The organism is Ottowia massiliensis, from assembly GCF_900240305.1.
In the GTDB taxonomy this organism is placed as follows: Bacteria; Pseudomonadota; Gammaproteobacteria; order Burkholderiales; family Burkholderiaceae_C; genus Ottowia; species Ottowia massiliensis.
The window spans coordinates 2,076,507-2,300,137 of sequence record NZ_LT964854.1; the positions used below are offsets into that span (position 1 = coordinate 2,076,507).

At 63.9% G+C, this 223,631-nt stretch carries 200 protein-coding genes, 9 tRNA genes, 2 pseudogenes and 2 riboswitches (1 of these 213 only partly in view); of the genes and pseudogenes, 102 read left to right on the forward strand and 109 right to left on the reverse strand.

From position 1 onward, the window contains the following. From C1720_RS09295 to C1720_RS09325, 7 genes are all read left to right on the forward strand, one after another. Positions 1 to 1,446 carry the 3' portion of a transglutaminase TgpA family protein gene (locus tag C1720_RS09295; protein WP_102284004.1) on the forward strand. 660 nt of this gene lie to the left of the window's left edge, so 1,446 of the gene's 2,106 nt are visible here — the last part of the coding sequence; its start codon lies off the left edge, out of view; it ends in the stop codon at positions 1,444 to 1,446. A gap of 37 nt (positions 1,447 to 1,483) precedes the next feature. Then, entirely contained in the window at positions 1,484 to 1,909 is a 426-nt protein-coding gene (locus C1720_RS09300) for an acyl-CoA thioesterase (protein ID WP_050714599.1), read from the forward strand. Positions 1,910 to 2,096: 187 nt separating this feature from the next. Further along, complete coding sequence (locus tag C1720_RS09305) at positions 2,097 to 2,489, forward strand: DUF2059 domain-containing protein (protein WP_158241689.1); 393 nt, start codon at positions 2,097 to 2,099, stop codon at positions 2,487 to 2,489. Between the two features lie 12 nt (positions 2,490 to 2,501). Then, the gene (lpxB, locus tag C1720_RS09310) at positions 2,502 to 3,746 is read left to right on the forward strand and encodes a lipid-A-disaccharide synthase (protein WP_102284005.1); all 1,245 of its coding nucleotides are present in this window, start codon (positions 2,502 to 2,504) and stop codon (positions 3,744 to 3,746) included. Beyond that, positions 3,718 to 4,368 carry a ribonuclease HII gene (gene rnhB / locus C1720_RS09315; RefSeq protein ID WP_102284006.1) on the forward strand — a complete coding sequence of 217 codons (651 nt, stop codon included), beginning with the start codon at positions 3,718 to 3,720 and terminating at the stop codon, positions 4,366 to 4,368. The genes lpxB and rnhB overlap by 29 nt, the downstream gene beginning before the upstream one ends. Positions 4,369 to 4,785: 417 nt before the next feature. After that, entirely contained in the window at positions 4,786 to 4,983 is a 198-nt protein-coding gene (locus C1720_RS14615) for a type II toxin-antitoxin system RelE/ParE family toxin (protein WP_369406070.1), read from the forward strand. A gap of 18 nt (positions 4,984 to 5,001) precedes the next feature. Then, positions 5,002 to 5,322, forward strand: a complete 321-nt coding sequence (locus tag C1720_RS09325; RefSeq protein ID WP_102284007.1) for a helix-turn-helix domain-containing protein — start codon at positions 5,002 to 5,004, stop codon at positions 5,320 to 5,322. A gap of 208 nt (positions 5,323 to 5,530) precedes the next feature. Here C1720_RS09325 and C1720_RS09330 read toward each other — a convergent pair whose 3' ends face one another. Next, the gene (locus C1720_RS09330; protein ID WP_102284008.1) at positions 5,531 to 7,729 is read right to left on the reverse strand and encodes a TonB-dependent receptor; all 2,199 of its coding nucleotides are present in this window, start codon (positions 7,727 to 7,729) and stop codon (positions 5,531 to 5,533) included. A 712-nt stretch (positions 7,730 to 8,441) separates the two neighbouring features. Between C1720_RS09330 and C1720_RS09335 the strand changes: the two genes are divergently transcribed. The 3 genes from C1720_RS09335 (at position 8,442) to C1720_RS09345 (ending at position 10,251) form a co-directional block, all read left to right on the forward strand. Beyond that, the gene (locus tag C1720_RS09335) at positions 8,442 to 9,062 is read left to right on the forward strand and encodes an NAD(P)H-dependent oxidoreductase (RefSeq protein ID WP_199170988.1); all 621 of its coding nucleotides are present in this window, start codon (positions 8,442 to 8,444) and stop codon (positions 9,060 to 9,062) included. A gap of 134 nt (positions 9,063 to 9,196) precedes the next feature. After that, positions 9,197 to 9,616 carry an MBL fold metallo-hydrolase gene (locus C1720_RS09340; RefSeq protein ID WP_199170989.1) on the forward strand — a complete coding sequence of 140 codons (420 nt, stop codon included), beginning with the start codon at positions 9,197 to 9,199 and terminating at the stop codon, positions 9,614 to 9,616. 233 nt (positions 9,617 to 9,849) lie between these two features. After that, a complete protein-coding gene (locus C1720_RS09345; RefSeq protein ID WP_102284010.1) occupies positions 9,850 to 10,251 on the forward strand; it encodes a GNAT family N-acetyltransferase in 402 nt (133 codons plus the stop codon). 92 nt (positions 10,252 to 10,343) lie between these two features. On the opposite strand, the gene C1720_RS09350 is transcribed toward C1720_RS09345, so the two are convergent. From C1720_RS09350 to C1720_RS09395, 10 genes are all read right to left on the reverse strand, one after another. After that, entirely contained in the window at positions 10,344 to 11,765 is a 1,422-nt protein-coding gene (locus C1720_RS09350; protein WP_102284011.1) for a M16 family metallopeptidase, read from the reverse strand. Positions 11,766 to 11,994: 229 nt separating this feature from the next. Continuing rightward, positions 11,995 to 12,660, reverse strand: a complete 666-nt coding sequence (locus tag C1720_RS09355) for a class I SAM-dependent methyltransferase (protein WP_102284012.1) — start codon at positions 12,658 to 12,660, stop codon at positions 11,995 to 11,997. A gap of 50 nt (positions 12,661 to 12,710) precedes the next feature. After that, a complete protein-coding gene (locus C1720_RS09360; protein ID WP_102284013.1) occupies positions 12,711 to 14,207 on the reverse strand; it encodes a M16 family metallopeptidase in 1,497 nt (498 codons plus the stop codon). Positions 14,208 to 14,867: 660 nt separating this feature from the next. Next, complete coding sequence (locus C1720_RS09365; RefSeq protein WP_102284611.1) at positions 14,868 to 16,166, reverse strand: citrate synthase; 1,299 nt, start codon at positions 16,164 to 16,166, stop codon at positions 14,868 to 14,870. Positions 16,167 to 16,203: 37 nt separating this feature from the next. Next, positions 16,204 to 16,473 (reverse strand): FAD assembly factor SdhE, encoded by a 270-nt coding sequence (locus C1720_RS09370; RefSeq protein ID WP_050714590.1) that lies wholly within the window; start codon positions 16,471 to 16,473, stop codon positions 16,204 to 16,206. A gap of 40 nt (positions 16,474 to 16,513) precedes the next feature. Further along, positions 16,514 to 17,218, reverse strand: coding sequence for a succinate dehydrogenase iron-sulfur subunit (locus C1720_RS09375; protein ID WP_050714589.1), 705 nt, complete (start codon positions 17,216 to 17,218; stop codon positions 16,514 to 16,516). Positions 17,219 to 17,270: 52 nt separating this feature from the next. Continuing rightward, a complete protein-coding gene (gene sdhA, locus C1720_RS09380) occupies positions 17,271 to 19,076 on the reverse strand; it encodes a succinate dehydrogenase flavoprotein subunit (RefSeq protein WP_050714588.1) in 1,806 nt (601 codons plus the stop codon). A gap of 36 nt (positions 19,077 to 19,112) precedes the next feature. Next, complete coding sequence (gene sdhD, locus C1720_RS09385; RefSeq protein ID WP_050714587.1) at positions 19,113 to 19,481, reverse strand: succinate dehydrogenase, hydrophobic membrane anchor protein; 369 nt, start codon at positions 19,479 to 19,481, stop codon at positions 19,113 to 19,115. 18 nt (positions 19,482 to 19,499) lie between these two features. Then, on the reverse strand, positions 19,500 to 19,931 hold the full coding sequence (gene sdhC / locus C1720_RS09390) for a succinate dehydrogenase, cytochrome b556 subunit (protein WP_102284014.1): 432 nt from the start codon (positions 19,929 to 19,931) through the stop codon (positions 19,500 to 19,502). A 165-nt stretch (positions 19,932 to 20,096) separates the two neighbouring features. Continuing rightward, positions 20,097 to 20,882 (reverse strand): GntR family transcriptional regulator, encoded by a 786-nt coding sequence (locus C1720_RS09395; RefSeq protein WP_102284612.1) that lies wholly within the window; start codon positions 20,880 to 20,882, stop codon positions 20,097 to 20,099. Between the two features lie 125 nt (positions 20,883 to 21,007). On the opposite strand from C1720_RS09395, the gene C1720_RS09400 reads away from it, so the two are divergent. The 5 genes from C1720_RS09400 (at position 21,008) to C1720_RS09420 (ending at position 28,590) form a co-directional block, all read left to right on the forward strand. Continuing rightward, positions 21,008 to 21,994 carry a malate dehydrogenase gene (locus C1720_RS09400; protein WP_102284015.1) on the forward strand — a complete coding sequence of 329 codons (987 nt, stop codon included), beginning with the start codon at positions 21,008 to 21,010 and terminating at the stop codon, positions 21,992 to 21,994. A gap of 345 nt (positions 21,995 to 22,339) precedes the next feature. Next, complete coding sequence (locus C1720_RS09405; protein WP_102284016.1) at positions 22,340 to 23,341, forward strand: HpcH/HpaI aldolase/citrate lyase family protein; 1,002 nt, start codon at positions 22,340 to 22,342, stop codon at positions 23,339 to 23,341. A 33-nt stretch (positions 23,342 to 23,374) separates the two neighbouring features. Continuing rightward, on the forward strand, positions 23,375 to 23,923 hold the full coding sequence (locus C1720_RS09410; RefSeq protein ID WP_102284017.1) for a hypothetical protein: 549 nt from the start codon (positions 23,375 to 23,377) through the stop codon (positions 23,921 to 23,923). A gap of 59 nt (positions 23,924 to 23,982) precedes the next feature. Continuing rightward, positions 23,983 to 26,598: a bifunctional aconitate hydratase 2/2-methylisocitrate dehydratase gene (gene acnB, locus C1720_RS09415; RefSeq protein ID WP_102284018.1), complete on the forward strand. Its 2,616-nt coding sequence runs from the start codon at positions 23,983 to 23,985 to the stop codon at positions 26,596 to 26,598. A gap of 429 nt (positions 26,599 to 27,027) precedes the next feature. Then, positions 27,028 to 28,590 carry a GTPase/DUF3482 domain-containing protein gene (locus C1720_RS09420; protein WP_233199902.1) on the forward strand — a complete coding sequence of 521 codons (1,563 nt, stop codon included), beginning with the start codon at positions 27,028 to 27,030 and terminating at the stop codon, positions 28,588 to 28,590. Positions 28,591 to 29,258: 668 nt separating this feature from the next. Here C1720_RS09420 and C1720_RS09425 read toward each other — a convergent pair. The 8 genes from C1720_RS09425 to C1720_RS13760 form a co-directional block, all read right to left on the reverse strand. Continuing rightward, on the reverse strand, positions 29,259 to 29,849 hold the full coding sequence (locus C1720_RS09425) for a UbiX family flavin prenyltransferase (RefSeq protein ID WP_102284019.1): 591 nt from the start codon (positions 29,847 to 29,849) through the stop codon (positions 29,259 to 29,261). Next, positions 29,830 to 30,345, reverse strand: a complete 516-nt coding sequence (locus C1720_RS09430) for a putative zinc-binding protein (RefSeq protein ID WP_102284020.1) — start codon at positions 30,343 to 30,345, stop codon at positions 29,830 to 29,832. Before C1720_RS09430 ends, C1720_RS09425 begins: the two co-directional genes overlap by 20 nt. Positions 30,346 to 30,363: 18 nt before the next feature. Next, entirely contained in the window at positions 30,364 to 30,927 is a 564-nt protein-coding gene (gene ubiT, locus C1720_RS09435; RefSeq protein WP_050714580.1) for a ubiquinone anaerobic biosynthesis accessory factor UbiT, read from the reverse strand. A gap of 47 nt (positions 30,928 to 30,974) precedes the next feature. After that, the gene (locus C1720_RS09440; protein WP_102284021.1) at positions 30,975 to 31,763 is read right to left on the reverse strand and encodes an SDR family oxidoreductase; all 789 of its coding nucleotides are present in this window, start codon (positions 31,761 to 31,763) and stop codon (positions 30,975 to 30,977) included. A 268-nt stretch (positions 31,764 to 32,031) separates the two neighbouring features. Beyond that, complete coding sequence (locus tag C1720_RS09445; protein ID WP_102284614.1) at positions 32,032 to 32,925, reverse strand: U32 family peptidase; 894 nt, start codon at positions 32,923 to 32,925, stop codon at positions 32,032 to 32,034. Positions 32,926 to 33,123: 198 nt separating this feature from the next. After that, a complete protein-coding gene (locus C1720_RS09450) occupies positions 33,124 to 33,594 on the reverse strand; it encodes a VOC family protein (protein ID WP_369406071.1) in 471 nt (156 codons plus the stop codon). A 16-nt stretch (positions 33,595 to 33,610) separates the two neighbouring features. Further along, positions 33,611 to 34,699, reverse strand: coding sequence for a ubiquinone anaerobic biosynthesis protein UbiU (ubiU, locus tag C1720_RS09455; protein WP_199170990.1), 1,089 nt, complete (start codon positions 34,697 to 34,699; stop codon positions 33,611 to 33,613). Between the two features lie 137 nt (positions 34,700 to 34,836). After that, positions 34,837 to 35,250 carry a hypothetical protein gene (locus tag C1720_RS13760; protein ID WP_102284023.1) on the reverse strand — a complete coding sequence of 138 codons (414 nt, stop codon included), beginning with the start codon at positions 35,248 to 35,250 and terminating at the stop codon, positions 34,837 to 34,839. On the opposite strand from C1720_RS13760, the gene C1720_RS13765 reads away from it, so the two are divergent. From C1720_RS13765 to C1720_RS14015, 3 genes are all read left to right on the forward strand, one after another. Next, the gene (locus C1720_RS13765; protein WP_102284024.1) at positions 35,249 to 36,343 is read left to right on the forward strand and encodes an NHL repeat-containing protein; all 1,095 of its coding nucleotides are present in this window, start codon (positions 35,249 to 35,251) and stop codon (positions 36,341 to 36,343) included. The genes C1720_RS13760 and C1720_RS13765 overlap by 2 nt on opposite strands. Before the next feature lie 444 nt (positions 36,344 to 36,787). Further along, entirely contained in the window at positions 36,788 to 37,723 is a 936-nt protein-coding gene (locus C1720_RS13770; RefSeq protein WP_158241690.1) for a hypothetical protein, read from the forward strand. 352 nt (positions 37,724 to 38,075) lie between these two features. Beyond that, the gene (locus C1720_RS14015) at positions 38,076 to 39,371 is read left to right on the forward strand and encodes an NHL repeat-containing protein (RefSeq protein ID WP_199171036.1); all 1,296 of its coding nucleotides are present in this window, start codon (positions 38,076 to 38,078) and stop codon (positions 39,369 to 39,371) included. Between the two features lie 418 nt (positions 39,372 to 39,789). Here the strand turns inward: C1720_RS14015 and C1720_RS09480 are convergent, their stop codons facing one another. From C1720_RS09480 to C1720_RS09505, 6 genes are all read right to left on the reverse strand, one after another. Continuing rightward, the gene (locus C1720_RS09480; RefSeq protein WP_102284025.1) at positions 39,790 to 40,089 is read right to left on the reverse strand and encodes a DUF167 domain-containing protein; all 300 of its coding nucleotides are present in this window, start codon (positions 40,087 to 40,089) and stop codon (positions 39,790 to 39,792) included. Positions 40,090 to 40,110: 21 nt separating this feature from the next. Next, the gene (locus tag C1720_RS09485) at positions 40,111 to 40,923 is read right to left on the reverse strand and encodes a BUD32 family EKC/KEOPS complex subunit (protein ID WP_102284026.1); all 813 of its coding nucleotides are present in this window, start codon (positions 40,921 to 40,923) and stop codon (positions 40,111 to 40,113) included. 14 nt (positions 40,924 to 40,937) lie between these two features. Continuing rightward, on the reverse strand, positions 40,938 to 41,384 hold the full coding sequence (locus tag C1720_RS09490) for a PIN domain-containing protein (RefSeq protein WP_102284027.1): 447 nt from the start codon (positions 41,382 to 41,384) through the stop codon (positions 40,938 to 40,940). Beyond that, the gene (locus C1720_RS09495) at positions 41,365 to 41,658 is read right to left on the reverse strand and encodes a toxin-antitoxin system HicB family antitoxin (RefSeq protein WP_102284028.1); all 294 of its coding nucleotides are present in this window, start codon (positions 41,656 to 41,658) and stop codon (positions 41,365 to 41,367) included. The genes C1720_RS09490 and C1720_RS09495 overlap by 20 nt, the downstream gene beginning before the upstream one ends. 499 nt (positions 41,659 to 42,157) lie before the next feature. Continuing rightward, positions 42,158 to 42,985: a LytR/AlgR family response regulator transcription factor gene (locus C1720_RS09500; protein WP_102284029.1), complete on the reverse strand. Its 828-nt coding sequence runs from the start codon at positions 42,983 to 42,985 to the stop codon at positions 42,158 to 42,160. A gap of 23 nt (positions 42,986 to 43,008) precedes the next feature. After that, positions 43,009 to 44,118, reverse strand: a complete 1,110-nt coding sequence (locus tag C1720_RS09505; RefSeq protein WP_439650753.1) for a sensor histidine kinase — start codon at positions 44,116 to 44,118, stop codon at positions 43,009 to 43,011. Positions 44,119 to 44,297: 179 nt separating this feature from the next. Between C1720_RS09505 and argH the strand changes: the two genes are divergently transcribed. Continuing rightward, positions 44,298 to 45,761: an argininosuccinate lyase gene (argH, locus tag C1720_RS09510; RefSeq protein WP_102284030.1), complete on the forward strand. Its 1,464-nt coding sequence runs from the start codon at positions 44,298 to 44,300 to the stop codon at positions 45,759 to 45,761. A 540-nt stretch (positions 45,762 to 46,301) separates the two neighbouring features. Continuing rightward, entirely contained in the window at positions 46,302 to 47,486 is a 1,185-nt protein-coding gene (gene rodA, locus C1720_RS09515; RefSeq protein WP_050714569.1) for a rod shape-determining protein RodA, read from the forward strand. Between the two features lie 95 nt (positions 47,487 to 47,581). Here the strand turns inward: rodA and icd are convergent, their stop codons facing one another. Beyond that, positions 47,582 to 48,835: an NADP-dependent isocitrate dehydrogenase gene (icd, locus tag C1720_RS09520; protein ID WP_050714568.1), complete on the reverse strand. Its 1,254-nt coding sequence runs from the start codon at positions 48,833 to 48,835 to the stop codon at positions 47,582 to 47,584. Between the two features lie 149 nt (positions 48,836 to 48,984). Here icd and C1720_RS09525 point away from each other — a divergent pair, with 149 nt between their 5' ends. After that, a complete protein-coding gene (locus tag C1720_RS09525) occupies positions 48,985 to 49,434 on the forward strand; it encodes a DUF192 domain-containing protein (protein WP_102284031.1) in 450 nt (149 codons plus the stop codon). Between the two features lie 322 nt (positions 49,435 to 49,756). Here the strand turns inward: C1720_RS09525 and C1720_RS09530 are convergent, their stop codons facing one another. The 4 genes from C1720_RS09530 to C1720_RS09545 form a co-directional block, all read right to left on the reverse strand. Beyond that, positions 49,757 to 50,893, reverse strand: a complete 1,137-nt coding sequence (locus C1720_RS09530) for an FAD-dependent oxidoreductase (protein ID WP_050714566.1) — start codon at positions 50,891 to 50,893, stop codon at positions 49,757 to 49,759. A gap of 231 nt (positions 50,894 to 51,124) precedes the next feature. After that, positions 51,125 to 52,207, reverse strand: coding sequence for an adenosylcobinamide-phosphate synthase CbiB (gene cbiB, locus C1720_RS09535; protein WP_439650754.1), 1,083 nt, complete (start codon positions 52,205 to 52,207; stop codon positions 51,125 to 51,127). A 293-nt stretch (positions 52,208 to 52,500) separates the two neighbouring features. Continuing rightward, entirely contained in the window at positions 52,501 to 52,866 is a 366-nt protein-coding gene (locus tag C1720_RS09540) for a cell division protein ZapA (protein WP_050714565.1), read from the reverse strand. After that, positions 52,863 to 53,078 (reverse strand): hypothetical protein, encoded by a 216-nt coding sequence (locus C1720_RS09545; protein WP_050714564.1) that lies wholly within the window; start codon positions 53,076 to 53,078, stop codon positions 52,863 to 52,865. The genes C1720_RS09540 and C1720_RS09545 overlap by 4 nt, the downstream gene beginning before the upstream one ends. 395 nt (positions 53,079 to 53,473) lie before the next feature. On the opposite strand from C1720_RS09545, the gene C1720_RS09550 reads away from it, so the two are divergent. Together C1720_RS09550 and C1720_RS09555 are read left to right on the forward strand one after the other, a co-directional pair. Continuing rightward, positions 53,474 to 54,223 carry an electron transfer flavoprotein subunit beta/FixA family protein gene (locus C1720_RS09550; protein ID WP_050714563.1) on the forward strand — a complete coding sequence of 250 codons (750 nt, stop codon included), beginning with the start codon at positions 53,474 to 53,476 and terminating at the stop codon, positions 54,221 to 54,223. 19 nt (positions 54,224 to 54,242) lie between these two features. Beyond that, positions 54,243 to 55,175, forward strand: a complete 933-nt coding sequence (locus tag C1720_RS09555; protein WP_102284032.1) for an electron transfer flavoprotein subunit alpha/FixB family protein — start codon at positions 54,243 to 54,245, stop codon at positions 55,173 to 55,175. A 111-nt stretch (positions 55,176 to 55,286) separates the two neighbouring features. Here C1720_RS09555 and C1720_RS14290 read toward each other — a convergent pair whose 3' ends face one another. Next, on the reverse strand, positions 55,287 to 55,748 hold the full coding sequence (locus C1720_RS14290) for a hypothetical protein (protein ID WP_233199904.1): 462 nt from the start codon (positions 55,746 to 55,748) through the stop codon (positions 55,287 to 55,289). A gap of 5 nt (positions 55,749 to 55,753) precedes the next feature. Between C1720_RS14290 and C1720_RS09560 the strand changes: the two genes are divergently transcribed. Together C1720_RS09560 and C1720_RS09565 are read left to right on the forward strand one after the other, a co-directional pair. After that, a complete protein-coding gene (locus C1720_RS09560; protein ID WP_233199906.1) occupies positions 55,754 to 58,003 on the forward strand; it encodes a TonB-dependent siderophore receptor in 2,250 nt (749 codons plus the stop codon). A 335-nt stretch (positions 58,004 to 58,338) separates the two neighbouring features. Further along, positions 58,339 to 58,830, forward strand: a pseudogene (locus C1720_RS09565) (hypothetical protein); the annotation flags it as partial. A gap of 779 nt (positions 58,831 to 59,609) precedes the next feature. Here C1720_RS09565 and C1720_RS09570 read toward each other — a convergent pair. Then, positions 59,610 to 61,904: a TonB-dependent siderophore receptor gene (locus tag C1720_RS09570; RefSeq protein ID WP_102284034.1), complete on the reverse strand. Its 2,295-nt coding sequence runs from the start codon at positions 61,902 to 61,904 to the stop codon at positions 59,610 to 59,612. 38 nt (positions 61,905 to 61,942) lie between these two features. On the opposite strand from C1720_RS09570, the gene C1720_RS13130 reads away from it, so the two are divergent. The 3 genes from C1720_RS13130 (at position 61,943) to glyA (ending at position 64,876) form a co-directional block, all read left to right on the forward strand. After that, entirely contained in the window at positions 61,943 to 62,161 is a 219-nt protein-coding gene (locus C1720_RS13130) for a hypothetical protein (protein WP_146006967.1), read from the forward strand. A gap of 12 nt (positions 62,162 to 62,173) precedes the next feature. Then, positions 62,174 to 63,484, forward strand: a complete 1,311-nt coding sequence (locus C1720_RS09575; RefSeq protein ID WP_102284035.1) for a hypothetical protein — start codon at positions 62,174 to 62,176, stop codon at positions 63,482 to 63,484. Next, positions 63,461 to 63,587, forward strand: a riboswitch (ZMP/ZTP riboswitch). It overlaps the preceding gene by 24 nt. A 41-nt stretch (positions 63,588 to 63,628) precedes the next feature. After that, positions 63,629 to 64,876, forward strand: coding sequence for a serine hydroxymethyltransferase (gene glyA, locus C1720_RS09580; protein WP_102284036.1), 1,248 nt, complete (start codon positions 63,629 to 63,631; stop codon positions 64,874 to 64,876). Between the two features lie 411 nt (positions 64,877 to 65,287). On the opposite strand, the gene C1720_RS09585 is transcribed toward glyA, so the two are convergent. From C1720_RS09585 to C1720_RS09635, 11 genes are all read right to left on the reverse strand, one after another. Next, positions 65,288 to 65,764, reverse strand: a complete 477-nt coding sequence (locus C1720_RS09585) for a hypothetical protein (RefSeq protein WP_146006968.1) — start codon at positions 65,762 to 65,764, stop codon at positions 65,288 to 65,290. A gap of 15 nt (positions 65,765 to 65,779) precedes the next feature. Further along, entirely contained in the window at positions 65,780 to 66,763 is a 984-nt protein-coding gene (locus tag C1720_RS09590) for a PhoH family protein (RefSeq protein ID WP_050716341.1), read from the reverse strand. 119 nt (positions 66,764 to 66,882) lie between these two features. Next, positions 66,883 to 68,400: a WD40 repeat domain-containing protein gene (locus tag C1720_RS09595; protein ID WP_102284038.1), complete on the reverse strand. Its 1,518-nt coding sequence runs from the start codon at positions 68,398 to 68,400 to the stop codon at positions 66,883 to 66,885. A gap of 239 nt (positions 68,401 to 68,639) precedes the next feature. Beyond that, positions 68,640 to 68,713 (reverse strand) — tRNA-Cys (locus C1720_RS09600). 54 nt (positions 68,714 to 68,767) lie between these two features. Next, positions 68,768 to 68,843, reverse strand: a tRNA-Gly gene (locus tag C1720_RS09605). Positions 68,844 to 68,895: 52 nt separating this feature from the next. Continuing rightward, positions 68,896 to 68,971, reverse strand: a tRNA-Gly gene (locus C1720_RS09610). A gap of 49 nt (positions 68,972 to 69,020) precedes the next feature. Further along, positions 69,021 to 70,256, reverse strand: a complete 1,236-nt coding sequence (gene fabB, locus C1720_RS09615) for a beta-ketoacyl-ACP synthase I (protein ID WP_102284039.1) — start codon at positions 70,254 to 70,256, stop codon at positions 69,021 to 69,023. Positions 70,257 to 70,261: 5 nt separating this feature from the next. After that, positions 70,262 to 70,780: a 3-hydroxyacyl-[acyl-carrier-protein] dehydratase FabA gene (gene fabA / locus C1720_RS09620; protein ID WP_050714554.1), complete on the reverse strand. Its 519-nt coding sequence runs from the start codon at positions 70,778 to 70,780 to the stop codon at positions 70,262 to 70,264. A gap of 459 nt (positions 70,781 to 71,239) precedes the next feature. Next, positions 71,240 to 71,995, reverse strand: coding sequence for a HesA/MoeB/ThiF family protein (locus tag C1720_RS09625; protein ID WP_102284040.1), 756 nt, complete (start codon positions 71,993 to 71,995; stop codon positions 71,240 to 71,242). A gap of 16 nt (positions 71,996 to 72,011) precedes the next feature. Then, complete coding sequence (locus C1720_RS09630) at positions 72,012 to 72,815, reverse strand: SAM-dependent methyltransferase (RefSeq protein WP_102284041.1); 804 nt, start codon at positions 72,813 to 72,815, stop codon at positions 72,012 to 72,014. 19 nt (positions 72,816 to 72,834) lie between these two features. Further along, entirely contained in the window at positions 72,835 to 73,428 is a 594-nt protein-coding gene (locus C1720_RS09635; protein WP_102284042.1) for a Maf family protein, read from the reverse strand. On the opposite strand from C1720_RS09635, the gene C1720_RS13775 reads away from it, so the two are divergent. Continuing rightward, complete coding sequence (locus C1720_RS13775; protein ID WP_158241691.1) at positions 73,427 to 73,582, forward strand: hypothetical protein; 156 nt, start codon at positions 73,427 to 73,429, stop codon at positions 73,580 to 73,582. The two genes, C1720_RS09635 and C1720_RS13775, sit on opposite strands and share 2 nt — an antisense overlap. Before the next feature lie 692 nt (positions 73,583 to 74,274). On the opposite strand, the gene gorA is transcribed toward C1720_RS13775, so the two are convergent. The 3 genes from gorA to C1720_RS09650 all read right to left on the reverse strand — a co-directional run bounded on the left by gorA (position 74,275) and on the right by C1720_RS09650 (position 78,086). After that, a complete protein-coding gene (gene gorA / locus C1720_RS09640; protein WP_102284043.1) occupies positions 74,275 to 75,702 on the reverse strand; it encodes a glutathione-disulfide reductase in 1,428 nt (475 codons plus the stop codon). A gap of 624 nt (positions 75,703 to 76,326) precedes the next feature. Continuing rightward, positions 76,327 to 76,869 carry a TIGR01841 family phasin gene (gene phaP, locus C1720_RS09645; protein ID WP_050716340.1) on the reverse strand — a complete coding sequence of 181 codons (543 nt, stop codon included), beginning with the start codon at positions 76,867 to 76,869 and terminating at the stop codon, positions 76,327 to 76,329. 662 nt (positions 76,870 to 77,531) lie between these two features. Beyond that, complete coding sequence (locus C1720_RS09650; RefSeq protein WP_050714549.1) at positions 77,532 to 78,086, reverse strand: DUF2062 domain-containing protein; 555 nt, start codon at positions 78,084 to 78,086, stop codon at positions 77,532 to 77,534. Between the two features lie 136 nt (positions 78,087 to 78,222). Here C1720_RS09650 and C1720_RS09655 point away from each other — a divergent pair, with 136 nt between their 5' ends. Then, positions 78,223 to 79,095 carry a polysaccharide deacetylase family protein gene (locus tag C1720_RS09655; RefSeq protein WP_146006969.1) on the forward strand — a complete coding sequence of 291 codons (873 nt, stop codon included), beginning with the start codon at positions 78,223 to 78,225 and terminating at the stop codon, positions 79,093 to 79,095. Further along, on the forward strand, positions 79,092 to 79,916 hold the full coding sequence (locus C1720_RS09660; RefSeq protein ID WP_102284044.1) for a competence/damage-inducible protein A: 825 nt from the start codon (positions 79,092 to 79,094) through the stop codon (positions 79,914 to 79,916). The genes C1720_RS09655 and C1720_RS09660 overlap by 4 nt, the downstream gene beginning before the upstream one ends. A gap of 210 nt (positions 79,917 to 80,126) precedes the next feature. Here C1720_RS09660 and C1720_RS09665 read toward each other — a convergent pair whose 3' ends face one another. Further along, a complete protein-coding gene (locus C1720_RS09665; protein WP_158241692.1) occupies positions 80,127 to 82,055 on the reverse strand; it encodes a GDYXXLXY domain-containing protein in 1,929 nt (642 codons plus the stop codon). Positions 82,056 to 82,084: 29 nt separating this feature from the next. Then, entirely contained in the window at positions 82,085 to 83,086 is a 1,002-nt protein-coding gene (locus C1720_RS09670) for a DUF2157 domain-containing protein (RefSeq protein ID WP_102284046.1), read from the reverse strand. Positions 83,087 to 83,250: 164 nt separating this feature from the next. Between C1720_RS09670 and C1720_RS09675 the strand changes: the two genes are divergently transcribed. Then, positions 83,251 to 83,730 (forward strand): methyltransferase family protein, encoded by a 480-nt coding sequence (locus C1720_RS09675; protein ID WP_102284047.1) that lies wholly within the window; start codon positions 83,251 to 83,253, stop codon positions 83,728 to 83,730. Here C1720_RS09675 and C1720_RS09680 read toward each other — a convergent pair. The 4 genes from C1720_RS09680 to C1720_RS09695 form a co-directional block, all read right to left on the reverse strand. Next, on the reverse strand, positions 83,706 to 83,945 hold the full coding sequence (locus tag C1720_RS09680) for a hypothetical protein (RefSeq protein WP_102284048.1): 240 nt from the start codon (positions 83,943 to 83,945) through the stop codon (positions 83,706 to 83,708). The genes C1720_RS09675 and C1720_RS09680 overlap by 25 nt on opposite strands. A 227-nt stretch (positions 83,946 to 84,172) precedes the next feature. Continuing rightward, on the reverse strand, positions 84,173 to 84,658 hold the full coding sequence (locus C1720_RS09685; protein ID WP_102284049.1) for a hypothetical protein: 486 nt from the start codon (positions 84,656 to 84,658) through the stop codon (positions 84,173 to 84,175). A 48-nt stretch (positions 84,659 to 84,706) separates the two neighbouring features. Then, positions 84,707 to 85,339, reverse strand: a complete 633-nt coding sequence (locus tag C1720_RS09690) for a retropepsin-like aspartic protease family protein (protein ID WP_102284050.1) — start codon at positions 85,337 to 85,339, stop codon at positions 84,707 to 84,709. A 10-nt stretch (positions 85,340 to 85,349) separates the two neighbouring features. Beyond that, positions 85,350 to 85,835 (reverse strand): YajQ family cyclic di-GMP-binding protein, encoded by a 486-nt coding sequence (locus C1720_RS09695; RefSeq protein ID WP_102284051.1) that lies wholly within the window; start codon positions 85,833 to 85,835, stop codon positions 85,350 to 85,352. A 41-nt stretch (positions 85,836 to 85,876) separates the two neighbouring features. Here C1720_RS09695 and murB point away from each other — a divergent pair, with 41 nt between their 5' ends. Beyond that, positions 85,877 to 86,932, forward strand: coding sequence for a UDP-N-acetylmuramate dehydrogenase (gene murB / locus C1720_RS09700; protein WP_102284052.1), 1,056 nt, complete (start codon positions 85,877 to 85,879; stop codon positions 86,930 to 86,932). A gap of 58 nt (positions 86,933 to 86,990) precedes the next feature. Here murB and C1720_RS09705 read toward each other — a convergent pair whose 3' ends face one another. The 4 genes from C1720_RS09705 to C1720_RS09720 all read right to left on the reverse strand — a co-directional run bounded on the left by C1720_RS09705 (position 86,991) and on the right by C1720_RS09720 (position 90,992). After that, positions 86,991 to 87,965 (reverse strand): acetyl-CoA carboxylase carboxyltransferase subunit alpha, encoded by a 975-nt coding sequence (locus C1720_RS09705; protein ID WP_050714538.1) that lies wholly within the window; start codon positions 87,963 to 87,965, stop codon positions 86,991 to 86,993. A 232-nt stretch (positions 87,966 to 88,197) separates the two neighbouring features. Then, complete coding sequence (locus tag C1720_RS09710; RefSeq protein WP_102284053.1) at positions 88,198 to 89,715, reverse strand: DUF2868 domain-containing protein; 1,518 nt, start codon at positions 89,713 to 89,715, stop codon at positions 88,198 to 88,200. A 228-nt stretch (positions 89,716 to 89,943) separates the two neighbouring features. Beyond that, positions 89,944 to 90,471 carry an inorganic diphosphatase gene (ppa, locus tag C1720_RS09715; protein WP_050714536.1) on the reverse strand — a complete coding sequence of 176 codons (528 nt, stop codon included), beginning with the start codon at positions 90,469 to 90,471 and terminating at the stop codon, positions 89,944 to 89,946. Positions 90,472 to 90,918: 447 nt separating this feature from the next. Next, positions 90,919 to 90,992: transfer RNA gene (locus C1720_RS09720), tRNA-Gly, on the reverse strand. Positions 90,993 to 91,106: 114 nt separating this feature from the next. Between C1720_RS09720 and ilvD the strand changes: the two genes are divergently transcribed. After that, complete coding sequence (gene ilvD, locus C1720_RS09725; protein WP_102284054.1) at positions 91,107 to 92,831, forward strand: dihydroxy-acid dehydratase; 1,725 nt, start codon at positions 91,107 to 91,109, stop codon at positions 92,829 to 92,831. Positions 92,832 to 93,150: 319 nt separating this feature from the next. On the opposite strand, the gene C1720_RS09730 is transcribed toward ilvD, so the two are convergent. The 3 genes from C1720_RS09730 to C1720_RS13780 form a co-directional block, all read right to left on the reverse strand. Continuing rightward, on the reverse strand, positions 93,151 to 93,744 hold the full coding sequence (locus C1720_RS09730) for a hypothetical protein (protein ID WP_102284055.1): 594 nt from the start codon (positions 93,742 to 93,744) through the stop codon (positions 93,151 to 93,153). Between the two features lie 9 nt (positions 93,745 to 93,753). Then, a complete protein-coding gene (locus tag C1720_RS09735) occupies positions 93,754 to 95,166 on the reverse strand; it encodes a hypothetical protein (protein WP_146006970.1) in 1,413 nt (470 codons plus the stop codon). Positions 95,167 to 95,366: 200 nt separating this feature from the next. Then, the gene (locus tag C1720_RS13780) at positions 95,367 to 95,846 is read right to left on the reverse strand and encodes a hypothetical protein (RefSeq protein WP_199171037.1); all 480 of its coding nucleotides are present in this window, start codon (positions 95,844 to 95,846) and stop codon (positions 95,367 to 95,369) included. Between C1720_RS13780 and C1720_RS14620 the strand changes: the two genes are divergently transcribed. The 9 genes and pseudogenes from C1720_RS14620 to C1720_RS09780 all read left to right on the forward strand — a co-directional run bounded on the left by C1720_RS14620 (position 95,796) and on the right by C1720_RS09780 (position 101,988). Continuing rightward, complete coding sequence (locus C1720_RS14620; protein ID WP_369406080.1) at positions 95,796 to 95,990, forward strand: NERD domain-containing protein; 195 nt, start codon at positions 95,796 to 95,798, stop codon at positions 95,988 to 95,990. The genes C1720_RS13780 and C1720_RS14620 overlap by 51 nt on opposite strands. Continuing rightward, positions 95,968 to 96,279, forward strand: coding sequence for a hypothetical protein (locus C1720_RS13140; protein WP_146006971.1), 312 nt, complete (start codon positions 95,968 to 95,970; stop codon positions 96,277 to 96,279). Before C1720_RS14620 ends, C1720_RS13140 begins: the two co-directional genes overlap by 23 nt. A 202-nt stretch (positions 96,280 to 96,481) precedes the next feature. Beyond that, complete coding sequence (locus C1720_RS09750) at positions 96,482 to 96,991, forward strand: ABC transporter permease (protein WP_233199908.1); 510 nt, start codon at positions 96,482 to 96,484, stop codon at positions 96,989 to 96,991. Positions 96,992 to 98,030: 1,039 nt separating this feature from the next. Further along, a pseudogene (locus C1720_RS14625) lies at positions 98,031 to 98,678 on the forward strand (SDR family NAD(P)-dependent oxidoreductase); the annotation flags it as partial. 789 nt (positions 98,679 to 99,467) lie between these two features. Next, the gene (locus tag C1720_RS14630; protein ID WP_146006972.1) at positions 99,468 to 99,764 is read left to right on the forward strand and encodes an IS30 family transposase; all 297 of its coding nucleotides are present in this window, start codon (positions 99,468 to 99,470) and stop codon (positions 99,762 to 99,764) included. Between the two features lie 253 nt (positions 99,765 to 100,017). Continuing rightward, positions 100,018 to 100,830, forward strand: coding sequence for a tRNA threonylcarbamoyladenosine dehydratase (locus C1720_RS09765; RefSeq protein ID WP_102284617.1), 813 nt, complete (start codon positions 100,018 to 100,020; stop codon positions 100,828 to 100,830). Between the two features lie 54 nt (positions 100,831 to 100,884). Then, a tRNA-Lys gene (locus C1720_RS09770) sits at positions 100,885 to 100,960 on the forward strand. A 71-nt stretch (positions 100,961 to 101,031) separates the two neighbouring features. Then, positions 101,032 to 101,250: a sulfur carrier protein ThiS gene (gene thiS / locus C1720_RS09775; RefSeq protein WP_050716339.1), complete on the forward strand. Its 219-nt coding sequence runs from the start codon at positions 101,032 to 101,034 to the stop codon at positions 101,248 to 101,250. 408 nt (positions 101,251 to 101,658) lie between these two features. Next, on the forward strand, positions 101,659 to 101,988 hold the full coding sequence (locus C1720_RS09780) for a hypothetical protein (RefSeq protein WP_050714527.1): 330 nt from the start codon (positions 101,659 to 101,661) through the stop codon (positions 101,986 to 101,988). Between the two features lie 111 nt (positions 101,989 to 102,099). Here the strand turns inward: C1720_RS09780 and C1720_RS09785 are convergent, their stop codons facing one another. Beyond that, a complete protein-coding gene (locus tag C1720_RS09785; protein WP_146006973.1) occupies positions 102,100 to 102,663 on the reverse strand; it encodes a peptidylprolyl isomerase in 564 nt (187 codons plus the stop codon). Between the two features lie 40 nt (positions 102,664 to 102,703). Between C1720_RS09785 and C1720_RS09790 the strand changes: the two genes are divergently transcribed. Together C1720_RS09790 and C1720_RS09795 are read left to right on the forward strand one after the other, a co-directional pair. After that, complete coding sequence (locus C1720_RS09790) at positions 102,704 to 103,225, forward strand: hypothetical protein (RefSeq protein ID WP_102284618.1); 522 nt, start codon at positions 102,704 to 102,706, stop codon at positions 103,223 to 103,225. A 344-nt stretch (positions 103,226 to 103,569) separates the two neighbouring features. Continuing rightward, a complete protein-coding gene (locus C1720_RS09795) occupies positions 103,570 to 104,073 on the forward strand; it encodes a hypothetical protein (RefSeq protein WP_146006974.1) in 504 nt (167 codons plus the stop codon). Positions 104,074 to 104,169: 96 nt separating this feature from the next. Here the strand turns inward: C1720_RS09795 and C1720_RS13150 are convergent, their stop codons facing one another. After that, complete coding sequence (locus C1720_RS13150) at positions 104,170 to 104,352, reverse strand: hypothetical protein (protein WP_146006975.1); 183 nt, start codon at positions 104,350 to 104,352, stop codon at positions 104,170 to 104,172. Between C1720_RS13150 and C1720_RS09800 the strand changes: the two genes are divergently transcribed. Then, positions 104,351 to 106,723, forward strand: a complete 2,373-nt coding sequence (locus C1720_RS09800; protein ID WP_102284063.1) for a Tex family protein — start codon at positions 104,351 to 104,353, stop codon at positions 106,721 to 106,723. The two genes, C1720_RS13150 and C1720_RS09800, sit on opposite strands and share 2 nt — an antisense overlap. Before the next feature lie 214 nt (positions 106,724 to 106,937). On the opposite strand, the gene C1720_RS09805 is transcribed toward C1720_RS09800, so the two are convergent. After that, positions 106,938 to 107,444 (reverse strand): CreA family protein, encoded by a 507-nt coding sequence (locus C1720_RS09805; protein WP_102284064.1) that lies wholly within the window; start codon positions 107,442 to 107,444, stop codon positions 106,938 to 106,940. 149 nt (positions 107,445 to 107,593) lie between these two features. Between C1720_RS09805 and asd the strand changes: the two genes are divergently transcribed. Both asd and C1720_RS09815 read left to right on the forward strand, forming a co-directional pair. Continuing rightward, on the forward strand, positions 107,594 to 108,724 hold the full coding sequence (gene asd, locus C1720_RS09810) for an aspartate-semialdehyde dehydrogenase (protein ID WP_102284619.1): 1,131 nt from the start codon (positions 107,594 to 107,596) through the stop codon (positions 108,722 to 108,724). Positions 108,725 to 108,982: 258 nt separating this feature from the next. Continuing rightward, the gene (locus tag C1720_RS09815; RefSeq protein ID WP_102284620.1) at positions 108,983 to 111,496 is read left to right on the forward strand and encodes a FimV/HubP family polar landmark protein; all 2,514 of its coding nucleotides are present in this window, start codon (positions 108,983 to 108,985) and stop codon (positions 111,494 to 111,496) included. On the opposite strand, the gene C1720_RS13790 is transcribed toward C1720_RS09815, so the two are convergent. Together C1720_RS13790 and C1720_RS14445 are read right to left on the reverse strand one after the other, a co-directional pair. Then, positions 111,489 to 111,638, reverse strand: a complete 150-nt coding sequence (locus C1720_RS13790) for a hypothetical protein (RefSeq protein WP_158241695.1) — start codon at positions 111,636 to 111,638, stop codon at positions 111,489 to 111,491. The two genes, C1720_RS09815 and C1720_RS13790, sit on opposite strands and share 8 nt — an antisense overlap. Positions 111,639 to 111,686: 48 nt before the next feature. Next, positions 111,687 to 111,821 (reverse strand): hypothetical protein, encoded by a 135-nt coding sequence (locus tag C1720_RS14445; RefSeq protein ID WP_255397820.1) that lies wholly within the window; start codon positions 111,819 to 111,821, stop codon positions 111,687 to 111,689. A 392-nt stretch (positions 111,822 to 112,213) separates the two neighbouring features. Between C1720_RS14445 and truA the strand changes: the two genes are divergently transcribed. The 7 genes from truA (at position 112,214) to accD (ending at position 121,169) form a co-directional block, all read left to right on the forward strand. Continuing rightward, positions 112,214 to 113,014 (forward strand): tRNA pseudouridine(38-40) synthase TruA, encoded by an 801-nt coding sequence (gene truA, locus C1720_RS09820; protein WP_102284065.1) that lies wholly within the window; start codon positions 112,214 to 112,216, stop codon positions 113,012 to 113,014. Between the two features lie 63 nt (positions 113,015 to 113,077). Further along, entirely contained in the window at positions 113,078 to 113,911 is an 834-nt protein-coding gene (locus C1720_RS09825; RefSeq protein WP_233199910.1) for a phospholipase D family protein, read from the forward strand. Positions 113,912 to 114,305: 394 nt separating this feature from the next. Further along, on the forward strand, positions 114,306 to 115,073 hold the full coding sequence (locus C1720_RS09830) for a phosphoribosylanthranilate isomerase (RefSeq protein ID WP_255397834.1): 768 nt from the start codon (positions 114,306 to 114,308) through the stop codon (positions 115,071 to 115,073). Between the two features lie 156 nt (positions 115,074 to 115,229). After that, positions 115,230 to 116,507 (forward strand): tryptophan synthase subunit beta, encoded by a 1,278-nt coding sequence (gene trpB, locus C1720_RS09835; protein WP_102284067.1) that lies wholly within the window; start codon positions 115,230 to 115,232, stop codon positions 116,505 to 116,507. A gap of 4 nt (positions 116,508 to 116,511) precedes the next feature. Beyond that, on the forward strand, positions 116,512 to 119,388 hold the full coding sequence (locus tag C1720_RS09840; protein WP_102284068.1) for a class I SAM-dependent DNA methyltransferase: 2,877 nt from the start codon (positions 116,512 to 116,514) through the stop codon (positions 119,386 to 119,388). A gap of 68 nt (positions 119,389 to 119,456) precedes the next feature. Next, complete coding sequence (gene trpA, locus C1720_RS09845) at positions 119,457 to 120,293, forward strand: tryptophan synthase subunit alpha (RefSeq protein WP_102284069.1); 837 nt, start codon at positions 119,457 to 119,459, stop codon at positions 120,291 to 120,293. Positions 120,294 to 120,296: 3 nt separating this feature from the next. After that, entirely contained in the window at positions 120,297 to 121,169 is an 873-nt protein-coding gene (gene accD, locus C1720_RS09850; protein ID WP_050714516.1) for an acetyl-CoA carboxylase, carboxyltransferase subunit beta, read from the forward strand. Positions 121,170 to 121,884: 715 nt separating this feature from the next. On the opposite strand, the gene C1720_RS09855 is transcribed toward accD, so the two are convergent. The 7 genes from C1720_RS09855 to aceE all read right to left on the reverse strand — a co-directional run bounded on the left by C1720_RS09855 (position 121,885) and on the right by aceE (position 130,892). Further along, complete coding sequence (locus C1720_RS09855) at positions 121,885 to 122,391, reverse strand: outer membrane lipoprotein (protein WP_050714515.1); 507 nt, start codon at positions 122,389 to 122,391, stop codon at positions 121,885 to 121,887. 103 nt (positions 122,392 to 122,494) lie between these two features. Beyond that, on the reverse strand, positions 122,495 to 122,941 hold the full coding sequence (gene dut / locus C1720_RS09860; RefSeq protein WP_050714514.1) for a dUTP diphosphatase: 447 nt from the start codon (positions 122,939 to 122,941) through the stop codon (positions 122,495 to 122,497). Between the two features lie 170 nt (positions 122,942 to 123,111). Beyond that, positions 123,112 to 124,938 (reverse strand): dihydrolipoyl dehydrogenase, encoded by a 1,827-nt coding sequence (gene lpdA / locus C1720_RS09865; protein ID WP_102284070.1) that lies wholly within the window; start codon positions 124,936 to 124,938, stop codon positions 123,112 to 123,114. Beyond that, entirely contained in the window at positions 124,925 to 125,932 is a 1,008-nt protein-coding gene (locus tag C1720_RS09870) for a glutamate racemase (protein WP_146006976.1), read from the reverse strand. Before C1720_RS09870 ends, lpdA begins: the two co-directional genes overlap by 14 nt. 59 nt (positions 125,933 to 125,991) lie before the next feature. After that, positions 125,992 to 126,705, reverse strand: a complete 714-nt coding sequence (locus C1720_RS09875; RefSeq protein WP_102284072.1) for a DUF4253 domain-containing protein — start codon at positions 126,703 to 126,705, stop codon at positions 125,992 to 125,994. An 84-nt stretch (positions 126,706 to 126,789) separates the two neighbouring features. Beyond that, the gene (gene aceF, locus C1720_RS09880; RefSeq protein WP_233200042.1) at positions 126,790 to 128,172 is read right to left on the reverse strand and encodes a dihydrolipoyllysine-residue acetyltransferase; all 1,383 of its coding nucleotides are present in this window, start codon (positions 128,170 to 128,172) and stop codon (positions 126,790 to 126,792) included. Continuing rightward, positions 128,169 to 130,892 (reverse strand): pyruvate dehydrogenase (acetyl-transferring), homodimeric type, encoded by a 2,724-nt coding sequence (gene aceE, locus C1720_RS09885; protein ID WP_102284073.1) that lies wholly within the window; start codon positions 130,890 to 130,892, stop codon positions 128,169 to 128,171. The genes aceF and aceE overlap by 4 nt, the downstream gene beginning before the upstream one ends. Before the next feature lie 270 nt (positions 130,893 to 131,162). Here aceE and rpoH point away from each other — a divergent pair, with 270 nt between their 5' ends. The 3 genes from rpoH to purN all read left to right on the forward strand — a co-directional run bounded on the left by rpoH (position 131,163) and on the right by purN (position 133,739). Further along, positions 131,163 to 132,107, forward strand: coding sequence for an RNA polymerase sigma factor RpoH (gene rpoH, locus C1720_RS09890; RefSeq protein ID WP_102284074.1), 945 nt, complete (start codon positions 131,163 to 131,165; stop codon positions 132,105 to 132,107). Between the two features lie 264 nt (positions 132,108 to 132,371). Then, positions 132,372 to 132,833 (forward strand): tRNA (cytidine(34)-2'-O)-methyltransferase, encoded by a 462-nt coding sequence (locus tag C1720_RS09895; RefSeq protein ID WP_102284075.1) that lies wholly within the window; start codon positions 132,372 to 132,374, stop codon positions 132,831 to 132,833. A 294-nt stretch (positions 132,834 to 133,127) separates the two neighbouring features. Beyond that, complete coding sequence (gene purN, locus C1720_RS09900) at positions 133,128 to 133,739, forward strand: phosphoribosylglycinamide formyltransferase (protein WP_050714507.1); 612 nt, start codon at positions 133,128 to 133,130, stop codon at positions 133,737 to 133,739. A gap of 36 nt (positions 133,740 to 133,775) precedes the next feature. On the opposite strand, the gene C1720_RS09905 is transcribed toward purN, so the two are convergent. Then, on the reverse strand, positions 133,776 to 135,488 hold the full coding sequence (locus C1720_RS09905) for a SulP family inorganic anion transporter (protein WP_102284076.1): 1,713 nt from the start codon (positions 135,486 to 135,488) through the stop codon (positions 133,776 to 133,778). 254 nt (positions 135,489 to 135,742) lie between these two features. Between C1720_RS09905 and C1720_RS09910 the strand changes: the two genes are divergently transcribed. From C1720_RS09910 to dxr, 9 genes are all read left to right on the forward strand, one after another. Next, positions 135,743 to 137,647 (forward strand): 3'-5' exonuclease, encoded by a 1,905-nt coding sequence (locus C1720_RS09910; RefSeq protein ID WP_102284077.1) that lies wholly within the window; start codon positions 135,743 to 135,745, stop codon positions 137,645 to 137,647. Positions 137,648 to 137,954: 307 nt separating this feature from the next. Next, positions 137,955 to 139,160 (forward strand): AI-2E family transporter, encoded by a 1,206-nt coding sequence (locus C1720_RS09915; RefSeq protein ID WP_102284078.1) that lies wholly within the window; start codon positions 137,955 to 137,957, stop codon positions 139,158 to 139,160. A gap of 186 nt (positions 139,161 to 139,346) precedes the next feature. Further along, on the forward strand, positions 139,347 to 140,099 hold the full coding sequence (rpsB, locus tag C1720_RS09920) for a 30S ribosomal protein S2 (RefSeq protein ID WP_102284079.1): 753 nt from the start codon (positions 139,347 to 139,349) through the stop codon (positions 140,097 to 140,099). 117 nt (positions 140,100 to 140,216) lie between these two features. Further along, the gene (gene tsf / locus C1720_RS09925; RefSeq protein WP_102284080.1) at positions 140,217 to 141,107 is read left to right on the forward strand and encodes a translation elongation factor Ts; all 891 of its coding nucleotides are present in this window, start codon (positions 140,217 to 140,219) and stop codon (positions 141,105 to 141,107) included. 107 nt (positions 141,108 to 141,214) lie between these two features. Continuing rightward, positions 141,215 to 141,937 (forward strand): UMP kinase, encoded by a 723-nt coding sequence (gene pyrH / locus C1720_RS09930; RefSeq protein ID WP_050714502.1) that lies wholly within the window; start codon positions 141,215 to 141,217, stop codon positions 141,935 to 141,937. Between the two features lie 11 nt (positions 141,938 to 141,948). Next, positions 141,949 to 142,509, forward strand: a complete 561-nt coding sequence (gene frr / locus C1720_RS09935) for a ribosome recycling factor (RefSeq protein WP_050714501.1) — start codon at positions 141,949 to 141,951, stop codon at positions 142,507 to 142,509. Between the two features lie 118 nt (positions 142,510 to 142,627). Next, entirely contained in the window at positions 142,628 to 143,365 is a 738-nt protein-coding gene (gene uppS / locus C1720_RS09940) for a polyprenyl diphosphate synthase (RefSeq protein ID WP_102284081.1), read from the forward strand. After that, on the forward strand, positions 143,359 to 144,204 hold the full coding sequence (locus C1720_RS09945) for a phosphatidate cytidylyltransferase (RefSeq protein ID WP_102284082.1): 846 nt from the start codon (positions 143,359 to 143,361) through the stop codon (positions 144,202 to 144,204). The genes uppS and C1720_RS09945 overlap by 7 nt, the downstream gene beginning before the upstream one ends. A 6-nt stretch (positions 144,205 to 144,210) precedes the next feature. Further along, entirely contained in the window at positions 144,211 to 145,401 is a 1,191-nt protein-coding gene (gene dxr, locus C1720_RS09950) for a 1-deoxy-D-xylulose-5-phosphate reductoisomerase (protein ID WP_102284083.1), read from the forward strand. A 474-nt stretch (positions 145,402 to 145,875) separates the two neighbouring features. On the opposite strand, the gene C1720_RS14020 is transcribed toward dxr, so the two are convergent. Both C1720_RS14020 and C1720_RS09955 read right to left on the reverse strand, forming a co-directional pair. Further along, positions 145,876 to 146,034: a hypothetical protein gene (locus C1720_RS14020; RefSeq protein ID WP_172674002.1), complete on the reverse strand. Its 159-nt coding sequence runs from the start codon at positions 146,032 to 146,034 to the stop codon at positions 145,876 to 145,878. Positions 146,035 to 146,084: 50 nt separating this feature from the next. Further along, on the reverse strand, positions 146,085 to 146,339 hold the full coding sequence (locus C1720_RS09955) for a GlsB/YeaQ/YmgE family stress response membrane protein (RefSeq protein ID WP_233199920.1): 255 nt from the start codon (positions 146,337 to 146,339) through the stop codon (positions 146,085 to 146,087). 388 nt (positions 146,340 to 146,727) lie between these two features. Between C1720_RS09955 and C1720_RS09960 the strand changes: the two genes are divergently transcribed. From C1720_RS09960 to C1720_RS09990, 8 genes are all read left to right on the forward strand, one after another. Beyond that, entirely contained in the window at positions 146,728 to 148,764 is a 2,037-nt protein-coding gene (locus C1720_RS09960; RefSeq protein ID WP_102284084.1) for a M3 family metallopeptidase, read from the forward strand. A 31-nt stretch (positions 148,765 to 148,795) separates the two neighbouring features. Further along, on the forward strand, positions 148,796 to 149,449 hold the full coding sequence (locus tag C1720_RS09965; protein WP_102284085.1) for a glutaredoxin family protein: 654 nt from the start codon (positions 148,796 to 148,798) through the stop codon (positions 149,447 to 149,449). Positions 149,450 to 149,829: 380 nt separating this feature from the next. Next, on the forward strand, positions 149,830 to 150,057 hold the full coding sequence (locus C1720_RS09970; RefSeq protein ID WP_233199922.1) for an SWIB/MDM2 domain-containing protein: 228 nt from the start codon (positions 149,830 to 149,832) through the stop codon (positions 150,055 to 150,057). A gap of 148 nt (positions 150,058 to 150,205) precedes the next feature. Then, positions 150,206 to 151,654 (forward strand): high affinity choline transporter 1, encoded by a 1,449-nt coding sequence (locus tag C1720_RS09975; RefSeq protein ID WP_102284086.1) that lies wholly within the window; start codon positions 150,206 to 150,208, stop codon positions 151,652 to 151,654. A 305-nt stretch (positions 151,655 to 151,959) separates the two neighbouring features. Further along, positions 151,960 to 153,135, forward strand: coding sequence for an efflux RND transporter periplasmic adaptor subunit (locus tag C1720_RS09980; protein WP_102284087.1), 1,176 nt, complete (start codon positions 151,960 to 151,962; stop codon positions 153,133 to 153,135). Between the two features lie 382 nt (positions 153,136 to 153,517). Further along, positions 153,518 to 153,667: a hypothetical protein gene (locus C1720_RS13795; RefSeq protein WP_158241696.1), complete on the forward strand. Its 150-nt coding sequence runs from the start codon at positions 153,518 to 153,520 to the stop codon at positions 153,665 to 153,667. Beyond that, positions 153,654 to 156,893 carry an efflux RND transporter permease subunit gene (locus C1720_RS09985; RefSeq protein WP_102284088.1) on the forward strand — a complete coding sequence of 1,080 codons (3,240 nt, stop codon included), beginning with the start codon at positions 153,654 to 153,656 and terminating at the stop codon, positions 156,891 to 156,893. The genes C1720_RS13795 and C1720_RS09985 overlap by 14 nt, the downstream gene beginning before the upstream one ends. A 54-nt stretch (positions 156,894 to 156,947) precedes the next feature. Continuing rightward, positions 156,948 to 157,034 (forward strand) — tRNA-Leu (locus C1720_RS09990). Positions 157,035 to 157,195: 161 nt separating this feature from the next. Here the strand turns inward: C1720_RS09990 and C1720_RS09995 are convergent. Together C1720_RS09995 and C1720_RS10000 are read right to left on the reverse strand one after the other, a co-directional pair. Further along, entirely contained in the window at positions 157,196 to 159,682 is a 2,487-nt protein-coding gene (locus C1720_RS09995; protein WP_102284089.1) for an adenosylcobalamin-dependent ribonucleoside-diphosphate reductase, read from the reverse strand. Between the two features lie 841 nt (positions 159,683 to 160,523). Beyond that, the gene (locus tag C1720_RS10000; protein WP_102284090.1) at positions 160,524 to 161,297 is read right to left on the reverse strand and encodes a ferredoxin--NADP reductase; all 774 of its coding nucleotides are present in this window, start codon (positions 161,295 to 161,297) and stop codon (positions 160,524 to 160,526) included. Positions 161,298 to 161,543: 246 nt separating this feature from the next. On the opposite strand from C1720_RS10000, the gene C1720_RS10005 reads away from it, so the two are divergent. Continuing rightward, positions 161,544 to 161,993 carry a hypothetical protein gene (locus C1720_RS10005; protein WP_102284091.1) on the forward strand — a complete coding sequence of 150 codons (450 nt, stop codon included), beginning with the start codon at positions 161,544 to 161,546 and terminating at the stop codon, positions 161,991 to 161,993. Between the two features lie 86 nt (positions 161,994 to 162,079). On the opposite strand, the gene C1720_RS10010 is transcribed toward C1720_RS10005, so the two are convergent. The 4 genes from C1720_RS10010 to C1720_RS10025 form a co-directional block, all read right to left on the reverse strand. Continuing rightward, a tRNA-Lys gene (locus C1720_RS10010) sits at positions 162,080 to 162,155 on the reverse strand. An 87-nt stretch (positions 162,156 to 162,242) separates the two neighbouring features. Further along, entirely contained in the window at positions 162,243 to 163,043 is an 801-nt protein-coding gene (locus C1720_RS10015) for a DUF4198 domain-containing protein (protein ID WP_102284092.1), read from the reverse strand. Between the two features lie 150 nt (positions 163,044 to 163,193). Then, entirely contained in the window at positions 163,194 to 163,736 is a 543-nt protein-coding gene (locus tag C1720_RS10020) for a DUF2271 domain-containing protein (protein ID WP_439650756.1), read from the reverse strand. Positions 163,737 to 163,850: 114 nt separating this feature from the next. Beyond that, entirely contained in the window at positions 163,851 to 164,507 is a 657-nt protein-coding gene (locus C1720_RS10025; protein ID WP_102284094.1) for a PepSY-associated TM helix domain-containing protein, read from the reverse strand. Between the two features lie 419 nt (positions 164,508 to 164,926). Between C1720_RS10025 and ppsR the strand changes: the two genes are divergently transcribed. Beyond that, positions 164,927 to 165,748: a posphoenolpyruvate synthetase regulatory kinase/phosphorylase PpsR gene (gene ppsR, locus C1720_RS10030; RefSeq protein WP_102284095.1), complete on the forward strand. Its 822-nt coding sequence runs from the start codon at positions 164,927 to 164,929 to the stop codon at positions 165,746 to 165,748. Between the two features lie 230 nt (positions 165,749 to 165,978). Here the strand turns inward: ppsR and C1720_RS10035 are convergent, their stop codons facing one another. The 11 genes from C1720_RS10035 to C1720_RS14450 all read right to left on the reverse strand — a co-directional run bounded on the left by C1720_RS10035 (position 165,979) and on the right by C1720_RS14450 (position 178,449). Continuing rightward, a complete protein-coding gene (locus tag C1720_RS10035; RefSeq protein ID WP_050714482.1) occupies positions 165,979 to 167,094 on the reverse strand; it encodes a ribonucleotide-diphosphate reductase subunit beta in 1,116 nt (371 codons plus the stop codon). 136 nt (positions 167,095 to 167,230) lie between these two features. Continuing rightward, positions 167,231 to 169,588, reverse strand: coding sequence for a ribonucleoside-diphosphate reductase subunit alpha (locus C1720_RS10040; RefSeq protein WP_158241697.1), 2,358 nt, complete (start codon positions 169,586 to 169,588; stop codon positions 167,231 to 167,233). Positions 169,589 to 170,006: 418 nt separating this feature from the next. After that, positions 170,007 to 170,200, reverse strand: a riboswitch (cobalamin riboswitch). Between the two features lie 65 nt (positions 170,201 to 170,265). Continuing rightward, the gene (gene lpxA, locus C1720_RS10045) at positions 170,266 to 171,057 is read right to left on the reverse strand and encodes an acyl-ACP--UDP-N-acetylglucosamine O-acyltransferase (protein WP_102284622.1); all 792 of its coding nucleotides are present in this window, start codon (positions 171,055 to 171,057) and stop codon (positions 170,266 to 170,268) included. A gap of 44 nt (positions 171,058 to 171,101) precedes the next feature. Continuing rightward, positions 171,102 to 171,545, reverse strand: coding sequence for a 3-hydroxyacyl-ACP dehydratase FabZ (gene fabZ / locus C1720_RS10050; protein ID WP_102284098.1), 444 nt, complete (start codon positions 171,543 to 171,545; stop codon positions 171,102 to 171,104). 59 nt (positions 171,546 to 171,604) lie between these two features. Beyond that, the gene (gene lpxD, locus C1720_RS10055; RefSeq protein ID WP_102284099.1) at positions 171,605 to 172,609 is read right to left on the reverse strand and encodes a UDP-3-O-(3-hydroxymyristoyl)glucosamine N-acyltransferase; all 1,005 of its coding nucleotides are present in this window, start codon (positions 172,607 to 172,609) and stop codon (positions 171,605 to 171,607) included. A gap of 35 nt (positions 172,610 to 172,644) precedes the next feature. Next, positions 172,645 to 173,172 (reverse strand): OmpH/Skp family outer membrane protein, encoded by a 528-nt coding sequence (locus C1720_RS10060; RefSeq protein ID WP_102284100.1) that lies wholly within the window; start codon positions 173,170 to 173,172, stop codon positions 172,645 to 172,647. Between the two features lie 33 nt (positions 173,173 to 173,205). After that, the gene (bamA, locus tag C1720_RS10065; protein WP_102284101.1) at positions 173,206 to 175,503 is read right to left on the reverse strand and encodes an outer membrane protein assembly factor BamA; all 2,298 of its coding nucleotides are present in this window, start codon (positions 175,501 to 175,503) and stop codon (positions 173,206 to 173,208) included. Positions 175,504 to 175,519: 16 nt separating this feature from the next. Further along, positions 175,520 to 176,905 (reverse strand): RIP metalloprotease RseP, encoded by a 1,386-nt coding sequence (gene rseP / locus C1720_RS10070; protein ID WP_102284102.1) that lies wholly within the window; start codon positions 176,903 to 176,905, stop codon positions 175,520 to 175,522. 33 nt (positions 176,906 to 176,938) lie between these two features. Beyond that, on the reverse strand, positions 176,939 to 177,223 hold the full coding sequence (locus tag C1720_RS13800) for a hypothetical protein (protein ID WP_158241698.1): 285 nt from the start codon (positions 177,221 to 177,223) through the stop codon (positions 176,939 to 176,941). Between the two features lie 641 nt (positions 177,224 to 177,864). Then, the gene (locus C1720_RS10090) at positions 177,865 to 178,179 is read right to left on the reverse strand and encodes a helix-turn-helix domain-containing protein (protein WP_082202797.1); all 315 of its coding nucleotides are present in this window, start codon (positions 178,177 to 178,179) and stop codon (positions 177,865 to 177,867) included. A 147-nt stretch (positions 178,180 to 178,326) separates the two neighbouring features. Then, positions 178,327 to 178,449 (reverse strand): hypothetical protein, encoded by a 123-nt coding sequence (locus C1720_RS14450; RefSeq protein WP_255397821.1) that lies wholly within the window; start codon positions 178,447 to 178,449, stop codon positions 178,327 to 178,329. 18 nt (positions 178,450 to 178,467) lie between these two features. Between C1720_RS14450 and C1720_RS10095 the strand changes: the two genes are divergently transcribed. From C1720_RS10095 to C1720_RS10110, 5 genes are all read left to right on the forward strand, one after another. Continuing rightward, positions 178,468 to 179,391: a WYL domain-containing protein gene (locus C1720_RS10095; protein ID WP_158241699.1), complete on the forward strand. Its 924-nt coding sequence runs from the start codon at positions 178,468 to 178,470 to the stop codon at positions 179,389 to 179,391. After that, positions 179,388 to 179,546 (forward strand): hypothetical protein, encoded by a 159-nt coding sequence (locus C1720_RS13805; RefSeq protein WP_158241700.1) that lies wholly within the window; start codon positions 179,388 to 179,390, stop codon positions 179,544 to 179,546. The genes C1720_RS10095 and C1720_RS13805 overlap by 4 nt, the downstream gene beginning before the upstream one ends. A 16-nt stretch (positions 179,547 to 179,562) precedes the next feature. Then, a complete protein-coding gene (locus tag C1720_RS10100; protein ID WP_102284106.1) occupies positions 179,563 to 179,754 on the forward strand; it encodes a hypothetical protein in 192 nt (63 codons plus the stop codon). 46 nt (positions 179,755 to 179,800) lie between these two features. Then, entirely contained in the window at positions 179,801 to 180,688 is an 888-nt protein-coding gene (locus tag C1720_RS10105) for a GTPase family protein (protein ID WP_102284107.1), read from the forward strand. 146 nt (positions 180,689 to 180,834) lie between these two features. Then, on the forward strand, positions 180,835 to 181,479 hold the full coding sequence (locus tag C1720_RS10110) for a hypothetical protein (RefSeq protein ID WP_102284108.1): 645 nt from the start codon (positions 180,835 to 180,837) through the stop codon (positions 181,477 to 181,479). A 165-nt stretch (positions 181,480 to 181,644) separates the two neighbouring features. On the opposite strand, the gene C1720_RS10115 is transcribed toward C1720_RS10110, so the two are convergent. The 5 genes from C1720_RS10115 to C1720_RS13810 form a co-directional block, all read right to left on the reverse strand. Then, positions 181,645 to 182,361, reverse strand: coding sequence for a TIGR02117 family protein (locus tag C1720_RS10115; protein WP_102284109.1), 717 nt, complete (start codon positions 182,359 to 182,361; stop codon positions 181,645 to 181,647). A 187-nt stretch (positions 182,362 to 182,548) separates the two neighbouring features. Then, on the reverse strand, positions 182,549 to 183,730 hold the full coding sequence (gene dapE, locus C1720_RS10120) for a succinyl-diaminopimelate desuccinylase (protein ID WP_102284623.1): 1,182 nt from the start codon (positions 183,728 to 183,730) through the stop codon (positions 182,549 to 182,551). Between the two features lie 349 nt (positions 183,731 to 184,079). Beyond that, complete coding sequence (locus C1720_RS14510) at positions 184,080 to 186,719, reverse strand: DNA translocase FtsK (RefSeq protein ID WP_158241701.1); 2,640 nt, start codon at positions 186,717 to 186,719, stop codon at positions 184,080 to 184,082. Between the two features lie 172 nt (positions 186,720 to 186,891). Beyond that, positions 186,892 to 187,356 carry a lysozyme inhibitor LprI family protein gene (locus C1720_RS10130; RefSeq protein WP_158241702.1) on the reverse strand — a complete coding sequence of 155 codons (465 nt, stop codon included), beginning with the start codon at positions 187,354 to 187,356 and terminating at the stop codon, positions 186,892 to 186,894. Positions 187,357 to 187,391: 35 nt separating this feature from the next. Further along, entirely contained in the window at positions 187,392 to 187,529 is a 138-nt protein-coding gene (locus C1720_RS13810; protein ID WP_158241703.1) for a hypothetical protein, read from the reverse strand. Between the two features lie 24 nt (positions 187,530 to 187,553). On the opposite strand from C1720_RS13810, the gene C1720_RS14025 reads away from it, so the two are divergent. The 3 genes from C1720_RS14025 to C1720_RS10140 all read left to right on the forward strand — a co-directional run bounded on the left by C1720_RS14025 (position 187,554) and on the right by C1720_RS10140 (position 193,422). Further along, positions 187,554 to 187,727, forward strand: coding sequence for a hypothetical protein (locus C1720_RS14025; RefSeq protein WP_199170992.1), 174 nt, complete (start codon positions 187,554 to 187,556; stop codon positions 187,725 to 187,727). A 215-nt stretch (positions 187,728 to 187,942) separates the two neighbouring features. After that, entirely contained in the window at positions 187,943 to 191,998 is a 4,056-nt protein-coding gene (gene purL / locus C1720_RS10135) for a phosphoribosylformylglycinamidine synthase (protein ID WP_102284112.1), read from the forward strand. Positions 191,999 to 192,057: 59 nt separating this feature from the next. Further along, positions 192,058 to 193,422 (forward strand): sodium-dependent transporter, encoded by a 1,365-nt coding sequence (locus C1720_RS10140; protein ID WP_102284113.1) that lies wholly within the window; start codon positions 192,058 to 192,060, stop codon positions 193,420 to 193,422. Between the two features lie 203 nt (positions 193,423 to 193,625). Here C1720_RS10140 and C1720_RS10145 read toward each other — a convergent pair whose 3' ends face one another. Further along, positions 193,626 to 193,910 (reverse strand): hypothetical protein, encoded by a 285-nt coding sequence (locus tag C1720_RS10145; protein WP_102284114.1) that lies wholly within the window; start codon positions 193,908 to 193,910, stop codon positions 193,626 to 193,628. Positions 193,911 to 194,333: 423 nt separating this feature from the next. Here C1720_RS10145 and poxB point away from each other — a divergent pair, with 423 nt between their 5' ends. Then, complete coding sequence (poxB, locus tag C1720_RS10150) at positions 194,334 to 196,055, forward strand: ubiquinone-dependent pyruvate dehydrogenase (protein ID WP_102284115.1); 1,722 nt, start codon at positions 194,334 to 194,336, stop codon at positions 196,053 to 196,055. A 392-nt stretch (positions 196,056 to 196,447) separates the two neighbouring features. On the opposite strand, the gene C1720_RS10160 is transcribed toward poxB, so the two are convergent. From C1720_RS10160 to C1720_RS10175, 5 genes are read right to left on the reverse strand one after another with little or no spacing between them, the layout of a single operon-like run. Beyond that, a complete protein-coding gene (locus C1720_RS10160) occupies positions 196,448 to 197,137 on the reverse strand; it encodes a hypothetical protein (protein ID WP_102284116.1) in 690 nt (229 codons plus the stop codon). Beyond that, complete coding sequence (locus tag C1720_RS13160; protein WP_146006978.1) at positions 197,138 to 197,611, reverse strand: hypothetical protein; 474 nt, start codon at positions 197,609 to 197,611, stop codon at positions 197,138 to 197,140. Beyond that, positions 197,560 to 197,826, reverse strand: a complete 267-nt coding sequence (locus C1720_RS13165; protein ID WP_146006979.1) for a hypothetical protein — start codon at positions 197,824 to 197,826, stop codon at positions 197,560 to 197,562. Before C1720_RS13165 ends, C1720_RS13160 begins: the two co-directional genes overlap by 52 nt. Beyond that, positions 197,827 to 198,516: a hypothetical protein gene (locus tag C1720_RS10170; RefSeq protein ID WP_102284118.1), complete on the reverse strand. Its 690-nt coding sequence runs from the start codon at positions 198,514 to 198,516 to the stop codon at positions 197,827 to 197,829. Then, positions 198,513 to 199,877 carry a pesticin C-terminus-like muramidase gene (locus tag C1720_RS10175; RefSeq protein ID WP_158241704.1) on the reverse strand — a complete coding sequence of 455 codons (1,365 nt, stop codon included), beginning with the start codon at positions 199,875 to 199,877 and terminating at the stop codon, positions 198,513 to 198,515. The genes C1720_RS10170 and C1720_RS10175 overlap by 4 nt, the downstream gene beginning before the upstream one ends. Positions 199,878 to 200,103: 226 nt before the next feature. Here C1720_RS10175 and ubiD point away from each other — a divergent pair, with 226 nt between their 5' ends. The 5 genes from ubiD to C1720_RS10205 all read left to right on the forward strand — a co-directional run bounded on the left by ubiD (position 200,104) and on the right by C1720_RS10205 (position 208,992). Beyond that, positions 200,104 to 201,618, forward strand: coding sequence for a 4-hydroxy-3-polyprenylbenzoate decarboxylase (gene ubiD / locus C1720_RS10185; protein WP_102284121.1), 1,515 nt, complete (start codon positions 200,104 to 200,106; stop codon positions 201,616 to 201,618). Between the two features lie 270 nt (positions 201,619 to 201,888). After that, positions 201,889 to 205,020, forward strand: a complete 3,132-nt coding sequence (locus C1720_RS10190) for a DUF2339 domain-containing protein (RefSeq protein ID WP_102284122.1) — start codon at positions 201,889 to 201,891, stop codon at positions 205,018 to 205,020. Between the two features lie 104 nt (positions 205,021 to 205,124). Continuing rightward, positions 205,125 to 205,997: a helix-turn-helix transcriptional regulator gene (locus tag C1720_RS10195; RefSeq protein WP_102284123.1), complete on the forward strand. Its 873-nt coding sequence runs from the start codon at positions 205,125 to 205,127 to the stop codon at positions 205,995 to 205,997. 278 nt (positions 205,998 to 206,275) lie between these two features. Beyond that, the gene (locus C1720_RS10200) at positions 206,276 to 208,510 is read left to right on the forward strand and encodes a TonB-dependent siderophore receptor (protein WP_102284124.1); all 2,235 of its coding nucleotides are present in this window, start codon (positions 206,276 to 206,278) and stop codon (positions 208,508 to 208,510) included. 5 nt (positions 208,511 to 208,515) lie between these two features. Continuing rightward, complete coding sequence (locus tag C1720_RS10205) at positions 208,516 to 208,992, forward strand: hypothetical protein (RefSeq protein WP_146006980.1); 477 nt, start codon at positions 208,516 to 208,518, stop codon at positions 208,990 to 208,992. Positions 208,993 to 209,451: 459 nt separating this feature from the next. On the opposite strand, the gene C1720_RS10210 is transcribed toward C1720_RS10205, so the two are convergent. Then, positions 209,452 to 210,195, reverse strand: coding sequence for an ankyrin repeat domain-containing protein (locus tag C1720_RS10210; RefSeq protein ID WP_102284126.1), 744 nt, complete (start codon positions 210,193 to 210,195; stop codon positions 209,452 to 209,454). Between the two features lie 299 nt (positions 210,196 to 210,494). Beyond that, positions 210,495 to 211,160 (reverse strand): Crp/Fnr family transcriptional regulator, encoded by a 666-nt coding sequence (locus C1720_RS10215; protein WP_050714452.1) that lies wholly within the window; start codon positions 211,158 to 211,160, stop codon positions 210,495 to 210,497. A gap of 329 nt (positions 211,161 to 211,489) precedes the next feature. On the opposite strand from C1720_RS10215, the gene trxB reads away from it, so the two are divergent. The 4 genes from trxB to C1720_RS10235 all read left to right on the forward strand — a co-directional run bounded on the left by trxB (position 211,490) and on the right by C1720_RS10235 (position 213,173). Beyond that, complete coding sequence (gene trxB / locus C1720_RS10220) at positions 211,490 to 212,440, forward strand: thioredoxin-disulfide reductase (protein ID WP_102284624.1); 951 nt, start codon at positions 211,490 to 211,492, stop codon at positions 212,438 to 212,440. 189 nt (positions 212,441 to 212,629) lie between these two features. Next, on the forward strand, positions 212,630 to 212,863 hold the full coding sequence (rpmB, locus tag C1720_RS10225; protein ID WP_050714451.1) for a 50S ribosomal protein L28: 234 nt from the start codon (positions 212,630 to 212,632) through the stop codon (positions 212,861 to 212,863). 31 nt (positions 212,864 to 212,894) lie between these two features. Then, complete coding sequence (gene rpmG, locus C1720_RS10230; protein WP_050714450.1) at positions 212,895 to 213,065, forward strand: 50S ribosomal protein L33; 171 nt, start codon at positions 212,895 to 212,897, stop codon at positions 213,063 to 213,065. A gap of 20 nt (positions 213,066 to 213,085) precedes the next feature. Next, positions 213,086 to 213,173: transfer RNA gene (locus C1720_RS10235), tRNA-Ser, on the forward strand. Between the two features lie 231 nt (positions 213,174 to 213,404). On the opposite strand, the gene C1720_RS10240 is transcribed toward C1720_RS10235, so the two are convergent. After that, positions 213,405 to 213,480: transfer RNA gene (locus C1720_RS10240), tRNA-Ala, on the reverse strand. 81 nt (positions 213,481 to 213,561) lie between these two features. Here C1720_RS10240 and C1720_RS10245 point away from each other — a divergent pair. Continuing rightward, positions 213,562 to 214,128, forward strand: a complete 567-nt coding sequence (locus tag C1720_RS10245) for a MaoC/PaaZ C-terminal domain-containing protein (protein ID WP_233199924.1) — start codon at positions 213,562 to 213,564, stop codon at positions 214,126 to 214,128. 130 nt (positions 214,129 to 214,258) lie between these two features. Here C1720_RS10245 and C1720_RS14315 read toward each other — a convergent pair whose 3' ends face one another. Genes C1720_RS14315 through C1720_RS14325 form a run of 3 tightly spaced genes read right to left on the reverse strand, consistent with a single transcriptional unit; the run spans position 214,259 to position 215,216 of the window. Further along, entirely contained in the window at positions 214,259 to 214,510 is a 252-nt protein-coding gene (locus C1720_RS14315; protein ID WP_233199926.1) for a LysR substrate-binding domain-containing protein, read from the reverse strand. Further along, positions 214,507 to 214,737: a hypothetical protein gene (locus C1720_RS14320; protein WP_233199928.1), complete on the reverse strand. Its 231-nt coding sequence runs from the start codon at positions 214,735 to 214,737 to the stop codon at positions 214,507 to 214,509. Before C1720_RS14320 ends, C1720_RS14315 begins: the two co-directional genes overlap by 4 nt. Before the next feature lie 14 nt (positions 214,738 to 214,751). Next, positions 214,752 to 215,216 (reverse strand): LysR family transcriptional regulator, encoded by a 465-nt coding sequence (locus tag C1720_RS14325; RefSeq protein ID WP_233199929.1) that lies wholly within the window; start codon positions 215,214 to 215,216, stop codon positions 214,752 to 214,754. 334 nt (positions 215,217 to 215,550) lie between these two features. On the opposite strand from C1720_RS14325, the gene C1720_RS10255 reads away from it, so the two are divergent. After that, positions 215,551 to 216,564 (forward strand): alkene reductase, encoded by a 1,014-nt coding sequence (locus C1720_RS10255; RefSeq protein WP_233200044.1) that lies wholly within the window; start codon positions 215,551 to 215,553, stop codon positions 216,562 to 216,564. A 307-nt stretch (positions 216,565 to 216,871) separates the two neighbouring features. Here C1720_RS10255 and C1720_RS14455 read toward each other — a convergent pair whose 3' ends face one another. Then, positions 216,872 to 217,006 (reverse strand): hypothetical protein, encoded by a 135-nt coding sequence (locus tag C1720_RS14455; protein WP_255397822.1) that lies wholly within the window; start codon positions 217,004 to 217,006, stop codon positions 216,872 to 216,874. 238 nt (positions 217,007 to 217,244) lie between these two features. On the opposite strand from C1720_RS14455, the gene C1720_RS10260 reads away from it, so the two are divergent. From C1720_RS10260 to recJ, 5 genes are all read left to right on the forward strand, one after another. Beyond that, positions 217,245 to 218,051, forward strand: a complete 807-nt coding sequence (locus C1720_RS10260) for an ABC transporter ATP-binding protein (protein ID WP_102284625.1) — start codon at positions 217,245 to 217,247, stop codon at positions 218,049 to 218,051. Further along, the gene (locus C1720_RS10265; protein WP_102284129.1) at positions 218,048 to 218,773 is read left to right on the forward strand and encodes an ABC transporter ATP-binding protein; all 726 of its coding nucleotides are present in this window, start codon (positions 218,048 to 218,050) and stop codon (positions 218,771 to 218,773) included. The genes C1720_RS10260 and C1720_RS10265 overlap by 4 nt, the downstream gene beginning before the upstream one ends. A 269-nt stretch (positions 218,774 to 219,042) precedes the next feature. Continuing rightward, on the forward strand, positions 219,043 to 220,158 hold the full coding sequence (locus tag C1720_RS10275; RefSeq protein WP_158241705.1) for an ABC transporter substrate-binding protein: 1,116 nt from the start codon (positions 219,043 to 219,045) through the stop codon (positions 220,156 to 220,158). Between the two features lie 364 nt (positions 220,159 to 220,522). Then, positions 220,523 to 221,791 (forward strand): tetratricopeptide repeat protein, encoded by a 1,269-nt coding sequence (locus C1720_RS10280; RefSeq protein ID WP_102284132.1) that lies wholly within the window; start codon positions 220,523 to 220,525, stop codon positions 221,789 to 221,791. A gap of 20 nt (positions 221,792 to 221,811) precedes the next feature. Next, positions 221,812 to 223,572: a single-stranded-DNA-specific exonuclease RecJ gene (recJ, locus tag C1720_RS10285; protein WP_102284626.1), complete on the forward strand. Its 1,761-nt coding sequence runs from the start codon at positions 221,812 to 221,814 to the stop codon at positions 223,570 to 223,572. Positions 223,573 to 223,631 lie beyond the last annotated feature (59 nt).

Sequence of the window (223,631 nt, forward strand, 5' to 3'; positions counted from 1 at the left end):
CTGGACGAAGGCATCGCCATGCGCATCAAGTTCGACGGCAGCCCGCCGCCGCAAAGCGCGCTGTACTTTCGCGGCCCCGTGCTCTCGCACTTTGACGGACGGCGTTGGACGGCCGCCGCGCCAGGCCCTGGCAGCCGCGCAGACGGCAGCCAGAGCGGGCGCGGCCCCGAAGGCCCCGAAGACGCGGCCACCCTCATGCCCGGCCCCGGCGACTTGCAGGTGGCGGGCAGCCCCGTGCGCTACGAAGTCACGCTGGAGCCTAGCCAGCGCCTGTGGCTGCTGCCGCTGGACGTGGCCAGCCAGCCGCTTGAGCTGCCTGCGGGCATGCGCGCGCGCATGACGGCCGACATGCAATGGATGAGCTGGCGGCCCATCACCGACTTGCTGCGCTACCGCGCCGTGAGCCATCCGCAGTTTCGCTACGGCCTCAAAAACCCTTTTCGCAAAGACCGCCCGCCCGATCTGCGCCCCTGGCTGCAACTGCCCGCCGGCAGCAACCCGCGCACGCAGGCGCTGGCCGGGCAAATGCGCCAGCAAACCGGCGGCGACGCGCGCGCGCTGATGCAAGCTGCCCTGCAACGCCTGCGCACGGGCGGCTACACCTACACGCTGGAGCCGGGCGTCAGCGGCCAGCACAGCGCCGACACGTTCTGGTTTGACTCCAAAGAGGGCTTCTGCGAGCACATTGCCTCGGCCTTTGTGCTGCTCATGCGCGGCGCGGGCGTGCCTGCGCGCATCGTCACCGGCTTTCAGGGCGGCGAACTCAACAGCGTGGACGGCTACTGGGCCGTGCGCAACGCCGACGCCCACGCCTGGGCCGAAGTGTGGCTGCCAGATGAAGGCTGGACGCGGGTGGACCCCACCGGCGCCGTCATGCCCGGCCGCATCGGCCAGTACCAGCGCCTGCGCGCGCCCGACGGGCTGATGGCCGGCGCCATCAACACCCTCAGCCCCGGCCTGCTGGCGCAGCTGCGCGCCTTGTGGGAAGCGGCGGACAACTCCTGGAAGCAGTGGGTCATCAACTACACGCAAACCCGCCAGTTCGACCTGATGAAAAGCCTGGGCATGCGCAACCCCGACTGGATGAGCCTGCTGCGCCTGAGCGGCATCTTGCTGGCGCTGGCGGGCCTGGCCGCCGTCGGCTGGGCCTTGTGGGAGCGCCGCCAGCGCGACCCCTGGCTGCGCGCCCTGGCCCATGCCCGCCAGCGGCTGGCGCAAGCGGGCCTGCCCCTGCCCGCCAGCGCCACGCCGCGCGCGCTGGCCGCCGCCGTGCAGGCCGCCCCCTGGCCCCAAGAGCTGCGCCAGCCGTGGCGGCAAAGCCTGCTGGCGCTGGAAGCCTGGCGCTATGCGCCGCCTGCCAGCGGCCACGGCCACAGCGCATCGGCGCTGGCCGCCCTGCGCCGCCAGTTGCAGCGCCTGCCGCTGCCCGCGCCGCCGAAAAGATAATGCGCCGCTTTGCCCTTTTCACTCTTTCCGACTTTTTATGCGAATCGAACTGCCCGATCTTTCCCAGCGCCAGCCCATGCACGAAAGCCTGATTGCCATCCGCTGGGGCGACATGGACGCGCTCGGCCATGTGAACAACAGCGTGTATCTGCAATACATGGACGTGGCGCGCGTGGACTGGCTGCACAAAATCGGCTGCCCGGTGGACCCGCGCGGCTTCGGGCCGGTGGTGATTAACGCCTTCTGCAATTTTCACCGCCAGTTTGAATATCCGGGCCAGGTGCTTTTGAAAATGTACGCGGGCGAATCAGGCCGCAGCTCGTTTGAAACCTGGGTGACCATGGAAAAAGCCGAAAAACCCGGCGAAATCTGCGCCAGCGGCGGCGCCACCATCATCTGGGTCGATCGACAGGCGCAAAAATCGGCGCCATTGCCGGACTGGTTGCGCGCGCTGCTGAGCTGACGTTTTTCTTTTTTCAATCAATCGGACTTTCATCATGAAACTCAAATCCGCTTTGGCGCTCGCCGCCTTTTGCCTGTCCTTCAACCTTTGCGCCGCGCCTGCCACGGACGCATCGATCGAGGAGCTGCTCAATCTCACGCAAGCCCAATCAACGCTGGATGCCGCCCACGCCCAGTTGGAGCAGGTGATGAAAGACGGCATGAACCAGGCGCTGCAAGGCCAGCGCATGAACCCGAAGCAGCAGGCCGCTGTCGACAAATTGCCGGCGCGCATGGCCAAAATCATACGCGAAGAAGTGACGTGGGAGAAAATGAAACCGCAATTGATGGTGGTTTATCGCGACATTTTCACGCAGGAAGAAATCAACGGGCTGATCGATTTTTACAAAACGCCCACCGGCCAGACCATGACGCGCAAAATGCCGCAGGTTCTGCAAAAATCGGTGCAGATTTCGCAAAACATGATGATGCAGGTGATACCGAAAATGCAGCAACTCATGCAGGAAACGGTGGATGAAATCAGGGCCGCCGGTGAAAATGAAAATGCCGGCAAGGAAAAATCAGGCAAGAATCGCAAATAATATTTTGCCGGAATGACCGCCACGCCTGCGCCTTCGCCTTTTTTCGCCCTTGCCGCCGCCGAGCCATCGGGCGATTTATTGGGCGCGCATCTGCTGGCGGCCTTGCGCGCTGCCTGGCCCGGCTTGCGCTCGGCGGGCATTGGCGGCGAGCGCATGGCGCAGCAAGGCTTTGACGCCTGGTGGCCCGTGGAAAAACTCTCGGTGCGCGGCTATCTGGAAGTGCTGCCGCGCCTGCCCGCGCTTTTGCGCCTGCGCGGCAGCTTGGGCACGCGGCTGCTGGCGCAGCGACCCGACGCGTTCATCGGCATCGACGCGCCTGATTTCAACTTCGCGCTGGAAGCGCGCCTGAAAGCCGCCGGCGTGAAAACCGTGCACTTCGTCAGCCCCTCGTTCTGGGCCTGGCGCGCGGGCAAGCTGCCGCGCCTGAAAGCGGCGGCTGATCTCGTGCTGTGCCTGTTTCCTTTCGAGCCTGACTGGCTGCGCGAGCACGGCATCGCCGCCACTTACGTGGGCCACCCGCTGGCGCAGCACATTCCCATGCAGCCAGACGCTGATGCCGCCCGCGCCAGCCTGGGCCTGCCCGCGCGCGCAGACGCTGTCAGTTCAGAAAGCCCGCCCGTCATTGCCCTGCTGCCCGGCAGCCGCAGCGCCGAAATCGCGCACCTGGCCCCGCGCTTTTTCCGCGCCGCCGCGCTCATTGGGCAGGCGCGCCCCGGCGCGCGCTTTCTCGTGCCCGCCGTGCCGCACCTGCTGGAGCGCGTGCGCGCGCTGGCCGCCGCCAGCGGGCTGGGCGAAGCCGTGCACGTGCTGCCCGGCCAGTCTCACCAGGCCCTGGCCGCGTGCGATGTGGCGCTGGTGGCCAGCGGCACCGCCACGCTGGAAGCGGCCCTGTTCAAGCGCCCGATGGTCATCGCCTACGCCATGCCCGCCCCCAGCTACTGGCTCATGCGCCGCCAGCGCCAGCTGCCCTGGGTGGGCCTGCCCAACATCCTGTGCGCCCCTGCCCAATGGCTGCGCCGCCCGCCCGGCGTGGCCGCCCGCGCGCATGCTGATGCGGCTGACGCGCCTTTCATCGTGCCCGAACTCATCCAGCACGCCGCCACCCCGCAGGCGCTGGCCGCCGCCACGCTGGCCTGGCTGGAAGACCCCGTTCGCGTTCTCGCCACGCAAGAGCGCTTCGCCCAGCTGCACCGCGACCTGCTGCGCGACACCCCCCAGCTCGCCTGCCATGCCATCCAGAACCTTCTTGCGCGCTGAACAAGTTCCGCTCGATTGGGCTGCGCCGGGCCTGGCCGCCGGCGTGGACGAAGCCGGGCGCGGCCCGCTGGCCGGCCCCGTGGTGGCCGCCGCCGTCATCCTGAACCCGCGCCAGGGCATCGCCGGCCTGGCCGACTCCAAAAAACTCACTGCCCGCCGCCGCGAACAGCTTTTTGACCAAATCCAGGACAAAGCCCTGTGCTGCGCCATCGGCCAGGCCAGCGTGGAAGAAATCGACCGCCTCAACATCCTGCAAGCCACCTTGCTGGCCATGCAGCGCGCCGTGGCCGGCCTGCGCCTGGTGCCCGCCCGCGTGCTGGTGGACGGCAACCGCCTGCCGCGCCTGCCCATGCTGGCCGAAGCCATCATCGGCGGCGACGCCAAAGTGCCCGCCATCAGCGCCGCCTCCATCCTCGCCAAAGTCCACCGCGACCGCTGGTGCGAGCAAATCGACGCCGAATACCCCCAATACGGCTTCGCCGCCCACAAAGGCTACGGCACCGCCGCCCACCTGGCCGCCCTGCGCCAGCACGGCCCCACCCCGTGGCACCGCCGCAGCTTCGCCCCCGTGGCCCAGGCGCTGCGGCAGGGGCTGGCCGAGGGCGTGGCGGGGGCTTGCTGAACGCGCTTTTTCATCAGTTTTCCGTCCCGCGCCAGCAGGCGCACGGCAGAGACATGGGGCTGGAGCGCACCTGCCTGATCTGCATCCTGCAAGGCAAATATTGCTTGATATAGTTATCAGAACAGATAAAATATACGGCATGTGTTGAGAGGGGTTTTGACCTTGCCCTGCAGGAAAGATAAGAATTTTTGAGGTGTCATCATTATTTCACGTTATTTCTGCGGCTGGATATGCTGAAATCCAGAATCTTGTTAATTAGTTGTCCGGCATTAATCTCATGATTCATAGGCAAAAACCAATTGAATTCATGGGCCGCAGTCTGCAAGACATACGGGCCATGCCGGACGAAGCCCGGCAAAGAGCGGGCTTCGCGCTAGACGCCATACAGCGCGGACATCCCCATTAGATGCAAAACCCATGACAACCGTAGGCGGCGGCGTCATGGAACTGCGCATCTGGTGCGCAGACGGAACATGGCGCATCATTTACGCGGCCCAATTTGAAGACGCCATTTATGTGCTGCACGTATTCCAGAAAAAGACCCGGAAAACACCGCAAAAGGATCTGGAAATTGCAAGAACCCATTTCAGGCAAATCAAAACAAGGCATTCATAAACCGATAGGACGATCAGAATGACAGCCCGTAAAAATGAGTGCGCGCGCTTTGAAAGCGTGTGGGACGCCATTTGCGACACCCCGCAGCAAGCGCAAAACATGAAACTGCGCGCCGAGCTGATGCGCGGCATCCGCCTCGCCATGCAGCGCCAGAACCTGAGCCAGGCCGCCGCTGCGCGCCTGTGCGGCGTAACCGCGCCGCGCATGAGCGATCTGGTGGCCGGGCGCATCGACAAGTTCTCGCTGGATGCGCTGGTGAATGTGGCTGCCGCGCTGGGTCTGCACCTGAGCGTGCGGCAGGCCGGGCAAGAGGCCGCTGGCGCGATGCAAGCCGCCTGACGCCCGGCAACAGGGCGGCGGGCGGCCACGCGCAAAGAGCAGGGCAGGGCGGCGCCACATCAAAAACAGGAGCGAATTTGAGGGCGCTTTGAAAGGCGTCTGCGCTTATTTCACTAGGACGTAATGCTCTTTTTCAAGGAGCATTTTTGGCGGGCCGCGTCAGCATCAGTCAGCATCAAGGAGTGGCTTCTGAAAAGGCCGGCCAGGTTCAGAAATCCACGCTCACGCTGAGCGTGTAGCGGCGCGGCGCGGCGGCTACGAGGTAGCCGTTTCCGGGGTAGCCGCCCACAGAGGCCCAGTGGCGGCGGTTCGTGGCGTTGTCCACGCGCAGCCGCCAGGTGACGACGCGGCCGGCCACTTCCATCAGGTAGCGCGCGCCCACGTCCAGCCGCGTCCAGCCGGGTGCGCGCAAGGTGTTGGCGGCGTCGGCGTAGCTGGCGCCGGTGTGGATGAGGCGGGCGTCCAGCGCCAGGCCGGTTGCGCCGGGCACGTCCCATTCGGCGCCCAGATTGGCTTGCAGGTGGGGCACGCCAATCACGCGCTTGCCTTCGGTGCGGGCTTCGCCCGTTCGGGTTTGCCTGGCGTCCAGCCAGGTGGCGCCGCCCAGCAGGCGCAGGCCGCGCACGGCTTCGCCAAAGACGGTGAATTCCAGCCCCTGGTGGCGGTCGCGCCCTTGCGCGGTGAATACCTTGTCGGCTGTCAGCAGCGAACGCGGCTTGGTGGTGGAGAAAAAGGCCAGCCCCAGCCCCAGGCGGCCCGCGTCGTATTTCAGGCCGATTTCCTTTTGCTTGGAGACGTAGGGCGGCAGCATCTGGCCCACGTTCACGGCGGTGCCGGGCGCGGTCTGGCCCTGGCTCAAACCTTCGATGTAGTTGGCGTAAAGCGACAGGCCCTGCACGGGCTTGTAGACCACGCCCACGGCGGGGCTGGTGCGCTTTTTGTCGTAGCGCGCGGTTTGCTGCGCGCTGCCGTAGGCGTAGTCGCGAATGTCCATGCGCTGGTGGCGCAGGCCCAGGGTGATGCGCAAGCGCTCATCCAGCAGCGAGAGGGTGTCGCCCAGGGCCAGGCTGCTCAGGCGCGTGCGGCCCGTGCGCTTCGGGCTGGCCAGATCGCCGCCGCGCAAGGCGCTGGGGCCGAAGGCGGGCTGCGCGTGATAGACGGGCTGGTAGAGGTTGGCCGCAAGGGTGTTGCGCCAGTCCATCGCGTAGGCGTTGTCCTTGCTGAAATCAAAAGCGGCTGCCGAGGCCACCCATTCATGGCCCACGCCGCCGGTGCGCGCCTGCCCGCGCACGCCGATTTCGCCGGTGCGCACGTGGTCTTCGCGCGTGTTGTCAAAGCGGTAGACCGTGCCCGCGCCCGTGGCGGCGTTGTGCAGGGTGAGGTTGGCCAGCGAGTTGGCCTCTTGCCCGTGGCGCCAGCCCAGGGCGGCCCAGGCGGTGACGGCGTCGCTTGCGTCGTGCTCGGCGCGCAAGGTGGCGTAAACGTCGCGCTCGTCGGAATACGTCCAGGGCTGGGCGAAGTTGGACCGCACATCAGGCGGCGCGGGCACGTGCGTCACGCCCGAGAGCGTGACGTTGGTGCGCGTCTGGTTCAGGCGGTGGTCTTGCCAGCCGATGTCGGCGGAGATGCGCGTGCGGCTGCCGCGCCAGTCCAGCCCCAGCGCGGCCAGCGAGAGTTTGGCTTTCTCATGGTCAATGGCCGTGCCGCCCTGGCGGCGCGCCAGGTTCAGGCGGATGCCGCTGGACTGATCTGGCCCGAAGCGGCGCGCCACATCCAGCGCGGCCTGCTTTTCGCCGCCGCTGCCCGCGCGCAGCTCCACGCGCGAAAGCGGCTCGTTGGGCGCGCGCTTGGGCAGCAAATTGAGCGTGCCGCCCAGGCCCCCGCCGCCGGGCGCCGCGCCATTGAGAAAGGCCGATGCGCCGCGCAGCACTTCCACGCGCTCGAACAGCTCGGCGGCAATGTATTGGCGCGGCAGCAGGCCATACAGGCCGTTGTAGGCCGTGTCGTCCGAGCTGACGATGAAGCCGCGCATGAAATACGCCTCCTGAAAATTGCCAAAGCCGCGCGCCACGCGCACGCCGGGGTCGTTTTGCAGCACATCGCCCACGCTGCGCGCCTGCCGGTCGGCAATCAGCTCGCTGGTGTAGCTGGTGATGGAAAAAGGCGTGTCCATCACCTCTTGCGTGCCCAGCAGCCCCACGCGCGCGCCGCGCGCTACCTGCCCGCCGGCATAAGCGCGCGACAAGCCTTTGGCCGAGGCATCGGCGCTGGCGCTCACCGTCACGGTTTGCAGCGTGGCGTCATCAGGGGCATCGTCCGCTTCGGGGCGAGTTTGGGCATGGGCGGCCAGACAGGCCGTCAAGGCGGCCAGGGCCAGCGCGCGGCGGCGCAGGGCAGGGGAGTTCATGGCATGAAGGAGGAAAAAACGGCTTCAGATGCGAACATTTCTGAAAAGCATTACAGCCGTCGGGTTGAAAAAGCGCGTGCAAGAAAGTCTCACGCGCCGGAAGGCGGATTATCTGCGGGGCGGCAAAGCTTGTTGCATGTGTCGTCAAATGTGACGGACTGGCAGGGCTGGCCACGCCCCGCCTGCTTCGCCGCCCTGCCCCAGCCTTTTCCAACGAAGCAGGCGCCCATGCGGACCAGGCCGGCAGCTGGCGGTTTGCGCAGGCATGACGGAGTGTGGAAGCAAGCTGTATTTGCTCCCGGATTCATAGCGTGATGTCCTAGTGGTATGGGCGCAGCAGCCATTTTCATGGGTTCAAATTTGCTCCTCTTTTCGTGAATTCACACAAGCCCATCAGGAGCAAAGGCGCGGCCGCGTTATGGGCTGCCGCCTGCCGTCCCGGCGCAGAAAATTCAAAACGTGCAAAAAATCATCTGGCTGAAAATCACCCAATGTCTGAAGCGATAAAAGCAAAATCTCTCAAATAAAACTTTCCCGATCCGCTGGCGGTTTATCAGGCGCGCAATCTTGCGCCCGGTATGGAAAAAATGATGGCCATTCTGAAAGCCATGTGACTTCATGAAAGCGCAAGCAGGTATTTGAATGAGGCCGTGCCTAAAATCAGAATTCCCGTGCTCCGGTTATTTTGTCAAAACGGCCGGAGCGGGGCGAAATGCTGGCCGGCCTGATGAAAGCGCTGGCCCGGCGCTTTCATTTCACCTTGTTCAAGGAGATTGCCATGCCTAAAACCCTGATCATTCTCGCCCACCCCAATCTTGCGCAATCCACCGTCAATAAACATTGGGCGGCTGCGCTGCGGCGGCATGCCGATCGCTTCACGGTTCATGAACTCTACGCCGCCTATCCCCAGGGCAAGATTGACGTGGCCGCTGAACAGAAATTGGTAGAAAGCCACGCTGCGCTGGTGTGGCAGTTTCCCGTGTACTGGTTCAACTGCCCGCCGCTGCTGAAGCAGTGGATTGATGAAGTGCTGACCTATGGCTGGGCATACGGCTCGAAGGGCAAAGCGCTGGCAGGCAGAAAAATTGCGCTCGCCGTTTCGCTCGGCGCGCCTGCCAAAGACTACCGCGCAGACGGCACTGTCGGCTGCACCGTCGCCGAAGCGCTGCGCCCATTTGAACTCACGGCGAAATACTGCGGCGCAGACTACCGCCCGCCGTTTGCCTTCCATACGATAGACAGCAACGCCGGGTACAGCGAAGCCGCGCAACAGGCGGCAGCGCAGAGCGCGGCGGACTATTTGGCCTGGCTGACAGCGCTGCAACAGGCGTGATGCCGCCTGCCAGCGGATCAGGCCAGGCCGCTGCAAGCATAGGCATATTCCCACGGCGCGGTCCAGAACCGCTGGTTTCCCCGCATTTCCATTATCTGGAACCCAAGCCATTCTTCACGGGCCGGCCTTTTGCCATGACCCACGCGCCCGCTGTGGCCGAATTGCCGGCAATCGGCGCCGTGCTGATTTCGCACGGTCATTGTGACCATCTCGATTACCGCGCCATTCAGGAAATCGCCTCCGGAGCCAAACGCTTTTTCGTGCCGCTGGGCGTGAAGGCGCATTTGCAACGCTGGGGCGTGCGGCGCAATACCACGCTTTGGGGCGGCTATGCCATCAAATCACCCGGCATGCCGCTTTATTTCAGCGCCGACGGCGGCTTTGGGAAGCATTTTCCAAGCATCATTTCAAAATATGCTCCATTCGATTTTGTCATGATTGAAAACGGCGCCTGCCCAAGCAAAAGTGGCGGGAAAGCGTGCAGTAGCTTGCGCAGCGCATGCCCCACGCCGGAAACGCATGTTAAAAAAGAGAAAATCAAAAGGCGGAAATAAGCCAATGTCCTGATGCAGAGTGGAAAATCTGTTATCAATGCGGAAGCGAACATGATTTTTTGGGAGCCCTGAATCAAGTGCGACGCACGCGGCGCGAAAAGCCTTGACGGCATGAAAACTTCCATTTATCTTCGACGGCGGTTGCGGCAGCCATTGGGCGACAGGCAACGGCAGTATGGGGCCGCCATGAAAGCCGTGACCGTTGCGTCATGATCTTTTACTGGAGATGAAAGATGGAAATCATCAGGAATGGCGCCGATTTATCGGCATATTTGAGAGATATCAATGATATCTATGAATCCAATGGCTGGGGTCGCGGCTATTCGGACGAAAAAATCAGGAAAATGTTTTCCGCCTCGATCTACAGGCTGGCGGTGGCCGATGGCGCTGCCGTGGGCCTGCTGCGGGCTTACGGCGACAATGTGGTGGAAACCCATGTGACGGAGCTGGCCGTTCACAAAAATCATCAGGGCAAGGGTTATGGCAGCCTGCTGATGAAGGATTTACTAGACGCCTTTTCGCATACGGCTGTTTACGTGATGGCCTTTGCTGAAAACAGAGGATTTTTTGAACGGTTCAACCTGAAGGACCAGTCATCGAAATTCACGGTATATGCCGTGGCGGCCAGGCAATAACACGCAATCCAATAATGCGCGGGCAATAATGCATCGCCGCGTTGAAAAAAAGCAGCGCCCGGGCGCTGCTTTTTTTCTGGGCTGAAAGGGCCTCAATGCGCGGGCGCGGCGCGGGCGGCGTCTGCCGTATCTGCCGCCTTTGTCTTGGGGCCAACGATGACGGTGACCATGCGCTCAGGTTGGAGCACGCGGGCGAAGGCGGCTTTGACGTCGCTGGCGCTGACTTGCTCGATCTGGCGCGTCCAAGTGTCCAGGTAGTCGTCAGGCAGGCCGTTCCAGGCGATGTTGGAAACCTGGGCCAGGAGGCTGGCGTTGCTGTCCATGCGCAGGGCGAAGCCGCCGATGAGGTTGTCTTTGGCGGCCTTGAGCTGGGCCTCGGTGGGGCCTTGCCGCACAAAGTCTTGCAGCACTTGCCGGGCCACTTGCACAGCCTGGGTGGCCTGGTCGGGGCGGGTTTGCAGGCCGATGGAGAAGGCGCCGGCGTGCAGGGCGGGCTGGAAGTGGCTGTAGGCGCCGTAGCTCAGGCCGCGTTTTTCGCGCACTTCGTTCATGAGCAGCGATGAAAAGCCGTTGCCGCCCAGCACGTGGTTGCCCACAAGCAGGGCGAAGTAATCCGGGTCGCTGCGCTTGTGGCCGGGCTGGCCGATGAGCACGTGGGTTTGAGCGGATTGGAAGGGAATGTCGATTCGCTCGGCTTTTTTGAGCGGCGGCACTTCGAGCACGGCGGGCAGGGGGGCGCATTCACCGTTTTTGCCGTTTTTGCCGCTTTGGGGCAGGCGGGCCAGCAGGCGGGCGGCGATGTCGGCGGCTTGCTCGCGGGTGATGCTGCCGACCAGGCTGACTTTGGCGCGGCAGGCGGCCAGGGCTTGCTGGTGCAGCGCTTTCATGTCTGCCACGGTGATGGCGGCTAGGCTTTGGGGCGTGGCGTCGCGCCCGTAGGGGTGGCCACCGTACACGGCGGTGCCAAACGCGCGCTGGGCGACGGGGCCGGGGCGGGTGAGCGATTCGGCAATGGCGGCCGACATGCGCTCGCGCTCGCGCGCCCACACGGCGGGGGCAAAGGCCGGTTCGGCGATTTCGCGCGCGGCCAGGGCCACAGCGCGGGGCAGCAGGGCCTCGTCGGTCAGGCTGCGCAGGCGGATGCTCAGGCGGTCGCTGCTGGCGCTGGCGGCAAAGCGCGCGCCCAAGTCGGCCCAGGCTTCGCCCAGGCGGTTTTCGTCCAGCGCCAGCTGGCGGCCTTCGGCGCGCACGCCTTTGGTGAGCATGAGCGCGGTGGCGTCGGCCAGGCCTGCCTTGGCGGCGGGGTCGCGGCGGCTGCCGGCGTCAAAGTCGATTTGCACGTCCAGCATGGGAATGGAAGGGCTGGTTGCGAACCAGACTTGCGCGCCGCTGGGCAGGGTGAAGTGCTCAATGGGCGCGGCGGCCTGGGCGCGGCCGGGCCAGGCCAGCAGGGCGGCAAAAGCGCAAGCGCCTGCAAGCAGGGCGCGGCGCGCGGCGGGGGCAAAAGAAGTCATGGTGTGTTTCCCGGATGCAGAAGATTTCAGGATGGGGTTTTGGGCCTGGCTTGCGAGCCTGTTCAATGCCCGGAGTCTGTTTGTGCGCCAGCGCTGCTCTGGCGTGTTTCGCTCCTTTTTCAAGAGCGAATCAAGGGCTTCAAAAACGCCTCTGTCGCAATGTTTTGTAGGACTGCTCACTATTGAACCGATAGCAAAATGAACGGTGGATTCCAGGGCGAACAAGTTCTCAGGGCTTGCGGCCTACAAAGCGGATGACGCTGGCTGCGCCGTTGTGAAACTGCCCTTCGTGCAGCTGCACCACGGTCTCTTGCAGCACCAGCGGCTCCAGGCCCGCGCCGTCGATGAAGTCGGCGCGGATTTCGTCCAGCGAAAAAAGCGCCTGCTCGTCTTGCGGGCCGCCAATGGCGGGGTTGGCCCGCACGCGCGGCAGGTTGCTTTTGGCGTAGCCCTCGAAGATGAGGTGGCCGCCAGCGGCCAGCGCCTGCGCCACTTTGCGGTGGCTGGCGCTTTTGATGGCGGGCGCAAAGTGGGCAAAAACCAGCGCAGCGGCGTCAAACTGGCCGGGCGGCAGCGGCATGTCTTGCACGCTGCCCACCTGATAGGCCAGCCGATCGGCCACGCCAAAGGCGGCGGCCAGGGCCAGCGCCTTGCGGCGGCCTTGTTCGCTCAAGTCAAAGGCCGCCACTTGCCAGCCCATGCGCGCCGCGTGCGCGGCGTTGCGCCCTTCGCCTTCGGCAGGCAGCAGCAGGCGGCCGGCGGGCAAATCGGCCAGCTGCTGGCTGAAAAAGGCGTTGGGCGCAGTGCCATAGGCATAGGCGGGCGCGGCGTAGCGGCGGTTCCAGAAGGCCGCCGGGTCTTGGGAAGCGGCTGGAGCGGCTGGATGAGCGGACATGGCTGTAACGGGCAATGGCAAAAAGCGGCGGCTGGTCGGCAACGCGCCCTTCAGTGCCGCAGCCCGGCGGGGGCCGGACGCGGGCGCGGGCGGTTTTTCATGCTTTGGGGCGCCAGCGTGGCGGCGGTCATCTGCTCGTCGCCAAAGTATTGGCGGGCCACGGCCTGCACTTGCGCGGGGGTGACGGCGCGCAGGCGTTCGATGAGTTTTTCATCGGCATCCAGCGGCAGGCCCAGCGCCCAGTAGCTGCCCAGCTCCTGCGCTTGCGCCATGACGGAATCGCGCTTGTAAACCTGGCCGGCAATCCACTGCGTTTTCACGCGCTCCAACTCGGCCTGGCCCACGCCTTCGCGGGCGATACGGGCCACTTCGGCGCGCAGCGCTGCTTCGGCCTGCGCGGGCGTGCGGCCTTTGGCGGGCACGGCCAGCAGGCTGAAAAGCTGCGGGCCACGGCCCATCAGGCCGTTGTCGGCATTCACGCTGTCGGCCACGCGGTCTTTGCCTTGCACGAGGGCGCGCTCCAGGCGCGCGCCCTGGTAGCCGTCCAGCACGGCGGCCAGCACCGTCAGGGCCAGCGCGTCGCCGTTTTCAGGCGTGGCTGCCAGCCCTTGCAGGCCGGGCACTTTGAACACCAGCGACACCACGGCCTGCTCGGCCGGGGCGCGCAGCTCCAGGCGGCGCGGGCCGTGCTGCTGCGGCTCGGGGCGGGGCTTGCGCCCGGGCACGGCGCGGGCGGGGATGCGGCCATAGGTTTTTTGCGCCAGCGCCAGCACGTCGGCCGGGTCCACATCGCCCGCCACCACCACGGCGGCGTTGGTGGGCACATACCAGCTCTGGCGGAAGGCGCGCACGTCATCGGCCGTCATGGAATCCAGATCGCCCATCCAGCCAATCACGGGCCGGTGATAGGGCGAGGCCACGAAGGCGGCAGCCATCTGCTGCTCATAAAGCCGCGCGCGGGGCTGGTCGTCGGTGCGCAGGCGGCGCTCTTCCTTGACCACGGCCATCTCGCGCGTGAATTCGTCATCGGGCCACTGGTTGTTTTCAAAGCTGTCGGCTTGCAGCGCCATCACTTGCGGCAGCGCGGCGGCGGGCACTTGCTGGAAATACGCCGTGTAGTCGGAGGTGGTGAAGGCGTTGTCGCGCCCGCCCAGCAGCGCCACGCGGCGCGAGATTTCGCCGGGGCCTAATTGCTTGGTGCCCTTGAACATCATGTGCTCCAGCATGTGGGCAATGCCGCTGGCGCCGTCCACTTCGTCGATGGAGCCGACGCGCACCCACAGCATCTGCACGGCCACGGGCGAGCGGCGGTCAGGCTTGACGATGAGCGTCAGCCCGTTGTCCAGCCGGGCCTGGTACACGCCGGCGGCCACTTGCGCCAGCACATTGGGCGGCTGCGGCGGCTGTGCATCAGGCGCGGCCTGCGGCGCATGGGCCGCCTGGGCCGTCTGGCTGGTTTCGGGATGGCTGGCGCAGCCGTGCAGCACGGCGCCGCCTGCCAGCAGCAGCGCCACGGCGGCGGCGCGGAGACTGGGAGTGAAGGTCATAGAAGAAAAAGCGGAAAGAGAGAAAAGAAACAGAAAGCCCATTCGTGGCAATGCCCAAGGCTCCGGTCACGGCCTGGCCGTGGGCGCTGAAAGGGCAGGGCGCAATGGCAAGGCGCGGGCAAGGCGAAGGACGGATGAACAGCCAATGGGCGGCAGGCTCATTTAGCTACTTTATTCATAGCGATATGTCCTAGTGGAAAGTGCGCGAGACGGCATTTTGACCCCTTCAATTTGCTCCTGTTTTTGATGTTGCCGGACAGATCAACCCATACGGGGCTTGGCCTGTACGCCCTGGAATCTGCGGCCGGGCGCTTTGGAGCCTGTGCAGAGTCTGGCCGTGAGAGGCGAAGCGCAGATCGGATGGGCAGCAAGAGGCAAACCGCAGATGGGTTTCGCGGCCCATTGAGGATTTGCCAGGCCGCAGGCGGACGCATGATATCCATTCGCAAAAAGCGGAGGCTTCATGGGACGGGGCATCCGGAGTGCGCGCCGGATCAGGCTGTGCTGGCCGGGCTGGAAAGCCAGAAGCCTGGCGGCAGCATCGTGACGCCTTGAATCCGCCCTTGCCGGCCGGATGAAAGGGCCGCCAGCGGGTAAAGCAAAGCCCGCCAGCGCGAAGCGCGCAGGGCGGGCTGAAAGCGTGTGCAGTCAAGAGGGAAATTACAGCTTCACGTCGCGGCGGGGCGCGCCCACGTAGAGCTGGCGGGGGCGGCCAATCTTGTATTCAGGGTCGCCGATCATTTCGTTGAGCTGGGCAATCCAGCCCACGGTGCGCGCCAGGGCAAAGATGCCGGTGAAGAGCTTGACGGGAATGCCGATGGCGCGCTGGACGATGCCAGAGTAGAAGTCCACGTTCGGATAGAGCTTGCGCTGCACGAAGTAGTCGTCTTCCAGGGCGATTTGCTCGACTTTCTTGGCCAGGGCGAACAGGGGGTCTTTTTCCAGGCCCAGTTCGGTCAGCACTTCATTGCAGGTTTGCTGCATGAGCTTGGCGCGGGGGTCGTAGTTCTTGTAGACGCGGTGGCCAAAGCCCATGAGGCGCACGCCGGAGTTTTTGTCTTTGACTTTTTCCATGAACTCGCCGACTTTGGCCAGGCCCCCGTTTTTCTGGATGTCTTCCAGCATGTGCAGGCAGGCTTCGTTGGCGCCGCCGTGCGCCGGCCCCCACAGGCACGCCACGCCCGCAGCAATGGCCGCGAACGGGTTGGTGCCGGAGCTGCCGCACAGGCGCACGGTGGAGGTGGAGGCGTTCTGCTCGTGATCGGCATGGAGGATGAAGATGCGGTCCATCGCGCGTTCAATGACGGGATTGACCTGGTAATCCTCGCAAGGCGTGGCGAACATCATGTTCAGGAAGTTGCCCGCGTAGCTGAGATGGTTCTTCGGATACATGTACGGCTCGCCCTTGCCGTATTTGTAGGCCATGGCCACCAGCGTGGGCATTTTGGCGATGAGCTGGATGGCCGCGCGGTCCCGGTGTTCGGCGTTATGGATGTCGGTGTTCTCGTGATAGAAGGCCGACATGGCGCCAACCAGGCCCGTGAGCACGGCCATGGGGTGCGCGTCACGGCGAAAGCCGCGCATGAAAAAGTGCATTTGCTCGTGCACCATGGTGTGCTTGAGCACGAGCTGGTGAAATTCATCGCGCTGGCTGGCGTTGGGCAGCTCGCCTTTGAGCAGCAGGTAGCAGGTGTCGAGGTAATCGCACTGTTCGGCCAGTTGCTCGATGGGGTGGCCACGGTAGAGGAGTTCGCCCTTGTCGCCATCAATGTAGGTAATGGTGGACTGGCATGAAGCCGTGGAGAGAAAACCGGGGTCGTACGTGAACATGCCGGTTTGACCGTAGAGCTTGCGGATGTCGATCACGTCCGGGCCAATCGCGCCTTCATAAACAGGCAGTTCAATGGGCTGCTTGCCGTTGGCAAACGAGAGGGTGGCTTTGTTTTCTGAAAGTTTCATGGTCATCTCCTCGGTGAATAGGTGGTAAAGCGTGCTTTCAGCCCCTGAGCAAGGCCAGCACCTGGCGCACTGGCTGCGAATCCAGATCACCCGAAGGCTCCTTGCGGGCCAGCAGGAGATCCAGCAGGTCGTTGTCAGCCAGATTCATCAGTTGCAGCAGGGCGTCCGCCTGAACGCGGGTGATGGCCTGCCCGCTGCGCGTGAAGAATTTTTCAATGAGCAAGTCGTTTTCGAGCATGCCCCGGCGGCAGCGCCACTTGAGCTTGCCCAGTTCATGAGCATCCAGAAAGGCCTGGGTGTCTTTCATATCGCGCACAGTGCAGGATGGCCGTGATGGCAGCAGCCGTTTACAGCGCGCGGCGCGCCATGAGTTCCTTGATTTTGCTGATGGCCTTTGAGGGATTGAGGCCCTTGGGGCACACGTCCACGCAATTCATGATGGTGTGGCAGCGGAACAGGCGGTAGGGGTCTTCCAGGTTGTCCAGGCGCGCGTTGGTGGCCTGGTCACGGCTGTCGGCAATGAAACGGTAGGCCTGAAGCAGCCCGGCGGGGCCAACGAATTTGTCAGGGTTCCACCAGAAGCTGGGGCAGCTGGTAGAGCAGCTGGCGCACAGGATGCATTCGTACAGCCCATTGAGTTCTTCGCGCTCTTCCGGCGATTGGAGGCGCTCTTTTTCAGGCGGCGGGGTTTCGTTGATCAGATAGGGCTTGATGGATTCGTACTGGGCGAAAAACTGGGTCATGTCCACGATCAAGTCACGCACCACGGGCAGGCCCGGCAGGGGCTTGAGCACGATCGGATCTTTGAGCGTGCGCAAATTGGTCAGGCACGCCAGGCCATTTTTGCCGTTGATGTTCATCGCGTCAGAGCCGCAGACGCCCTCGCGGCAGGAGCGGCGGAAGGCCAGGCTGGGGTCATGCGCCTTGAGCTTGACAAGCGCATCCAGCAGCATGCGTTCATTGCCTTGCAATTCAAGCTCAACCGTTTCCATGCGGGGCTTGGCGTCTTTGTCCGGGTCGTAGCGGTAAATCTTGAAAGTACGTTTTTGCATCGTGTTCGCCTCTTTTTTGCGGGGCCTGGAAAGAAAGTTCGCGTAACTGCGCTTAGAACGTGCGGACTTTGGGAGGAATCGTCTCGGTGGTCAGCGGCTGCGTGCGGACAGGCTTGTAAGAGAGGCTGTTGGTCGCGCTGTGCCATAGCGTGTGCTTCATCCAGTGCACGTCATCACGCCCCAAAGGAGCTGGCTCGTAATCGGCGGGATGTTCGTAATCCAGCACGCTGTGGGCGCCACGGCATTCATGCCGGGCCGCAGCGGAAGTCATGGTGGCCTGGGCCACTTCGATCATGTTGTTGACTTCCAGCGCTTCAATGCGGGCGGTATTGAAAACCTTGGAGGTGTCTGCCAGCCCTACGGACAGGGCGCGTTCGCGCAAGGCGTTGATTTTTTCCACGCCTTCATCCATGAGCGCCTGCGTGCGGAAAACGCCCGCGTGCGCCTGCATGGTGCGGCGGATTTCGTTGGCCACATCCTGCGAGTACTCGCCATTGGGGTTGTTCTCGACACGGTTGAGGCGCTCCAGCGAGAAATCAGCAGCATCAGCTGGCAGCGGCTTGTGCGAGCCTTGTTCGTGATGCTTGATGATGTGATTGCCAGCTGCCTTGCCGAAAACCAGCAAGTCAAGCAGGGAATTCGTTCCCAGCCGGTTGGCGCCGTGCACGCTGACGCATGAGCATTCGCCCACGGCGTAGAGGCCATTGACGATTTCGTTGTCGCTGCGGCTGGTCTGGACGGCAACCTGGCCGTGAATATTGGTGGGGATGCCGCCCATCTGGTAGTGGATGGTGGGCACCACGGGAATCGGTTCCTTGGTGATGTCCACGTTGGCGAAATTGATGCCGATTTCAAACACCGAGGGCAGGCGCTTGTGGATGGTTTCCGCGCCCAGGTGGTCAAGCTTGAGAACCACGTAATCCTTGTTGGGGCCGCAGCCTCGGCCTTCCTTGATTTCCTGGTCCATGGAGCGGGACACGAAATCACGCGGCGCCAGATCCTTCAGCGTTGGGGCGTAACGCTCCATGAAACGCTCGCCATTGCAGTTGAGCAAGATGGCGCCCTCGCCGCGGCAGCCTTCCGTCAGCAAAACGCCAGCGCCCGCCACGCCCGTGGGGTGGAATTGCCAGAACTCCATGTCTTGCAGCGGAATGCCCGCGCGGGCGGCCATGCCCAGCCCATCGCCTGTGTTGATGAAAGCGTTGGTCGAGGCCGCGAAAATGCGGCCCGCGCCGCCCGTGGCCAGCAAGACGGTTTTGGCGTGCAGCACGTAGAAATCGCCTGTTTCCATTTCCAGCGCCGTCACGCCCACCACGTCGCCATCGGCATCTCGAATGAGATCAAGCGCCATCCATTCGACAAAGAAGGTGGTATGGGCCTTGACGTTTTGCTGATACAGCGTATGCAGCATGGCGTGCCCCGTGCGGTCGGCAGCGGCGCAGGCGCGTTGCACGGGTTTTTCGCCATAGTTGGCCGTGTGGCCGCCAAAGGGGCGCTGATAGATAGTGCCGTCGGCGTTGCGGTCAAACGGCATGCCGAAATGCTCCAGCTCGTAAACCACCTTGGGCGCTTCCTGGCACATGAATTCGATGGCGTCCTGATCGCCCAGCCAGTCACCGCCTTTGACGGTGTCGTAGAAGTGGTAATGCCAGTTGTCTTCGCTCATGTTGCCCAGACTGGCACCAACGCCGCCCTGGGCGGCCACCGTGTGGGAGCGGGTAGGGAAAACCTTGGAGAGCACAGCCACATTCAGGCCCGCCCGCGCCAGTTGCAGCGAGGCGCGCATGCCGGAGCCGCCTGCGCCGACGATGACCACGTCAAATTTGCGGACGGTGATTTTGTCTTTGGTGTATGTCATGTTCGTGGGGAAAAAACTTGCGGGAAAGACAGTCGCTTACAGGCGCCACAGAACCTGAACGGCCCAGCCTGCGCAGCTGATGAGCCAGACGATGGCCAACATATAGAAAACCATGCGCAGGCTGGTTGGCTTGGCGTAATCCATCAGCACTTCACGGGCGCCGACCCAGGCGTGCCATGCCAGCGCCACAATGGCCGTGAAGGTCAGCGTCTTCATCCATTGCGAAGAAAAGATCGCTGCCCAGCGGGTGTAGTCCAGCGGGCCGCTGGTCAAAAGAATCTGCGCCACCAGCACAAGCGTGAAAGCCACGATCGCCAGGGCGGATACGCGCTGCGCCAGCCAATCGCGCAAGCCATAGTGCGCGCCTACCACGAGGCGTCGGGAACCGTAATTCACAGCAGCCATTTCTTTCTCCAGTTCAAATCAATACAGCCCGAACAGCTTGGCGCCCAGCAGCACGGTGAGGCTCAGGCTCACCGCCAGCACCACCAATGCGGAACGCTTGCCAAACTCCTTGCTCAGTTTGTGCGTCAGCTCCATGTAGATATGGCGGATGCCTGCGCACAAGTGGTGCATGAACGCCCAGATCAGCGCCAGCACCGCGAGCTTGACAATGAAGGCGGGAAATATCCAGATGCCGTGTTCGAACGCAGCCGTGAACTGCATGAAAGAGATTTCGGACGAAATCGACTTGTCGAACAGCCAGATGATGAAAGGCAGCATCAGAATCATCAGAACGCCGCTGATGCGATGCAGGATGGAAACCTTCGCGGCCCAAGGAAGGCGGTAAGTCGTCAAATCCTTGAAGACATTCAGGTTTCTGAATTCAGGCCGTTTGCGGGCTGCTTCTGTCATGAGTACTTCCTTTTCGTGGGAGGGATGCTTCGATAGTCATGTGTCTTTTATAAGACACCTTGAAGTGAAGCAATTTGCGGATTCTATTGCAACGACGTGTATATCTTCGCAAGCTTGCGAAATCTGGAGAGGCTTGACGGGAAATAGAAAAACATCTCTATTTCTTCAACTTAGACGGTTGTGATAGTGGCGTGAATCCGTGCGGTACAAGCCTTTGCGCAGCTCCATGGGGCGGTCGCCATAGGTGAAAGCAATGCGCTCCACGCTCAGCAGCGGCGTGGAAACCGGAATCTGTAAAAGAGCCGCCTGCTGCACGTCAGGCAAAACCGCGCGAATCTTTTCATCGGCACGCACCATGCGCACACCGAATTCCGATTCAAAGAAAGCGTACAAGGAACCCGGATACGCCGACAGGCGATGCGCCGTCAGCCCCCTGAAAGGTTCGCCAGGCAGCCACAGGTCTTCCACGATGGTGGGAATGCCGCCAAATGAAAGCACGCGCCGCGCCTGGATGATGCTTTCGCCCGTTTTCAAGGCCAGCGCCCGCGCCACATCGGCAGTGGCCCGGGCGCGTTTGCATTCCACGATTTCCCGTTGCGCGGGCTGTTCCGCATCTGCTTGATCTACATCAGGCATCAAGCGCAAAAAACGGTACTGCACCTGCTGTTCGGCGTGCGTGGCCACAAAGGTGCCCCGCCCCTGGCGGCGCACCAGCAAATGCCCGGCGGCCAGTTCGTCAATCGCCTTGCGCACCGTTCCCTGGCTGACGCCAAACCGCGCCGCCAGCTCCATTTCGCTGGGAATCACCTCTGCGGGCTTCCATTCGCCTTGTTGCAGGCTGCGCAGGATCAGATCCCTGATTTGTTGATAAAGCGGCCGGAATGAAGGCGTTGCCGCTGGCTGCGCCGCCAGGCTGGCCGTGGGTGCCTCTGATGGGAGAACGCTGTTCATTGCCATCAATCATATCTTATATAAGACACAGGACAGAAACCGGCGAAACCGTTAAACTCACTGCGGATCTGGTTGTGGCAGCCGCCCTTCCTTGTTTCAAACCAACCCACTGGAGACTCCTGGATATGAGCAAAAAAACCGTCCGTGTTGCCGTGACTGGCGCAGCAGGCCAGATTGGCTATGCCCTTCTGTTTCGCATCGCTTCTGGCGAAATGCTGGGCAAAGATCAGCCTGTCATCCTGCAATTGCTTGAAATTCCCGATGAAAAAGCCCAAAAGGCCCTCAAGGGCGTGATGATGGAGCTGCAAGACTGCGCTTTCCCTTTGCTGGCAGGCATGCAGGCGCATTCGGATCCGATGACGGCCTTCAAGGATGCGGATTACGCCCTGCTGGTGGGCGCGCGCCCGCGCGGCCCAGGCATGGAACGCTCCGACTTGCTGGCCGCCAATGCGCAAATCTTCACGGCTCAAGGCAAGGCGCTGAACGCCGTCGCCAGCCGCAACGTGAAAGTGCTCGTGGTTGGCAACCCCGCCAACACCAATGCCTACATCGCCATGAAATCGGCCCCCGATCTGCCGGCCAAGAACTTCACTGCCATGCTGCGGCTGGATCACAACCGCGCCGCCAGCCAGATTGCCGAAAAAACGGGCAAGCCGGTCAAAGACATCAAAAAGCTCACTGTCTGGGGCAACCACTCCCCCACCATGTATGCCGATTACCGCTTCGCCACCATTGACGGGCAAAGCGTGAAAGACATGATTAACGACCAGGAATGGAACGCCAATGTTTTCCTGCCCACCGTGGGCAAGCGCGGCGCGGCCATCATCGAAGCGCGCGGCCTGTCTTCGGCAGCCAGCGCTGCCAACGCGGCCATTGACCACATGCGCGACTGGGCGCTGGGCACGAATGGCGAATGGGTCACCATGGGCATTCCCTCGCAAGGCTGGTACGGCATTCCGCAAGGCGTGGTCTTCGGTTTTCCCGTGACCTGCGAAAACGGCGAATACAAAGTGGTCGAGGGGCTGGAAATCGACGCTTTCAGCCAGGAGCGCATCAACAAGACGCTGGCCGAACTGCAAGGCGAGCAAGAAGGCGTCAAGCACTTGCTGTAAGAACCTGTTTCGAGTCTTGCCGCGAACCGGTTTGACCGCCGGTTCAGCTCCTGAAGTCATCCGCCATTTCGCTATTGATTTGATGGCATCAAAGTCAATAAAAGCGTGCGACAGAGGCATCTTCGGAGGCTGGAATTTGCTCTCAAAAACAGAGTAAACCGCACAAAACAAGACTCACCTGTTCGCACTTTTGCACCCACGGACAAATCGAAAGCAGGCTCTGGCAACCAACACCCCGCACTGGTATGCCTGAATGTCAGTGCCGCCGGTTCAACCGTTTTGCAACCTTTCCCGTTCGCGCCAGAAGCCGGTTTCCATCTTGTTTTCAATAGCCGAAAGAGCCGCATGACAAACCTGAGCGCATTTGCCCTGCATCCCCGCAGCGTGCTGCTGGCCGCGCAGGCCAGCCGGGGCATGCTGCCCGTGTGCGACCACTACAGCGGCGTGGAAGCGCGCATGCGCAAGAGCCTGCAATTGCAGGCCGAAATGACGGAAGAATTTGGCGCCTGCGTGTTTGATGTCACGCTGGACTGTGAAGACGGCGCGCCCGCTGGCGGCGAAGCCGAACACGCCGCGCTGGTTGGCGAGCTGGCCTTGTCCGCGCCTGCAAAAGCCCGCGTGGGCGTGCGCGTTCATCCCGTGGATCACCCCGCATTCACGCAAGACCTGGCCGCCATCCTGCCCCGCGCCGGGCATCGCCTGGCCTACGTCATGCTGCCCAAGGTGGAATCGGTTCATGACGTAACCCGGGCCGAAGAAGCCCTCTTGTCCGTTTACCCCCAGGGCCTGCCGCTGCATGCGCTGATCGAATCGCCCGCCGCCGTGCACCGGGCGTTTGAAATTGCCGCCCATCCGCGCGTGGAATCCTTGAGCTTTGGCCTCATGGACTTTGTTTCGGCCCATGCAGGCGCCATACCGGCACAAGGCATGGGCGCGCAAGGCCAGTTCAGCCATCCGCTCGTGGTGCGCGCCAAGCTGGAAATCGCTTCTGCCGCCCATGCTTTCGGCAAAGTGCCCTCGCACTGCGTGGTGACTGAATTCAATGACGCCGCCGCGCTCAGGCAAGCCGCCTGCCGTGCCGCGCAGCAGCTGGGCTACACGCGCATGTGGAGCATTCACCCCGCGCAAATCCGTCCCATCCTCGAAGCCTTCGCGCCTGACGAGCGCCAGATCGACGAGGCCACGGCCATCCTTCTGGCCGCGCAGCAAGCCCACTGGGGGCCTATCAGCCATCAGGGCCGTCTGCATGACCGCGCCAGCTACCGCCACTACTGGCAGCTGCTGGAGCGCGCCCACGCCACAGGCCGTGCGCTTCCCCGCGAGGCGCGCGCCTGGTTTTCCAACTGATCTTTCCGCAACCCTGAAGAGAAAGCACACACCATGAAACCCGCTCTCATCGCCCTCGCCGCCGCCTGCCTGATGTCCCTGGGCACGGCTCACGCCGCCGAAAACAAGCCCCAAAAGCCCGCCGCAGCGCAAAAAGCGGCCAAAAAGCCCGCAAAGCGCGCTGCCAAAAAACCCGCCAAATCCAAGGCCGCAGCGCCCAAACCCGTGCCTGCCGCCGCCGTTGATCAGCCTTTGACGGAAGCTGAAAAAAACATCGCCAAACTCGTGCACACCGGCACGATTTCCTGCGATCTGAACACCAAGGTTTCGCTGGAGCCTGACGCCGACAACCCGGGCCACTTCTTCCTGCACATGGGCAAGCTGCGCTACCACATGCGCCCCATGGAAAGCCGCACCGGCGCCGTGCGCCTGGAAGACACCCGCGCCCGCGCCCTGTGGCTGCAACTGGGCAACAAATCCATGCTGATGGACCAGAAACAAGGCAAGCGCATTGCCGACGGCTGCATGTCGCCCGAGCAGCGCGAGTTCTCCGCGCAAATGGACAAGATGCCCCGCCAGAGCCTGTTTGATCAAAAACCCTGAACCTGGCTCAACGCAAGCCAGCGTTTTTCGTTTTCATACCCATAAAAGGAGAATCCCACATGTTGAAAGCCTATCGTGAACACGTCGCCGAACGCGCGGCGCTGGGCATCCCGCCGCTGGCGCTCAATGCCAAACAGACCGAAGAGCTGATCGAACTCATCAAAAACCCGCCCGCTGGCGAAGCCGAATTCCTGATGGATCTGCTCACCCACCGCGTGCCGCCCGGCGTGGACAACGCGGCCAAAGTCAAGGCTTCATTTCTGGCCGCCGTGGCGCATGGCGACATTCAGGTCGCCCTCATCAGCCGCGCCAAGGCCACCGAGCTGCTGGGCACCATGGTCGGCGGCTACAACGTGCACCCGCTCATCGAATTGCTGGACGACAAGGACGACGCCGTCGCCGACGCCGCCGCCAGCGCGCTCAAGAAAACGCTGCTGATGTTCGACTTCTTCAACGACGTGGCCGCCAAGGCCAAGGCGGGCAACGCGCGCGCCAAGGCCGTCATCCAGAGCTGGGCCGATGCCGAGTGGTTCACCAGCCGCCCCAAAGTGCCCGAAAAAATCACCGTCACCGTCTTCAAGGTGCCCGGCGAAACCAACACCGACGACCTTTCCCCCGCCCCCGACGCCTGGAGCCGCCCGGACATTCCGCTGCACTACCTGGCGATGCTGAAAAACACCCGCCCCGACGCCCCCTTCAAGCCCGAAGAAGACGGCAAGCGCGGCCCCATCCAGTTCATTGAAGACCTGAAGAAAAAAGGCCACGTCGTCGCCTACGTGGGCGACGTGGTCGGCACCGGCTCCAGCCGCAAATCGGCCACCAACAGCGTCATCTGGGCCACCGGGCAAGACATCCCCTTCGTGCCCAACAAGCGCTTTGGCGGCGTCACCCTGGGCGGCAAGATTGCCCCCATCTTCTTCAACACGCAGGAAGACTCTGGTTCGCTGCCCATTGAAGTGGATGTCAGCCAGATGAACATGGGCGATGTCATCGACATCTACCCCTACGAAGGCCGTATCGAAAAAGCCGGCCAGAAGATTGCCGACTTCGCGCTCAAGAGCGAAGTGCTGCTGGACGAAGTGCAGGCCGGCGGCCGCATCAACCTCATCATCGGCCGGGGCCTGACAGCCAAGGCGCGCGAATTCCTCGGCCTGCCCGCTTCCAGCGCCTTCCGCCTGCCCAAGGCCCCCGTGGACACCGGCAAGGGCTTCACCCTCGCGCAGAAGATGGTGGGCCGCGCCTGCGGCCTGCCTGAAGGCAAAGGCATTCGCCCCGGCACCTATTGCGAGCCGCGCATGACCACCGTCGGCAGCCAGGACACCACCGGCCCCATGACGCGCGACGAACTCAAAGACCTGGCCTGCCTGGGCTTTTCTGCCGACATGGTGATGCAGTCCTTCTGCCACACCGCCGCCTACCCCAAGCCGGTCGATGTCAAAACCCACCGCGAGTTGCCCGCCTTCATCAGCACACGCGGCGGCGTTGCCCTGCGTCCGGGCGACGGCGTTATCCACTCCTGGCTCAACCGTCTGCTGCTGCCCGACACCGTGGGCACCGGCGGCGACAGCCACACGCGCTTTCCCATCGGCATCAGCTTCCCGGCAGGTTCCGGCCTGGTCGCCTTTGCCGCCGCCACCGGCGTCATGCCGCTGGACATGCCCGAAAGCGTGCTCGTGCGCTTCAAGGGCGAGCTGCAACCGGGCGTGACCCTGCGCGACCTCGTGCACGCCATCCCGCTCTACGCCATCAAGCAGGGCCTGCTCACCGTGGCCAAGGCGGGCAAGAAAAACATCTTCTCCGGCCGCATCCTGGAAATCGAGGGCCTGCCCAACCTGAAAGTGGAACAAGCCTTCGAGCTGTCAGACGCCTCCGCCGAACGCTCGGCCGCCGGCTGCACCATCAAGCTGGACAAAGCGCCCATCATCGAGTACCTCCAATCCAACGTCGTGCTCATGAAAAACATGATCGCCGACGGCTACCAGGACGCCAAAACCCTGGCGCGCCGCATTGAAAAAGTGCAGGAGTGGCTCGCCAACCCGCAGCTGCTCGAAGCCGATGCCGACGCCGAATACGCCGCCGTCATCGAAATCGACATGAACGAAATCAAGGAGCCGATCGTCTGCTGCCCCAACGACCCGGACGACGCCAAAACCCTCTCCGACGTGGCCGGCACCAAGATCGACGAAGCCTTCATCGGCTCGTGCATGACCAACATCGGGCACTTCCGCGCCGCCGCCAAACTGCTGGGCGGCCAGCGTGACATCCCGGTGCAGCTGTGGATCGCCCCGCCCACCAAGATGGATCAAAACGAACTCATCAAGGAAGGCCACTACGCCGCCTTCGGCGCCTCCGGCGCGCGCACCGAAATGCCCGGCTGCTCGCTGTGCATGGGCAACCAGGCGCAAGTGCGCGCGGGCGCCACCGTCATCTCCACCAGCACCCGCAACTTCCCCAACCGCCTGGGCAAGAACACCAACGTCTTTCTCGGCTCGGCGGAACTCACGGCCATCGCCTCGCGCCTGGGCAAACTGCCCACCCGCGAGGAATACCTCAAGGAAATGGGCATCGTGGACTCCGACAAGGCCGGCATCTACCGCTACATGAACTTCGACCAGATTCCCGAATACGCGGAAGTGGCCGAAGGCCTGGGCAACGCGCTGGAGCAGCACCCCTGAAGCGCGCCAGCTGACCACGGCGCGGACGCCAAAGCGCCCGTGCCGTGGGAAGCATCAGAAATAGGAGCGAATTCAGAGGGGACAAAACACCCTCTCGCGCAATTTCCACTAGGACCTGATGCTATGAATCAAGGAGCAAAATAAAGGGGGTGAAATGGCGCGCTTCATCCGCGCCGCTGCGCATGCCGTCGGTATCCGCCCGTCTCCATCCTGCTCTTGTCGCGCTCACGGGCCGGCATGAGCAGGGCGCTGAAGCAGGGCACTGATTCCCCTGGCGATCCAGACCCCGGCAGCCGCTTTGGGCTGCCGGGGTTTTTTCATGTCCGCTTTCATGCCCGCAGCCGCGCCCGGGGCGGGCCTTCACCCCTGCCTGGCGCCGCCTGCTGATTTCTGCGCCCGGCGCTGCCGCCCCGGCGACAATTCGCGCCCATGACCGCGCCTGCCTCCATGAGCACCCCGCCCGAAGCCCCCGCGCAGGCGTCTGCGTCCGGCTCATCCGCCGCCCCGTCTGCCTTGCGGATTGCCGTGGTGGGCCACACGAACGCAGGCAAAACCTCGCTTTTGCGCACGCTCACGCGGCGGGCGGCGTTTGGCGAAGTCTCTGACCGGCCCGGCGTCACGCGGCACGTCGAGCGCATCGACCTGCTGCTGCAAGGCGAAGTGGCCGTGCGCTTTTTCGACACACCGGGCCTGGAAGACGCCGTGGCGCTGCTCGACTACCTGCAAGAGCTGCCCGCCCAAAGCCTGCCCGCGCACCCCAGCCGCACCGACCGCGTGCGCGCCTTTTTGAGCGGCCCCGAAGCGCATGCCAGCTTCGAGCAGGAAGCCAAAGTGCTGCGCGCCCTGCTTGAACACGCAGACGCGGCCATGCTCGTCATCGACACGCGCGCGCCCGTGCTGCCCAAATACCGTGCCGAAATGGAAGCGCTGGCCTGGTGTGCGCGCCCCATCATGCCCGTGCTCAATTTCGTGCGCGCCGCTGGCAGCCGCCAGGACGGCTGGCGCGCCGCCCTGCGCGATGCGGGCCTGCACGCCTGCGCGGCGTTTGACGCTGTTGCTCCCTTCAACGGGGCCGAAACCGCGCTGTACCGCGACCTGGCCGCGCTGCTGCCCGAGCGCCGCCGCCAGCTTGAAGACATTGCCCGCCAGCTTGAGCAGCAGGCGCAAGACCGCCAGCGCGCCGCGCGCCTGGCCATCGCCAGCGCCCTTGTCAGCGTGGCCGCCATGCGCCGGTCCATCGCCGCAGGCGAATACGCCGATCCGGCGCGGCGCGACGCCTTCATCCACGCCTTCCAGCAAGACTGCGCGGCCCATGCCCGCCGGGCCGCGCAGGCGCTGCTGCGCGCGCACGCCTTCGGGCCGGAAGACGCCGAAGCCGCCAGCCTGCCGCAACTGGCCCAGCGCTGGGAGGACGACCTGTTCAACCCTGCCTTGCTCAAAGAAGCTGGCCGCCGCCTGGGCCTGGGCGCGGCCATTGGCGCGGGCATCGGCGCGGTGGCCGACGTGGCATTGGCGGGCCTGTCGCTGGGCGCCGCCGCCACGCTGGGCGGCGCCATTGGCAGCGCCCTGAGCGGTGGCTGGCAGCCCCTGGCTGGCAAGCTGCGCGGCCGCCTCACCGGCACGCAGGAACTTACGGCGCAAGACGCCGTGCTGGCCCTGCTGGCCGCGCGCCTTCTGGCGCTCAACCAGGCCCTCACGCAGCGCGGGCACGCCGCCCAGCACAAGCTGCGCGCGGCCGAATGGGAAGAGGGCAGCCAGCAAGCCGCCCAGGCCCGCCAGCTGACAGCCACGCTGGCGGATGCCCTGCGCCCGGCCCGCGCCCACCCGGACTGGGAAGAGCGCCCCGGCGCGCCGCCCGTTTTTGACCCCGGGCGTGACGCCCTGACGCAGCGCGTGGCCAGCCTGCTGCCCGCAGCGGAGCCGGAAACGCCCGCTGCCAGCCCTGGCGCCGTAAGGCAGCCTGAAACGCCAGCGGCCTGGCCCGGGGAGTGACGCCACTTCGGCCCCAGTCCAACCTTCCCGCCGCCCTAAGCGGCCCTAAGCGGCCCCGATCAGCTTCAAGCCAGCCCCAAGCCAGCCGATAGCGCTTTCATGACGCGCCGAAATCCGCTCCTTGATTCATAGCATGAGGTCCTGGCGGAACGTGCGCAAACGGTCTTTTTGTCCGCCGGTATTCGCTCCTCTTTTTGATATGGCCGGATGCTTTTCGCCAGGCTGCCGCGCGCAAGGCGGGCGGTGGAGAAAGGGCAGAGGAAAGACGGCTTGCGCTGATCAGCGCAGGGCGGCCCTTCGCTTTGCGCCAAGAGTCTGTTCAAGGTTTGAATGAGAGGGGCGAAGGGGGTGAAAGGGGCGGAATCAGGCTGCAAGGCGATAACCGCAAACGGGCCTTGCGGCTGGCGAGGCATTTGCAGCGCCCGAGAGTGCCCGAGACCGCGCTTTTGGCGCCCGCAGGCAGATTGCGGACAGGCGCTCAGGCGGCGGATCGCCAGCGGGGGCTGCATCAGAAACAGGAGCGAATACAAAGGGGGTCAAAAAGGCTTTTGCGCCCGTTCCACCAGGACATGACGCTATGGATTCGGGAGCGAAAAATAGCCGCTTCCGCTGGGCCTGCGCCCGGCCTGCCCGAACCGTTCTTTTTGGGGCCGGGCTGCGCACAGGCGCTAGAAGCCTTCCCACTCGCCGGCCAGGCCCTGGGGCAGGCCCAGCAGGTCGAGCGCGCGGGCCACGCTGTGGTCCACCATTTCGTCGATGCTGGCAGGGCGCTGGTAGAGGGCGGGGATGGGCGGGCAGATGATGGCGCCCGCTTCGGTGGCGGCGGTCATGTTGCGCAGGTGAATAAGGCTCAGGGGCGATTCGCGCGTCATGAGCACGAGGCGGCGGCGCTCTTTGAGCGTGACGTCGGCGGCGCGGGTGAGCAGGTTGTCGCCCAGGCCGTGGGCGATGGCGGCCAGGGTGCGCATGGAGCAGGGGGCGACGATCATGCCCATCGTCTGAAACGAGCCGCTGGCGATGCTGGCGGCCAGGTTGGTGCTGGCGTGCAGGGTGTGGGCCAGTTGCAGCGCCTGGGTGTCGGTCACGCCGGTTTCGTGGCGCAAATTGAGCCAGCCGGCGGGGGTGATGACCAGGTGCACTTGCAGGCCGGTTTTCTTGAGGGCTTGCAGCAGCCGCAGGCCGTAGGTGGCGCCGCTGCTGCCGGAGATGCCCACGATGAGGCGGCGGGCGCAGGCGCGCTCAGGCGGCTGCGGTTTCATGGCGTTCGGCATGCGGCGCGCGGGATGGCTCGGGCGTGCTGGCGGCGCGGGGGGCGGGGCAAGGGCGCGCCGGGCCGCCGCTTTCGGCCTGGGCGGGCGGCGCGGCCGTTTCCTGCGGCGGGCGCAGGGGCTGTGCGGCCAGATCGGCCTCAACCTGGGCGAGCACCTGGGCGGCCTGCTCGGGGTCGTAGTCTTCGTGGGTGCGCTTTTTGACGCCGTATTGCTGGAGCTGGTAGTGGCGGTCGGGCGCGATGCCGTGGCGCGCGAGGCTGCTTTTCACGCACACGAGCGCGCAGCCGTCGAGCGCGACGATGGGGCGGCCCGATTTGGCGATTTTCACGAGGTAGGGCACGTCGCCGCCCACGCCGGCGATGCACGACATTTCAGCCAGGCCGCGCCGGTCAAGCTTGACGGCGACGTGGTTGGCAAGCTGCGCGGCGCTGGAGCAGCCGGAGCAGGAGTAGACCAGGGGCAGGGATGGGTCGTGGGCGGGCATGGCGCTTGGGTTTTCGTTTCAGGGCTTGCGGATGAAGGGCGGCAGCGGCGGCAGCGGCAGCTTGGGCAGGCGCTGCACGAGGTCTTGCAGGGGCTGCGGCGCGTGGCGGGTGAAGACGGCCTGGGGCGTCCAGTACAGCGGGTCGAGCACGGGCAGCTCCAGCGCGTCGAGCGCGTTTTTCACCACCAGGCCCAGTTCGGTGTCGCCTTCCATGATGAGGCGGCGGTTGAAAAAGAGCGTGTCGGGGTCTTGCTTGCGCTGGGCCAGGAGCACGAAGTCTTGCGCGTTGGCGCTGATGGCCAGGTCTGGCTCGGCGTGCCGCGCGCAGGGGGCAAATTTGCCGCCTTGCCAGGTGAAGTCAAAGTCCAGCCGCGCGTCGCGCACGCGAATGGCCAGGCGCTTGCCTTCGAGCAGGGCCGTGACGTCTTCGGGCAGATGCCTGGCCAGGGCCAGGTTGATGGCGGCCACCAGCAGCATGGAGCCTGGGTAGGCAGGCAGCAGCGACAGGGCCGCGCCCACGGGCGCGGGCAGGGTGTAGGCGGCCGGCGGCGTGGCGGCGGAAGCGGAGATGGCCTGTTGCATGGCGGTTTCCTTGGAAAGTGAAGGGATGGAAAGAAATGGGATAGGGCTTAGCCGCGCGCCACGGAAAGCGGCGCGAAGCTTTGCGCCACGGGCATGACTTCAATGCGGTTCACGTTCACATGCAGGGGCTGCTGCACCAGCCAGAGCACGATGCGGGCGATGTCTTCGGGGCTGATGGCCTGCACGCCGGCATACACGCTGGTGGCGCGTTCATCGTCGCCCTTGAAGCGCACATTGGAAAACTCGGTGCCGCCGCACAGGCCCGGCTCCACGTTGCTGACGCGGATGGCCGTGCCCGCCAGATCGGCGCGCAGGTTCTGGCTGAACTGTTTGACAAACGCCTTGGTGGCCCCATAGACGTTGCCGCCCGGATAGGGCCAGTCGCCCGCGATGGAACCGATGTTGATGACGTAGCCCCGGTTGCGCCGCACCATTTGCGGCAGCAGCAGGCGGGTGAGGGTGGCCAGGCCCCGGATGTTGGTGTCGATCATGCGGTCCCAGTCGTCCAGGCTGGCCTGGTCGGCGCGCTCCAGGCCCAGCGCCAGGCCCGCGTTGTTCACGAGCAGGTCCACGTCTTGCCAGGCGGCGGGCAGGCTGGCCAGGGCGCCTTGGGCGGCGGCGCGGTCGGCCACGTCAAACGCCAGGGGCCAAAAGGCTTCAGGCCACTGCGCCCGCAAGGTTTCAAGCCTGTCTGCGCGGCGGCCCGTGCCAATGACGCGCCAGCCCGCTTGCAGCAGTGCGCGGCTGATGGCCTGGCCGAACCCGGCCGTGGCGCCGGTGACCAGGGCGATGGAAGCGGTCGGCGGGGCGGCAGGGCAGGGCGGGGTGGCGGTCATGGCTTAAATGAAAAGGCGGGCAAGGCAGCGATTGTCTCGCCGCATGGCGGCCTGAAAACCGGCAATGGGCGCTGACGGGCGTGGTCAGGCATGGTTTGCATCAAAAGAAGGAGCAAATTTAGGCTGTGAAAAAGGGCGCTTGCGCAATCTGCACTAGGACGTATTGCTATGAATGAAGGAGCGAAATGAAGGAGTGAAATGCGAGCCGGAATTCAAGGGCGGGATTCGCCAGCCTTTGCATCATCATCTGCCGCAGGCTTGCCGCGCTTTACGCCGTCAGCACCAGGTCCATGCCCGGCTTGCCGTGCCAGTAGCCGTTGCAGGGGGCGGCGGGCAGCAGCGGGCGCAGGGCGTCCAGCGCGCCGGGGGCCGCGCGGCCTTCGTGGCGGGCGTGGTCGAAGGCGGCCACCACCTGATCCATGTGCTGCGACTGGGGCGAAAGGCGCAGCACGTCCACCCCCAGGGCCAGCAGATCGGGCATGTCGGTCAGCAGGCTGTGGATGCGGGCGGACTGGGTCTGGATGCCGTTGATGGTGAGAAAGGCCTCGCCCTCGCGCGTGTTCAGCAGCAGGCCGTCCGGGTGTTCAATGCAGCGAAAGCCGCAGTCATCCTTGGGCAGGTTGTAGTGCCGCGCCGTGAAGCACCGCGCCGAAAAGGCCAGCGGCAGGCGGCCAAAGGCGAACACCTCGGTTTGCAGCCCCTCGGGCTTGCCTTGCAACACGGTGGCCAGCTGCTCGCGCGTCATCTCCAGCGGCATCACCCAGCGGGTGGCGCCCAGGCTGGCCATCCACTCCAGCGCGTCGGCGTTGAACAGGTTCAGGTGCGGCCCGGCCACGAAAGGCTGCTTGCCCGCCACGCCGCGCACGGCGCCCATGTCGCTGGCCTCCACCATGAATTCGCCGTTGTTCACCAGCTTTTGCATGTTGCCCACATCCGCCGTAGATTCGAGCAGCACCATGGTGGAGAGGATGGGCGTTTTGCCCGCGTCGCGCAGCATGCGGGCAATGTCCAGCCAGTCAGACAGGCGCAGCTCGTGACGGCGCGAGCAGACGGACTCGCCCAGATAGACGATGTCCACGGGCCATTCGGCGGCGGCCTGGTAGAAGTCAAACACCGTCAGGCGCGGCCAGTAGTAAAGCAGGGGGCCAAGGGCGAGTTGCATGGTTTTTTCGTGGGGAGGGTTGCGGAAAATTCCTGCGGGGCGCGGCGCGGCTTGATGGACAAGCGGACAGGCGGCGCACCCGGAAACAGCAAAAAAGAGCAAATTCAGGGCATCAAAAAACGGCATCCCCGCCCAATTGGCGGGGAGATCGTGCGATTGATCGAGGAGCGAAAAATGGCCCGGAACAAGGCCGCGAAATCACGCGGCGGGCAGCCAGGCCATGGCTTCAATCTTGTGCCCGTCCAGATCGCGCACGAAGCAGCCCCAGTACTGCGGGCCGTAGTGCGGGCGCGGGCCGGGCGCGCCGTCATCCGTGCCGCCTGCGGCCAGGGCGGCGGCGTGAAAAGCCTGCACCTGCTGCGGCGAAGCGGCCAGAAAAGCCACGTGCACGCCATTGGCCGCCTGCGCGCGCTGCCCGTCGCAAGGGGCCTGCACCCAGAACTCGGGGAAGGCGCGGCCATAGGCCACGGCGCGCTGCGCGCTCAAGTCCATCACGCGGCCCACGCCCAGCGTGGCCAGCACGCGGTCGTAGAAGGCCACGGCCTCCTCAAAGCGGTTGGTGCCCAGCGAAACGTGAGAGAGGATGGAGGGCGGCGGCGCATCGCTGCCGCCATTGCCGCCACCGTTGCCGCCGCCTACGGGGGGAAAGTTCGCTGCTTCAGTGCTCATGCCGTTTCCTTTCGCTTCATTTCCATGAACGGTGATAGGCCCCCAGCGTGTGCTGCTGGCCTTCTGCCACCTGATCCAGCGCGGTCAGCCAGATGGTCTTGGGCGTGTACAGGTGCCTTTGCGCCATGCAGTGGTCAATGGCCTGCCGCCACACGCGCGTGACCTGCGCCGAATAAGCCGGGCTGCGCTGGCGGCCTTCAATCTTGATGGCGCGCACGCCCATCTGCACCAGCTGGGGCAGCAAATCCAGCGTGTTCAGGCTGGTGGGTTCCTCCAGCGCGTAGTAGCCGTGCTCATCGGCCACGTCAAAGCGGCCCTTGCACAGCGTGGGGTAGCCCGCGTTCTCATTGGGGCCGTAGCGGTCAATCAGCACGCCATTGAGGCGCGACTCCAGCCCCTTGGGCGTCTGCGCCCAGCGCACCGCCTTGGCGGGCGAACACACGCCGTGCGTGTTGGGCGACTCGCCCGTGGCGTAAGACGACAGCGCGCAGCGCCCCTCCACCATCACGCACAGGCTGCCAAAGCCGAACACCTCGATTTCCACCGGCGTGCGCTGCGTCACCTGCCGCACCTGCTCCAGCGACAGCACGCGCGGCAGCACCGCGCGGCGGATGTTGAACTGATCGCGGTAGAGATTGATGGCCTCGTGATTCGTGGCCGAGCTTTGCACCGACAAATGCAGCCGCAAATCAGGATGGCGCTGCACGGCATAGCGCATCAGCCCCGGGTCGGCCAGGATCACCGCGTCAATCCCCCAGGCCGCCGCCTTGTCCAGCGCCGCCTTCCAGGGCGCGGGGTTGCTCGCCTGCGGGTAAGTGTTCAGCGCCATCAGCACCTTGCGCCCGCGCTCGTGCGCGTAAGCCAGGCCCGTGAGAATGGCCTTTTCATCAAAGTTCAGCCCCGCGAAATTGCGCGCATTGGTCGCATCGCGCAGGCCCAGATAAACGCAATCGGCCCCCTCGTCAATCGCCCCTTTGAGCGCCGGCAGACTGCCGGCAGGGCACACCAGCTCCGGCGCCTTCAGCTCTGGCGCGGCATCGGCATTTTTTGCGGCAGCGTTTTTTGCGGCATCGGCCTGCGGGCGCGCGGCTTCGGCTGTCTCCATCGTGGTCATCCTCCATCAAGGCTGAAATGAGGGCATACCTTATGGGCGGAGCAATACCCATTTTTTGATTTCAATCAAAGCATTGAAGCTGCGGTTTTGGCTTTATTTTGACTTGGGTCAAGTCAAAGACGGCGAATTTAATATTTGTCAATACGAATGAAGCCTCCGGGAACAAGCCTTTGCATATCAATAATGCCGTCGCAGAATCGCGTGCGCATGTTAGAAACGAGATGTTGCAAGCGGCAATGACTTTGCTCCATGCCTGAAACGGCCAATTTGGCGTCCCGGTTTTTGTTTTTTTTTACTCTGATTCGGAGGTGAAAGTTGATGACTGCAAAAACATGGCATTCCAGCAGCGCCCTGATGGCGGCTGTGCTGGCCGCCTGCCTGGCGGCGGGCTGCGGCGGCAGCGATTCGGGGCCTGAAACACCCACGCCAACCCCCACACCAACTCCTACGCCAACTCCGAGTCCTGCGCCGACACCAACTCCGACGCCCACGCCACAGCCAAATGCCCAGCTCAAATTCGAGCTGCTGACAGGCACGGCCATGGCTGATCTGAATCATTGCCAGTCCACAGACGGCCCGGCCAGCGAAGCGCGGTTTTCCTATCTGGAGCGCATCGTTGTTTACAAGGACGCGATTTATCTGGTCGAAACGGGCAATGGCTGCCTGAAAGATGATTTTTCCACGCCCCCTGCGCAGCAGGCGCAGAAAATGCCGCCGAAAATCAGGAAACTGAGCGGTGGAAAAGTGGAAACAGCGCTCTCGCTTTTCAGCCCGGAAGTATTGGATCGGCAGGGCGCCATGGCAAGGTTTCCCGGCGGTTTTTACCGTGACGAGAAAAGCGGCGCATTCTACGTGGCGGGCTATGCCGCCGCGAGATTCAAATACAACCACATGATGGGCAAAGAAAGGATGGACTGGTATGACAAGGCCGGCGCATGGAATTATTTTGTTCCGGGCATTTTCAAATATGAAGGAAATGCGGCGGGCGAAAACAACTTGCTGGCAGGCATGCCGGGCAAAAGGCCCGAGTTTCTTTTGGATGATCGCGGCTTTGTGGATGGGCGCGGCAAAATGGCGCAGTTTCAGGCGCCGCATAATCTGGAAGTTGATGCTTCCGGCCTGCTTTACGTGATTGACGGCGGCGATTACACGCACATTCGCACCATCAACAGCAGCGGCGAAGTCAAAACGCTGAACGGCTACCGGCAGTGGTATATCCGGGCGCTGGATGCCGACCGCCAGGGCCATATTCATGCGCTGGCGGAAACAAGCTCCAAATCATTTGCATGGCACCGGCTTTCGGATGGCTCGAAAACCGATATCGATTTAAGGCCAGATGAGAGGGCTGAGTTCACTCCCAGGCCACGAAAGGTAATCGCCTTTACGGTGCTTGACAATGAGATTGTGCTGGCGGATCGATGGGTTGAGCGCGGCGCCAGCGTTTTGTATCGCGTATCCAGCCAGGGGGTGATCAAACAATTGACGGGAACCCGCCCGCCAGCCTCGCTGGACGACTTTGTCAAGCACCCTGACCAGTTTGCTTTGCCACCCGTGCAGCACCTGAAATACGGCGTAGACGGCAATCTCTACATCGTGCTGGAGCAAGGCGTTTTGATCGCCCGCGATTTCCGCTGATTCAGCAGCCCGGCATTCTTTGCGTGCAATACGCCTTGAATTCCGGGCATTTGTTTTTTCATATTTTTGTGGAGGTTGAAATTTATGGCTACTAAAACATTGCATTCTGTCAGCGCCCTGATGGCGGCTGTGCTGGCCGCCTGCCTGGCGGCGGGCTGCGGCGGCAGCGATTCGGGGCCTGAAACACCCACGCCGACGCCAACTCCTACGCCTACTCCGACACCCACGCCTACGCCACAGCCAAATGCCAAATTCAAATTCGAGCTGCTGGCGGGCGTGGCGCAGGCTGATTTGAAGCATTGCCAGTCCACAGACGGCCCGGCCAGCGAAGCGCGGTTTTCCTATCTGGAGCGCGTTGTTGTTTACAAGGACGCGATTTACCTGACGGAAACAGGCGGCGCCTGCCCAGAGAGGCGCTATTTCTCCACGCCTGTGCCAGCCGCCATGACGCCCGATCAGGAAGCGCGGCAGGTGGCGCCGAAAATCAGGAAACTGAGCAAGGGAAGGGTGGAAACGGCGCTTTCTCTGTATAACCCGGATTCACCAGCCCGGCAGCGCGCCATGGCAAGGTATCCCGGCGGTTTCCATCGCGATGAAAAAAGCGGCGCGTTTTACGTGGCAGGCTATGCGGCCACACGAATCATCTATAACTATGGGCCAAATAGCGAAATATCAGACTGGTATGACAAGGCCGGTGCATGGAATTATTTCGTTCCGGGCATTTTCAAATATGAAGGAAATGCGGCGGGCGAAAACAACCTGCTGGCAGGCATGCCGGGCAAGAGGCCCGATTCCTTTGTGGATGGGCGCGGCAAAATGGCGCAGTTTCAGGCGCCGCATGATCTGGAAGCGGATGCTTCCGGCCTGCTTTACGTGATTGACGGCGGCGATGACACGCGCATTCGCACCATCAGCAGCAGCGGTGAAGTCAAAACGCTGGACGGCTACAGGAAAAATATCCGGGCGCTGGATGCCGACCGCCAGGGCCATATTCATGCGCTGGAGGAAATAGTCAGTGGCTCAAGTTATGTATGGCACCGGCTTTCGGATGGCTCGAAAATTGATTTCAGACTGAGGCCGAATGAGGTGGGCGAGCTTTCTCCCAGACTGCGAACAGTGGATGCCTTTACGGTGGTTGGCGATGGCATTGTGCTGGCGACCCACACGGTGACAGGCGGCCCCAGCACTCTGTATCGCGTCTCCAGCCAGGGCGTGGCCACCCAATTGACGGGTGAGCAGGCTCCCGCCACGCCGCAGGATTTTCTGGAGCATCCGGAACGATTCCGTCTACCGCCCGTGCAGCACCTGAAATACGGCGCGGACGGCAATCTCTACATCGTGCTGGAGCAAGGCGTTTTGATCGCCCGCGATTTCCGCTGATTCGCCGCTGGCGCGCCTGCCCCTTTGGCCGCCCGTCCCGGCGCAAGCGGCTGAAGGGTTGCACGGTCGTTTGTGCCAGAGGCCGCGCCTGGGCGGAATTTGCGCAATCAGCGTTGCCATTTTGTTTTGTCGAACGGGCAAAGCCAGGGCTGAAATACCTGCGAATCCCATCGCCTACAAAATACGACCGATCAGTTTGACCTGACGCCCTATTACATTCCTGCCAGCGGCAATTACCGCTACATCATGCTTGAAGCGGCCAATATGGCATCGTGGCTTTCTTATTCGGAGGTTGAAGTTTATGGCTACTAAAATTATGGTTACTAAAACATGGCATTGCGGCAGCGCCCTGATGGCGGCTGTGCTGGCCGCCTGCCTGGCGACAGGCTGCGGCGGCAGCGATTCGGGGCCTGAAGCGCCAACACCGACGTCGAGTCCTACGCCGACGCCAACACCGACGCCAACACCGACGCCGACGCCGACGCCGACGCCAACACCGACGCCGACGCCAACACCGACGCCGACGCTACAGCCAAATGCCCAGCTCAAATTCGAGCTGCTGACAGGCACGGCCATGGCTGATCTGAATCATTGCCAGTCCATGGACGGTTCGGCCAGCGAAGCGCGGTTTTCCTATCTGGAGCGCATTGTTGTTGACAAGGATGCGATTTATCTGGCCGAAACAGGCGACGACTGCCTGAAAGATGATTTTTCCACGCCCCCTGCGCAGCAGGCGCGGCAAATGCCGCCGAAAATCAGGAAACTGAGCGGCGGAAAAGTGGAAACGGCGCTCTCGCTTTTCAGCCCGGAAGTATTGGAGCGGCAGGGCGCCATGGCAAGGTTTCCCGGCGGCTTTTACCGTGACGAGAAAACCGGCGCATTCTACGTGGCGGGCTATGCCGCCGCGAGATTCAAATACAACCGTGCGCTGAGCGCAGAAAGGCTGGACTGGTATGACAGGGCCGGCGCATGGAATTATTTCGTTCCGGGCATTTTCAAATATGAAGGAAATGCGGCGGGCGAAAACAACCTGCTGGCAGGCATGCCGGGCAAAAGGCCCGATTCCTTTGTAGACGGGCGCGGCAAAATGGCGCAGTTTCAGGCGCCGCATGATTTGGAAGCCGATGCTTCCGGCCTGCTTTACGTGATTGACGGTGGCGATAACACGCGCATTCGCACCATCAGCAGCAGCGGCGAAGTCAAAACGCTGGACGGCTACAGAAAAAATATCCGGACGCTGGATGCCGACCGCCAGGGCCATATTCATGCGCTGGAGGAAACAAGCTCCAAGTCATTTGTATGGCACCGGCTTTCGGATGGCTCGAAAACCGATATCGATTTAAGGCCAGATGAGAGGGCCGAGTTCACTCCCAGGCCACGAAAGGTGATCGCCTTTACGGTGCTAGATAATGAGATTGTGCTGGCAGCCCGGTGGGCCGATCGCGGCTCCAGCGTTTTGTATCGCGTATCCAGCCAGGGGGTGATCAAACAATTGACGGGAACCCGCGTGCCGGCCTCGCTGGACGATTTTGTCAAGCACCCAGACCAGTTTGCTTTGCCGCCCGTGCAGCACCTGAAATACGGCGTAGACGGCAATCTCTACATCGTGCTGGAGCAAGGCGTTTTGATCGCCCGCGATTTCCGCTGATTCGCCAAGAGCGCGCTTGCTCCTCCAACCGCCCGCCCCGGCGCAAGCGGCTGGAGGGGCCGCAAGGCCGTCTGAGCCAGAGGCCGCGCTTGGGCGGAATCAGCGTTGCCGTTTGGTTTTGACCGACGGGCAAAGCGGGGCAGGGCGCGGGCAGTGAAGGGACAAGAGCGGCGCAAAAGCGGGTGGGCCGTGACGAGCGCGTTGATTTGCTTCTAAATCAATAGCATGATGTCTTAGTGGAATCTGCGCGGATGGCATTTTTGGCCCCTTGAATCTGCTTCTGTTTTTGAGGCTCCCCAAGTCATGCGTTCAGGCCATGCGATCTGGCGGCTGGAAGGCGGGCTGGCATTTCATCCAGCGCGCAGGCTGAGGGCCGGCGCTTTGGGTTTTGCCTGCGGGAAGGTGGGGCGGCAGGCTTTCAGGCGTCTGGCTTCATCCAAGTCGCCACCAGCGCCTGCGCGGCTTGCAGGGCTTTTTCGTCTGCCAGGGTGATGCCAAGGGTTTTTTGCCGGCCCGCCGCGCCGTGCAGCAGTTGCACGCTGGCCTTGGGCACGCCGAAGGCGCGGGCAGCCCAGTCGATGAGCGCGGCGTTGGCCTTGCCGTCCACGGGCGGGGCGGCCAGGCGCACGCGCAGGGCCGCGCCGTGGGCGCCTGCCGCCTCGGTGCGCCGGGCGCCGGGGGCGGCGTGGATGGGCAGTTTGAAAAGCATGGCGCTCATGGCGGGTTAGCCGGGCGCGCTTCACGCGGATGGCGCCGCCTGCCTGCCCAGAAAGCGGCGGGCGGCGGCGGCGGCGGCTTGCAGCGAGACGGTGTCGCGCCCCCAGCGGCGATGCGTGGGCAGCGCGCGCAGCCAGGCCAGGCGCTGGCAGGCGTGGGTGAAGCGGGCGCGCGTGGCGGCGGGCGCAGCCTGCATCCAGGCGTCCAGGCAGGCGTCCGCCTCGGCCTGGGGCAGGGGGGCCAGCCACAGGGTGCTGTGCAGGTAGTCCAGCCAGTTGCGCGCTTGCGCGTCGGCCAGGGGCATGACTTGCAGGGGGTCGTCTTCGAAGTCGATCATTCCGGCCAGCGCGCCTGTTTCGCTCACGATCATGTTGCGGGCAAAGGCCTGGCTGAGGCATTGGCCCGCGCAGTGAATGCGTGTGAGCGCTTCGCCGCCTTCACGCCACAGCGCGGCCGCTTGCGGGTGGCGCTGGCGCAAGGCGGCGGCCAGGTCGCCCGGGCCTAGCCATTGCATGACGAAGTGGTCTGGTGCCACGTGCAGCACCTGCGGCACGCGCACGCCTGCGGCATGCAGGGCGCGCAGGCGGCGCACTTCCAGCGCCTGCCCGGCCGCGCCGCCCAGCAGCGGCGCGGTTTTGAGGTAGGGTGCGCCCAGCAGCCCGGCCAGCGCGCCCAGCAGCCGGTAGCGGGCCGGGTGCCGTGGCGCGCGCATGCTTTTGACGACCACGCGGCCCGCATGGGGCGTTTGCACCACCGCCACATTGCCGCCGCGCCACTGGGGGGCGGCGCTGGCGATGGCTTGCAGGTCTTGCGGCGACAGGGCGGGGGCGGTCATGCCGGCGGCGGGCTTCAGAGAATTTCAAACTGCCGCCCGTCCGGCAGGCGGTAGCGGGCGAAGTCAAGGCCGTCCAGCGTCATGATGCGGGTCACGCCCGTTTCCACGGCCAGGCGGTAGAGCGAGGCTTCGGCCAGGTCCATTTCGCTTTCTCCGCCTTTTTGGCCCGCTTCGTCTTTCGGGGGCTGGGTGTGGCGCTTCATCAGCGCGGAGAAGTCCAGCAGGGCCGCCTGCTCAAAGGGGAAGATGAAGATGGCTTCCTTGCCCAGCCAGTTCAGCAGGGCGAAGCGGCCGGGCGGCGCAATGAGGGCGCAGGCTTTGGCAACGCAGGGCCATGTGGTGGCCAGCGCCCAGTGTTCCAGCGAAGCCAGCGCCAGCAGCTCGTCGTACTTCTGTGTCTGGATCGGGTTGCGCCCGAACAGCGCCGCCAGGGCGCTGGCGTCAATCAGTGCCGAGGCCATGTTTGGCCCTCAGCTTGGCAATCAGGGCGGCGCGGGTGCGGCCTGTGTCGTAAGGGGAGGCCGCCGTGGCGCCGTGGGCTTCGTTCATGGCCTCGCCTTGCAGGGCCTGGTCCATTTCGGCGCGCACTTGCAGCAGCAGCTGATAGGGGTCTTTGCGCCCCAGCGCGTGCTCCACGGCGTCAATGATGAATTGCGATTTGGTAATGCCCTTGCTCTGGGCGGCGAGTTCAAGCTCTTTCTCGAGCTCCGGATTCATGCGTACGGAGACGGCCATTTGATACTGCCTGTGACCTGGGTTGAGAGGAAGTCGAAAACGGCTGGGCCGCTGCATTCAGCCAGAAGCGCTGCTCCCGGATGCAGCGCGGCCCAGAGGGGCGAATCCTACTATCGCAAGAGATGCATGACCAGAGGGTAAACGCGGTGTTCCATTGCTCGCATGCAGTCTGCCCCAGCCTGCTGACGGGCTGCCAAAGACGCCGGAAAGTAATGAAAACAGGAGCAAATTCAGGGGGTTGAAATACCGTTCCGCGCAGTTTCTACTAGGACGTAATGCTATTAATAAAGGAGCTAAATTGACCTGTTTCCAGGAACCTGTTCAGAGCCTGAGCGCAAGGAGCAAAAGAACGGATCGGGCCGGGCTGCAAGGCGGCAGACCGCACGCGGGCCGCAGAGGCGGCCCGGCGTGGCGCTTGCAAGGCCCTGGAGCGCCCCAGTTCACGCTTTTCGCGCCTACGAACAGGCTCCGGGCAGGCTCTGATGCCTTCACCCGCCATTCACTCCTGCCCCAGCGCCTGGCGCACGGCGCTGACCTGGCGGCGGGAGATGGTCAGAAGCTCATCCACGCCAGCCAGGCGCACGGCCCAGCTTTCGCCGTCGATGAAGTCGCGCTGGCGCACGATGGCGCGCATGGCGGCGGGCAGCACGAGAGCGTTGCGGTTTATGCGCAGAAAGCGCCCCGGGTACTTGGCTTCAATCTGGTTGAGGCTGTCGTTCAGCACATAGCTGGCGGCGACGGTGCGGACGGTGACGTATTTCTGCTCCGCCTTGAAATAAAGCACTTCGGCCAGCGGTATGCGCTGGGCGCGGCCCCGCTCGGAAATGAGCACCCATTGCCCGTCCAGCGCGTCGCCCTGGGCGGCGCGCGCCAGGCGGGCGCGCACGGCCTTTTGCAAGGCGGCTTCCAGGCGATCGCAGCGCACGGGTTTGGTGAGGTAATCCACGGCGTCAAGCTCGAAGGCGTCAAGCGCGTGCTCGGCGTAGGCGGTGACGAAGATGAAGGGCGGCGGCGCGGGCAAGGCATTGAGCTGGCGGGCCAGCTGCATGCCGTTGGCGCCGGGCATGTGAATGTCGATCAGGGCCGCGTCAAAGCGCTGGCGCACCAGCAAATCCATCGCATCAGGCGTGTTGGCGGCTTCGGCGGCCAATTCGGCGCGGGGGTTGCGGCAATCGCCCAGCAGGCTGCGCATGCGCGAGCGCGCCAAGGGTTCGTCATCCACGACGAGAACTTGCAGGGGCTTTTCGGACTGTCCGGTTTCTGGCTCGCCGGTTTCGGGCTTGCCAGCTTTTGGCTTGCCGGCTTTGGGCTGGGCGGTTTTGTTCATGGCGGGTGTCGGCGGTGGCCTTTTCAGTGGTGGCGGGAAGAAGACGCGGCCTGTGCGGCGCGGATTTGCGCGGTGGTCATGGGCACTTCCAGACGGGCCTGGTAGAGATCGCCGATGAGGGCGGTTTTGAAGCTGCCCTCCATGTCGTGCAGCAGCTTGAGGCGGTCTCGCACATTGCCCAGGGCGATGCCGTGGCCCTTGCGGCCCTGGCCGGCAGGCACGGTGTTGGTGACCTTGATCACGGCGACCTGGCCGCGAAGGCGCGTGGAAACGCGCAGCTGCGCGCCGCTGGGGCTAGGCTCCACGCCGTGCTTGACGGCGTTTTCCACCAGCGGCTGCAAGATCAGCGGCGGCAGGCGCGCGGCCAGCGTGCGCGCATCCAGCGACCACTGCACGCGCAGGCGCTCGCCAAAGCGGATCTGCTCAATGTCCAGATAGCGCCGCGCCAGCTCGATTTCCTGCGCCAGCGTGGCGCTGTCGCCCTGCTCGGCAAGAGCGTGGCGGAACAAGTCCGCCAGGTCTTCCAGCACGCGCTCGGCCTTTTCAGGCTCGCCGCGCACCAGGGCGATGGCGGTGTTGAGCGTGTTGAACAGAAAGTGCGGGCGAATGCGCGATTGCAGCTCCGCCAGCCGCGCCGTGGTGGCCGCAGGCGCGCGGCCGCGCACGCGCCACATCAGCGCCGCCGTCAGCACGGCCGCCAGCAGCGCCCCGGCCACGGCGCTGGCCAGCCAGGGCGGCGCGGCGCGCACATCGACCGTCAGCGCCATGAGAATGGCGCAGGCCGCCAGCCCTGCCAGCGCGCCCAGCGCCACGCCCGCCGCCATTTGCGCCTGCACGGGCAGGCGCGCCAGCGGTTTTTTCAAACTGCACCCGGCCACCAGCCACAGCAGCGTGGCCGGCAGCGTGCCGCCCGTGACAAAAGCCAGGCGCAGCAGCCACTCCAGCGCGCCGCCCGGCATGAACAGCAGCGCCGCCGCCTGCGCCGCCTGCACCCCCAGCACGGCGCGCAGCACCACGCCCGCGCGGCAAACGTCAAACACCAGCGGCGTCTCGGCGCGCGCCGCCGCCGCAGCCACGGCGCGCGCGCTGCGCTGGCGGCCTGTGAGGGTCGATAAAATTTGCGAATCTTTCACGGGCTTTGCAACACACAGGAAAGTGTGTCAATTATTTGTGATAACCACAACAAGCGCCAGCCCTGCAAACGCCGCCTTTTTCCGCTTTTGCCATTTTTTTTCGCCGTTTTTCCGGCTTGGGCGCGTTTGTTTTTCAAATCTCTTTTTCAGCCCTACCCTGCTTTTTTCCCCGAAAGCCCATGAGCAACCAACTCGACAAGAAATCCCAAGCCTGGTCCGCCCTGTTTTCCGAACCCATGAGCGAGCTGGTGCAGCGCTACACCGCCAGCGTCTTTTTTGACAAGCGCCTGGCCGAAGCCGACATCACCGGCAGCCTGGCCCACGCCGGCATGCTGGCCGCACAAGGCATCATCAGCGCCGCCGATCTGGCCGCCATCCAGCAAGGCATGGCGCAAATCCGCCGCGAAATCGAAACCGGCCAGTTCGAATGGAAGCTGGCGCTGGAAGACGTGCACCTGAACATCGAAGCGCGCCTGACCCAGCTCGTGGGCGACGCCGGCAAGCGCCTGCACACCGGCCGCAGCCGCAACGACCAGGTCGCCACCGACATCCGCCTGTGGCTGCGCGGCGAAATCGACCTCATCAGCCGCCTGCTGCGCGACTTGCAAACCGCGCTCATCAGCGTGGCCGAACGCAACGTGAACACCATCCTCCCCGGCTTTACCCACCTGCAAGTGGCCCAGCCCGTCAGCTTCGCCCACCACCTGCTGGCCTACGTCGAAATGTTCGCCCGCGACGAAGCCCGCATGCAAGACGTCAGAAAGCGCGTGAACCAGCTGCCCCTGGGCAGCGCCGCCCTGGCGGGCACAACCTACCCGCTCGACCGCGAAAGCGTCGCCCGCGCGCTGGGCATGGTCGATGAACAAGGCCGGCCCTGCGTGTGCCAAAACAGCCTGGACGCCGTCAGCGACCGCGACTTCGCCATTGAATTTGCCGCCGCCGCCTCGCTCGTCATGGTGCACATCAGCCGCCTGAGCGAAGAACTCGTGCTCTGGATGAGCCAGAACTTCGCCTTCATCCGCATCGCCGACCGCTTCACCACCGGCTCATCCATCATGCCGCAGAAGAAAAACCCCGACGTGCCCGAACTCGCGCGCGGCAAAACCGGCCGCGTGGCCGGCCACCTCATGGGCCTCATCACCCTCATGAAAGGCCAGCCCCTGGCCTACAACAAAGACAACCAGGAAGACAAGGAACCCCTCTTCGACACCGTGGACACCGTGCGCGACACCCTGCGCATCTTCACCGACATGATCGGCGGCCAGCCCAACGCGCAAACCGGCGCGCGCGAAGGCGGCATCACCGTCCAGGCCGCCGCCATGCGCCAGGCCGCCAGCCGGGGCTACGCCACCGCCACCGACCTGGCCGACTACCTGGTGAAAAAAGGCCTGCCCTTCCGCGACGCCCACGAAACCGTGGCCCGCGCCGTCAAAGCCGCGCAGCAGCAAGGCGTGGACCTGGCCGAGCTGCCCCTGGAAACCCTGCAAGCCTTCGACCCCCGCATCGAAGCCGACGTCTACGACAAGGCCCTCACCCTCGAAGCCGCCCTGAACGCACGCAACACCCTGGGCGGCACGGCCCCCGCCCAGGTGCAAGCGCAAATCGCGCGCCACAAGGCCCGCCTGTCTGCCGGGCAAAGCTGAAAACCAGCTCACAAAGCGGCCCCGCCAGCCTGATTGAACTCAAAAGGAGGAGCAAATTTGAGGGGGCTGAAATGCCTTCCTGCGCAAGCTCCACTAGGACATCATGCTATGGATAGAGGAGCTAATCGCGGCAGCTTTCCTTCTTTGATCCTGCTTGCAGTCTGGCCATGGGGCGCAAAAGCGCAGGAATCGGGATGCGCTGCAAAACGCAAACGGGAGGTCTTGTAGCCTGCTGAGACTTGCAAGGCCAAGAGTGTTCGAGGCCATGTTTTCGTCTCCACAGACAAACTCCGAGCAGGCCCCAGAACGGCTGGCGAAAGCCGCCTTGCTGGCGCAGCAACGGCCAGGCAGAACCTGCGCCCTGAAGAAAGCAGAAAAACTTCACTCAATAAGAGGCGCAAATCTGACGAGTGAAAAACGGCTTTCGCGCCATCTCACCAGGACTTTGCGCTATTGAATTAAGAGCGATTCCTGCCGCCTATTTCATAATCAGGCCGCCTGCCGCCGCCGTTTTTCTTTTGCGCTTTTGCTTTTTCATCCATGCAAGCCACTGCTTTTGACACGCCGCCCTGGTGGCAGCGCGTGCTGCCCATGTTCCGGGGGTTTGACGGGCCGCTGCTGGCCGCCGTGCTGCTGCTGGCGGGGCTGGGGCTGACCATCATGTATTCCTCCGGCTTTGACCACGGCACGCGCTTTGTCATGCACGGGCGCAACATGCTGCTGGCGGCGGCCATCATGTTCGTGGTGGCGCAAGCGCCGCCGCAGCGGCTGATGCGGCTGGCCGTGCCGGTTTACACGGCGGGCGTGCTGCTGCTGGTGGCGGTGGCGCTGTTTGGCATCACCAAAAAAGGCGCGCAGCGCTGGCTGAATGTGGGCGTGGTGATTCAACCCAGCGAGATCATGAAGATTGCCGTGCCGCTCATGCTGGCCTGCTGGTTTCAGTGGCGGCAGGGGCAGGGGCGCAGCCGGGCGGTGGACTTTGCGGGCGCTTTTGCGCTGCTGGCCGTGCCGGTGGCGCTCATCATGAAGCAGCCTGATCTGGGCACGGCGCTGCTGGTGATGGCCAGCGGCCTGGCCGTGATTTTTTTCGCCGGGCTGCCCTGGCGCTGGGTGCTGCCGCCGGTGGCGCTGGCGCTGGCGGGCGTGGCGGGCATCGTGTTTTTTGGCGATGAGCTTTGCGCCGACGGGGTGGACTGGCACGTGCTGCGCGAATACCAGCGCCAGCGCGTGTGCACGCTGCTGGACCCCATGCGCGACCCGCTGGGCAAGGGCTTTCATATCCTGCAAGCCATGATCGCCATCGGCTCGGGCGGGCTGCACGGCAAGGGCTTCATGCAGGGCACGCAGACGCATCTAGAGTTCATTCCCGAGCGCACCACCGATTTCATCTTTGCCGCCTTTTCCGAAGAATTCGGCCTGGCGGGCAACCTGCTGCTGATTTTTGGCTTCTGGTGCCTGGTGCTGCGCGCGCTGGCCCTTTCCGCTGTGGCGCCCACGCTGTTTTCGCGGCTGCTGGCGGCGGCGGTGAGCACCATCTTCTTTGCCTACGCTTTCGTGAACATCGGCATGGTCAGCGGCGTGCTGCCCGTGGTGGGCGTGCCGCTGCCTTTCATCAGCTACGGCGGCACGGCGATGGTGACGCTGGGCGTGGCGCTGGGCATTCTCATGTCCGTCAGCCGCGCGCGCTGGCTGGCCGAGCAGCAGCGCAAGGCGCTGTTGGCATAGGAAGTGCGAGCAGTTTCTGCCGCACGGCCGAATCAGAAAAGAAAAACCCCGGTCTCTATTCGAGAACGGGGTTTTCCTGGCAACCGGCTGAGTTGTTACATGTTTTCGATCATCACTTGACCAAAACCGGAGCAGCTCACTTGCGTGGCGCCTTCCATTAGGCGGGCGAAGTCGTAGGTGACTTTTTTGCTCAGAATGGATTTTTCCATGCTGCTGATGATGAGATCGGCCGCTTCCGTCCAGCCCATGTGGCGCAGCATCATTTCGGCGCTCAGGATTTCAGAGCCAGGGTTCACATAATCTTTGCCTGCGTATTTTGGGGCCGTGCCGTGCGTGGCCTCAAACATGGCGACTGTGTCTGACAGGTTGGCGCCGGGAGCAATGCCGATGCCGCCTACTTGCGCGGCCAGCGCGTCAGAGATGTAGTCGCCGTTGAGGTTGAGCGTGGCAATGACGCTGTATTCGGCAGGGCGCAGCAGGATTTGTTGCAGGAAGGCGTCGGCAATGCTGTCCTTGATGGTGATTTCCTTGCCTGTTTTGGGGTTGGCAAACTTGCACCACGGGCCGCCGTCAATTTCCACCGCTCCGAATTCACGCTTGGCCAGGGCATAGCCCCAGTCGCGGAACCCGCCTTCGGTGAATTTCATGATGTTGCCCTTGTGCACCAGCGTCACGCTGGGCTTGTCGTTGTCAATGGCATATTGAATGGCTTTGCGCACCAGGCGCTCGGTGCCTTCACGCGATACGGGCTTGATGCCGATGCCTGATGTTTGAGGAAAGCGGATTTTGGTTACGCCAAAATCGTCCTGCAATATCTTGATGATTTTTTTCGCCTTTTCAGACCCGGCTTCAAATTCAATGCCGGCATAAATATCCTCGCTGTTTTCGCGGAATATCACCATATTGGTTTTCTCCGGCGCTTTCAGAGGCGAGGGGACACCCTTGAAATACTGGATGGGGCGCAGGCACACATACAGATCAAGCTGCTGGCGCAGGGCCACGTTCAGGCTGCGGATGCCGCCTCCCACGGGCGTGGTGAGCGGGCCTTTGATGGAAACTACGTAGTCACGCACGGCTTCAAGGGTTTCGTCAGGCAGCCATACGTCGGGGCCATAGACTTTGGTGGATTTCTCGCCTGCATAGACTTCCATCCAGTGAATCTTGCGCTTGCCGCCGTAGGCTTTGGCCACGGCCGCGTCCACTACTTTCAGCATGACGGGGGTAATGTCTACTCCAGTGCCATCGCCTTCGATATAGGGAATGATGGGCTGGTCCGGCACATTCAGTGACATGTCGGCATTGACCGTGATTTTTTCGCCCTGGGCTGGCACTTTGATGTGCTGGTACATTGAATCATCTCTCCGGTAAAAACAAGGAAAATGGCGCGGGCCTTTGCAATTTCCCGCCTGTTTGCGGCGCGTTTCGCGCCTGCAAGGCCACGCGCGATTTTAGCGGCCAGCTTTGCCTGGAGCCGCTTTGCTTTTTTCGAGTTTCACCCATGAAAACCCTGATTTCCGCCGCTTTGCTCTGCCCCGCTTTGGCCTGCGCCCAAGCCACGCCGCCTGCGCCGCAAATGGATTTGCCCCGCGCGACGCTCACTATCGGCATGCATCACATCAATGTTCAATTGGCGCAAACCGACTGGCAGCGCCAGGTGGGCCTGATGCACCGGCGCAGCATGCCTGAGCACGAAGGCATGCTGTTCGTGTTCGAGCGGCCTGGCGTGCAGTGCTTCTGGATGAAGGACACCCTCATTCCCCTGACTGCCGCCTTTGTGGCAGATGACGGCGTGATCGTCAATCTGGCTGACATGCAGCCGCTGGACGAGAACACGCACTGCTCCAGCCGCCCCGTGCGCTATGTGCTGGAAGTGAATCAAGGCTGGTTCGGCCAGCGCAAGCTACAGGCGGGCATGAAGCTCAAGGGTTTGCCCGTTTCACGCGATTGAGCCGGGCTGCTTGGCCGTGCCAAGCGGCTGCCGGGCGCAGAAGGTCTCTTGAAGCCAGCCCGTCGGGCGGCATCAAAAACAAGAGCGAATTTGATGGGGTCGAAATACCGCCTTGCGCAGTTTCGACTAAGACGTATTGCTATGAATAGAGTAGCGAATACGCCGTGTATTTCACGTTGCCAGCTTGCCGCGTTGCGCTCCTGGAGCTTGTTCGGAGCCTGTCCGTGGGCGCGAAAAGCGCGGATCCGGGCGCTTTGCGGCGTTGCAACCCATCCCGGGGCCGCGTTTTGGCCTCTCACGGCCAGGCTCTCTGAACAGGCTCTTATTTCAGCCAGCCTGTCAGTTGCATGGCCTGCTCGGTCAGCGCGGGGGCCAGCAGCCAGCCGTGGCGGAACAGGCCGTTGATGCGCAGGCAGCGGCCGCGCCATTCGGTGCAGGGGTTGTTGTCGGGCAGCGCGGGGCGCAGGTTCACGTCCAGCCGCAGGATGCGCGCTTCGGCCAGGGCGGGCATGGCGCTGTGGGCGGCGGCCAGCAGCTCGACGGTGCTGCGCAGGCTGGCGGGGCTGCGGTCTTCGGTTTCCAGTTCGCTGGCGCCAATCAAGAGCAGATCGGGCGAGCGCGGCACGATGTAGACGCCGTGGCGCGGGTGCAGCAGGCGTGTCAGGCGCGTGAGGCCGTGGGCGGGCGCTTGCAGCCAGATGACTTCGCCGCGCACGCCGCGCACGTCAAAAACGGGCGATGCGCTGGCGCATGCGCCTTGCCGGCTGGCTTGCGCGCCCACGCCGCGCGTGTCGATCACGGCGTCAAACGCGGCCTGGCCGCCGTCTGCAAAGTGCAGCGTGCCGTTTTCTTCCACGCAGCGCACGGGGCGGCTCCAGTGCCATTGCGCGCCAGGGCTGTCGTCGTGCAGGGCCATCATCATGGCCACGGCGTCCAGCTGCCCTTCGCCCGGCAGCAGCCAGGCGTGCGCGGGGCCTTGCAAGGCAGGCTCCAGCTCGCGCAGCCGCGCCAGCTCCAGCGGCTGCACGCCTTCGGGGGGGCTTAGGTTTTGCCAGGCCTGGGTTTCGCAGGCCGTGCGCAGGCGCTCCAGCACGCGCTGCGCCGCGCCCAGGTCTTCGCGGTGGGCCAGCATCAGGCTGCCCTCACTGCGGAACATGGGGCGCTGCGGCAGCGCGGCGGCAATGTCGCGCCACAGGGCGATGGAGCGCCAGCCCAGCGCCGCCACGGCAGGCTCCACCGTATCCAGCTCCGCCAGCGGGCTGAGCATGCCCGCCGCCGTGAAACCTGCCGCCGTGGGCACATCAGAATCGTCCGCCTGGCTGCGGAACACGGGGCCGGGGCCACGGGCCACGTCAAACACGCTCACGCGGTGCCCCGCGCGCGACAGCTGCCACGCCAGCAAGCGCCCCAGCAGGCCCGCGCCCGCAATGCCGATGGAAAGAGATTGGGTTGATGACATGATGAAAGTCGCTCCTATCTTGTTGGGGATGATCCGGCTCTTTGATTCCAGCGCGCGGCGCATGCAAGGCTGATGGCCGCTTTGCGGCCCAGAGCCGGGCGCCGCTTTCGCGCTGCGTCAAAACCGGCGTCGGGCAAAGCCGGGCTGCCATTGTGGCGCTTGGATAACGGCGGTTTCGTCTGACCGGTTCGCCGCCGCCGATTCAAACTCTGAACAAATTTTCAGCCCCTGCTACGCCAGGATGAGCGCCATCAGAGCGAAGCTGCCCAGCAGCGCAGCGCCCAAAATGGCGCGCGAACCCAGGGCGCAGGCGCGCAGCAGATCAACCGGCTCAGGCGCGCGGCCTGCGGGATTGAGGGTGTAACTGCCCGGCTTTCCCAGGCGCACGCCCAGCAGCAGCGCCACGGCGGCCATGGGCCAGCCGCTATTGGGCGACGGGGTTTGGCGTGCCTGCTCTGGCAAGGCGGCCAGCGCCCGCCCGCGCCGCAAGGCCAGCCGCCCGGCCGCCAGCCATAGCAGCGCGGCCGTCAGGCGGGCGGGCAGCCAGGAAAGGGCGTCGTCTGCACGGGCGGCCCATTTGCCCGCCCATTCCCACTGGCGCGCCACGCCGCCCAGCTCGCGCGCGCCGCGGTAGCCCCACATGGCATCTGCCGTATTGGCAAAGCGATAGAGCGCCGCGCCTGGCAGGCCCAGCAGCACAAACCACAGCAGCGGGGCAATGACCGAGTCGTTCAGGTTTTCAGCCAGGCTCTCGATGGCGCTTTCACGCACTTCGCCGGATGTGAGCTGCGCCGTGTCGCGGCTCACCAGCCGGGCCAGGCGGGCGCGCCCCGCAGGCAGGCCGTCTTGCAGGGCGGCTTCAACCGCCAGCACCTCGTCATGCAGCATGGCCCAGGCCAGCAAGGTTTTCAGGCACAGCGCCAGCGCCAGCGTGGCCAGCCAGGCGGGCTGGGTGAGCAGCCAGGCTTGTAGCCCCCAGGCCGCCCCCGCAAACAGGCCCGCGCCTGCCAGCCAGGCCGCTGCGCCACGCCAGAAGGCAGGCCAATCCGCGCCTGAAGAAGCCGATGCGGCAGGCGGCGCAATGCGCACGCCCAGCCACAGCAGCGCATGCCCCATCCACGCCACGGGGTGCCAGCGCATGGGCGGCTCACCTGCCACACGGTCCAGGCAAATCGCCAAGGCCGGAATGCAAGCCAGCAGCAGCGGCCAGAAGGCCGCCAGCTCAGACACGGCCGCGCTCACGCGCAGCCACAGCGGCCAGGCGCTGGCCTGTTCAGCAGTGAGGGCGGATTGCCAAAAGCCAGAAGCCAGCACAGAAAAAATACAGAAACAAAACAAGATGACGCGCGATGCGGCCAGGCTCTTCAAGCGCGAAATTCAGGAAGCGTCAGGAAGCGGCTGCGCCATCAAACGCAAAAAAACGGCCCTTCTGGCAGATGCGCCGGAACCCGTTCAAAGTCTGCCCCGGGGGAGCGAACCGCGAATGGGCTGGCCTATCAAGGCATTTGCAATGCCGCAAAGCGCCACCTCCGCCGCATCGCTCCTTCAGCCTTTCCGCCGCCCAGACAAATCTGCTTCAGACAGCCAAAGCAGCGCGGGCCATGCGTTCATTCCTCTGCGCCATCGTCCGCCAAGGCTTCATCCAGCCGCTGCAACAAGGCTGCCAGCGCAGCCTCATCGCTGGCGGGCAGACCCTCGCCTGAAGCGGGCGCTTCAGGCGCAGCGGCAGGCCGCGCCGCCTTGGCTGGCGCAGCCGTATCGCGGTCAAACACCAGATTGAGGGCCGCCAGCACCGCAATACGCTCACGGGCGCGCAGCTTGCCGCTGCTGCGAATCTGGCACATGGCTTCATCCACGCGGGCCACGGCCTCGGCCAGGCGCCTTTCACTGCCCGCCGGGCAGGCCAGCACGTAGCTCTCCCCCATGATTTGCACTTCAGTCTGCGCGGCAGGCGCGGTCACCGGCTGCTTCATCGCGGCGCCTCCTGCCCCAGCCGGGCCAGATGACTCAGAAGCTCTTCATTGCGCGACCGCGCCGCTGTCAGGCGTGACTGAAGACTGTCACGCTCCTGCGTGAGCGCCTGCACTTGCAGCTTGAGCAAGGCATTGGCGCTGCGTAACTGGGCGTATCGCGCCAACAGGCGATCCACGCGCTCAACGATCCGGGGCAACAGAGAAGAACTCATGAGGCAATGCAGAGGCGGCAAAAGCGCGAATTCTAGTTTTCTCCCCTGCCACGCAGCCCGCCATGCGGGCGGCCCTCGCAGACGAAAGACATGCGAGACAGCATCAGAAAAAGGAGCAAATTTACGGCCTGAAAACAGCCTGATGTCCTAGTGGAAGCTCACGATGGCGCTATCAATCAAGGAGCTGAACCAGACACTGCCCACAGGCTCGCGTTTCGCCGTCTGGCGGCTGAAAACACCGCCTGAAGCCCGCCGCCGCGCAGCCCCGTTCGCAGGCATTCAAGCGCCCTAGGGATAACCCTGAGCCTGCCGCTCATACGGTTAAAACGTAACACCTGCCGAATAAAATTGTTTGCATCACATCGTTCTCATCAGTCACCTAAGGAGAAAGCAGCATGAAAGCACTTGTCGCCGTCAAGCGCGTGGTGGACTACAACGTGAAGGTTCGCGTCAAAAGCGACCAAAGCGGGGTGGAAACCGCCAACGTCAAGATGAGCATGAACCCCTTTGACGAAATCGCCGTGGAGGAGGCGGTGCGTCTGAAGGAAAAAGGCGTGGTGACAGAAGTTGTCGCCGTCTCTTGCGGCGTGGCGCAAAACCAGGAAACCCTGCGCACCGCGCTGGCCATTGGCGCCGACCGCGCCATTTTGGTGCAGACCGACGCCGAATTGCAGCCGCTGGCCGTCGCCAAGCTGCTCAAGGCCGTGGTGGACAAGGAGCAGCCGCAAATCGTGCTGCTGGGCAAGCAGGCCATTGACGACGATGCCAACCAGACGGGCCAGATGCTGGCCGCCTTGGCCGACTGGCCGCAAGCCGCTTTTGCCAGCAAGCTGGAAGTGAAGGATCAGCAGCTGCAAGCCACGCGTGAAGTGGACGGCGGCCTGCAAACCATCTCGGTGGCACTGCCCGCCGTCGTCACGGCTGACTTGCGCCTGAACGAGCCGCGCTACGTCACCTTGCCCAACATCATGAAGGCCAAGAAAAAGCCGCTGGAAACCATCACGCCGCAAGACCTGGGCGTGGACGTGGCCGCACGCCTGAAAACCCTGAAGGTGGCCGAGCCGCCCGCCCGCAGCGCCGGCGTGAAAGTGGCCGATGTGGCCGAGCTGGTCAGCAAGCTCAAGAACGAAGCCAAAGTGATCTGACAAGGAGAAAGGAATCGTCATGACCGCCCTCGTTATCGCCGAACACGACAACGCCTCCCTCAAGCCCGCCACGCTGCACGCCGTCACGGCCGCCCGCCAATGCGGCGGCGATGTGCATGTGCTCATCGCAGGCCACAACGCCGCCGCTGCCGCGCAAGCCGCCGCGCAAGTGGCCGGCGTCGCCAAAGTGCTGCATGCCGATGGCCCGGCCTTGGAGCATGGCCTGGCCGAAGACCTGGCCGCGCAAGTGCTGGCTGTGGCTGGCGGCTACAGCCACATCCTCTTTCCCGCCACCGCCAGCGGCAAAAACACTGCGCCGCGCGTGGCCGCCAAGCTGGATGTTTCGCAAATCAGCGACATCACCAAGGTGGACAGCGCCGACACCTTCGAGCGCCCCATCTACGCGGGCAACGCCATTGCCACCGTGCAAAGCGGCGATGCGGTGAAAGTCATCACCGTGCGCACCACGGCTTTTGACGCCGCAGCCGCCACGGGCGGCAGCGCCGCCGTGGAAAGCGTGCCCGCCGTGGCCGCCAGCGGCAAGAGCCGCTTCGTCGGCCAGGAGCTGGCCAAGAGCGACCGGCCCGATCTGACCGCCGCCAAGGTCGTTGTCTCCGGCGGCCGCGCGCTGGGCAGCGCCGAGCAGTTCCAGTCCGTGCTCACTCCGCTGGCCGACAAGCTGGGCGCCGCCATCGGCGCCAGCCGCGCCGCCGTGGATGCAGGCTACGCCCCCAATGACCTGCAAGTGGGCCAGACGGGCAAGATCGTCGCCCCGCAGCTGTACGTGGCCGTGGGCATTTCCGGCGCCATCCAGCACGTGGCTGGCATGAGCGGCAGCCGCGTCATCGTGGCCATCAACAAAGACCCGGACGCCCCCATCTTCAGCGTGGCCGACTACGGCCTGGTGGCCGACCTCTTTGAAGCCGTGCCCGAACTGGTGAAAGCGCTGTAAACCCCGCGGCACCGCCGTCAATGAAAGCACCGCCTCCGCGCGGTGCTTTTTTTATGCCTGCCAAAACCAGAAAGCGAGCCAGATCAGCTCCTGAAACAATAGCATGAGGTCCTAGAAGAAACTGCGCAAACGCCGTTTCATGGCCCTTTGATTTGCTCCTGTTTTTTGACAACCCAAGCGCCTGCGCCAGACGAAAAGCAGACTGGCCGCGTGGGCGGAACGGGAGCAGGCGGCGTCTGACGCCTGGCCAGCGCAAAAGCCAGGCAAAGAATGAGCGCGGAGCCGCTTCATCTTCATGCTGCGGGCATTGCTCTTGCGCTTTGAAAGTTCAAGAAAAAAAGGCCGTCCTGAAAGCCTGTTCAGAGGTTCAGCGCTGAGCGCACGAACACCGCTTTCAGATAAGCCTGACGTTTGCCTGCGCGGCGATGCCGCAGCTTGCATTTGTGTCATCTCATCGTGAAGGGCAAAAAAATGCAATGCGAATGAAAATACCTGTGCTTCGTGCGCCGCTGCCCGCCGCCAGACCTTGCGCGGGCGGCGTTTTTCAATTTCATCGATTTCATTTCTTCGCATTCATCATGGCTTTATTCCATTCGCCTGGATTTGCGCTGCGCGGCATTTGCGCGGCCATTGTTTTGCTGCCCGCGCTGGCTTATGTGCAAACGGCTGCGGCCGCTTTTGACGCTTCCGCGCTTCAAAGTGACGACGCGGACGAGGAGGTCACCGCTGGCGACGCAGCGGGCAGCGGCAGCGCCGGCACGCTGGGCGCTGTCACGGTGGTGGGGCGCGCCGCGCCCGTGCCGGTGGAGCATGAAAGCAGCTACCAGCCCGTGCCCGATGCGTCCACGCTGCGCTCGCTGGCCCCCGCGCTGGAAGTGCCGCAAGTGACCAACGCCGTCTCTGCTCAGGTGCTGCGCGACCAGCGCCCGCGCTACATGGACGATGCGCTGATGAACGTCAGCGGCATCACGCAAGGCAACACGCTGGCGGGCACGCAAGACACCATCCTCAAGCGCGGCTTTGGCGGCAACCGCGACGGCTCCATCATGCACAACGGCATGCCGCTGGTGCAGGGCCGTGGCATGAACGCCGCCGCCGAAAGCGTGGTGGTGCTCAAAGGGCCGTCTTCCATGTTCTACGGCATCATGGATCCGGGCGGCGTGGTGAACGTGGTGAGCAAAAAGCCCCAAATGCAGCCGCGCACGGCCCTGAGCGTGACCGGCTCCAGCTACGGGCGCGGCCGCAACGGCGCGGGGCTGCTGCTGGATGCCACCGGCCCCGTGGCCGACAGCGGCCTGGCCTGGCGCCTGGTGGCCGACTACACGAATGAAGATTACTGGCGCAACTTCGGCAAGCGGCGTGACGTGCTGCTGGCCCCTTCGCTGGCCTGGTACGGGCGCGACACGCAAGCCGTGCTCTGGTACGAATTCCGTGACTACAACGTGCCGTTTGACCGTGGCACCGCGCTGGATCCGCGCACGAACAAGCCGCTGGACATTCCCGCCACGCGCCGCCTGGACGAGCCGTTCAACCAGATGAAGGGCAAGAGCCACCTGGCGCAGTTCTCGCTGGATCACCGCATCACGCCCGGCTGGTCGGGCCACGTGAGCCTGAGCTACAACCGCGAAACGTATGACGCCAACCAGCTGCGCCTGATGGGCATCAACACCGCCACCGGCCTGCTGCGCCGCCGCGCCGACGGCACCCGGGGCGCGCTCAGCGCCGACAGCTACGGCACCGCCTACATCGACGGCAGCACCAAACTGGGCGGCATGCAGCACGACATGCAATTCGGCATGGACGCCGAATACCGCAAGATTTACCGCGCCGACATGATTCGCGGCGGCGTGGACAACGCTTTCAGCTACCTCAACCCTGTGTATGGCCGCGTGCGGCCGGGCACAACCGTTGTGGCTGGCGACAGCGACCAGCGCGACCTGCTGCACAACCACTCGCTTTTCTTTCAGGACGCCATCCACCTGAACCGCCAGTGGATCGTCACCGCCGGCGCGCGCTATCTGCACTGGGCGCAGCGCGCGGGCCGGGGCCGCCCCTTCAAGCTCAACACCAACACCCGCGACGGCAAATGGCTGCCCCGCCTGGGCGTGGTCTACAAGCTCACGCCCGCCGTCTCGCTCTACGCCAGCTACAGCCAGTCGCTCAAACCCATCTCCACCATCGCCCCGCACTCCAGCGGGCTGATTGACTCCAGCGTCAAGCCCGAAAGCGGCAAGTCCTGGGAAGTGGGCGCCAAATACGAAAGCGCGGGCGGCCTGACCGGCACGCTGGCGCTTTTTGACATCCGCAAGAAAAGCGTGCTCGTCTCGCAGTTCAACCAGAACACGGGCTTGACCGAATGGCGCACCTCCGGCGCGGCCCGCTCGCGCGGCATCGAGCTGGACGTGGCCGGCGAAATCAACCCGCGCTGGAGCTTCATTGGCAGCCTGGCGCTGATTGACGCCAAAACCACCCGCGACCCCAAATTCCAGGGCAACCGTTTGTGGAACGCCGCCCACGTCACCGCCTCGGCCAACGCCGTCTACAACGCCGGCCAGCTCTGGGGACAAGGCCAGCTGCGCCTGGGCGCGGGCGTGCGCTACGCGGGCAAGCGCGCGGGCGACTCGGCCAACACCTTCTGGCTGCCTTCCTACACCGTGGCCAACCTGTTTGCCACGTATGAAACGCCCATTCAGGGCCGCAAAGTCAAGTTCCAGCTGAACGTGAAAAACCTGTTTGACCGCACCTACTACACCTCCAGCGTGAACGAATTCGGCCTGGCCCTGGGCGACGCGCGCCAGGTGTCGCTCACGGCAGGGTTCGAGTTCTGAAGCTGCTCAAAGCGGCTCGCAGGCGTGAAACGCGCAAGCCGGAACCGGCCCGGGCTGTGCGCGTTTCACTCCTTTTCCGGGAGCAAATTCAGGCCCCTGAAAACGTCCCTTCCGCCCAATTTCAAGGGACTTGAAGCTATCAAACCAATAGCGGATAACCAGCGGCTTCATAACCCGTTCACAGGCAGACTTTGAACCGCTCCCGCAAGCCTGCCCTTGCCCCCTCCATCGTCTTGCGCCTGGCGCTTTTCGCCTCACGACCACACGCCGACACCATCTGGCCGCCCTCGCTGCCCTGACCTTGCTGCCCGCCGCAAGACGCGCAAGGCATGGCGCTGGTCATCATCTCCTCCACCGTGGCGGCCAAAAACGTCCACCCCGGCTGGCGGCAGCTTGCTGCTCCGCTGCTGACCTGGGAAAACGACTTGCTCGACGACCTGGCCATGACCGGCAAGCGCAGCGGCACGGACTACGGCGAAGCGCCCAAGGAGCGCTATCTGTGGCTGGCGCACGCGCCGCATCCCATGTCGGCCGGCCTGCCAGCGGGTGCGGCCAATGTCTATGCGAAGCAGGCCCCCATGAGCTGGGGCCAGCCGGGCCTGGGCGCGATCACCATCGCCACGCTCTACGGTCAGCCGGAAAAAGCGGCCATCTTCGGCTACGAAAAAGGTGCGACTATGGACTACGAATCCCTGGCCCCGGCCCGGCGCGTCATGTTCTTTCTGGACAACGCCAGCTTCACCAACCTCTCCGAAGCCGGCCTGCGTTTGTTCGACGCGGCCGTGGACTGGGCGGCTGGAGAATGTGCAAGTGATCAGACGCCATAAGCGGCACGGCATCAAGGCACCGCCCAAGCACTGGACTGCTGAAAGGTCTTTGGCCTGACTGAGCAAGGACGCTGCGCTTGGCGATGCATCGGTTGATGCATTCGTCAAGATCACCAGCTTTCGACGCTTGGCTTGATTGGAGAACAGGCTCTGAGAAAGAACAGGAAATGGCTGCGGATCGGGTCTGAAATACCTGACGCAAGTGGCGGGCGCTTCGTGGAGATGCGAGTTTTATGCTCTTGAATCCATAGCGATAGGTCCTAGTGAAATGAGCGCAAAAGCCACTTTTCTACCCCTTGCATTCGCTCTTGTTTTTGATGCCTTCTGGCCTTCATCACCTGGCCGCAAGGGGCGGGCAGGCATACCGCCCCCCCCTCCAGTCAAGACGGATTTGCCCGCGCGCGCCAGGCATTCGTTTTTTGACGCTACCCGGCACCCATGCAAAGCAGCCCGCACGGCGATGGCGAAGCGGGAAACAAGCCTTGATTCGCTCCTTGATTCATAGCGTGATGTCCTAGTGGAATGGGCGCAGATGCTATTTTTCGTGCACTCGAATTCGCTCTTGTTTTTGATGTGATGCGGCGGCTGATCCGGTGAAACGCAGGCCATGCTGGCGTTCAGGAGGCAGAAGAAAGCCGCCGCTTCCTGCCAAGGGATGCGGCGGCTTGCCGGAAGGTTTTGTTCGAGAGGCTGGCGGTCTGTGGCCTTGCAAATTTTCGCGGGGTCACAGGCAAATCCGTCTGCGGTTTGCCCCTTGCGGCCAGGCTCTGAACAGGCTCTCAAAAGCGCGCCGACAGGCCCACGTAGAACGAGCGGCCCGGCTCGTTGTAGGTGGCCGCGCCTGCGCCGTAGATGGTGCGCGGGCGGTTCACGCCGATGGCGTTGCCCATGCGGTAGAGGCGCTTGTCAAACAGGTTGTTGATGCCGAACGAGAGGGCAATATCGGGCGTGAAGGCGTATTGCCCGCCCACATTGACCAGGCCGTAGGGCTTGAGGCTGCGGGTTTCTTCGCCGGTGAGCGGCAGGCCCTGGTAGTCGTATTTGTTGGGCTTTTGGCGGCCATAGAAGGTGACGGCGGCAAACACATCCAGCGCGGGCAGGGCCTTGTAGTCCAGGCGCGAGTTGAGGGTGTATTTCGGGATGATGGACAGCTGCTCGTCGGTGAGCTTGTTTTTGCTTTGCAGCATCCAGGTGAAGTTGTTGCGCCAAGTCAGCGCGGGGCTGAAGCGGTAGCTGAAGGTGCCTTCCAGGCCGGAGATGACGGCTTTGGGCGTGTTGCTCCAGCGGAAGATTTCGGAGTTGGCGTACGGGCCCGTGCCGCCGGTGGCGTTGCCCACGATGTCGTGGCCCGCTTCGATTTTGTTGCGGTAGTCGTTGTGGAACAGGGTGGCGCCGGCCTGGACGGTGTCGTCCGTGTATTCGATGCCCAGCTCTTTGTTGATGCTGGTTTCGGCCTTCAGGTCGGGGTTGCCTTGCAGGTAGCACGAGCCGTGGCCGCCCCAGCAGCCGATGCCCCGGCTGTAGAGCAGGTAGTTGGGGTTGAGCTGGTAGAGGTTGGGCGCTTTGTAGGCGCGAGCCACGCCGGCTTTGAGCGTGAGGCGGTCTGTGAAGTAGTGCGAGAGGTTGAGCGAGGGGCTGACGTTGCCGCCTGCCTTGCTGTGGTGGTCCAGCCGCAGGCCGGGGGTGATGAGGGTGGCGCGGGTGAGTTCGATGTTGTCTTCAACGAACACGGAGGCGATGCGCGCGCTGATTTCGCTGCTGCGCGCCCGGACGGCGATGCCGGGCACGCGCCCGCCTTCGGTGGCGGCTTGCGACATGGAGTTGGGGTCGCTGAATTTCTGGTGCGCCCATTCCGCGCCCACGGTCATCATGTGGGCCAGGCTGCCCCAGCGGCCGCGCATGCTGGCTTCGCCGTGGGCGGTAATGGCTTCCAGTTTGGCGGTGCTGAAGTGGTTGCTGGAAAACAGCCCTTCGGTGCCGCCGGCCAGCCCTTCGTCCATGCGGGTGTTGCGCGTGCTTTCGTATTGCAGCCAGGCTTGCGAGCTGCCGAAGTCGTAGCGCCCTTTGTGCGTGAGGGCAAAAGCGCTGCGGTACATGCGGTTGGTTTCGGAGCCGATGGCGTCCAGCACGCGCTGCGAGGTGGCCACCAGGCGGCCGCGCGCGTCGGTGGTGAAGTTGTTGGTGTTTTGCGTGTCGCCCGTGTAGATGTTGCCCTGGCGGCTGAAGGAGGCGTCCAGGTCAATGGTGTGGCGCTCCGAGGGCTTGAGTGACAGGCGGCCGGCCACGTCGCGGTTGCGCACGCCTTCGCGCCCGGCGGGGAAGGTGCCCCGGAAGATGCCCGTGCGGGTGGAGGCGTGGCCCCGGTTGATGTCCCAGGCGTCGGAGCCGGTTTTGGCGATGTTGGCGTTCACGCGAAAGCCCAGCATGGGCGAGATGGGGCCGGCCAGGCTGACGCTGGCGCGCTTGGAGCCGCCATCGCGCGAGTCTTGCGGGCGCTGGTAGTACACGCTGGCGCTGCCGCCCAGCTTGTCGGGTATGGGTTTGGTGACGATGTTCACCACGCCGCCGGCTGCGCCGCTGCCGTAGCGGGCGGCGGCGGGGCCGCGCAGCACTTCGATTTTTTCCACGGCATCGGCGGGCACCCAGTTCATGTCGCCGCGCGTGTCGCGCTCGCCGCGCCAGCCGTAGCGCACCGAGTTGCGGCTGTGCACGGGCTTGCCGTCAATCAGGATGAGCGTGTTTTCCGGCCCCATGCCGCGCAGGTCAATCTGCCGGTTGTTGCCGCGCTGGCCGCTGGTGGAGTTGCCCGTGAGGTTCACGCCCGGCTGCTTGCGCACCACTTCGGCCAAGTCGCCCGCCGGGGGCGTTTGCAAGTCTTGCCGCGTGATGGTGGATACGCCCGGCGCCTGCTTCCAGGCCTGCTCGGCGGTATCGACCACTTTCACCTCTTGCAGGGTGGGCGTTTTGTCATCGGCTGCGTTTTGTGCCGTTTGCCCCGCTTGCGCCAGCGCGCCTTGCGCCGCCAGCAGCGCGGCTGCGCCTGCCACGGCGCGCAAATGCCATGTCTTGCTCATGCTCTGTTTCCTTTTGCTCAAAAAGGCGCGATTGTCAGATGACAGGCGTTTTCATTTCAAGCCGCCAGGTATTTTTTGTGCGCGGGCCGCCCGGCCGTTTTCATTTGCGCTACAAAAAGCGGATTGGCCTGGCAATGAAACGGCAGGGAAATGATGAATTTCGCTCCTTTGTTCATAGCGATACCTCCCCGCCAAACGGGCGCAATCGCCATTTCAGACCCATCAAATTTGCTCCTTTCTTTGATGTGCTTCCATGAAAGAACCGTTTCATGAACCGCGCCTGTTTTGAATGGCGCATCCCGCCCGCGCCGCTGCCCAGCCGGCTGGATCAGCTGACTCTGGGGATGATGCGGCTGGCATATGTCATTTATGGCGCGCTGCTGGCGGGCATGGTGGCAATCGTCATCGTCATCGCGCACATGAGATGGCGCGAGGAGTGGTGGCTCGCACCGCTGCTGGCGCTGTTGCTGATATGGGGTTTGATGGTCTGGCGCTGCATGCGCCAATCCGCCGATGGGCGCCTGTGGCTGGATGAGCAAACCTTGCGGGTGGAAACGGGCCTGCCGCGCCAGGCCGCCTGGCTGGGGATGAGCACGAGCTGGTCGGTCAGCCTGGACGATCTGCGCAGCGGCAAGGCGCAGTGGCGCTGGAATGAGGTCATCTTCTCCAGCGCCGCCGCGCCGCCCCCGACCTGCCTGCGCGTGCGCACTCCATCAGGCTGGCAAAGGCTCACGCTAGAGGTGTGGCAGCCCGCAGGACGGCCCGCGCCTGCGCTGCAAACCGGCTCGCCGTCCAATGGCCTGACGGACTGGAGCAGCCCCAGCCGCCTGCGCCAGTGGCAGGCCCATCTGCAAGCCCTGCCGCTGACGCAGGCGCTGGCTGCGCGGGGCGTGGCCCTGCCGCCGCTGCAAGACTTGCTGCGCCACGCAGCGCCAGAGCAATTGCTGGATTCGCCTCGCACACGCTGTCTCGCGGCGGCTTCCGCGCTGCTGCTGGCCAGCGGCACGCCACTGCTGCCCGCAGCCTTGGCGCCGCACACCCTGATCTGGCCGGCAGGCTCCTGGTCTGGCACTGCGCTGTTTGCTCTGGCTTTGGCGGTAACAGGGCCGCCCGCCTTCATCTGGCTGCTGTGCGAGCCGCAAAACTCTGACCGGGGGGCTTGGCTGTTCAGGCTGCGCTTTCGCGCCTGGCAATGCCTTCTGGCATTGACCACGGACGGCATGCTGGCCCTGTGCGGGTGGGCAGCGCCCATCTTGCTCACCAGCTGGCTGGCGGCGATGCAGCCTGTGACGGTCACCATCGCCGTGCAGCCCGCCAGTGGACTGCGCCAATTGCAGGCAGCCGTGCCTGGCGGGCCATTGAAGCTATGGGAAGAAAGCGCCAGCGCACTGCCTTGCGCTGCCGGTCAGGCTTTTCTCCTGCCCATGCAGCGCGGTCCGGCGGGCCTGTGGTGGCAGTTCCGGCGGCAGGAGCTGCGCCAGCGCATGCAGGCCCTGCCTTGCCGCGAGACTGCACCAGCCAGTGCGCCAGCCGCCGCATACCCAATCGCTACACTCGCCGCCGCGCGCGACTGGCGATGAAGCCGCCAAAAAGCCGGTTCACAGTCAGAACCGGTTTTGGAGGCCGACGTGGACACCACGGGGAAGCGCGCCGCCGTTTTCGCCGCTCGCCTGGGCGGCCCCGCCACGGGGCCTGAACGACCCGTCCAACCACCCTGCATTCCTATGTACGACCGCCGCAATCTCATCGCGCAAACCGATTCCGAAGTCTGGGCCGCCATTGAGGCCGAAAACCAGCGCCAGGAAGACCACATCGAGCTGATCGCCAGCGAAAACTACGCCTCGCCCGCCGTGCTGCAAGCCGCCGGCACGCAGCTGACCAACAAATATGCCGAGGGCTACCCCGGCCGGCGCTACTACGGTGGCTGCGAATTTGTGGACGTGGTGGAGCAGCTGGCCATCGACCGCGTGAAAAAACTCTTTGGCGCCGAAGCAGCCAACGTGCAGCCGCATTGCGGCGCCAGCGCCAATGAAGCCGTCTTTCTGGCCTTTCTCAAGCCTGGCGACACCATCATGGGCATGAGCCTGGCCGAAGGCGGGCACCTGACGCACGGCATGGCGCTGAACATGAGCGGCAAATGGTTCAACGTGATTTCCTACGGCCTGAATGAAAAGGAAGAAATCGACTACGACGCCATGGAGCGCAAAGCGCGCGAGCACAAGCCCAAACTCATCGTGGCCGGCGCCAGCGCCTACAGCCTGGAAATCGACTGGGCGCGCTTTGCCCGCGTGGCCAAGGAAGTGGGCGCCATCTTCATGGTGGACATGGCGCACTACGCGGGCCTGATTGCCGGCGGCCAATACCCCAATCCCGTGCCGCACGCCGATGTGGTGACCAGCACCACGCACAAAAGCCTGCGCGGCCCGCGCTCGGGCTTCATCCTCATGAAAGCCGAACATGAAAAAGCCATCAACAGCGCCGTCTTCCCCGGCCTGCAAGGCGGGCCGCTCATGCACGTGATCGCTGCCAAGGCCGTGGCTTTCAAGGAAGCGCTCTCGCCCGAATTCAGGCAGTACGCCGAGCAGGTCAAGAAAAACGCGCAAGTGGTGGCCGAAACACTCACGCAGCGCGGCCTGCGCATCGTCAGCGGCGGCACGCAAAGCCACGTGATGCTGGTCGATTTGCGCGCCAAAGGCATCACCGGCAAAGAAGCCGAAGCCGTGCTGGGCGCCGCCCACATGACCATCAACAAAAACGCCATCCCCAACGACCCCGAAAAGCCCATGATCACCAGCGGCGTGCGCATCGGCACACCCGCCATGACCACGCGCGGCTTCAAGGAAGAACAAGCGCGCGCCACCGCCCACCTGGTGGCCGACGTGCTCGACAACCCGCGCGACGAAGCCAACCTGGCCGCCGTGCGCGCCAAAGTGGCCGAGCTGACCCGCGCTTTTCCGGTGTACGGCGGCTAAAAACCATCCTCAAAGTTATCCCGGAAGCCTGGCCATGTGCCGAACCGTGCTGTCTCCTTTGTGACAGTCTTGACCGACTAGGGGTCAATTGATGGCCTTGCTGGGCTTGGACCGCCTGCCCGCCTTGGCGTGCACCTGCTGGCGCAACAGCGCCAGCAGCACATCCCACACGCCGCGCTGACGCCAGCGGGCAAAGGTGTTGTAGAACTGTTTCCAGGGCGGGTAGACCTCGGGTGGTGCGCACCCTGGCAGCCTGTGGCTTGCAGATCCACGCGCTCGCCATTGACCAATATGCGGCTAATAAATGTAGGCGTAGGCGCGTTTGGAGTGAAGAATGGATTTGAGCGAATCCGATCCGAAATCAGAAATCGAATGTGCAGGCATGAAAAACCAGCTGGAGGCGAGAGTGGTTCAAATGATTTCGCGCATTTTCTCGCTGGCATGTGCGCAAGCCTGATTCGTTTGGGTGTCAGGGCGCGTTTTGCTTGTTTGACGCCATTGCCAGACGCAGCGCGCGCCAGCAAGCAGCACGAATGTGAGCGGCACGAAAAACATCTGTTCCATGACCATGTGGAACAGAAAGACCATGGGCGAGCCTTGGCATGAGGCGCAGTCCATGCCGCCGTGCCGGAGCATGAAGGCGATGCGTCCGCTGGTGATGAGCCATAGCGGCAGCCATAACAGCGCCGCCAGCGCCAGCGATACGGTGAAGGCCCCGCGCCAGCGGCGCCAGACGGCCACGGTCACGCTCCAGAGCAGCAACAGACTGCCTGCCATGACGGCGATGCCGGTTGTTTGCTCACGCGTGATTTGCGAATGCAGCAAGAAGGCCAGCGGCAGCGACATCGTGAGCGCCGCTGCCGTCAGGACCCACTGATAAAGGCGCATAGGGGCGGCTCGCGGCTATGCCTGCTCCTGGGCGGCGGCTTGCGCCTTGGCAGGGGCGGCTTTGCTTTTGCGCTGCGCGTCATACGCATCGACGATGCGGGCCACGAGCGGGTGGCGCACCACGTCGGCCGAGGTAAAGCGCGTGAAGGCCAGGCCCTTGACGCGTTTGAGCACCCGTTCGGCGTCCACCAGCCCGCTGGATGCGCCTTTGGGCAGGTCTATCTGGCTGATGTCGCCCGTGATGACGGCGCGCGCGCCAAAGCCGATGCGGGTGAGGAACATCTTCATCTGCTCGGGCGTGGTGTTCTGCGCTTCGTCCAGGATGACGAAGGCGTCATTGAGCGTGCGCCCGCGCATGAAGGCCAGCGGGGCAATTTCAAGCTGGTTGCGCTCGAAGGCTTTTTGCACGCGGTCAAAGCCCATCAGGTCATAAAGCGCGTCGTAGAGCGGGCGCAGATACGGATCGACTTTTTGCGTGAGATCGCCTGGCAGAAAGCCCAGGCGCTCGCCCGCTTCCACGGCAGGGCGGGTGAGCACGATGCGCTGCACGGCGTGGCGCTCCAGCGCATCCACCGCGCAGGCTACGGCCAGAAAGGTTTTGCCCGTGCCAGCGGGGCCAATGCCAAAGGTGATGTCGTGGCTGGCGATGTTTTCCAGATACACGCTCTGGTTGGGCGTGCGCGCTTTCAGCCCCGCGCGGCGGGTGTTGAGCACGGGCGCGCCGTCTGCGTCTTGCGACAGCGGCATTTCTTCGCCGGCCAGCATGAGCTGCACGGCGTCGGGCCGCAGGGGCTTGCCCGCCATTTCATACAGCGCTTGCAGCACGGCCAGCGCGCGTTCGGCGCTTTTTTTGGGGCCGTCAATCTTGAATTGCTCGTGGCGGTGGGCAATGCTGACTTGCAGCCCGGCCTCGATGGTGCGCAAGTGCTCGTCTGCCGGACCGCACAAATTGGCCAGGCGTGTGTTGTGGGCAGGAATGAAGGCGTGGCGCAGGATCATGGAAGCGAAATGGAGCAAAGAAAGTGAATGGAAATCGGCCAGGGGGCCAGCGGGCGGAATTTTGCCCAAGGGCAGGCGGTTAGCGGTTGGGCGGCCTTGGGGCAAATCGGCCTTGAGTCCTAGTGCAGGCTGGATTTGTTGCTATGTTTTTGAGAGTGACGTCCGCCCCGTGCGGACATTTGCTTCTGGCGCATTTGCCAGGCGTTTCCAGCGGAAACCAGCCCGGGCATGAGCCACAGCCAGCATGACAGCCATATGAAGGCGCGGCTGACGGAGGCGCGTGCGCCCCAGTCCATCCACAACACCCAGGCCAGTTGCAGGGAAAGGAGCAGCCATAGCGTGAAGAGAAACAGCGCGGCTCCACGCCGCCCCTGCTGGTATTGGGCCGCGCCAGGCACGAGCAGCGAGACAGCGATGGAGGACCAGGCTTGCGGGCTGCGCCGGGCGTCTGGCGGCGGATGGACGGCCATGGGGCGCTGCAAAGGCGCGCTGCCTTTGCTCACCGCAGGCAGAGGCGGAGGAAGCTTTCGGGCGGCCGCCTTCAGGCGTTCCGCTTGCCTAGATAGCAGCAGGCCGGCTGCCAGCAACAGGCCCGCCAGGCCCAGCGATGACAGATACAGCGTGTGCCAACGCTGGTGACTGGCGCTGATTTGCGCCAGCGCTGCCTGCGTGGCGGCATCACCCCAGTCCGCCTGCTGGCGGCGGTAGCGGTCCCACACGCGCACGGCGCGGCTGACGCCATCCGTGACCAGCAGTTGGTCGCCCAGCCAGGCGGCGGCGCGAGGCGCCAGCTGTTCACCCAGCTTGGCGGCCAGCATATGGGGCGCGGCAGGCTGGGCGTAGTCGGCTTGCGAACCGTCTGCGAATACGTCGCTCATCCGTCCATATTTCATGCCATTGGACATGCGCGCAATGGTGGCCAGCGGCTGGCGGCCGTTGCGTGGCGCGCCATGCGAGGGCGCGGCGGCTTCAGCAAGATAAAGCCAGGCGGATTGGCGCTGGGTGAGCGGAATCCGGCTTTTTTCGCTCATCGTCTCGCCGTCCAGCCGCACGAGCGCCATGCGGTTGGTATCGGTCGTCCACCAATCGCCATCGGCCCACCAAAGAGCGTTGGTGAAAACGTAAGTGTTGGCGGGCGTGCGGGCCAGCATGCGGCCGGCGGCATCGAACAGAACAACGGCATGGCCGCCGCCAGTGGCAATGGCAAAGCGGCCATCAGGCGCGAAAGCCAGGTGGATGGCCTCATCGGCATGGCTGCGCAAATCGGCAGGCCATTGCGGATTGATGCGGTGCCGCGCTTGCCCGCTGCGGGCATCCAGCACGTGCAGCGCCGTTTGCTGGCGCACCCAGGCCACGAGCTGGCCTGAAGGATGGGCTGCCAGCACGCCCACGGCGCCGCCCAGAGACTGCCGGGTGTCGATGCTGGCTTCGCGCTTGCCGTGCGCGTTCAGCCGCCACAGTTGCTCATCGACCGAGAGCCAGACGATTTGTTCAGGCAAAACGGCCAGCGCCCAAGGCCCCCGCTGGGCGGAGAAACGCTGGCTGGCATACAAGGCAACAGCAATAGCGGCCAAGGCCAGCGCAACCAGCAAAACAGCAACCTGTTGCAGGCGGCGCGCAGAAGCAGAGGAAGACATGGCGGATGACGAAATGAAAATGAGCGTCCATCATTGTGCATAAATGTTTCCTCATCCTGGCATGAAGCCTTTCTGGATGGTGCGCAGCCTGCGCGTGGCCGCGATTGGGTAAGCGCAGCGCTGGCAAAAGAGGCTCTGGCCTGGCGGCTGCGGCCTGAGCGCATTGGCCGCTTGCCAAAAGAAAAGCCGCCAATCCATGCGGACGAGCGGCTTGTGTTCTGGAAAAGAACCAATCAATCTGGAGGCGCGACCCGGAGTCGAACCGGGCTAGACGGATTTGCAATCCGTTGCATAACCGCTTTGCTATCGCGCCGAAGGGTTTTGCGTAAAAGAAAAAGGAAGCGCTGGCTTCCTTTTTCTTTTTATATGGAGCGGGAAACGAGGCTCGAACTCGCGACCTCAACCTTGGCAAGGTTGCGCTCTACCAACTGAGCTATTCCCGCAAAATTCATTTTTTTGCCGCTAAAACCGGTTTGGTTTTGCAGGCATATAACCTGGAGCGGGAAACGAGGCTCGAACTCGCGACCTCAACCTTGGCAAGGTTGCGCTCTACCAACTGAGCTATTCCCGCGTTTTGGTGAAGCGGCGAGTATAACGTGTTTTTGGCGTTTCTCTGGAATTCACTCAAACTGGCGCAAAACCAGCGTGGCATTGGTGCCGCCGAAGCCAAAGCTGTTGGACAGCACGGTGCGCAGGCTGGCCGGGCGCGAAGCCGTAACCAGCGGCAGCCCGTGCGCGGCAGGATCGGGGTTTTCCACGTTGATATTGCCGGCGATGAAGCCGTGCTTGAGCATGTAGAGGCAGTAGATGGCTTCCTGCACGCCCGTGGCGCCTTGCGAATGGCCGGTGAGCGATTTGGTGGATGAAAAAGGCGGCACGCCTGCGCCGCTGCCGTCGGGGCTGAACACGGCGCGCAGGGCGTGCAGCTCGGGCACATCGCCCACGGGGGTGGAAGTGCCGTGGGTGTTGATGTAGTCGATGGGGCCTTCCACGCTTTCAATGGCCTGCCGCATGCAGCGCATGGCGCCTTCACCGGAAGGCGCGACCATGTCCTGGCCATCCGAAGAAAGGCCAAAGCCCACGATCTCGGCCAAGATGTGCGCGCCGCGCGCTTTGGCGTGCGCCAGGCTCTCCAGCACCAGCGCGCCGCCGCCGCCAGCGATGACGAAGCCGTCGCGCGCCGCGTCGTAAGGGCGTGAGGCGCTTTCGGGCGTGGCGTTGAAGCTGTGCGACATCGCGCCCATGGCGTCAAACAGCGTGGCCAGGCCCCAGCCCAGCTCTTCGCCGCCGCCGGCAAACATCACGTCCTGCATGCCCCAGGCAATTTGCTGGGCGGCCGCGCCCACGCAGTGCGCCGAGGTGCTGCATGCGGAGGTGATGCTGTAGTTGATGCCCTTGATGCCGAAGGCCGTGGACAGGTTGGCCGAAACGGTGGAACCCATGCAGCGCGTGACCTGATACGGCCCCACGCGGCGGATGCCCTTGCTGCGCAGGATGTCGGCCGCCTCAATCTGGTGGGTGGGCGAGCCGCCGCCCGAACCCATGATGAGGCCCGTGCGCGGGTGCGAAATTTGCGCGGGCGTCAGCCCCGCCTGCGCGATGGCGTCTTGCAGCGAGACATAGGCATAGGCGGCGGCATCGCCCATGAAGCGGCGCAATTTGCGGTCGATGCGCGCGTCCAGGTCAATGCGCGGCTGCCCGGCCACCTGGCTGCGCAGGCCCATTTCGGCAAACAGGGGCATGGCGCTGATGCCGCTGCGCCCTTCGCGCAGCGAAGCCACCACGCTGTCCTCGTCGTTGCCTATGCACGAGACGATGCCCGCGCCCGTGATGACGACCCGTTGCCTGGCGCTCATGTGTCTTACCCCTGTTCTGCGGCCTGACCGCGCTGGAACAGGCCCACGCGCAAATCGCTGGCCGTGTAAATCTCGTTGCCGTCGGCCAGCAGGCGCGCGTCGCCAATGGCCATGACCAGCTTGCGCTTGATCACGCGCTTGATGTCGATTTCATACACCACCTGCTTCACGCCGGGGCCGACTTCGCCGGTGAACTTGACTTCGCCCGCGCCCAGCGCGCGCCCGCGCCCCGGCAGTTTCAGCCAGGTCAGGTAAAAGCCGATGAGTTGCCACATGGCATCCAGCCCCAGGCAGCCGGGCATCACGGGGTCGCCCTGGAAGTGGCAGGCGAAAAACCACAAATCGGGTTTGATATCCAGCTCCGCGCGAATGCACCCCAGGCCGTGCGCGCCGCCGTCGTCGTCAATGTGCGTGATGCGGTCAAACATCAGCATGGGCGGCAGCGGCAAGCGGCCGCTTTCGGGCGTGAACAGCCGCCCTTCTCCAGAGGCGATCAGCTGCTCATAAGTAAAAGACTCAACCATGAATCCGGGCTTTCAAAACGCGTGGGGAAAGCGGGCGAGTATGCCAGCAGCCCCTGTTTTGGCCCGGACGGTCTGACCGGGCGCTCCACGGGTTCATGCCTTGCCTGCCGGAAGCAGCGAACGGAGACAGACAGGGCGCTGGCGGCGAATGGCAGGGCCTGAATCCACGGCTTTTTTTTGCTTCTTTATTGATAGCATAACGTCCTAGTGGAAACAGCGCAAGACGGGTTTTATGCCCCCTCTTATTCGCTCCCTTTATTGATGGCGCGAAACAGTCTGGAAGCGGCTGGAAAACCAAGGCGGCAGCGCAGCGATCCTGGCCAGTCTGCGCGACGGGAGTCAAAAACAGAAGCAAATACAAGGGAGCCAATATTGGCGTCTGCGCTGATTCCACTAGGCCATCATGCTATGAAACAAGGAGCAAAAATCAGCGCTCCTGAAGCGGCTCGGAACAGCCTCTCATGCCGCTGCTGCGCCGCACACCTCGCAATGCGCGTGGCGCGGCAGGCTCAGCTCGGTAAAGCGCATGGCGCGGGCATCAACCATGAGCAGGCGGCCTGCCAGGCTCTGGCCAGCGCCGGTCAGCAGCTTGAGGGCTTCAGCGGCCTGAATGCTGCCGACGATGCCCACCAGCGGCGCGAACACGCCCGTGGTGGCGCAGCGGCGCTCGGGCACGGTCTGCGTGGGCGGGTACAGGCACGCATAGCAGGGCGCGCCGGGCTGGCGCAAATCGTGCACTGAAACCTGCCCATCAAAGCCAATGGCCGCGCCCGCCACCAGCGGCACGCGCTGCGCCACGCAGGCGCGGTTAAGGGCGTGGCGCGTGGCGAAGTTGTCGCTGCAATCCACGGCCACGCTGGCCTGCGCGGCCAGCTCGCGCAGCAGGGCCTCGTTGGCGCGGCGGGGCACGGCATGCACCTGCACTTCGGGGTTGAGCGCGGCCAGCGCGGCCTGGGCGGAGGCCACCTTGGGCCGGCCCACGCGCGCTTCGGTGTGCAGGATTTGGCGCTGGAGGTTGCCCAGGTCCACCACATCGTCATCCACCAGCGTGATGCGGCCCACGCCCGCGCTGGCCAGATACAGCGCCACGGGCGAACCCAGGCCGCCCGCGCCCAGCACCAGCGCATGCGCATCCAGCAGCTTTTGCTGGCCCTCGAAGCCGATTTCGTCCAGCAGCAGATGGCGGGCGTAGCGCAGCAGTTGGCGGTCGTTCATGGCGCGCGGGCTTTTCTCAAAGGCCGATGGCGAAGATGGCCGGCTCGCGCCCTGGCGCAGCGTCTGCACCCAGCTGGCGCCAGGCGCTGGCGGGCAGCGTGCGGCAGCGGGCCGCAGGCAGCGTCAGCCCCTGGCTCACGCTCAGGCGCGTGGCGGGCTGCAAGGTGTGCGCCAGCGCGTGCAGCAAGGCGGCGTTGCGGTAGGGCGTTTCAATGAAAAGCTGGGTCTGCCCCGTTTTGAGCGCCAGCGCTTCCAGCTCGCGAATGCGCCGCGCGCGCGCCGCCGCTTCCTGCGGCAGGTAGCCGTTGAAGGCAAAGCTCTGCCCATTCAGCCCGCTGGCGGCCAGCGCCAGCAGCAGCGAGCTGGGGCCGGCCAGCGGCTGCACGGGCACGCCCGCTTCATGCGCGGCACGCACGATGGAGCTGCCGGGGTCGGCCACGGCGGGCAGGCCTGCTTCGCTGATCAGGGCCATGTCATGCCCGGCCAGCGCGGGGGCCAGCAGGGCGCGTGCGTCAAACCGCGCACCGCCGCCGCCTGCGTGATCGCCCTGCTTGTGGGCGGCGCGCGGCAGTTCGGCAATTTGCACGGCCTGCAAGGGCTGCGCCAGCGGCGCGATGGCGTTCACGCGCTTGAGAAAGGCGCGGGTGGAGCGGGCGTTTTCGCTCACCCAGAAAGCCAGGCGCGCGGCGGTCTCAATCGCCAGGCGCGGCAAGGCCGCTTCCAGCGGCGCGGGCGGCTCGCAGCCAAAGTCCAGCGGCGCGGGCATCAAAAACAGCGTGCCAGCGGGCAGGGCGCTGGCGGGCGGGGCGGAATGGCTCATGGCGCGTTGCTCTTGGGCTTTACGGCAGCGTCAGCCCGGCGGCGCGCAAAAGTTGCGCGGTGCGAATCAGCGGCAGGCCAATGAGCGCCGTGGGGTCGACGCTTTCAATGGCTTGCAGCAGGGCAATGCCCAGCCCTTCGCTCTTGGCGCTGCCCGCGCAGTCGTAAGGCTGCTCGGCAAGCAAGTAGCGCTCGATCGTGGCGGCGTCCAGCGTGCGAAAACGCACCGTGACAGTGGCCAGGCTGCTTTGCGCGAAGCCCCGGCTGGCCTGCACCACGGCCACGGCGGTGTGAAACAGCACGGTTTGCCCGCTCATGCGGGCCAGCTGCGCGGCGGCGCGCTCGTGCGTGCCGGGCTTGCCCAGCGGCTGGCCATGCAAATCAGCCACCTGGTCAGAGCCGATCACGATGGCCTGCGGCTTGCGCGCTGCCACCGCCTGCGCTTTCTCCAGCGCCAGCCGCAAGGCCAGCTCGCGCGGGGCTTCGCCCGCGCGCGGGGTTTCATCCACATCAGGCGCGGCCGTCTCAAACGGCAGCGCCAGCCGCGCCAGCAGCTCGCGCCGGTAGCGCGAAGTAGAGGCCAGCACAAGGGCAAAAGAAGCAGAGGCAGACATGGGCGGCGATTTTCCGGCATCAGCCGCATCCAAAGCCCAGGCCCGCCACTTTGAAACCGGTGAGCCTGGAAAGAAATCAGAGCGGGTGGCATCACTACAAAAACAGAAGCTGATTCAGATGCATGAAAAGCGGCGCCAGCGCCCGTTCCACTAAGACCTCATGCTATGAATAGAGGAGCGAAATATTTTTGAAATGCCAAAACGGCATGCCTTGATGGCCGGGGCGCAGGCCGGAAGACGAAAGAGGCCCCGGCAGGAGCGCCGGCTCCACAAATGCCAGCGCCAGGCGCTTTTTGAAAACCCTCGCGCCCGGGCGTGAAGAGAGCCTGTTCAAAGCCCGTGCGTGAACACGAAGCGCAAGCCGGACATGGCCCCGGACCCAACGCGTTTCCGTCTCCAGTTACAGGCCGCCGGCCAGACCTGAATGCCCCCTTGCCTGATGCTGCGGGAAGCGGGGTTCATCCTTCAATTGACTTGTGCTCTTCCAGAATTTTTCTGGCCGCTCCAGGCCCTGCTGATGGCTTGCCATAAGGGGCGGCAGGCCGGAGCCGGACCGCAAGGCGTTCTCCGTTGGCGGCACCTGGCCTACTGCGCATCTTCCCGGCCCGCCCGCTGGCCCGCTTTCCGGGAGAAGCCACGGAAAGCGGGAAGGCGGCAGGAAGCTGATAGGCAATGGGCCTGCCAGGTCAGGGCGCCGCGCCTTGAATCCGCTTTCTGATGAAACGGAAACGGCTCTTTGTTTGTTGAAGAACCCGCTGGGCAAACAAACGGCGGCTGACTTTTTGGGCCGTCATCAGTCAATCAGCCGGCCTTTTGGCGTCTTTGCCATTCTTTCGCCTGCCTGGTTCAGTTGCGCGCCACTTGCCGCAGCGTCACGAACTCTTCGGCCAGCGTGGGGTGAATGCCGATGGTGGCGTCGAACTGCGCCTTGGTGGCGCCGCATTGCAGGGCCACGGCAAAGCCCTGGGTGATTTCGGGCGCGTCAGGCCCGGCCATGTGCAGGCCGATCACGCGGTCGCTGGCGTCATCGACGATGAGCTTGACCAGCGCGCGTTCGCTGCTGCCCGAAAGCGTGTGGCGCAGCGGCCTGAAATCGCTGCGGTACACGCGGATGGGGCGGCCCGCCGCGCGCGCCTGCTCTTCGGTCAGGCCCACCGTGCCGATGGGCGGGTGCGTGAACACTGCCGTGGGAATGTTGCGGTAGTTCATCTGGCGCGCAGGCTGCCCCGGCGCGGGGCCAAACAGCTGATCGGCCAGCGCCATGCCCTCTGCCAGCGCCACGGGGGTCAGCGCCATGCGGCCCACCACGTCGCCAATGGCGTAAATGCCCGGCGCGCGCGTGGCGAAGTGCTCATCCACTTCGATGTGGCCGCCCGCATCCACCGCCACGCCGGCGGCGGCCAGGTTCAGGCCGCGCGTGTTCGGCTCGCGGCCCGTGGCGTAGAGCACGGCGTCTGCGGTGATGATCTGCCCATCGGTCAGCTCCACTTGCCGCGCGCCATCCGCACCGGCGCTGATGCGCCGCACATCGCAGCGCGTGAGCACGCGCACGCCCGCCTGCTGCATTTGCCTGGCCGCGAAGGCGCGCACTTCGTCATCAAAGCCGCGCAGCACCTGCTCGCCCCGGTAAACCAGCGTGACATCAGCGCCCAGCCCGTGAAAGATGCTGGCCATTTCGCAGCCGATGTAGCCGCCGCCCACCACCAGCAGGCGGCGCGGGAAGGCGGGCAAGTCAAACATTTCGTCTGACGTGATGGCCAACTCGCCGCCCGGCACGCTGGCGCGGCGCGGCATGCCGCCAGTGGCAATCAGCACGTGGCGGGCGGCATGGGCCGTCTGCTGCCCGTCAGCGGCCCTGACTTGTACGCCCTGCAAGCCGCCCGCTTGCGGCCCCAGCAGGCCGGCCTGGCCGCGCAGCACGGCAACGCCCGCCTGCGTCATCAAACCTTCATACACGCCGTTCAGGCGCGCAATTTCCTGCGCGCGGGCGCTTTTGAGCGCGGCCCAGTCCAGCTGCGGCGCGGCTGCTTGCGGCCAGCGCCAGCCAAAGCCGCGCGCCTCTTCAAACGCTTCGGCGTAGCCAGCGGCGTAGCTGTAGAGCTTTTTCGGAATGCAGCCCACGTTCACGCAAGTGCCGCCCATGCGGCTGCCTTCGGCCAGCGCCACGCGCGCGCCGCGCTGCGCCGCCATGCGGGCCGCGCGCACGCCGCCGGAGCCGCCGCCGATGACGAACAGGTCAAAAGAAGAGTCAAGCAAAGAATCAGGCCGGGTCATGTGTTTTTCCTCTGAGGTAGTGCCACAAAAAGCTTCGCGCCACGCGCGGCGGAGCATTGTCCGCCGCCCGCGCACGCCTTGCTGCAAACCACCCCCCAGCCTGGCCGGGTGCGGAGAAAGCCGCCTGCAAAGGCCTGGGCGCAGGCGGCAGGCGCGCAAGCCTTTGCATACCTGCATTCCATGCCCGCATCCTGCCCTCTTATTTTGCTCCTTTATCCATAGCATAAGGTCCTAGTAGAACCTGCGCTGAATGGTATTTCTTGCCTATTGGATTTGCTACTGTTTTTGAATTTATGTGGCGTGCAGGAGTGCGCCGAAAGTGCCGCCTTATTCATCACATTCATCAGCCGTGTCTGACAGAGGCTGTCTTTTGCCTTTGCGCCCCAGGTCATTGCTGCAAGCAGGTTTCAAAGCAAGGCTGAATTGAAAGCGCCTGGTTGTGCGCCAGCGCGCATGAAAGGCACCGGGGCCTGATGGCTCTGGCGTGTTTTTTCACGCCAGATTTTTCTCTGTTCGCTGGCCTGAATGCGCAAGCGGCCCGCAGCCATAAAAAAGGCCACGCCTGAAAAAAGGCGTGGCCCGCAAGTGGCCTCCGCGAGGGAGGCTCCAAGGAGACAAACGGTATCAGCGCTTCTTGCTGCCGCTCTTGGCCAGATTGGCTGCGTTGGCGGTGACGGCGTTGAAGTTGGCTTCGGCCACGGTGGAAGCTTGCTTCACGGCTTTTTGCACCGATTCATACGCATTGTTGGCGGCAGCCACGGCGCTTTTCATCATGGCCACGGCGGTTTCAGAGCCGGCTGGGGCGTTTTGCGCGGTGTTTTCCACCAGGTTGGACAGCTGCGTTTGCGACTCGGCCACCTTGGCTTCCACAGCCTTGCCGAATTCGGCGCTTGCGCCTGCGGCAATGTCATACAGATGGCGGCTGTAGGCGGCGGTTTTTTCTGCCAGAGGCTGGAACACGCTGGCTTGCAGGGCGAGCAGCTCCTGCATGTCCTTGGCGCCCAGCAGGGCCTGCGCGTGAGCGGCTGATTCGTCCAGCATGGCCTTGGTGGCCGTCATGTTCAGCTCAACCAGGCGCTCAACGCTTTCAAAAGCCTTGGTGGTCAGGTCGTGCAGGGCTTCCATATTGGCTTTCTGGGCGGCCAGCAGTTGTTCAGGGGTCAGCATGTAGATTCCTTCAAAAACATAAAAGGGGAAAAAACCGCTGCCATGCCACAAAAAGCTTGTTGCAGTGCAGCAAGGGGATTTTAGAAGCGTCGATGCGCTTTGCAAGCATTTTTTGTGCGTTGCAACAAGACGCAGATCAAGAAAGTGTTGATCACGGGGGCTTGAGGCCTGCTCGAATTCCGTTCGCAGGCGCAAAAAGCGCGGACCCGGACGTTCTTGGGCCTTGCAGCCCATGCGGATCTGCGTTTTTGCCTCTCGCGGCCAGGCTCTGAACAGCTTCCAACAGGAAGGAGCGCGTTTGAAAAGGAGTTTGGAAGCCTGCCTCCCCCATCAGGCGGGCGGACATGGAGCGCTTGGAGAGCGCAAAAAGACTGCAAAGCGGCCAAGCAGCTGTACGGCCTGATTCAAAGAATGCAGACGCGCGAGAAAAAGGCTTTTGTACTACCCGTCAGAGCAAAGCTGTGAATCCATCAGAAATCACTGAAATTGATGGGATCAATGAAAGGGGCGAAGGGAAAACGGCGGGTTTAGAAAAGAGAAAAGGCAAACGGAATTCCAGCTGGTTTTCAAATTGGCCCTCTTGGCATCGCTGCCTCATGCTGGCTCCGCCAGTGGGCCAGCTGGCTGGCCGCCGCTGCGACCGGCTCCTGGCCCTGGCGCAGCTAACGGGGCTGGCGCCGCCAGCGCTTGTATCGCACGTGCAGCCACCAGCCCAGCGAAACCAGCGCGTAGGTTGCCAAGCCGCCCGCACAGGCGAAAACAGCCAGGCCCACGATGAGGGGCTTGCCCAGCGCCTGAATGCGCTGCCACAGGCCGGGCGGCGGCGCGCCATGGGGGCCGGAAGCGGCGCTGACTGCTTCGGCTGCCGGAAAGCTGGCGGGAGCGGCGCCTTCATGGCCGGTGAGCCATGCGCCCGTGCGCCAAGCCAGGTAGTAGATGGGCGCGAAGGTAATGGGGTTGGTCACCAGTGTGCTGCCCATGGCGGCAGGCACGTTGGCGCGCAAGACAACGGCGGTGGCCGCCGAAAGCGGAATTTGCGCCACGGGCAGCAGAAAACCGAAAAAAATGCCAATGGCCATGCCCAGCGCCACGCTGCGGCGCGAGAAGTGCCAGAGCTTGCGCTGCCCCAGCCAAGGGGCCAGCCAGCGGGTTGCGCGGTGTTTGGCGAGTTGCTCGCGCGTGGGAATGAATCGCAGGAAATATGAGAAAAATTTCACGGTGGGGCCTGATTTCCGGAATCAGGAGAAACGGCTTATTTTCGTGACAACTGGAATATGGAAACTACAATAAGTTACTTCGTGCCGCTGGTTTTGTTCCGGCATTTGCCATTGGCGATATTTTTGAGGATTTTTCATGACCCGACAACTTGATTTGCTGCGCCGCCCGCTGATCAGAGCCGCAGGACTGGCTGCTTCAAGCGCCGTCTGCCTGGCAGCGGCGGCGCAAAGCGCGCCCGCGCCAGCCCCCGCAGCGCCCGTGGCGGCGCCCGGGGCCTGCCAGCCGCTTTATCTGGCGCTGGAAACAGGCCATCTGGAATCGGCTCCCATGCTGGTGGAAGCCCTGCACACGCAAGGCGTGACGGCCACATTCTTTTCGGCCAACGAAAAGCAGAAAAACGGCAAAACCTCGCTGGACCGCGCCTGGGGGCCGTGGTGGAAGGCGCGCGCCCGCGAAGGGCATGACACGGCCGCGCGCACCTGGGACCGTGTGGAATGGAATGGCGACCTGCCGGGGCGCGAGCCGCGCTTTCGCATGCGCATACACGACGGCGCTTTTGCCGGGCGCGAGTTCACCTGGAAAGGCAGCAAGTACTGCGAGAACCTGGACAAGTCCGCCGAGCGCCTGAACTACTACACCGGCAAGCCGCCGCTACAGCTTTTTCACGTGGAAGGGCGCGCCTCCCCCCGCCTGCTGGAAACAGCCCAGTCCTGCGGCTACAAGCACGTGAACTGGACGACCGCCTCCTTTCTGGCCAGCAAAGACTGGACCGAAGGCAAAAAGCCCTATGACGAGCTGACCCGCAACGCCCTCAAGGCGCTTCCGCCCCAGCCCGTGCTGCTGGTGGGCACCAGCATGTGGGAAGGGCACGACGGCTGGGTCACAGGCGGCATGCTCAAGCAGTTCATCGGCCACGCCAAAGCGCTGGGCTACTGCTTCAAGCCCCTGCGCGAGCACCCTGACTACCAAAGCTGGCTGCAAGAGCACCCGTATGAGGACAAGCCGTGAACGCCCCGGTGTTCGGCCTCATCATCATCGGCGATGAAATCCTCTCGGGCCGCCGCAGCGACAAACACCTGGCAAAGTGCATCGAAATCCTGGCCGCCCATGGCCAGGCGCTGGCTTGGGCCGAATACGTAGGCGACGAGCCGCCGCGCATCACCGCCACGCTGCGCCGCGCCTTCGCCTCGGGCGACGCGGTGTTCTGCACCGGCGGCATCGGCGCCACGCCGGACGACCACACGCGCCAGTGCGCTGCAGCCGCCCTGGGGGTGGCGCTCAAGCCGCACCCTGAAGCCAGGGCGCTGATTGATGCGCGCATGCAGGCTGTCGCGCGCGAGCAGGGCCAGCCCTGGCAGCCCGATCACCCTGACCACCAGCGCCGCCTGCAAATGGGCGTGCTGCCAGCGGGCGCGCGGCTCATACCCAACAGCTACAACCAGATTCCCGGCTTCAGTTGCAGCGGCCCCGGCGGCGGTGCCGTGCACTTCATGCCCGGCTTTCCCGTCATGGCCTGGCCCATGATCGAATGGGTGCTGACGCACGAATACGCCGGGCGGCTGGATGCAGGCGCGCGCCAGCTGGAGCGCTCGGTCATCATCTTCGGCTCCATCGAGGCGGCGCTCACTCCCGTTATGGAGCGCGTGGAAGCGGCGCACCCCCAGGTGAAAGTCTTCAGCCTGCCCAGCATGGATCACCCCGAATACGGCCGCCACATCGACCTGGGCGTGAAAGGCCCGCCGCCCGCCGTGCAAGCTGCCTACGCCGATTTGCGCGCCTGGCTGGCGCCGCTGAACTTGCGCTACGGCCCTGAAATCACCCGGCCTTGAGATTCAGAGACAGGCGGGGGCTGGATCTGGAGCATGTGCCGCCAGCCCGTTTCGCTCTTCTATTAATAGCGTGATGTCCTGGTGGAATGTGCGCAAAGAGGTGTTTCCGGCCCTTTGATTAGCTCCTGTTTTTGATGTGATCAGGCGGGCAGGGGCCGCCTGGAACAGGCTCTTGCGGGCGCTGTTTCATTCATGTCAGCCGCGTTGGCTTCATTCTGTTTTCGCATCGCCGGTTGCGCGGCTGCCTTCGCGGGTTTGTGTTTTGTTTTCCGTTTCGTCTTCCGTTTCGTCTTCCGTTTCGTCTTCCGTTTCGTCTTCCGCCTCTTTCCATGCCTGGCTGGCGGGCGCTGGCTCAATGGCCTGCAAATGCCCGTCTGCCAGGCCGGCGAGCAAGGCGCGGCCATCGGGCAGGGTGCGGAATTCGCCGTAGCGGGCCTGCTGGAAGGGGCGGCCACGGCCTTCGGGGAAGTGGTAGGCGTCGGTCACGAGCGTCCAGCGGCCGTTTTTGTGCAGCACGGGCAGCAGGCGCTCATCGGCGGCCAGCGTTTCGCCGGGGCGGGCCACGCGCAGCGGCTGGGCCACACCGCGCGCATCCAGCCGGGCCACGATGCGCGGCGCGGGCGCCCAGGGCCGGTTTTCGCGCACGGCCAGTTCGCCGGCGATGTTGGCGGGCAGGTCAAAGCGCAGCGCCATGTAGTCGCCCTGCATGAGCGAGCGCGGATCGGCCGGGGCCAGCGCCACGTAGATTTTTTCGCCGCGCGCGATGACGGCTTCCTTGCCGGCCACGTCGTGCCGCACCAGCGCCAGCGCGGCCAGCGTGCCCAGGGCGATCAGCGCCAGGCTGGCCCACGCGGCGGCGCTGGCGGGCACGGCAGGTGCCAGCAGGCTGGCGCTGCTCCATGCCTGCCGGGCGCGGCGGCTGGCTGTGCCCCAGCGCAGCGCGGCCAGCAGCGCGCCCAGCGCCGCGCCGGTGGCGGCCAGCACGGCGGCTTTTTGCACCAGCGGCCAGTGCAGGGCGTAATAAAAGCCTGAAAGGCCGAGCAGCAGAACGAATAGCGCCAGCGCCAGCAGGCGGCGGCGGTGCGTGCCCAGCGCCACCGTGCCCACCAGCGTGACCACGCCAATCAGCGGAATGAAAAAGCACGCCAGCAGCAGCACGCCATAGGCCAGCGCGAACAGCCCCAGGCTGCGCGCGCCAGCTTGCCGCAAGCGCCAGTGCCGCATCAGCCAGCCAGCGGCGGCCAGCGTGAGGGCCAGTTGCAGCGCGGCCCCCAGGCCCAGATGCAGCAGCGGCACGGCTAGCGCACCGGCCTCTGCCGAGCCTGACGCCAGCTTGCGCAGCGTTACGGCTGCGAAAAAGTGGCTGGCATTGACTTGCGCCACGCACAGCGCCAGCGCCACGCCCATGCCTGTCAGGGCCGGTGAGCAGCGCGCCTGCACGGCAGCCAGCCAGTGGCGGCCAGGCACGCGGCCTTCGCTGGCCACCAGCACGGCCCATGCCAGCGCCAGCACGGCGGCGTTGATGGCGTAAACGGGCATGCCCATGCTCCAGGACAGGAAACCGTCATGAAACAGCGTCCAGCGTCCGAACAGCCCCAGGGCCACCACCGTGGCCTGCACGGCCAGCAGCGCCTGTGCCCAGGCAGGCCCGGCCAGCGCCGCGCTGGCCGTCAGCACGGCCAGAAAAATCAGCCCCAGCGTGTCTGGCAGAAGGCCGCCTTCAGGCCCCATGAAGCCGAACATCATCAGGCTCAGATACAGCGCCACCAAACCGGCTTGCAGCACGGCAAAACCGATTTGCGCGTGCGCCATGCCCACTGGCGGGCGCAGCATGAAAGCGCCTGTTGCCAGCAGTGCGCCCGAAACCGCCAGCCGCACCAATGGCACGGACAGCATGTTCCAGAACAAAAAGCCCACCAGCGCCAGCAGCGGCCACACCAGCAGCTGCGAGCCGAAAAAGCCCATCACCGCAAAAATCCAGTGCGCCAGCCCTTCGCCGCGCGCCTTCTTTTCGCGCCACTGCGCGGTCCACTCGGCCGCTTGCGGCGGCAGCAGGCCCGCGTGAATGCCCAGCCCGGCCAGACGCAGCTCAGGCGGCAGCGCGCCCGCGCGTTTTTGCGCTTCAGATGCGTGATGCATGTTCATGCTCCTTTGTGCCCACTGTTTTTTTACCCGCAGCCTTCTTCGGCCAGCCACTGCCTTTGCAGCCGCAGCAGCAGCGCGGCGCTGCCGCCCAGGCACGCAGCCGAGACCACGGCGCCCACCAGCAGCATGCCCATCACGTTGGTATTGCTTTTCAGCAGGCCATAGCCCAGCCCTGCCAGCAGCAGCAAATCCAGCGCCAGCAGCGCCAGCCCCAGCGCCGCCACATCGCGCAGCCGCGCCATCAGCCAGCCCGCCGCTGCAGTCAGCAGCAGACAGATGGTGTAAAGCGCGCCGCCCCCCCGTTCTATCAGCCCCATCAGCCCCATCAGCCCCATCGCCACCCAAACCGGCAGCACGGCCAGCGCCGCCACGCGCATCAGCAGCAGCGAAGGCGCGCGCCCGCCCGCCAGCCAGTGCGCATGGCGCGACGGCGCCAGCCCCAGCCAGGTCAGCAGCCAAGGCAGCGCCAGCAGCAGCGCCCAGCCCGCCAGCGCCAGCTGCAGGCGGGGATGCGCCAGCTCGTACCGGGCCAATTCCAGCGGCAGCCCCCACAGCGCCAGCGCCAGCGCCGCCAGCAGCAGCCAGGCCGCCCACAGCAAGGCGCGGCGCGCAGCCAGCACCCACGGCAGCGCCAGCGCGGCCCAGGCGGCGAAAAGCTGCCAGGGATCGGCCCCCGTTTGATACGTCTGCCCCACAAACGCCAGCAAAGCGCCCAGCGCCAGCGTGGCCAGCAGCAGGCAGGCCGTGCGCAGGCGCGGCAGGGCCAGCGCCGCCAGCGCGGGCAGCAGCACCGCCGCCTGCAAGGCATTGAATTTGAAAGCGCGCGTTTGCTCCGGCCAGTTGGCCGCCACCCAGAACACCAGCCCCGCGCCCAGCAGCAGCGCCGCCACGGCCGCCAGCGCCTCCTCCAGCCAGCCGCGCAAGGCGGGCGGCCGGGCGTGCAGTTGCGACATTTGCCACAGCTGCCGCGCCTGCGCCGCCTCCAGGTTGAAACGGCGCACCAGCTGATGAAGCAGCTCATGCATGGAAAACACTCCTTTTTGCTCTGTTTCTGATAGCTGCCCGCGCTTGATCTACGGGCGCAAACGGCTTATTGGGGTATGAGAACCTGTTCCGGGGGCATGAAGGCCGGGCCGCCGGATGCTACTGCCTGCTACGGCGGGTAAATAGGGCCGGTAAATTCCGCGCCATGCCTTCGCCCTGGTACGCCCACAAGATTCCTCCGCCCGTGATCGACGCAGCCTGCGCCGCCCTCATGTGGCAGCTGGCCCGCAGCGTGCCTGCCGGGCAGCTCTGGCCGCCGGGCGGCGGTGCGTGGGTCTGGGCGGCAGCCCTGGCGCTGGCGGCGGCGGGCGGCGCGCTGGCGCTGGCGGGCGTGTGGGCCTTCGCGCGATCGCGCACCACCGTCAATCCGCTGGCGCCGCAGCGCGCCCGCGCGCTGGTCACGGGCGGCGTGTATCGCTACACGCGCAACCCCATGTACCTGGGCATGCTGCTGGCGCTGGCAGGCTGGGCCGTGTGGCTGGGCAATGCCGCTGCGCTGCTGGCGCTGCCGCTTTTTGTGGCGGTGCTCAACACCTTGCAAATCCGCCCTGAAGAGGCCGCGCTGCGCGCGCGCTTTGGCGCGGACTATGCCCGCTACGCTCAGCGCGTGCGGCGCTGGGTGTAGCCCTTCCGCGCGGGCCGGAAGCGCTGCGGGCCATTCATTCCGGCGCTGGCGGGCGGCTTTTGAAAATGCCAGCCTTCATCACATGAAAAAACCGCCCGGCAATGGCTTCGGGCGGTCATTTTCAGTTCATTCAGATCATGAATCCGGAAATTCACGATGATTTCCGCCGCTGATTCAGCGTCTTGAATCAGACATTCATATCCCCGGGAAAACATGATTCACTGGGTAATAAAAAACGCCAGATTGATTTTTCTCTTTTCATCAGCCGGATGGTTTTGGCGTGGCCGCTGTTTCAGGGAATGAAGGGGCACAACGGGCAAGCCGCAGGCGTGGCGCCGTTTAGCTACTTTATCCATAGCGTGATGTCCTAGTGGAAACTGCGCGGAGCGCCTTTTTTGCCCCTTGAATTTGCTCCTGTTTTGGGTGTGTCTGATGCCAGGCGTCACGGCTTGCTGCGGCGTTTTTCGCGGCTGGCAGGCGAGCTGGCGGCGCGCTGTTTGCGCAGCGGCCGGGCTTTGGGTTCCCTGGGCGGCTTGGCGCGCACTTCATGGCCGCAGGCGCGGGAAGCGGCCTGGCGTTCCTGCTCAAACTGCTCGGCATCCACGCGCTGCGGCTGGGTTTGCAGGCTGCGCAGGGCATTGCGGCAGGCCCAGCTGTTTGAGTGGTGGCTGCTGGCGCGGCCCGCGCGGCTGGCGGGCGGTGCAGCCTGCGCGGCTGCGGCGCGCTGGTCTTGCACGCGGCCTTCGCTGCCGTCCATGCTGTTGGGGCGCAGGGTGATGGGACCTCCGGCTTGTGCGCTGGCGCAAGGCTGGTCAGAGTAGGTGACAGGGCCGCCAGGCGTCTGGCATTTGTGGGCCTGCGCCCAGGCCGGTTCGGCCAGAAAGAGGGCCAGGGCGGCAGAAGCGGCGTGGACGGACTGACGGCGCATGAGGGGTGGAAGGCGAGGACAAGGGTGGGGCGAAGAGGCCTGAGCCGCTCAGCCGCGCTTTTCCAGCGTCATCTGGCTGCCTTCGCGGCGCATGCTGAAGTGGTTGAGAAAGCTGTTGCCCAGCAGCACGAAGGGCATGGGAATGGGGGTGACGACGGTTTCCACGTTATGCACGGTGACATTGCCTACGCGCACTTTGTCCACGTGGATTTGCCAGCCGCGCACGACGCCATTGGCCGTGCGCAAGCCCACAGGGCGGCCGCTCTGGTAGTCCAGCCCGATGCGATCGGCTTCGGCATGGCCGATGGCAAGCGCCGTGGCGCCGGTATCCACCATGAACTCTACGGTTTTGCCGTTGATGCTGCCGCCGGTGACGAAATGGCCGCGCGCGTCAGCCGTGAGCACGATGCGGCTGTTGCCGGCGCCGCTCACATTCACGGGCGTGGCGCCCACGCGCAAGGTCAGTTGCTTGCCGTCGGCCAGGACAACCGCCTGATCCGCGCCGGTGGAGATGACTTTGACGCCCTGTGCGCTTTCGCCCGGCGCCAGCGCGCGCGGGCGGCCGCCGTTGATGACCAGCAGCGCTTTGCTGCCCATCATGCCTTGCAGGGAAACGTTTTGCGCCGCTGCCGGAAAGGCGGCAAACAAGGCGGCAAGCAAGACAAAGGAAGGTGAGTGCATAAGGTTTTTCTCAGTCGCGGAAGTTGTTGAACGACAGCGGCAGTGCGCTCATTTCCTTGCGCAGCAGGGCCATGACGGCTTGCAAGTCGTCTTTCTTGGCGCCCGTCACGCGCACGGCTTCGCCCTGGATGGCGGCCTGCACTTTCAGCTTGCTGTCCTTGATGAGTTTCTGAATCTTCTTGCCGTCTTCCGTGGCGATGCCGCTGCGCACTTTCACCACCTGCCTGACTTTGTCGCCGCCGGCTTTTTGCACTTGGCCCTTGTCCAGAAAGCGCACGTCCACGCCGCGCTTGGCGAGCTTGGCGCGCAGGATGTCTTCCACCTGCTGGAGCTGGAAGTCGGCATCGCCCAGCAGGGTGATTTCCTTGTCCTTGAGTTCAATGGCGGCGCTGGTGCCCTTGAAGTCAAAGCGCGTGCCGATTTCCTTGGCGGCGTTGTCCACCGCGTTGCGCACTTGCACCATGTCGGGGTCGCACACCGTGTCGAATGAAGGCATCTGTATCTCCTGCAACAAAAAGGCAATGCCACAATTGTCACATGCTTGTCTCCCGCCAGGCCCCCTTGCAGAGCTTCAACACCTTTGGCATTGCCGCGCGCGCTGCCGCGCTGGTGCGCGTGCGCAGCGAGCAAGACTTGCGGCAGGCGCTGGCCGCCCCGGAGCTGGCGGGCCTGCCGCGCCTGGTGCTGGGCGGCGGCAGCAACATCGTGCTGGCCACGGGCGAAGTGCGCGCCGCCGTGCTCAAGATGGAAGTGCCGGGGCTGCGCGTGCTGGAGCAGACGGCGCGCCACACCATCGTGGAAGCAGGCGCGGGCGAAAGCTGGCACGGCTTTGTGCAATGGACGCTGGCGCAGGGCCTGCCGGGGCTGGAAAACTTGGCGCTCATTCCCGGCACGGTGGGCGCAGCGCCCGTGCAGAACATTGGCGCTTACGGCGTGGAGCAGCAAGACCGCTTTCATTCGCTGGATGCCATTGACTTGCGCACGGGCCGCCCCTTCACGCTGGACGCGGCGCAATGCGCCTTCGGCTACCGCGATTCCATCTTCAAGCACGCCCCCGCCGAGCCGGGCGGGCTGGGCCTGGCCGGGTGCGCCGCCATCTTGCGCGTGCGCTACGCCCTGCCGCGCCAGTGGCGGCCCGAGCTGGGCTACCTGGATTTGCAGCGCCGCATGGCGGAAGAAGGCGTGGCTGCGCCCACGGCCAGCCAGATTCGGGACTGGGTGGTGGCCATCCGCCGTGCCAAGCTGCCCGATCCCGCCGTGCTGGGCAACGCGGGCAGCTTTTTCAAAAACCCCACCGTCACGGCCGAGCAGTGCCGCGACATCATTGCCCGCGAGCCGCAGGTGGTGCATTACCCGCTGCCCGATGGCCGCGTCAAGCTCGCCGCTGGCTGGCTGATCGACGCCTGCGGCTGGCGCGGCAAGCGCATGGGCAACGCGGGCGTCTATGAAAAGCAGGCCCTCGTGCTGGTGAACCTGGGCGCGGCCGACCACCCGGCCACGGGCGGCGAAGTGATGACGCTGGCCAAGGCCATTCAGACCAGCGTTTACGAGCGCTTCGGCATTCGCCTGGAGCCGGAGCCGGTGGTGGTTTGAGCGCCGCTTCGCCCGGGGCGGCGCTTTCGCCCCTCGCGGCCAGGCGCTGAGCAGGCCCTCAGGCGGGGGCCGCTTCAAAGCGGCCGTAGCTTTGCAGGCGCTGGTAGCGGCGCTCCAGCAGCTCTTCAGGCTCCAGGGCGCTGAGTTGGCGCCAGGCTTCGCCCAGGGCGCGCTTGAGCAGGGTGCACATGTGCTGCGGGTCGCGGTGCGCGCCGCCTGTCGGCTCGCTGACTACTTTGTCGATCAGGCCCAGGCTTTTCAGGCGCGGGGCCGTGATGCCCAGCGCTTCGGCGGCTTCGGCGGCTTTCTCGCCGGTTTTCCAGAGGATGGAGGCGCAGCCTTCGGGGCTGATGACGGAATAGATGGCGTATTGCAGCATCAGCGTCTGGTCTGACACGGCAATGGCCAGCGCGCCGCCGGAGCCGCCTTCGCCAATGATGGTGGTGATGATGGGCGTGCGCAGCTGCGCCATTTCATAGATGTTGCGGCCGATGGCTTCAGACTGGCCGCGCTCTTCGGCGTCGATGCCCGGAAAAGCGCCGGGCGTGTCCACGAAGGTGAAGACGGGCAGGCCGAATTTTTCGGCCGTTTTCATCAGCCGCAGCGCCTTGCGGTAGCCCTCGGGGCGCGTCATGCCGAAGTTGCGCAGGGTGCGCTCCTTGGTGTCGCGCCCTTTTTGGTGGCCGATCACCACGCAGGCATGGCCGCCAAAGCGCGCCAGGCCGCCGATGATGCTCTGGTCGTCGGCAAAGTGGCGGTCGCCGTGCAGCTCAATGAAGCCGGTGAACAGGCCCTTGACGTAGTCCAGCGTGTAGGGGCGGTCGGGGTGGCGGGCGATTTTGGTGATTTGCCAGGGCGTGAGGCTGCGGTAGATGTCCTGGGTGAGCTTGAGGCTTTTCTGGCTGAGGCGGTCGATTTCTTCGGTGATGTCTACCGCCGCCTCATTGCCCGATTGCATGTTGCGCAGCTCTTCAATCTTGTTTTCGAGTTCGGCGATGGGCTGCTCGAAGTCGAGAAAGGTGCGTTTGGCCAAGGGCCTACTCCTGTGTGTGCGGACAAGCGGGCAATGTTAGCGGATGTGTCTCGCGGGCATGACCGCAGGCCGCGCTGTTTTCAGGGGGCTGGCGGGCGGCGGAATCAAGGGGGCTTATTTTGCTCCTTGATTCATAGCATGAGGTCCTAGTGTAATTTGCGCTGATGCCGTTTTTAGGCACCCTGAATTTGCTCTTTTTTCTGAACTGGTTGCGCGGCTTGCGGCAATGCCGTCATGGCTTTTGCAGCCAGGCGAGGGCGCTGGCTTTGCTGGCGAGCAGGGCGGCGCCCGGCTTTTCGGCGCGGAGCCAGTTTTGCCAGCGCGCGGCGTGCCCGGCCTGGGCCGCTTCGTCTGCGGGCACGAGCCAGAGCGCGGTGCGCGGCGCGTGGCGGGCGGCTTCGCGCAGGAAGCGGGCGGCGCCCCGGTCAGGGCTGGCGCTGGCGTGGCAGGCCAGCAGCAAGGCGGCGGGCGGGCGCGCGGCCAGCTCGGCCAGGGCGGCCTGGCGCTGGGCGCTGCTGCCATCCACATTCAGGATGCGAAGCGCGGGGCTGGCCGGCAGGGCAGGGGGCCAGGGCAGCTCCGGCGGCAGTTCAAAGCCGATGAGCGCGGGCGCTGCGCTGGCGGCGTGGGCGCTGGCGGCGCTTTCGCTGCAAGGGGCGGGGCGCTCGGCGTCCATGACGACGGCGGGCGCGAGGGCATCCAGGCGGGCGAAGACTTGCCGCACGTGCAGCAAGGCTTCGGGCGAGTCTGCGGGCAGGGCGGCATCGGGCTGCGCAAGGCGGCCCAGGCCTTGCCGCCAGCGCCACAGGCAAAAGGCGGCCAGCAGGGCGCGCGGCAGCAGGCCGTAGGTGAATACGCAGCCCATGAGCCACCAGGCCCAGGCGCTTTGATTCGCGGCGGCGGCGCTGGATGCGAGGGTGGCGGAGGCCGGAGCCGATACCGCCAGGGCCTGCTGCACGGCGGCGGCGTCGGGCACGGCAAAGCCCAGCCGCGCGGGCAGCCAGCCGCTGGCTTGCACGAAGGCGGCGAAGGCGTGGCTGCTGAGGATGGTGGTCTCCCAGGTCAGGCTGTAGGCGCGAAAGGCAAAGTCAAACAGCAGCAGCGCCAGCGCCAGCGCGAAGGCCAGCGCCCAGATGCCGTGGCTGATGCCGCCCAGAAGCCAGGGCCAAAGCCGCAGGCGCTGCAAGACGGTGGCGCTGGCATCGAGCAGCCGGGCCGCATTCGAGCCGGAGCGCGCCAGGCGGCGGCTGGCGCGCGAGGCGACCCGCTGTGCCATGCGTTGGGCCAGCCGCCAGGCCATCCGCCCCAGCAGCGCGCCGCCGCTGGCTTGAGGCAGTTGTCCGGGCAGCTGTTTGGGCAGCTGTTTGGGCAGCATGAGCGCGGCCAGCCAGACGGCCAGCGCCAGCAGGTGCGGCCCCAGCAGGGCGGCCAAGGCCGCAGCGGCGTTGATGGTGCGCTCCGCGCCCAGCGCGGCGCGCTCCAGCCCCAGCGCGGCCAGGGCCACGGCCAGCGCCAGCGCGATGAGGGCCAGCCCCAGCGCGGCGCGCGCCTGCTCCAGCGCCTGCGTCAGCCCCAGGCGCTCGCCCAGCAGCCAGGCGCGGCGCAGGTATTGGGCCGGGCGCTCGCCCGGCTTTTCGCGCGCGGCCTGGCGCAGCGCGCCGGCGTCGTCCAGCCAGCCCGTGCTTTCCAGGCCCTGCACGGCCTGCGCGATGACGGCCTGGGCCAGCGGGGTGTCAGCAGGGGCATTCATGCGAGGGGCGCGTGAAGAAAAAAGCGCGTGAAGAGGGGGCGGGGGCAGCGAAGAGGCCGCTTTGCTGATTCAAAAACAGGAGCTGATTCAGGGGCATGAAAAGCAGGCCTTGCGCAGTCTGCACTAGGACCTCATGCTATGAATCAAGGAGCTAAATCAAAGCAAAACGGGAGCAAGGAGCGAAGGTGAAGAAGCAGAGGCGGCGGCCCCGCCTCGCTTTGCGCGGGCTTACTTTTTGGCGGCGGCGATGCCGTCGGCAATTTCCTTTTTCGCGGCTTCGGGGCCGTCCCAGCCCAGCACCTTGACCCATTTGCCTGCTTCCAGGTCTTTGTAGTGCTCGAAAAAGTGCGTGATGGCGCGCGTGAGGCTTTGCGGCGCGTCGTCAGGCGTTTTCCAGCCGTCATACAGCGGCAGCTTTTTGGAAACGGGCACGGCCAGCACCTTGGCGTCGTTGCCCGCTTCGTCTTGCATGTTCAGGATGCCGATGGCGCGGCAGGTGACAACCACGCCGGGCGGCAGCGGCACGGGAGTGACGACCAGCACGTCCACCGGATCGCCGTCGCCGGCCAGCGTCTGCGGCACGTAGCCGTAGTTGGCGGGGTAGTACATGGCGGCGCTCATGAAGCGGTCCACGAAGAGGGCGCCGCTTTGCTTGTCCACTTCATATTTGATGGGGTCGCCGTGCATGGGAATTTCAATGACGACGTTGAAGGCTTCGGGCGCTTTGTCGCCGGGGGTGACGTTTTTCAGGGACATGTGAGCATTCCTTTCGGCAAAGAGGATTCAAAAGGGGCGGATTCTAGGAATTCGCCAGCCTGACGCTCCGGCTGGCCGCAGCAGGACGAAAGAATGGAAGCGGGGGACTGGAGGCGCCTTCGCGCGGCAGGCGGTTGCGCCCGGGCGCGGCGGGCGTTCAGGCGGGGTGCATCGCAAAGCGCGCCGGGCGCCAGGCTGACTCTTTGGCCTTGGGGCGGGCTTGCGGCCGTCATGCGGCAAGGGCGCTTGCGCCTGGATTCGCGCTTTGCCTGGGCCGCTTTGATGCTTGCCGAAACCAGCGCCAGCGGATTGGGGCCGGCGTTGCCGGATGGGGCCGGGCGTTGCCGGATCGGAATTTCTGGAAGGGCCGCGACGGCGGGCCAGGCGGGCTGAAGCCCTTCATGGGCCTTTGCGGCGCGCCATGAAAGGCTGAAATAAAAGCTGGAGTGGAGCGGGCGATGGGAATCGAACCCACGTCTTGAGCTTGGGAAGCTCAGGTCCTGCCATTGAACGACGCCCGCAGGGCAAAGACTTGCAAAGCGCGCGATTCTATATCGCAGGCTTGTGCCGCAGGCGCAGACCTAGAATGCACGGCTTTTCCTCTTGCCATTTCATTCACCCCACGAGGTTTTCCCATGAACGACTGCAATTGCGACTGTGACAGCGGCGGCAGCCAGCGCCTGGCCATCAACCGCCGCAGCGCCAACATCACCCAGGGCAAGGCGCGCGCGCCCAACCGCAGCATGTACTACGCCATGGGCTACGAGGAAAGCGATTTCCAGAAACCCATGATCGGCGTGGCCAATGGCTACAGCACCATCACGCCGTGCAACAGCGGCCTGCAAAAGCTCGCGGACGCGGCCATTGTCGGCATTCGCGAAGCGGGCGGCAACGCCCAGGTGTTTGGCACGCCCACCATTTCAGACGGCATGGCCATGGGCACCGAAGGCATGAAATACAGCCTGGTCAGCCGCGAAGTCATTTCCGACTGCGTGGAAACCTGCGTGCAGGGCCAGTGGATGGACGGCGTGGTCGTCATTGGCGGCTGCGACAAGAACATGCCCGGCGGCATGATGGGCCTGCTGCGCGCCAACGTGCCGGGCATTTACGTGTATGGCGGCACCATCCTGCCGGGCAAGCTGCACGGGCAAGACCTGAACATCGTCAGCGTGTTTGAAGCCGTGGGCGAAAACGCCGCCGGCAAGATCAGCGACCAGGAGCTGAAAGACGTGGAGCAGCACGCCATTCCCGGCACCGGCTCCTGCGGCGGCATGTACACGGCCAACACCATGTCGGCCGCCTTCGAGGCCATGGGCATGAGCCTGCCGTACTCCAGCACCATGGCCAATCCGCACGATGAAAAACAAAACTCCGCGCGCGAATCGGCCAAAGCCGTCATCGAAGCCGTCAAAAAAGACCTCAAGCCGCGCGACATCGTCACCCGCCAATCCATCGAAAACGCCGTGGCCGTCATCATGGCCACGGGCGGCTCTACCAACGCCGTGCTGCACTTTCTGGCCATCGCCCATGCGGCGGGCGTGGACTGGAGCATCGACGACTTCGAGCGCATGCGCAAGAAAGTGCCCGTCTTTTGCGACCTCAAGCCCAGCGGCAAATACCTTGCCGTCGATCTGCACCGCGCCGGCGGCGTGCCGCAAGTGATGAAGATGCTGCTGAACGCGGGCCTGCTGCACGGCGACTGCATCACCATCACCGGCAAAACCGTGGCCGAAAACCTCAAGGACGTGCCCGATGAGCCGCCCGCCGGGCAAGACGTGATCCGCCCCTTTGACGCCCCGCTCTACAAGCAAGGCCACTTGGCCATCCTCAAAGGCAACCTCTCGCCCGAAGGCGCCGTGGCCAAAATCACCGGCCTGAAAAACCCCGTCATCACCGGCCCCGCCCGCGTGTTCAACGACGAGCAAAGCGCCCTCAAGGCCATTCTGGATGGCCGCATCAAGGCGGGCGACGTCATGGTGCTGCGCTACCTCGGCCCCAAAGGCGGCCCCGGCATGCCCGAAATGCTCGCCCCCACCGGCGCGCTCATCGGTGCGGGCCTGGGCGAAAGCGTGGGCCTGATCACCGACGGGCGCTTTTCCGGCGGCACCTGGGGCATGGTCGTCGGCCATGTGGCCCCTGAAGCCGCAGCAGGCGGTGCCATCGCCCTGGTGGAAGAAGGCGACAGCATCACCATCGACGCCACCCGGCTGCTGCTGCAACTGAACGTGCCCGAAGCCGAAATCGCCCGCCGCCGCGCCCAGTGGCAAGCCCCCCCGCCGCGCTACACGCGCGGCGTGCTCGCCAAATTCGCCTTCAACGCCTCCAGCGCCAGCAAGGGGGCGGTGCTCGACAACTTCTGACGGCCCCCGCCAGCCTTGCAAAAACGCGCCTTCAAGGCGCGTTTTTTATGAGCGCCCCCAATCCCCAAGTGCAATACTGCCAAGGAATTGAGAGGCCCTGAACCACCGAGCCTGCATACCAATCAGCGAGAAAGGCGCTGGGCGGCCGCACGCCGCTCTGTATGCCCAGTGCTTGCAGCAGCTGAGCGTGCAGGGGGCAGTGCATTGAGGCGGTGTGCGGTTGGGGTTGGGGCTGCCCCCGTCTTCCGGCCGAAAGCCGCTATGCTTTTAAAAGCGCCAGCAGACTCGCCAGCCATGAAAAACCGTGCTGTGTGAAGCCTCAGCGCGGCGCGCCTGGCTCGCAGCGGCTGTCAAAGCGGCGCTGGTTGTATTTCATGCCCACAATGTTTTCGCCACTCATGAAATTGCGCCATGGCAGGCCGCGCCGGGCCAGCTCAGCCGTGAAAGCGGCGCGGTCGCTTTCATAGCGCTTGAATTCATTGCTGCGGCAATCGAAGAGGAAATAGGCCAGTTGATAAGTCTGGACTGCGGAAGCGGCCGACCGGGGCGTTGCTGCGGCCTGCTCTGATGCCAGGGTGCCATAGGCATAGCCGCGCTCGATGTACCAGCTGTCCAGCTGGCTGACCCAGCCCACGGTTTTCCTGCCGACTTGCAGGCGGTAAGGTGCCCGCGCGCCAGAAAACAACGGCTGACTGACGCGCAGATCGCCTAGCACCGCGCCCGAGTAGCCCACCGTTTGCTTGAGCAGGTACGCACCGGCCAGAAATACCAGCGCAAGCGCCGCCAGCACGCCCCAGCCCAGCGCCCCGCCCGCTGACGGGCGGGGCGGGCGGCAGCCGCAGCGCAGCCCCCGGCTGGCGCTGCCAAGAGGTTGGACGCCAGGTGGCCGAGCGGGCAGCTGCGCTCGCGTCATGCACGCACCTTATTGGGAATACACGCCATCAATGGGCACGGTCCAGCGCTCTTCAACGTCATAAGGCGTGCCAAAGGGGTCCCACGAGCCGGAAAACCAGTTGAAGGTGTCAAGGGGGTCTTCAAACCTGTCGGTGTAGTGGTATTCGATGCAGCCTGTGATCTTGTAGGCGCCGTCGTCCTGCTTGACTACCGTGCCCTTGAACTCGCCCTCGAGCACGCCGCTGCCCATGGCCCAGACCATCTCATCGCCCCATTTGTACGCGTTCTTGAAGCGGGTATCGTCTTGATCTTGAATCACTTGCTGGATGAAGCGACCCTGGATGCTGCCTTCTTTGCCGAAGGCGCCGTCCTGGTTCACCAACTGCTTCAGGTCGACGCTCAGGCCCATTTCTGTCAGTGTCATGGATTTTCCGCTGTCGCCAGTGTAGTGATCGAGCATACGCTTGTTGCCCCACGGGTTGAGCTGGTTCAGCCATTCTTGCGTACTGGCGTTGATGCCTTTGGCGGCGTTGAGCTGCTTGGTGATGCCGCTCGCATCGGTTTGCATCAGCCGTGTCAGCTTGCCCTGCAATGACTGGGCCACCTTGTCGGCGCCAACGCTGGACACAGGAAAGCCCGTGGCTGCGCGCACCTGGTCCAAGCCCTCAGATGCTGCGGCAAACACCCTGGCCTTGACAGCTGGGTCGGCACTGCCTTTGGCCACTTCCAGCAGTTTTTCCAGCTGCTGCGGGTCGTAGCTGACGCTGGTAGTGGCGGCGCTCGAGTAGTCGCGGGTGGCGTTCGCGTCCATAAAAGTGGTGGTGATCGTCTCGTTCAGTCCGGCGTCCACCACGGCCTGCAGGGTCTTGTCGTCCATCTTCTGGATGGCCTGGTTGAACGATGCGGCATCGCCGCCCAGGCTGTTGAGCACATCCAAAATGGCCTCGGCCTCTTTGTCGCTCGTCTCAGTGCTGGTGCTGACGGCGCCCAGGGAGGCCTCCGTGTGAGAGGCCTGCATGAGAGAGTCGCCATTTGCCGTGCGCGGCGCCATTTCTTCGATAAAGGCCAGCTTGGTTTCGGCATCGGCGTGCCGGGCCACGGCCTGTCCCATGGCTATGACGTCTTGCCGGCTGTCAAAGGCCTGTGCCATGCGGCCCAGCTGCTGGCCGTCTAGCCCTTGCGCCAGGGTGTTGAACAGATCGCGCCGTTCATCAGCAGACAGGCCCGATGCACCGAACAGGCCGCTGGCGTTGACATCGTCGGCCAGCGCCCTGAGGTCTGTATCCGAAATTTGCCCGATGGCCGCATTGCGTTCATCTTTTGACAAATCTTTCAGCTCGTGCACGGTTTGTTTGAGATTGTCATTGCGGTCCAAACCTAAAAACCCGTCGTTATGAACGCGCTGGCTGACGTTTCGCGCCACTTCGGCAGTAGTTGCCATGTCTTTTCCCTCCAAATAAATGGAAAACATGCTCGCTGTACCAGGAGACTGTGCAAGCACGGCGGCATGATGTGCAAAGCTTTTCAGGCGCGTGTATCTAATTGTCACAGGCTGCGCCTGCCCTGACGTGCCACAGCCATTGGGCAGCGCAAGGTCGCAGAAGTCCCAGAACAGCCCAGGCAAAAACCGCCCGCATCGCCTCACTGGCGGGTGGCAGGCACTTTCTTTTTTTGCAGCAATCCCAACATGAGTCGCAGCGGCAAACAGACAGCTTTGGCACGGGCGTGGCCCCCTTCTGGCTCCAGCCAGCCCAGCCCTTGCCCAGAGCTGTGCGCTCGCGGCAGCGCATCCATCGGGCCAAGGCATCGGTTACTCATCTTTTCATAGCTGAATGCGCTTGTCCAGCGGGCGGAAATGGCCTTTTTGAAATAGCCTTTTTGATTTGACAATCCTGCTGCACTTTCCGCGCGCATGCGCAGCGCCAAGCGGCGCGGCGCGCCCAAGGCAATAACCTGCTGCACGCCAGATACGCATCCGCAAACGCTGCAACGAGGAAGAAAAATGGCCGTTTTCCACAAGGTCTGGCCAAGGTTGACCGGCGCTGCGACACCGGCGAGCGCCGGGTGCTGGTGCTGCACCAGCTCAAGCGCCTGCTGTCTGACGACTGTCTGGTCTGGCACGACATACCCGTAGGAACCCAGGCCAGGCAACCTGACTTCTTCATCTTCAGCCCGCGCCAGGGCCTGCTGGCGCTGGAGGTCAAGGAGACGCGACGCCCTGGCTGGCGGCAACAAAGACAGCGTGCAGCTGCGCACTCCGCATAGTCTGGTAACCAGCGCCAACCCGCTGCGCCGGGCGCGCGACGATGCGATGGAGCTGGTCAACCTCACGGCGGCAGCTCCGCCCTGGCGCATGAGCAGGAACATTTCAGGGGGCAAGCTGCTGTTTTCCCTATGGCTGGGGCGTGGTTTTTTCCGGGTTGAACGAAAAGGAGCTGGACGGCGCCGATTTCTTCGATCTGTTTCCACGCCACAAACAGCTGCTGCGAAACGGCCTGAAACCCGCGACCTGAAATCCGAATTGGACAAGGCGCATTTTCAGCAGGCGCTGTAAGGCATGTTCACCGTCCACTAACCGCACGCGCTGCCCCTGTCGCATCGCGACTGCGTGTAGTGGCGCCCGTTTCCGGAAGTGCGCATTACGCAAGGCGAACTGTTAAGCGCGCCAGGCGACGGCAAGCAGGCCAATAGCAAGCAGACCGCCCCTGCCTGTGGCGCTGGCTTTTTTGCAGGTGATGAACCTGACGCAAGAGTAAATGGCCCGCCCCTGGGTCACGGTACTGCTGGGCACGCCGCCCATCGCCTGGCTGGTGCTGGCCATGCTCTGGTTCGGCACGGGCGACGGCACGCCCGTTTTCACCGTCTTCATCGCCAGCTTTCCCGTTGTTTTCGCGGGCGGCATGCAGGGCGCGCGCACGCTGGAGCAGCGCTGGCGCGATCTCTCGCAAGTTTTCGCCCTGCCTTGGCACATGCGCGTGACCGACATCTACCTGCCCCACGTCATCTCCTACCTCTTTCCGGCCTGGATCGTGGCGCTGGGCAGCTCCTGGCGCGTGGTTGTCATGGCCGAGCTGCTGGCTTCATCCGACGGCGTGGGCGCGGCCCTGGCCTCCAGCCGCGCCCAGCTCGACATGCCCGCCACCCTGGCCTGGATCGGCGCCGTCGTGCTGTTGCTGCTGGCGCTGGAATATTTGCTGCTGGAGCCTGTCAAGCGCGAAATCGAGCGCTGGCGCGAAGCGGGCGCGCGCCGGGAAGGGCTGGCATGACGGCCCCCGTGTCTACACCCGCACCCGCGCCTGAAGCCGCCCTCGCCGTCAGGCAACTGAACCACGCCTGGGCCACCCGTAGCGTGCTGGAAGACATCGGCTTTACCCTGCCCGCAGGCCGCGCCATCGCTCTTGTTGGCCCGTGCGGCCCATTGAAGATTCAAGATTCGCCAAGCCCCAAAGCGCCTGAAGCAGCGCTTTTTGCTCTGGCAAACAGACGGCTTTGAACAATCCTTTAAAGCACCGCCAACCTTGGCCCTCTGGGACTCTGGAAGCCGCCACCCCTGACAAAACCAGCGCTTTCGCTGTTACTTGCAGCGCCCAGCTGCCTCGCGCGCTTTGCCTGCTTTGCCCCTGCCGCGTCAGCTCACCCATTTGCGTAGAAGCTGCGCGCAAATGAGCGCAAAAATCCCGGGCCAGACAGGCCGGGCGCAGGCAATCCAGCGCGCAAGAGACAAAGCGCGGCAAACACGGAGCGGCAGACAGGGCGGGCAGACTCGAATGTAGGGTGTTATTTTGCTCCTTTATTCGTAGCGCGATGCCCTAGATCAGCCTGCGCTGATCCCGCTTTTCGGTGCCTGGATTCGCTCTTGTTTTAGGTGACCCAGGCGCAGCCCGAAAGCGCGGCAGCATCCGCTCGCCACGCCCGCGCGGCCCAATTTCGACGTTTCCGCGCCTGCTTGGGCAGTGGCAAGTGATCAGAGGCATGGCGGATCGATTACTTGCGGCGTTTATCAAGCCGTATTTGCCAAACGTGTGCCGGGGCACATCTGCCAGGTGACGTGGTTTGCATGCCGCTGCATCCCGGCCACGCCGCTGGGTCGGTTCGAACCCGGTGCTGACGTCGATTGCCTGATTGAGACGCCAGGCTGCGCCCAAGGTCGCAGCAACGCTCCGGTCGGCTCGCGTGCCAGACCTTTGCTTTCTGGGAACCCGTGCTGCGGGCGATGTCTGGGCGCTGGGGCCGCTGTGGCGGGCGCTGGATCTGAAAGACCTGCAAACAGGCAATGGCTGGAAAGGAACAGGGAGCGCAAATGCGATGCTGGCGGGCAAATGGGCGCTCGTGTGCGGAGCCAACAAAGGGCTGGGTCTGGCCGGGCCTGGGTTGTGCGCAGGCGCTGGTGCGTGAAGGGTGAACGTGGTCGTGGCGGCCTGCGGCGCAGCGGCCTTGCAAGCCAGTGCTGCGGCGGGCGGGCGCGTGCCGCCTGTCGCGGCAGACATCACCATCGGGCAGAGGCATGCCGCCGTCTTTGCCGCGCGGCAGGACTTTGGCATCGCGGCACCTAATGCAGGCGGCCCGCCACCGGACGATTTCCGCCAGTTCGACACCGCTGCCTGGCAACAGGCGGTGCAGGCCAACATGCTCATTCCCATCGAGCTGATTCGTGCCAGCATCACCGACATGGCATAGCGCGGCTTTGGCCGCATCGTCAATGTCGCCTCCAGCGCAGTCAAGGCGTCCATCGACATCCTGGCTCCGTCCAACAGCGTGCGCTCGGGGCTGACGGGTTTTGTCGCCGCTCTGGCGTACAACCCCGAATTTGCCGCACGCGGCGTCACGCTAAACAGCCTGCTGCCGGGCAAATTCGATACCGACCGCTTGGCCGGCACCCTGGCCAGCGCAGCCCAGAAAACTGGCCAGTATGTGGACAAAATCCGCCAGGCTCAGCAAAACCAGGTCCTTGCCAGCGCACAAACAGAATGGCCAAATTGCCCGCAAGTCTCAGCGCCCCCAATCCCCAAGTGCAACACTGCCAAGGAACTGAGAGGCCCTGAGAGGCCCTGAACCACCGAGCCTGCATACCAATCAGCGAACCAGAACGCCATGCCCTGGCGCCGGGGCGCAAGCCCCAGTGCCATCAGCGGGGAAATCCAGCGCCACAGCGGCGGCTGCGGCTACGCCAGCCACTTCGCTCACATGCGCCGCCTCAGGCGTTGCAAGTTCAGTCGCCCCCCAAGAAACGGTGCCCACAGTTCGATCTGTTTGCCTGCGTGCGCCAGCGCTTGCTTTGTGCTGCTCACTCCGGCAAGCGCTGCTTACCCTGGCAAATGGCCGATCACCTCTAGAGGCGGCGCCCCCCAGACAGGCACAAGCGCGTGTCACACGAAAGCATCAGCTCCTGCCGCTATGCGCACAGCCCGGCGGCGCTCTCAAAAAGGCCTTGCTGGCCTGCCTGCGCAACGGCCCACGCCTCACGGCCCGTGCCACGCGCTGGCCCCGCTCCAGGAGACAAGACAGGCGCGGGCAAATCAAGAGCCTGCTGAGCATCCATGTGCGCCCGCCCAAAGTCCATGAGCGCCAGCGGCCGGGCCACTGAAAAGGCGATCTGGAAGGTGATCGCATTGAAGGCGCCCGCAGCACCCGCGCCATCGGCGCTTGGGTCGGGCGCGCCACGCCTTGGGTCCTCTGCTGGTTAAGCTGCTGCGCCCCAACCCGGCCACAGCTGCGTGCTGCCAGCCTCCGGCGACAAGCGGCATGGCCGCTCCAATGAGAAAGAGCCTGAGCTGTGACAGGGGCCAGGAGATGGCTTGTCACGAGCCGCTGAGGCACGGGCATGAAGGCGCGTACTTTGGCGAGCCGCGCAGTCCTTGGCCAAGAGGCGGAAAGGAGAACGCCAGCGGGCTGCTGCATCAGCGCTTCCCCAGGGGCACGGATTTGAGCGTCTACACGCAAGAGCAGCTCGATGCCGTGGCCGATGAGATCAATGCTCGTCCGAGAAAGGCGCTGGGCGGCCGCACGCCGCTCTGTATGCCCGGTGCTTGCAGCAGCTGAGCGTGCAGGGGCAGTGCATTGAGGTGGTGTGCGGTTGGGGCTGCCTTGGCCCTCTACCATAATATAGCTACTGAAAACGTAGCATTATGTCCTAGTGGATATTGCGCGGAGCGGCATTTCTATCCCCTTGGTTTTGCTCCTGTTTTCAATGCAAATCAGCAAGCAAAAGGCCGCCTCGCGCGCGGCGCCGTCCATTGCTGCCTGCTACTTTCGCCCGCCGTCTGCCGCATGGAGCGTGCGATCATCCCGCTCCATGACGCAGCAGCACTCCCCTGATCTGGAACGCCGCTTTGGCGGCCTGGCGCGGCTTTACGGCACGGAAGGCGCAGCCCGCATTCGCGTGGCGCGCGTGGCCGTGGTAGGCATTGGCGGCGTTGGCTCATGGGCGGCGGAAGCGCTGGCGCGCAGCGGCGTGGGCGCCATCACGCTGGTTGATCTGGACAACGTGGCCGAGTCCAACGTCAATCGTCAGATTCACGCCCTCACCAGCACGCTGGGCCAGCCCAAAGTGGAGGCCATGCGCCAGCGCATCGCGCTCATACACCCCGGCTGCGAGGTGCATTGCGTGGAAGACTTTGCGGCCTCCGGCAACTGGCCGGCCTTGCTGCCCGCCGCAGTGGACGGCGTGATTGACGCCTGCGACCAGGTGCATGCCAAACAGGCGCTGGCGGCCTGGGCGCTGAAAACACGCGCGCTCTTCATCACTTGTGGCGCGGCTGGCGGCAAGCGCCAGGGCGAGCGCGTGGAAATTGCCGATTTGGCCGAAGTCACGCACGACCCGCTGATGGCCGCCCTGCGCGCCCGCCTGCGGCAAACGGGCAGCATGGCCAAGGGCGGCAAAGACGGCAAAGACCGGCAGGCGCGCAGCGGCCTGCACGTGGTCTTCAGCCGCGAAGCAGTGACAAGGCCTGCGGCTTGCGGCCCGCAGCCAGGCCACGACCGCAATCTGAATTGCCACGGCTACGGCTCCGCCGTGACGGTGACCGCGACCTTCGGCCTGGTGGCCGCAGGCTGGATGCTGGAGCGGCTGGCGCAAGGCCGGGCGCTTCAGCATCCGCATACTTGAAAGGCCGTGCTAGAATCCGCCGCTTCGCTTTCCAGCAATGAAGCGGAAGCGGGCGGGTCGTTAGCTCAGCCGGTAGAGCAGCGGACTTTTAATCCGTTGGTCGCAGGTTCGAATCCTGCACGACCCACCACAGACATGAAGCGCCTGAAGCCCAAAAGCGTCAGGCGCTTTTTCTTTGCCTTGATCCGGCGCTGTTCTGTCATGTCCTCATCTGCCGAAATCACCCTTTTGCTTGATGGCCAGCCGCACCGCGTGCCTGCCGGCTCCACGCTGGCAGCCTTGGTACAGGCCCTGGGCCATGCACCCGAAGGCATTGCCACGGCCGTCAATGCGCAATTCGTGCCGCGCAGCGCACGCGCCAGCTTGCAGTTGCGCGAAGGCGATCAGGTCATGCTGTTTCAGCCCATTGTCGGCGGCTGAAGGCGCAAAGCGGCTCAGGCTTTTACCGCTTGCCAAGGCCAGAATCATGCAATGCGGCGCGCGGGCAGCGCATCGCCTGGCAAACAGCGCCGCGTGAAAACGCCGCATGAATCAAGCGCGAAAAGCGCGTGGCTTCTGCAAAGCCCAGCCAGGGTTGCCTTATGGCAAGGCAAAGCAACTTTTTCCGTAGCGTCACTGCGCCATCCAGCCCGGCTCAAAGCGTGAAGATTGAGGGAACGTTCACGTTTTTCGCTTTTGTTAGACATTTGGCTACGCTTTGACGCCATAGATACGTCACAATTCGTGACTTGAGGCTTTCTGCGCTTGAGGTGCGCCCAGAGCTTGTGAAGACGGGCGCGCTGTTTTTGGAAGCTCTCTTTTGCCAAAGCAGTTCCAACACATGAACACATGAGCTGGTTTTCAAAACATATCTTTTCGCGGCTGGGCTTTGGCGGCAATGATGCCGAGCGCGTGGTTGAGCAGCTCGAACGCATCCGCGCAGCCATGCTGGATACCCTGGGTGATGAAGGCGCACGCAAATATCCCCTTGTCGTGCGCCGCGTCTTTCATTCCAAAGACGCGCAAGCCCTGTGGTACGCCCGTGGCGAACTCATGGCCGCTCTGGCTGATCTGCATGGCGAGCGTGTGGCGCACCAGCGCATGTCCGAGCTGTCCCACATGTTCGATGGCCTGCTGCCCAAAAGCTTGTTGCCCCGCCGCACGCGGCTAAGGGGCTGAAGCCGGCCGAGTTTTGGCAGTTTCTTTTTTGCGCTGGCGTTCAGATTGCTCGCAAGTGCTGATGCGGCCTGCCCCCGCAGCGTTTCATTCAGAAAAGCAGCCTGCCTGCTTTCAGTGCTGGTGGCTGCATCCGCAGCCGTTGGGCGAGTGGCTGTGGGCATGGCCGTGGTCGGGGCGGGGCGCTGGTTGCGCGCGGAAAAAGCTAGCGCCAGCGCTGCCATGGCCCACTTCGTCTGCCGTGGCTTCGCGCACGTCGTGCACACGCAAATCCAGCCGCAGGCCTATGCCGGCCAAGGGGTGATTGCCGTCAAGCACCACGTGGTCGGGGTAGATGTCGGTTACGGTGTAGATGCGGTCAGCGGGCATGGCGGCGGCGCCTGGCGGTAGGGCGCTGGCTTCAACCAGCATGCCCTCTTCCAGCCCTTGCGGGAACAGCGTGCGCGGCTGCAAAAAGATGAGCCGTTCGTCAAAGTCGCCAAAGGCGTCTTGCGGCTCCAGGCTGAGTTGCAGGCGCGCGCCTTTGGCGTGGCCTTGCAGGGCTTGTTCGATGCGGGGCAGCAGATCCGTGCCGCCTACGAGAAATTCGACGGGGCTGTCCAGCTCATCCAGCACTTCGCCAAGGGTGTCTTTGAGCGTCCAGGTCAGCGCCACGACGCATTGAGGGGTAATGTCCATGTGAGAATTGTCTCATCACCCCTTACGAATGCCCCGCGCCATGCCAAGCGAAGCTGCCACCAGTCTGCCTGCACTGCCGCAAGGCTCCCTGCAAGGGCGCGAAGCCTTCCGGCAGGCAGTGCGCGATGCCATCGCCCATGCCGCCGCTGCGCCTGCGCAGTTCAGCCAGCTCATCTTCTGCGACCCCGACTTTGCCGACTGGCCCTTGGGCGAGCGCGCCGTGGCCGATGCCCTGCAAGCCTGGGCGCTGCGCGGTCACGGCCAGTTGCTGCTGCTGGCCAGCCGCTATGACGAAGTGCAGCGCCTGCACCCGCTTTTCGTGCAATGGCGGCGCTTGTGGAGCCACAAGATTGAAGCGCGCGCCTGCTGCGCCGCGCACGCGGCTGACCTGCCTGGCGTGCTCTGGACGCCCGCCTGGGCGCTGCGCCGCTTTTCTCCCCTGCATAGCGTGGTGTGCGTGGCAGGCCACGAGGCCGATCGCCGCACCACGCTGCGCGCAGAACTGGACGAATGGCTGGGCCGCAGCATGCCTGCTTTTCCGGCATCCGTGCTGGGTTTGTAAGAGCCTGTTCACAATCCGTTCGTGGGCGCGAAAAACGCGGGCTTGAACGCTCGTGGATCTTGCAAATCTTCGCCGGGTCGCAACAGCTGCCTGTGGTTTATGCCTTGCAGCCCAACCCGATTTGCACTTTTTCCCTTCACGGCCGGAATGCGGACAGGCTTTAGCGGCACGCCCAAAGTGACACATTTTGCTACCCCAAAAAGGCGCTGCAATCAAGGGCGTTCCTATAATTTTCTTCACTTGCCTGCGCGAATCTTGATTTGGCTCAGGCGGTCATGGCGCCAGAGGCACAGCCCGCCTTGGCCTCATGTTTTCAATATTCGTGACTCATGGAGGTTCACAAAATGAACAAGTCCTTCGATAAATCTCTCGTTCTGGCGGCCCTGGCCGCTGCCGCCATGCTGGCCGCCTGCGGCAAGAATGAAGCGCCTGCCGCTGGCTCTGCCGCAGACGCTGTCAAGCAGGAACAAGCCAGCCAGGCGCCCAGCGTGGGCGAGGCTGCCAAGCAAATGGGCGATGCCGCCACCAACATGGGCAAGGCCGTAGGCGAAGCCGCCAAGGACGCCGCCAGCGAAGCCGCCCAGGCTGCCAGCCAGGCCGCGCAAGATGCCAAGAACGCCGCCCAAGACGCCAAAGAAGCTGCCCATGACGCCATGAATGAAGCCAAGGAAATGGCTCATGACGCCGCCCAGGCCACTGGTCAAGCTGTGCAAGACGCCAAAAATGCCGCCAGCGAGGGCATGGATGCCGCCAAACAAGCCGCTGATGACGCAGCGCAAAAAGCCGCCGAGGCCGCAGGCGCGGCCAAGGAAGCCGCCCAAGGCGCTTTTGGCCCAGGCGGCAAGTAAGGCGAGCAAGGCGCGCTGAACGCCTTCTGCCACACTCCACGCCCCTCATGCCGCCTTCTGGCGCATGAGGGGTTTTCCGTTTCCGGCCCCACTGTTTCACTGCTTGCGTGTATGGAAGAGGGTTTGAGTCAAGCCTTTTTCAGCTCCTTGATTGATAGCAATATCTCCCCGCCAAATGGGCGGGAAACGCATTTTCAACGTATCTGAATTTGCTCCTTTTTTGAAGCGACACACAAAGCCTTCGCCCATGCCACACGCTTTTTCTTCCCCGACTGCCATGCCCATTGCCCTTCAGATTGCTGCCGAACTCGGCGTACGCCCGCCGCAGGTGCAGACCGCCATTGACTTGCTGGATGGCGGCGCCACCGTGCCCTTCATCGCCCGCTACCGCAAGGAAGCCACGGGCGGGCTGGACGATGCCCAGCTGCGCGAGCTGCAAATGCGCCTGGGCTATTTGCGCGAGCTGCACGAGCGCCGCGCCGCCATCCTCAAAAGCATTGAGGAGCAAGGCAAGCTCACGCCCGATTTGCGCGCCGCCATCGAAGCCGCGCCCACCAAGCAGGAGCTGGAGGATTTGTATCTGCCCTACAAGCCCAAAAGGCGCACCAAGGCGCAGATTGCGCGTGAATTCGGCATGGAACCGCTGGCCGACCAGCTTTGGGCCGACCCCACGCTGGACCCCGCGCAGGCCGCCCAGCCTTTTGTGAAGGCTGAAAAAGGCGAAGGCGGCGAAGACTTCACCACCATTGCCGCCGTGCTCGATGGCGTGCGCGACATCCTGGCCGAGCGCTGGGCCGAAGACGCCGCCCTCGTGCAAAGCCTGCGTGAATGGCTCTGGCAAGAAGGCCAGTTGCAAAGCCAGCTGGCCGCCGGCAAGAACGAGGCCGACCCCGAAGTGGCCAAGTTCCGCGACTATTTCGACTACGCCGAACCCATGAGCCGCGTGCCCAGCCACCGCGCGCTGGCCGTCTTTCGCGGGCGGCAGCTTGAAATGCTGGAGGCCCGCTTCATCACCCCTTTGGCCGAAGACGGCAAAACGAGCCTGGCCGAAGGCCGCATCGCCCTGCACCTGGGCTGGCGCCACCAGGGCCGCCCGGCGGATGATTTGCTGCGCAAATGCGTGGCCTGGGCCTGGCGCGTCAAGCTCAGCCTCTCTACCGAGCGCGACCTGTTCGCCCGCCTGCGCGAAGAAGCCGAAAAAGTTGCCATCAAGGTTTTTGCCGACAACCTGCGCGATCTGCTGCTGGCCGCTCCCGCCGGAGCCAGAGCCGTCATGGGGCTGGACCCCGGCATTCGCACCGGCGTGAAAGTGGCCGTGGTGGACGCCACCGGCAAGCTGCTGGAAACCGCCACCATCTACCCCCACGAGCCGCGCCGCGACTGGGACGGCAGCATCCACACCCTGGCGCGCCTGATTGCGCAGCACGGCGTGCAGCTCATCGCCATTGGCAACGGCACGGCCAGCCGCGAGACCGACAAACTGGCGGGCGACCTCATCCAATACATGCACAAAATGGCCGCCAGCCAGCCCGGCATCACCCTGCCCGCCATTGAAAAAGTCGTCATCAGCGAAGCGGGCGCATCCGTTTACTCCGCCAGCGAATACGCCAGCCAGGAGCTGCCCGATGTGGACGTGAGCCTGCGCGGCGCCGCCAGCATTGCCCGCCGCCTGCAAGACCCGCTGGCCGAACTCGTCAAGATTGACCCGAAAAGCATCGGCGTGGGCCAATACCAGCACGACGTGAACCAAAGCGAGCTGGCCCGCGCGCTCGATGCCGTGGTGGAAGACTGCGTGAACGGCGTGGGCGTGGACCTGAACACCGCCAGCGCGCCGCTTTTGGCGCGCGTCTCGGGCCTTTCAGGCGCCGTGGCCAAATCCATCGTGCGCTGGCGCGAGCAAAACGGCGCATTCGGCAACCGCCAGCAGCTGCTCAAAGTAACGGGCCTGGGCCCCAAAACCTTCGAGCAAAGCGCGGGCTTTTTGCGCATACGCGGCGGCGACAACCCGCTGGACATGACCGGCGTGCACCCCGAAACCTACCCCGTGGTAGAGCAAATCATCGCCCGCACCGGCAAGCCCATTGACCAGCTCATGGGCCGCGCCGAAGTGCTCAAAACACTCAAGCCCGAGCAATTTGCCACGCCGCAATTTGGCCCTATCACCGTGCGCGACATCCTCGCCGAGCTGGAAAAACCCGGCCGCGACCCGCGCCCCGGCTTTCAGGTAGCGCGCTTTAACGAAGGCGTGAACGACATTGCCGACCTGAAAGAAGGCATGGTGCTCGAAGGCACCGTCAGCAACGTGGCCGCCTTTGGCGCTTTCGTCGATCTGGGCGTGCACCAGGACGGCCTCATCCACGTCAGCCAGCTGGCCAACCGCTTTGTGTCCGACGCGCGCGAAATCGTCAAAACCGGCCAAATCGTGAAAGTGAAAGTGCTGGAAGTGGATGTGCCGCGCAAGCGCATCAGCCTGAGCATGAAGCTGGACGCCGCCACCGGCAAAACGGGCAAGCACGACAAAAGCGAACCGCGCGAAAACCGCTACGCCCCGCCGCCGCGCGGCAACAAGCCGGGCGGCCGCGCGCCGCAAGCGCCCAGCACCGCGATGGCTTCCGCCTTTGAAAAGCTCAAGGGTCTGCAAACCCGCTAGCCAGGCCCAGGCGCAAAGCAGCCGCCTTGCCATTCACGGTGCGCAAGCGGCCTTCGGCGCTTCTGGAATTGATGGCCTGCTCACGGCTTGCCAGATGACATCAATAACGGGAGCGAATTCAAGGGGGTCAAAATGCCGTTTCGCGCCCTTTCCACTAGGACATCGTGCTATTGGAAAAGGAGCGAAACAACAGAATGCCCACGGCTTGCCCGGCTTATTGCCTGACGGGAATGGGCGTGCTGCGGTCTATGGGCACGGCGGCCACGCTGTTTTGCGGCGAGCCGTCAATCAGCTTGTCGGAATACGTGAGGTAGATGAGCACATTGCGCTGCACATCCACCATGCGCACCACGCGCAGGCGCTTGAAAAGAATGGACATGCGCTCGGAAAACACTTCATCCTGCGTTTCAAGCGGCTTTTTGAAAACAACCGGGCCAACCTGGCGGCAGGCAATGGAAGCCTCGGCGCGATCTTCCGCCACGCCCACGGCGCCTTTGAGGCCGCCCGTGCGGGCGCGCGCCACGTAGCAGGTCACGCCCTGCACGAGCGGGTCGTCATACGCTTCCACCACGATTTTGTGATTGGGGCCGATCAGCTTGAAGGCCGTGCTGACAGCGCCGATCTTCTCGCCGCTGGCCGCAGCAGGCAGCGCGGCGGCCAAAAGAGCGGACGCCAGGGCGGTTTTGAAAATTTTTGGAAAGCGGCTGGCAAGTAAAAACATGGCTGAAAAAAGAGTCAAAGCGTTGCAGGATAGCGCCCGCTGCCGCTAGGCGGCCAAATTGCACGCCCTAGAATCCGCCGCTTGGCCCGTGCCGCCATTGGCAAGGGCCGCTTGTTTCATCTGAAGGGAAAGGCGCAGCAAATATGAAAATCGGTAACGTTGTTGGCTTGGTCGGCTGGCGTGGCATGGTCGGCTCCGTGTTGATGGACCGCATGCAGGCGGAAGGCGATTTCAAGCTGATCGAGCCCGTTTTCTTCTCCACGAGCAACGCAGGCGGCACGGCTCCCGCCCAGGCAAAAAACGAGAAAACGCTGAAAGACGCGCGCGACATCGAGGCGCTGAAGCAGTGCGACATCATCCTGACTTGCCAGGGCGGCGACTACACCAACGAAATCTTCCCCAAACTGCGCGGCGCGGGCTGGCAAGGCCACTGGATTGACGCCGCCAGCGCCTTGCGCATGAAAAGCGATGCCGTCATCGTGCTGGACCCGGTGAACATGCCCGTCATCCAGAGCGCCCTGGCCAAGGGCGGCAAGAACTGGGTCGGCGGCAACTGCACCGTCAGCTGCATGCTGATGGGCGTGGGCGCGCTCTTCAAGGCCGGGCTGGTCGAATGGATGAATACGCAAACCTACCAGGCTGCCAGCGGCGGCGGCGCGCAGCACATGCGCGAGCTGCTGACGCAGTTTGGCGCGCTGCACGCCGAAGTGCGCGATTTGCTGGCCGACCCCAAGAGCGCCATCCTGGAAATCGACCGCATGGTCATCAGCAAACAGCGCAGCCTGAGCGAGAAGGAAACCGTCCACTTCGGCGTGCCGCTGGGCGGCAGCCTGATTCCATGGATCGACAAGGACCTGGGCGACGGCTACTCGCGCGAAGAGTGGAAGGGCATGGCCGAAACCAACAAGATCCTGGGGCAGGGCGAAGGCTTTGGCTCGCCCGCCGTGCCTGTGGACGGTTTTTGCGTGCGCGTGGGCGCCATGCGCTGTCACAGCCAGGCGCTGACCTTCAAGCTGAAAAAGGATGTGCCGCTGGCCGACGTTGAAGCCATGATCGCCGCCGACAACGAGTGGGTGAAAGTGGTGCCCAACACACGCGAAGCCACCCTGAAGGATCTGACGCCCGTGGCCGTGACCGGCACGCTGCAAATTCCCGTGGGCCGCATCCGCAAAATGAATATGGGACCGCAGTACCTGGGCGCTTTCACCATTGGCGACCAGCTGCTGTGGGGCGCCGCCGAGCCGCTGCGCCGCATGCTGCGCATCCTGCTGGAGCAATAAGCACCTTCACGCACCAGCCTGGCTGGTGGCGGGCCGGGAAACGTTACGTTGCCAGACCACAACAAGAACATGTGCATTTTTGCGCATATGGTTTGTTAGATAACGTTACCGCGTGTCTCGCCTTGTCAGGCACAAATGATGATGCTATGGTTAATTCCCTTCGCGGTCCCGAAGGGTTGGGCACGCAAAAAACAGAACGACTGAAGCCGCGCGAGCGGAATTCCGACGACAAATTCCGACAACATGCACAAACTGAACATGACACCGTGGAAACAAAAAACACTGGCCGCAGCCGCCACGCTGGCGCTGGCAGGTCTGAGCCTTGATGTCAGCGCCTTCGCGCTGGGCGCCGTCACGGTGCACTCTCACTTGGGCGAGCCGCTGCGCGCCGAAATCGAAGTGCCCCAAATCTCGGAAGCCGAGGCCAAAACGCTGCAAGCCACGTTAGCCTCGCCCCAGGCCTTCCAGGCTGCTGGCGTGGAATACAACCCGGCTGTCGTGGGCGTGCGCGTCACCCTGCATCAACGCAAAAACGGCCAGTCTTACCTGCGCCTGGTCGGCACGCGCCCCGTGAACGAGCCGTTCCTGGGCATTGTCATTGAAAGCTCCTGGTCCAACGGCCGCGTGGTGCGCGACTACACCATGCTGATTGACCCGGCAGACCCTGGCAAGCGCCAGACGGCAGAAGCCAATCAGGCCCAGACGTCAGCCTCAAAAAATGGAGGGGCCAAGCCTGCTGTGGCTGAGCAGGTGACATCGGCCCGCCCTTCCAAAGCCAACCGCTCTTCCAGGACCGCCGCCGCTTCGGGTGACGGCGAGACCGTCACCGTCCGCCGTGGCGATACGGCTTATGGCCTGGTTGCCTCCATCACGCCCCAAGGCATCTCCCTTGATCAGATGCTGGTGGCTTTGCAGCGCGCCAATCCGCATGCTTTCATCCGGGGCAATGTCAATCTGCTCAAGGCGGGCGCTGTCGTCACGCTGCCTACTGAAGAGCAGGCCAGCGCCATCACCCGCAGCGCCGCGCGCCGCGCCGTGGTGGCCCAGAGCCGGGATTTCCATGCTTACCGCTCCGGCCTTGCCAGCCACGCGCCCCGCACGGCAACGGCGTCTGCTGGCCGCAGCGACAGCGGCGCCGTGCAAGCCCACGTGCAAGAGGCCCAGCCCCGCCAGTCCAGCGGCGACAACCTGATCCTGACACGTGGCAAGACGCGCGCCCAGGCTGAAGAACGCATCGCGCAGAACCGCCAGGCGCGCGAAAACAATGAGCGCGAAGCGGAGCTGAAACGCAATATCGACCAGCTCAAGCAACTGCAAACCGCTGCGGCAGGCACTGCGGCTGCACCGGGCGGCGGCGAGCCAGCCGCGCCATCCGCCGCGCCCCAAATCAACGTGCCCGCCACTGCGCCTGTGGTTGAGTCAACGCCGCCTGCTGCGCCGCCGCCTGCTCCCGCCGCAGTTGAACCCCAGCAGCCGCCTGCCACGCCAGTTCCGCCTCCGCCTGTGGCCGCCACGCCAGAAGCGCCGCCCGCCTCGCCAGTGGCCGAACCGCCTGCGCCGCCAGCAGCGGAAACAACGCCTGCCGAGCCGCCTGCGCCCCCGCTCCCCCCGCCAGAGCAGCCTCCGGCGCCGGTCACGCCGCCTGCGCCAGTCGTGGCCGAAGAGCCTTCCATGCTTGATTCGCTGCTTCAGGAACCTCTCATTCCGGGCATCGGCATCGGTCTGCTTGCCCTGCTGGCGGGCCTTGGCTTCTACAAAATCAGGCAGTCAAAAAAAAAGGCGGCGCCGCTCGATAGCGGGTTGAGCGAAAGCCGGCTGCAACCTGACTCCTTCTTCCACAGCAGCGGCAGCAGAACGGACAGCCGCAACAGCGACTCATCCGCCATGTCCGGCCAGACCTCCATGGCCTATTCGCCCAGCCAGCTTGACGCGGCGGGCGATGTGGATCCCGTGGCCGAGGCCGACGTCTATCTGGCCTATGGCCGCGACATGCAGGCCGAAGAAATTCTGAAAGAAGCCCTGCTGACGCATCCCACCCGGGTTTCCGTGCATCGCAAGCTGGCTGAAATCTATGCCAAGCGGCGCGACGCCGCCGCGCTGGAAGACATTGCCACGCAAGCCTATCCGCTGACCAATGGGCGCGGCAGCGACTGGGACGCCATCTGCGTTCTGGGCAACGAAGTGGACCCCGGCAACGGCCTGTACAAGCCAGGCGGCAAGCCAGGAGCCAAATCCGCCGCTGCGCCTGCCGCCGCTGCCAGCAACTATGGCGCCGACACCGAGCCGCAGGTAACGGCGCAGGCCAGCCCGCAGCCCGCAGCTTCTGCGGCGCCGGCCCCAGCCGTCAGCTCCACGCAAGCCAAGAAAGAGGAGCTTTCCGCAGCCTTTGCCGCGCAAGGCCCTTCGTCCGTAGCGCCCGCGCTGGACTCCACGATTGATTTCGACCTTGACGTGGACCTTGACAGCATCACCCCCCCGGCTCCCAAGGAGAAAGAAAAGCCTGCGGCTGCGGCCTCCTCGCCCAGCTCCGGCATGATCGAGTTCGACATTGACGCGCTCTCGCTCGACCCCGACTCTCGCGGCGCCGAGCTGAACACCGAGCAGCCTGAAGACGCAGACGACGACCCGCTGGCCACCAAGCTGGCGCTCGCCCAGGAGTTCCATTCCATTGGCGACACGGAAGGCGCGCGTCTCATGGCCAAGGAAGTCGTGGCCGAAGCCACCGGCGCGCTCAAGATTCGCGCGGAGCGCTTCCTGCACGAAATCAGCTAACCCTTCCGCCCTTTTCAGCTTCCGGGCTTTTCTCAGGCGTGCCGTTTTTCCCCAAATGGCACGCCGTTTTCATTTCCTCTTTCAGAACACCCGCAACGGCAGACCAGTTGCGAGCCGCAAAAATAAGAGCAAATTCAGGCACCCTGAAAACGGCTTATCCGCCCAGCTGACGGGGACATCATGCTATGAATCAAGGAGCAAGAATCTGCTCCGAAATGCCAAGCCATGCGCCTTGATGACGCGGCAGCTTCTGCCCGCCGGACAGATTCAAGGCATCCCAACGCAAGGCACGCATCCGCGCGGCAAAAGGCGGCTCATGCAGCATCGCGCTCCAGCCTGCCTTGCGGCGGCAAACATGAGGGTGCCGGTCATCCCTGCGCCAACGGCCCGCGCGGCCAGACAAGGGCGGACCAACCGGCGAGCCTGGCCTCAGAACCTGTTTGCAACCTGCACGTGGGTGCAAAAAGCGCGGCGCCGGGCGCCCGTGGGCCTTGCGAAGCCTCGCCAGGCCACAAGACCCGTCTGTGGTTTACGCCTTGCAGTCCATCCCGATACCCGAGCTTTCGCCCCTCACGGCCAGGTCATGAACAGGCGCTCAGCGCCGCGCCATCTTCTGCGCGTGCAAAACCTCCTTTGCCCGCCTTCGCGCGCAGGTTTTGCAAGGTCCGCCCCTGACTGCCGCGCCTCGCATTTCCGCCTCCCGCACTTCCACACCCCATGAGACTGGCCCTGGGCATTTCCTACCTTGGCGCGGCCTATCAGGGCTGGCAAAGCCAGCCTTCGGGCCAGACCGTGCAAGACCGGCTGGAAGCCGCCCTCGCCGCTTTTGCCACCACGCCCATCGCCACCTTGTGCGCGGGCCGCACGGATGCGGGCGTGCACGGCCTCATGCAGGTTGTGCATTTCGACACGCCCTTGCGGCGCGAACTCTTTTCGTGGGTGCGCGGCGTCAATCGCTTTCTGCCGCCTGACATCGCCGTGCAATGGGCGCGCGAAGTGCCCGAAACCTTCCACGCCCGTGCCAGCGCCTTGGCGCGCCGCTACGCCTACATCCTGTTGGAATCGCCCGTGCGCCCCAGCCTGGAAGCGGGCCGTGCGGGCTGGAGCTTTCGCCCGCTGGATGGCGCGGCCATGCAGCAAGCGGCCAGCCATCTGCTGGGCGAGCACGATTTCACTTCCTTTCGCGCCGCCGCCTGCCAGGCGCTCAGCCCCGTCAAAACGCTCACCCGCGCCAGCGTGGCCCGCTGCGGCCCCTACTGGCGCTTTGACTTCGAGGCCAACGCCTTTTTGCACCACATGATTCGCAACATCATGGGCTGCCTGGTCGCCATCGGCCAGGGCCAGCGCCCGCCGCAGTGGATGCAGCAAGTCATCGCCGCCCGCAGCCGCGACGCCGCCGCGCCCACCTTCGCGCCAGACGGCCTTTACTTTCTCGGCCCACGATACGCCCCCGAATGGCAATTGCCGGAAAAAACGGCGGCCTTTGAATGGCTGCCTCAACCATTTTCACGCTACTGACAAGGAGAAAATCATGGCTAAATTCCTCAGAACCTGTTCATGATCTGGCCGTGAGGGGCGAAAGTGCGGATCGGGATAGGCTGCAAGGCGCAAACCGCAGGCGGGCCTTGCGGCCCGGCGAGGATTTGCAACGCCGCAGAGCACCCGATTCCGCGCTTTTCGCACCCACGGACAGATTGTGAACAGGTTCTCAATACCAGCGGAATTAATTACCACCTTGAGGAAATCATCAAGGGCGCGCGGGATCGCCTCATCATCATCAGCCCCTATCTGAAACTCAATGACCGGATTCGCGAACTGCTGGAAGACAAAGACAGGCTCAAAATCGACGTCCGCATCATCTACGGCAAAGCCGATTTGCACCCCGAAGAAGTCAAATGGCTGCGCAATCTCAAATACGTGCGCACCAGCTATTGCAATAATCTCCATGCCAAGTGCTACCTGAGCGAAAACGCCTGCATCATCGGCAGCCTCAATTTGTACAGCTTCAGCCAGATTAACAACAATGAAATGGGCATATTCATTGAGCGGCAGAATGATCACCAGCTTTATCAGGATGCCTATGAAGAAGCCCAGCGCCTGATTCGCATCAGCGAAGAAGTGCGCATTTCCCTTGAAGTCGTGGAAAAAGACGCACACCCCGCGCACAAGGCCGCTGCCCATCATGAAGACGATGAAAAAGCCGAAAACGCCAGCGGCCTGCTGACCACCTCCAAGCTGGCCCAGAAACACAAAATGAAAACAGAACCCATGCTCGAAAAACTGACCGCTGCGGGCTATCTGGAATGGCGCGACGACAAACACTTTTTGACCGAAAAAGGCAAAAAAGCAGGCGGGCAATTCAAAACGGGCCGCTTTGGCGCCTATTTTCTGTGGCCGGAAGATCTCGTGCTTTGAAAACCTGCACAAAGTTCGTCTGTGGGCGCAAAAAGCGCGGCTCCGGGTGCGGCGTGCGGCGAACCCTCGCCGGGCGGAGCAAGGCGTAGGAATAGGCAGATTTTCGCTCCTCTATTCATAGCAATAGGTCCTAGCAGAAAGGGCGCGAAGCGGGGTTTCGCCCTCTCAAATTCGCTCCTGTTTTTAATGCGCTCTGGCTGGTGGCACGAGGCCAGTCCCTGCGAGGCGGGCGCTGCCTCGCGCTGGCAGCTTCGTTTGAAACCGCAGGAAAATACCCGCGCATCACCGGTTTTTCTGAGCGGCATTGCAGCCGGGGCGCTTGCGATGCAGCGCAATCGAAAGCCGAATGCCCGCCATTGTGATTTGGCCTGGGAGCGATTTTTTTCATTCCGGGCTGCTTAATCGCTGCCAAACCGGAAAGAACCATGAAACCCGCCCTGAAAACATGAAACCACGCACCCGAATCAAAATCTGCGGCCTCACGCGCGAGCAAGATGTGGACGCCGCCGTGGCCGCTGGCGCGGATGCCATCGGCTTTGTGCTCTACCCCAAAAGCCCGCGCCACGTCACGCCTGCGCGGGCGGCGGCGCTGGCGCGGCGGCTGCCGCCATTGGTCACGCCCGTGCTGCTGTTCGTGAATGAAACCGCCGCCAGCGCGCAGGCCGCCAGCGCGCTCGTGCCCGGCGCCACGCTGCAATTTCATGGCGATGAAACGCCCGCCGAATGCGCCGCCATTGCCCAGGCGTGCGGGCGGCCTTACTGGCGCGCCGCGCGCATTCCCAATGACATTGCCGGCGATATTGCGGCGGGCGGCGCGGACGGGGCGGCTGGTTTTGACTTATTAAAATTTGCCGCCGATTACGCATCGGCCCAAGCCCTTCTTCTTGATGCGCACGTCGCCGGTTATGGCGGCGGCGGAAAGTCATTCAATTGGTCACGCCTGCCAACAAACGTTGCCGCTCACCTCGTCTTGAGTGGTGGATTGACGCCTGCAAACGTGGGCGATGGCATCGCTGAACTGCGTCAGCGCGGGCTGTCTCTGGCCGTCGATGTGTCTTCCGGCGTGGAAGCCACGGGGCCAGCAGGGCAGCCCCTCAAGGGCATCAAAAGCGCAGAAAAAATGGCCGCCTTCGTGGCTGCCGTGCGCCAGGCCGATGCCTGATGCACCTTGGCCGACACGCCCCGCGCCTGACCCAACCCGGCAGCCAGATAAAACCCGTCTGGCCTTTTCATTCCCGGCCCTGCCTGCGCGCCAAACCGCTGCGCCCATGAATTGGGCAGGCTCTGAAAACATTTTCCAGAAAACATTTTCCCTGCCATGATTTCAAATTCACAACCTGATGCCAACGGCCATTTCGGCCCCTATGGCGGCTGCTTTATCAGCGAAACGCTGACTTATGCCATCAACGAGCTGAAAAGCGCCTACGCCAAATACCAGAATGACCCGGATTTTCTGGCCGAATTCCAAAACGAACTGGCGCATTATGTGGGCCGGCCTTCTCCCGTTTATCACGCGGCGCGCACCAGCCGCGAACTGGGCGGCGCGCAGATTTACTTGAAGCGCGAAGATTTGAATCACACCGGCGCGCACAAAATCAACAACGTCATCGGCCAGGCCATGCTGGCGCGGCGCATGGGCAAGCCGCGCATCATTGCCGAAACCGGCGCAGGCCAGCACGGCGTGGCCACCGCCACCATCTGCGCGCGCTACGGCCTGCAATGCGTGGTGTACATGGGCGCGGAAGACGTCAAGCGCCAGTCGCCCAACGTTTACCGCATGAAACTGCTGGGCGCGACCGTCACGCCCGTGGAAAGCGGCAGCAAAACCCTGAAAGACGCGCTCAACGAAGCCATGCGCGACTGGGTGGCGAATGTGGACAACACCTTCTACATCATCGGCACCGTGGCCGGGCCGCACCCTTATCCCATGATGGTGCGCGATTTTCAAAGCGTGATTGGCAAAGAATGCCTGACGCAAATGCCCAAAATGCTGGGCGCTGAAAAACAGCCCGACGCCGTCATTGCCTGCGTGGGCGGCGGCAGCAACGCAATGGGCATATTCCACCCCTATATACCTTTTGAAAAAACCCGGTTAATCGGCGTGGAAGCCGCCGGACGCGGGCTGGACAGCGGCCAGCACGCCGCCAGCCTGGAGCGCGGCAGCCCCGGCGTGCTGCACGGCAACCGCACCTACGTGCTGCAAAATGACGACGGGCAGATTATTGAAACCCACAGCATCAGCGCCGGGCTGGATTATCCCGGCGTCGGCCCCGAACACGCTTGGCTGAAAGACACGGGCCGCGCCGAATATGTGGGCATTACGGATGCCGAAGCGCTGGCCGCTTTTCACCACCTGTGCCGCACGGAAGGCATTATTCCCGCGCTGGAATCCAGCCATGCCTTTGCCCACGCCATGAAAATCGCGCCCGCCATGCGGCCCGACCAATCCATTCTGGTTTGCCTCTCGGGCCGTGGCGACAAAGACATAGGCACCGTGGCCGATCTCGACGGCGTTGATTTCTACGACCGCCCCTCCATGCGCGGGCATGTGGTGAAAGGGGCGGGCAACGGGACCCAAGGGCCGCAAGGCCAATAACACCATGCCGGCTCCTTTATCCTGGAACGAAATCAAATCCCGCGTGCTGAATTTCAGCCGACGCTGGGCCGACGCTGCCAATGAAGATTCGGAAGCCAAGCCTTTCTGGATTGAATTCTTCGACTGCTTTGGCATTACCAACAAGCGTGTTTTTACGTTTGAGTTGAATGTCAAAAAGCACGGCGGCGGCGCTGGCTTCGTTGATCTGTTCTGGCCCGGCATGCTGCTGGTGGAACAGAAATCGCGCGGCAAAGACCTGGACAAAGCCTATGTCCAGGCCAAGGGCTATCTGGATGGCATTTCAGAGCGGGATTTGCCCCAGATCATCATCGTCAGCGACTTTGCCCGCTTTCGTGTTTACGACCTGACGGATTGCCAGCCCGGCCGCTACACCGAATTTGGCCTGGCCGATTTGCACAAGCACGTGCGCCTGTTTGGCTTTATTGCGGGCTACAAGCCCCAGCGAATCGAGCCGCAAAACCCGGTCAATATCAAAGCGGCCGAACGCATGGGCGAGCTGCATGACGCGCTCAAAAGCGCGGGCTATGCGGGCCACCCGCTGGAAGTGCTGCTCGTGCGTCTGCTGTTTTGCCTGTTTGCCGACGACACGGCCATCTTCCAGCCCGCGCAGGCTTTCCGCGCCTTTATTGAAGAGCGCACTTCCGAAGACGGCAGCGATCTCGGCCCCCGCCTGGCGCAACTGTTTCAGGTGCTTGACACGCCCGAAGGCCAGCGCAGCAAAAACCTGGACGAGCAACTGGCCGCTTTTCCCTACGTCAATGGCCGCCTGTTCGCTGAAAGCCTGCCCATTGCCGACTTTGATGCAGACACCCGCGCGGCGCTGCTCAAGGCTTGCGCGCTGGACTGGTCAGCCATCAGCCCCGCCATCTTCGGCAGCCTGTTTCAGTCCATCATGGACGAAAAGGCCCGCCGCCACCTGGGCGCGCACTACACATCGGAAGAAAACATCCTCAAGCTCATTCGACCGCTGTTTCTGGATGAATTGCGCGCCGAGTTTGAAAAAATCAAACGCCAGCGCAACAAGCTGTTTGAGTTTCATAAAAAGCTGCGCACGCTGAGCTTTTTCGACCCCGCCTGCGGCTGCGGCAACTTTCTTGTCATCAGCTACCGCGAATTGCGCCTGCTGGAGCTGGATGTGCTGCGCGCCGACGCCGCCTTGTCGGGCCATGCCGGCCAGCAAAGCGTGGACGTGCACCAGCTCATCGGCGTCAATGTGGACCAGTTCTACGGCATCGAAATTGAAGAATTTCCCGCCCAGATCGCCCAGGTGGCCATGTGGCTGATGGACCACCAGATGAACCTGCGCGCCAGCGAGGAATTCGGCCTGTACTTCGCCCGCATTCCGCTGGTGACCAGCCCCCGCATCGTGCACGGCAACGCCCTCACGCTGAACTGGGATGACGTGCTGCCCGCCAGCCGGTGCAGCTACGTGCTGGGCAATCCGCCCTTTGTGGGTAAAAAAGAACAAAGCGTCGCACAAAAAACAGACTTCGCTGCCGTCATGGGGAAAATAAAAGGTTTTGGCGTGCTTGATTTTGTGGCCGCATGGTATGTCAAGGCCACGCAATATGCACAATCTGCAAGGCAATTGCAAAACGAATTGCAGCAGGGGTTTTCCAGCCAGTCACAAATGTGTTGCGCCTTTGTTTCCACCAACAGCATCACTCAGGGCGAACAAGTTGGGGTTCTATGGGGGTGGCTTTTGGCGCAAGGCGTGCATATTAATTTTGCACACCGCACATTCAAATGGAGCAACGAAGCCCGCGGTAAAGCCGCTGTGCATTGCGTCATTATCGGATTTGGGCTGCAAGACCGTGTCGGGAAAACCATCTATGAATATGCTGACATCAAGGGGCAGGCGCAAGCAGTTCCAGTAGCCAACATAAACCCGTATTTGGTCGATGCGCCCGATATTCTTATCGACTCTAGACGCACTGCTATTGGTGATGTGCCAGAAATCGTATATGGTAGTTTTGCGTTGGACGATGGAAATTTCACGCTTGATGATCAAACCCGAACTGCCCTGATTAATGCCGATGATCGCATTGTTGAATATATTCGGCCTTTTCTTGGAGGTGAGGAATTACTGCACGGAACACGCCGATGGTGCCTTTGGCTACGCGCCGCAAATCCATCAAACTTACGGAAAATCCCTCTGATTTTGGAAAGAATTAACGCAGTGCGCGATTGGCGTAGTTCCCGCGATCGGGCGACAACACGCAAACTGGCAGCAACCCCAACATTATTTGCAGAAATCCGTCAGCCATTCAGCGACTACATAGCAATTCCTACAGTCAGTTCAGAACGGCGCAATTTCATACCGATGGCACTGCTTTCTGCTGAGGTAATCGCTTCAAACCAGCTTTATGTTGTTGCAGGTGCCACCCTTTTCCACTTCGGCATCCTCTCCAGCACGATGCACAACGCTTGGGTGCGCGCGGTTTGCGGGCGTTTGGAAAGCCGCTATCGCTATTCCGCCGCCATCGTCTACAACAATTTCCCCTGGCCTTTTCCCAGCGCCAATACGGAAGAAAAAGAAAAAACACCCGCCGCCCAGACCCAGAAAGCGCAAGCCGCCATCGAAAGCGCAGCGCAGGCCGTGCTGGACGCCCGCGCCGCCCACCCGGGCAGCAGCCTGGCCGATTTGTATGACCCCTTGACCATGCCCGCTGACTTGCTCAAAGCCCATCAAAGGCTTGACGCGGCGGTGGACAAGGCCTACCAACTGGCGGGCGGCCCCAAAACCTATGCGGGCGATGCCGAGCGCGTGGCCTTTCTCTTTTCCCTCTACCAGCGGCAAACCGGCTTGCTGGCCGCTGCGCCAGCGCCTCGCCGCCGCCGTGGCGCGGCCTCATCCTGAGCGCGCCGCTTTCTTCTGCCCCATTTTTTGCGCCGCATTCATTCCTTTGCCTTCTTTTTTCCCAAGCCATGAGCCGCATCCAATCCACTTTTGAACATCTCAAGCAGCAAGGCCGCAAGGCGCTGATTCCCTACGTGATGGCGGGCTTTCCCGAAGCGGGCATCACGCCTGCGCTGATGCACGCGCTGGCGGGCGCCGGGGCTGACGTGATCGAGCTGGGCGTGCCGTTTTCAGACCCCAACGCTGACGGCCCCGTGATTCAGCGCGCGGGCGAGCTGGCGCTGGCGGGCGGCACGGGGCTGGCGCAGGTGCTGGAGATGGTGAAAACCTTCCGCCAGCAGGGCGGCCAGACGCCCGTGGTGCTGATGGGTTATGCCAACCCCGTGGAGCGCTATGACCAGCGGCGCGGCGCGGGCGCGTTCATTCGCGATGCGGCGGCGGCGGGCGTGGATGGCCTGCTCATCGTCGATTACCCGCCCGAGGAATGCGCCGACTTTGCCGCCGCGCTCAAAAGCGCGGGGCTGGACCTCATCTTCCTGCTTGCGCCCACCAGCACGGACGAGCGCATGGCGCAAGTGGCGCGCCTGGCCAGCGGCTATGTGTATTACGTGTCGCTCAAGGGCGTGACGGGCGCGGCCAGCCTGGATGTCGCGCAGGTGCAGGCGGCCGTGCCGCGCATTCGCCGCCATGTGCATGTGCCCGTGGGCGTGGGCTTTGGCATACGCAACGCCGAAACGGCCCGCGCCATTGGCAGCGTGGCTGATGCGGTGGTGATTGGCTCGCGGCTGATTCAGCTGGTGGAAAGCGCCGCGCCCGACAATCGGCTCCAGGCCGCCGCCGGCTTCATGCGCGAAATCCGCGCGGCGCTCGATGGCATTGAACCTCAACCGACGCAAAGAGCTTGAAACATGTCCTGGCTTGAAAAAATACTGCCCCCCAAAATCCGCAAAACCGACACCGCCGCGCGCCATCAAATTCCTGAAGGGCTGTGGCTCAAATGCCCTTCGTGCAGCACGGTGCTCTACAAAACCGACCTGGAGCAAAACCAGTTCGTCTGCCCCCATTGCAGCCACCACAACCGCGTGGCTGCGCGCATCCGCCTGGGCCTGTTTCTGGATGAAGGCGAGCGCCATGAAATCGGCCAGGACATCACGCCTACCGACGCCCTGAAGTTCCGCGACAGCCGCAAATACCCCGAGCGCCTGAAAGAAGCCGCGCAAGCCACGGGCGAGAGTGACGCGCTCGTGGTCATGAGCGGCGCCGTGCTGGGCATGCCCGTGGTGGCCGCCGCGTTTGAATTCAACTTCATGGGCGGCAGCATGGGCAGCGTGGTGGGCGAGCGCTTCGTGCGCGGCGTGCAAGCGGCCATCGAGCGCAAAACCCCCTTCATCAGCTTTGCCGCCACAGGCGGCGCGCGCATGCAAGAAGGCCTGTTCAGCCTGATGCAAATGGCCAAAACCAATGCCGCCCTCACCCGCCTGGCGCAAGCGGGCCTGCCCTACATCAGCGTGCTCACTGACCCCACGATGGGCGGCGTCTCCGCCGGTTTTGCCTTCATGGGCGACGTGGTGATTGCCGAACCGAAAGCGCTTATCGGCTTTGCCGGCCCGCGCGTCATTGAAAACACCGTGCGCGTCAAACTCCCCGAAGGCTTTCAGCGCGCCGAATTCCTGCAAGAAAAAGGCGCCGTCGATTTCATTTGCGACCGCCGCGAACTGCGCGAAAAAATTGCCCACATCCTCGCCATGCTCCAGCGCCAGCCCGCCGAAGCCGTGGGCTGACCGGGCCTGCGCCCCACGCCCAAACCAACGAAAAGCCGCCGGATGGGCGGCTTTTTCATGCGTGTATGGCTGCGCTGCGCCTTCCGCACGCCCATCAAGCTGTCCGCCGCTTTTCAGGTCCGCTCGCGGCTTTGTGCGCAGGCAGCAGAAAAAGCGAGCCGGGCCGTGGCGGGCATAAGCGCCAGCTGGGCGGCTGGCGGATAGGCTATTTCGCTCCTTGATTCATAGCATTGGGTCCTAGTAGAAACTGCGCAGAACGAAATTTCAACCCCATTGAATTTGCTCCTTCTTTTGATGCTTCCCGGCCCCTGTTCGCGGCCTGACTGTGAGAGGGCAGGGCAGGGAAAGGCAGGGCGGAGTGGGGAAGAAGGCGCGCGCCAGTGTGAATCAGCCTGTTTATTCATTCCTGCCCCCGCCTTTTCAATGGGCGAAGCGTCCACACGAGACAGCGGGCGGCCTGCGTGACCATGGCGCGAGAGGGAATTGGCTGCAATTCGCTCCCGTATCAATAGCATGATGTCCTAGTGGAATCTGCGCGAAGCGGTATTTCATGCCCTTCATATTTGCTCTTGTTTCTGATGCAACCCGGCAGGGCAGCGGGCAAACGCTTTTTGCGTGGCGCGCAATGGCGCTGAAAGCGGGCGGCTTCAAAAAATCAGGGCAAAAAAAACGGCGCCATGAAGCGCCGTTTTCATGAGCTGGCGGCAAAGCGCCATCAGCGGTAGAGCTGGTTGCCTTCAACGCGCACGCGGTCGCCTACGCGCACGTTGGGCGGCTCGGCGTAGTCAAATGTGCGGGAGCCGCCGTTTTCCAGATGCACCGTCACGCGGTACACATCGCGGTCATAGCCGCCGCCGCTCAGGTTTTGCTCCAGCACGCGGCCAATCAGCGCGCCGCCCACGGCGCCCGCGACGGTGGCCGCCGTGCGGCCGCGTCCGCCGCCAATCTGGTGGCCCAGCGCGCCGCCGACGACGCCGCCGGCTACGGCGCCCACGGTGCCATCACTGCCGCTGCTACCACGGCGGATGAGGTCCACACCCGCTACGCGGCCAAACTGGGAGTAGGCCTGCTGCTGGTAACCCGGCTGCTGGTACTGGCCGTAGCCCGGCTGCGGATAGGGCTGCTGCGGGTAGTAGCCGTAGTTGGGGTTGCTCTGGCAGGCCGCGAGGGTGAGCGCGGCGGCCAGGCCCAGCGTCAGGGATGCGGTTTTTTTGATGTTCATGTGAACTCTCCTGGTGAAAAAACGAAGTGACGGCGAGACTAACGCCGGATGCCTCCCTGGCGCTGACAGCGGCAGCGCGTGGCGCTGTAACAAGCAATGCAGCTTATTTCAGACCCGTGGAGCCATAGCCGCCTTCGCCGCGCTCGCTGGCGGCAAAAGCATCGACCACGTTGAACGTGGCCTGCACCACGGGGACGATGACCATTTGCGCGATGCGCTCCATGGGTTCGATGGTGAACGGCGTGGCGCTGCGGTTCCAGGCGCTGACCATGAGCTGGCCCTGGTAGTCGCTGTCAATCAGGCCCACCAGGTTGCCCATGACGATGCCGTGCTTGTGCCCCAGCCCGGAGCGCGGCAGGATGAGCGCGGCGTAGCCCGGATCGGCCAGGTGCATGGCCATGCCGGTGGGCACCAGCTGCCAGGCGCCAGGCGCCAGGGTGAGCGGCGCGTCGATGCAGGCGCGCAAGTCCAGCCCGGCGCTGCCCGGTGTGGCGTAGGCGGGCATTTGCGCGCGCAGGCGCCCGTCAAGAATGCGGATGTCGATTTTCATTTTTCAGAGCCTGTTCATGATCTGACCGCACGGGGCGAGTGGGCAGATCAGGGTTGGGCGGCCAGGCGCAAATCACAGACGGATCTTGTGACCCGGACGAGGCATTTGCAATGCCGCAGGAAGGTCCGGGTCCGTGCTTTTCGCGCCATCAACAGATAGCGAACAGCCTCTTACTTGCGCTGCGGGGGCAGGTCGGTGCAGCTGCCGTGGGCCACTTCGGCGGCCATGCCCAGGCTTTCGCCCAGGGTGGGGTGGGGGTGGATGGTTTGGCCGATGTCGATGGCGTCGGCGCCCATTTCAATGGCCAGGGCGATTTCGCCAATCATGTCGCCCGCGTGGGTGCCGACGATGCCGCCGCCGACGATGCGGTGGCTGGCTTCGTCAAACAGGAGCTTGGTAAAGCCTTCGTCGCGGCCATTGGCGATGGCGCGGCCGGAGGCCGTCCAGGGGAAGAGGCCCTTTTTGACTTTGACGCCCTGCGCCTTGGCCTGCTCTTCGGTCAGGCCGACCCAGGCCACTTCGGGGTCGGTGTAGGCCACGCTGGGGATGACGCGGGCGGTGAAGGCGCTGCGGGCCAGGGCTTCGTCGCCCTTGAGTTCGCCTGCGATGACTTCGGCGGCCACGTGCGCTTCGTGCACGGCCTTGTGGGCGAGCATGGGCTGGCCGACGATGTCGCCAATGGCGAAGATGTGGGGCGCGTTGGTGCGCATCTGGGCATCGACTTCGATGAAACCGCGTTCGGTGACGGCCACGCCGGCTTTGTCGGCGGCGATTTTCTTGCCGTTGGGCGTGCGGCCTACGGCCTGGAGCACAAGGTCATAGACGCCTTCGCTGCGGGCGCCATCCAGCCCTTCAAACCGGACTTTGATGCCGTCGGGCGTGGCTTCGGCGCCCACGGTTTTGGTTTGCAGCAAGATGCGGTCAAAGCGCGGCTGGTTGAGCTTTTGCCAGACTTTGACGAGGTCGCGGTCGGCGCCTTGCATGAGGCCGTCTTGCATTTCCACCACGTCAAGCCGCGCGCCCAGGGTGCTGTAGACGGTGCCCATTTCGAGGCCGATGATGCCGCCGCCGACGATGAGCATGCGTTTGGGCACGCTTTTGAGCGCCAGTGCGCCGGTGGAGTCCACCACGCGGGGGTCGTCGGGCATGAAGGGCAGGTGCACGGCCTGGCTGCCGGCGGCGATGATGCAGCGCTTGAAGCGCACGGCTTTTGTGCCGCCAGTGGGCTGCTGGCCGCTGCCGCCGGTTTCCTGCACGTGCAGGGTGTAGGCGTCAGCAAACGCGCCGATGCCGCGCACGAGGGTGACTTTGCGCATTTTGGCCATGGCGGCCAGGCCGCCGGTGAGTTTGGCGACGACTTTTTCCTTGTGGGCGCGCAGCTGGTCCAGATTGACCTGGGGCGCGCCGAAGCGCACGCCGGCGGCTTCGAGGTGGCGGGCTTCGTCGATGACGGCGGCCACGTGCAGCAGGGCTTTGGAGGGGATGCAGCCTACGTTTAGGCACACGCCGCCCAGGGTGGCGTAGCGCTCCACGAGCACGACGGACAGGCCCAGATCGGCCGCGCGGAAAGCGGCGCTGTAGCCGCCGGGGCCTGCGCCGAGCACGAGCACATCGCATTCGATGTCGGCAGGCAGGCTGCTGGCGGGGGCGGGCGCGGACACGGGCGCAGGGGCTGGCGCCTTGGCAGGGGCCGGGGCGGCTGGCGCGGGAGCAGATGCCGCAGGAGCGGGAGCCGCAGCCGGGGCGGCGGCGGCAGCCTCGGCAGTTTCCAGCGTGAGCAGCACGGAGCCTTCGCTGACTTTGTCGCCCAGCTTCACGCGCATTTCTTTCACCACGCCGGCGTGGCTGGTGGGGATTTCCATGCTGGCCTTGTCGGATTCGACCGTGACCAGCGACTGCTCCTGGCGCACGGTGTCGCCGGGCTTGACGAGCACTTCGATGATGGCGACGTCTTTGAAGTCGCCAATGTCGGGAACCTTGATTTCAATGGTGGACACGGGGAGTCTCCTGTCTTGCGAAGGGATGAAAAGGGGAGGAAGGCGGAGCCGTGCGGCTGGCGGCGTCTGCCGCAGCAGCGGGCCACAGGGCCTGAAGGCCGGGCGGCACGGGCAGGGGCGAGGCAGCCAGGTGTGGCGTGAGCGCCACGCCCAGGCGCGCAAATGTCTCGGTCAGGCCCGCAAGCGGGCAGGCGGGCGATTCGGTCGCCATGCAGACAAGGCGGCCCGGGCGGCCATCGGCCGGGCGGTCTTGTGGCAGCAGTGCGGCCAGGCGCTCCACGACGGATTGCGCCGGGTCCAGAAACTGCACTTGCGGCGCGGCCTGCTCGAAAAAAGCGCGCAGCCAAGGCAGATGGGTGGAGGAAAGCGTGCACACATCCACACCAGGGTGCTGCCGCAGCAGCGCCTGCATGAAGGCATGAACCTGGGTTTGCGTGCCGGCCGCGTCGCTCAGGAACGCGCCGCTTTCCACCAAGGCCACCAGAGCCGAGGCATTGACAACGCGCACGGCGCGGCCCGCCGCTTCGCGCTGCACGTAGGCTGCAATTTGCGGACTGCTGACCAGCGAGGCCACGCCCAGCAGCGCCACTTCGCCGCTGCGCGAGAGCGCCAGCGCCTGCCGCACCGGCGGATAGACGCCGAGCACGGGCACGGGGCTGAAGGCTTGCAACTCTTGCAGCACCATGACGGAAGGCGCGTTGGAAGCCAGCACCACGGCGCGCGCGCCCCAGTCCGCCAGGCGGGCAATGGCTGCGCCCACCACGCGCCCCAGTTCGGCATGGGTTTTGCCGCCATAGGGGAAGCTGGCGCGATCGGCCAGGTAGATCACGTCCTGCCACGGGTAGTGCTGCTGGATGAGCCGGGCCACCGCGTAGCTGCCGATGCCCGCGTCGAACACGCCCACGGGCGCGCGCAGTTCCTGCCATTGCGCCGGAGCGTGCGAAGCGGCGCTTGGGCGGTCTGCATCAAAGGGCCTGACAGTGGCGCGGGGCATGGGGCCTGGAATGAATGGAAAAAAGAATTGGAAAAAGCGAATGGCGATTTGCGCTGGAATCAATCCCACCAGAAATACCAGACGGGGGAATACAGCAGGGTTTTTGCCAGCGATTCAACATCGCCCACGCCCTGATCAACGATATCGTTGCAAAACAGATATTGCTGCTGCGCCAGCTCCAGGGCTTCTTCTTTTGTTTGGGGCGGGCGGGCCACTTGCATTTCCAGCACGTCAGCCGTGGCGCAGACGATTTGCGCGCCATGGCGCTCCTGCCAGAATTTGCAAATGGCGGCCATTTCGGCAGGCAGGGGGCATGCATTCCATCCGCCCAGTTTCAGGTAGCAGGAAATTTGCCAGTTTTCTTGCGCGGGTATGCAAGCCAGGGCGGCCGTGTCGAGAAAGCGGCCCGTCAGGATGTTGCGGTGGCTGCGAATTTCGCCGTGCGCTTCTTCGGGCGATGCGGGCCATTCGGGCGGTTCTGCGCCATGCGGGGCGCTGATGCTGGCGGCGCCCACGTCCAGCCATTCTTCGGCGTCAGCATCCATATCGGCCTGCTGGCTGGCAAACCATTCCAGCGCATCGATTTCAAGGGCTTGCGCAATCAGCTCTTGCGGAGATTTTTTGCTGTGGAATTCAAAATTTTCCTGAATGCGTTCCAGGCTTTCATCGTCGCCCAAAATGACGGCAAAGCCACCATTTTCTTGCTGCAATTGCGCCCGTTTTTCCAGCGCCTGCGCGCCTGGAACGTAATGCACCGGATAGGGAAATGTCATGCCGCCTCCTTGTCTGGCTGAACAAAATGCCCGGCGGGCGGCCGGGCATTCGGCTCCCAAATGGCTTTTCCGGCCAGAAACGTATCAAAGCAGGATGCGGCGGTAATCCGCCAGCACCTGGCTGAGGTAGGCATTAAAGCGCGCGGCTGCCGCGCCGTCGATGACGCGGTGGTCATAGCTGAGCGACAGCGGCAGCGTCAGGCGCGGCGCGAACTGCTTGCCGTCCCACACGGGCTTGAGGCTGCTGCGCGACAGGCCCAGGATGGCGACTTCAGGCGCGTTGATGATGGGCGTGAAGTGCGTGCCGCCGATACCGCCCAGGCTGCTGATGGTGAAGCAGCCGCCTTGCATGTCGGCGCTGCCCAGCTTGCCTTCGCGCGCTTTTTGGGCCAGATCGCCCATTTCCTGGCTGATTTGCAGGATGCCTTTCTGGTCGGCATTTTTGAGCACGGGCACGACCAGGCCGTTGGGCGTGTCGGCGGCAAAACCGATGTGGAAATACTGCTTGTAAACCAGCGCGTCGCCGTCAAGGCTGGCGTTGAAGTCAGGGTATTTCTTCAGCGCGGCTACCACGGCCTTGATGACGAAGGCGAGCATGGTGACTTTGATGCCGCTCTTTTCGTTTTCCTTGTTGGTGCGCACGCGGAAGGCTTCCAGCTCGGTGATGTCGGCCTCGTCGTTATTGGTGACGTGGGGAATCATCACCCAGTTGCGCGCCAGGTTCGCGCCGCTGATTTTCTTGATGCGCGAAAGCTCCTTGCGCTCGATGGGGCCGAACTTGGCGAAGTCCACCTTGGGCCAGGGCAGCAAATCAAGCCCTGCGCCGCCCATGCCGCCACGCGCGGCCTGCGCCTGCGTTTGCAGGTTGCCGGACATGACGGCCTGGGTGAATTTCTGCACGTCTTCCTGCGTGATGCGGCCTTTGGGGCCGCTGCCCTGTACTTCGGCCAGCGGCACGCCCAATTCGCGCGCAAATTTGCGCACGCTGGGGCTGGCGTGGGGCAGGCCCTGGGGCTGGTTGATGGCCGGGCGCGTGTTGTCCAGCGCGGCGGCTGCCGGGGCGGGAGCGGCAGGAGTGGCCGGAGCGGCTGGCGCTTCCGTTTTGATAGCGGCTGGCGCTTGACTGGCGGGCGCTGGGGCCGTTTTGGGCTCTTCTTTCGGTGCGGCTGCGGCGAGCGCGGAAGCCGCTGCTTCTGCGGCGGCTTCCACGATGGCGATCACGCTGCCTTCGCTCACTTTGTCGCCCAGCTTCACTTTGAATTCCTTGAGCACGCCAGCATGGCTGGAAGGAATTTCCATTGAAGCCTTGTCGCTTTCCACGGTGATCAGGCTCTGGTCAGCCTGCACAGCGTCGCCGGGCTTGGCCAGCAGCTCGATCACGCCGACGTCCTTGAAGTCGCCAATGTCAGGAACCTTGATTTCAATTTGTGCCATTTGGGGTTGTCCTCTCTGGGTGCGTCGGGTCAGGCATGCAGGGGATTGACTTTGTCGGCCTTGATGCCGTACTTGGCAATGGCCTGGGCGACCTTGCTGGCGGGCAGCTTGCCTTCTTCCGACAGGGCCTTGAGGGCCGCCACGACGATGTAATGGCGGTCGATCTCGAAGTGCTCGCGCAGGCGGAAGCGGAAGTCGCTGCGGCCAAAACCATCGGTGCCCAGCACCTTGAAGCTGCGCGCCGAGCCATCGCCGTTTTTCGGGATGAAGGGGCGGATGGGTTCAACGTAGCTGCGCACGTAGTCGGTGGAGGCGACCACCGGCCCTTCATGCCGGCCCAGCTGCTGCGCAACGAAAGGCACGCGCGGCGCTTCCGTGGGATGCAGCATGTTCCAGCGCTCGCAGTCCTGGCCGTCGCGGGCCAGCTCGGTAAAGCTGGGGCAGCTCCACACATCGGCAGCAATGCCCCAGTCCTGCGCCAGCAGGGCCTGGGCGGCCAGGCTTTCGCGCAGGATGGAGCCACTGCCCAGCAGCTGCACGCGCTGCACGGGCGCTTGTGCGCCGGGGCTGCACAGGTACATGCCCTTGATGATTTGCTCTTCGGTGCCCGCCTTCAGGCCGGGCATGGCGTAGTTCTCGTTCAGCAGGGTGATGTAGTAGAAGACGTTGTCCTGCTTTTCCACCATACGCTTGAGGCCGTGGTGCAGGATTACGCCCACTTCATGCGCGAAAGTGGGGTCGTAGCAGACGCAGTTGGGAATGAGCGCCGCCTGCACCTGGCTGTGGCCGTCTTCGTGCTGCAAGCCTTCGCCGTTGAGCGTGGTGCGGCCCGAAGTGCCGCCCAGCAAGAAGCCGCGCGCCTGCATGTCGCCCGCCGCCCAGGCCAAATCGCCAAAGCGCTGAAAGCCGAACATGGAGTAGTACACGTAGAACGGAATCATGATCCGGTTCGAGGTGCTGTAGCTCGTGGCGGCGGCAATCCAGCTGGCCATGCCGCCCGCTTCGTTGATGCCTTCCTGAAGAATCTGCCCGGCCTTGTCTTCCTTGTAGTACATGACCTGGTCGCGATCCACCGGCGTGTAGAGCTGGCCCTTGGGGTTGTAGATGCCGATCTGGCGGAACAGCCCTTCCATGCCGAATGTGCGCGATTCATCCACCACGATGGGCACCACGCGCGGCCCCAGCGCCTGATCGCGCAGCAGCTGGGTCAGAAAGCGCACGTAGGCCTGCGTGGTGCTGATTTCGCGGCCTTCCGCCGTAGGCTCCAGCACGGCCTTGAACGTTTCCAGCGCGGGCACGGTGAACTGCTCGTCGGCCCTGGTGCGGCGGTGCGGCAGGTAGCCGCCCAGGGCTTTGCGGCGCTCGTGCAAATAGCGCATTTCGGGCGTGTCGTCCGCTGGCTTGTAGTAGGGCAGCTTGGGCAGCTCGCTGTCGGGCACGGGGATGCTGAAGCGGTCGCGCATGTAGCGCACGCCTTCATCGTCAAGCTTCTTGGTTTGGTGGATGGTGTTCTTGCCTTCGCCGTACTTGCCCATGCCGTAGCCCTTGATGGTTTTCACCAGCAGCACGGTGGGCTGGCCTTTGTGGTGCTGCGCGGCATGGAAGGCGGCATACACCTTGCTCGGCTCGTGGCCGCCACGGCGCAGGCTCCAGATTTCCTCGTCGCTCATGTGCTCCACCAGCTTGGCGGTTTCGGGGTATTTGCCGAAGAAATGCTCGCGCACGTAAGCGCCGTCCTTGGCTTTGTAGACCTGGTATTCGCCATCCAGCGTTTCCATCATCAGCTGGCGCAGCTTGCCGCTTTTATCGCGCGCCAGCAGATCGTCCCAGCCCTTGCCCCAGATGAGCTTGATGACATTCCAGCCCGCACCCCGGAAGTCGCCCTCCAGCTCCTGGATGATCTTGCCGTTGCCGCGCACCGGGCCATCCAGCCGTTGCAGGTTGCAGTTGATGACGAAGATGAGGTTGTCCAGCCCCTCGCGCGCGGCCATGCCGATGGCGCCCAGGCTCTCCGGCTCGTCCATCTCGCCATCGCCCAGAAAGGCCCAGACCTTGCGGTTTTCCGTATTGGCGATGCCGCGCGCGTGCAGATATTTCAGAAAGCGCGCTTCATAAATGGCCATCAGCGGCCCCAGCCCCATGCTCACGGTGGGGAATTGCCAGAACTCCGGCATCAGCTTGGGGTGCGGATAGCTGGACAGCCCCTTGCCGCCCGTTTCCTGGCGGAAGTTGTTCAGCTGCTCTTCGGTGATACGCCCTTCCAGAAATGCGCGGGCGTAAATGCCGGGCGAGCTATGGCCCTGCAAATAAACCAGATCGCCGCCATGCCCTTCACTTTCGGCGTGCCAGAAATGGTTGAAACCCGCGCCCAGCATGGAAGCAAGCGAGGCAAAAGAGCCAATGTGGCCGCCCAAATCGCCCCCGTCAGCCGGATGCAGGCGATTGGCGCGCACCACCATCACCATTGCGTTCCAGCGCATGTAGGCGCGCAGGCGCTTTTCGATCTCGATATTGCCGGGGCAACGCGCTTCCTGATCCGGCTCAATGGTGTTCACGTAGCCCGTGGTGGCCGAAAACGGCAGATCAATGCTGTGCTGGCGCGCGTGTTCCAGCATTTCCTCAATCAAAAAATGCGCGCGTTCCGCGCCTTCGCGGTCAATCACGGCGGACAGCGCATCCAGCCACTCTTTTGTTTCCTGCTCATCCGTATCCACGATGGGGGCGCCGGAAAGGTTTTTCGGGTTTTCTGACATGAAGGCATCTCCTGCAAGGGTCGTAACAAACGATATGTGGCCTGCTGGCCTGCGAGGCATAGTGAGTAATCATCGCACAGCGAAATACCCCTGCCGCCATCAGACAAAACAGGGCGAACCGGGATGAATCAAGGGCGGCTCGCGCGTTTTACAAACCTTTGCACAACCAAGGTTGAACTTCCCTTTTGGCACTCTTCCAAAGGGAGTGCTAACATTTTTGCCAATATGACCGAGAAAACCACAGCATTGCCTGCTTCTGCCCCTGTTTCCATGTCGGCGGCCGCGCCTGCCGCCCAAGCATCCACCGCCGTTGCCGTGGCCAATCCGTGGGCCGTGGTGCCTTCGCTGGGCAATCTGGATGCCTACATCACCGCCGTCAATCGCCTGCCCCTGCTCACGCAAGAAGAAGAGCAGCAAGCCGCGCGCGAGCTGCGCAGCAGCGGCAGCCTGGAGGCGGCGGGCCGCCTGGTGCTTTCACACCTGCGGCTGGTGGTTTCCGTCTCGCGCCAGTATCTGGGCTACGGCCTGCCGCATGGCGATTTGATACAGGAGGGCAACGTGGGGCTGATGAAGGCCGTCAAGCGCTTCGACCCTGATCAGGGCGTGCGCCTGGTCAGCTACGCGCTGCACTGGATCAAGGCCGAAATCCACGAATACATCCTCAAGAACTGGCGCGTCGTCAAGCTCGCCACCACCAAGGCGCAGCGCAAGCTCTTTTTCAACCTGCGCTCCATAAAGCACGAGCTGCGCGCCGAAGACGCCCAGTCCGACATCACCCCGCGCGACACGCTCACGCAGGCGCAGGTGCTCACCGTGGCCGAAGAACTCAAGGTCAAGCCCGAAGAAGTGCGCGAGATGGAAGCGCGCATGGCTGGCGGCGATGTGCTGCTTGACCCCGCGCCCGCCGATGACGGCGACCACGCCTTCGGCCCCATCTCCTGGCTGTCTGACGCCAGCCATGAGCCTGCCGCCATGATCGAAGCCGCCCAGCGCGACCGCCTGGCCACCGAAGGCATTGCCACCGCCTTGCAAAGCCTGGACGAGCGCAGCCGCCGCATCGTCAGCGAACGCTGGCTGAATGTGCGCGATGACGGCAGCGGCGGCATGACGCTGCATGAACTGGCCGCCGAATACGGCGTCAGCGCCGAGCGCATCCGCCAGATCGAAGTGGCCGCCATGAAAAAAATGCGCAAGGCGCTGGCCGGATACGCCTGAAGCCCATATCCGCTGCCTGAAGAAAAGCCGCCCCCCGGGCGGCTTTTTCATGGCTGGGCAGGCATTCAACTGTCCCGCGCCATCGTCGTACACCTCGAAAAGAGGAGCAGATTCAAGGGGTATGAAATGCCGTTTCGCGCAGTTTCTACTAGGACACCGTGCTATGGATTGAGGAGCGAATCATTCTTGATTGTCCAGCCCTGCGCGTTCAATCAGGTCTGCTGGCTGCTCTTGCGGACAGGCGGCGCGCGGACAATTCGCGCCATGTTTCACATCGTTTTGGTTGAACCCGAAATTCCGCCCAACACCGGCAACGTCATCCGCCTGGCGGCCAATACGGGCTGCACGCTGCACCTCATTGAGCCGCTGGGCTTTTCCATGAACGACCGCCTGCTGCGCCGCGCCGGGCTGGATTACCACGAGTGGGCCGACGTGCGCCGGCATGCGGATTGGCGCGCTTTTCTCGCTGCCCGCCAGCCTGATCCCGCGCGGTGCTTTGCCCTGACCACGCGCGGCGAGCGCCTGGCGCACGACAACGCCTTTGTGCCGGGCGACTGTCTTGTTTTCGGCGCGGAAACACGCGGCCTGCCGCCTGATCTGCTCGCCGCCTTCGCGCCTGCCCAGCGCTTGCGCCTGCCCATGCGCGCGGGCCAGCGCAGTCTCAATCTCTCCAACGCCGTGGCCGTTACGGTTTTTGAAGCCTGGCGGCAGTGCGGCTTTGTCTGAGAAGCCGCTCAAAGCGCCTGTTCAGGCCCTGCCCATGAGCAGGTTCCCGGGGCATGCCGGGTGAAAGGAGCGGAGGGCGCGAAGGGGCATGACGGCCTTGGCCTGGCGCGGCGTCATATCTTCAAAAGAAGGAGCGAATTGAAGAGGGTAGAAATCGGTGCCCGCGCTTATTCCACTAGGACGTCATGCTATTGAATCAGGAGCTGAAACAGCCTGCCGTTCCGCTCTGCATGGCGGCTCCGTGCTTTCCGCTGCTTTCTTTGCGCGCCAGGGGCAGTCCGGATAATTCCGCCCATGAAGAACATCGTCATTCTGATTTCGGGCACGGGCAGCAACATGGCGGCCATCGTGCAGGCGGCGCGGCAGCAGAAATGGAGCGAGCGGCTGGGCGCGCGCGTGGCCGCCGTCATCAGCAACCGGCCTGACGCCAAGGGCCTTTTGTTCGCGCGCGAGCAGGGCATTGCCACTGCCGTGGTCGATCACACGGCGCACGCCAGCCGCGAGGCGTTTGACGCCGCGCTGGCGCAGGCGGTGGACGCGCACCAGCCCGCGCTGGTGGCGCTGGCTGGTTTCATGCGCGTTCTCACGCCCGGTTTCGTGGCCCGCTACGCGGGGCGGCTGCTCAACATTCACCCCAGCCTGCTGCCGGCCTTTGCCGGGCTGCACACGCATCAGCGCGCGCTGGATGAGGGCTGCAAAGTGGCCGGGGCCACGGTGCACCAGGTTACGGCGCAGCTCGATCACGGCCAAATCCTGGCGCAGGCCGCCGTGCCTGTTTTGCCGGACGACACGGCTGAAACCCTGGCCGCCCGCGTGCTCACGCAAGAGCACTTGATTTATCCGCAAGCCATCGCCAGGCTGCTGGCCGCGCAGCAGGAGGCGGCGGAGCGCGATAGAACGCAATAGAGCGCGGACGGCAGGGGCCTGCGGCGCGGGGCGGCCTCAAGCCTGCTGCGCCAGCTTGGCCAGCGCCTCATCCAGGGCGCGGCCCACATCCGGTTGCAGGCAGTCTTCGCCCTGCTGCTGAACCTGGGCCGCAAAGCCGGTGCGGCGGGCTATGTCCAGCGGCTGGTGCATCAGGCCGCTGACGATCAGGCGCACGCCGCGCCGCGCGCAGGCGCGGGCCAGGTGCACCAGCGCTTCGGCGCCGGTGGAGTCCACGTAGATGACGTTTTTGAGGTCCAGCACGAGCGCGCGCGCGGGCAGGTGGTCTTCCATGTTCTCCAGCACTTTGGTGGCGCCGAAAAACAGCGCGCCATACAGCCGCCAGATTTGCAGCTGCCCTTCGTGCCCGGCCAGGCGCGGGGTGGTGGCAGCGTCCAGCTGTTCGGCGCGCGAGAGGCTGGAGATGCGGTAGATGAAGGTCAGGCACGCGGCGGCAATGCCGAATTCGACGGCCACCGTCAAATCAAACACCACGGTGAGCAAGAAGACGGTCAGCAGCGTCACGCGGTAGGGCATGCGGTAGCTGCGCAGGCGGGCGAACTCGCGCCACTCGCCCATGTTCCAGGCCACGAACATGAGAATGGCCGCCAGCGTGGCCAGCGGAATGGAAGAGGCCAGCGGCGCGGCCACGAGGATGACGGCCAGCAGCGCCAGCGCGTGCACCATGCCCGCCACCGGGCTGGTGGCGCCGCTTTTCACGTTGGTCACCGTGCGGGCGATGGTGCCGGTGGCGGGCATGCCGCCGAAAAAGGGCGTGACGAAGTTGGCGATGCCCTGCGCCATCAGCTCCTGATTGGGGTTGTGGCGGTCGTCAATCATGCCGTCGGCCACGCGCGCGCACAGCAGCGATTCGATGGAGCCGAGCAGCGCCAGCGTGATGGCGGGCATGAGCATGTAGCGCGCCGTGCCCCAGCTGAAATCAGGCAGCGCGAAGGCAGGCAGCGCCGCCGGTATGCCGCCAAAGCGGGTGCCGATGGTTTCCACCGGCAGATCAAAAGCGGCCACCGCCGCCGTAGCCAGCGTCAGCGCCACGATGGAGCCGGGCACGCTGGAGAGCTTGCTGCCAAAGGGCAGGATGGGGCCGATGACGGGCACGCGCGCCGTTTTGAGCCAGCCGCCGCCGTGCTGCCAAAGCACGATGACGGCCAGCGAAGCTGCCGCCACCGCCAGCGCCCAGCCGTTGAAAGTGTCCAGATGCGTCCACAGCGTGCTGACGATGCCGAAAAAGTCGCCCGGCATCTTGGCGATGCGCAGGCCCAGAAAGTCCTTGATTTGCGACAGCGCCACCAGCACCGCGATGCCGTTGGTAAAGCCGATGATGACGGCCACCGGGATGAAGCGCACCAGCGTGCCCAGCCGCAGCAGCCCCATCAGGAACAGAAAAACGCCCGACATGGCCGTGGCGATGATGAGGTTGCCCACGCCGTAGCGCTCCACGATGCCATAGACGATGACGATGAACGCCCCCGCCGGCCCGCCAATTTGCACCCGGCTGCCGCCCAGCGCCGCCACGATGAAGCCGGCGATGATGGCCGTGAACAGCCCCGCTTCGGGCTTCAGCCCCGACGCAATGGCAAAGGCCATGGCCAGCGGCAGCGCCACCACGCCCACCGTCAGTCCCGCGCCCACGTCTTTTGAAAGGCGCGCGCGGTTGTAGCCCTTCAGGGCGTCAAGCAGGCGGGGGCGAAAGCGGGGCAGGGCAAAGCTCATGACGGCGGGTTGCGAAATGGCGAAACGGGCAATTGTCCGGCAGCGCCGGAGCGCGCCGCTTGACGCAGGGCAGGCGGGCGCCACGGAACACAAGAGGCCGCAAAAGGCAAAAAGATACACGCATTTGGTTGCAAAACACTCTTATTTTGAGAGCGGCCTGCGCTGATTTCACTAGGACTTAGGGCGGATTTGATGCGAAAAACGGAAGTCGATGGCGTGTGCATCATGTAACTATCCATGTGTATCATTTACAGATGGCCGTTTTCCCCCAGACCTATTCCCGTATCCACGATGCCTGCGAGAACCCCGGCGAGCGCCTGGTGATGGAGCAGCTCAGGCGCTGCCTGCCCGATGAATGCGTGGTGTGGCACGACATTCCCGTGGGGCGGCTGCAAAGGCAGCCCGATTTCGTCATCTTCCACCCCGAACGCGGCCTGCTGGTGCTGGAAGTCAAGCACTGGAAGCCGGGCAGCATCCGCAAGGCCAATCTCTCACGCATTACCTTGCAAGACGGCAACAGCCCGCATCCCATGAAGCAGGCGCACGAGTGCGTTTTGCAGGCCATGAGTCCGATTCAGCGCGATGCGCAGCTGAAGCAGACCAGCGGCCCTTACGAGGGCCATTGCGCCGTGCCCTTTGGCTGGGGCGCGGTGATGAGCCGGATGACAGAAGACGACGCGGCGGCGGCGGGCCTGCAAGACATCTTCCCCGCCAGCCACACGCTGTTTCGGCCCGATTTGGCCGACAGCGTGCCGCCCGCCGCCTTTTGCGAGCGCCTCTGGAGCCTGCTGGACAAAGGCTTTGCCGCGCGCCTGAGCGCCAGGCAGCAAGAGCGCGTGCGCTGGCTGATCTTTCCCGAAGTGCGCGTCACCAATTGGTCTGCCGCGCAAAAGGCCGCCGTTGAAGCGGCGGGCCAATTCGCCATTCCTGACCTGATGCAGGTGATGGACCTGAACCAGGAGCAAGCGGCCCGCTCGCTGGGCGAAGGCCACCGCGTGATTCACGGCGTGGCCGGATCGGGCAAGACCATGATCCTCATCTTTCGCGCGCAGCACCTGGCGCAGCGCAACACCACGGGCCGCCCCATCCTCGTGCTTTGCTACAACCGCCCGCTGGCCGGGCGCATTGAGCACCAGCTGGCCGCGCGCGGCATCACGCCCGAGCAAGTGCAAGTCAGCACATTTCACGGCTGGTGCAGCCGCATGCTCAATGACTGCCGCCTGCCGCGCCCCAAGCGGCAGGCCAACAAGGAAGCGGACCTGGCCGCCCTGGTTGATGCCGTGGAGCAGGGCATGCACAAAGGCCAGGTGCCCAAGGGCGCCTACGCCGCCGTGCTGATTGACGAAGCGCACGACTTTGAAGCCGCCTGGCTGCGCATGGCGGCCCAGCTGCCCGACGAAGCGCAGTCGCTGCTGGTGCTTTATGACGATGCGCAGTCCATCTACCGGCGCAGCGGCAAGCGCCTGCCCAGCTTCAGCAAGATGGGCATCCAGGCACAAGGCCGCACCAGCATCCTGCGGCTCAACTACCGCAACACGGCGGAAATATTGGCCCTGTCCATGCTCTGCGCGGGCGGCTTGCTGGATGAAGCCGAAGAAAGCGACACGCGCATGCCCTGCATACACCCCGGCAGCGCCGGGCGGCGCGGCCCGCTGCCCCATCTGCTGCGCTTTGCCACGGGCCGTGAAGAAGCGCAAGGGCTGGCTGCGCGCATACACGAGCTGGTGCAAAGCGGCGTGCCCGCGCAAGACATTGCCGTGCTCTGCCGCGAAAAACGCAACTGGGAGCTGCTGAAAACGGCCCTGCGCCAGCGCGGCATCGAGGCCGAGGCCTATATCAGCGGTTCTGTCAGCGGCCATGCCAGCGGCAGCGCCGCGCAGAAGAAAAACCAGCTGGACTGGAACGCCCCCAGCGTGAAGCTGCTGACCATGCACGCCGCCAAAGGGCTGGAATTTCCGCACGTCTTTCTCATGCGGCTGGACCTGCTGCCCGCCCAGGCCGCCGCCGAGGAAGACGAGTGGCGCCTGCTGTATGTGGCCATGACCCGCGCCACCGAGCAGCTCACCCTCTCGTGCGCAGGCGATTCGCCCGCCGTCAGCCGCGTGCAGCAGGCGCTGGAGCGCCTGCCCGGCCTGCTGCCCGCGCGGCAGAGCGGGTGAGGAAGGGCCAGCCTGCCAGACGGCATCAGAACTTGTTCACGAAAACAGGAGCAAATTCAGGCGGGCAGAAATACCGTTCAGCGCAGTTCCTACTAGGACATCATGCTATGGATAGAGGAGCGAAAAAGCGGCTGAACATTCAGCCTTGCCCATGCGCGGCCTGCGCCTGCGGACAGATGGCAGACAGGCGCTGAGATGGGCCAGGCTGGCTCCACGAGCCGCTCGCGGGCGGCGTTTTTTGCTGCCGCGCGCGGCGGGCGCTGGCCGGTTCACGGTTGGATCCCTGGTTGGCTATAGTGCGCGCGCCATGAACACCCCACAACTGCAACGCACCGTTTTCCTGCTGCTGCTGGCGGCTGTTTCCATTGCCTTTTTGTGGGTGTTGGCGCCGCTGTGGGGCGCGGTGTTCTGGGCGGTGTTGATGGCCATTTTGTTTCACCCGCTGTTTGACGCGCTGTGCCGCCGCCTGAAAGGGCGGCGCAATGCGGCGGCGCTGCTGACGCTGCTGGCTTTCTTGCTGATCGTGGTGCTGCCTGCCACGCTGCTGATTGGCGCGCTGGTGAACGAAGCGGCGGCGCTGGTGGAGCGCATGCGCGACGGGCAGATTGATTTCCGCGCCTACGCGCAGCAGATCATGGCGGCGCTGCCCAAGTGGCTGACCGACGTGATGAAGCGGCTGGACCTGGTGGACGTGCAAAGCGTGATGGACCGCTTCTCTGACGGCTTCATCAAGGCCGGGCAGATGCTGACCGGGCGGGCGCTGGCGCTGGGGCAAAACGCGCTGATGCTGGCGGTGAACGTGGCCATCATGCTCTATCTGATGTTCTTTTTTCTGCGCGACGGGCGGCAGCTGGCGGCGCTGATCAGCGACACGGTGCCCATGTCGCGCGCGCAAACGCGCTATCTCATGCGCAAGTTCGCCACGGTGGGGCGCGCTACGGTCAAGGGCAATGTGGTGGTGGCTGTGGTGCAGGGCATGCTGGGCGGGCTGGCCTTCTGGGCGCTGGGCGTGCACGGGGCCGTGCTGTGGGGCGTGGTGATGGCGGTGCTCTCGCTGCTGCCCGCCGTGGGCGCCAGCCTGGTGTGGGGGCCGGTGGCCATCTATCTGCTGGCCACCGGGTCGGTGTGGCAGGGCGCGGGACTGGCGGCTTGGGGCATGCTGGTGATCGGCATGATCGACAACGCGCTGCGCCCGGTGCTGGTGGGCAAGGACACCAAGCTGCCTGACTATCTGATTTTGCTGACGACGATTGGCGGCCTCTCGCTCTTTGGCCTGTCGGGCTTTGTGGCCGGGCCAGTGATTGCCGCCCTGTTCATGGCCGCCTGGGCGCTGTTCAGGCACGCCAATGGCCGCGTGCTTGCCGACCACGAGGAAGACCCTGGCGCAGATGCGGCGCAGGAGGACGAAGACCCGCAAGCCGCAGCGGACGGCGGCGCGCCGCAGGCTGAGGCACAGCCGCAAGAGGGCGAAAAGGAAGCGCCAGCGGATTCAGCGCCGGATTCGGCGGCCTGACCATGGCCTCTGAAGCGAGAAAAGGCGCAGGCTGTCACTCGGCGGAAAAGCTACAATCCGCAAGTTTTGCCCAGTCTGCCAAGGGCAAGACAAATTCCGACCCGGCCCGCCCAAGGTGCCGCGCATAACCCCAACAACGCGCGGCAAGGGGCCGGGGTTTCAAGACCCAACCTTCAGGAAAAACACATGTCCGTCACCATGCGTGAAATGCTGGAAGCCGGCGTCCACTTCGGACACCAGACGCGCTTCTGGAACCCCAAGATGGCTCCTTTCATCTTCGGCCATCGCAACAAGATTCACATCATCAACCTGGAAAAGTCGCTGCCGATGTTCCAGGAAGCGCAGAAATTCGCGCGTCAAATGGCCGCCAACCGGGGCACCATTTTGTTTGTCGGCACCAAGCGCCAGGCGCGCGACATCGTGGCTGAAGAAGCCCGCCGCGCCGGCATGCCCTACGTTGAACAGCGCTGGCTGGGCGGCATGCTGACCAACTTCAAAACCGTCAAAACGTCCATCAAGCGCCTCAAAGACATGCAGGCGCAGCAGGAAGCGGGGCTGGACAACATGAGCAAGAAAGAGCAGCTCCTGTTCGCCCGCGAGCTGGAAAAGCTGGAGCGCGACATTGGCGGCATTCAGGACATGACCGCGCTGCCTGACGCCATCTTCGTGATTGACGTGGGCTACCACAAGATTGCCGTGGCCGAAGCGCGCAAGCTGGGCATTCCGCTCATTGGCGTGGTGGACTCCAACCACAGCCCGGAAGGCATTGATTACGTCATCCCCGGCAACGACGACTCGGCCAAGGCCGTGACGCTGTACGCGCGCGGCATCGCCGACGCCATTCTGGAAGGCAAGGCCAACGCCGTGGACGAAGTGCTGAAAGCCGTGGCTGACAGCGGCGACGAATTCGTTGAAGTGAAAGACGAAGCCGCTGCCTGATGAAGCCGCGCCCGCCTGCGCTTTTGCGTGACGCGAAGCGCCTGGGCGCTTGCAAAGGGGCTTGGCAGCCCCTTTTTTGTGAATTGAATCTGAACGAATCAACGGAGAAATCAAGAAATGGCTGCAATTACCGCAAAAATGGTGGCTGACCTGCGCGCCAAGACCGACGCGCCCATGATGGAATGCAAGAAGGCGCTGACCGAAGCGGACGGCGACATGACCAAGGCCGAAGAACTGCTGCGCGTCAAGCTCGGCACCAAGGCTGGCAAGGCGGCCAGCCGCATCACGGCGGAAGGCGTGGTGGCCGCTTTCATCGGAAACGGCGTGGGCGCGATGGTCGAAGTCAATTGCGAAACCGATTTCGTGACCAAGAACGACAGCTTTGCGGCCATGGCCAACGCCGCTGCCCGGCTGACTGCCGAGAAAAACCCCGCCGACGTGGCCGCGCTGGGTGCGCTGCCCTATGAGCAAGACGGCTTTGGCCCCACGCTGGAAGACGTGCGCGTGGGCCTGATCGGCAAGATTGGCGAAAACATGAGCTTCCGCCGCCTGGTGCGCAAGGCGGGCGGCAAAGTCACCAGCTACGTGCACGGCACGCGCATTGGCGTGCTGGTGGAATACGAAGGCGACGAAGTGGCCGCGCGTGACGTGGCCATGCACGTGGCCGCCATGAAGCCCGTGGCGCTGACCAGCGCCGACGTGCCCGCCGAACTGATCGAGCGCGAGCGCAGCGTGGCCCTGGCCAAGGCGCAGGAATCGGGCAAGCCTGCCGACATCGCCGCCAAGATGGTGGAAGGCTCGGTGCAGAAATACCTCAAGGAAGTGGCGCTGTTCAGCCAGCCTTTCGTCAAGAACGACAAGCAGACGGTCGAGCAAATGCTCAAAGAGAAAAACACCAAGGTGACGGGTTTCACCCTGTACGTGGTGGGCGAAGGCATCGAGAAAAAACAAGACGATTTCGCCGCTGAAGTGGCCGCGCAAGTGGCTGCCGCGCAAGGCAAGAGCTGAGCCGGCCTGGCCGGGCGGCTGCCTTGGCAGGCGGGCCGCCCGGGCCTGAACACACTGCCTGCCGCCCATGCGTTCCGCCCACAACAAGCACACGAGAGAGCCTCTTCATGCCACACGACACCCCTGCCCACAAGCGCATTCTGATCAAGCTTTCCGGCGAGGCGCTGATGGGAGACGACGCCTTTGGCATCAACCAGGCCGTCATCGGGCGCATCGTGGGAGAGATTGCCGAGGTCGCGCGCATGGGCGTGCAAGTGGCGGTGGTGATTGGCGGCGGCAACATCTTTCGCGGCATGGCTGGCGGTGCCGTGGGCATGGATCGCGCCACGGCCGATTACATGGGCATGCTGGCCACCGTGATGAACGCGCTGGCGCTGGCCGACGCCATGAACAAAACCGGGCTGACGGCGCGCGTGATGAGCGCCATCAGCATCGATCAGGTGGTGGAGCCTTACGTGCGCCCCAAGGCGCTCCAGTACCTGGAAGAAGGCAAGGCCGTGGTGTTCGCCGCTGGCACGGGCAATCCCTTTTTCACCACCGACACGGCGGCGGCCCTGCGCGGCGCTGAAATCGGCGCGGAGCTGGTGCTCAAGGCCACCAAGGTGGATGGCGTTTATTCCGCCGATCCCCGCAAAGACGCCCAGGCCACGCGCTACGCGCGCCTGAGCTTTGATGAGGCCATGACGAAAAACCTGGGCATCATGGATGCCACGGCTTTCGCCTTGTGCCGCGACCAGAAACTGCCGATCAAGGTGTTTTCCATCTTCAAGCCGGGCGCCCTCAAGGCCGTGGTCATGGGCGCGGATGAAGGAACCCTCGTTCACGTCTGAAGGAGCCGAACATGACGATTGCAGACATCAAGAAAAACCTCCAGGCCAAGATGGACCAATCCATCGCCGCCTTCAAGAACAACCTCACCAAAATCCGCACGGGCCGCGCCAATCCGGCCTTGCTGGACACCATTCATGTGGAGTACTACGGCAGCCACGTGCCCCTGTCGCAGGTGGCCAACGTCTCGCTGCTGGACTCGCGCACCATCAGCGTGCAGCCGTGGGAAAAGAACATGGCCGCAAAAATCGAAAAGGCCATCCGCGAAAGCGACCTGGGCCTGAACCCCGCCAGCATGGGCGATCTGATCCGCGTGCCTATGCCGCCCATGAGCGAAGAGCGCCGCAAGGAAATGACCAAGCTGGTGCGCCATGAAGGCGAAAGCGCCAAGATCGCCATCCGCAACCTCCGGCGCGATGCCAATGAAGCCGTGAAAAAGCTCGTCAAGGACAAGGAAGCCTCCGAAGACGACCAAAAGCGCGCCGAGGCCGACATCCAGAAACTCACCGACAAGCACATTGCCGAGATTGACGCGCTGGTGGCCGAAAAGGAAAAAGACGTGATGGCTGTTTGAGCGGGCTGGGCAGGCTTTGCGCGCCTGCTTTTTTCCAGTCTGGCCCCGTTTCCGTCATCTCTCGACGCTTATTGCCGCTTGCCAGCGCGCTGCCCGCCCGTTTGGCTTTCCGCCGCCCATGCCTTTCTTGCCGTCTTCCGCCCATCCGCTGCCCAGGCACATTGCCATCATCATGGACGGCAATGGCCGCTGGGCGCGGAAGCGCCTGTTGCCGCGCATCGTGGGGCATCGCCAGGGCGTCGCTTCGCTGCGCCGCTGCGTGCAGGCGTGCGCGGCGCGCGGCGTGCAGGCGCTGACGGTGTTTGCGTTTTCTTCTGAAAACTGGCGCCGTCCGCCCGATGAAGTCAGCGGCCTGATGGGTCTGATGGGCAAGTCGCTCGCCAGCGAAGTGCCCGCCTTGCAGGAAGCGGGCGTGCGGCTGCGCTTTATCGGGCAGCTGAACGCGCTGGCCGAGGGCCTGCAAGCCGCGCTGGCGCAGGCCGAGGCGCAAACCGCCAGCGGCCAGCGCATGACGCTCAATGTGTGCCTGAACTACGGCGGCCGCTGGGACATCGTGCAGGCCGCAGCCCGGCTGGCCGCGCGCGGTGAAACCATCACCGAAGAAGCGCTGGGGCAAGCGCTCTCGCTGGCCTGCTCGCCTGACCCCGACTTGCTCATCCGCACCGGCGGCGAGCAGCGCATCAGCAACTTCCTGCTCTGGCAGTGCGCCTACAGCGAGCTTTTCTTCAGCGACCGGCTCTGGCCGGACTTTGACGAAGCCGCGCTGGACGAGGCCCTGGCCGCCTACGCCGCGCGCGAGCGGCGCTTTGGCAAAACCTCCGAGCAAGTGCAGCCACAGGACGGGCAGGCATGCTGAAGCAGCGCGTCATCACCGCCCTGGTACTGCTGGCCGTTTTTCTGCCCGCCCTTTTCGCGCCCGTGGCCGCGCCTTTTCTGGCGCTGACGCTGGCGCTGATTGCCGCTGCGGCCTGGGAATGGGCGCGGCTCAACGGCCTGGCTGGCGCGCCAGCCCTTGCCACGGGGCTGCTGTGCGCGGCGCTTTGCGCCGGGCTGTGGCTGGGCGGCGCGGTAGCGCGCCCCCTTCCCGCCTTGTGGCTGGGCGTGGGCGCGCTGTGGATCGCCGGCGGCGCGTGGCTGCTGCGCCGTGGCGTGGCGGGCTGGCCGCGCGTGCCGCTGATTGCGCGCTGGTGCGCGGGGCTGGCAGTGCTGACGGCCGCCTGGCTGGCCATGGCGCAAGCGCATGGCATGGGCGTGAACTTTCTGCTTTCCGTGCTGGCGCTCGTTTGGACGGCCGATATTGGCGCCTATTTCGCTGGCCGCGCCCTGGGCGGGCGCCTCACGCACGGCGCGAAGCTGGCCCGCAACATCAGCCCCGGCAAAAGCTGGGAAGGCGTGTGGGGCGGCATGGCTGGCGTGCTGCTGCTGGCCGCTGGCTGGGCGTGGCTGGATGACGCGGCCCGCCCCAGCCTGTTTGCCCGCCTGCACCAAGCCGGGCCGCTGTGGCTGGCGCTGGGCGTGCTGCTGCTGGCGGGCATGAGCGTGGTGGGCGATCTGGCCGAATCCCTGGTCAAGCGCAGCGCCGGCATGAAAGACTCCAGCGGCCTGCTGCCCGGCCACGGCGGCGTGCTCGACCGCATAGACGCCCTGCTGCCCACGCTGCCCCTGGCGCTGGCGCTGATCGGGCTGATGGACTGACATCCCATGAAAAAACAACGCCTGGCTGTGCTTGGCTCCACAGGCTCCATTGGCGCCAGCACACTGGATGTGGCCGCGCGCCATCCTGACCGCATTGAAGTCGTCGCGCTCACGGCCGCCACGCAGGTGGACAAGCTGCTGGCGCAGTGCGAGCGCTTCCGCCCCCGCGTGGCAGCCATGGCCAGCGCCCCCCACGCCGCGCAACTGGCCGAAAAAATCAGGCAAAAAGGGCTTGAAGTCCGCGTGGATACTGCGCCAGCAGCTATTGAAAACATAGCGTCCAGCGCAGAGGTGGAAACCGTCATGGCCGCCATCGTCGGCGCGGCGGGCCTGGCGCCCTGCCTGGCCGCCGCCCGCGCGGGCAAGCGCCTGCTGCTGGCCAACAAAGAGGCGCTGGTTGTCGGCGGCAGCCTGTTCATGCGCGCCGTGCGCGAAGGCGGCGCCACGCTGCTGCCCATCGACAGCGAGCACTCCGCCATCTTCCAGTCCCTGCCCGAAGACCCCGCCACCTGGGGCCAGCGCGTCGAGCGCATCATCCTCACCGCTTCAGGCGGCCCCTTTCGCACCTGGGAGCCGGCCCGGCTGCGCAGCGTCACGCCCGAACAGGCTTGCGCCCATCCCAACTGGCGCATGGGCCGCAAGATTTCCGTGGACTCGGCCACCATGGTGAACAAGGCGCTGGAAATCATCGAAGCGCGCTGGCTCTTTGGCATGCCGCCTGAAAAGCTCTGCGCCCTCATTCACCCGCAAAGCGTCATCCACTCCATGGTTCAGTATCTGGACGGCTCCATCGTCGCCCAGCTGGGCACGCCCGACATGCGCGTGCCCATCGCCTACGGCCTGGCCTGGCCGCAGCGCATGGCATCCGGCTCGCCCGCGCTGGACTTTGGCGCCTTGCAGGGCCTGACCTTTGAAGACATGCAAAGCCACGGCCACCCCGCGCGCTTTCCGTCCCTGGCCCTCGTCTGGCAAGTGCTGCGCGCGCCTGAAGGCGCCTGCGCCATCTTCAACGCCGCCAATGAAGTGGCCGTTGAAGCCTTCTTGCAAGGCCGCATCCGCTTTGACCAGATTCACGCCGTCATCCAGTCCACGCTGGAAGCCGCCGCTTGCCACCCCGCGCCTGATCTGCCCGCCCTGCTCGCGCTGGACGCCAGCGCGCGCCGCACGGCGCAGGAAGCGGCGCGCAAGCTGGCCTGAAAGCCTGTCAGGGCCTTCGTCCGCCCGATGGGCAGGCGCCGAAGCGGCCACATCGAAACACAGGGCGGCTGGCGGGCGAAGGGGGCTTCTGGTCCATCTTTCGCTTTTCAGGGTGCATTAAAAACAGGAGCGAATTCAAGGGGGTCAAAATACCGACTGGCGCATTTTTGACTAGGACACCGTGCTATGAATTAAGGAGCTAAAATGCCGCCCACTCAGCACAGTTTTATCGTTCATGCCGCGCTCATTCTTCAACCAACCCAGTCCGTTTTTTTGCCGTTTGCAGCCAAGCCATGAGCAGCTGATGGAGCAGGAAACGGCAGCGCCAGTCCGAGGACAAATAGGCATGCAGCCTTGATGCAGCTTGGATTTGCGGCGATTCAGACAAGGGCAGGCAGGCTTTTCGTCAAAGCGGCATGACCATGAAAAAAGCGCCTTCAATGAGGCGCTTTTTTCATGGCTGGCAAAAGCCGCTCAACCTTGATGCGGGCGCTTGCCAGCGTTTTTCTTGCTGCGCGTGTGAGCGCCGCGCTCCAGGCTTTTGCGCTGTCCGCCGCCCAAGCGGGGCGCAGGCGCGCCAGGCAACGGCTTGGTGGCTTTGCGATCGGCTTCGGTAACGAGTTTGTTGCCCATGATGTGAAGTTCCTTTCAAGTAACGGCGGGATTGGAAAAACCGGATATTGTCACTGCTTTTTGGCTATTTGGTTATAGATGAACAAGGCGATGAGCGCGCCAATGATGGAAGCGCCCCAGCCCATGCGCGAGCCTGCCGGGTACAGCCCCAGCGCGCCGCCGCCATAGCTGGCCAGTACAGACCCGGCCATGCCCAGCAGCGCCGTCGCGAAAAACCCCATGCTCTGATTGCCCGGCATGAGCGCCCGCGCTATCAGCCCCACGATAAAACCCACGATTACGGCAACGATGAGATCCCACAGCATCCGGCTTGTCCTTTGCAAACGATGAAAAGGACTGACTGTAACGGCGAATCTGCGGCAAATCCGGCGCGCTTGCGCAAACCCGGCCGCCGCAGGCGCATGGCTGGCATGCCATGAAGGGATATTTCCGGCCAGCGGTGTTTTCAGGTCTTTCATATTCATACAGGCTCATACAGACGAATATCATGACCGCCCAGGCCTGTATGGCGTTCGCAGGAGCCGGGCGGCTTTTGTTTCCATGCCGTTCAGTGCACGCTTTTTCTGAATGTACGTCTGGATATACGCTCAGCCACAGCCTGGCGGCAGATTGGATTGATTCACGTCCTTTCCACCCATTGCCTTGTTTGCCGCCGCTTGATTTTTTTATTCCCTCGCCCCATTTGCCCGCGCCATGACTGCTGAAAACCCCCTGTTCAATCTTTCCCCTCTTCCACGCTTTGATTTGATTCGTCCCGAGCATGTGGCCCCGGCCATTGACGCGCTGCTGGCCAAGGCGCGCGCTGCGCTGGAGGAGGTGACGGCGCCCGGCTTTGCCGCCAGCTGGCAGGCGCTTTCGGCCACGCTGGATGTGGCGACCGAGCGGCTGTCTCTGGCCTGGGGCGTGGTCAGCCACCTGAACGCCGTGGCTGACACGCCCCAGCTGCGCGCCGCCTATAACGCGGCTTTGCCCAAGATTGCCGAGTTCTACACGCGCCTGGGCTGCGACGAGCGCCTGTATGCCAAATACAAGGCTATCGACGCCAACGCGCTCAATGCCGAGCAGCGGCAGGCGCTGAAAAATGCCTTGCGCGGTTTTGTGCTGGGCGGCGCGGAGTTGCACGGCGAGGCCAAGAAGCGCTTTGCTGAAATTCAGGAGCGCAGCGCCGAGCTGACGCAGAAATTCAGCGAAAACGCGCTGGACGCCACCGACGCTTTCGCGTACTACGCCAGCGCCGAAGAAATGGCCGGCGTGCCTGACGATGTGAAAGCCGCCACGCGCGCCGCCGCCGAAGCCGAGGGGCAAAGCGGCTACAAGCTCACGCTCAAGCTGCCCTGCTATCTGCCGGTGATGCAGTTTGCCGTCAGCTCCGCACTGCGCGAGCGCCTGTATCGCGCCTATGCCACGCGCGCTTCCGACCAGGCCGAGGGCGATGCCCGCCGCTTTGACAACACGGCCATCATGCAGGAGATATTGGCGCTGCGGCATGAAGAAGCGCAGCTGCTGGGCTACCCGGACTTTGGCGCCGTCTCTCTGGTGCCCAAGATGGCTGAATCGCCCGAAGAAGTGGTGCGTTTTTTGCGCGAGCTGGCAGCCAAGGCGCGCCCCTACGCCGAACGCGATGTGCAGGACTTGCGCGACTACGCCCGCAAGGAGCTGGGGCTGGACGATCCGCAACCCTGGGACTGGACTTACCTGAGCGAGCGTCTGCGCGAATCGCGTTACGCCTTCAGTGAGCAGCAAGTCAAGTCTTATTTCACGCTGCCCAAGGTGCTGGCGGGGCTGTTTCGCATTGCCGAGACGCTGTTTGAAATCAGCATCCGCCCCGATCAGGCGCCCGTGTGGCACAGCAGCGTGAGTTTCTACCGCATCGAGCGCAATGGTCAATTGCTGGGCCAGTTCTATCTGGACCCTGCTGCGCGCCTCGGCAAGCGCGGCGGCGCGTGGATGGATGACGCGCGCTCGCGCTGGCTGCGCCCCGACACCGGCCGGCTGCAAACGCCCGTGGCCTATCTTGTGTGCAACTTCGCCGAAGGCGTGGACGGCAAGCCCGCCTTGCTCACGCATGATGACGCGACCACGCTCTTTCACGAATTCGGTCACGGCCTGCACCACATGCTCACGCAGGTGGACGAGCGCGATGTTTCCGGCATCAGCGGCGTGGAGTGGGACGCGGTGGAGCTGCCCAGCCAGTTCATGGAGAACTTCTGCTGGGAATGGAACGTGCTGCAACACATGACCGCCCACGTGGACACGGGCGAGCCGCTGCCGCGCGAGCTGTTCGACAAGATGCTGGCCGCGCGCAACTTCCAAAGCGGCATGCAAACCCTGCGGCAAATCGAATTCGCCCTGTTCGACATGCTGCTGCACACCGCCAGGGAGCCAGTGAAAGACGTGCAGGCCCTTTTGCTGGCCGTGCGGCAGGAAGTGGCCGTGCTGCACCCGCCGGCCTGGGGCCGCATGGCGCACACCTTCAGCCACATCTTCGCGGGCGGCTACGCGGCCGGTTACTACAGCTACAAGTGGGCTGAAGTGCTGGCCGCCGACGCATACGCTGCTTTTGAGGAAACCGTCACGCCTGACGGCCAGCACAGCCTGGAAACCGGACGAAAATATCGCCAGGCCATTCTGGAGGCTGGCGGCAGCCGTCCCGCCATGGAGTCATTCAAAGCTTTCCGGGGCCGTGAACCCAGCCTGGATGCGCTCCTGCGCCACCAAGGCATGGCCTAAAGTGTGCCACTCACTAGGAGAAAACAGACCAATGAAATCCGCTCGCTCACTGCTTCTGCCCGTAGCTGCCCTGACTCTGCTTGCAGGCGCCGCGCAAGCGCAGGTTTATCGCGTGGTCGGCCCTGATGGGCGCGTCCCCTTTTCAGACAACCCACCCGTCAATGCCAGCCAGCCCATTACGGCCCAGCGCAGCGGCGGCAGCCCCGTGCCCGCCACAGCTCCCAACGGCCTGCCATACGAGCTGAACCAGGTGGCGCAGAAATACCCTGTCACCCTCTACACAAGCACAGATTGCGCCCCTTGCGACGAGGGCCGCAGCTACCTGAACCAGCGCGGCATTCCCTACGCCGAAAAAACCATCGCCACCAACAACGACATTGCTGCGCTGAAAAAGCTCACGGGCGGCGATACGACTTTGCCCACCCTCACCATTGGTGGCCAGCGCCTGGCGGGCTATTCAGATGTGCAGTGGGGCCAGTATCTGGACGCGGCTGGCTACCCCAAAACCTCCCAGCTGCCATCCAGCTACAAGCGCCCTGCACCGGCCGCGCTGTCACCCATCAAGATCGCGCCCGCAGCGCCTCAAAAAACGGAAGACAGCGCACCAGATGCCAGCGGCTACCAGCCGCCCAGCGTCACTCCTCCTGGACCATCGGCTGACAATCCGGCGGGCATTCGTTTCTGAGAACCTGTTCAGAGCGCCGAAACCCCGTTTGAAGCCGCCTCCGGGCGGCTTTTTCTTGTGCTTTTGCCTGCAATTGGCGGCTCCAAATCCTGAAACGACTGTTGCGGCGTGAATGAAAAGGGGAACGCAAAGTCAATACAGGCGTGCCAGTTTGTAAGAAAACGGGGTACGGAAGCTCGAAAAGGCGTTTCACGCGCTTGCGCAGCTCTGCTTATCCAGTAGCATCGCGGCCAGCCGCCTTGGGGCGCTGCGCATCAGGGCTGCTTTTTTTTGTTCTGGACATTTATTTCCAAGGATCAACCATCATGGCAACTGCAAAAAAAGCAACTGCTAAGGCCCCTGCGGCCGCCAAGAAGGCTCCCGCCGCCAACAGCGGCTTCATGAAGCCCCTGACCCCCAGCCCGCAGCTGGCCGCAATCATCGGCAGCAAGCCCATGCCCCGCACCGAGGTGACGAAAAAAGTGTGGGAATACATCAAGGCGCACAAGCTGCAAGACGCCGCCAACAAGCGCAACATCAACGCGGATGCCAAGCTCAAGGAAATCTTCAAGAAGCCCCAGGTTTCCATGTTCGAGATGACCAAGCTCATCAGTGGCCACCTGTCTTGACTGACCGGCTTCAACGGTCACTGTCAGACCGGCCTGCGGGCCGGTTTTTTCTTGCCTGTTTTTTCATTTGCGAACCTCTGAAAAAAGACGGGGTTCACTGGTAATAATCGCGCCTTTTTTCAACCACCTGACCCTGAAAGGCTGCACGATGCTCGTGGGCTTTATCGTCCTGTATTTACTGGCTTCAATTGGCGTGGGGCTGTATGCGGCGCGGCGCGTACACAACACGGCCGATTACGCGGTGGCCGGGCGCAGCCTGCCCATGGCCGTGGTCATCGCCACGACTTTTGCGACCTGGTTCGGCTCCGAAACCGTCATGGGCGCGCCCGCGCAGTTCATGGCCAACGGGCTGGGCGGCGTGGTGGAAGAGCCTATTGGCTCCAGCCTGTGCCTGGTGCTGGTGGGCCTGTTTTTCGCGCGCAAGCTGTATGAGCTGAACATCATCACCATTGGCGACTACTACCGCCAGCGCTACGGGCGCGTGGTGGAGGTGGTGTGCTCGCTGATGGTCATCTTCAGCTACCTGGGCTGGGTGGGCGCGCAGATCACGGCGCTGGGGCTGGTGTTCAACATGCTCAGCCACGGCTCGATTTCACTGACCTGGGGCATGGCGCTGGGCACGGCGGTGGTGGTGCTGTACACGCTGTACGGCGGCATGTGGTCGGTGGCGCTGACGGACTTTGTGCAGATGATCGTCATCGTGCTGGGCCTGATGGCCATTGCCTGGTACGCCGCCGGCCTGGCAGGCGGCGCGCAGCGCGTGCTCGAGTTCACGGCCAGCGAGGGCAAATTCCGTTTCTTCCCCACGGGCGGCGCCAAGGAGTGGCTGTTTTTCGTGGCAGCGGCCATCACGATGATGCTCGGCTCCATTCCGCAGCAGGACGTGTTCCAGCGCGTGATGTCATCCAACAGCGTGCAGACGGCGCGGCGCGGCCCCATCGCGGGCGGCCTGCTGTATCTCGTGTTCGCCTTCGTGCCCATGTTCATCGTGATGGCGGGCCTGCTGGTGGTGCCCAACGCCGCCCAGGTGCTGACCGACGATCCGCAAAAGCTGCTGCCCACGCTGGTGATGAGCCACATGCCCATCGCCTTGCAAGTGGCCTTTTTCGGCGCGCTGCTGTCGGCCATCATGTCCACGGCCTCGGCCACGCTGCTGGCGCCTTCCACCACCTTTGTGGAAAACATCCTGCGCAATCTGCGCCCCGGCATGAGCGACGCGCACACGCTCAAGGCCATGCGCGCCAGCGTGCTGATCTTCACCATCTGCGTGCTCACCTACGCCATCACGATGGAAGGCTCGTCTATCTATGACCTGGTTTCGGGCGCCTACCAGATTCCGCTGGTGGGCGCGTTCGTGCCGCTGGTGTTTGGCATCTACTGGCGGCGCGCTTCCACGCAAGGGGCCATGCTGGCGGTGGCGATGGGGCTGGGCGTGTGGCTGCTGTTTGTGGCCAGCCCCATGCTCCGGGCCGCTTTTCCGCAGCAGCTCGCGGGCTTGCTGGCCGCCGTCATCGGCATGGTGTTCGGCTCGCTCGCCCCGCAATGGCTGCCCAACCAGAAGGAATATGCGCCGCAGTATCGCGGCAGCCCCGCGTGAAAACCTGTTCATGGTCTGGCCATGAGGGGCGAAAGTGCAAACCGGGGCCGCAAACCGCAGACGGGTCTCGTGAGCCAGTGAAGATTTGCAACATCCACGCCCGGGTCCGCACTGGCTCTGGCAGGGCGCTTGCAAGGCGTGCGGCGCCTTGCTGCCGCCTGAAGCCGCAAGGCGCGCTCTGGCATTTCTAAAATGCCGCCATCCGCCTGAAACGGCCCCGCTGCAGGGGCCGTTTTGCATTGGCATTTGAGCTGGGCGCGCATTTTTTAGCGCGCTGACGGCTTCACTTTTCAAGGAGCGCCTTCATGCAACGCCACCGCTTTGCCACCGCCGCTGCCCTGGCCGCCGCCCTGGCGCTGGCCGCCTGCGGCAAGCATCCCGCCGCGCCCGCGCCTGTGCGCGCCGTCAAGCTGATGACTGTGGCCGCCGCCCCGGCTGCCAGCCAGCCCGAATATGCGGGCGAAGTGCGGGCCGAAGTGGAATCGCGCCTGGGTTTTCGCGTGGCGGGCAAGATCATCGAACGCGCCGTGGAGCCAGGCCAGCATGTGAAAAAAGGCCAGCTTCTGGCCCGGCTGGATGCGCGCGACTACCAGCTTGCCGCCGATGCGGCGCGCGCCCAGACGGCCGCCGCGCAGGCCCAGCGCGATCTGGCCGCCACGGATCTGGAGCGCTTTTCCGCCCTGCGCGACAAAGGCTTCATCAGCAGCGCGGAGCTGGACCGGCGCGCCACGGCGCTGCAATCGGCCGAATCGGCGCTCAAGCAGGCGCGCGCGCAGCTGGCTGCCCAGGGCAATCAGGCGGGCTACACCCATTTGCTGGCTGATGCCGATGGTGTTGTCACCGGCGTGGATGCCGAAGCGGGCCAGGTGGTGGCCGCTGGCGCGCCCGTCGTGCGCCTGGCGCGCGACGGCGCGCGCGACATTGCCTTTGCCGTGCCTGAAGGCCAGGCGCAGCGCCTGGCGGCTGGGCAAAACGCCACCGTGCGCCTGTGGGCCAGCGATGAGAAGCTGCCCGCCCGCATCCGCGAGATCGCCGCCAGCCCCGACCCTGCCACCCGCACCTATACCGTCAAGGCCGCCCTGCAAGGCCAGGCCGCTGCCAGCGCCCCGCTGGGCGCCACCGCCTACGTCACGCCGGAAAGCGCCGCCCAGGCGGGCGCCGCCGCCCTGAGCCTGCCGGGCAGCGCCCTGTGGCAGGCCGCTGACGGCCAATCCGCCGTCTGGCGCTATGACCCGGCCAGCAGCGCCGTTGAGCAGCTGAATGTGCAAGTGGGCGGCGTGCAAGGCGATAGCGTGCTGATTAGCGGCGGCCTGCAAGAGGGCATGCAAATCGTCACCAGCGGCGTGCACGCCCTCCAGCCGGGCCAGAAGGTCAGCATCTACAAGCCCCGGGCCGCCGCCGAAGCCGCTGAAGCTGCCGAAACGGCGCAAGCCCAAGACGCGCCGCCATCCGGCAGCCCGGACAGCGCCACCGCTCCATGACACGGCTCAGCAACACCGCCCGGCAACGCCGCTCAGGCACGCCAGATCATGCGCATGCTTCGGAAACAGGAGCGAATTCATGCGATTGAAAACGCCGCTCGCGCAATTTCCACTAGGACCTCATGCTATGAATAGAGGAGCGAAAACAAGCCCTCTTCTTCTCAGAACCTGTTCAAAGTCTGGCCGCAAGGGGCGAACGTGCGGGTCGAAATGGGCTGCAAGGCGCAAACCGCAGACTGCTTTTGTGACCCGGCGGAGATTTGCAACGCCGCACAGCGCCTTGAGACCGTGTCCATGTCCGCACTGGCCGCAGCCACGGGCAGACTTTGGACAGCCTTTCAAACGCGCACCGCGCCGTCATTGAACGTCATTGAAAAATGGATTGCGTCACAAAAAACGCCATGACGAAAAAGAAAGCCTTGCCGGGCGGCTGGAGCTTGAAATGAATCATCCGGGCGGGCATGCCCATCCGGCGGCTCATGACGCCGCCGCCGCAATTGAAAAGAAGAGGAATATTGATGCAGGCCAGTGAGGTGAATGCGGGCGGCGGCCGTTTCAATCTTTCGCGCTGGGCGCTGGCGCACGCGCCGCTGGTGCGCTATCTGATGGCGGCGTTCATGCTGCTGGGCGCGGCCGCCTACTTTCAGCTGGGGCAGGATGAAGACCCGCCCTTTACCTTCCGCGCGATGGTGGTGCGCGCCTGGTGGCCGGGCGCCAGCGCGCAGCAATTGGCCGAGCAGGTGACCGACAAGCTCGAGCGCGCTTTGCAGGAAGTGCCTTATGCCGACAAAATCGTCAGCTATTCCAAGCCGGGCGAAACCACCATTACCTTCCAGCTCAAGGACCATTCGCCCGCGCGCGATGTGCCGCAAATCTGGTACACGGTGCGCAAGAAAATCGGCGACATGCGCGCCACGCTGCCCCAGGGCGTGATCGGCCCGTATTTCAATGATGATTTTGGCGATGTCTATGGCGTGATTTACGCGCTTCAATCCGGCGGCGGTTTTTCAAAGGCTGAAATGAAAACCATCGCCGATGATGTGCGCCGGGAGCTTTTGCGCGTGAAAGACGTGGCAAAAGTGGAGATTTTCGGCGCGCAAGACGAAAAAATTTATATCGAGGTTTCGCAAAAGCGCCTGGCCGAGCTGGGGCTGGACATGAACGCCGTGCTGGCGCAGCTGGGGCAGCAAAACGCCGTGGTTTCAGCCGGCAGCGTGGAAACGGCGCTGGAAGTGGCGCCCGTGCGCGTGAGCGGCGCTTTCGGCTCGGTGCAGGCGCTGCGCGACATGCCCATTCGCGGCCCTTCGGGGCGGCAGCTGCGCCTGCAAGACATCGCCCAGGTGCGGCGCGGCTATGTGGAGCCGCCGCAAGTGAAGGTGCGCCACGATGGCAACGAAGTGATTGCGCTGGGCGTGTCGATGGCCAAGGGCGGCGACATCATCGCCCTGGGCAAGGCGCTGAAAGAGGCGGCGGCCCGCATCGAAAGCACGCTGCCCGCCGGCATGACGCTCCAGCAAGTGCAAGACCAGCCTGCCGTGGTGGCCGGCTCGGTCAATGAATTCGTGCGGGTGCTGGTGGAGGCCGTGGCCGTGGTGCTGGGCGTGAGCTTTCTCTCGCTGGGCCTGCACAAGCGCCCCGGCGGCCCCCATCCCTTGCGGCGGCGCTGGGTGCTGGATTCGCGCCCCGGCCTGGTGGTGGGCATCACCATTCCGGCGGTGCTGGCCATCACTTTTCTGCTCATGTATTACTGGGGCATCGGGCTGCACAAGGTATCGCTCGGCTCGCTCATCATCGCGCTGGGGCTGCTGGTGGACGACGCCATCATCGCCGTTGAAATGATGGTGCGCAAAATGGAAGAAGGTTATGACCGCCTGCGTGCCGCCACATTTGCCTACGAATTGACGGCCATGCCCATGCTCACGGGCACGCTGATTACCGCCACGGGTTTTCTGCCCATCGGCATTGCCAAATCAACGGTGGGCGAATACACCTTTGCCATATTTGCCGTGACGGTGATTGCGCTATTGGCCAGCTGGGTGGCTTCGGTGATTTTCGTTCCGCTTTTGGGCACGTGGCTTTTGAAAACGCCGCCGCACGTGGCGCATGCGCGGGAAAATGCCATTGAAAACCGCCGCGAAAACACTCCTGAAAATAGCCATGAAAATGCGGCTGAAAATACCGCCGAGCTGCATGACAATTTCAACACGCCTTTTTACATGGCCTTTCGCCGCCTGGTGGCCTGGTGCGTGCGGCGGCGCTGGCTGACCATCGGCGCCACGGCGCTGGTGTTTGCGCTGGGCATGGCGGGCATGGGGCGGGTGCAGCAGCAGTTTTTCCCTGACTCCACGCGCCCCGAAATCCTGGTGTCGCTCTGGCTGCCCGAAGGCGCCAGCTTCGCGGCCACTGAAGACGTGGCCACGCGCGTGGAAAAGCGCATCCGGCAAGCGCCGGGCGCTGCCAGCGTGAGCGTGTGGATTGGCTCGGGCGTGCCGCGCTTTTACCTGCCGCTGAACCAAATCATGCCGCAGAGCAACGTGGCGCAGCTCATCGTGCTGTCGCAGGACGTGGCCGCGCGCAATCGCCTGCTCGGCAGCCTGCCCGCCCTGCTGGCGCAGGAATTTCCGGAAGCGCGCGCGCGCGTCAAGCTCCTGTCCAGCGGGCCGCCCGTGGATTACCCGGTGCAGTTCCGCGTGATCGGGCCTGATCCGCAGCAGCTGCGCGCCTACGCCAACGAAGTCAAGGCCGCCCTGCGCGCCAACGCGCACATGCGCGACGTGAACGACAACTGGAACGAGTCCATCAAAACGCTGCGCCTGCAAATTGACCAGGCCAAGGCGCGCGCGCTGGGCGTGTCCAGCCAGTCCATCGCGCAAGCGCTGCACGTCATGCAAAACGGCGCGGCCGTGGGCCAGTACCGCGAGGGCGACAAGCTCATCGACATCACCTTGCGCCAGCCCGCCAGCGAACGCGGCGCGCTCGACAGCCTGGCCGGCGCTTACGTGGCCACCGCCAGCGGCAAAGCCATTCCGCTGGCGCAAATCGCCACGCCCGTGCTGGCCTGGGAGCCGGGCGTGATGTGGCGCGACAAGCGCGAATACGCCATCACCGTGCAAGGCGACGTGGCCCGGGGCATGGAAGGCGCCACCGTCACGGCGCAACTGCTGCCCGCCCTGCGCGAGCTGCAAGCGCGCTGGGCCAGTCAAACGCCCGGCTACCGCCTGGAAGTGGCCGGCGCCACCGAAGAAAGCAGCAAAGGCTCCGCCTCCATCGCCGCCGGCGTGCCCGTCATGCTGTTCATCACCTTCACGCTGCTCATGCTCCAGCTGCAATCGTTCAGCCGCGCCATGCTGGTCTTTCTGACCGGCCCGCTGGGCATCGCGGGCGTGGCCGCCGCCCTGCTGGCGCTGAACCGGCCATTCGGCTTCGTGGCCCTGCTGGGCGTCATCGCCCTCATGGGCATGATTCAGCGCAACTCGGTCATCCTCATCGACCAGATCGAACTCAACCGCCGCCACGGCATGAGCGCCAGCCACGCCATCGTGGAAGCCGCCGTGGGCCGCCTGCGCCCCATCGCGCTGACGGCCGCCGCTGCCGTGCTGGCCATGATTCCCCTCTCGCGCAGCGTGTTCTGGGGGCCGATGGCCGTGGCCATCATGGGCGGCCTCATCGTCGCCACGGCGCTGACCCTGCTGGCCCTGCCCGCCATGTACGCGGCGTGGTTCCGCGTGAAGGCTGAACCAGAGGGCGCAAGCCCGTAGAATCCGCCTCTTTCGCAGCGGGCTTCACGGCAAGCTTCGCGGCGGCCCCAAACCGCGCGGGTGGCGAAATTGGTAGACGCACCAGGTTTAGGTCCTGACGCCCGCAAGGGCGTGCCGGTTCGAGTCCGGCTCCGCGCACCATGGCAAAAAGCCCTTGGGCCAGTTTTGGCCCAAGGGCTTTTTTTTGCCCGCTCGCTTCAAAAAAGATAGCTGCCAATCCAGTCTGCGCCAGGACTTGCGGGCGATGGGAGCCATGCACAAAAAAGTCCGGCGCGGGCCGGACTTGGCTGCGGGAGCGGGAGTCAGCCGCAGCTGCCGACGAAGCCGCACTGGGTGCAGTAGTCGCAGCCGTCTTTGCGAATCATGGCGCGGGCGCCGCATTCGGTGCATTTCTTGCCGGCCATCATGCCGGGGGTGATGGCGTGGGCGCCGTCGCTTTGCGGCGCGTCCTTGGCGGCCTGCAAGGTTTCTGCGGCGGGCAAATCGCCTTCGGCAAAGAGCGAGCCTTGGGCGCGGCGGGCGATGAGGTCTTCAATGGCATAGCCGATGGCGGCCACTTCGCTGTCGTGCCAGCGGGGCACGCGGGTGCCGTCGGCCTTCTGGTAGGTGCCCAGGCGCACGGGGCCACGGTCCCACGTGACTTTGCGCAGGTCTTCCAGCGCGCGGTCCAGAAAGCCGCCGCGCGCGGCCAGGCTGAGCGAGCGCATGGTGGCGGTGATCCATTGCTGCGATTCGCCGTTCTGGCCCACGGGCATGAAAAATTCGATGGCGCGCTCCACGGTGCCTTTGCCGTCGGCCGTGGGCATGGGCAGGAAGGTGACGATGAGGTAGAGGCGCTGCGGGCCTTCGCTGGTCCAGTAGTCGATTTTTTCGGCCACGGCGGGCAGCCCGCCGGTGGGGCGTTTTTCAATGACGGTGCGCATGGGGTCGTCCGCATGGCCGTGGCGCGGGCTGGCGGGCGCGGCGTTTTCCTGTTTGGGCGCTTCGGCGGGGGCAGCCTCGAGCACGGAGCCGACGATGGCGTTGGGCCGGTAGGTGGCCAGGCCCTTCAGGCGGGCCTTCCAGGCTTTGGCGTAGAGGTCCTTGAAGTCGTCATACGGGTAGTCGGCCGGGACATTGACGGTTTTGGAGATGGAGGTGTCTATGAAGGGCTGCACGGCCTGCATCATGGCGATGTGCTCTTCGGCGGTCATGGCCAGGGCATTGACGAAGTAGTCGGGCAGATGGTTCACATCGCCGCCTTGCGCCTTGTAGAGGCGCCAGGCGTGGTCTTCCACCTGATATTCACTGCGGGAGCCGTCGGCTTCGCGTTTTTTGCGGGTGTAGGTCCAGGAAAAGGGCGGCTCGATGCCGTTGGAAGCGTTGTCGGCAAAGGCCAGGCTGACGGTGCCGGTGGGGGCGATGGACAGCAGGTGGCTGTTGCGGATGCCGTGCTTGCGGATGGCGTCCTGAATGTCCTGCGGCAGGCGGCTGGCGAAGGTGCCCTGGCCCAGGTACTGGGTGGCGTCAAAGCGGGGGAATGCGCCTTTTTCCTTGGCCAATTCGATGGAGGCGCGGTAGGCGGCGTTTCGCATGGCTTCGGCGATGCGGGCGGCCATTTGGCGGCCTTCGTCGCGGTCATAGCGCAGGCGCAGCATGGCCAGCGTGTTGCCCAGGCCCGTGAAGCCCACGCCAATGCGGCGCTTGGCGGCGGCTTCGGCGCGCTGCTGCTCCAGCGGCCAGAAGGTGACATCCAGCACGTTGTCCAGCGCGCGCACCTGGGTGGCGACGACTTTTTCAAAAGCGTCGAAGTCAAACACCGGCTCGCCGCCTTCGCCAAAGGCGTGGCGCACGAAGCGGGTGAGGATGATGGGGCCCAGGTCGCAGCAGCCGTAGGGCGGCAGGGGCTGCTCGCCGCAGGGGTTGGTGGCCTCGATGGTTTCGCAGTAGTTGAGGTTGTTGTCGCGGCGGATGGCGTCGATGAACAAGATGCCCGGCTCGGCGAAGTCGTAGGCGGACTTCATGATGGTGTCCCACAGCTGGCGGGCGGGCAGGCGCTTGTAAACCCACAGGCCGTCTTGCCGCTGGTAGCTGCCGGATTCGCGCAGGGCGGCTCCGGGGCGCGCCTTGTGCACCAGCTCCCAGTCGGCGTTTTTCTCCAGCGCCTGCATGAAGGCGTCGGTCACGCCGACGGAAACGTTGAAATTGTTCCAGCGGCCGGGCGTGCGCTTGGCGGTGATGAAGTCGAGCACGTCCGGGTGGTCAATGCGCAGCACGCCCATTTGCGCGCCACGGCGGCTGCCCGCGCTTTCCACGGTGGCGCAGCTCTGATCGAACACGTTGATGTAGCTGCACGGGCCGGAAGCGATGGAGGCGGTGCCCTTGACCTCGGCCCCGCTGGGGCGGATGCGCGAGAAGTCATAGCCCACGCCGCCGCCGCGCCGCATGGTTTCGGCCGCTTCGCGCAGGGCTTCGTAAATGCCGGGGTAGCCATCGTCGGCCACGCCCTGGATGGCGTCGCCCACGGGCTGCACAAAGCAGTTGATGAGCGTGGCCTGAATGTCGGTGCCCGCCGCGCTCATGATGCGCCCCGCGCCAATGGCGCCCGCCTTGAGGTTGGCCAGGAATTTGGCTTCCCATTCGGCGCGCAGAGCGGGTTTTTCGGCGGAAGCCAAGGCGCGCGCCACGCGAGCGAAGAGCTGGTCTTCGGTTTTTTCCTCTTTCTTGAGGTATTTCTCGGCCAGCACGTCCTGGCTGATGGGCTGCACGGGCAATTCCAGCCGGCTGGCGGCGATGTCTTCATGTTTCATGGGCGGGCAAGGAGCGAAAGAAAAAACAATCCTCTGCGCATGTGCCGCAGAGGGGAAAACCGGGGAGAGACGGCTGCACAGGCGTGAGACGCCGGAGGCTGGCGGAAAGGGCGGAAAACAGATGGCCAGCGCTGGAAAAAACGGGGCGGATTGTGGCATTCCCGGATGCGTTTCGGGGCGCATGAAAGCGGGCTAAATATTCCCCATCCACAGGTTTGCTGCGGTTTCTGTAGCAGCTTTTCCAGCATTGAAAAGGCCCGTGCGGCGGGCGATTTCAAAGATGGCAATGTGTATCCAACGGAAAGGCGGATGCGGGCATCCGGCAGCGCTTCGCCAGCCGGGCGAGGGCGTGCGGACAGCGGGTAATACTGAAGAAAAAAGCGTGTATTCGCTCTTGCTTCAATAGCAAACCATCGCCGCCAAATAAGCGGGAAACCGCTTTTTAATGGGTCTGGATTTGCTCCTGTTTCTGATATGGCTCTACGGAATCAGCCAAGCAGGAACCCTGAAATTCGTGCCGGAGCATGGCCGCTCGATACCGTCCTTTGGTTTTCGCAGGCCAAGCCAGCTTTTGTGGAAAGCTGATTTGGCCGCGAAAGGTTTCGGAACGGGGGCAAGGTGCAGGCGGCGCATGCAGGCGGAGAAGCGGCACGGGCGGCGCCATCGCGCGGCAAGGCGCTATTTTGCTCCTTTATCCATAGCGTCATGTCCTAGGAGGGACTGCGCGAAACGGTATTTTCAGCCGCTTGAATTCGCTCTCTTTTTCGATGCCGTCTGCCCGCGCGGTGCGTCGCACAGGCACAGACGCGCGGGCCATGAGCCGCAGTCTTTAAGCGGGCTTTTACTGCTCCACAAAAGCACGCTCGACCACGTAGTCGCCCGGCTGGGTGGTGTTGCCCTCTTTGAAGCCGCGCTTTTCAAGCACGGCCTTGAGGGACTTGAGCATTTCCGGGCTGCCGCAAAGCATCACGCGGTCTTCGGCGGGGTTGAGTTCGGGCAGGCCCAAGTCGCGCGCCATCTGGCCGCTTTCAATCAGATCGGGAATGCGCCCTTGCGTCTGGAACGGCTCGCGCGTGACGGTGGGGTAGTACTTGAGCTTGTCGCGCACCATCTCGCCCAGGATTTCATGCTGCGGCAGCTCGTGCGTGATGTAGTCGCGGTAGGCCAGCTCGGCCACCAGGCGGCAGCCGTGCACCAGCACGATTTGCTCGTAGCGCTCGTAGGCATCAGGGTCGCGGATGATGCTCATGAACGGCGCCAGCCCCGTGCCCGTGCCAAACAGATACAGGCGCTTGCCCGGCAGCAAATAGTCCGTCAGCAGCGTGCCGGTGGGCTTGTGGCCGACGATCACCGTATCGCCCGGCTGAATGTGCTGCAAGCGGCTGGTCAGCGGGCCATCGGGCACCTTGATGCTCAGAAACTCCAGCGTTTCTTCATAGTTGGGGCTGACGATGGAGTAGGCGCGCAAAAGCGGCTTGCCATCCACGCGCAGGCCAATCATCGTGAAATGGCCGTTGGAAAAGCGCAGGCCCGGGCTGCGCGTGGTGGTGAAGGAAAAGAGGCGGTCGGTCCAGTGGTGGACGGTGAGGACTTTTTCGTCGTTGAAAGCAGCCATTTCGTTGAGTCAGTCAGAAGGCGGACAAACAAAAAAGGCGGGCCAGAGAGGCTGGCCCGCTGCCGTCTGCTGCTTCTCGCAATCCATCCGCAGCAGTGGCGGGCATTTTCGCATGCGCCTCACGGCCGCCGCGCAGACCGGCGCGCCTGCCAGCCGCCAAGCCGCCGATTGCTGACGCACCGCAAAACCGCCCGAGCAGGCTGCGCACAATGGCGCGCTTTTCAATGGCCGAGAAAGGAATCGCGCATGCACCGCCGCTCTTTTTGCCGCCTGCTGGCGGCCGCTCCGCTTGCCTGCCTGCCCGCGCTGGCGGCCGCCCGGCAAGCGCAATCTGAAGGTGAACCCGAAGGCGAACTCATCGACATCGTCCTGGAAATCTCCGATGGCGGCCGGCCGCTTTTCGCGCCCCAGCTGCAAGCCCGCTCCGGCCGCAAGCTCAGCTTCAAAAAAGAAGCGGGCGATCGCGTGGAACGCCTGGACCTGGTGGCCGAATGCGACGCCGCCCGCCCCGGCCGCGTCAGGCTGCAAGGCGAGCTGTCCTTCAGGGAGATCGACTCGCTGGACTGGCGCGCCCGGGGCCGCTTCGAGATGGACTTGCAGATGAACCAGCCCGCCACAACGGCCGTGCGCGATGCTCAAGCCGGGCGCACCTTGCAAATCAAGGCCACGGTCCGCCCCGGCAAGCCGCCGGCTTGATGGCGGCTTTCATGCCGCGAAAGCGCGGGCAATAAAAAAACCCGCTGTTCAAACGAATCAGCGGGCTGCTTCAAAAACGGGCCAGATGGTGGGTCGTGTAGGGTTCGAACCTACGACCGACGGATTAAGAGTCCGCTGCTCTACCAGCTGAGCTAACGACCCTGGCCGTTTTTCCTTGCCGGAGCAAGAAAGCTGCGGATTGTAGCACAGCCTATTTCATAGGCTCACCGGCTGGCGCCGCCCGTGCGCTCAGGGCAGCACTTCCACCGTGGCCACGTAGGCCAGGCGGCGCTTCTGGGCTTTTGGGAAGGTGGTTTTGGCGTCGTCGGCGTCCACGTCAATCCAGTACATGCCCGCTTGCGGGAAGGTGAGGGTGAACTGGCCCTTGGCGTCGGTGGCGGTTTTGATTTCTTCCAGCTTGTCGCGGTAGCGGGTGCCGCCGCGCACGGCCTTGATTTCAAGCCCGGCGGCGGGCTGGCCGTCCAGGTGCATGGCAAAGGTGGCCGGCTCGCCCGGGGCCAGGTCGTTGGGGTGGGTCACGGGCGCCAGCTCCAGACCCTTGCCGCTGGGCGTGATGGCGCTGGGCTTGCCGACGGTGACGAAGGTTTCCACGCGCAGGCTGGATTCAAAGACTTCCAGGTCTTTGGCGTCGGCGGGCACTTCGGCGGCAAATTTTTCGGGCGTGCCGCGCCAGCGCTTGGGTTTGCCTTCGCCGTCTTTGTAAATGGCCGTGAGGCCGCCTGCATTGACGATGGCCACGCGATACGTGCCGCGCTGGGCGGGCTTGAAGTCGAAAACGCTGCGCAAATTGCCGGTGAAGGGCTTGTCCGGCTCCACGCGGCTGCCGTCGGGGGCGGTGATGGCAAGGTGGTCGAGCTTGAGCGGGAAGTGGTTGAAATAAAACAGGTCGTTGGCCACGGCGGCATCCACCGTGACCCATTCGGGCTTGGAGAGGCTGGTGGCAGAAGGCAGCAGCCAGACGTTGTGCGCCTGCGCGGCGGTCAGGCCCAGGGCGAGCAGGGCGGCGGCAATGCGGGGAGCGAGTTTCATGACGCAAGTCCTTTGCGGAGGTTGAGAGAAGATGAACAGGTTCAAAAAGAGAAGCGAATCCAGAAGGCTGAAAACGGCCTTCGCGCAGATTCCACTAGGACATCATGCTATGGATTCAGGAGCGAATTCAGGCTTTTCGCAAGCCTGCGGTCAGGGCTTGAGCGTGACGCGCACCGCGCCCAGCTCGCTGCTGCCTTGCGCCTGCGCCTGCGCCTGGGCGGCGGCTTTCGGGGGCCAGTCAAACGGCACGCTGAGCACTTCGCGGCCGCCGACTTCGCGGGCCGCTTCCACCATCAGCTTGTAGCTGCCGGCGGGCAGATTGGGCAGGGGGCCGCTGCCGGCGGTGAAAGAAAGCGTTTGCACGCCAGAGGGGCGCGTGGCGCCGCTGACGCCATCGACGGGCATGTCCAGATTGCGGCCCGCGCGGCGCCACCACTGGCGCATGTCCTTGAGCCATTTCGTGCCCTTGCTGTCGCCGTCGGCCACGCGCACGTCGTACCAGACGGCCAGCGTGGCGGGCGTACCGGGCACATCGGCCTTGGCGTCGGCAGGCTCCACCCAGATGGCCACGTAAGGGCGGTGGTATTCGGCCACGTTCAGGCGCGGAATTTCCACGCTCACGTCCAGCCCGGCGGCCAGCGCGGGCGCGGCCAGCGCGCTACCCAGGGCCAGGGCGCAGAGGGGTTTTTTCATGTGCATTGCTCCTTTTCTTCAGGTTCAGGGGGAAGTGGATGAAAAGCGGAGGGCGGCGGCCTTCAGGGGCCATCGGGCCAAAGCGGTCAATCCAAGGCGCTCCATCAAAAACTCTCAATGCGCCATCCAGATGGCCAGCAGCGCGGGAATGAGCACACCCAGCGCGGTGATGGGCCAGGTCATGGGCCGGCTGGCCGCGTGCATCTTCATGATGAGCAGGCCCGTGGCTGAAAACACCAGCGCCGCAATGGCGAACAAGTCGATGAACCAGCGCCAGGCCGCGCCCGTGTGGCGGCCCTTGTGCAGATCGTTCAGCCAGGCAATCCAGCCCCGGTCGGTCTGCTCGTATTCCAGATCGCCCGTTTCCAGGTCGATGCGCAGCCAGGCGTCGCCGCCGGGGCGCGGCAGGGAAACGTAGGCTTCGCCCGCGTCCCACTCCGCTTTGCGGCCCTGCACGCTCACGCCCAGCTCGCGGCGTATCCAGGCCTGCACATCAGCGGGCAGGGGCGCGGGCGTTTTGGCGTCTTGCGGATCGGCGGCCCGCGCGGCTTGCAGCAAGGCGGCAGGCACGCTGGCGCGGCGCGTGCTCACCTTGGGCGCCGATTCAATCTGCCCTGCGTGGTTGAGCGTGATGCCCGTCACGGAAAACAGCGCCATGCCCAGCAGGCACAGCGCCGCGCTCACCCAGTGCCACACCGTGAAAAGCCGCAGCCAGCGGGCGCGGCGGCGCGCGGCTTGCAAATCAGGCGGGGCGGATGAGGACGGCGGCATGAACGCGATGAAGACAAAGGCGCCAGGGCAAAGAAGCGCCAGAACAAAGAAAAGCCGGAAGCAAAGCTGGAAGAAATGGCCGGAAGCAGCCAGGCCGGCGGGCCGCGCATTCTAGGGATGAAAGCCATTTGCATTGCTGAAACCCCGCCGCCCTTGTGCCCATCAAGCGCCGGGCTTCTGCCAGCCGCGCCCCTCGGCCCTTTGCGGCGGCGCGGGCAGGCAAAAGGGCCATCCGGGCCACATTCCCAACGCTGAGGCAGTCCGTATTTCGCTTCTCTATTGATAGCGATACGTCCTAGTGAAAACAGCGCAAAAGCCTTTTTTCACCCTTTTGATTTGCTCCTGTTTTTCAGCACATCCAGCCGCCTGCCGCCCGATACACTGCCCGGCGTCTGCCCTCCTCTTGCAAAAAAACCGCCATGACCGCCCGCACCGTGTTCTTTCTTTCAGACGGCACCGGCATCACCGCCGAAGCCTTTGGCAACGCCATCCTCGCGCAGTTCGACATCGCCGTGCGCCGCGTGCGCCTGCCCTTCGTCGATACGCCCGACAAGGCCCACCAGGCCCTGCGCCAGATCAACCACGTCTGCGAAACCGAAGGCCAGCGCCCGCTCGTCTTTTCCACGCTGGTGGACCGCGAAGTGCTCGAAGTCATCCGCACCGGTTGCCACGGCATGCTGATGGACACCTTCGCCACCTTCGTGCAGCCGCTGGAGCAGGAGCTGGGCGTCAAAAGCCTGCACCGCGTGGGCCGCTTTGCCGACGTGAGCCAATCGCGCGAGTACCACGACCGCATTGAAGCCATCAACTTCAGCCTCGCGCATGACGACGGCCAAAGCGACCGCGACTTGGAAAGCGCCGATGTCATCCTCGTCGGCGTCAGCCGCAGCGGCAAAACGCCCACCAGCCTGTACCTGGCCATGCAGCACGGCCTGAAAGCCGCCAACTACCCGCTCATTCCCGAAGACTTCGAGCGCCGCCAGCTTCCCCCCGCCTTGCTGGCCTGGCGGCACAAACTCTTTGGCCTGAGTATCAACCCGCAGCGCCTGGCCGAAATCCGCAGCGAACGCCGCCCCGGCTCGCGCTACGCCTCGCTGGAAAACTGCCGCATGGAAGTCAGCGAAGCCGAAGCCATGATGCGCCGCAGCGGCATCCGCTGGCTGTCCACCACCACCAAAAGCATCGAAGAAATCGCCACCACCATCTTGCAGGAGCTGCACCCGCAGCGGCTGGGATACTGAGCGCCCGCCCCGCCCCGCGCCCGGCCTGAAAAGCCGGATGCGCGGCCTTTGATCCGCCCCTGAACCTGCCCGGAGTCTGCTCATGAAGGGCTGCGAATCGGGAAGGGCAGGGGCCTTGAAGCCTTGCGGCCCGCCAAGGCTTTGCAAAGCAGCAGAGCGCCCGGATCCGCGCTTTTCGCGCCCGCAGACCGCACCCGCAGACGGACCTTGGACAGGCTCCTGGCCTTTTTTCACAGCCCGTCCGTGTCATACACCCGCCCCGTGTGGCGCGGGATGATGCTGCCGATGAGGTAGGCGCTGTTGCGGCCCGCCTCTTCCTGCGGGGCGGCCTGGATGGCGTTCACGTTCATCCATTCCTCCACGAAGGGCAGCGGGTTGGCCGCCACGCGGGGAAAGGGGCTGCCCAGGCCCAGGGTTTCATAGACGGGCTGGGCGTTGAAGATGACCGAATCCTGAAGCTTCTTGACGGTGATGCCGGGCAGCTCGCGGTCCTGGCTGCCGAGAAACTGCGACCAGTCCAGCTCGGCCTGCGTGATTTCGGTGACGATGGCCTGCGCTTTCTCGCGGTTTTGCGCCAGCCAGGCCTGGCCGCGCGCGGTATTCAGCTCGATGCGAATCACCATTTGGTCCAGCCGCTGGTGCACTTCAAACTCGTCCTGGCAGATTTTCTGGATGGCTTTGGCAATGGGCACGAACATGCCGATTTCACCAAAGGCAAAGGTCACGATGAATGAGGATATGAACTGAATGCGCTCCAGGCAATACAGCGCCACATAAAAAGCCATGACGGCGGCGTATGCCTCTTCGCCGCTGGCCTGGCCCAGCGCATAGCGGTGCGATACCGTGTAAACCTCGCCAAAAACCTGCGCCATTTTCTCCAGCCGGTGAAAGCTTTCGGTGATGGAGAGAATTTCGTTGAATACTTCGTCCGGGTTGTCGAAGCTGTTGCGCACGATTTCGGAATAAGTGAGGCCGTGCAGGTATTCATTGGCGCCAATGGCCAGCGTCACGCCCCAGAGTTCCGAATTGGTGATGAAAGGCGCCAGTATGGGCACGATGCTTTTGCTGGCCACCGTGTCGGCTTCCCACTGGTAGGCCAGGTTGTAAATCATGGCGTCATACATGCCGCGCGAGCAGGTTTTGAATTCGCTATTGCACGAGGCGTAGTCGAATTCATTTTCGTCCCAGCGCAGCGAGAGCATTTTCTTGTACATGGCGAAAAGCTCCGGATAAGGGCGGTTGATGGAATCGAGCAGGCCGCCGGGCTGGCCGAGAAAAAGATCGGTGCTTTTGTAGTCGCTCTTGTGAATGTTGAAAATGGATTCGGGAATGCTGGGCTGGGTCATGGCAATGCCTGTGAAATGGAAGGATGAAGGCGGCAGCGCATTGAAAAGAGGAGCAGATTCAGGCCCGTTGAAAATGCGGTTGCCGCAGTGTTCGTGAGGAGGTGCTGCTATGAAACAAGGAGCGAAATCAAGCCCTTTACAGGCTGCATGCTCCGCTGGCGCAGCCGCGCTCGTCAGGGGCCATTTCAAAATCGCCATCCGGGTTTTCTGGCGCTGGCGCCAAAACGGGCGCCAAACCGGAAAGGCGGCTTTTTTCGGCCATGCGGCTTTCCACCGTGGCGCTTTTGCCTTGGTCGCTGGTGAGCGAATTCTGGTAATAGCGGCCTTTCATGCCGTAGCGGCACATGGCCAGGTGCTCTTCCATGATTTCGTCGGTGTAAACCACGGGGTCGCTGGCGCGGTCGCGCCAGAAATCGGCGCTGATGCCCTGGTCGGTGAATTTCTGGAAAATGGCGTAGATTTTGATCATGTCCAGCGTGGGGATATTCCACGCCAGCTCGTAGCGGTCTTTCAGCAAATCGGAATCGGTGGCGACCCAGTCAATCACGTTGCTGTTGTCCGATTTTTTCAGCGTGATTTCGCGTATGGGATAAATGCTGTTGGGCACGCCAGCGGCCTTGGAGCTGGATTCGGTGGGCATGTGCGCCACGAGAACCGAATGGCGGATGCCGCCCTGCGCCACGATTTGCCGGCGCAGCGCCTCCCAGTCGTAGCTGTAGCGGGGAGCTGCAATTTCATCCACGGTTTTCTTGTAGGTATCAATCGGCAGCCAGCCTTCGGGCCAGCGGGTTTTGTGCATCCAGGGCGCATTGCCTTTTTCGCGGGCCAGTTGCAGGCTGGCCTTGAGCGCAAAGTAATAGTGCCGCTCGGCCAGCCAGTGGCAGTGATCGCGCCCCGCTTGCGTGGTGTATTTCAGGTTTTTGCGCGCCAGCTCGGTGGCCACGCCCATCATGCCCACGCCGGCGCTGCGGCGCGCCTTGGCCGTCATCGCCACATGCGCAAAGGGGTAGTCGGACATGTCGATGCATTTGTCGATCATTTTCAGCGCGTAATAGGCGGCGGAGGCATATTGCTCGTCGCTGTGGATATTGCAGACGACCAGCGCGGAGAGCGCGCAGATGGCGATTTCGCCGGATTCGGGTTTGTCTTCGTCCGAATAAAGGTCGGTCATGCGCCAGTATTCTTTGGTGGGCAGCGCGATTTCATTGCAGAGGTTGCTGCTGTGAATGGGGTCTTTGAAAGGCGTGTGGCGGTTGGCTTCGTCGATCCACAATTCATAATGCGTGCCGCATTCATAAGCCTGCTGGCGGGCGAGCACGACGAAATCACGGGCGCTGATGGTTTTTTTTGGGAAATCGGGATTTTTCTCGTAGGCTTCATAAAGCGCCTCGAAATGGTCCTGGTCGCCCGAAAACATGGCGTGCCACAAATCAGGCGCCGAATATTCGGTAAAGAGAAAAACCTCTTCATTGCGCGCCGCTTTTTTGGTGAAAAGGCGGTTGTACATGACGCCGAAATGCAGCTCCCGGATTTTCTTGTCTTCGGTGGACATGGGGTTTTGCAGCAGGGCGATGGTGGTGTTTTCAGGGTCAAACGCCGAGTAGTAGCTGGTGCAGGCGCCGCCGCGCCCGGCCTGCTGGTTGGCTTTGGTGGCAAAAGCCAGCGCGCGGTAATACGGCAGTTTGCCCTGGTGCGAAATGACGCCGCCGCGCACCGGATCGCCCAGCGTGCGCGTGGAAATCATGCCGCCGATGCCGGCGCTCATGCCCGTCATTTCATACGCAATATGGTCGCCAATGGCCAGCGAATGCAGGCTGTCGCCTGCCTTGTAAACGCAGCAGGAAGCGTAGCCATTGAGCCGCGTGCCCAGGTTGATGTAATTGGGGCTGGGGGCGTTGATGCGGTTGTATGAAAAATGGTTGTACCAATTGACGATGTGCTTGAGGCGCTCTTCGCGCGGCTCGTCTTCAGCCAGCGCCATGGCCATGCGCATGTAGATGAACTGGGGCGATTCATATTCCTGCCGCGTGACGCGGTTCATGAGCGCGTATTTCTTGCGCAATTGCAGGATTTGTGAATAGGCATATTCAAAATCGCGCGCGTGATCGATGAATTTTTCGATTTGCGCGTATTCGTCTTCGCTGTAGTCCAGCTCGCGCATCAGGCCCGCTGCGGCCAGTTTTTGCTGCACGGCGCGAATGGTGGGCATGTGCGTGCTGCTGCCGTAGATTTCCTTGCGCGTGACAGCAGCGTAAAGCCGCCCGGCCATGAGGCTGTAGGGCCAGCTTTTTTTCTGCACGCAGATTTTGATGAGCTGCCTTTGCAGGTCCTGGCTGGTGGTTTTGTCGCCAAAGTGGCTCATCGCCTCCATGACGACGGAGGACCAGTCCACCCGCTCGCCCAGCTGCTCGCTGGCCCAGATGGACCAGCTGTTGACTTTGGCGGGTATGAAGGGTTCTTCGCGCCCGTCGCGCTTGATGATGGTTTTGAGCAATGCGCTCTCCCCGTGAATGGATTTGCACAAAGCCGGGGCAAGGCAGAGCTGGCGCGGACAGGGTTGGGGCCAAAGCAGGCGCGTTGGGCCAGGAGCGAAACCCGTCCGGCCCGCCGCACACCCGCAGCCGCCGACAGCCATGCCAGGCAGGCCGGTATCCGGGCTTGCGGATTGCCAGATGCCCCTTCATGAGGGCGCTGGCGCAAGGCCGCCGGGCCTTCCCGCCCCATGAAGGGGGCAGTGACCGCCTTTGCGCATGGCGCGCGCGGGCTTCAGAACCTGTTCACCACCTGTCCGTGAGCGCGAAGACGCAAGCCGGGCGCGGCCCGGAGCTGGCGCGTTTTACTTCGCTTTTGAGAGCAAATTCAGGGCCATGAAAACGCCTTTATCGCACATTCTTACGGGACCTCATACTATTGAATCAATAGCAAAAAGGGCCGGTGGCTTTCAGGGCGGTTCGACGGCCGGGTTCTCTCACGGACAGGCATTGAACGGGTTCTTGGCAGCGTTGCTGATCCGCTGACCGTTGCGGGGGCAGCGCAGGCTTGGTTTACCTGCTTCCCGTTTAACTCCGTGGCATGGCCGTGGAGCACCTGTCAGGCAGAACGCCAGCCGTCTGGAAGATGGCTGGCGAGCGGCGCGGATTGTGGCACGGGCGAAAGCGCCGCGCGGCGGCTTCAGCGCACGATGCCACGGCTGGCATTGGCGAGAAAGCCGAGCATGAGGCGGGCGTCTGCGGCCATATCGGCATCACCGCTGGCGGACTGCGCCTGGATGGCCTGCCGGGCGGCATCCAGCGGCAGGCCCTGGCGGTAGATCAGGCGGTACATGTGCTTGATGACAGCGATGCGCTCTGGCGAGAAGCCCCGGCGGCGCAGGCCCTCGACGTTGATGCCCTGGGCGGCGGCGGGATTGCCGGATGCGGTGATGAAGGGCGGCAGGTCTTGCGAGAGACGGGTTTGAAAACCCGCCATGGCGTGCGCGCCCACACGCACGTACTGATGCACGCCGGTGATGCCGCCGATGACGGCCCAATCGCCAATATGCACGTGGCCCGCGAGCTGGACGGCGTTGGCCAGGATGGTGTGGCTGCCAAGCTGGCAGTCGTGGGCGATGTGGACGTAGGCCATGATCCAGTTGTCATCGCCCAGGCGGGTGACGCCGGCGTCTTGCACGGTGCCGGTGTTGATGGTGACGAACTCGCGGATGGTGTTGCCCGCGCCGATCTCCAGACGGGTGGGTTCGCCTGCGTATTTCTTGTCTTGCGGCGCTGCGCCAATGCTGGCGAACTGGAAGATGCGGTTGCCGGGGCCGATGCTGGTGCGGCCTTCAATGACGCAGTGCGCGCCAATGCGGCTGCCCGCGCCAATGCGCACATGGGGGCCAATGACGGCATAGGGGCCGACGGCGACATCTGCCGCCAGCTCAGCCGCAGGGTCAATGAGGGCGGTGGGATGAATGGCTGCCACGGCGCGCGCTTGGCAAAGGCGTGAAAAGGCCGGAAAAAAGAGGTTCAGCGCACGCGGCGCATGGTGCACATGATGGAGGCTTCCACAACCAGCTCGTCGCCCACGATGGCTTTGCAATGGAATTTGTAGATGCCGCCGCGAACGCGGTCAAATGTGGTGTGCAAGGTGAGCTGGTCGCCCGGTTCAACGGGACGCTTGAAGCGCACGCCATCCGCGCCCACAAAGTAGAAAAGCGTGTCGTCATCCAGCGAAATGCCTTCGACCATGAAGCCCAGCAGCGCCGAGGCCTGCGCCAGGGCTTCGACCATGAGCACGCCTGGCATCACGGGACGCGAAGGAAAGTGGCCGGTGAAAAAGGGTTCGTTGATGGTGACGTTCTTGAGCGCGCGCAGGGACTTGTTTTCAAGATCGACATCAAGAATGCGGTCAACCAGCAGGAACGGATAGCGGTGCGGCAGCTTTTCAAGGATGTAGTGGATGTCCATGATGTCGTTGAATCTTTTTGGTGATGGGGCAAAAAGCCCGGCCGCCGCGCTGCGGCGGCCCTTCAGCCGGAAAGCCGGGCATTGTCGCCGTTTTCCGCCAACTTTTTCTCAAGTTGTCTGACACGTTCGCGCAGAGCATGAAGATGCTTGAGCGAGGCGGCATTCTTTTCCCATGCCGCGTTGTCGTCGATGGGGAAAAAGCCGGTGTATTGGCCCGGCTTGGTAATGGAGCGCGCTACCATGGAGGCAGCGGAAATGTGGACGTGATCGGCGATATCGAGATGCCCCAGGATCATGCCCGCCCCCCCTACCGTGCAATGCGCGCCAATGCGGGCGCTGCCCGCCACGCCCACGCAGCCGGCCATGGCCGTATGAGCGCCGATGTGCGTGTTGTGGCCAATCTGGATGAGGTTGTCGAGCTTGACGCCGTCTTCAATGACGGTGTCGTCCAGCGCGCCACGGTCAATACAGGTGTTGGCGCCGATTTCGACATCATTGCCAATGCGGACGCCGCCCAGCTGTTCAATCTTGACCCATTGGCCTTGATGCGGCGCGAAGCCAAAACCATCGCCGCCAATCACCGCTCCGCTTTCAATCAGACAGCGCTCGCCAATCGTGCAGCCCGATGCCACCATGACGCGCTCGCGCAAGACAGTGTGCGCGCCAATCCGTGCGCCGCTGCCCACAAAGCATAGAGCGCCCACACGGGCAGTCGGATGAACTTGCGCACCTTCCTCCACTACAGCGCTGGGGTGAATGCCTGCCGGCTCTGGCGGCAAGTGCGTACGCTTCCAGAGCTGGGTCAGGCGGGCGAAATAGAGATAAGGGTCTGAGACAACAATGCAGTCGCCTCGCGCGCCTGCCGCCTCTTGCATGGCAGGCGCGACGATGACGCACCCGGCCTGCGTCTGTGCCAGCAAGCCCGCCAGCTTCGGATTCGGCACCAAAAAGCTGATGTCGGCAGGCGTGGCTGTTTCCAATGAAGCCAAACGCGCCACTTCGCGCTCTGGATTTCCTCGCAACTCGCCACCAAGGGCCTCAACAATGGCGGCGAGAGAAAGGCTCACAGCGCTCGAAGTGTGCGATCGTTCAGCAAAAGCATTTATTTGGATGCATTAAGGGCCTTGATGACCTTGTCAGTAATATCCAGTTGGGGATTCAGATAGACGGCTTCTTGCAGAATCACGTCATATTTTTCAGCTTCGGCCACTTGCTTGACCACGCGGTTGGCGCGATCGAGCACGGCTTGCAGCTCTTCATTGCGGCGGGCATTGAGGTCTTCCTGGAATTCACGCGATTTGCGCTGGAATTCGCGGTCTTGCTCCAGCAACTGGCGCTGGCGCTGGCTGCGCTGGCTTTCGGACAGGGTGGGCGCGTCACGCTCAAATTTTTCAGAAGCAGCGCGCAGCGCATTGCCTGCGTCGTTCAGCTCTTTCTCGCGGCGTGAGAACTCCTGCTCCAGTTTGGCCTGAGCGGCCTTGGCTGGCTCGGCTTCGCGCAGCATGCGGTCAGAATTGACGAAGCCAATGCGCGCGCCTTGCGCAAAGGCTGGCGCAGCCAGAACAATGCTGACGGACAGAAGCGAAGCGCGCAGAAGATGGCGGGGGAGAGTAGTGGTCTTGATGGTCATATCTTGAGAAGGTGACAAAAACGATTTCGGATTTCAGAAGGAAGTGCCAATCTGGAACTGGAATTTTTCAATTCTATCGCCCGCTTTTTTACGGACAGGCACAGCAAAGGCAAAGCGCAGCGGCCCCATGGGCGATATCCAGCTGACGCCCACGCCTGCGGAGGCCCGGAAGGCATCGCGCTCGATTTTTTCGTGCTCTCCCAGCAGCGCGCCTACGTCCACAAAGCCGAACAGGCGCAAAGTGCGGTCATTGCCCGCGCCCGGAAACGGGGTGATGAATTCGGTGTTGAGCGTGATTTTGCGCGCGCCGCCAATGAAGGAGCCGGTGACGTCACGCGGACCGAGGGTGGCCTGCTCGAAGCCCCGCACGGAACCCAGGCCGCCTGAATAGAAATTCTTGAACACCGGAAACGGCTGCCCGGAAAGGCCCTTGCCCCAGCCCAGCTCGCCATTGAAGGCCAGCGTGTATTGCTTGGAAAGCGGCACGTATTGCTGGTACTGGTAGTTGGTTTTGACGTAGCGCGCATCGCCCAGCAGGCCCAGTTCGCCGAACAGGCGCTGGTAGCGGCCTTCATTGGGCGCCAAGGCGCTGTCGCGCGTGTCGCGCGACCAGCCCACCGTGAACGGAAAGGAAGTGCTCTTGTAGCCAAAGCGTTCGGCATACGCCAGGTAAGCTGCCGGGATGTTGGTGCCCGTGCGGATTTCGGTGCGCTCCGCATTGACGCCCAGGTAAACCGTGTCCTGCTCCGTGACCGGCACGCCGAACTTGAGGCCCGCGCCCATCGTGATCAAACGATAGTTGCCGCCCTGATCCTGGTAAGGCTTGGCGCTGCGGTAGTACGCCTCAACGGTGCGCGAAACGCCATCAGACGTGAAGTACGGATCGGTCGTGCTCACCACCACCGTGCGGTTGTACTTGCCCGTGTTCAGTTGCAGATCCAGTTGATTGCCGGAGCCAAAAGCGTTGTCTTGCGACAGGCCGAAAGTAAAAGACAGCTTTTCAGCCGATGAATAGCCCGCGCCAATCTGCACGCTGCCCGTGGGTTTTTCCTTTACGGTCACGACCAGATCCACCTGATCCGGCGCGTCAGGCACTTCGGCGGTGCTCACGCCCACGTCAGTGAAAAAGCCCAGGCGGTCCACGCGGTCGCGCGAGAGGCGGATTTTTTCGCCGTCGTACCAGGAAGACTCGAACTGGCGGAACTCGCGGCGAATCACTTCGTCGCGCGTCTTGGTGTTGCCTTCGATATTGATGCGGCGCACGTAGGCGCGGCGGCCCGGCGCAGCCTTGATGACGAAAGCCACGCGGTGATTGCCGGAATCGACTTCGGTATCCGCATTCACCGTGGCGAAGGCATAGCCGTAGTTGCCGAACTGTTCGGTAAATGCCTTGGTCGTGGCTGTCACTTCGTCAGCGTTGTACGGCTCGCCCGGCTTGATGGTGACGAGCGACTTGAATTCGTCTTCGCGGTCCAGGTAGTTGCCCTCCAGCCGCACGCCGGAGACAACGAAGCGCTCGCCCTCGGTGATGTTGATGGTGATGGACATGGACTCCTTGTCAGGCGACATGGCCACTTGCGTGCTGTCAATCTTGAAGTCCAGGTAGCCGCGTGTCAGGTAGTAGCTGCGCAGCGCCTCCAGGTCGGCATTGAGCTTGGCGCGCGAATACTGGTTGCTCTTGGTGTACCAGCTCAGCCAGCCGCCTGTATCCAGGTCGAACAAGTCTTTGAGCTTGCTTTCGCTGAAAACACGGTTGCCGACGATGTGGATGTCTTTAATGCGCGCGGGCTGCCCTTCGGTAATGTTGAAGGCCAGGTTCACCTGATTGCGCGCCACGGGCGTGACGGTGGTCTGCACTTCAGCGCCATACAGGCTGCGGTTGATGTACTGGCGCTTGATTTCCTGCTCGGCGCGGTCAATCAGCGCCTTGTCATAGGGGCGGCCTGCGGTCATGCCCGCGTCGCGCAGGGCGTTTTGCAGAACCTCCTTGGTGAACTCGCGGTTGCCCGCGAAATCGATTTGCGCCACCGTCGGGCGCTCCTGCACGATGACCACCAGCACATCGCCTTGCACATCCAGCCGCACGTCGTTGAACAGGCCCAGCGCATACAGCGCGCGGATGGCCGCCGATCCGGTTTCATCCGTGTAGGTGTCGCCCACGCGCAAGGGCAAGGAGCCGAACACCGTGCCCGGCTCCACACGCTGCAAGCCTTCCACGCGGATGTCGCGCACGGTAAAAGGGTTGATGGCCCACGCCATTTGCGATGCCAGAGCAGCCGCCACCAGCGTAGAGAGAGTGCGCAAACGCGCGCGATGCAACAGGGTTGTCATGCAAGAAACTGGTAATTCAGAGAGAAGGCAGTCCCAGCCAGCCTTGACTGGCAATATCGTTGTACAGGGCCAGCAGCATCATGGCGAAAAGCAAAGCAGCGCCTCCTTTTTGCAGGCGCTGCATCCATGCATCTGTAACCGGCCGCCCTGTTACAGCCTCCCAAAGATAATACATGAGGTGCCCTCCATCCAGAACGGGCAGCGGCAGCAGATTGAGCACACCCAGGCTCACGCTGACAAAGGCCAGCAGCCCCAGAAAGTAGACAGGCCCCAGCCGCGCGGCCTGCCCCGCGTATCCGGCAATCGCCACAGGCCCGCTGATGTTGCGCAGTGAAATCTGCCCCATCACCATGCGGCCCATCAGCCGCAGCGTGAGCGCGGAGGTTTCCCACACTTTGGCCACGCCCCTGACTGCCGCCTGCACCGGCCCATACCGCACCAGCGTCATTTCAGGCGCGGCCCCCACCATTGCGCCGATGCGTCCAATGGGCTGCCCCTGTTCCTGCGCCAGCTCGGGCTGCACGCTCAGGCTCAGGCGCTGGCCGTGGCGGTCAATCAGCCACTCCTGGGCAGGCGGCGCGCCACGGGCGCCGCTTTCGCGAATCAGCTCGCGCAGCTGCTGCCCATCCGTGACCGGCACATGGCCCATTCGCAAAACCCGGTCGCCTTCCTTCAGGCCGGCTTTTTCAGCCGCGCCGCCTGGCAGCACGCTGCCTATCAGAGGCTGGCGCAAGGGCGAGGCGATGCCGATTTCGCGAAACATCTGCGCGTCAGGCTCGCGGCGCGCCAGTTGCGACAGGGGCAGCAGCACGTCCTTTTCAGCGCCATCGCGGTTGATTTGCAGCGTCACGTCCACGCCATCCACCGCGCCCTGCGTCAGCAGCCAGCGCACGGTTTCAAACGAGGCCACCTCTTGCGCGCCGCCGCCAGCCAGGGTGATGCGCCGCACCTCATCGCCCGCCTGCAAGCCGGCCTTTTGCGCCAATGAACCAGCGGCAGGCGGCGCCAGCAGCGCGCGCGGCTCGTCAATGCCAACCCATCCAATCAGCGTGTAAAGCGCCGCTGCCAGCGCCAGATTGGCCACCGGCCCGGCCGCGACGATGAGCGCCCGCGCACGCAGCGGCTGCGTGTTGAAAGCGCGATGGCGCTCCTGCGGCGCCACTTCGCCTTCGCGCTCGTCGAGCATCTTCACGTAGCCGCCAAAGGGAATGGCGGCAATCACAAATTCGGTGTCCTGCCCGGGGCGCGGCTTTTTCGGCTTCCAGCTCCAGAGCGTTTTGCCAAAGCCTATGGAAAAGCGCAACACCTTCACTCCGCAAGCCACGGCCATGCGGTAGTGCCCCCATTCATGCACGGCAATGAGAACGCAGATGACAACGAGAAAAGACAGAAGAGTCAGCATGAAGGGAGCAAGTAGGGAACGCGCGAAACAATTTCAAGGCGGCACCGCTGCCAGACTGGCCGCGAAGAAAACGAATTGGAACAGCAAGGCATGAACAAGAAGCAGGTGGTGCAATTCAGCTACTGTTTCAATAGCATTAAGTCCTAGTACAAATTGCGCCAGGCGGCATTTGAACGCATTCAAATCCGCTCCTCTTTTTAAGGATTGATACCGGCCAGCTTGTGTTGGGGAGCGTAGCCGTGAGCAGGCGCGTTGGCTGGGCCGCTGCTGGGCGGCGGCTTCGTTTGCGCAGGCCGCTGAGCGCCAGGTGGCTTTCAAACTCGCGCGGCGGTCCGGTGAAAGGGTCGGCAAAGGCCAGGCGGCGCGCCAGCAGTTGCAGGGGGCGCAAGGCGGGCCATGCGCGTTTCGCTGCTGGGAGTGCCTTCAGCCTCCGTGCATGGTGAAAAAGTGCTCATGGTGCAGCAGACGGCTGCGGCGCGCGGACGGCGGAGCAGGGCGGCCAGGCAGCCCGGGAGCGTCGGCGCGATGGCCTCGCATGTGCGGCTGACTTGCCGCTGGCTGAGAATCTGTTCAGAAAAGCTGCTGGCAGGCGGCGCGGGAAGCTGCACGGCGAAGGCCACTAGCCCGGTGGTATTGCAGTCAATGCAGTGAATGGGGCTTGACACGGGCAGGCCCAGCTTGCGGCGAAGGCGGGCCAGCAGGCTCTGCCGGACGAAGGGGGCCGCTGGGCGTGACGGGCATGAAATGAGGCTTGCCAGCCACGATGAGCCATTCGTCCTGGCAAATGACAGCTTCTTCGGCAGGCAGGGCGGCTCGCCTGCTGGCGCGCGCCGCCAGTAGTGCAGCCCGGGGCGGCGGGCGGCTCAGGGCGCGGATGACAGGCGCGGGGTTTGGGCGCGGCGCAGACCGCCAGCTTGCCGCCCGGCCCCTGCCGCGCCAGCGCCGCGCGGCTTTCACCTTCAGTCCCGCGCTTTCAGCAGCGCCATGCGGCGCTCCACGTCATCCAGCACATCGGCCGCGCGCACATCCAGCGCCAGGCACAGGCGCAGCAGCATGCGCACGCTGGGGCTGTTGCGGCCCAGCTCGATCAGCGAAAGGTAGTTGCGGTCCATGTCAGCGCGCAAAGCCAGATCGGACTGGCTCCAGCCCCGCTCTGTCCGCAGCTTGCGCAGCGCCTGCCCCAGCGCCTGATCGACCCCATCCGCCATGCGCATGAGCGTGCGGCCAGGCATGCCGCCGGAGCCGCACGTATCCGGCACAATCAAAAGATACATGCGCTAACATATTCACGAAATTCAAGCTATCTCCCCTCTGCATATGCGACACAACTTGTCGCAACCTCTTCCTAAACTGCCCGGCATCGCAACTTCAATCCCTCTCGCAACACCGCCAAACCCAAGCCTGCCGCCGCACCCGCTGCGTCAGCGGTATCGCCCGCCGCGCCCGCACCCGCCGCTGCCCGCCCCAAGGGCGAAAAACTGGCCCAGCGCCTCTCGCACATCATCGCCCTGCTGCACCAGGGCGACATCCTCGACAAACAGCAACTCGCCCAGCAATTCGGCGTGGACGTGCGCACCATCGAGCGCGACTTGTTCGAGCGCCTCAAAGGCATCGCCGAGCGCACGCCCGAAGGCGAATGGCGCATTGCCTCTGCCCGGCGCAGCACCATCCCCGCGCGCTACCTGAGCGAATACGGCCAGCTGGCAGGCGCCGCCGCCTTGTTCCCCGACGCCAGCTTGCCCTGGCTGATCGGGCAAATCGAAACCCGCCCCGCCGAGCGGGGCCTGCACGTGCAGCCCGTGCCGGAAGAAGACTTGCGCGGGCAAAGCCGCACCTTTGAGCAGCTGCAAACAGCCGTGCAGCAGCACCGCCCCTGCCAGTTCACCTACAAGGGCAAGCCGCGCCACACGCACCCTTACCGCCTGATTCACAAAAACGGCATCTGGTACCTGGCCGCCGCCGAGCTGAACGCACAAACAGGCGCGCAGATAGCCGCGCAGCAGCTCAAAAACTTCAGCGTCGCCCGCATCGAAGCGCTGCGCGTGGACGAGCACGCGAGCTTCGCCCCGCAGCCCGAGCACCTTGCCTACCTGGAGCGGCAGCCCGACATCTGGTTTACCCGGCAGCCTGTGGAAGCCACCTTGCGCGTGGCCGCCGCCGTCGCGCACTACTTCACCCGGCGCGATTTGCTGCCCGGCCAAATCACCCGCGCCGACGCCGACGGCAGCCTGCTGGTCACCGCCACCATCCACCACCCGCAGCAGCTGCTGCCCATCGTGCGCTACTGGATGCCCCACGTGCGCATCCTCGAACCCCAAGAATGGGACGAGCAACTCATCCTCAGCGTGCAGGAAACCCTGCGGCAATGGCTGCCCGAAAACCGCGCCAAAACCCGTTCTGAAAAGCCGTCAAAAACACGGGCCGGGAAAAAAGCCGGGAAAACCGCTGAAAAACAAACCGCAAAGCCAGCCAAGGAGCAGCCATGAATTTTCTGACCGCCCTGATGCTTGCCGTGGCCCTGTTGCTGCTTTGGCGCTTTGTCATTCTGGGCATTTTCATCTTCATACTGGCCTGCACCATCTGGGGCATTTTCATGGCGCTCAAAACCGCGCTGCGGATATTGAACCATTCCCAACAGTAAATGCAAGGAGAAAACCATGCCCATCAAACCCCCGCCTACCACCTGGCATTGCCCGAAATGCCAATGGCGCAAAACCGTCAGCCCCAAAAGCGACGCCCTGCAAGCCGGCGTGGAATGGTTCGACCATTGCCCCCAATGCGGCTGCCGCGAGATTGAATCGCGCGAGGCCACAGCGCTGGAAAGAATCACCGCCAGCCTGAAACTGTAAGCCACAGGCGTTCAGGCATTTTCATCAACCAAGCAAGGAGAGTCATATGACTTCACAAAATAATCAAATAGAACATAGGCTGGATTCGCGAGGCCTCAGCAAGGAGGAGATCAAGTTAAAAATACGCGAGAAGATACGCGAGATTAGAAGTTATACGCCAAAGGTAGGCGTTTTTGGAAATTCTGGCGTAGGCAAATCAAGCCTGTGCAATGCGCTGTTTGGCAGGGATGTGGCTGCCATCAGCGATGTGGAAGCATGCACTCGTGAACCACAGGAAATCCTGATTGGAAACAATGAATCTGGCGGAGGACTGATTCTGGTTGATTTGCCGGGTATTGGCGAAGACCCGGCCAGGCATGAGGAGTATATGGCGCTTTATGAGAGCCTTGCCCCCAATCTGGATTTGATTATCTGGGCGATCAAAGCGGATGATCGCACTTATGCTTCCGGCCTGGAGGCATATCAACGGATTGTGAAACCTGGAAAAAACGTGCCGTCTATTGTTTTTGTTATTACGCAAGTGGACAAGATTAATCCCAGCCGCGAATGGGATCGGGAAAACAGAAAACCCGGAGAAACGCAGCGGCAGAATATTACTGCAAAAATCAATGATATTTCTGCTCGTTTCAAAGTGCATGCTGGATTGATAGTGGCTGTTGCAGCAGAAGAGCAATACAATTTACAGGATATTGTTGACAAAATTGTGGAGGTGCTGCCCAAGCAGAAGAAATTTTCCGTTGCGCGGGAAGCGAAAGAAGAAAACGTTAGCGAAGCCACGCGGGTCGCAGCAGAAAAAGGCGTCTGGGAAAGTGTGAAAGAATTTGCCGGAGACGCATGGGATTCCGTAAAAGAATTCGCAAGAGATGTCGTGGTTGAAACAGCCGTGAAAACAGTAAAAGGAATAAAAGACGCTATCTTTAGTTGGCTCCGTTGAGCATTATCCCAAATTAAGCGACATGCGTTTACGCACTTTCAGGCCGTAAAATATCGCGGCCTGAAAAATCTGCCGCCAGTCTGAAGTCATCAGGCGCGGCATTCAATCAATTCCATCTACCTGGTATTCCAAAGGAAAAACAAGCCATGAGCAATGAAACCCCTCGTTCCGAAGAATCAGGCGATAGCGGCGCCCTGCATTCTGCCATCAATTCCGCTTTTGATTACGTCATTGAAAACCGGTCTGATTATTACAGGAAAAACCCCAGTAACCTTCCGCAGCTCGATAGCGTCTCCGGCCTGATATCAAGTTACACCCGGAATAATGCGGCCATTTCGGGCGGCGCGAGCCTGATTCCCGGCCCCTGGGGCATGGCTGCCGTTATTCCCGAGCTGACGCTGGTGATTCGCAACCAGATTCAGATGGTTTATGACATTGGCGTGGCCAATGGCAAGCAGGCGCAATTGACCAAGGAGTTGCTGATTGGCATTTTTCTCACCGCCATGGGCAGCAGCGCCGGAAGTCTTTTGACCATTCATGGCGGAAAGATATTGGTCAGGCGCGCATCCTTGCAGGTTATTCAAAAGATTATCGCCATGCTGGGCGGCAGGGTGACGCAGCAGGTGATTAAATCAACTGTCAGCAAATGGCTTCCTTTCGTGGGTGCGGCAGCCATGGCGACCTGGACGGGTTACATGACCAAAAATATTGGCGAGAAGGCCAATGAACTTTTCAAGCTTGAAATCGAGGATGACCCGCAAACCCTTGATATCGAACTGAAGCCTGAATGAGGAAACAGGCATGGATAGGCCCGCAGGCCGCCGGGCGATGCGGCCTGGAAATTCCATCATCAGCCTGATGGCATATCTGATGGCGGGTTTTTCGGGTTTTCTGTAACGGATGCAGCTTTGGGGAGCCTGAATGGCTCTTTTTTTCTGCTGTCCGCCTTGCGGCATTCATCGGTTTACCGTGGCGGCATCTGCCCGCGCCGCCCGCCACGCTTGCAGCAGCGGCTGGGCGAAGGGGGTCCAGGCCACGGCGGGCAGGCCGGCCTGGCGCAGGCGGGCGTTGGTCCAGGTGTTGCAGGTGCTCAAGAGGCTGTAGCGGCCGTGGGCTTCGTAAAAAGCGTCGGTTTCGCCATAGGCGCTGGCGGAGATGGGGCGGGCCAGGCCATTGGAGGCGGTCTGGAAGTAGGGGCGGATGCCTTGCGCCAGTTTCAGATATTCGGCGGGGGTGATTGGCAGGGCCGGGCTGTGCGCGGTGGCGGGCGGGGCGTGCGGCAGGTAGGTGATGTGCAAGGTGGCGCGGCCCAGGCCGCTGATGGCCTTGAGTGAGGTGCTGGCGCGCGCTTGCGCCCAGGTGGGGGTTTCCAGATAGAAGGCGCGTTCGCCCCAGCCGATGGCGATGTGGGTGGCGGCCAAAGAAGCGCTTTGCGGGCCGAGCAGGCTGCGCCAGTCCAACCATTCGTTGCTCAAAGGCATGACGATGTCAGTGTGCAGGCCGTTGCTGAGAAGGTAGATAGTGATACGGCTTTCAGCCACAGGCGGGCGGGCGGTGTTCAGGCGCACGCAGCCCAGCGCGGCGGCGGCCAGCAGGTACAGCAGCGCCAGCGCGAGAAGAGTACAGGCGGCGCGAAGAAGCAGGCGGGCGGGGCGCGGCAGGCGGCGGGTCATGGGCGGCGGGCGGGCGCGCTGGCGAGGGCGGCGCGGCTCGTGGCGCTGGGCCGGGGTTTGTCAGAAAGAGGAGCAAATTCAAGGGTTCCAAACGCCGCCTTGCGCAGGTTTGACTAGGACATCTTGCTATCAATCAAGGAGCGAAAAATAGCAAAGATGACAAGGCGGCGGCAGGCCCTGTCTGGGGCTAGCCCTGCGCCGGGGCGGGCTGGCGGGCGAGGTGTTCCAGCATGCGGCGGTAGATGTTCTTGAGCGGCTCCAGATCGGCCAGGGCGATGTGTTCGTCGATTTGGTGAATGGTGGCGTTGGGCGGGCCGAGTTCGATGACCTGGGGGCAGATGCGGGCGATGAAGCGGCCGTCGCTGGTACCGCCGCTGGTGGAGAGTTCGGTTTGCAGGCCGGTTTCGGCGTGGATGGCGGCGCGGGCGGCATCGACCAGCGGGCCGGGGCGGGTGAGGAAAGGCTGGCCGCTCAAAGTCCATTCAATGGAGAAGTTCAGCCCGTGCTTGTGCAGCACGGCTTGCAGGCGCTGCTGAAGGCTCTCGGGCGTGGATTCGGTGCAGAAGCGGAAGTTGAAGTCCATGACGGCTTCGCCGGGGATGACGTTGGTGGCGCCCGTGCCGGCGTGCAGGTTGCTCACTTGCCAGGTGGTGGGGGGAAAGCTGTCGTTGCCTGCGTCCCACTGCGTGGCGGCCAGCTCGGCCAGGGCGGGGGCCAGCTCGTGCAGGGGGTTGCGGGCCAGGTGGGGGTAGGCGACGTGGCCTTGCACGCCGCGCACGGTCAGGCGCCCGGAAAGAGAACCCCGGCGGCCGTTTTTGATCATGTCGCCCGTGCGTTGCACAGCGGTGGGTTCGCCCACGATGCACCAGTCGAGCCGCTCGCCGCGCGCCTGAAGCTGGCGGCAGGCGGCCACGGTGCCGTCGGTGGCGGGGCCTTCTTCGTCGCTGGTGAGCAGCAGGGCCACGTTCAGCGGCGCTTGCGGCTGTGCCCGGAAAAATTCTTCGGCGGCGACGATGAAGGCGGCGATGGAGCTTTTCATGTCGCTCGCGCCCCGGGCGTAGAGCTTGCCGCCGCGCACTTGCGGCTCGAAAGGCGGGCTGCTCCAGCGCCCGGGCGGGCCGGGGGGCACCACGTCGGTGTGGCCCGCAAAAACCAGCGTGCCTGCGGGCAGGGCGGCGGCGCGCCTGGCCCAGAGGTTGCGCACGCGCGCGCTGGCGGGGCCGCTGCTCATGTCTTCGCAGACAAAGCCCAGCGGTTCGATGCGCTGGCGGATGAGGTCCATGCAGCCCGCGTCATCGGGCGTGACGGAGGGGCGCGCGAGCAGGGCCTGGGCCAGCAGCAGGGTGGGTGAGGAGGGCAGGGCGGTCATGGCGGGGTTGTGGCGCGAGTGGCTTGGCAAGGGGTGGAGGAAAGAGCGGGGAAAGGGCGGAGGAAAGGGTGGGGAGCGCTGGCGGCGGCCCGGCGCTGAAGACCCGCCTGCAAGCCGCCCGCAGGTGTTGGAGGGCGCGGCGGGGTTATCAACAAGAGGAGCAAATTGAAAGGGGCTGAAAAGGCATTTCGCGCTGTTTCCACCAGGGCATCATGCTATGAATAGAGGAGCGAAATGAAGTGGCGTATTGGGCTTTTTCGCCCGCTGCTTGAGCTTTGCCGGGCTGTTCCGCTTTTTGGGCTGCCCGCAGCCGGGCCATGAGCAGGGGGCTGGCGCGGCGCGGGCGGCCTCAGTCGCGCGGGGGCGAGAGGATGGTGCGGTTGTTGCGCTCGTCCATGGGGCTGACCAGGCCCGCCGCTTCCATGGAGTCAAGCAGGCGGGCGGAGCGGCCATAGCCGATGCGCAGGGCGCGTTGCAGGGCGGAGATGGTGGCCTTGCGCTGGGTGAGGACGAATTCGACGGCGCGGTCGTACATGACGTCTTGCTCGTCGCCGCCGCCAAAGCCTTCGCCGCTGTAGGAGGCGCTGCCGCCGCTGTCTTCGCCATCGGCCACGCCGCCTTCGAGCACGCCTTCGATGTAGTTCGGCTCGCCCTGGGATTTGAGGTATTCGACGACGCGGTGCACTTCGTCGTCGCTGACGAAGGCGCCGTGCACGCGCTGGGGCAGGCCCACGCCGGCGGGCAGGTAGAGCATGTCGCCCATGCCGAGCAGGGTTTCGGCGCCCATCTGGTCCAGGATGGTGCGGCTGTCGATCTTGCTGCTGACCTGAAAGGCGATGCGCGTGGGGATGTTGGCCTTGATGAGGCCGGTGATGACGTCCACGCTGGGGCGCTGGGTGGCCAGGATGAGGTGAATGCCGGCGGCGCGCGCCTTTTGCGCCAGGCGGGCGATGAGTTCTTCAATTTTCTTGCCCACGACCATCATGAGGTCGGCCAGCTCGTCAATGACGACGACGATGTGGGGCAGGCGCTCCAGCGGCTCCGGGTCGTCGGGGGTGAGGCTGAAGGGGTTGTAGATGAACTGGCCCTGCGCGCGGGCTTCGTCGATTTTTTTGTTGAAGCCGGCCAGATTGCGCACGCCGGCCTTGCTCATGAGCTTGTAGCGGCGCTCCATTTCGGCCACGCACCAGTTCAGGCCGTGGGCGGCCTGCTTCATGTCGGTGACCACGGGGCAGAGCAGATGCGGAATGCCTTCATAGACGCTCATTTCCAGCATCTTGGGATCGACCATGAGCAGGCGCACGTCTTTGGGTTCGGCCTTGTAGAGCAGGCTGAGGATCATGGCGTTGATGCCGACGGACTTGCCCGAGCCGGTGGTGCCGGCGACCAGCACGTGGGGCATCTTTGCCAGATCGGCCACGACGGGGTTGCCGATGATGTCTTTGCCCAGGCCGACGGTCAGCAGGCTTTTGGCTTCGTGATAGACCTGCGAGCCGAGGATTTCGGAGAGGTGGATGGTCTGGCGCTTGGCGTTGGGCAGCTCCAGGGCCATGTAGTTCTTGCCGGGAATGGTTTCAACGACGCGGATGGAAACGAGGCTGAGGCTGCGGGCCAGGTCTTTGGCGAGATTGACGACTTGCGCGCCCTTGACGCCGGTGGCCGGTTCAATCTCGTAGCGGGTGATGACGGGGCCGGGCGAGGCATGCACCACGTGCACCTGCACGCCAAAGTCCTTGAGCTTTTTCTCGATCAGGCGGCTGGTCATCTCCAGCGCGTCGGCGCCCATGCTCTCGCTTTGCACGGGGGCGACGTCAAGCAGGCTCACCTGCGGCAGGGGGCTGTCGGGAATGTCGGCGAACAGGGGTTTCTGGCGCTCTTTGGCCACGCGCTCGCTGGGCTGCAAGGGAGCGGGCGCCGTGATGGCAGGCCCCGCCGGGCGGACGGCGAAGGCATCGGCCAGGGCAGGGCCTGGCGGCTCGTCGGGATCGAAGGGCGGAAGATCGTCCAGCGTGGGTTCGTGCCGGGCGGCAAAGGCGGCAAAAGTGTCGCGCTCAGGCGTGGCTTCGCGGGACTCGCGCGCAGGGCGCGGCTCCACGGTTTCAACCGGCCCGGCGGCGTCGCGCAAGATGGCGCTTTCAGCAGGCGCGGCGGCAGAGGCCGGAGCGGGCGTGGCGGCGGGCAGTTCAATGACCTGCGGCTCCACGCGCCGCGCGGCGGGCGCTTGCGCGGCCGGGGGCGGCGCGTCGGCGGCGGGGGGAACGTCGGCGGTCTTGTGCAAATCGTGCCGCTGGCGGGCGGCGCGGTAGCCCACGTAGCCGTCTTGCAGCCGGGCAAGATGGGAGCCAAAGGCGCGGCCCAGGGCGCAGACCAGCGCGCCCACCCGCTCGGCCATGCGGCCCCATGAAAAGTCCAGCGCCAAGGCCGCGCCCACCATGACGCCCGCCACGCCCAGCAAAGTGGAGCCGACAGGCCCCAGCCATTGCGTGGCCAGCGGCCCGCCCAGCGCGCCCAGCGCGCCGCCCGCCTTGCCGGGCAGCAGGCCATCCCACTGATAAAGACGCATCCACTCCAGGCACGAGCTGGCCAGCAGCAGCAGCCCCAGCCCCAGCCAAAAGCCCACGCGGCGCGGCAGCAAGCGCCGCCAAAAGCCGCGCGCCGGCGCGGGCTGGGGCGCGCCGCGCATCCACGCTGCCACGCCGCTCAGCCAGGCGCGCAAGCCAGCGGCCACGCACCACCAGGCAGAAAAGCCCAGCAGCACGTAAGACAGATCAGCCAGCCACGCGCCCAGCTTGCCGCCCGCGTTGCGCACCGGGCCGCCCGCGCCGGAAGTGGACCAGGCGGCATCTTGCGGCGAGTAGGTTGTGAGCGCGAGAACGGCAAACGCCAGCGCCACCGCGCCCGCCAGCAGCAGCAGCTCTTGCGAGACGCGCGTCAGCGTGGCCGGCGGCCTGCCCGCAGGGGAATCCAGGGTTTTGAGGGAATAAGCCATGTTCAAAAAAACAGTATCGGGCAAGCTTACCGCAGCCTGCCAGGGCCGCATGGCAAACCGCCTTCAGCAGCGCTGCCGACACTTGCCGGGCCTCTGGCCAGGCGGAAATAAACGCAAAGCGGACAAGCGCAAAACCTGGCCGCGCCTGTGGTTCCAGGCAATAAGCAAGTCTTCAGGGCTTGTTCGCGTTTTCCAGAAACTCCGTGCGCAGCCAGCGCGCGCGGTCTTCGGTCATTCGGGCTTTGGCATAGGCGTATTCCATGAAATAGACCGATCCATATTTCGCCTGCGGGTTTTCATTGAGCGCCAGCGAAAAAAGCGCCTTCAAATCCGCATCGCGCTGCTGGAGCCACAGCTGTTGCGCTGCCTGAAGCTGCCGCAGCCGCACTTTGTCGTCACGGTTCGCTTCCCGGATGCGTCCGTAAGTCTCATTGAGTTCCGCATCCGCCCGCTCCAGTGTCTGCACGGCACAGGCATTGAGTTCGGCTTGCGTGCCTTCCGGGTTGCACGAGCCGCCCGCCGCCCACAGGGGCGTAGCCAGCAGGGCGGATGCGGCCAGGCCCAGGCAGGCCAGCAGGCGGCCTGCTCTGGCCCCTACTTTTGATATTGCGCGGGTTGCACAGGCGAAATGGGGCATGGCTTGATTCCTTTCAGAAGATCGAAAAAGCATGGTTATAAGGCAACGGCGCAGAGCAGCCTGAAATCAGAAGCCGTCATGTTCAGCGATTGCGCCAGGCAAAGGATTTCAGACACTTCTTTTTTAATTCGGCCGCATATTGCTCCATTCGCGCCGGTATTTTCCGTATTCATTCAGGTAATCTGCTTGAATGCTGAATGGATTCAGCGTTTTCAGCCTTTGCTGGCGTGCGCCGCAATCAAAATCCGGCGGCTGTTTTCATGGGCAGGGCGGCGCAAGGGGCACTTGCCCGTGCTGCAAGGGGCATCAGAATTATCAAAACAGGAGCGAATACAGAGGGTGGAAAAGCCGTTTTGCGCACATTCTTCTAGGACATCATGCTATGGATAGAGGAGCGAATACAGTCTGCTTTGCCCGCTTTTTTCCGCTCTCTCGCTTCGCTCTTGCGTGCCGTTTGCGGCCAGGACATGAGCGGGTTTTCGCTTGCGGGCATGGGGCGGGGCGCGCCAGGCAGGCCGTGACGGGCGGATCCGCTGCCTAAAATTCCCGCCTTTTTTCAGCCTTGCGCCCTTTCTCTCCTTTTCCCATGACCGAGCACATTCATTTTTTCGAGGGCGGCAATGCCCTGAGCGAGTTCCGCGCGCGGCAGTTGCTGCCGCGCTTGCAGGCGGTGGCAAAAGGGGTGGCGGGCGTGCAGGCGCGGTTTGTTCATGTGGCGGCGTTTGACGCAGCGCCCGGCGAGCCTGTGCTGGAGCGGCTGCGGGCGCTGCTGACGTATGGCGAGCCGGCAGCGGATGGGGCGGATGCTGCAGGCGCGGAAATCGTTGTCTCGCCCCGGCTGGGCACGGTGTCGCCGTGGGCGAGCAAGGCCACGGACATTGCGCGCAACTGCGGCTTGCCGGTGCGGCGCATCGAGCGGGTGACGCAGTGGCGCTTGCGCGGTGCGCTGGCCGGCAGCGAGCGCGAGGCAGCGGCGGCGCTGCTGCATGACCGCATGACCGAGAGCGTGCTGCCCGGCGTGCAGGCGGCGCGCGCGCTGTTCGAGAGCCTGCCGCCGGAGCCGATGGCGCATGTGGATGTGCTGGCGGGCGGGCGCGCGGCGCTGGAGCGGGCCAATGACCAATGGGGGCTGGCGCTGAGCGGCGATGAAATGGATTACCTGGCCGAAGCTTTCGTCAAGCTGGGGCGCAATCCCACGGATGTGGAGCTGATGATGTTCGCGCAGGCCAACAGCGAGCATTGCCGCCACAAGATTTTCAATGCCGAGTTCGTGATTGACGGCGTGGCGCAGCCGCAGAGCCTGTTCGCCATGATTCGCCACACGCACCAGCAGCAGCCCGCGCATACGGTGGTGGCCTACAGCGACAACGCGGCGGTGATGGCCGGGCACGAAGTGCAGGCGTTCGGGCCGGTGGTTGCGGCTCTGGATGCCTGCTCGGGCGCGAATTCAGGCATGAAACCGGCCCCAAGTCCTGGTGGAATGGGCGCGGGCAGCTATCAAAAGAGAAGCGAGCTGCGGCATGTGCTGATGAAGGTGGAAACGCACAACCACCCCACGGCCATCAGCCCTTTCGCGGGCGCGGCCACGGGCGCGGGCGGCGAAATTCGCGATGAGGGGGCCACGGGCCGGGGCGCAACGCCGAAGGCGGGCCTGACGGGCTTTTCCGTCAGCAAGCTCTGGGGCGGCCTGGCCGACGCGCCGGGCGGCAAGCCGGAGCACATGGCCAGCCCCTTGCAGGTGATGACGGAAGGGCCGCTGGGCGGCGCGGCGTTCAACAACGAGTTTGGCCGCCCCAATCTGGCGGGCTACTTTCGCGAATACGAGCAGTGGATAGGCGGCGTGCAGCGCGGCTATCACAAGCCCATCATGCTGGCTGGCGGCGTGGGCAGCATTGACGCGCGGCTGACGCGCAAGACCGAATTTGCCCCCGGCGCGCTGCTGGTGCAGCTGGGCGGGCCGGGCATGCGCATCGGCATGGGCGGCGGCGCGGCCAGTTCGCTGGCGGGCGGGGCCAACGCGGCGCATCTGGACTTTGACTCGGTGCAGCGCGGCAACCCCGAAATGCAGCGCCGCGCGCAGGAAGTGATCAGCGCCTGCCAGTCGCTGGGCGAGGCCAATCCCATTCTGGCCATTCACGACGTGGGCGCAGGCGGCCTCTCCAACGCTTTCCCCGAGCTGGTGAACGATGCAGGCCGTGGCGCGCACTTTGACTTGCGCGCCGTGCCGCTGGAAGAAAGCGGCCTGGCGCCCAAAGAGATTTGGTGCAACGAGAGCCAGGAGCGCTACGTGCTGGCCATTGCGCCCGAGTCGCTGCCGCTTTTTGAGCAAATCTGCCAGCGCGAGCGCGCGCCCTTTGCCGTGGTGGGCCAGGCCACGCAGGAGCGCCAGTTGCAGGTGACGGATGCCGGCGCGCAAAGCCCTGTGGACATGCCGCTCGATGTGCTGCTGGGCAAGCCCCCGCGCATGAAGCGCGACGTGCGCAGCGTGCCGCGCACGAGCGCCGCGCTGGACGTAACGGGCGTGACGCTGCAAAACGCCGTCATCCAGGTGCTGGCGCACCCCACGGTGGCGAGCAAGCGCTTTCTCATCACCATTGGCGACCGCACGGTAGGCGGCCTCACGCACCGCGACCAGATGGTGGGGCCGTGGCAAGTGCCCGTGGCCGACTGCGCCGTGACGCTGGCCGACTTGGACGGCTTTGCGGGCGAGGCCATGAGTGTGGGCGAGCGCACGCCGCTGGCTGCGCTCAACGCCCCCGCCTCAGGCCGCATGGCCGTGGCCGAGGCCCTCACCAACTTGCTGGCCGCGCCCATAGAGCTGCCGCGTGTGAAGCTGAGCGCCAACTGGATGGCCGCCTGCGGCGAGCCGGGCGAAGACGCGGCGCTGTACGCCACCGTCAAAGCCGTGGGGCTGGAGCTGTGCCCGGCGCTGGGCGTTTCCATTCCCGTGGGCAAAGACAGCCTGTCCATGCGCGCGCAGTGGACGGATGTCGGCGGCGCGGCGCACAAGGTGGTCTCGCCCGTCAGCCTGGTCATCAGCGCCTTTGCCAGCGTGGATGACGTGCGCGGCACGCTCACCCCGCAGCTGAACCGCGACGAGGCCGACACGACGCTTGTTCTCATCGACCTGGGCCGGGGCCAATGCCGCATGGGCGGCTCCATCCTGGCGCAAACGCTGGCGCAAGGCGGCGGCGACGTGCCCGACCTGGACGACGCGCAAGACCTGGTGCGCCTGGCCGCCGCCATCAACGAACTGCGCGCCAGCGGCCAGATACTGGCCTACCACGACCGCAGCGACGGCGGGCTGCTGGCCGCCGTGTGCGAAATGGCCTTTGCCGGCCAGGTGGGCGTGGCCCTGAACGTGGACATGCTCGTGACCGAAGGCGACGGCATTGCCGACAGCCGCATGGACGCGGGCGACGCCAAAAACTGGGCGCAGCAAATCGGCGCCCGCCGCGAAGAACTCACCTTGCGCGCCCTTTTCAATGAAGAGCTGGGCGTGGTGCTGCAAGTGCGCACCGCCGGGCGCGACGCCGTCATGCAAACCTTGCGCGCGCACGGCCTGAGCCGCCACAGCCATTTCATCGGCAAAACCCGCCCCGACAGCGCCCCGCTGGACGTGGGCAAAGGCCGCATCAGCATCTGGCGCGACACGAAAGAAGTCTTCTCCGCCAGCCTGCGCGACTTGCAGCAGGTATGGGACAGCGTGAGCTGGAAGATCGCCCGCGAGCGCGACAACCCCGAATGCGCCGACGCCGAGCACGCCGCCGCTGGCGCGCCCGGCGACGGCGGCCTGCACGTGCACTTGAGCGAAGGTTTGGACCAAGCCCTGGCGCAAGCGATGCAGCCAGCGCCTGCCGCCCCCGCCCTGGCGCTGGCCCGCCCCAAAGTCGCCATCTTGCGCGAGCAGGGCGTGAACAGCCACCGCGAAATGGCCTGGGTGTTTGACGCTGCCGGCTTTGAAGCCGTGGACGTGCACATGAGCGATTTGCACGCGGGCCGCGCGCGGCTGGACGATTTCAGGGGCCTGGTCGCTTGCGGCGGCTTCAGCTATGGCGACACCCTGGGCGCGGGCATCGGCTGGGCGCGCTCCATCACCTTCAGCCCCGCGCTGGCCGGGCAGTTCCGCGCCTTCTTTGGCCGCAGCGACACCTTCGGCCTGGGCGTGTGCAACGGCTGCCAGATGTTCGCCGAGCTGGCCGGCATCATCCCCGGCGCTGAAAACTGGCCGCGCTTTACCACCAACCGCAGCGAGCGCTTTGAAGCGCGCCTGAGCCTGGTGGAAGTGCTGGCCTCGCCCAGCCTGTTTTTCGCGGGCATGGCGGGCAGCCGCCTGCCCATCGCCGTCTCCCACGGCGAGGGCTTTGCCAACTTCAGCGCGCGCGGCAACGCCGCCCAGGCCATCGCCGCCATGCGCTACGTGGACCACGCAGGCCAGCCCACCGAAACCTACCCCTGCAACCCTAACGGCAGCCCCGGCGGGCTGACCGCCGTGACCACGCCCGACGGGCGCTTCACGGCCATGATGCCGCACCCCGAGCGCGTGAGCCGCAACATCCAGATGAGCTGGACGCCCCTGGACCCATCCGCCCCCAGCCCCTGGATGCAGATGTGGCGCAACGCCCGCAAATGGGTGGGCTGACCCCGCCTTTGGCCTGCCGCATCCGCACCGATTCAAAAACCTTTTTCCGCTGAAACCCCATGAGCACCGAAAAAAAAGAACGCCAAACCTGGTCCAACCGCCTCACCTACGTGCTGACCGTGGCGGGCGCCACCGTCGGCTTTGGCGCCACCTGGCGCTTTCCCTACCTTGTGGGGCAAAACGGCGGCGGCGCTTATGTGCTGGTGTTTTGCCTGGCCATGTTTCTCATCGGCATTCCCATGATCCTGGTGGAAAACGTCATTGGCCGCCGCCTGCACGTCAATTCGGTGGATTCATTTGGCGGCCAGGCGCAAGGCAAAAACATACCTGCCGGCTGGAAAATCATTGGCTACCTGGGCCTGCTGGGCGCATTCGGCATCATGGCCTATTACATGGTGCTGGGCGGCTGGGTCATTTCCTACATCGTCCATCTTGCCAGCGGCGCGCTGGACATTTCAGCGCCCATTACCCGGGAAACCGCGAAAAATTTCTTTGAAAGCAGCGTGACGAACAGCCCGTGGGAAATCATGGCCTACACCTTCGCCTTCGTCATGGTGAATTACTACATACTTGCCAAGGGCATTATCGAAGGCATTGAAAAATCAGTGAAATACCTGATGCCGCTGCTGTTTCTGTTTCTCATCGGCATGGTGATTCGCAACATCACCCTGCCGGGCGCGATGGAAGGCATTGTTTTTTATCTCAAGCCTGATTTCAGCAAAATCACGCCCCAATTGTTCATTTATGTGCTGGGGCAGGTCTTTTTCGCGCTGAGCCTGGGCTTTGGCGTGCTGATCACGCTCTCCAGCTACCTGAACAAGGAAGAAAACCTCATTCACACGGCCGTGCTCACCGGCATCGTCAATACCGCCATCGCCGTGCTGGCCGGGTTCATGATTTTTCCTTCGCTGTTTTCCTTTGGCATTGCGCCCGATTCCGGCCCCACGCTGGTGTTTCAGAGCCTGCCCATCGTTTTTTCCCATTTGTGGGCGGGCAAATTCTTCGCCATCATCTTCTTTGGCCTGCTGCTGATTGCGGCGCTGACCACTTCCATCACCATTTATGAAGTGCTCGTGACCGTGCTGCACGAAAAATTCAAAATGAGCCGCATCTGGGCCATTACCCTGACGATGGGCGGCATTTTCATTTTCGGCAACGTGCCCACCATACTGGGCGATAACCTCTGGAAAGACGTCTCCATTTTCGGCAAAAGCATTTTCGATGCCTTTGATTTTGTCAGCGGCAACATCCTGTTCATGCTCACCGCGCTGGGCTGCGCCATTTTCGTGGGTTTCGTGCTCAAGGACGAGGCCAAAAAAGAGCTGTCGCCCACGCCCGATTCCCTGTTCACGAAAATCTGGTTCAACTACGTCAAATACGTGGTGCCCGTCATCATCGTGGTCATCTTTGCCAGCTTTCTCTGAGCCTGTCTGGGAACGGTTTTGCAGCCGCCACACCCCGAAAGTCATAGTCTATTTCGCTGCTTTTTTGATAGCATAGAGTCCCGTAAAACTGTGCGACAAAGGCATTTTTATGGGGCTTGAATTTGCTCTCGAAAAAAGAGCAGCACATGCCAGGCTGAAGCTGCGGCTGGCTTGCGCATCAGCATGACCAAGCAAGGGCACTTTCAAGCGCCCCCCTTTTTCATCAGCCATAAAATAATGTTTCTCATGATGGCCAGTGGCCAACAGATAAATGTGACATCAAATAGCAGAATCGCCGTCTTGTAATTCAGGTTTTTATTCAGCAAGAGGCAAACTCCTGTCATCAGCAGCACTCCGCCAATAAATGGCACCGTCGAGCCTGTGATGCCATAAACATAGTAACGGAATAGCACCTTGATGTTATCCAGGCAAATGATGGCGCCAATTATAAAAATCATGACAGGGCCAATGGTATTAATATTGATCATCAGATTTCCCAAAAAATATATGTGTCCCGTTTATCCTGAATAGAGATGCTTATTTTCAGGCTGAAATTCCTGCTCTCGTGCTGATGCCGCCCCAATTTCCACATCAAAGTATTGGCCGGACAGGGTTTGAACAGGCCCGGAGTCTGGCCGCAGACTGGTTTTGCAGCCGCTCACACCGCGCGAATCATGGCTTGTTTCGCTACTTTTCCAATAGCTTTAGGTCCCGTAAGGCTATGTGGTAGAGGCGTTTTCGGGCCTCAAATTTGCCCCCGGAAACAGGGCGCAATACGCCCAATCCGGGCTGCGCCTGGACGGAAGCGGGCATGCCACCACTGCCAGTGCAGCAACTGGGCTGATGGATTGACACGGCACAGGGCGCTTTCTACCCTGCCGGTTCTATTTTCTTGACTGGAGAACTTTCCCATGAGCCTCACCATCGCCGATTTGCTGGTTCAGACCCTTGCCAACGCGGGCATCAAGCGCGTGTGGGGGGTGACGGGCGACAGCCTCAACGGCATCAACGACAGCCTGCGCCGGGACGGGCGCATTGAGTGGATGCACGTGCGCCACGAAGAAGCGGCGGCTTTTGCCGCTGGCGCCGAAGCGGCCCTGACGGGGCAGCTGGCCGTGTGCGCGGGCAGCTGCGGGCCGGGCAACCTGCATTTGATCAACGGGCTGTTTGACTGCCAGCGCAACCATGTGCCGGTGCTGGCGATTGCCTCGCACATTCCGTCATCCGAAATCGGGCTGGGCTACTTTCAGGAAACGCATCCGCAAGAGCTGTTTCGTGAATGCAGCGTGTTTGCGGAGCTGGTGACCAACCCCGCGCAAATGCCCGAAGTGCTGCACCGCGCGCTGAATGCCGCCGTGGGCCAGCAGGGCGTGGCCGTGCTGGTGCTGCCGGGCGACGTGAGCCTGCTGCCCGCGCCTGCGCCGCACACGCACTGGGCGCCGCCGCGCCTGCCGCGCCTGGCGCCCGCCGAGGCGGACGTGGACGAGCTGGCCCGCCGTCTGCAAGACGCCAAGGCGCTCACCATCCTGGCCGGCAGCGGCTGCGCAGGCGCGCATGACGAGCTGGTGGCGCTGGCAAGCAAACTGAAAGCGCCCATCGTCCACACCTTGCGCGGCAAGGAATTCGTGGAGTGGGACAACCCTTGCGACGTGGGCATGACGGGGCTGATCGGCTTTTCATCCGGCTACCACGCGCTGCTCAACAGCAGCACGGTGCTGATGCTGGGCGCCGACTTTCCCTACCGCGCCTTCTACCCGAAGGACGCCGCCATCTTTCAAGTGGACCGCAACCCGCAGGCGCTGGGCCGCCGCGCCCCGCTGGCGCTGGGGCTGGCCGCCGACGTGGGCGAAACCTTGCGCGCGCTGCTGCCGCGCATCTCTGAAAAAAGCGACCGCCGCTTTCTGGACAACGCTCTGCGCCACTACGCCAAGGCGCGCGAGGCGCTGGACGATCTGGCCCAGCCATCGGCCGCCGGCCGCCCCGTGCACCCGCAATACCTGGCCCGCCTGATCAGCGAAACGGCGGCCGACGACGCCGTATTCACCGCCGACGTGGGCACGCCCGTCGTCTGGGCCGCGCGCTACCTGAAGATGAATGGCCGCCGCCGCCTGCTCGGCTCTTTCAACCACGGCTCCATGGCCAACGCCCTGCTGCAAGCCATGGGCGCGCAAGCCGCCAGCTTGCAACGGCAGGTGATCTCGCTGTCTGGCGACGGCGGCTTCACCATGATGATGGGCGAGCTGCTCTCGCTGGCGCAACTGCGCCTGCCCGTGAAAGTGGTGGTGCTCAACAACGGCACGCTCGGCTTCGTGGCCATGGAAATGAAGGCCGCCGGTTACCTGGACTACGCCACCGACCTGCAAAACCCCGACTTTGCCGCCATGGCGCAAGCCATCGGCATCAAAAGCTGGCGCGTGCAAGACTCGGCCGCGCTGCCCGAAACGCTGCGCGAAGCCTTCGCCCACCCCGGCCCCGTGCTGGTGGACGTGCACACGGCCAAGCAAGAACTGGCCATGCCCCCCGTCATCAAGGCCGAACAGGCCAAGGGCTTCAGCCTGTTCATGCTGCGCGCCATCCTCAGCGGACGAGGCGACGAAATCAAGGAACTCGTCAAAACCAACCTGCTGCGCTGACACCGCCTGACACTACTGCCCCAAGGCAGGCGCCCAGCGGCAGCCTGCCTTTGCGCCGCGTTGCCGTCACAAGAACGGCACGTAAAGCGGATACAGGATTTCCTCTTTACGCCGTATGCGGTCTTGCAGCACCTTGCCCACCTGTTCCAGGTCGGCCAGAAAAAAGCTGGCCAGCGCGGGATCTTCGCCCAGGCGGGCGTAAGAGCATCAGTTCATGATCTGGCCGTGAGGGGCAGAAGTGCGGATTGAGGTGGATTGCAAGACCCATCATCCGCCTGAGTCTGCGTTTTTCGCAACCACAGACAGATTGCAAACAGGTTCTGGGGCCGATGGCGGGCATTTATGGCGAGACCTGCATGCTTGGCCGTCGCGCTGCCGCGCGAGCCATTCAATTATTCGTCCTTTGACGGGACGGGCGATTTGTTTTGGGGCGGCTTTGGATCATCCGGAATGCGTTTGAATATCTGAAGCGTGGTAATCATCCGCTCGGAGGCGTCTGCGTTGTCTGGCACATTGGGATCGTACTGGAAAGTCTGATTGACCAGAGTGTCTTTATCGATGGCGAACATGAGATAGCCACCAGATTTATCAAAAAAAGTCATTCCATATCGAATGATATCCTTTTGTTTCGTCTTTGAATTTCGTGATTTTAATACGGGAGCCAGGTCTTCCATCTCGTCATCAAGAGGCGTATCAACGTTCGCGCCCATCTCTTGCTTTATTGGCTCGAAGGGGATATAGGTGCCGTTGTTCTGGCAATCATATTTCCATCGTTCCTGCCGGCACATGGCCATTGGAAAAGGGGGATAGATGGTCAGAATTAATTGATCCTGCCCCTGGAAAACATCGTATCCTTCCTCTTCCATTACACCTAAATCGGCGAAATGGATTTTCTGGTGCGGGAAAAATAAATCTTTCGTAAATTCCCTTGCTTCCATATTCACTTCAGGGATGCTTTGAATCAGCACATAAGTGCCTTCGATAGACGGAGGGGAAGATACTTCGCATTGGGCAGGTGCAGCCATGATCAGAGCGCTGGCGATGACCAGCGCCCATGAGGCTGGCTGTTTCCAGCTGATCATTTATTCATCCTTTTGCGGTGCAGATGATTTATTCTGAGGCGGCTTTGGATCATCCGGAATGCGCTTGAATATCTGAAGCGTGGTAATCATCCACTCGGAGGCGTCTGCGTCGTCTGGCACATTGGGATCGTACTGGGGAGCATGATTGACCAGAGTGTCTTTATCGATGGCAAACATGAGATAGCCGCCAGATTTGTCAAAAAAAGTCATTCCATATCGAATGATATCCTTTCGTTCCGTCTTTGAATTCCGTGATTTTAATACGGGAGCCAGGTCTTCCATTTCATTGTCAAGAGGTGTGCTTGTTCTTACGCCCATTCCTTGCTCTATTGGCTCGAAGGGAATATAGGTGTTGTTGTTCTGACATCTGGCTCCCCAACGTTCCTGTCGGCACATGGCGATTGGAAATGGAGGATAGAAGGTCAGCGTGAATTCCTCTTGTCCCTGAAAGACATCGTATCCTTCTTCTTCCATGACACCGTGATAACCAAGACGAATTTTTGGTTTGGGGAAAATAACTCTTGCGAAAATTCCCTGGCTTCCATATTGACTTCCGGAATGCTTTGAACCAGCACATAATTACCGGCAAGCGGCGGGGGAGAGAATTCTTCGCATCGGGCAGGTGCAGCCATGATCAGGGCGCTGGCGATTGCCAGCGCCCATGAGGCTGGATGTTTCCAGCTGATCATTTATTCATCCTTTTGCGGTGCAGATGATTTATTCTGAGGCGGCTTTGGATCATCCGGAATGCGCTTGAATATCTGGAGCGTGGTAATCAACCGCTCGGAGGCATCTGCGTCGTCTGGCACATTGGGATCGTACTGGATGGTGCGATTGACCAGAGTGTCTTTATCGATGGCGAACATGAGATAGCTGCCAGACTTGTCGAAAAATGTCATGACATATCTTGATATATCCTTTTTCTGTGCTTTGATTCCCATTGACTTGAGCAAAGGAGCCAAAAGATTCATTTCATCATCGAACAAGGCCTCTGCTTCTGCGCCCATTTCTTGCGTTATCGGCTTGAAAGGAATGTAGGTGCCGTTGTTCTGGCAATCATATTTCCATCGTTCCTGCCGGCACATGGCGATTGGAAAAGGGGGATAGATGGTCAGAATTAATTGATCCTGCCCCTGGAAAACATCGTATCCTTCCTCTTCCATTACACCTAAATCGGCGAAATAGATTTTCTGGTGCGGAAAAAATAAATCTTTCGTAAATTCCCTTGCTTCCATATTCACTTCAGGGATGCTTTGAATCAGCACATAAGTGCCTTCGATAGACGGAGGGGAAGACTCCTCGCATCGGGCAGGTGCAGCCATGATCAGGGCGCTGGCGATGGCCAGCGCCCATGAGGCTGGATGTTTCCAGCGCATCATTTACGGTGCCTCCGGCCTGGATGCGCGGAAGGAGCGGGGGTTTGCGGCTGCGCGGGCGGTTGATCTGCGGAAGCTGGCGCAGCCTTTTCATCGTCCTGCTTGACCTTGTACTCCTCGGCATTAATGGTATTGAACCAGGCCTGCAAATCGGCATGCTCCAAAGGAATACGATTTTTGTGTGAATCGTCCCTGTAATGCTTCGTGTTCAATTTATCAAGGGCGTTTTGTACCAGACCCTGTGCCAGAAATTCAGCAATTTCTCTGGAAGCGCCTTTCTTGATGTTGCCATCCTGATAATGCCTTGAAAACAAAATGGTTTGTTCCGCCGAAGAAAGCTCCTTGAATGTGCGGTGCTTTTTGATATCTTTTACGATGTCGCCATATTCTGCGATGGTATTTTTCAAATGATCGTCTTTCATTTCGGCATCCAGCAAGTCCGCCTCCTCTTTGGTCACAGTCAGCGGATGCGCCAGCAGGTATTCCCCCGCTTCCGCCCGCTTGAGGTGCATATAGGGTTCCAGTTTGTCAATCAATTCCTGTGATACGCCAAAGGCTTTCAGACGTTCTTTATAAGCAACAGGCTTTTGCTGTCCCAAATCCACGCCTGTGCCGATTGTCACGCCCGACTGGCTGGAACCATTCAGTATCTTGGTGCCATCCTCCTTGGTAATGAAATCGCCTTTTTTGTCTTTCTGAAAATTCAGCAAAACCGTGATGGCCCCACTCTTGCTGATGCTCTTGATAATGGGCCACCAGGGCACATAACCGCGCAGGGCCTGGCCGCCTTCATAGTTGGATATTTGTTCGAAGTTGATGTTGGCGCCGTGTTTCTTGTTGATTTTCTGGGCCATTTCATCGCTCATGGTGGATTGGCTGTTCGGATTGGGGCCGACGTTGTGGGTGGAAAGCCTGAGGTAATTTTTTGGCGTTTCCTTGGGTTTTTCCTTGAGCGCCTTGTCATAGGCGGCGCCAGCCAGGGCCTCCTTGTCGCCTTTGAGCGTGACGATGCCTTTGCTGAAGGTGGCGCCTTCCAGTTTCTTGGTGTTTTTGCCTATCTGGTAGAGCACTTGTGACCAGTCCTGCGGGTTCAGTTGTTGCCGGAGGTTTTCGTTGTGCTTGCAGGCCTGTTGCTGGGCGGGTGTGAGGTCTGCGCCTGCGGCCTGGCCTGCCGCGTGGGGGCTGGCGCTGTGCTGGCCGCAGGGGTTGAGCGCCATTTCAGTCAGGGAGCTGCCGCCGGATGCAGGCGGCTGCGGCACGGGGCTGCTGGCCGCAGGCTGCGCGGGGGCAGGCGGAGCGGCTGGCGCGTCTGCTGCGGGCGGAAGGACAGGCGCGGCAGGAAGGTGCGGTATGGCGTTGGACATGGTGCGGACTCCTTGGGAGTGGTTGAGATGGGCGGCATCGTGCGCCTTGGCATACGTAAAAACAAGCTAGGGTGATTACTGGGTGATGGCCGCTCGCATGGTTGAAATAGGGGTTTTCACTGCTGTGAACCATCAGGCAGCGCCAGCGTGCCGAACAAGCGCCCCGGCGCTCCATGCCGGGCGTATCCAGGCGCACAATTCCCGCCCGTTTTTCTCTGCCTGTTTCATGCACTACCAAGACCTGCGCTCCTTCATGGCCCTGCTGGAAGCCGATGGCGATTTGCGCCGCATTGCCCAGCCGGTTTCGCCGCATCTGGAAATGACGGCGCTGTGCGACCGCGTGCTGCGCGCGGGCGGCCCGGCGCTGCTGTTTGAAAAGCCGGCGGGCAAGGCGGGCGATACGGATGCGCGGCGCGAATACGCCATGCCCGTGCTGGGCAACCTGTTCGGCACGCCGCAGCGCGTGGCGCGGGCGATGGGGCTGGCGGATGTGAGCGAAGTGCGCGCGCTGGGCGAGGCGCTGGCCGCGCTGAAGGAACCGGAGCCGCCGCGCGGCATGAAAGAGCTGTGGGGCAAGCGCGCGCTGATCAAAACGCTGTGGCACATGGCCCCGGCCACCGTGCGGCAGCCGCCGTGCCAGCAAGTGGTGTGGGAGGGCGATGAAGTCGATCTGGCCCGCCTGCCCGTGCAGCACTGCTGGCCGGGTGATGTGGCGCCGCTCATCACCTGGGGCCTGACCATCACGCGCGGGCCGGCCAAGGCGCGGCAGAACCTGGGCATCTACCGCCAGCAGGTCATTGGCCGCAATGAAGTCATCATGCGCTGGCTGGCGCACCGTGGCGGCGCGCTGGACTTTGCCGAGCACCGCGCGCAGCGGCCCGGCCAGCCTTTTGCGGTGGCCGTGGCCATTGGAGCCGATCCGGCCACGCTGCTGGGCGCTGTCACGCCCGTGCCGGACGCCATGTCGGAATACCAATTCGCGGGCCTGCTGCGCGGCGCGCGCACTGAAGTGGCCCCCGCGCTGGGCGTGCCGCTGCAAGTGCCCGCGCACGCCGAAATCGTGTTGGAAGGCCACATCCAGCCCGACGCCAGCCACCCCAGCGGCTGGCGCCACGCCACCGAGGGGCCGTATGGCGACCACACCGGCTACTACAACGAAACGGCCGAATTCCCCGTGCTCACCATCGACCGCGTGACCTTGCGGCAGGGCGCCATCTACCACTCCACCTACACCGGCAAGCCGATGGACGAGCCGGCCGTGCTGGGCCTGGTGCTCAATGAGCTGTTCGTGCCCCTGCTGCAAAAGGCGTTTCCCGAAATCCTGGACTTTTATCTGCCGCCCGAAGGGTGCAGCTACCGCCTGGCCGTGGTGCGCATCCGCAAGGCTTACGCGGGCCACGCGCGGCGCGTGATGATGGGCGTGTGGAGCCATCTGCGGCAGTTTCTCTACACCAAATTCATCGTGGTCGTGGATGAAGACGTGAACGCGCGCGACTGGAAAGACGTGATCTGGGCCATCACCACCCGCATGGACCCCGCGCGCGACACCCTGCTGATGGAAAACACGCCCATCGACTACCTGGACTTTGCCTCCCCCGTAGCGGGCCTGGGCAGCAAGATGGGGCTGGACGCCACCAGCAAATGGCCCGGCGAAACGCAGCGCGAATGGGGCCGCGTGATCCGCATGGACGAAGACGTGACGCAGCGCATGAACGCGCTGGCCGACACGCTGGGGCTTTGAGCGCCCGCCGCCTTGTGTATCAAAAAGAGGAGCAAATTCAAGGGGGTCAAAAAGCCGCCTCGCGCAGTTTTTACTAGGACATCATGCTATGAATAGATGAGTTGATTCATGGCCTTTTCACTCATTCAGTGAGACTGCGCACGATTCGCCGCGCTGCAAACCTTTTGCGGGTGCGAAAAGCGTGCAACGCTGGCCGGGGGAGGCTGGAAGCGGCGGAGGCGGGCGGTAAAGTCTGCGCCCGCAGGCGGCGGGCCTGGCAAGGAGCAACGAATGGTGATTTGGGGACTGCTGTGGGGGATGTTTCTGGGGGGGCTGCTGGCGCGTGGCGGCGGCGATAGCAGAACCTTCATTCTGGGGGGGCTGATGCTGGGCGCGCTGATGGGCTGGACGTTGCAGCTTGTGGTGCGCGCCCTGGTGCGCAAGGAATGGGCGGCGCTGCATGAGCGCGATCGCCGGGTGCGGCGGGCCGCGAGAGGGGCGGAGGGCGAAATGGCCGCGCCTGCCGTGCCTTCCGTGCCCGCAGCGCCCGCTGCATCTTCAGCGGCGCCTGCCGTGTCTGGCGCCACGGCCATGCCGCCGGGGGCCGAGCCGCTTGTGCCAGCGGCTGCGGCGGACTGGCCCGCGCATATGCCGCCGCTGCCGCCAGCGCCGCCAGCGCCGCCAGCGCCGCCAGCGCCGCCGGATTTCCGGGATTCCTTCTTTGACACACCGCCCGTGCTGGCCGCGCCGCTTTCGGAACCCGTTGCGCCCGCGCCGGAATCTGCCCGGCCCGCCCCATCCGCCCGCACCCAGGCCGTTCATGCACAGCGCCCCGCCGTGGCGCAGCGCGTGCGGGCGCCGCACGGCGTTCAAGAGGGCGATGGCGACGATTGGATCGCCCGTGCTGCGGGATGGCTGCTGGGCGGCAATGCCATCGTGCGCATCGGGCTGGTGATTTTGTTCATCGGCCTGTCGTTTCTGGTGCGCTACGCGGCGCAGGCGGGGCTGCTGCCGCTGCCGCTGCGGCTGCTGGCGGTGGCGGCCACGGGGGCGGCGCTGCTGGCGGTGGGCTGGCGGCAGCGCTTGCGCAAACCGGGGTTTGGCCTGTCGCTTCAGGGCGCGGGCGTGGCGGTGCTGTATCTGACGGTGTTTGCCGCCTTCCGGCTGGGGGTGATGGCCTCGCAGATGGGCGCTTTCGCGCTCATGGTGCTGGTGTGCGCGGGCGGCTGCGCGCTGGCGCTGGGGCAAAACGCGCGGGCGCTGGCGTTTCTGGCGTTTGCGGGCGGCTTTGCCACGCCGCTGCTGCTTTCAACAGGGCAGGGCAGCCACGTGGCGCTGTTTGGCTACTACACGCTGCTGGGGCTGGGCATTGCGGCCATTGCGGCGCGGCGCGCCTGGCGCGAGCTGAACTGGCTGGGGGCGGTATCGACTTTCGGCATTGCCACGGTTTGGGGCGTGCTGCGCTACACGCCGCCAGAGTGGGGCACGGCGCAGCCATTTTTGCTGGCGTTCATGGCAATTTACGTGGCCGTGGCGCTGCTGTATGCCCGCCTGCGCGCCGCGCAAGAGACGCCGCCGGGCCGCGCCGTGGTGGATGCCGCGCTGGTTTTTGGCGTGCCGCTGGCCGGTTTTGCCTTGCAGGCGGGCATGGTGCGGCATCTGGAATACGGCGCGGCCTGGTCGGCGCTGGGCTTTGGCGTGGCGTATTTGGTGCTGTGGGGCTGGCTGGCCAGCATGGGTGAGGCGGCGCGCTGGCGCTGGCATTTGATGGGCACGTGCTTCATGGCGCTGGGCGTGGGCTTTGTCACGCTGGCCGCGCCGCTGGCGCTGGATGCGCGGGCCACGGGCCTGGCCTGGGCGCTGGAGGGCGCGGCCGCTTTCTGGGTGGGTGTGCGCCAGTCGCGCTGGCTCTCGCGCGCCTTCGGGCTGGCTTTGCAGGCGGTGGCGGCGCTGGCGCTGCTGTCCGGGCTGGATGGGCCGCCTGAAGGCGCGTGGCCGCTGGCGCATCCGGCCTTCATGCACGTGGCCACGCTGGCGCTGGCGGCGCTGCTGTGCGCCTGGCTGCTGCGCGCGCCGCTGGATGAAGGCGAGCCGCCGCACGGCAGCCGCTGGGAGCGCGCGTGGAAAGAGCTGGAGGCGCAGCTGGGCCTGCCGCTGCTGCTGTATGGCTTTGCGCTGTGGTGCCTGGCCTGGCATCAGGAATGGAGCCGCGTGCCCGCAGCGGGCCTGCCGCCCGTGTTTTCAGACGGCGTGGCCTTGCAGCTGACGGTGCTGTCGGGCCTGCTTTCGGCCGCGCTGGCGCTGTGGGCTGCCGCGCGCTGGCGCTGGGCGGATGCCGTCTGGCCCAGCCGCCTGGCGCTGCCCGCGCTGTGGCTGGCCTTGCTGGTGCTGTGGGTCATGGACGAGCGCGCGCTGGACGGCCTTGGCCCCGTACTCTGGCCGCTGGCGCTGGCGCTGCAATGGCTGTTCATGTGGATGGGCGAAAAGCTGGCGGGCGAATTTGCGCGGCGCGATGAGCGGCCGGGGCGCGAAGGGCATGCGGGGCGCGGGGCGGCGCCCATCCGCGTGCCTGCCTTGCGCCACCCGGCCAGCGTGTGGCTGGCGCTGCTGGTGCTGGGCGATGCCATGCGGGACGCACTGCACCGCCTGAACCCGCCCGGCGACTGGCGCGTCGCGCTTGCGCTGGCCGCCTGCGCCGCTGTGCTGTGGGCGCTGACGGCCTGGGCCAGCCGCCCGCCGCGCCAGTGGCCGCTGCGCCCGCATGCCGGGGCTTACTTGTGGACGGCCGCGCGCCCCCTGGCCGTGCTGGCCGTGCTGCAAGCGCTGTTCGTGGCCTGCACCGCAGCGGGCAACGCGCCGCCGCTGCCCTATGCGCCCCTGCTCAATCCGGTGGATGCCAGCGTGCTGGCCGCGCTGGGCAGCGTGCTGCTGTGGCGGCGCGCCGTGCTGGCCGCGCGCCCGCGCATTGAAGGCGCGCGCCAGTGGCTGACCGCGCCGCTTTTCTGGGCCGCGCTGGGCGGCAGCGCCTTCATTGCCGCCAACACGCTGTGGCTGCGCGTGGCGCACCACTGGTTTGGCGTGCGCTGGTCGTCGCAGGCGCTGGGCGGCAGCTTTGTCGTGCAGGCGGGCTACTCGCTGTGGTGGACGCTGCTGGCGCTGGCCCTGATGGTGACCGCGCACCGCCGCCGCCAGCGCGTGCTGTGGATGAGCGGCGCGGGCCTGCTGGGCCTGGTGGTGCTCAAGCTCTTTGCGGTGGACCTGGCCAACAGCGGCGGCGGCGAGCGCATCTTTGCCTTCATCGGCGTGGGCGCGCTCATGCTCGTGGTGGGCTACCTGGCCCCGCTGCCGCCGCGCAAAGAAGGCAAAGCGCCAGCCAGCCAGGCGGCGGAAGAAGGCGCAGAAGAAGGCGCGGAAGAAGGCTGAAACGGCAGTCTGATTTCGCTATTTGATTCGTAGCATGAGGTCCTAGTCGAAAGTGCGCGAAAGCCCTTTTCTGGCGCCCTGAATTCGCTCCTCTTTTTAAAGCCATGCCCCCTGCCGCCACGCCCGCCCGCTTTGTGGAACACCGCAGCGAGCGGCTGCACTTGCTGGTACGCGGCGCCGACCATCCGCCGCTGGCGCTGGGCGCGCACCCGGCGGCGCGCCAGGTGCAGGCGGGCCTTTACGTCACCGTGCTGGCGCGCGGCGGTCTGCGGCTGCACTGCGGCGACTGCGTGAGCGAGCCGCGCGCGCTGGGCATGCAAGTGCTGGCCGTGCGCGAGCCGCTGCCTTGGAGCGCGCAAGCCAGCGCCTGCGCCATACGCGTGGTCGGCGTGAGCATGCTGCGCCCCGACTTGCGCGCGCGGCAACTGGAAAGCTGGTTTGACAGCCTGTTCGCCCGCCACGAGCCGCTGCGCCAGGTGCAAGTGGCCGCCGACGCGCGCAGCTTGCAATTGGCTGGCGACATCCTGGACAGCGACCCGCGCCAGCCGCTGCAACTGCTGCGGCTGGAAGCGGCCGCGCAAGCCATCTTCGTGCAAGGCATTGCGGCGCTCACCGGCACGCGCGCCCCCTCGCGCCGCGAACGCCTGCTGCGCCTGGCCGCAGCGCTGCAAGCCGACCTGGCCCGCGCCTGGACGCTGGCCGGCATGGCCGCCGAGGCCGGCATGAGCGCGCGCGCCCTGAGCGAAAGCTTCGGCCGCGAATTCGGCGCATCGCCCTTTGTCTGGCTGCGCCAGCAGCGCCTGCTGCAAGGGCGGCACCTGGTATTGGACGAGGGCCTGCCCGTGGCGCTGGCCGCCGAGCGGCTGGGCTTCAGCAGCGCAGCGCACTTTTGCACGGCCTTCAGGGCGCAATTCGGCGAAACGCCAGGCCGCCTGCGCCAGCGCCTGGCGCAGCAGGCAGGGCAGGGCGGGGCTTGAGAGCCTGTTCAGAGCCTGGCCGTGAGTGCGGCCAGTGCCCCGGTTTCACTTCAAGAACAAGAGCAAATGGAAGGCTCCGAAAATGCCTCTGCCGCACGGTTTGACGGGCTTGACTGCTCTCGAAACAGAAGCGAAATAAGCGATGGCTTGCGGCGTGCGGGCGGCTGGGAAAACCTGCCGCCAAATGAAAATGATTCGCCGTTTTCTGCAAGCGCCGGGCCGTGTGCGTGCGCAGACTTTTCCTTTGTTGCAGCTGGATTCAATGGAGGAGAAACACCATGCACGCACCTGCCATTCAGGGCCGGGTTTTGCTTTTGTCTTGCGCGGCGGCGCTGGCCTGGCCTGCTGCGTTTGCTGCAGATGCGGCAGCGCCAGCGGGCGGGGGCGCGTCTGACAGGCATGACACGCTGGATGCCGTCATCGTGCGCGAGCGCCCGGGCGGCGCTGAATACGACGACGGCCCCAATGGCCGCCTGCCCCGGCAGGCCGCCAGCGCCACCAAAACGCGCACGCCTTTGCTGGAGACGCCCCAGTCCGTTTCCGTGCTCACGCAGGCCGATTTGCAGGCCAGCGGCGCGGTCACGCTGGGGCAGGCGCTGGCCTACAGCCCGGGCCTGCACGCCATGCCTGGCGGCGGCAACGATTCCAGCCGCTATGACTTTTTCAGCTTGCGCGGGCAAACCTACAACGGCGCGCTGTTTCTGGATGGCATGCGCGCTTCGTTCGGCGTGGGCAATTTGAGCCTGCCGCAGTTCGATCCCTGGCTGCTGGAGCGCGTGGATGTGCTGCGCGGCCCTGGCTCCATGCTCTACGGGCAAAGCCTGCCGGGCGGGCTGGTCAATGCCTTGTCCAAACGCCCGCAGGCGAAGGCGCACCGGCAGGCCAGCGTGACGCTGGGCAACTGGCAGCGGCGCGAGCTGCGGCTGGATGCGGGCGGCGCGGCAGGAGACGGCAGCGGGCGCTTCACCTGGCGGCTGGCCGCGCTGGGGCGGGCGCAGAACAACCAGATCGATCACGTTTCATCGCGCCGCCTGGCGCTGGCGCCTTCGCTGCGCTGGCAAATCGGGCCGCAAACGGCGCTGACGCTGCTGGCCAGCTACCAGAGAGACCCGCGCGGCGGCTACTACGGCGGCCTGCCCGCGCAAGGCGTGCTGTCACCCTTGCCGGATGGCGGTTACGTGCCGCGCCGCTTTTTTGTGGGCGATCCGGCTTTCAGCCACTTCAGCCGCACGCAAACCACGCTGGGTTACGACTTCGAGCACGCGCTGGGCGCGGGCTGGACGCTGCGGCACGCGCTGCGCCGCATTGCCTCGCAAGCGGCCGTGCAGGGGCTGGCCGCTGCCGCCCTGGTTCCGCCTGACACGCTGGCGCGCACGGCTTTGCATGCCGGCTCGCGCACGCAGGCGCTGATGGCCGACACCGCCATCGAAGGCCAGGCGCGCACCGGCCCCGTGGCGCACCGCCTGCTGCTGGGGCTGGATCACATGCAAAGCCGCCTGACGCAGCAAATGGGCTTCAGCTTTGCGGGTGTGCCGCCCATTCGCATCCGCAACCCCGTGTACGGGCTGGCCGTGGCCGCGCCCGCATCGCCCGCCACGGCCCATTTATGGGCCGAAACGCTGGATCACGCCCGCCAGACGGGTTTTTATGTGCAAGACCAAATGCGCCACGGCCCTCTCGCCCTCATCCTGGGCGGGCGCTACGACACGGCCCGCACCCGCAGCCAGCGCGCCAGCCAGCTCATGGGGCGGGCCGCCAGCGCCGCCATCGGCCAGCAAGACGATGCCTTCACGGGGCGCGCCGCGCTTTCGTGGCACATCACGCCGCAGTGGGTGGCCTACGCCAGCCATGCCACATCTTTTTTGCCGCAGGCGGGGCTGATGGCCGACGGCCAGGGCTACCGCCCCTTGCGTGCGCGCCAGTGGGAAGCGGGGCTGAAATACGCCTCTGAAGACGGGCGGCTGCAACTGGCCGCCGCCGCTTTCAGCATCCAGCAGAAAAACGCCCTCACGCCCGATGCCGACCCCACGCACATGTGCATGAGCGCCACCGGCCCCGGCCCGTGCATGACGCAGTCGGGCCGGCAGCGCACGCGCGGGCTGGAGCTGGAAGGGCGCGCCGCGCTGGCGCAAGCCACGCACATCCATGCCAGCCTGACCTGGCTGGCGCCCCAAATCACCGCCAGCAACGGTGCTGATCTGGGCAAGCGCCCCGTCAATATGCCGCGCGCCACGGCTGCGCTGTGGGCCGAGCGCGCCTTCACGCCCCGGCTGCGGCTGGGCCTGGGCGTGCGCCACACCGGCAGCGCCTGGGCCGACGCGGCCAACACCTTGCGCGTGCCCGGCCACACCCTGCTGGACGCCGCCGCGCACTACGCCATCAGCCCGCACCTGACGCTTTCCGTGCGCGCCGCCAACCTGGCCAACCGCCGCTTTGCCGCCTGCTCCAGCGCCAGCTACTGCAACTGGGGCCAGGCCCGCGCCATCAGCGCCGAACTCGACTATCAATGGTGAACCGCATGAACCCGAATCCGGATGCCAGCATGAACGCGCGCGCCCCCGAACAGCCCGGCTTTCCCGCGCCGGGCGTGGAAGGCTTTCAGGCCGACTTTTCCCTGTGGCCCGTGCTGCTGGCGCGCCTGCCCGGGCGCCAGCCGGGGCAGCCGGGGCTGGAGCGCGCCCGCCAGTGGCTGGACACGCTGGAAGCCGCCCTGCAACGCCAGCAGCCCTTTGCCGTGGTGTGCGACATGAACGCCTACATCAGCCACAAAGGCGAATCGCCCGAAGAAAAGAAAGCCGCCGCGCTCTGGATGAAACGCCACTTGGCGGCCTTTCACCAATATTGCCGGGGCAACGTTTACGTGATTGGCGACGAGGCCGCCCGCGCCGCCTTGCTGGCATCAGGCCGCCAGCAGGCCGGCGCCAGCCCCGTGCGCGTTGCCGCCGCCGCCACCTTGCCCGAAGCTGTGGCGCTGGCCCGCCAGATGCTGGCGTAAGGCCTGTGGGGGCATCGGGAAAGCTTGTTTTCAGCTCTCGAATCCATAGCGTGATGTCCTAGTGGAATGGGCGCTGGCGCCGTTTTGGCACCCTATGAATCAGCTCCTGTTTTTGATGGCCTGGCAGACGATCCAGAGGGTGACAGCTTCAAAGCGGACATGCTTCGCTGGCTTGCTTGGACATCCTTCAAAGAGCCTGCCAGGCAGCGGGCAAGGTTCGGCGGGGCCTTGGGTTCGCGCTTTGCCCGTTTTTCAATGAATGTGAAAAGGAAATGGGGAAATGGCGGAAATGGCGCGCCGCATCTTCCTGCAAGCCTTGCCGCACATGCCGCACAAGGCGGGCGGATTGGATGCCCTTAATGGCCATCGCCGCGCTTGAACCGGGATGCCCGCAAGCCAAAGCAGCCATCCAGCCCTGCGTTGGGCGGAAGCATCCGCCGTTCGCGCATTTCGCATTTGTTATTTGCGCCGCTCTTCCACGGCAATGCCGTGGTCGTGTAGCCAGGCGCGCACTTTTTTCTCTACTTCAGGGTCGCGCGGCCCCATGAAAAAGTAGTACTGAAATGTCTTGCCCAGCTGATCTTCTGCGCGCGGATCTACCCCTAACTTCAGCAAGCGAGGGATGTCGGCAAAACTGCCAATCATGGCCGCATGGTGCAGAAGCGTCCGATCGTCTTTTGCGCGCGCATGCACGTTAGCCCCAGCATCCAGCAGCAGTTGCATGTTGTCCTGGGTATCGGGACCCAGAGCGCCGAACAGCGGGGTTTCACCCAGCGCGTTCTTCACCTCGGTAGAAAAGCCACGCTTGAGCAGCACGGCCAGCCAGCGACTGTCATGCAAGATGGCGGCCAGGTGCATGGATGTGTCGCGCGCGTCACCCAGCCAAGTGGGGTCTGCTCCCAGCTCCAGCAGGCTGTCAAAGGCGCGGCGGTTGCCTTCCACCATGGCAACGTCCAGCGGCGTCATTTCTCTGGCATTGCGGCTGTTGAGGCTCGCACCTTCGGCCAGCAGCTGGCGCGCTTGCGTCAAATCACCTTTGGCTGCCGCCTGATATAGCGCTGCATCCTTTGGAGTCGCGAATTTTTCATTGCTCATATCTGAACCTTGCTGACCGCAGGCCGAGGCAGCCATAAAGGCCAGCGTGGACAGAAGCATCTGCCGTCTGCGCATCAACGTGATGTAGGGCGTAAAGGAAAAAAGCATGGCAGCGGCAAAAAAGAAGAGCGTCTGCGCAGGCTCCCAGACGCTTTTTTGAATCGAATCTCAGAACCCATCCTTAATCAGTGCCCGTGTAGCCGCCATCGGCAAAGATGGTCTTGGGGCACTCGAAGTGCATAAACAGCCTTACCAGCAAAGCCTTGGCATCCACCTGGTTCTAAATGCGAGCCGAGTGCACCACCATGGCCAGCAGCAGCCCCATCATGTTTACAGCTATGTGGCGCTTGTGCCCTTTGATTCTTTTGTCTGCGCCATATCCGAGCTGCCCCTTTTGAGACGGCCTTTCAGAGCCTGTCGCGCGAGACGATGAGGATGGTGCCGTCTTTTTGCTGCCGGATGAAGTTGCTTTCTTCCAGGCCCCGGATTACGCGACTGACCATCTCGCGCGAGGCGCCCACCATGCGGGCCAGGTCCTGGCGCGATATCTTTTCCTGCACGACCAGTTCGCCGTGCCCTTGGTCCACGGCGAAGTCCAGCAAGGCATGGGCCACGCGGCCATATACGTCCATCAGCGCCAGCGATCCGATCTGGCGGTCTGCCTGCCGCAGCCGCTGCACCAGCCCGTACATGATGGCGTAGGCGATGGATGAGCCATCTGGCAGGCACTGCATGAATGCGTCGCGGCTGAGCGTGAGCGTGTCGGTCTGTATGTCAGCCCGCACGGTGGCCGAGTGCGGGGCGTTGTCGATCATGCTCATTTCGCCAATGTGATCGCCCGGATGCAGGGAGGCCAGAATGACCTCGCGATTGCCACGGGTCATGATCACGCGGGCGCGGCCATTCAGCAAAATGAACAGCGTGTCCGTTCTTTGCCCCTGTTCGACGATGGTTTGCCCGCGTTTGAAACGGCGCTTGACCACCGCCTCTGCCACTTGCGCGGCCTGCTCGTCTGACAACGTCGAAAACAAAGGGACCCGGCGAACCAAATCCAGATTGGAGAGCATGGACATGACTTCAATTCCTTGATTTTTTTGATGAACCCCTCTGGCGGGCTGGCGAATGGCGGCCAGGCAACCTTTTGGAACCTGTTCAAAGTCTGTCCGTGGGCGCGAAAAGCGCGGGGCCGGGCGCTCTTGGGCTTCGCAAATCCTCGCCGGGATGTCACGCCCGCCTGCGCCTTGCAGCCCATTCCGAACCGCACTTGCCTCTTGCGACCGGATTTCGAACCAGTTCTTAAAATCCGCCTATTCCCGCAAATGTTTCGATTGACGGGTTTTTGCTACTATTTTTGCACATCCTTTTTGCACTCCGGTGCGTGAAACCACCTGCCGCCATCTCCATGAAAACCCGACACATCCGCCTTCTCATTCTTGGCTCCGGCCCTGCCGGCTATACCGCCGCCATCTATGCCGCCCGCGCCAATCTTCAGCCCGTGCTCATCACCGGCATGGCCCAGGGCGGGCAGCTCATGAACACCACTGAAGTGGACAACTGGCCCGCTGATGTGGCCGGCGTACAGGGGCCTGATTTGATGCAGCGCCTGCAAGCGCATGCCGAGCGCTTTCGCACCGAACTGGTGATGGACCACATCCACAAGGCCGATTTGTCTGCACGGCCCTTCACCCTGACGGGCGATAACGCGGTTTACACGTGCGACGCCCTCATCATCGCCACCGGCGCCACGGCCAAATACCTGGGCCTGCCTTCTGAAGAGGCCTACATGGGGCGCGGCGTGAGCGCCTGCGCCACTTGCGACGGCTTTTTCTATCGCGGCAAACCCGTCTGCGTGATTGGCGGCGGCAACACCGCAGTGGAAGAAGCGCTGTATCTCAGCAACATCGCCAGCAAGGTCTATCTGGTGCACCGCAGAGACAGCTTTCGCGCCGAACCCATCATGGTGGATCACCTTCATGAAAAAGTGCGCGAAGGAAAGATCGAGCTGAAGCTCAACGCCGCCCTGGACGAAGTGCTGGGCGACGCGATGGGCGTGACGGGCGTGCGCCTGAAAGACACGGCCAGCGGCCAGACGCAGGAGCTGGCCGTGCATGGCTGCTTCATCGCCATTGGCCACGCGCCCAACACCGGCATCTTCCAGGGGCAGCTCGAGCTGGAAAACGGCTACATCGTCACCCAGGGCGGACGCCATGGCTTTGCCACGCAAACCAGCGTGCCCGGCGTCTTCGCCGCAGGCGATGTGCAGGACTTCATCTATCGCCAGGCCATTACCAGCGCTGGCACGGGCTGCATGGCGGCGCTGGACGCCCAGCGCTTTCTGGAGCAGCAGGGCTGAGAGCTGCTGGCGAATGGCGTGGATGCGCCGCTATAATCCGCCGCTTTGCCAAATCAACCCAAGGCAAAAAAGAAGGGATACCGCCACCCTTTCCTGGCGAGGTCAAGCACGGGGCGAGTTGCAGCCAGCCAGCGGCTGGGAGTTGCGCGGCGTCCAGCCCCGGCTGTTATTAAAACGGAGCAATCCAATATGGCACGCAAGTGCGAAGTCACGGGCAAGAAGCCCATGGTTGGCAACAACGTTTCCCATGCCAACAACAAAACCAAGCGCCGGTTCCTGCCGAACCTGCAATACCGCCGTTTCTGGGTTGAAAGCGAAAACCGCTGGGTGCGCCTTCGCGTCACCAGCGCTGCGCTGCGCCTGATTGACAAAAAAGGCATTGACGCCGTGCTCGCTGACATGCGCGCTCGCGGCCAGGCCTGATCCCGTTTTCTGAACAAACAAAGGAAATATCATGGCTTCCAAAGGCGGACGCGAAAAAATCAAGCTGGAATCCACGGCTGGCACCGGCCACTTCTACACCACCAGCAAGAACAAGAAAACCATGCCGGAGAAAATGTCGATCACCAAGTTCGACCCCAAGGCACGCAAGCATGTGGAATACAAGGAAGTGAAGCTTAAATAAGCGTGTTTCTTCACTGGGAAGGAGGTGTGGCAGAGTGGTCGATTGCACCGGTCTTGAAAACCGGCAACGGGCAACCGTTCGTGAGTTCGAATCTCACCGCCTCCGCCAGCCCAATAAAAAAGCAGCCTTCATGGCTGCTTTTTTATTGGGCTGCTTTTGCCTGGCGCCTTTGAAATTCAGGCGGGCAGGCAAATGGCAAGCGGCGCTTGTCCAATTGAGTTGCCCGCCATAAACCAGCCCAGCCCGCCACCCGCACCGGGGCTGGATGGCAAGCTTTCGGGTTTTTCATTGGACGGCCCAAGAAAAAAGCCAACCAGAAATGGTTGGCTTTTTGATATGTGGTGGAGAGGAGGAGGATCGAACTCCCGACCTCCGCATTGCGAACGCGGCGCTCTCCCAGCTGAGCTACCCCCCCATGCATTGCAGGGCGCGATTATATGCGCATTGATGCGTTCGCGCAATAAGGGAAGCCGAGCTATGCAAGGAGAGCATTGGCGTGCAAAATACAGCTCAGGAGGCTGTTGTTGACACTATGAAACCTGAAACACAAAGCAATGCATCCGCCCACGAGTGGATTGAAAACGTGACCTTTGACGAACTGCGCGTCGGCCAATCGGCCCAGATGACGCGGCAAGTGTCAGGGCAGGATATTTTGGCTTTCGCCGCCGTATCGGGCGACGTGAATCCGGCGCATTTGGATGTCGCGTATGCCCGTGACACCCTTTTCCATGGCGTGATTGCGCATGGCATGCTGGGCGGGGCGCTTATTTCGGCTGTGCTGGGCACCCAATTGCCTGGGCCTGGAACGATTTACCTGGAGCAAAGCTTGCAATTCATGCGCCCGGTTCACATCGGTGACGAGCTGACGGCCAGCGTCACGGTGGCTTCTTTGGAGGCAGCCAAAAAGCGCGTTACTCTTGATTGCGAGGTAACCAATCAGAAAGGTGAGCGCGTGATCAGTGGCAAAGCGTATGTCATGGCTCCTGTCGCCAAAGTTCGCCAGCCGCGCCCCTCGCTGGTTTTGCCGCATATAGAACCGCCCGCCGCGTTCACTGTGGCCTGAAAGATAGATCACTAAGCAGAATTACAGCCGCCTTTCCTTCCGTGAGCTGAATGGCATTCAATGCCATGCTTTATGGAAGGAAGGGCGGCTGTTTTGTTTTCTGAAGCTCATGCAAAATCAGGCGGCTTTTTTAAACAGCTAATCTGGCCAGCTTTTCTTTCAGAAAGTCGATGAACGCCTGCGCCCTGGCGGGCAGCAGTTTGTTGGCGGTGAATCCATAAACCGGCACGGCGCGTGTCTGCCAGCCTGGCAGCAGCGCTTGCAGACGGCCTTGCGCCGTATATGGAACGGCCAGCGCGTCAGGCAGCGCTGCGATGCTAAAACCGTGCAGCGCCAGGCGCAGGTTCAATCCCAGGCTGTTGGAAGCAATGCGGCCATTCACGCGGATGCTGCGTGATTGCGGGCTGGGCGTGTTGCCGTCAATCGTTCGCCATTGGCCGAATCGCCGTCTGCCTGGGCGGCCATTTCATGCGCGTGGCGCAACTCCCTCACATCATCAAAACCTGGTGGAAAGCGAAGGCACTGGTGCCGGGCCAGATCGGCAGGCTCCAGCGGCTCGCCGTGCCGCGCCACATAGGCAGGCGCGGCATACAGCCCGCCTGAAAACATGGCCAGCAGGCGCTCTACACCGGCCCTGAATCCGGCTGCTTGCCTGCGCGAATGGCCACGTCAAACCTCTCGCTGATCAGATTGACCTTGCGCGGCGTCACATCAAAAGAGAGCTGAATGAGCGGAAACCGTTCGCAGAACTCCCCAAGATACGGGGCAATGAATTCATGCGCGAAGTCCACAGGCACGGAAAGGCGCAGCAGCCCTTGCGGCTCGCGCAGCAGATGGCCCAGCTGCTCATGCAACAGCCCAGCTTCGCTCACAAGCGCGTCGGCCCGGTTGAAATACAGGCGGCCCGCCTCCCTCAGCTCCACCTTGCGCGTGCTGCGCTTGAGCAGCGGCAAGCCCATGCGCTGCTCCAGCCGGCTGATGCGCGCCGACAGCGTGGACTTGGGCATCTCCAGCGACTGCGCCGCCTGCGTGAAGCTGCCAGCCCGCGCCACGGCCACAAAAAGCGCCATGTCATCCAATATCAGCATGATTGTTCCGTTGAATGAACAGTATTTTCCATTTTATTGCGCATTATTTCTGCGAAAGGGAAATATGCTGTCAGTCCCTTCATATATTCGCATAAAGGGTTCTGGAATGAACGCATTCGGCGCCCGGAATGCCGTTTTGCTGCTGATGGGTTACCGGGCCGGCGCCATGAGCTGGACAGGCTCCATTTGGCGAAATGAGGAAAATGCGCTGATGTCAATCAGCTAATTGCGGAGTTGAATTCTCCAAACCATTTTCAGGAGAAAACGCATGAAACTGCTTGAATCATTCCGGATGGGGTCATTGATGCTGAAAAACCGCATGGTCATGGCCGCCATGACGCGCAGCCGCGCTGATATTCACGGCGTGGTCGGCACCATGACGGCGGAGTATTATGCCCAGCGCGCCAGCGCGGGCCTGATTTTGTCGGAAGCCATCAATATTTCCGCCGACGCATTGGGCAGCCCGCTCACGCCTGGCCTGTTTGAAGAAAAACAGGTCGCCGCCTGGCGCAAAGTCACGCAGGCCGTGCATGAAAAAGGCGGAATCATTTTCGCCCAGCTCTGGCACACTGGCCGCGTGGGCCATTCCGTGGATCGCGGCGGCCAATTGCCCGTGGCGCCTTCGGCCATCAAAATCGAAGGCGCGCAGCATTTCACCTCGCAAGGCATGAAGGATTATGAAACGCCGCGTGAACTGGCGCTGCCGGAAATTCGCCAGATCATTGCCAACTACGCCCAGGCGGCCCAAAATGCCGTGGCCGCCGGATTTGACGGCGTGGAGCTGCATGCCGCCAATGGCTATTTGCCGCAGCAGTTCTTGTCTGATTCCGCCAACCACCGCGCGGATGAGAATATGGCGGCAGCATCGCCAGCGCGTTTCACGCTGGAAGTCATGCGCACGCTGATTGCCCCCGTGGGCGGCGGCAAAGTCGGCATCAAAATCAGCCCGTTGCACCCTTACGCGGGCATTGCGTTCGATGATCCCTTGGCAACTTACACTTATTTGATCAACGAGCTGAACCAGCTTGATTTTGCTTTTGTGGAATTGATGAAACGAAGCCCCATGTTCCCGCTGCTGCCGCATTATCCGCAAAGCGATGAGATCGAGATATTCGGCAAACTTGTTTCGCATACACTTGTGGCAGGCACGGCTTATACCCGCGAAAGCGGCGAAGCCGAGCTGCAAAAAGGCATTGTCAGCTTGATCGCCTATGGTTCGCTTTTCCTGGCCAATCCCGATCTGCCGCGCCGTTTTGAGCAAAACGCCGCGCTCAATGCCCCGGACCGCCCCACCCTGTTTGGCGGCGGCGAGTATGGCTATATTGACTATCCATTTCTTCCCGCCTGATCCGCCGGGCGTCAAAAACAAAACCGCCAGTGATACGCAGGCGGTTTTTCATGCGCTTCAGATTTTCAGGAACGGGGTTTTGAAAATGCGACGCCTGCACTGAATTTATCGCCCGGAAAAGGCTATGCCAGCGCAATGTGCTTGATGGCGGGCGGAAACGCAGGCATTCCGGCGGGCGCGCAGGCCCAGGCGCTTGCAGGAAGACCCCGGGGTGGGGTTGGCATAATAAAAAAGGAGCAAATTCAAGGCCGTGAAAACGGGCGACTGCGCACGTTCCACTATGAATAGAGGAGCTAAATAGGAGCCTTCAGCCTGCTTCGCCCACTGGCTGCGTTTTGCGCCATCCCGATTCGCCCTGCGCGTTCTTCAGGTTCTGGGCAAAGGGCGCGCCGGAGGCGGTATATTCGCTATTGGAAAATGAATAGGTGGCGGGAGAGTTCATGCGCGAAAACGGCGGGCACGGCCAGGAAAATTTGATGCGGCATGGATGGGTGGAAAGCCGGATTGGAATGAGCGCAGGCCGTTTCGCCCGAGGCGAAAATAGCATTTGCAAGCCGCCTTTGTGATTTGAAGCCATGATTTGACGGCGCTGCGCGCATAGCCTTTATCTGCCATTCACGTTGATAATGAATGACGATGCCAGCGCGCGAGATTTTGATGCTGAAAACCGGAATTTATCCATGACATTGCCTGCCCTGGCTCTGCAAGACGTGCGCAAGCGCTTTGGCGCCAGCGAAATCATTGGCGGCGTGAGCCTGGCGGTGCAGCCGGGCGAGCGCGTGGCGGTGATTGGGCCTAATGGCGCAGGCAAGTCCACGCTGTTTGATCTGATCAGCGGGCGCACGCGCCCTGATGGCGGGCAAATCTGGCTGCACGGGGCGCGCGTGGATGGCAAACGGCCTTTTGAAATCAACCGCATGGGCCTGTCGCGCAGTTTTCAGGTCTCGCGCGTGTTTGGCGGCCTGAGCGTGCAGGACAACCTGCGTTGCGCCGCACTGTGGGCGCTGGGCTACCGCTACAGCCTGCTGCGCTGGCTGGGCCGCTTGCGCGATGTGAACCAGCGCGCCGATGAGCTGCTGGAGCGCACGCGCCTGGCGCACCGCCGCCACGCGCTGGCGGCGCACCTGGCGTATGCGGAGCAGCGGGCGCTGGAAATCGGCATCACGCTGGCCGGCGGCGCGCGCGTGGTGTTGCTGGACGAGCCGACAGCAGGCATGAACGCGGATGAGACGGCGCATTTCATCGGCCTCATCCGCGAGCTGACGGCCGGGCGCACGCTGCTGATGGTGGAGCACGACATGGGCGTGGTTTTCAGCCTGGCAGACCGCATCGCCGTGCTGGCGCAAGGGCGCTTGCTGGCGTTTGACACGCCCGAGGCCGTGCGCGCCGATGCGCGCGTGAAAGCGGTTTACCTGGGCAGCGAAGCGGATGGGCCGGATGCACCGGATTCGCTTCAGGCCGCCGCCCATGCGGGAGGGCGGGCATGACGCTGCTTGTGCGCGACTTGCGCGCCTGCTACGGCAAAAGCGAAGTGCTGCACGGCGTGCGGCTGGAAGTGGCGCCGGGCGAAATCGTGGCGCTGCTGGGGCGCAATGGCGCGGGGCGCTCCACTTGCGCCAAGGCCATCATGGGGCTGCTGCCCGCCAGCGGAAGCGTGAGCTGGCGCGGCCAGCCGCTGCTGGGGCGGCCTGCGCATGAAATCGCCCGCCTGGGGCTGGGTTATGTGCCCGAAAGCCGCGATGTCTTTCCGCGCCTGACCGTGCGCCAGAACCTGCTGCTGGGCGAAAAACAGGGTGCGAAACAAGGCGCGAATCAGGGGGCGACCGGGCGCGCGCCCTGGCGCATGCAAGACATGTTCGAGCTGTTCGCGCCGCTCAAGGCACGCGAGCGCACCGAAGCGGGCGTGCTCTCCGGCGGCGAGCAGCAAATGCTCACGCTCTGCCGCACGCTCATGGGCAACCCCGATTTGCTGCTGGTGGATGAACCCACGGAAGGGCTGTCGCCCCTGATGGCCCAGCAGGTGGGCCGCTGCCTGCAAATGCTGCAAGCGCGGGGCCTGGGCATCTTGCTCATCGAGCAAAAGCTCTCCATCGCGCTGCGCATTGCCACCCGTGCGCTGGTGATGGGGCAGGGCCGCATCGTCTTTGAAGGCACGCCGCAGGCGCTGCGCGCCGATGAAAAAACCTGGCGCGAGTGGCTTCAGATATGACGGGCGGCGCGCTCGGGCAGCTGCTTGGGCGCTTGCTGGATTCGATGGCGCGCTTTTCAGCTTTCACCGGGCTGCCTGCGCTTGTAAAAGCGCAAGGCGAGACGCGCCTGCCGCACGCGAACGCCTGCTTCATGCGGCTGTTTGTTTCGCATTCCGCAAGCATCAGCTTGGCGCGGCTATGGCATGGGCCAATGTAACTAGGCGATACTTAACGATACGTCATGTTCGTATCAACGCATTGGCACCAACTCACTCTGGGGAAACACCGCATGGCTGCGCTGCTGAAATTCGTGATGGCCACGGCCTGCGCCGTGGCGTGGGGCGCTGTTCCGCTGGCCGCCTGCGCGCAAGAGGCGCTGGAGGTGGTCCAGATCGTGCCGCTCAGCGGCCCCCTGGCGCAGGCGGGCCGCGAAATCAACGCCATGACCCGCGCCACGCTGGACGACTACAACCGGAACGCCAAGGGCGGCGTGCGCATCGAGCTGAAATCGCTGGATGACGGCTACAGCGCCGTCAAGGCCACGCAAGCCGCCTCGTCCGCAGTGTCCAGCGCGCAAGCTTTTTTGTCGTGCTTTGGCTCCCCCAGCTGCCTGGCGCAGCAGCAAATCTGCGCCAAGGCCAAAGTGCCCCTGCTTGGCCCCGTGGCCGGTTCGTCCGCCCTGCGCGGCAAACAGGCCTGGTACACCTACGCCGTGCGCGCCCCGGCCAGCAGCGAGCTGTTGCGGCTGCTGGGCTTCATCAACGCCACCGGCCTCAAAAGCGTGGGCGTGTTCATTCAGGAAGACGGTTTTGGCATCGACTACGCCAGCGAGCTGGACAAGCTGCGCGACCGCTTTCCGGACCTGCGCTTCGTGCCCCGCCGCTTCAACGCCAGCTTGCCGGACTACCGCCGCGCCGCCGAGGAGCTGATGGCCTCCCGCCCTGACGCGCTGCTGCTGCTGGCCGACAGCCAGCAATCGGCCGCCTTGCTGGATGCCTGGCGCGCCAAGGCCGCCCTGCCGCTGGTGCTGAACCTGGCCGCGCAGGCCGACGCCCAGTACGCCGACCGCGTAAAAGGCCACATGGGCATGGCCGCCTTCGTCACCGTCACCCCCAGCCCGTGGGGCAGCCGCCTGCCCGCCCAGCAGGACTACCAGCGCATCGCCAAGGCGGCGGGCCTCAAGCCCTCTTACCTCAGCTTTGAAAGCTACCTGAACGCCCGCCTGCTGATTGAAGCCGTGAAAAACGGGCAGGTGAAAAACAAGACCGACCTCTCGCGCTGGCTGGATGCTGCCGCCAACATTGACCTGGGCACCGGCTACGGCCTGAACTACAAGGGCGAGCGCCAGGGCGCCAGCCACACCGATCTGGCCGTGCTGACGCCGGAAGGCAAATTCCGGCATTGACGCCAGCGGGCGGATTCGCGCCCGCCCAAGGCCTGCCGGGCTGGAAAAGCGCGGCAAGCAGGCCGCTGAAGCGCTGAAAACCTGTTCAGAAAGCCTGAGTGGAAAAGAGCCTGCGCCTTGGCAATGTCCGTCAGAAAATACCCAAAACAGGAGCAAATTCAAGGGGTCTTGAATGCCTTTCTGCGCAGTTTCTTCTAGGACCTCATGCTATGGATAGAGGAGCTAAATCAGGCCAGGCTTTGCGTGAGCCTGGCCCTGCGCATGGACTGTTTTTCTGCCCATTTCCCCGCCCATCGCTCCCCGCCAGCGCTCGCGGGCAGGCTGGCCAGAGCGGCGGCTTCGCCCGCCTTGCCACAATCGCCGCATGGCACAGCAAGAAACCCGCACTTTTCGCAAACACTGGCTCTACACCGCCACGGCTCCCGGCGGGCGGCGCGCGCAGGGCGTGGTGCAGGCCAGCGACGCGCGGCAGGCGCTGGAAGTGATCGGGCGCGAATTTCCGCAGCTGGGCAACGTGCGCATCCTGAACATGGCCAGCGACTTGCTGCCGCTGGAAGAAGCGGCGCGGCAGCGCTTTGGCGTGCCGCCCGATGAAGTCACGCCGCAGCAATGGGCAGACCTGGCGGCCAGCCTGGTGGCGGAGATGGAGCAGCAAGGTTTGAGCCTCGCCCAGGGCTTGCGCCAGACGGCGGCGCGGCATCGCCCCCTGCTGCTGGGGCTGGGCGTGGCGCTGGCGCTGGCGCTGTACCGCCAGTGGCCCTGGTGGGTGGCGCTGCTGGCGGCGCTGGGCATGGCGGCGCCGTTTGCCGCCTGCGCGCTGGCGTGGCGTCATGTCTTGCAGCACCGGCAGGGGCTGTGCGCCGCGCTGGCGGGCGACGCGGTGGGCTTGCGGGAGAGCCTTCAGGCGCTCACGGATGCGGCGCTGAGCCGGCCGTGGGCGCCCGGCCTGCGTGAAATGGCCTGGGAGCTGGCTTTTTACAGCGCTTGCATGACCGCGCGCTATCAGGGCGTGGCCGCTGCGCGCGCCGAGCTGCTGGCGCACCCTTGCCGCCCGGAGGCTGGGGCCGGCGGGGCCGATGCGGCCAGCCGTCAGCCGCTGGGCATTTTTGAATACCTGCTGCCCGCGCGCGCGGGTGATTTCGCCACGGCCGCCGCCGTGCTGGAGGGCATGCTGGCTGCCGCGCCGGACCGGCCCGAATGGCTGATGGACCTGGCCATCACGCGCGAGCGCCTGGGGCAGTTTGACGAAGCCCGGCGGCTGCTGGCGCGGGTGAATACGCAAGAGCTGCCCCCTTTCATCGCCATGTACGAGCAGGGCATACGCGGCCTGCTGGCGCTCGATGACGCGCGGCATGCCGACTTCGGCCAGGCCGTGGCGCTGCTGACCGCCGCCTGCCGCACCGCGCTGGAGTGGACGCAGCGCAACCCCGTGTTCTGGTGGTCTGCCATTTCTTTTGCCTGCGAGCTGTCGCTGGCGCTGGCGCGCAATGGCCAGCCGCAGGCCGCGCGCCGGGCGCTGACCACCGTGCGGCGGCTGGCGCCGCAGTGCGTGGATGCGCGCCGGCTGGAAATCATCCGCGCTGAAGTGGAGCCAGCCTTGCCGCCTGCACCTGCCGCCGGAGCCGCCGCATGAGCGCCGCCGTCCAGGCTGGCGTGCAGCTGCGCGCGCGCGACGTGCCCCCCCGCGCCGCCTGGGCGCTGGAGCAGGCGGGCGTGCACCCGCTGCTGGCGCGCCTGCTGGCCGCGCGCGGCGTGCGCCGGGCGGCCGAGCTGGACCCGGCCCTCTCGCGCCTGCTGCCGCCTGTCGGCCCTGAAAGCGGCGGCAGTCCTGAAAGCGGCGGCGGCCTCAAAGGCGCGCCCGAAGCCGCCCGCCTGCTGGCCGACGCCATGGCCGCGCGCAAGCGCATTTGCTTTGTGGCCGATTACGACTGCGACGGCGCCACCGCCTGTGCCGTGGGCGTGCGCGGCCTGCGCATGCTGGGCGCGGCGCACGTGGACTACCTGGTGCCCGACCGCGTGTGCGACGGCTACGGCCTCACGCCCCCCATCGCGCGCCGCGTGGCCGAACGCGGGGCCGACGTGCTGCTCACCGTGGACAACGGCATCGCCAGCGTGGAAGGCGTGCAGGCCGCGCGGGAGCTGGGCCTGCAAGTGCTCGTCACCGACCACCACCTGCCCGGCCCTGCGCTGCCGGCGGCCCATGTCATCGTCAATCCCAACCAGCCCGGCTGCGGCTTTGCCAGCAAAAGCATGGCGGGCGTGGGCGTCATGTTTTACGTGCTGCTGGCCTTGCGCGCCGAGCTGCGCGCGCGCGGCGCCTTCACCGCCGCCAGCCAGCCCCGGCTGGATGCGCTGCTGCCCCTCATCGCCCTGGGCACCGTGGCCGATGTGGTGCGGCTGGACGAAAACAACCGCCGCCTCGTCGCCCAGGGCCTGCGCCGCATTCGCGCCGGGCACATGCAGCCGGGCCTGGCCGCGCTGTTTGAGGCATCGGGCCGCCCGTGGGCCAAAGCCAGCGCCGCCGATTTCGGCTTTGCCCTGGGGCCGCGCATCAACGCCGCCGGCCGCCTGGCCGACATGACGATTGGCATCGAGCTGCTGCTCACCGACGACGCAGCCCGCGCCCGGGAGCTGGCCGCGCGGCTGGATGCCATCAACCGCGAGCGCCGCGAAATCGAAAACGGCATGCGCGAGCAGGCCCTGCTGCACGTGGAAAACCTGTTTGACGGCGAGGCCGCCCTGCCGGTGGCCCTGAGCGTGCATGACGACAGCTTTCACGAAGGCGTGGTCGGCATCGTCGCCTCGCGCCTGAAAGACAAATGGCGCCGCCCCGCCTTTGTCTTTGCCGCCAGCGGCGCGCCCGGCAAAGAAGGCGAACTCAAGGGATCGGGCCGCTCCATCCCCGGCTTTCACCTGCGCGACGCGCTCGATCTGGTGGCCAAGCGCAGCCCCGGCACGCTGCTCAAGTTTGGCGGCCACGCCATGGCGGCGGGCTGCACCATCGCGCGCGACCAGTTCGACGCCTTTCGCCGCGCCTTCGAGCAAGTGGCCGCCGAAGAGCTGGACGCCGACGCCCTCAGCTGCTGCATGGAAACCGACGGCCCCCTGCCTGCCCAATACCGCTGCCCCGACGTGGCCGAAGCCCTTCAGGCCGAAGTCTGGGGCCAGGGCTTTCCCGCGCCGCTTTTCTGCGACGAAGTGCAAGTCATCAGCCAGCGCCTGGTCGGCGGCGAAAAGCACCTGTCGCTCAAGCTGCGCCACGCGGGCGAGGCGGTGGACGCCATCTGGTTCAACCACACCGGCCCCCTGCCCGAGCGCCCGCGCCTGGCCTACCGGCTGGATGTGGACGAATGGCAGGGCCAGCGCCGCGTGCGCTTCATCGTGGAAGCTGCCGAAGGCGAAAGCCTGGAGTAGCCGCGCTCCGCGCGGAGCAGGCGGCCTCTTTTTGCTCCTTTATTCAGAGCATGAGGTCC

Excerpts from the sequence above, each read along its gene's own strand:
- gorA (WP_102284043.1), bottom strand. The coding sequence starts at position 75,702 with ATGACCCGGCCTGATTCTTTGCTTGACTCTTCTTTTGACCTGTTCGTC.
- ppa (WP_050714536.1), bottom strand. The coding sequence starts at position 90,471 with ATGTCCCTGAAAAACGTCACCCCCGGCGACAAAGCGCCCGAAGCCTTC.
- C1720_RS09795 (WP_146006974.1), top strand. The coding sequence starts at position 103,570 with ATGAACAAGTCCTTCGATAAATCTCTCGTTCTGGCGGCCCTGGCCGCT.
- C1720_RS09490 (WP_102284027.1), bottom strand. The coding sequence starts at position 41,384 with ATGGCCTCGGCACTGATTGACGCCAGCGCCCTGGCGGCGCTGTTCGGG.
- poxB (WP_102284115.1), top strand. The coding sequence starts at position 194,334 with ATGAGCCTCACCATCGCCGATTTGCTGGTTCAGACCCTTGCCAACGCG.
- C1720_RS09750 (WP_233199908.1), top strand. The coding sequence starts at position 96,482 with ATGGCCCGCCCCTGGGTCACGGTACTGCTGGGCACGCCGCCCATCGCC.
- fabA (WP_050714554.1), bottom strand. The coding sequence starts at position 70,780 with ATGGTTGAGTCTTTTACTTATGAGCAGCTGATCGCCTCTGGAGAAGGG.
- C1720_RS09540 (WP_050714565.1), bottom strand. The coding sequence starts at position 52,866 with ATGAAGCAGCCGGTGACCGCGCCTGCCGCGCAGACTGAAGTGCAAATC.
- C1720_RS14015 (WP_199171036.1), top strand. The coding sequence starts at position 38,076 with ATGGCGGCTGTGCTGGCCGCCTGCCTGGCGACAGGCTGCGGCGGCAGC.
- frr (WP_050714501.1), top strand. The coding sequence starts at position 141,949 with ATGACGATTGCAGACATCAAGAAAAACCTCCAGGCCAAGATGGACCAA.
- C1720_RS10060 (WP_102284100.1), bottom strand. The coding sequence starts at position 173,172 with ATGACCATCAAGACCACTACTCTCCCCCGCCATCTTCTGCGCGCTTCG.
- C1720_RS09805 (WP_102284064.1), bottom strand. The coding sequence starts at position 107,444 with ATGTTTTTACTTGCCAGCCGCTTTCCAAAAATTTTCAAAACCGCCCTG.
- C1720_RS09425 (WP_102284019.1), bottom strand. The coding sequence starts at position 29,849 with ATGAAACCGCAGCCGCCTGAGCGCGCCTGCGCCCGCCGCCTCATCGTG.
- C1720_RS09595 (WP_102284038.1), bottom strand. The coding sequence starts at position 68,400 with ATGTCTTCCTCTGCTTCTGCGCGCCGCCTGCAACAGGTTGCTGTTTTG.
- C1720_RS09965 (WP_102284085.1), top strand. The coding sequence starts at position 148,796 with ATGAAATCCGCTCGCTCACTGCTTCTGCCCGTAGCTGCCCTGACTCTG.
- C1720_RS09675 (WP_102284047.1), top strand. The coding sequence starts at position 83,251 with ATGCCTTCGCCCTGGTACGCCCACAAGATTCCTCCGCCCGTGATCGAC.
- C1720_RS09945 (WP_102284082.1), top strand. The coding sequence starts at position 143,359 with ATGCTGAAGCAGCGCGTCATCACCGCCCTGGTACTGCTGGCCGTTTTT.
- C1720_RS09370 (WP_050714590.1), bottom strand. The coding sequence starts at position 16,473 with ATGAAAGACACCCAGGCCTTTCTGGATGCTCATGAACTGGGCAAGCTC.
- glyA (WP_102284036.1), top strand. The coding sequence starts at position 63,629 with ATGTACGACCGCCGCAATCTCATCGCGCAAACCGATTCCGAAGTCTGG.
- C1720_RS09955 (WP_233199920.1), bottom strand. The coding sequence starts at position 146,339 with ATGCTGTGGGATCTCATCGTTGCCGTAATCGTGGGTTTTATCGTGGGG.
- C1720_RS09730 (WP_102284055.1), bottom strand. The coding sequence starts at position 93,744 with ATGACGCGAGCGCAGCTGCCCGCTCGGCCACCTGGCGTCCAACCTCTT.
- C1720_RS09625 (WP_102284040.1), bottom strand. The coding sequence starts at position 71,995 with ATGAACGACCGCCAACTGCTGCGCTACGCCCGCCATCTGCTGCTGGAC.
- C1720_RS14615 (WP_369406070.1), top strand. The coding sequence starts at position 4,786 with ATGACAACCGTAGGCGGCGGCGTCATGGAACTGCGCATCTGGTGCGCA.
- C1720_RS09330 (WP_102284008.1), bottom strand. The coding sequence starts at position 7,729 with ATGAACTCCCCTGCCCTGCGCCGCCGCGCGCTGGCCCTGGCCGCCTTG.
- C1720_RS09440 (WP_102284021.1), bottom strand. The coding sequence starts at position 31,763 with ATGACCGCCACCCCGCCCTGCCCTGCCGCCCCGCCGACCGCTTCCATC.
- C1720_RS09530 (WP_050714566.1), bottom strand. The coding sequence starts at position 50,893 with ATGTCATCAACCCAATCTCTTTCCATCGGCATTGCGGGCGCGGGCCTG.
- C1720_RS10170 (WP_102284118.1), bottom strand. The coding sequence starts at position 198,516 with ATGATGCGCTGGAAACATCCAGCCTCATGGGCGCTGGCCATCGCCAGC.
- sdhC (WP_102284014.1), bottom strand. The coding sequence starts at position 19,931 with ATGACAGAAGCAGCCCGCAAACGGCCTGAATTCAGAAACCTGAATGTC.
- C1720_RS09325 (WP_102284007.1), top strand. The coding sequence starts at position 5,002 with ATGACAGCCCGTAAAAATGAGTGCGCGCGCTTTGAAAGCGTGTGGGAC.
- C1720_RS09710 (WP_102284053.1), bottom strand. The coding sequence starts at position 89,715 with ATGAATGCCCCTGCTGACACCCCGCTGGCCCAGGCCGTCATCGCGCAG.
- C1720_RS09560 (WP_233199906.1), top strand. The coding sequence starts at position 55,754 with ATGGCTTTATTCCATTCGCCTGGATTTGCGCTGCGCGGCATTTGCGCG.
- C1720_RS09365 (WP_102284611.1), bottom strand. The coding sequence starts at position 16,166 with ATGAAACTTTCAGAAAACAAAGCCACCCTCTCGTTTGCCAACGGCAAG.
- C1720_RS09665 (WP_158241692.1), bottom strand. The coding sequence starts at position 82,055 with ATGCATCACGCATCTGAAGCGCAAAAACGCGCGGGCGCGCTGCCGCCT.
- C1720_RS09690 (WP_102284050.1), bottom strand. The coding sequence starts at position 85,339 with ATGCACTCACCTTCCTTTGTCTTGCTTGCCGCCTTGTTTGCCGCCTTT.
- C1720_RS09840 (WP_102284068.1), top strand. The coding sequence starts at position 116,512 with ATGCCGGCTCCTTTATCCTGGAACGAAATCAAATCCCGCGTGCTGAAT.
- C1720_RS09430 (WP_102284020.1), bottom strand. The coding sequence starts at position 30,345 with ATGCCCGCCCACGACCCATCCCTGCCCCTGGTCTACTCCTGCTCCGGC.
- C1720_RS13760 (WP_102284023.1), bottom strand. The coding sequence starts at position 35,250 with ATGGCCGTGCCTGTCAGCAGCTCGAATTTGAGCTGGGCATTTGGCTGT.
- C1720_RS13160 (WP_146006978.1), bottom strand. The coding sequence starts at position 197,611 with ATGGAAGAAGAAGGATACGATGTCTTTCAGGGACAAGAGGAATTCACG.
- C1720_RS13765 (WP_102284024.1), top strand. The coding sequence starts at position 35,249 with ATGGCTGATCTGAATCATTGCCAGTCCACAGACGGCCCGGCCAGCGAA.
- C1720_RS14020 (WP_172674002.1), bottom strand. The coding sequence starts at position 146,034 with ATGGGCAACAAACTCGTTACCGAAGCCGATCGCAAAGCCACCAAGCCG.
- C1720_RS09305 (WP_158241689.1), top strand. The coding sequence starts at position 2,097 with ATGAAAGACGGCATGAACCAGGCGCTGCAAGGCCAGCGCATGAACCCG.
- C1720_RS09550 (WP_050714563.1), top strand. The coding sequence starts at position 53,474 with ATGAAAGCACTTGTCGCCGTCAAGCGCGTGGTGGACTACAACGTGAAG.
- C1720_RS10005 (WP_102284091.1), top strand. The coding sequence starts at position 161,544 with ATGCACCGCCGCTCTTTTTGCCGCCTGCTGGCGGCCGCTCCGCTTGCC.
- rpsB (WP_102284079.1), top strand. The coding sequence starts at position 139,347 with ATGTCCGTCACCATGCGTGAAATGCTGGAAGCCGGCGTCCACTTCGGA.
- rpoH (WP_102284074.1), top strand. The coding sequence starts at position 131,163 with ATGTCGGCGGCCGCGCCTGCCGCCCAAGCATCCACCGCCGTTGCCGTG.
- ubiU (WP_199170990.1), bottom strand. The coding sequence starts at position 34,699 with ATGGAGACAGCCGAAGCCGCGCGCCCGCAGGCCGATGCCGCAAAAAAC.
- C1720_RS09790 (WP_102284618.1), top strand. The coding sequence starts at position 102,704 with ATGCCAAGCGAAGCTGCCACCAGTCTGCCTGCACTGCCGCAAGGCTCC.
- C1720_RS13805 (WP_158241700.1), top strand. The coding sequence starts at position 179,388 with ATGAATTTTCTGACCGCCCTGATGCTTGCCGTGGCCCTGTTGCTGCTT.
- lpxB (WP_102284005.1), top strand. The coding sequence starts at position 2,502 with ATGACCGCCACGCCTGCGCCTTCGCCTTTTTTCGCCCTTGCCGCCGCC.
- C1720_RS10115 (WP_102284109.1), bottom strand. The coding sequence starts at position 182,361 with ATGACCCGCCGCCTGCCGCGCCCCGCCCGCCTGCTTCTTCGCGCCGCC.
- C1720_RS09450 (WP_369406071.1), bottom strand. The coding sequence starts at position 33,594 with ATGAGCACTGAAGCAGCGAACTTTCCCCCCGTAGGCGGCGGCAACGGT.
- C1720_RS09410 (WP_102284017.1), top strand. The coding sequence starts at position 23,375 with ATGAAACCCGCTCTCATCGCCCTCGCCGCCGCCTGCCTGATGTCCCTG.
- C1720_RS14320 (WP_233199928.1), bottom strand. The coding sequence starts at position 214,737 with ATGTTTTCAGGCGGGCTGTATGCCGCGCCTGCCTATGTGGCGCGGCAC.
- C1720_RS09735 (WP_146006970.1), bottom strand. The coding sequence starts at position 95,166 with ATGGCAACTACTGCCGAAGTGGCGCGAAACGTCAGCCAGCGCGTTCAT.
- C1720_RS10195 (WP_102284123.1), top strand. The coding sequence starts at position 205,125 with ATGCCCCCTGCCGCCACGCCCGCCCGCTTTGTGGAACACCGCAGCGAG.
- C1720_RS10205 (WP_146006980.1), top strand. The coding sequence starts at position 208,516 with ATGAACCCGAATCCGGATGCCAGCATGAACGCGCGCGCCCCCGAACAG.
- C1720_RS14445 (WP_255397820.1), bottom strand. The coding sequence starts at position 111,821 with ATGCTGCATGAGCCGCCTTTTGCCGCGCGGATGCGTGCCTTGCGTTGG.
- rseP (WP_102284102.1), bottom strand. The coding sequence starts at position 176,905 with ATGCTGACTCTTCTGTCTTTTCTCGTTGTCATCTGCGTTCTCATTGCC.
- C1720_RS09960 (WP_102284084.1), top strand. The coding sequence starts at position 146,728 with ATGACTGCTGAAAACCCCCTGTTCAATCTTTCCCCTCTTCCACGCTTT.
- C1720_RS09500 (WP_102284029.1), bottom strand. The coding sequence starts at position 42,985 with ATGAACAAAACCGCCCAGCCCAAAGCCGGCAAGCCAAAAGCTGGCAAG.
- C1720_RS13130 (WP_146006967.1), top strand. The coding sequence starts at position 61,943 with ATGACAGGCGTTTTCATTTCAAGCCGCCAGGTATTTTTTGTGCGCGGG.
- C1720_RS10210 (WP_102284126.1), bottom strand. The coding sequence starts at position 210,195 with ATGCTTTTTTCCTTTACGCCCTACATCACGTTGATGCGCAGACGGCAG.
- C1720_RS10200 (WP_102284124.1), top strand. The coding sequence starts at position 206,276 with ATGCACGCACCTGCCATTCAGGGCCGGGTTTTGCTTTTGTCTTGCGCG.
- C1720_RS09855 (WP_050714515.1), bottom strand. The coding sequence starts at position 122,391 with ATGAACATCAAAAAAACCGCATCCCTGACGCTGGGCCTGGCCGCCGCG.
- C1720_RS09395 (WP_102284612.1), bottom strand. The coding sequence starts at position 20,882 with ATGAACAGCGTTCTCCCATCAGAGGCACCCACGGCCAGCCTGGCGGCG.
- C1720_RS09570 (WP_102284034.1), bottom strand. The coding sequence starts at position 61,904 with ATGAGCAAGACATGGCATTTGCGCGCCGTGGCAGGCGCAGCCGCGCTG.
- C1720_RS09400 (WP_102284015.1), top strand. The coding sequence starts at position 21,008 with ATGAGCAAAAAAACCGTCCGTGTTGCCGTGACTGGCGCAGCAGGCCAG.
- C1720_RS09985 (WP_102284088.1), top strand. The coding sequence starts at position 153,654 with ATGCAGGCCAGTGAGGTGAATGCGGGCGGCGGCCGTTTCAATCTTTCG.
- C1720_RS14290 (WP_233199904.1), bottom strand. The coding sequence starts at position 55,748 with ATGCGAAGAAATGAAATCGATGAAATTGAAAAACGCCGCCCGCGCAAG.
- trxB (WP_102284624.1), top strand. The coding sequence starts at position 211,490 with ATGAAAACCCGACACATCCGCCTTCTCATTCTTGGCTCCGGCCCTGCC.
- purL (WP_102284112.1), top strand. The coding sequence starts at position 187,943 with ATGACCGAGCACATTCATTTTTTCGAGGGCGGCAATGCCCTGAGCGAG.
- C1720_RS09300 (WP_050714599.1), top strand. The coding sequence starts at position 1,484 with ATGCGAATCGAACTGCCCGATCTTTCCCAGCGCCAGCCCATGCACGAA.
- rpmB (WP_050714451.1), top strand. The coding sequence starts at position 212,630 with ATGGCACGCAAGTGCGAAGTCACGGGCAAGAAGCCCATGGTTGGCAAC.
- C1720_RS10140 (WP_102284113.1), top strand. The coding sequence starts at position 192,058 with ATGAGCACCGAAAAAAAAGAACGCCAAACCTGGTCCAACCGCCTCACC.
- pyrH (WP_050714502.1), top strand. The coding sequence starts at position 141,215 with ATGCCACACGACACCCCTGCCCACAAGCGCATTCTGATCAAGCTTTCC.
- fabB (WP_102284039.1), bottom strand. The coding sequence starts at position 70,256 with ATGAGCGCCAGGCAACGGGTCGTCATCACGGGCGCGGGCATCGTCTCG.
- C1720_RS09555 (WP_102284032.1), top strand. The coding sequence starts at position 54,243 with ATGACCGCCCTCGTTATCGCCGAACACGACAACGCCTCCCTCAAGCCC.
- thiS (WP_050716339.1), top strand. The coding sequence starts at position 101,032 with ATGTCCTCATCTGCCGAAATCACCCTTTTGCTTGATGGCCAGCCGCAC.
- C1720_RS09635 (WP_102284042.1), bottom strand. The coding sequence starts at position 73,428 with ATGTCTGCCTCTGCTTCTTTTGCCCTTGTGCTGGCCTCTACTTCGCGC.
- C1720_RS14025 (WP_199170992.1), top strand. The coding sequence starts at position 187,554 with ATGGATTCAGCGTTTTCAGCCTTTGCTGGCGTGCGCCGCAATCAAAAT.
- C1720_RS10280 (WP_102284132.1), top strand. The coding sequence starts at position 220,523 with ATGGCACAGCAAGAAACCCGCACTTTTCGCAAACACTGGCTCTACACC.
- C1720_RS10105 (WP_102284107.1), top strand. The coding sequence starts at position 179,801 with ATGACTTCACAAAATAATCAAATAGAACATAGGCTGGATTCGCGAGGC.
- C1720_RS09545 (WP_050714564.1), bottom strand. The coding sequence starts at position 53,078 with ATGAGTTCTTCTCTGTTGCCCCGGATCGTTGAGCGCGTGGATCGCCTG.
- trpA (WP_102284069.1), top strand. The coding sequence starts at position 119,457 with ATGAGCCGCATCCAATCCACTTTTGAACATCTCAAGCAGCAAGGCCGC.
- rpmG (WP_050714450.1), top strand. The coding sequence starts at position 212,895 with ATGGCTTCCAAAGGCGGACGCGAAAAAATCAAGCTGGAATCCACGGCT.
- purN (WP_050714507.1), top strand. The coding sequence starts at position 133,128 with ATGAAGAACATCGTCATTCTGATTTCGGGCACGGGCAGCAACATGGCG.
- C1720_RS10110 (WP_102284108.1), top strand. The coding sequence starts at position 180,835 with ATGAGCAATGAAACCCCTCGTTCCGAAGAATCAGGCGATAGCGGCGCC.
- C1720_RS09895 (WP_102284075.1), top strand. The coding sequence starts at position 132,372 with ATGTTTCACATCGTTTTGGTTGAACCCGAAATTCCGCCCAACACCGGC.
- tsf (WP_102284080.1), top strand. The coding sequence starts at position 140,217 with ATGGCTGCAATTACCGCAAAAATGGTGGCTGACCTGCGCGCCAAGACC.
- C1720_RS09815 (WP_102284620.1), top strand. The coding sequence starts at position 108,983 with ATGACACCGTGGAAACAAAAAACACTGGCCGCAGCCGCCACGCTGGCG.
- ppsR (WP_102284095.1), top strand. The coding sequence starts at position 164,927 with ATGACCGCCCGCACCGTGTTCTTTCTTTCAGACGGCACCGGCATCACC.
- C1720_RS09975 (WP_102284086.1), top strand. The coding sequence starts at position 150,206 with ATGCTCGTGGGCTTTATCGTCCTGTATTTACTGGCTTCAATTGGCGTG.
- C1720_RS09375 (WP_050714589.1), bottom strand. The coding sequence starts at position 17,218 with ATGCAAAAACGTACTTTCAAGATTTACCGCTACGACCCGGACAAAGAC.
- acnB (WP_102284018.1), top strand. The coding sequence starts at position 23,983 with ATGTTGAAAGCCTATCGTGAACACGTCGCCGAACGCGCGGCGCTGGGC.
- C1720_RS09350 (WP_102284011.1), bottom strand. The coding sequence starts at position 11,765 with ATGACTTCTTTTGCCCCCGCCGCGCGCCGCGCCCTGCTTGCAGGCGCT.
- C1720_RS09970 (WP_233199922.1), top strand. The coding sequence starts at position 149,830 with ATGAAGCCCCTGACCCCCAGCCCGCAGCTGGCCGCAATCATCGGCAGC.
- C1720_RS09360 (WP_102284013.1), bottom strand. The coding sequence starts at position 14,207 with ATGACCTTCACTCCCAGTCTCCGCGCCGCCGCCGTGGCGCTGCTGCTG.
- C1720_RS13150 (WP_146006975.1), bottom strand. The coding sequence starts at position 104,352 with ATGGCAGTCGGGGAAGAAAAAGCGTGTGGCATGGGCGAAGGCTTTGTG.
- C1720_RS10130 (WP_158241702.1), bottom strand. The coding sequence starts at position 187,356 with ATGCCCCATTTCGCCTGTGCAACCCGCGCAATATCAAAAGTAGGGGCC.
- truA (WP_102284065.1), top strand. The coding sequence starts at position 112,214 with ATGAGACTGGCCCTGGGCATTTCCTACCTTGGCGCGGCCTATCAGGGC.
- ubiT (WP_050714580.1), bottom strand. The coding sequence starts at position 30,927 with ATGCAACAGGCCATCTCCGCTTCCGCCGCCACGCCGCCGGCCGCCTAC.
- C1720_RS09485 (WP_102284026.1), bottom strand. The coding sequence starts at position 40,923 with ATGACCGCCCCCGCCCTGTCGCCGCAAGACCTGCAAGCCATCGCCAGC.
- C1720_RS09765 (WP_102284617.1), top strand. The coding sequence starts at position 100,018 with ATGACGCAGCAGCACTCCCCTGATCTGGAACGCCGCTTTGGCGGCCTG.
- C1720_RS10190 (WP_102284122.1), top strand. The coding sequence starts at position 201,889 with ATGGTGATTTGGGGACTGCTGTGGGGGATGTTTCTGGGGGGGCTGCTG.
- C1720_RS09980 (WP_102284087.1), top strand. The coding sequence starts at position 151,960 with ATGCAACGCCACCGCTTTGCCACCGCCGCTGCCCTGGCCGCCGCCCTG.
- C1720_RS09355 (WP_102284012.1), bottom strand. The coding sequence starts at position 12,660 with ATGTCCGCTCATCCAGCCGCTCCAGCCGCTTCCCAAGACCCGGCGGCC.
- C1720_RS09915 (WP_102284078.1), top strand. The coding sequence starts at position 137,955 with ATGAACACCCCACAACTGCAACGCACCGTTTTCCTGCTGCTGCTGGCG.
- C1720_RS10035 (WP_050714482.1), bottom strand. The coding sequence starts at position 167,094 with ATGACCCAGCCCAGCATTCCCGAATCCATTTTCAACATTCACAAGAGC.
- C1720_RS09575 (WP_102284035.1), top strand. The coding sequence starts at position 62,174 with ATGAACCGCGCCTGTTTTGAATGGCGCATCCCGCCCGCGCCGCTGCCC.
- icd (WP_050714568.1), bottom strand. The coding sequence starts at position 48,835 with ATGTACCAGCACATCAAAGTGCCAGCCCAGGGCGAAAAAATCACGGTC.
- C1720_RS09345 (WP_102284010.1), top strand. The coding sequence starts at position 9,850 with ATGGAAATCATCAGGAATGGCGCCGATTTATCGGCATATTTGAGAGAT.
- ubiD (WP_102284121.1), top strand. The coding sequence starts at position 200,104 with ATGCACTACCAAGACCTGCGCTCCTTCATGGCCCTGCTGGAAGCCGAT.
- bamA (WP_102284101.1), bottom strand. The coding sequence starts at position 175,503 with ATGACAACCCTGTTGCATCGCGCGCGTTTGCGCACTCTCTCTACGCTG.
- C1720_RS13165 (WP_146006979.1), bottom strand. The coding sequence starts at position 197,826 with ATGATCAGCTGGAAACATCCAGCCTCATGGGCGCTGGCAATCGCCAGC.
- C1720_RS09495 (WP_102284028.1), bottom strand. The coding sequence starts at position 41,658 with ATGGCCGTCTCCGTACGCATGAATCCGGAGCTCGAGAAAGAGCTTGAA.
- dxr (WP_102284083.1), top strand. The coding sequence starts at position 144,211 with ATGAAAAAACAACGCCTGGCTGTGCTTGGCTCCACAGGCTCCATTGGC.
- C1720_RS09340 (WP_199170989.1), top strand. The coding sequence starts at position 9,197 with ATGACCCACGCGCCCGCTGTGGCCGAATTGCCGGCAATCGGCGCCGTG.
- C1720_RS09995 (WP_102284089.1), bottom strand. The coding sequence starts at position 159,682 with ATGAAACATGAAGACATCGCCGCCAGCCGGCTGGAATTGCCCGTGCAG.
- phaP (WP_050716340.1), bottom strand. The coding sequence starts at position 76,869 with ATGCTGACCCCTGAACAACTGCTGGCCGCCCAGAAAGCCAATATGGAA.
- C1720_RS14510 (WP_158241701.1), bottom strand. The coding sequence starts at position 186,719 with ATGGCTTATTCCCTCAAAACCCTGGATTCCCCTGCGGGCAGGCCGCCG.
- C1720_RS09685 (WP_102284049.1), bottom strand. The coding sequence starts at position 84,658 with ATGCGCCGTCAGTCCGTCCACGCCGCTTCTGCCGCCCTGGCCCTCTTT.
- C1720_RS09405 (WP_102284016.1), top strand. The coding sequence starts at position 22,340 with ATGACAAACCTGAGCGCATTTGCCCTGCATCCCCGCAGCGTGCTGCTG.
- C1720_RS09630 (WP_102284041.1), bottom strand. The coding sequence starts at position 72,815 with ATGAGCCATTCCGCCCCGCCCGCCAGCGCCCTGCCCGCTGGCACGCTG.
- C1720_RS10265 (WP_102284129.1), top strand. The coding sequence starts at position 218,048 with ATGACGCTGCTTGTGCGCGACTTGCGCGCCTGCTACGGCAAAAGCGAA.
- C1720_RS10100 (WP_102284106.1), top strand. The coding sequence starts at position 179,563 with ATGCCCATCAAACCCCCGCCTACCACCTGGCATTGCCCGAAATGCCAA.
- C1720_RS13810 (WP_158241703.1), bottom strand. The coding sequence starts at position 187,529 with ATGAATACGGAAAATACCGGCGCGAATGGAGCAATATGCGGCCGAATT.
- C1720_RS10215 (WP_050714452.1), bottom strand. The coding sequence starts at position 211,160 with ATGTCCATGCTCTCCAATCTGGATTTGGTTCGCCGGGTCCCTTTGTTT.
- C1720_RS09655 (WP_146006969.1), top strand. The coding sequence starts at position 78,223 with ATGACCCGACAACTTGATTTGCTGCGCCGCCCGCTGATCAGAGCCGCA.
- dut (WP_050714514.1), bottom strand. The coding sequence starts at position 122,941 with ATGAAAATCGACATCCGCATTCTTGACGGGCGCCTGCGCGCGCAAATG.
- trpB (WP_102284067.1), top strand. The coding sequence starts at position 115,230 with ATGATTTCAAATTCACAACCTGATGCCAACGGCCATTTCGGCCCCTAT.
- C1720_RS10090 (WP_082202797.1), bottom strand. The coding sequence starts at position 178,179 with ATGTATCTTTTGATTGTGCCGGATACGTGCGGCTCCGGCGGCATGCCT.
- C1720_RS10260 (WP_102284625.1), top strand. The coding sequence starts at position 217,245 with ATGACATTGCCTGCCCTGGCTCTGCAAGACGTGCGCAAGCGCTTTGGC.
- C1720_RS10255 (WP_233200044.1), top strand. The coding sequence starts at position 215,551 with ATGACGCGCAGCCGCGCTGATATTCACGGCGTGGTCGGCACCATGACG.
- C1720_RS09780 (WP_050714527.1), top strand. The coding sequence starts at position 101,659 with ATGAGCTGGTTTTCAAAACATATCTTTTCGCGGCTGGGCTTTGGCGGC.
- C1720_RS10000 (WP_102284090.1), bottom strand. The coding sequence starts at position 161,297 with ATGGCTGCTTTCAACGACGAAAAAGTCCTCACCGTCCACCACTGGACC.
- C1720_RS10015 (WP_102284092.1), bottom strand. The coding sequence starts at position 163,043 with ATGAAACTCGCTCCCCGCATTGCCGCCGCCCTGCTCGCCCTGGGCCTG.
- sdhA (WP_050714588.1), bottom strand. The coding sequence starts at position 19,076 with ATGACATACACCAAAGACAAAATCACCGTCCGCAAATTTGACGTGGTC.
- uppS (WP_102284081.1), top strand. The coding sequence starts at position 142,628 with ATGCCTTTCTTGCCGTCTTCCGCCCATCCGCTGCCCAGGCACATTGCC.
- C1720_RS09695 (WP_102284051.1), bottom strand. The coding sequence starts at position 85,835 with ATGCCTTCATTCGACACGGTGTGCGACCCCGACATGGTGCAAGTGCGC.
- rodA (WP_050714569.1), top strand. The coding sequence starts at position 46,302 with ATGCAAGCCACTGCTTTTGACACGCCGCCCTGGTGGCAGCGCGTGCTG.
- C1720_RS09445 (WP_102284614.1), bottom strand. The coding sequence starts at position 32,925 with ATGCAACTCGCCCTTGGCCCCCTGCTTTACTACTGGCCGCGCCTGACG.
- C1720_RS09905 (WP_102284076.1), bottom strand. The coding sequence starts at position 135,488 with ATGAGCTTTGCCCTGCCCCGCTTTCGCCCCCGCCTGCTTGACGCCCTG.
- C1720_RS10175 (WP_158241704.1), bottom strand. The coding sequence starts at position 199,877 with ATGTCCAACGCCATACCGCACCTTCCTGCCGCGCCTGTCCTTCCGCCC.
- aceE (WP_102284073.1), bottom strand. The coding sequence starts at position 130,892 with ATGTCAGAAAACCCGAAAAACCTTTCCGGCGCCCCCATCGTGGATACG.
- C1720_RS09785 (WP_146006973.1), bottom strand. The coding sequence starts at position 102,663 with ATGGACATTACCCCTCAATGCGTCGTGGCGCTGACCTGGACGCTCAAA.
- C1720_RS10025 (WP_102284094.1), bottom strand. The coding sequence starts at position 164,507 with ATGCCGCCGTCCTCATCCGCCCCGCCTGATTTGCAAGCCGCGCGCCGC.
- C1720_RS13775 (WP_158241691.1), top strand. The coding sequence starts at position 73,427 with ATGGGCGGCGATTTTCCGGCATCAGCCGCATCCAAAGCCCAGGCCCGC.
- murB (WP_102284052.1), top strand. The coding sequence starts at position 85,877 with ATGCTTGTCTCCCGCCAGGCCCCCTTGCAGAGCTTCAACACCTTTGGC.
- rnhB (WP_102284006.1), top strand. The coding sequence starts at position 3,718 with ATGCCATCCAGAACCTTCTTGCGCGCTGAACAAGTTCCGCTCGATTGG.
- C1720_RS14325 (WP_233199929.1), bottom strand. The coding sequence starts at position 215,216 with ATGCTGATATTGGATGACATGGCGCTTTTTGTGGCCGTGGCGCGGGCT.
- C1720_RS09335 (WP_199170988.1), top strand. The coding sequence starts at position 8,442 with ATGCTGGCCGGCCTGATGAAAGCGCTGGCCCGGCGCTTTCATTTCACC.
- C1720_RS10145 (WP_102284114.1), bottom strand. The coding sequence starts at position 193,910 with ATGATCAATATTAATACCATTGGCCCTGTCATGATTTTTATAATTGGC.
- C1720_RS13770 (WP_158241690.1), top strand. The coding sequence starts at position 36,788 with ATGACGCCCGATCAGGAAGCGCGGCAGGTGGCGCCGAAAATCAGGAAA.
- C1720_RS14630 (WP_146006972.1), top strand. The coding sequence starts at position 99,468 with ATGGCCGCTCCAATGAGAAAGAGCCTGAGCTGTGACAGGGGCCAGGAG.
- C1720_RS10160 (WP_102284116.1), bottom strand. The coding sequence starts at position 197,137 with ATGATCAGCTGGAAACAGCCAGCCTCATGGGCGCTGGTCATCGCCAGC.
- C1720_RS09525 (WP_102284031.1), top strand. The coding sequence starts at position 48,985 with ATGAAAACCCTGATTTCCGCCGCTTTGCTCTGCCCCGCTTTGGCCTGC.
- C1720_RS09585 (WP_146006968.1), bottom strand. The coding sequence starts at position 65,764 with ATGCGCCTTTATCAGTGGGTCCTGACGGCAGCGGCGCTCACGATGTCG.
- dapE (WP_102284623.1), bottom strand. The coding sequence starts at position 183,730 with ATGACCGCCCTGCCCTCCTCACCCACCCTGCTGCTGGCCCAGGCCCTG.
- ilvD (WP_102284054.1), top strand. The coding sequence starts at position 91,107 with ATGAACGACTGCAATTGCGACTGTGACAGCGGCGGCAGCCAGCGCCTG.
- C1720_RS09680 (WP_102284048.1), bottom strand. The coding sequence starts at position 83,945 with ATGTTTTCCCGGGGATATGAATGTCTGATTCAAGACGCTGAATCAGCG.
- C1720_RS14455 (WP_255397822.1), bottom strand. The coding sequence starts at position 217,006 with ATGAACTCTCCCGCCACCTATTCATTTTCCAATAGCGAATATACCGCC.
- C1720_RS09480 (WP_102284025.1), bottom strand. The coding sequence starts at position 40,089 with ATGAGCGCCATGCTTTTCAAACTGCCCATCCACGCCGCCCCCGGCGCC.
- C1720_RS09420 (WP_233199902.1), top strand. The coding sequence starts at position 27,028 with ATGACCGCGCCTGCCTCCATGAGCACCCCGCCCGAAGCCCCCGCGCAG.
- C1720_RS09670 (WP_102284046.1), bottom strand. The coding sequence starts at position 83,086 with ATGCATGAGCTGCTTCATCAGCTGGTGCGCCGTTTCAACCTGGAGGCG.
- sdhD (WP_050714587.1), bottom strand. The coding sequence starts at position 19,481 with ATGGCTGCTGTGAATTACGGTTCCCGACGCCTCGTGGTAGGCGCGCAC.
- argH (WP_102284030.1), top strand. The coding sequence starts at position 44,298 with ATGAGCAACCAACTCGACAAGAAATCCCAAGCCTGGTCCGCCCTGTTT.
- C1720_RS09910 (WP_102284077.1), top strand. The coding sequence starts at position 135,743 with ATGGCCGTTTTCCCCCAGACCTATTCCCGTATCCACGATGCCTGCGAG.
- C1720_RS09590 (WP_050716341.1), bottom strand. The coding sequence starts at position 66,763 with ATGATCCTGCGCCACGCCTTCATTCCTGCCCACAACACACGCCTGGCC.
- C1720_RS10020 (WP_439650756.1), bottom strand. The coding sequence starts at position 163,736 with ATGAAAAAACCCCTCTGCGCCCTGGCCCTGGGTAGCGCGCTGGCCGCG.
- C1720_RS09800 (WP_102284063.1), top strand. The coding sequence starts at position 104,351 with ATGCCCATTGCCCTTCAGATTGCTGCCGAACTCGGCGTACGCCCGCCG.
- C1720_RS10275 (WP_158241705.1), top strand. The coding sequence starts at position 219,043 with ATGGCTGCGCTGCTGAAATTCGTGATGGCCACGGCCTGCGCCGTGGCG.
- C1720_RS09870 (WP_146006976.1), bottom strand. The coding sequence starts at position 125,932 with ATGCCCCGCGCCACTGTCAGGCCCTTTGATGCAGACCGCCCAAGCGCC.
- C1720_RS09875 (WP_102284072.1), bottom strand. The coding sequence starts at position 126,705 with ATGACATTTCCCTATCCGGTGCATTACGTTCCAGGCGCGCAGGCGCTG.
- accD (WP_050714516.1), top strand. The coding sequence starts at position 120,297 with ATGTCCTGGCTTGAAAAAATACTGCCCCCCAAAATCCGCAAAACCGAC.